This is a genomic window from Tardiphaga sp. 866_E4_N1_4, from assembly GCF_052076075.1.
Classification (GTDB): domain Bacteria; phylum Pseudomonadota; class Alphaproteobacteria; order Rhizobiales; family Xanthobacteraceae; genus Tardiphaga; species Tardiphaga robiniae.
This window is the reverse complement of the sequence record NZ_CP197242.1, coordinates 3,460,001-3,686,055: the sequence shown is the minus strand read 5'-3', so window position 1 is coordinate 3,686,055 and position 226,055 is coordinate 3,460,001. Positions and strand designations below refer to the sequence as shown.

At 61.9% G+C, this 226,055-nt stretch carries 210 protein-coding genes, 4 tRNA genes, 2 rRNA genes, 1 pseudogene and 1 riboswitch (2 of these 218 running past the window's edge); of the genes and pseudogenes, 130 read left to right on the top strand and 87 right to left on the bottom strand.

All coding sequences use genetic code 11. The features are described 5' to 3' along the window. Window positions 1-168 carry the 5' portion of a PepSY domain-containing protein gene (locus AB8B20_RS17990; RefSeq protein WP_068729486.1) on the bottom strand. The gene continues 165 nt to the left of window position 1, outside the view, so only the first 168 of its 333 coding nucleotides appear in the window; it begins with the start codon at window positions 166-168; the stop codon falls past the left edge of the window. Window positions 169-709: 541 nt separating this feature from the next. Here AB8B20_RS17990 and AB8B20_RS17985 point away from each other — a divergent pair. From AB8B20_RS17985 to AB8B20_RS17970, 4 genes are all read left to right on the top strand, one after another. Next, the gene (locus AB8B20_RS17985; protein ID WP_120287396.1) at window positions 710-1,153 is read left to right on the top strand and encodes an SRPBCC family protein; all 444 of its coding nucleotides are present in this window, start codon (window positions 710-712) and stop codon (window positions 1,151-1,153) included. A 60-nt stretch (window positions 1,154-1,213) separates the two neighbouring features. Then, a complete protein-coding gene (locus AB8B20_RS17980) occupies window positions 1,214-1,867 on the top strand; it encodes a dihydrofolate reductase family protein (protein WP_175368095.1) in 654 nt (217 codons plus the stop codon). Window positions 1,868-2,198: 331 nt separating this feature from the next. Then, window positions 2,199-2,471, top strand: a complete 273-nt coding sequence (locus AB8B20_RS17975; protein ID WP_439074442.1) for a hypothetical protein — start codon at window positions 2,199-2,201, stop codon at window positions 2,469-2,471. A 252-nt stretch (window positions 2,472-2,723) separates the two neighbouring features. After that, on the top strand, window positions 2,724-3,035 hold the full coding sequence (locus AB8B20_RS17970; protein WP_439074443.1) for a hypothetical protein: 312 nt from the start codon (window positions 2,724-2,726) through the stop codon (window positions 3,033-3,035). 115 nt (window positions 3,036-3,150) lie between these two features. Here AB8B20_RS17970 and AB8B20_RS17965 read toward each other — a convergent pair whose 3' ends face one another. From AB8B20_RS17965 to rpmB, 3 genes are all read right to left on the bottom strand, one after another. Beyond that, window positions 3,151-3,729: a hypothetical protein gene (locus tag AB8B20_RS17965; protein ID WP_439074444.1), complete on the bottom strand. Its 579-nt coding sequence runs from the start codon at window positions 3,727-3,729 to the stop codon at window positions 3,151-3,153. Continuing rightward, window positions 3,684-4,307 carry an HNH endonuclease gene (locus tag AB8B20_RS17960; protein ID WP_439074445.1) on the bottom strand — a complete coding sequence of 208 codons (624 nt, stop codon included), beginning with the start codon at window positions 4,305-4,307 and terminating at the stop codon, window positions 3,684-3,686. The genes AB8B20_RS17965 and AB8B20_RS17960 overlap by 46 nt, the downstream gene beginning before the upstream one ends. A gap of 177 nt (window positions 4,308-4,484) precedes the next feature. Further along, window positions 4,485-4,790, bottom strand: a complete 306-nt coding sequence (gene rpmB / locus AB8B20_RS17955; RefSeq protein WP_184512212.1) for a 50S ribosomal protein L28 — start codon at window positions 4,788-4,790, stop codon at window positions 4,485-4,487. Window positions 4,791-5,162: 372 nt separating this feature from the next. Here rpmB and AB8B20_RS17950 point away from each other — a divergent pair, with 372 nt between their 5' ends. The 5 genes from AB8B20_RS17950 to AB8B20_RS17930 all read left to right on the top strand — a co-directional run bounded on the left by AB8B20_RS17950 (window position 5,163) and on the right by AB8B20_RS17930 (window position 12,256). Beyond that, the gene (locus AB8B20_RS17950) at window positions 5,163-6,134 is read left to right on the top strand and encodes a DUF3108 domain-containing protein (protein ID WP_439074446.1); all 972 of its coding nucleotides are present in this window, start codon (window positions 5,163-5,165) and stop codon (window positions 6,132-6,134) included. Window positions 6,135-6,650: 516 nt separating this feature from the next. Beyond that, window positions 6,651-10,124: a helicase-related protein gene (locus AB8B20_RS17945; RefSeq protein ID WP_439074447.1), complete on the top strand. Its 3,474-nt coding sequence runs from the start codon at window positions 6,651-6,653 to the stop codon at window positions 10,122-10,124. 48 nt (window positions 10,125-10,172) lie between these two features. Continuing rightward, the gene (locus tag AB8B20_RS17940; protein WP_439074448.1) at window positions 10,173-10,442 is read left to right on the top strand and encodes an RNA-binding S4 domain-containing protein; all 270 of its coding nucleotides are present in this window, start codon (window positions 10,173-10,175) and stop codon (window positions 10,440-10,442) included. A gap of 151 nt (window positions 10,443-10,593) precedes the next feature. Further along, window positions 10,594-10,932, top strand: a complete 339-nt coding sequence (fdxA, locus tag AB8B20_RS17935) for a ferredoxin FdxA (protein WP_068730400.1) — start codon at window positions 10,594-10,596, stop codon at window positions 10,930-10,932. Between the two features lie 259 nt (window positions 10,933-11,191). Further along, entirely contained in the window at window positions 11,192-12,256 is a 1,065-nt protein-coding gene (locus AB8B20_RS17930) for a CarD family transcriptional regulator (RefSeq protein ID WP_439059997.1), read from the top strand. An 84-nt stretch (window positions 12,257-12,340) separates the two neighbouring features. Here AB8B20_RS17930 and AB8B20_RS17925 read toward each other — a convergent pair whose 3' ends face one another. After that, entirely contained in the window at window positions 12,341-13,804 is a 1,464-nt protein-coding gene (locus AB8B20_RS17925; protein WP_414716832.1) for a M48 family metalloprotease, read from the bottom strand. A 101-nt stretch (window positions 13,805-13,905) separates the two neighbouring features. Further along, window positions 13,906-14,691, bottom strand: a complete 786-nt coding sequence (locus tag AB8B20_RS17920) for a thermonuclease family protein (protein ID WP_439074449.1) — start codon at window positions 14,689-14,691, stop codon at window positions 13,906-13,908. 195 nt (window positions 14,692-14,886) lie between these two features. Between AB8B20_RS17920 and AB8B20_RS17915 the strand changes: the two genes are divergently transcribed. From AB8B20_RS17915 to AB8B20_RS17900, 4 genes are all read left to right on the top strand, one after another. Then, window positions 14,887-16,092, top strand: coding sequence for an ABC transporter substrate-binding protein (locus AB8B20_RS17915; protein ID WP_439074450.1), 1,206 nt, complete (start codon window positions 14,887-14,889; stop codon window positions 16,090-16,092). Window positions 16,093-16,147: 55 nt separating this feature from the next. Beyond that, window positions 16,148-16,936, top strand: a complete 789-nt coding sequence (locus AB8B20_RS17910) for an enoyl-CoA hydratase (protein ID WP_199711977.1) — start codon at window positions 16,148-16,150, stop codon at window positions 16,934-16,936. Window positions 16,937-16,938: 2 nt separating this feature from the next. Further along, window positions 16,939-17,700 (top strand): hypothetical protein, encoded by a 762-nt coding sequence (locus AB8B20_RS17905; protein ID WP_439065200.1) that lies wholly within the window; start codon window positions 16,939-16,941, stop codon window positions 17,698-17,700. A 109-nt stretch (window positions 17,701-17,809) separates the two neighbouring features. Then, window positions 17,810-19,936 (top strand): acetate--CoA ligase family protein, encoded by a 2,127-nt coding sequence (locus tag AB8B20_RS17900; protein WP_439074451.1) that lies wholly within the window; start codon window positions 17,810-17,812, stop codon window positions 19,934-19,936. A gap of 99 nt (window positions 19,937-20,035) precedes the next feature. Here the strand turns inward: AB8B20_RS17900 and AB8B20_RS17895 are convergent, their stop codons facing one another. From AB8B20_RS17895 to AB8B20_RS17885, 3 genes are all read right to left on the bottom strand, one after another. Further along, window positions 20,036-20,842 carry an enoyl-CoA hydratase/isomerase family protein gene (locus AB8B20_RS17895; protein ID WP_439074452.1) on the bottom strand — a complete coding sequence of 269 codons (807 nt, stop codon included), beginning with the start codon at window positions 20,840-20,842 and terminating at the stop codon, window positions 20,036-20,038. A 135-nt stretch (window positions 20,843-20,977) separates the two neighbouring features. Then, window positions 20,978-22,138: an acyl-CoA dehydrogenase family protein gene (locus AB8B20_RS17890; protein WP_439074453.1), complete on the bottom strand. Its 1,161-nt coding sequence runs from the start codon at window positions 22,136-22,138 to the stop codon at window positions 20,978-20,980. Window positions 22,139-22,165: 27 nt separating this feature from the next. Beyond that, on the bottom strand, window positions 22,166-23,230 hold the full coding sequence (locus tag AB8B20_RS17885; RefSeq protein WP_439074454.1) for an acyl-CoA dehydrogenase family protein: 1,065 nt from the start codon (window positions 23,228-23,230) through the stop codon (window positions 22,166-22,168). A 256-nt stretch (window positions 23,231-23,486) separates the two neighbouring features. On the opposite strand from AB8B20_RS17885, the gene AB8B20_RS17880 reads away from it, so the two are divergent. Further along, window positions 23,487-24,272: an SDR family NAD(P)-dependent oxidoreductase gene (locus AB8B20_RS17880; RefSeq protein ID WP_089267855.1), complete on the top strand. Its 786-nt coding sequence runs from the start codon at window positions 23,487-23,489 to the stop codon at window positions 24,270-24,272. A gap of 73 nt (window positions 24,273-24,345) precedes the next feature. On the opposite strand, the gene AB8B20_RS17875 is transcribed toward AB8B20_RS17880, so the two are convergent. Continuing rightward, window positions 24,346-24,615: a GlsB/YeaQ/YmgE family stress response membrane protein gene (locus AB8B20_RS17875; RefSeq protein WP_089267746.1), complete on the bottom strand. Its 270-nt coding sequence runs from the start codon at window positions 24,613-24,615 to the stop codon at window positions 24,346-24,348. Between the two features lie 27 nt (window positions 24,616-24,642). After that, complete coding sequence (locus AB8B20_RS17870; protein WP_089267854.1) at window positions 24,643-25,272, bottom strand: YidB family protein; 630 nt, start codon at window positions 25,270-25,272, stop codon at window positions 24,643-24,645. Window positions 25,273-25,405: 133 nt separating this feature from the next. Between AB8B20_RS17870 and AB8B20_RS17865 the strand changes: the two genes are divergently transcribed. From AB8B20_RS17865 to AB8B20_RS17855, 3 genes are all read left to right on the top strand, one after another. Beyond that, the gene (locus AB8B20_RS17865; protein WP_439074455.1) at window positions 25,406-26,407 is read left to right on the top strand and encodes a 2-dehydropantoate 2-reductase; all 1,002 of its coding nucleotides are present in this window, start codon (window positions 25,406-25,408) and stop codon (window positions 26,405-26,407) included. 489 nt (window positions 26,408-26,896) lie between these two features. After that, a complete protein-coding gene (locus AB8B20_RS17860) occupies window positions 26,897-27,154 on the top strand; it encodes a hypothetical protein (protein ID WP_439074456.1) in 258 nt (85 codons plus the stop codon). A 311-nt stretch (window positions 27,155-27,465) separates the two neighbouring features. Next, window positions 27,466-27,930, top strand: coding sequence for a CAP domain-containing protein (locus tag AB8B20_RS17855; protein ID WP_439074457.1), 465 nt, complete (start codon window positions 27,466-27,468; stop codon window positions 27,928-27,930). 21 nt (window positions 27,931-27,951) lie between these two features. Here AB8B20_RS17855 and AB8B20_RS17850 read toward each other — a convergent pair whose 3' ends face one another. After that, the gene (locus AB8B20_RS17850; protein ID WP_246297809.1) at window positions 27,952-28,677 is read right to left on the bottom strand and encodes a hypothetical protein; all 726 of its coding nucleotides are present in this window, start codon (window positions 28,675-28,677) and stop codon (window positions 27,952-27,954) included. A gap of 337 nt (window positions 28,678-29,014) precedes the next feature. Next, window positions 29,015-29,395: a hypothetical protein gene (locus tag AB8B20_RS17845; protein WP_231078924.1), complete on the bottom strand. Its 381-nt coding sequence runs from the start codon at window positions 29,393-29,395 to the stop codon at window positions 29,015-29,017. 195 nt (window positions 29,396-29,590) lie between these two features. Between AB8B20_RS17845 and AB8B20_RS17840 the strand changes: the two genes are divergently transcribed. Further along, window positions 29,591-29,667 (top strand) — tRNA-Arg (locus tag AB8B20_RS17840). Window positions 29,668-29,727: 60 nt separating this feature from the next. Here AB8B20_RS17840 and AB8B20_RS17835 read toward each other — a convergent pair. Further along, on the bottom strand, window positions 29,728-32,457 hold the full coding sequence (locus AB8B20_RS17835) for a bifunctional diguanylate cyclase/phosphodiesterase (RefSeq protein WP_439074458.1): 2,730 nt from the start codon (window positions 32,455-32,457) through the stop codon (window positions 29,728-29,730). A 106-nt stretch (window positions 32,458-32,563) separates the two neighbouring features. Next, the gene (locus AB8B20_RS17830; protein WP_439074459.1) at window positions 32,564-33,313 is read right to left on the bottom strand and encodes a GntR family transcriptional regulator; all 750 of its coding nucleotides are present in this window, start codon (window positions 33,311-33,313) and stop codon (window positions 32,564-32,566) included. A gap of 227 nt (window positions 33,314-33,540) precedes the next feature. Here AB8B20_RS17830 and AB8B20_RS17825 point away from each other — a divergent pair, with 227 nt between their 5' ends. From AB8B20_RS17825 to AB8B20_RS17720, 22 genes are all read left to right on the top strand, one after another. Beyond that, window positions 33,541-34,782: an alpha/beta hydrolase family protein gene (locus tag AB8B20_RS17825; RefSeq protein WP_439074460.1), complete on the top strand. Its 1,242-nt coding sequence runs from the start codon at window positions 33,541-33,543 to the stop codon at window positions 34,780-34,782. A 2-nt stretch (window positions 34,783-34,784) separates the two neighbouring features. After that, window positions 34,785-35,432: a cysteine hydrolase family protein gene (locus AB8B20_RS17820; RefSeq protein WP_439074461.1), complete on the top strand. Its 648-nt coding sequence runs from the start codon at window positions 34,785-34,787 to the stop codon at window positions 35,430-35,432. Between the two features lie 37 nt (window positions 35,433-35,469). After that, the gene (locus tag AB8B20_RS17815; protein ID WP_439074462.1) at window positions 35,470-36,354 is read left to right on the top strand and encodes a polysaccharide deacetylase family protein; all 885 of its coding nucleotides are present in this window, start codon (window positions 35,470-35,472) and stop codon (window positions 36,352-36,354) included. Continuing rightward, complete coding sequence (locus tag AB8B20_RS17810) at window positions 36,351-37,058, top strand: fumarylacetoacetate hydrolase family protein (RefSeq protein WP_309942401.1); 708 nt, start codon at window positions 36,351-36,353, stop codon at window positions 37,056-37,058. The genes AB8B20_RS17815 and AB8B20_RS17810 overlap by 4 nt, the downstream gene beginning before the upstream one ends. Before the next feature lie 2 nt (window positions 37,059-37,060). Continuing rightward, a complete protein-coding gene (locus AB8B20_RS17805) occupies window positions 37,061-37,945 on the top strand; it encodes a polysaccharide deacetylase family protein (protein WP_439074463.1) in 885 nt (294 codons plus the stop codon). Between the two features lie 19 nt (window positions 37,946-37,964). Further along, window positions 37,965-38,816 (top strand): branched-chain amino acid ABC transporter permease, encoded by an 852-nt coding sequence (locus AB8B20_RS17800; protein WP_439074464.1) that lies wholly within the window; start codon window positions 37,965-37,967, stop codon window positions 38,814-38,816. Continuing rightward, window positions 38,813-39,775 carry a branched-chain amino acid ABC transporter permease gene (locus AB8B20_RS17795; RefSeq protein WP_089267738.1) on the top strand — a complete coding sequence of 321 codons (963 nt, stop codon included), beginning with the start codon at window positions 38,813-38,815 and terminating at the stop codon, window positions 39,773-39,775. Before AB8B20_RS17800 ends, AB8B20_RS17795 begins: the two co-directional genes overlap by 4 nt. A 45-nt stretch (window positions 39,776-39,820) precedes the next feature. Then, complete coding sequence (locus AB8B20_RS17790) at window positions 39,821-41,080, top strand: ABC transporter substrate-binding protein (RefSeq protein WP_439074465.1); 1,260 nt, start codon at window positions 39,821-39,823, stop codon at window positions 41,078-41,080. Between the two features lie 62 nt (window positions 41,081-41,142). After that, entirely contained in the window at window positions 41,143-41,898 is a 756-nt protein-coding gene (locus tag AB8B20_RS17785; protein ID WP_170849606.1) for an ABC transporter ATP-binding protein, read from the top strand. Beyond that, a complete protein-coding gene (locus tag AB8B20_RS17780; protein ID WP_439074466.1) occupies window positions 41,891-42,595 on the top strand; it encodes an ABC transporter ATP-binding protein in 705 nt (234 codons plus the stop codon). The genes AB8B20_RS17785 and AB8B20_RS17780 overlap by 8 nt, the downstream gene beginning before the upstream one ends. Before the next feature lie 7 nt (window positions 42,596-42,602). Beyond that, window positions 42,603-42,797: a hypothetical protein gene (locus AB8B20_RS17775; protein ID WP_439074467.1), complete on the top strand. Its 195-nt coding sequence runs from the start codon at window positions 42,603-42,605 to the stop codon at window positions 42,795-42,797. Beyond that, a complete protein-coding gene (locus AB8B20_RS17770; RefSeq protein WP_439074468.1) occupies window positions 42,797-44,182 on the top strand; it encodes an amidase in 1,386 nt (461 codons plus the stop codon). Before AB8B20_RS17775 ends, AB8B20_RS17770 begins: the two co-directional genes overlap by 1 nt. A gap of 16 nt (window positions 44,183-44,198) precedes the next feature. Further along, window positions 44,199-45,188 (top strand): amidohydrolase family protein, encoded by a 990-nt coding sequence (locus tag AB8B20_RS17765; protein WP_093757494.1) that lies wholly within the window; start codon window positions 44,199-44,201, stop codon window positions 45,186-45,188. A 12-nt stretch (window positions 45,189-45,200) separates the two neighbouring features. Continuing rightward, on the top strand, window positions 45,201-45,875 hold the full coding sequence (locus AB8B20_RS17760; protein ID WP_439074469.1) for a flavin reductase family protein: 675 nt from the start codon (window positions 45,201-45,203) through the stop codon (window positions 45,873-45,875). A gap of 116 nt (window positions 45,876-45,991) precedes the next feature. Further along, window positions 45,992-46,342 (top strand): VanZ family protein, encoded by a 351-nt coding sequence (locus AB8B20_RS17755; RefSeq protein ID WP_093758154.1) that lies wholly within the window; start codon window positions 45,992-45,994, stop codon window positions 46,340-46,342. Window positions 46,343-46,691: 349 nt separating this feature from the next. Next, window positions 46,692-47,594 (top strand): LysR family transcriptional regulator, encoded by a 903-nt coding sequence (locus tag AB8B20_RS17750; RefSeq protein WP_139285789.1) that lies wholly within the window; start codon window positions 46,692-46,694, stop codon window positions 47,592-47,594. 154 nt (window positions 47,595-47,748) lie between these two features. Beyond that, window positions 47,749-48,183, top strand: coding sequence for a TadE/TadG family type IV pilus assembly protein (locus tag AB8B20_RS17745; RefSeq protein ID WP_089267729.1), 435 nt, complete (start codon window positions 47,749-47,751; stop codon window positions 48,181-48,183). A gap of 12 nt (window positions 48,184-48,195) precedes the next feature. Continuing rightward, window positions 48,196-49,854 carry a TadG family pilus assembly protein gene (locus AB8B20_RS17740; RefSeq protein WP_175368072.1) on the top strand — a complete coding sequence of 553 codons (1,659 nt, stop codon included), beginning with the start codon at window positions 48,196-48,198 and terminating at the stop codon, window positions 49,852-49,854. Window positions 49,855-49,906: 52 nt separating this feature from the next. Beyond that, complete coding sequence (locus tag AB8B20_RS17735; RefSeq protein ID WP_439074470.1) at window positions 49,907-50,290, top strand: ribbon-helix-helix domain-containing protein; 384 nt, start codon at window positions 49,907-49,909, stop codon at window positions 50,288-50,290. 114 nt (window positions 50,291-50,404) lie between these two features. Beyond that, window positions 50,405-52,072 (top strand): methyl-accepting chemotaxis protein, encoded by a 1,668-nt coding sequence (locus AB8B20_RS17730; protein WP_439074471.1) that lies wholly within the window; start codon window positions 50,405-50,407, stop codon window positions 52,070-52,072. Window positions 52,073-52,127: 55 nt separating this feature from the next. Beyond that, a complete protein-coding gene (locus AB8B20_RS17725) occupies window positions 52,128-52,757 on the top strand; it encodes an NUDIX hydrolase (RefSeq protein WP_439074472.1) in 630 nt (209 codons plus the stop codon). A gap of 242 nt (window positions 52,758-52,999) precedes the next feature. Further along, complete coding sequence (locus AB8B20_RS17720; RefSeq protein ID WP_244558567.1) at window positions 53,000-54,136, top strand: D-(-)-3-hydroxybutyrate oligomer hydrolase; 1,137 nt, start codon at window positions 53,000-53,002, stop codon at window positions 54,134-54,136. 56 nt (window positions 54,137-54,192) lie between these two features. Here AB8B20_RS17720 and AB8B20_RS17715 read toward each other — a convergent pair whose 3' ends face one another. From AB8B20_RS17715 to AB8B20_RS17695, 5 genes are all read right to left on the bottom strand, one after another. Next, the gene (locus AB8B20_RS17715; protein WP_309942441.1) at window positions 54,193-54,981 is read right to left on the bottom strand and encodes a DUF4167 domain-containing protein; all 789 of its coding nucleotides are present in this window, start codon (window positions 54,979-54,981) and stop codon (window positions 54,193-54,195) included. A 478-nt stretch (window positions 54,982-55,459) separates the two neighbouring features. After that, window positions 55,460-56,350, bottom strand: coding sequence for a peptide chain release factor N(5)-glutamine methyltransferase (gene prmC / locus AB8B20_RS17710; RefSeq protein WP_093757485.1), 891 nt, complete (start codon window positions 56,348-56,350; stop codon window positions 55,460-55,462). After that, window positions 56,347-57,432, bottom strand: coding sequence for a peptide chain release factor 1 (gene prfA / locus AB8B20_RS17705; RefSeq protein WP_089267722.1), 1,086 nt, complete (start codon window positions 57,430-57,432; stop codon window positions 56,347-56,349). The genes prmC and prfA overlap by 4 nt, the downstream gene beginning before the upstream one ends. 55 nt (window positions 57,433-57,487) lie before the next feature. Then, window positions 57,488-59,755 (bottom strand): phosphoenolpyruvate--protein phosphotransferase, encoded by a 2,268-nt coding sequence (ptsP, locus tag AB8B20_RS17700; RefSeq protein ID WP_089267721.1) that lies wholly within the window; start codon window positions 59,753-59,755, stop codon window positions 57,488-57,490. Window positions 59,756-60,021: 266 nt separating this feature from the next. Beyond that, window positions 60,022-61,275, bottom strand: coding sequence for an aspartate kinase (locus AB8B20_RS17695; protein WP_089267720.1), 1,254 nt, complete (start codon window positions 61,273-61,275; stop codon window positions 60,022-60,024). Between the two features lie 155 nt (window positions 61,276-61,430). Between AB8B20_RS17695 and AB8B20_RS17690 the strand changes: the two genes are divergently transcribed. After that, on the top strand, window positions 61,431-61,898 hold the full coding sequence (locus AB8B20_RS17690) for a PH domain-containing protein (protein ID WP_089267719.1): 468 nt from the start codon (window positions 61,431-61,433) through the stop codon (window positions 61,896-61,898). A 15-nt stretch (window positions 61,899-61,913) separates the two neighbouring features. After that, window positions 61,914-62,672 (top strand): bifunctional 2-polyprenyl-6-hydroxyphenol methylase/3-demethylubiquinol 3-O-methyltransferase UbiG, encoded by a 759-nt coding sequence (gene ubiG / locus AB8B20_RS17685; protein WP_175368066.1) that lies wholly within the window; start codon window positions 61,914-61,916, stop codon window positions 62,670-62,672. Window positions 62,673-62,708: 36 nt separating this feature from the next. Here ubiG and AB8B20_RS17680 read toward each other — a convergent pair whose 3' ends face one another. Beyond that, window positions 62,709-63,542 carry an MBL fold metallo-hydrolase gene (locus AB8B20_RS17680; RefSeq protein ID WP_089267717.1) on the bottom strand — a complete coding sequence of 278 codons (834 nt, stop codon included), beginning with the start codon at window positions 63,540-63,542 and terminating at the stop codon, window positions 62,709-62,711. 309 nt (window positions 63,543-63,851) lie between these two features. Between AB8B20_RS17680 and AB8B20_RS17675 the strand changes: the two genes are divergently transcribed. The 6 genes from AB8B20_RS17675 to AB8B20_RS17650 all read left to right on the top strand — a co-directional run bounded on the left by AB8B20_RS17675 (window position 63,852) and on the right by AB8B20_RS17650 (window position 75,429). After that, window positions 63,852-64,685, top strand: coding sequence for a LytTR family transcriptional regulator DNA-binding domain-containing protein (locus AB8B20_RS17675; RefSeq protein WP_439074473.1), 834 nt, complete (start codon window positions 63,852-63,854; stop codon window positions 64,683-64,685). Window positions 64,686-64,963: 278 nt separating this feature from the next. After that, the gene (locus AB8B20_RS17670; RefSeq protein WP_439074474.1) at window positions 64,964-71,104 is read left to right on the top strand and encodes an autotransporter-associated beta strand repeat-containing protein; all 6,141 of its coding nucleotides are present in this window, start codon (window positions 64,964-64,966) and stop codon (window positions 71,102-71,104) included. 111 nt (window positions 71,105-71,215) lie between these two features. Next, window positions 71,216-72,115 (top strand): EamA family transporter, encoded by a 900-nt coding sequence (locus tag AB8B20_RS17665; RefSeq protein WP_439074475.1) that lies wholly within the window; start codon window positions 71,216-71,218, stop codon window positions 72,113-72,115. Between the two features lie 92 nt (window positions 72,116-72,207). Beyond that, on the top strand, window positions 72,208-72,969 hold the full coding sequence (locus AB8B20_RS17660; RefSeq protein ID WP_439074476.1) for a thermonuclease family protein: 762 nt from the start codon (window positions 72,208-72,210) through the stop codon (window positions 72,967-72,969). A gap of 133 nt (window positions 72,970-73,102) precedes the next feature. Next, the gene (locus tag AB8B20_RS17655; protein WP_439074477.1) at window positions 73,103-74,053 is read left to right on the top strand and encodes an AAA family ATPase; all 951 of its coding nucleotides are present in this window, start codon (window positions 73,103-73,105) and stop codon (window positions 74,051-74,053) included. A 2-nt stretch (window positions 74,054-74,055) separates the two neighbouring features. After that, window positions 74,056-75,429, top strand: a complete 1,374-nt coding sequence (locus AB8B20_RS17650) for a VWA domain-containing protein (protein ID WP_439074478.1) — start codon at window positions 74,056-74,058, stop codon at window positions 75,427-75,429. Window positions 75,430-75,438: 9 nt separating this feature from the next. On the opposite strand, the gene AB8B20_RS17645 is transcribed toward AB8B20_RS17650, so the two are convergent. Both AB8B20_RS17645 and AB8B20_RS17640 read right to left on the bottom strand, forming a co-directional pair. Beyond that, window positions 75,439-77,181 (bottom strand): cytochrome c biogenesis protein DipZ, encoded by a 1,743-nt coding sequence (locus tag AB8B20_RS17645; RefSeq protein WP_439074479.1) that lies wholly within the window; start codon window positions 77,179-77,181, stop codon window positions 75,439-75,441. Window positions 77,182-77,276: 95 nt separating this feature from the next. Beyond that, entirely contained in the window at window positions 77,277-77,699 is a 423-nt protein-coding gene (locus AB8B20_RS17640; RefSeq protein ID WP_439074480.1) for an organic hydroperoxide resistance protein, read from the bottom strand. Window positions 77,700-77,849: 150 nt separating this feature from the next. Between AB8B20_RS17640 and AB8B20_RS17635 the strand changes: the two genes are divergently transcribed. From AB8B20_RS17635 to AB8B20_RS17625, 3 genes are all read left to right on the top strand, one after another. Further along, window positions 77,850-78,320 carry a MarR family winged helix-turn-helix transcriptional regulator gene (locus AB8B20_RS17635; RefSeq protein WP_439074481.1) on the top strand — a complete coding sequence of 157 codons (471 nt, stop codon included), beginning with the start codon at window positions 77,850-77,852 and terminating at the stop codon, window positions 78,318-78,320. A gap of 93 nt (window positions 78,321-78,413) precedes the next feature. Next, entirely contained in the window at window positions 78,414-79,625 is a 1,212-nt protein-coding gene (locus AB8B20_RS17630; protein WP_439074482.1) for an amidohydrolase family protein, read from the top strand. Window positions 79,626-79,693: 68 nt separating this feature from the next. Then, the gene (locus AB8B20_RS17625) at window positions 79,694-81,283 is read left to right on the top strand and encodes a gamma-glutamyltransferase family protein (RefSeq protein WP_439074483.1); all 1,590 of its coding nucleotides are present in this window, start codon (window positions 79,694-79,696) and stop codon (window positions 81,281-81,283) included. On the opposite strand, the gene AB8B20_RS17620 is transcribed toward AB8B20_RS17625, so the two are convergent. From AB8B20_RS17620 to AB8B20_RS17575, 10 genes are all read right to left on the bottom strand, one after another. Next, window positions 81,284-82,876, bottom strand: a complete 1,593-nt coding sequence (locus AB8B20_RS17620; protein ID WP_439074484.1) for a class I adenylate-forming enzyme family protein — start codon at window positions 82,874-82,876, stop codon at window positions 81,284-81,286. Between the two features lie 145 nt (window positions 82,877-83,021). Beyond that, on the bottom strand, window positions 83,022-83,942 hold the full coding sequence (gene dmeF / locus AB8B20_RS17615; protein WP_439074485.1) for a CDF family Co(II)/Ni(II) efflux transporter DmeF: 921 nt from the start codon (window positions 83,940-83,942) through the stop codon (window positions 83,022-83,024). 11 nt (window positions 83,943-83,953) lie between these two features. Continuing rightward, window positions 83,954-84,229: a metal/formaldehyde-sensitive transcriptional repressor gene (locus AB8B20_RS17610; RefSeq protein ID WP_439074486.1), complete on the bottom strand. Its 276-nt coding sequence runs from the start codon at window positions 84,227-84,229 to the stop codon at window positions 83,954-83,956. Between the two features lie 97 nt (window positions 84,230-84,326). Then, the gene (locus AB8B20_RS17605) at window positions 84,327-85,862 is read right to left on the bottom strand and encodes a SpoVR family protein (RefSeq protein WP_439074487.1); all 1,536 of its coding nucleotides are present in this window, start codon (window positions 85,860-85,862) and stop codon (window positions 84,327-84,329) included. Next, window positions 85,859-87,130, bottom strand: coding sequence for a YeaH/YhbH family protein (locus AB8B20_RS17600; protein ID WP_170849644.1), 1,272 nt, complete (start codon window positions 87,128-87,130; stop codon window positions 85,859-85,861). Before AB8B20_RS17600 ends, AB8B20_RS17605 begins: the two co-directional genes overlap by 4 nt. Window positions 87,131-87,155: 25 nt before the next feature. Continuing rightward, the gene (locus AB8B20_RS17595; protein WP_089267701.1) at window positions 87,156-89,099 is read right to left on the bottom strand and encodes a PrkA family serine protein kinase; all 1,944 of its coding nucleotides are present in this window, start codon (window positions 89,097-89,099) and stop codon (window positions 87,156-87,158) included. A 352-nt stretch (window positions 89,100-89,451) separates the two neighbouring features. Beyond that, window positions 89,452-89,910, bottom strand: coding sequence for a DUF1178 family protein (locus tag AB8B20_RS17590; protein ID WP_439074488.1), 459 nt, complete (start codon window positions 89,908-89,910; stop codon window positions 89,452-89,454). After that, window positions 89,907-90,806, bottom strand: coding sequence for a carbon-nitrogen hydrolase family protein (locus tag AB8B20_RS17585; protein WP_175368049.1), 900 nt, complete (start codon window positions 90,804-90,806; stop codon window positions 89,907-89,909). Before AB8B20_RS17585 ends, AB8B20_RS17590 begins: the two co-directional genes overlap by 4 nt. Then, window positions 90,803-91,078: a glutaredoxin 3 gene (gene grxC, locus AB8B20_RS17580; RefSeq protein ID WP_068729362.1), complete on the bottom strand. Its 276-nt coding sequence runs from the start codon at window positions 91,076-91,078 to the stop codon at window positions 90,803-90,805. Before grxC ends, AB8B20_RS17585 begins: the two co-directional genes overlap by 4 nt. A gap of 30 nt (window positions 91,079-91,108) precedes the next feature. Continuing rightward, on the bottom strand, window positions 91,109-91,918 hold the full coding sequence (locus AB8B20_RS17575; protein WP_439074489.1) for a ComF family protein: 810 nt from the start codon (window positions 91,916-91,918) through the stop codon (window positions 91,109-91,111). Window positions 91,919-91,995: 77 nt separating this feature from the next. Here AB8B20_RS17575 and AB8B20_RS17570 point away from each other — a divergent pair, with 77 nt between their 5' ends. After that, window positions 91,996-92,844: a methyltransferase domain-containing protein gene (locus tag AB8B20_RS17570; protein WP_439074490.1), complete on the top strand. Its 849-nt coding sequence runs from the start codon at window positions 91,996-91,998 to the stop codon at window positions 92,842-92,844. On the opposite strand, the gene AB8B20_RS17565 is transcribed toward AB8B20_RS17570, so the two are convergent. From AB8B20_RS17565 to AB8B20_RS17550, 4 genes are all read right to left on the bottom strand, one after another. Continuing rightward, complete coding sequence (locus AB8B20_RS17565) at window positions 92,841-93,239, bottom strand: (deoxy)nucleoside triphosphate pyrophosphohydrolase (RefSeq protein ID WP_244528033.1); 399 nt, start codon at window positions 93,237-93,239, stop codon at window positions 92,841-92,843. The two genes, AB8B20_RS17570 and AB8B20_RS17565, sit on opposite strands and share 4 nt — an antisense overlap. Before the next feature lie 15 nt (window positions 93,240-93,254). Further along, window positions 93,255-93,749 (bottom strand): hypothetical protein, encoded by a 495-nt coding sequence (locus AB8B20_RS17560; protein ID WP_439074491.1) that lies wholly within the window; start codon window positions 93,747-93,749, stop codon window positions 93,255-93,257. Continuing rightward, the gene (gene argJ / locus AB8B20_RS17555) at window positions 93,746-94,993 is read right to left on the bottom strand and encodes a bifunctional glutamate N-acetyltransferase/amino-acid acetyltransferase ArgJ (RefSeq protein WP_089267694.1); all 1,248 of its coding nucleotides are present in this window, start codon (window positions 94,991-94,993) and stop codon (window positions 93,746-93,748) included. The genes AB8B20_RS17560 and argJ overlap by 4 nt, the downstream gene beginning before the upstream one ends. Before the next feature lie 148 nt (window positions 94,994-95,141). Further along, window positions 95,142-95,444 carry a hypothetical protein gene (locus AB8B20_RS17550; protein ID WP_439074492.1) on the bottom strand — a complete coding sequence of 101 codons (303 nt, stop codon included), beginning with the start codon at window positions 95,442-95,444 and terminating at the stop codon, window positions 95,142-95,144. A 200-nt stretch (window positions 95,445-95,644) separates the two neighbouring features. Between AB8B20_RS17550 and AB8B20_RS17545 the strand changes: the two genes are divergently transcribed. Then, the gene (locus AB8B20_RS17545) at window positions 95,645-96,121 is read left to right on the top strand and encodes a hypothetical protein (protein ID WP_439074493.1); all 477 of its coding nucleotides are present in this window, start codon (window positions 95,645-95,647) and stop codon (window positions 96,119-96,121) included. 1,075 nt (window positions 96,122-97,196) lie between these two features. Here AB8B20_RS17545 and AB8B20_RS17540 read toward each other — a convergent pair. The 5 genes from AB8B20_RS17540 to AB8B20_RS17520 form a co-directional block, all read right to left on the bottom strand. Continuing rightward, window positions 97,197-98,198, bottom strand: coding sequence for a tripartite tricarboxylate transporter substrate binding protein (locus AB8B20_RS17540; protein WP_120287332.1), 1,002 nt, complete (start codon window positions 98,196-98,198; stop codon window positions 97,197-97,199). Between the two features lie 277 nt (window positions 98,199-98,475). Beyond that, entirely contained in the window at window positions 98,476-99,726 is a 1,251-nt protein-coding gene (locus AB8B20_RS17535) for an MFS transporter (protein WP_439074494.1), read from the bottom strand. A gap of 197 nt (window positions 99,727-99,923) precedes the next feature. Beyond that, the gene (locus AB8B20_RS17530; protein ID WP_068729346.1) at window positions 99,924-100,895 is read right to left on the bottom strand and encodes a TAXI family TRAP transporter solute-binding subunit; all 972 of its coding nucleotides are present in this window, start codon (window positions 100,893-100,895) and stop codon (window positions 99,924-99,926) included. 39 nt (window positions 100,896-100,934) lie between these two features. After that, on the bottom strand, window positions 100,935-101,906 hold the full coding sequence (locus tag AB8B20_RS17525) for a TAXI family TRAP transporter solute-binding subunit (RefSeq protein ID WP_309942516.1): 972 nt from the start codon (window positions 101,904-101,906) through the stop codon (window positions 100,935-100,937). A gap of 87 nt (window positions 101,907-101,993) precedes the next feature. Continuing rightward, window positions 101,994-104,009 carry a TRAP transporter permease gene (locus AB8B20_RS17520; RefSeq protein WP_089267687.1) on the bottom strand — a complete coding sequence of 672 codons (2,016 nt, stop codon included), beginning with the start codon at window positions 104,007-104,009 and terminating at the stop codon, window positions 101,994-101,996. Between the two features lie 206 nt (window positions 104,010-104,215). On the opposite strand from AB8B20_RS17520, the gene AB8B20_RS17515 reads away from it, so the two are divergent. The 7 genes from AB8B20_RS17515 (at window position 104,216) to AB8B20_RS17485 (ending at window position 110,578) form a co-directional block, all read left to right on the top strand. Continuing rightward, the gene (locus tag AB8B20_RS17515; protein WP_439074495.1) at window positions 104,216-105,157 is read left to right on the top strand and encodes a TAXI family TRAP transporter solute-binding subunit; all 942 of its coding nucleotides are present in this window, start codon (window positions 104,216-104,218) and stop codon (window positions 105,155-105,157) included. Window positions 105,158-105,186: 29 nt separating this feature from the next. Next, on the top strand, window positions 105,187-106,188 hold the full coding sequence (locus AB8B20_RS17510; protein WP_439074496.1) for a tetratricopeptide repeat protein: 1,002 nt from the start codon (window positions 105,187-105,189) through the stop codon (window positions 106,186-106,188). A 3-nt stretch (window positions 106,189-106,191) separates the two neighbouring features. Continuing rightward, a complete protein-coding gene (locus tag AB8B20_RS17505; RefSeq protein ID WP_439074497.1) occupies window positions 106,192-106,725 on the top strand; it encodes a tetratricopeptide repeat protein in 534 nt (177 codons plus the stop codon). A gap of 66 nt (window positions 106,726-106,791) precedes the next feature. Continuing rightward, window positions 106,792-108,702 (top strand): propionyl-CoA synthetase, encoded by a 1,911-nt coding sequence (locus AB8B20_RS17500; protein WP_439074498.1) that lies wholly within the window; start codon window positions 106,792-106,794, stop codon window positions 108,700-108,702. 272 nt (window positions 108,703-108,974) lie between these two features. After that, a complete protein-coding gene (locus AB8B20_RS17495) occupies window positions 108,975-109,241 on the top strand; it encodes a hypothetical protein (RefSeq protein WP_089267682.1) in 267 nt (88 codons plus the stop codon). A gap of 180 nt (window positions 109,242-109,421) precedes the next feature. Continuing rightward, window positions 109,422-110,114: an OmpW/AlkL family protein gene (locus AB8B20_RS17490; RefSeq protein ID WP_439074499.1), complete on the top strand. Its 693-nt coding sequence runs from the start codon at window positions 109,422-109,424 to the stop codon at window positions 110,112-110,114. A gap of 245 nt (window positions 110,115-110,359) precedes the next feature. Next, on the top strand, window positions 110,360-110,578 hold the full coding sequence (locus AB8B20_RS17485) for an alkylphosphonate utilization protein (RefSeq protein ID WP_011665834.1): 219 nt from the start codon (window positions 110,360-110,362) through the stop codon (window positions 110,576-110,578). An 11-nt stretch (window positions 110,579-110,589) separates the two neighbouring features. Here AB8B20_RS17485 and AB8B20_RS17480 read toward each other — a convergent pair whose 3' ends face one another. Next, the gene (locus AB8B20_RS17480) at window positions 110,590-110,919 is read right to left on the bottom strand and encodes a potassium channel family protein (protein WP_093757451.1); all 330 of its coding nucleotides are present in this window, start codon (window positions 110,917-110,919) and stop codon (window positions 110,590-110,592) included. Between the two features lie 166 nt (window positions 110,920-111,085). Here AB8B20_RS17480 and AB8B20_RS17475 point away from each other — a divergent pair, with 166 nt between their 5' ends. Next, complete coding sequence (locus AB8B20_RS17475) at window positions 111,086-111,676, top strand: SMI1/KNR4 family protein (RefSeq protein WP_439074500.1); 591 nt, start codon at window positions 111,086-111,088, stop codon at window positions 111,674-111,676. A 100-nt stretch (window positions 111,677-111,776) separates the two neighbouring features. On the opposite strand, the gene AB8B20_RS17470 is transcribed toward AB8B20_RS17475, so the two are convergent. Continuing rightward, window positions 111,777-112,472 carry a DUF1013 domain-containing protein gene (locus AB8B20_RS17470; RefSeq protein WP_093757450.1) on the bottom strand — a complete coding sequence of 232 codons (696 nt, stop codon included), beginning with the start codon at window positions 112,470-112,472 and terminating at the stop codon, window positions 111,777-111,779. 245 nt (window positions 112,473-112,717) lie between these two features. On the opposite strand from AB8B20_RS17470, the gene ispH reads away from it, so the two are divergent. From ispH to AB8B20_RS17450, 4 genes are all read left to right on the top strand, one after another. Then, window positions 112,718-113,683, top strand: a complete 966-nt coding sequence (ispH, locus tag AB8B20_RS17465) for a 4-hydroxy-3-methylbut-2-enyl diphosphate reductase (protein ID WP_089267676.1) — start codon at window positions 112,718-112,720, stop codon at window positions 113,681-113,683. A gap of 5 nt (window positions 113,684-113,688) precedes the next feature. After that, entirely contained in the window at window positions 113,689-114,669 is a 981-nt protein-coding gene (locus AB8B20_RS17460) for a homoserine kinase (protein WP_439074501.1), read from the top strand. Next, a complete protein-coding gene (gene rnhA / locus AB8B20_RS17455) occupies window positions 114,666-115,115 on the top strand; it encodes a ribonuclease HI (protein ID WP_089267674.1) in 450 nt (149 codons plus the stop codon). Before AB8B20_RS17460 ends, rnhA begins: the two co-directional genes overlap by 4 nt. 123 nt (window positions 115,116-115,238) lie before the next feature. Beyond that, a complete protein-coding gene (locus AB8B20_RS17450; RefSeq protein WP_439072339.1) occupies window positions 115,239-116,411 on the top strand; it encodes an IS481 family transposase in 1,173 nt (390 codons plus the stop codon). Window positions 116,412-116,576: 165 nt separating this feature from the next. Here AB8B20_RS17450 and AB8B20_RS17445 read toward each other — a convergent pair whose 3' ends face one another. The 6 genes from AB8B20_RS17445 to AB8B20_RS17420 all read right to left on the bottom strand — a co-directional run bounded on the left by AB8B20_RS17445 (window position 116,577) and on the right by AB8B20_RS17420 (window position 124,371). Beyond that, a complete protein-coding gene (locus AB8B20_RS17445) occupies window positions 116,577-117,062 on the bottom strand; it encodes a peroxiredoxin (protein WP_089267673.1) in 486 nt (161 codons plus the stop codon). 205 nt (window positions 117,063-117,267) lie between these two features. Further along, window positions 117,268-117,813, bottom strand: coding sequence for a DUF924 family protein (locus AB8B20_RS17440; RefSeq protein WP_439074502.1), 546 nt, complete (start codon window positions 117,811-117,813; stop codon window positions 117,268-117,270). A gap of 54 nt (window positions 117,814-117,867) precedes the next feature. After that, entirely contained in the window at window positions 117,868-119,556 is a 1,689-nt protein-coding gene (locus AB8B20_RS17435; RefSeq protein ID WP_089267671.1) for a long-chain fatty acid--CoA ligase, read from the bottom strand. A 135-nt stretch (window positions 119,557-119,691) separates the two neighbouring features. Beyond that, complete coding sequence (locus AB8B20_RS17430; protein WP_439074503.1) at window positions 119,692-121,188, bottom strand: D-alanyl-D-alanine carboxypeptidase family protein; 1,497 nt, start codon at window positions 121,186-121,188, stop codon at window positions 119,692-119,694. A 207-nt stretch (window positions 121,189-121,395) separates the two neighbouring features. Continuing rightward, window positions 121,396-123,192 (bottom strand): glucan ABC transporter ATP-binding protein/ permease, encoded by a 1,797-nt coding sequence (locus AB8B20_RS17425; protein ID WP_120287318.1) that lies wholly within the window; start codon window positions 123,190-123,192, stop codon window positions 121,396-121,398. A 105-nt stretch (window positions 123,193-123,297) separates the two neighbouring features. Further along, window positions 123,298-124,371 (bottom strand): ABC transporter substrate-binding protein, encoded by a 1,074-nt coding sequence (locus tag AB8B20_RS17420; RefSeq protein WP_439074504.1) that lies wholly within the window; start codon window positions 124,369-124,371, stop codon window positions 123,298-123,300. A gap of 235 nt (window positions 124,372-124,606) precedes the next feature. Here AB8B20_RS17420 and AB8B20_RS17415 point away from each other — a divergent pair, with 235 nt between their 5' ends. The 4 genes from AB8B20_RS17415 (at window position 124,607) to AB8B20_RS17400 (ending at window position 126,870) form a co-directional block, all read left to right on the top strand. Next, window positions 124,607-125,038 carry a hypothetical protein gene (locus AB8B20_RS17415; protein ID WP_439074505.1) on the top strand — a complete coding sequence of 144 codons (432 nt, stop codon included), beginning with the start codon at window positions 124,607-124,609 and terminating at the stop codon, window positions 125,036-125,038. A 150-nt stretch (window positions 125,039-125,188) separates the two neighbouring features. Beyond that, complete coding sequence (hisE, locus tag AB8B20_RS17410) at window positions 125,189-125,587, top strand: phosphoribosyl-ATP diphosphatase (RefSeq protein ID WP_089267666.1); 399 nt, start codon at window positions 125,189-125,191, stop codon at window positions 125,585-125,587. Between the two features lie 67 nt (window positions 125,588-125,654). After that, window positions 125,655-126,236, top strand: a complete 582-nt coding sequence (locus tag AB8B20_RS17405) for a YqaA family protein (protein ID WP_089267665.1) — start codon at window positions 125,655-125,657, stop codon at window positions 126,234-126,236. Between the two features lie 46 nt (window positions 126,237-126,282). After that, window positions 126,283-126,870, top strand: coding sequence for a hypothetical protein (locus AB8B20_RS17400; protein WP_439074506.1), 588 nt, complete (start codon window positions 126,283-126,285; stop codon window positions 126,868-126,870). A gap of 2 nt (window positions 126,871-126,872) precedes the next feature. Here the strand turns inward: AB8B20_RS17400 and AB8B20_RS17395 are convergent, their stop codons facing one another. Further along, entirely contained in the window at window positions 126,873-127,436 is a 564-nt protein-coding gene (locus AB8B20_RS17395; RefSeq protein ID WP_120287314.1) for a TetR/AcrR family transcriptional regulator, read from the bottom strand. Between the two features lie 155 nt (window positions 127,437-127,591). On the opposite strand from AB8B20_RS17395, the gene AB8B20_RS17390 reads away from it, so the two are divergent. From AB8B20_RS17390 to AB8B20_RS17355, 8 genes are all read left to right on the top strand, one after another. After that, on the top strand, window positions 127,592-128,236 hold the full coding sequence (locus AB8B20_RS17390) for a glutathione S-transferase (RefSeq protein WP_439075027.1): 645 nt from the start codon (window positions 127,592-127,594) through the stop codon (window positions 128,234-128,236). Window positions 128,237-128,471: 235 nt separating this feature from the next. After that, a complete protein-coding gene (locus tag AB8B20_RS17385) occupies window positions 128,472-129,440 on the top strand; it encodes an NAD(P)H-dependent flavin oxidoreductase (protein ID WP_068729293.1) in 969 nt (322 codons plus the stop codon). A 24-nt stretch (window positions 129,441-129,464) separates the two neighbouring features. Continuing rightward, window positions 129,465-130,238: a thioesterase family protein gene (locus AB8B20_RS17380; protein WP_184512144.1), complete on the top strand. Its 774-nt coding sequence runs from the start codon at window positions 129,465-129,467 to the stop codon at window positions 130,236-130,238. 79 nt (window positions 130,239-130,317) lie between these two features. Then, window positions 130,318-131,814, top strand: a complete 1,497-nt coding sequence (locus tag AB8B20_RS17375) for an ATPase domain-containing protein (protein ID WP_439059946.1) — start codon at window positions 130,318-130,320, stop codon at window positions 131,812-131,814. Window positions 131,815-131,873: 59 nt separating this feature from the next. Continuing rightward, window positions 131,874-133,868 carry an ATP-binding protein gene (locus tag AB8B20_RS17370; RefSeq protein ID WP_439074507.1) on the top strand — a complete coding sequence of 665 codons (1,995 nt, stop codon included), beginning with the start codon at window positions 131,874-131,876 and terminating at the stop codon, window positions 133,866-133,868. A gap of 116 nt (window positions 133,869-133,984) precedes the next feature. Next, window positions 133,985-134,233 (top strand): hypothetical protein, encoded by a 249-nt coding sequence (locus AB8B20_RS17365; protein ID WP_068729285.1) that lies wholly within the window; start codon window positions 133,985-133,987, stop codon window positions 134,231-134,233. Between the two features lie 103 nt (window positions 134,234-134,336). Then, window positions 134,337-135,014: a hypothetical protein gene (locus tag AB8B20_RS17360; RefSeq protein ID WP_439074508.1), complete on the top strand. Its 678-nt coding sequence runs from the start codon at window positions 134,337-134,339 to the stop codon at window positions 135,012-135,014. Window positions 135,015-135,149: 135 nt separating this feature from the next. After that, window positions 135,150-136,778, top strand: a complete 1,629-nt coding sequence (locus AB8B20_RS17355) for an inorganic phosphate transporter (protein ID WP_089267659.1) — start codon at window positions 135,150-135,152, stop codon at window positions 136,776-136,778. 238 nt (window positions 136,779-137,016) lie between these two features. On the opposite strand, the gene AB8B20_RS17350 is transcribed toward AB8B20_RS17355, so the two are convergent. After that, window positions 137,017-138,177, bottom strand: a complete 1,161-nt coding sequence (locus AB8B20_RS17350) for a patatin-like phospholipase family protein (RefSeq protein ID WP_184512141.1) — start codon at window positions 138,175-138,177, stop codon at window positions 137,017-137,019. 205 nt (window positions 138,178-138,382) lie between these two features. Here AB8B20_RS17350 and AB8B20_RS17345 point away from each other — a divergent pair, with 205 nt between their 5' ends. The 4 genes from AB8B20_RS17345 (at window position 138,383) to AB8B20_RS17330 (ending at window position 142,613) form a co-directional block, all read left to right on the top strand. After that, on the top strand, window positions 138,383-139,165 hold the full coding sequence (locus tag AB8B20_RS17345; RefSeq protein WP_439074509.1) for a 3-hydroxybutyrate dehydrogenase: 783 nt from the start codon (window positions 138,383-138,385) through the stop codon (window positions 139,163-139,165). A 36-nt stretch (window positions 139,166-139,201) separates the two neighbouring features. Beyond that, entirely contained in the window at window positions 139,202-139,975 is a 774-nt protein-coding gene (locus AB8B20_RS17340) for an acetoacetate decarboxylase (RefSeq protein WP_115032796.1), read from the top strand. 239 nt (window positions 139,976-140,214) lie between these two features. Further along, on the top strand, window positions 140,215-141,246 hold the full coding sequence (locus AB8B20_RS17335; protein ID WP_439074510.1) for a transporter: 1,032 nt from the start codon (window positions 140,215-140,217) through the stop codon (window positions 141,244-141,246). A 5-nt stretch (window positions 141,247-141,251) separates the two neighbouring features. After that, window positions 141,252-142,613, top strand: coding sequence for a carbohydrate porin (locus AB8B20_RS17330; RefSeq protein WP_439074511.1), 1,362 nt, complete (start codon window positions 141,252-141,254; stop codon window positions 142,611-142,613). A 6-nt stretch (window positions 142,614-142,619) separates the two neighbouring features. On the opposite strand, the gene AB8B20_RS17325 is transcribed toward AB8B20_RS17330, so the two are convergent. The 3 genes from AB8B20_RS17325 to AB8B20_RS17315 all read right to left on the bottom strand — a co-directional run bounded on the left by AB8B20_RS17325 (window position 142,620) and on the right by AB8B20_RS17315 (window position 146,096). Continuing rightward, complete coding sequence (locus AB8B20_RS17325) at window positions 142,620-143,633, bottom strand: LLM class flavin-dependent oxidoreductase (RefSeq protein ID WP_439074512.1); 1,014 nt, start codon at window positions 143,631-143,633, stop codon at window positions 142,620-142,622. 98 nt (window positions 143,634-143,731) lie between these two features. After that, window positions 143,732-144,646, bottom strand: a complete 915-nt coding sequence (locus tag AB8B20_RS17320; protein ID WP_439074513.1) for an alpha/beta fold hydrolase — start codon at window positions 144,644-144,646, stop codon at window positions 143,732-143,734. A 175-nt stretch (window positions 144,647-144,821) separates the two neighbouring features. Further along, the gene (locus AB8B20_RS17315; RefSeq protein ID WP_439074514.1) at window positions 144,822-146,096 is read right to left on the bottom strand and encodes a hypothetical protein; all 1,275 of its coding nucleotides are present in this window, start codon (window positions 146,094-146,096) and stop codon (window positions 144,822-144,824) included. A gap of 258 nt (window positions 146,097-146,354) precedes the next feature. Between AB8B20_RS17315 and AB8B20_RS17310 the strand changes: the two genes are divergently transcribed. Further along, entirely contained in the window at window positions 146,355-147,572 is a 1,218-nt protein-coding gene (locus tag AB8B20_RS17310) for an MFS transporter (RefSeq protein ID WP_439074515.1), read from the top strand. 85 nt (window positions 147,573-147,657) lie between these two features. Here the strand turns inward: AB8B20_RS17310 and AB8B20_RS17305 are convergent. Further along, window positions 147,658-147,742, bottom strand: a tRNA-Leu gene (locus AB8B20_RS17305). A 177-nt stretch (window positions 147,743-147,919) separates the two neighbouring features. Here AB8B20_RS17305 and AB8B20_RS17300 point away from each other — a divergent pair. Beyond that, a complete protein-coding gene (locus AB8B20_RS17300) occupies window positions 147,920-148,453 on the top strand; it encodes a disulfide bond formation protein B (RefSeq protein WP_439074516.1) in 534 nt (177 codons plus the stop codon). 31 nt (window positions 148,454-148,484) lie between these two features. On the opposite strand, the gene AB8B20_RS17295 is transcribed toward AB8B20_RS17300, so the two are convergent. The 3 genes from AB8B20_RS17295 to AB8B20_RS17285 all read right to left on the bottom strand — a co-directional run bounded on the left by AB8B20_RS17295 (window position 148,485) and on the right by AB8B20_RS17285 (window position 152,396). Further along, complete coding sequence (locus AB8B20_RS17295) at window positions 148,485-150,752, bottom strand: TonB-dependent siderophore receptor (RefSeq protein ID WP_439074517.1); 2,268 nt, start codon at window positions 150,750-150,752, stop codon at window positions 148,485-148,487. Between the two features lie 188 nt (window positions 150,753-150,940). Next, a complete protein-coding gene (locus AB8B20_RS17290; RefSeq protein WP_439074518.1) occupies window positions 150,941-152,005 on the bottom strand; it encodes an AbrB family transcriptional regulator in 1,065 nt (354 codons plus the stop codon). A 115-nt stretch (window positions 152,006-152,120) separates the two neighbouring features. Then, window positions 152,121-152,396: a PsiF family protein gene (locus AB8B20_RS17285; protein WP_439074519.1), complete on the bottom strand. Its 276-nt coding sequence runs from the start codon at window positions 152,394-152,396 to the stop codon at window positions 152,121-152,123. Between the two features lie 194 nt (window positions 152,397-152,590). Here AB8B20_RS17285 and AB8B20_RS17280 point away from each other — a divergent pair, with 194 nt between their 5' ends. The 5 genes from AB8B20_RS17280 (at window position 152,591) to AB8B20_RS17260 (ending at window position 155,952) form a co-directional block, all read left to right on the top strand. Next, entirely contained in the window at window positions 152,591-153,112 is a 522-nt protein-coding gene (locus AB8B20_RS17280; protein ID WP_439074520.1) for a hypothetical protein, read from the top strand. A 78-nt stretch (window positions 153,113-153,190) separates the two neighbouring features. After that, entirely contained in the window at window positions 153,191-153,574 is a 384-nt protein-coding gene (locus AB8B20_RS17275; protein WP_439074521.1) for a CidA/LrgA family protein, read from the top strand. Then, window positions 153,574-154,296 (top strand): LrgB family protein, encoded by a 723-nt coding sequence (locus tag AB8B20_RS17270; protein WP_439074522.1) that lies wholly within the window; start codon window positions 153,574-153,576, stop codon window positions 154,294-154,296. The genes AB8B20_RS17275 and AB8B20_RS17270 overlap by 1 nt, the downstream gene beginning before the upstream one ends. Before the next feature lie 165 nt (window positions 154,297-154,461). Beyond that, window positions 154,462-155,241 carry a sulfite exporter TauE/SafE family protein gene (locus tag AB8B20_RS17265; RefSeq protein ID WP_439074523.1) on the top strand — a complete coding sequence of 260 codons (780 nt, stop codon included), beginning with the start codon at window positions 154,462-154,464 and terminating at the stop codon, window positions 155,239-155,241. Between the two features lie 33 nt (window positions 155,242-155,274). Next, complete coding sequence (locus tag AB8B20_RS17260) at window positions 155,275-155,952, top strand: DsbA family protein (protein WP_439074524.1); 678 nt, start codon at window positions 155,275-155,277, stop codon at window positions 155,950-155,952. Between the two features lie 89 nt (window positions 155,953-156,041). Here AB8B20_RS17260 and AB8B20_RS17255 read toward each other — a convergent pair whose 3' ends face one another. Continuing rightward, window positions 156,042-156,257 carry a hypothetical protein gene (locus AB8B20_RS17255; RefSeq protein ID WP_068730379.1) on the bottom strand — a complete coding sequence of 72 codons (216 nt, stop codon included), beginning with the start codon at window positions 156,255-156,257 and terminating at the stop codon, window positions 156,042-156,044. A gap of 134 nt (window positions 156,258-156,391) precedes the next feature. Between AB8B20_RS17255 and AB8B20_RS17250 the strand changes: the two genes are divergently transcribed. After that, entirely contained in the window at window positions 156,392-157,048 is a 657-nt protein-coding gene (locus AB8B20_RS17250; protein WP_439074525.1) for a DNA-3-methyladenine glycosylase family protein, read from the top strand. A gap of 38 nt (window positions 157,049-157,086) precedes the next feature. Here AB8B20_RS17250 and AB8B20_RS17245 read toward each other — a convergent pair whose 3' ends face one another. Continuing rightward, window positions 157,087-157,506, bottom strand: a complete 420-nt coding sequence (locus AB8B20_RS17245; RefSeq protein ID WP_439074526.1) for a winged helix-turn-helix transcriptional regulator — start codon at window positions 157,504-157,506, stop codon at window positions 157,087-157,089. 75 nt (window positions 157,507-157,581) lie between these two features. On the opposite strand from AB8B20_RS17245, the pseudogene AB8B20_RS17240 reads away from it, so the two are divergent. After that, window positions 157,582-158,373: pseudogene (locus tag AB8B20_RS17240) on the top strand (SDR family oxidoreductase). Between the two features lie 105 nt (window positions 158,374-158,478). Continuing rightward, entirely contained in the window at window positions 158,479-159,573 is a 1,095-nt protein-coding gene (locus tag AB8B20_RS17235) for a DUF2855 family protein (RefSeq protein WP_439074527.1), read from the top strand. Window positions 159,574-159,583: 10 nt separating this feature from the next. On the opposite strand, the gene AB8B20_RS17230 is transcribed toward AB8B20_RS17235, so the two are convergent. Further along, entirely contained in the window at window positions 159,584-161,338 is a 1,755-nt protein-coding gene (locus tag AB8B20_RS17230) for a chloride channel protein (protein WP_439074528.1), read from the bottom strand. A gap of 221 nt (window positions 161,339-161,559) precedes the next feature. Between AB8B20_RS17230 and AB8B20_RS17225 the strand changes: the two genes are divergently transcribed. Next, complete coding sequence (locus AB8B20_RS17225) at window positions 161,560-162,117, top strand: HNH endonuclease (RefSeq protein ID WP_089267641.1); 558 nt, start codon at window positions 161,560-161,562, stop codon at window positions 162,115-162,117. A 26-nt stretch (window positions 162,118-162,143) separates the two neighbouring features. Here the strand turns inward: AB8B20_RS17225 and AB8B20_RS17220 are convergent, their stop codons facing one another. From AB8B20_RS17220 to AB8B20_RS17205, 4 genes are read right to left on the bottom strand one after another with little or no spacing between them, the layout of a single operon-like run. Next, window positions 162,144-163,121: a Bug family tripartite tricarboxylate transporter substrate binding protein gene (locus tag AB8B20_RS17220; protein ID WP_439074529.1), complete on the bottom strand. Its 978-nt coding sequence runs from the start codon at window positions 163,119-163,121 to the stop codon at window positions 162,144-162,146. A 57-nt stretch (window positions 163,122-163,178) separates the two neighbouring features. After that, the gene (locus tag AB8B20_RS17215; protein ID WP_089267639.1) at window positions 163,179-164,075 is read right to left on the bottom strand and encodes a polysaccharide deacetylase family protein; all 897 of its coding nucleotides are present in this window, start codon (window positions 164,073-164,075) and stop codon (window positions 163,179-163,181) included. 36 nt (window positions 164,076-164,111) lie between these two features. Beyond that, the gene (locus AB8B20_RS17210; protein WP_439074530.1) at window positions 164,112-165,011 is read right to left on the bottom strand and encodes a fumarylacetoacetate hydrolase family protein; all 900 of its coding nucleotides are present in this window, start codon (window positions 165,009-165,011) and stop codon (window positions 164,112-164,114) included. Continuing rightward, window positions 165,008-165,703, bottom strand: a complete 696-nt coding sequence (locus tag AB8B20_RS17205; RefSeq protein ID WP_439074531.1) for a GntR family transcriptional regulator — start codon at window positions 165,701-165,703, stop codon at window positions 165,008-165,010. Before AB8B20_RS17205 ends, AB8B20_RS17210 begins: the two co-directional genes overlap by 4 nt. Before the next feature lie 218 nt (window positions 165,704-165,921). Here AB8B20_RS17205 and AB8B20_RS17200 point away from each other — a divergent pair, with 218 nt between their 5' ends. Next, complete coding sequence (locus AB8B20_RS17200) at window positions 165,922-166,998, top strand: phospholipase (RefSeq protein WP_439074532.1); 1,077 nt, start codon at window positions 165,922-165,924, stop codon at window positions 166,996-166,998. Between the two features lie 101 nt (window positions 166,999-167,099). Beyond that, window positions 167,100-168,071, top strand: a complete 972-nt coding sequence (locus AB8B20_RS17195; protein ID WP_120287257.1) for a S1C family serine protease — start codon at window positions 167,100-167,102, stop codon at window positions 168,069-168,071. Between the two features lie 87 nt (window positions 168,072-168,158). Here the strand turns inward: AB8B20_RS17195 and AB8B20_RS17190 are convergent, their stop codons facing one another. From AB8B20_RS17190 to AB8B20_RS17175, 4 genes are all read right to left on the bottom strand, one after another. After that, the gene (locus AB8B20_RS17190) at window positions 168,159-169,121 is read right to left on the bottom strand and encodes a DUF1775 domain-containing protein (RefSeq protein ID WP_439074533.1); all 963 of its coding nucleotides are present in this window, start codon (window positions 169,119-169,121) and stop codon (window positions 168,159-168,161) included. A 44-nt stretch (window positions 169,122-169,165) separates the two neighbouring features. Further along, on the bottom strand, window positions 169,166-171,364 hold the full coding sequence (locus tag AB8B20_RS17185) for a TonB-dependent receptor family protein (protein WP_439074534.1): 2,199 nt from the start codon (window positions 171,362-171,364) through the stop codon (window positions 169,166-169,168). A gap of 70 nt (window positions 171,365-171,434) precedes the next feature. Beyond that, on the bottom strand, window positions 171,435-171,818 hold the full coding sequence (locus AB8B20_RS17180; RefSeq protein WP_439059920.1) for a DUF2946 family protein: 384 nt from the start codon (window positions 171,816-171,818) through the stop codon (window positions 171,435-171,437). Between the two features lie 77 nt (window positions 171,819-171,895). Next, window positions 171,896-172,783 carry a cation diffusion facilitator family transporter gene (locus tag AB8B20_RS17175; RefSeq protein ID WP_175366000.1) on the bottom strand — a complete coding sequence of 296 codons (888 nt, stop codon included), beginning with the start codon at window positions 172,781-172,783 and terminating at the stop codon, window positions 171,896-171,898. A gap of 660 nt (window positions 172,784-173,443) precedes the next feature. Here AB8B20_RS17175 and AB8B20_RS17170 point away from each other — a divergent pair. Both AB8B20_RS17170 and AB8B20_RS17165 read left to right on the top strand, forming a co-directional pair. Continuing rightward, entirely contained in the window at window positions 173,444-174,028 is a 585-nt protein-coding gene (locus AB8B20_RS17170; protein WP_439074535.1) for a L,D-transpeptidase, read from the top strand. 164 nt (window positions 174,029-174,192) lie between these two features. Further along, a complete protein-coding gene (locus tag AB8B20_RS17165) occupies window positions 174,193-175,254 on the top strand; it encodes a DUF2252 family protein (RefSeq protein ID WP_439074536.1) in 1,062 nt (353 codons plus the stop codon). A 21-nt stretch (window positions 175,255-175,275) separates the two neighbouring features. Here the strand turns inward: AB8B20_RS17165 and AB8B20_RS17160 are convergent, their stop codons facing one another. After that, on the bottom strand, window positions 175,276-176,016 hold the full coding sequence (locus AB8B20_RS17160) for an SDR family oxidoreductase (protein ID WP_439074537.1): 741 nt from the start codon (window positions 176,014-176,016) through the stop codon (window positions 175,276-175,278). A 125-nt stretch (window positions 176,017-176,141) separates the two neighbouring features. Here AB8B20_RS17160 and AB8B20_RS17155 point away from each other — a divergent pair, with 125 nt between their 5' ends. The 3 genes from AB8B20_RS17155 (at window position 176,142) to AB8B20_RS17145 (ending at window position 179,298) form a co-directional block, all read left to right on the top strand. Then, on the top strand, window positions 176,142-177,035 hold the full coding sequence (locus AB8B20_RS17155; RefSeq protein WP_439074538.1) for a LysR family transcriptional regulator: 894 nt from the start codon (window positions 176,142-176,144) through the stop codon (window positions 177,033-177,035). Window positions 177,036-177,046: 11 nt separating this feature from the next. Then, window positions 177,047-177,934 (top strand): tRNA glutamyl-Q(34) synthetase GluQRS, encoded by an 888-nt coding sequence (gene gluQRS / locus AB8B20_RS17150; RefSeq protein ID WP_439074539.1) that lies wholly within the window; start codon window positions 177,047-177,049, stop codon window positions 177,932-177,934. Window positions 177,935-178,035: 101 nt separating this feature from the next. After that, entirely contained in the window at window positions 178,036-179,298 is a 1,263-nt protein-coding gene (locus AB8B20_RS17145) for an ATP-binding protein (protein WP_439074540.1), read from the top strand. Here the strand turns inward: AB8B20_RS17145 and AB8B20_RS17140 are convergent. After that, window positions 179,225-180,085 carry a YihY/virulence factor BrkB family protein gene (locus tag AB8B20_RS17140; RefSeq protein WP_210269064.1) on the bottom strand — a complete coding sequence of 287 codons (861 nt, stop codon included), beginning with the start codon at window positions 180,083-180,085 and terminating at the stop codon, window positions 179,225-179,227. The genes AB8B20_RS17145 and AB8B20_RS17140 overlap by 74 nt on opposite strands. 199 nt (window positions 180,086-180,284) lie before the next feature. On the opposite strand from AB8B20_RS17140, the gene AB8B20_RS17135 reads away from it, so the two are divergent. From AB8B20_RS17135 to AB8B20_RS17115, 5 genes are all read left to right on the top strand, one after another. After that, complete coding sequence (locus AB8B20_RS17135) at window positions 180,285-180,479, top strand: twin transmembrane helix small protein (protein WP_068730376.1); 195 nt, start codon at window positions 180,285-180,287, stop codon at window positions 180,477-180,479. 33 nt (window positions 180,480-180,512) lie between these two features. Continuing rightward, the gene (locus AB8B20_RS17130; protein WP_089267625.1) at window positions 180,513-181,085 is read left to right on the top strand and encodes a cob(I)yrinic acid a,c-diamide adenosyltransferase; all 573 of its coding nucleotides are present in this window, start codon (window positions 180,513-180,515) and stop codon (window positions 181,083-181,085) included. Between the two features lie 138 nt (window positions 181,086-181,223). Then, window positions 181,224-181,973, top strand: a complete 750-nt coding sequence (locus AB8B20_RS17125) for an electron transfer flavoprotein subunit beta/FixA family protein (protein WP_439074541.1) — start codon at window positions 181,224-181,226, stop codon at window positions 181,971-181,973. Further along, window positions 181,973-182,908: an electron transfer flavoprotein subunit alpha/FixB family protein gene (locus AB8B20_RS17120; protein ID WP_439074542.1), complete on the top strand. Its 936-nt coding sequence runs from the start codon at window positions 181,973-181,975 to the stop codon at window positions 182,906-182,908. Before AB8B20_RS17125 ends, AB8B20_RS17120 begins: the two co-directional genes overlap by 1 nt. A 167-nt stretch (window positions 182,909-183,075) precedes the next feature. Then, window positions 183,076-183,957 carry a 3-hydroxybutyryl-CoA dehydrogenase gene (locus tag AB8B20_RS17115; protein ID WP_439074543.1) on the top strand — a complete coding sequence of 294 codons (882 nt, stop codon included), beginning with the start codon at window positions 183,076-183,078 and terminating at the stop codon, window positions 183,955-183,957. A 280-nt stretch (window positions 183,958-184,237) separates the two neighbouring features. On the opposite strand, the gene AB8B20_RS17110 is transcribed toward AB8B20_RS17115, so the two are convergent. Next, complete coding sequence (locus AB8B20_RS17110; protein ID WP_439059914.1) at window positions 184,238-184,621, bottom strand: tautomerase family protein; 384 nt, start codon at window positions 184,619-184,621, stop codon at window positions 184,238-184,240. Window positions 184,622-184,730: 109 nt separating this feature from the next. Here AB8B20_RS17110 and AB8B20_RS17105 point away from each other — a divergent pair, with 109 nt between their 5' ends. Together AB8B20_RS17105 and AB8B20_RS17100 are read left to right on the top strand one after the other, a co-directional pair. Beyond that, a complete protein-coding gene (locus tag AB8B20_RS17105; protein ID WP_439074544.1) occupies window positions 184,731-185,582 on the top strand; it encodes a LysR family transcriptional regulator in 852 nt (283 codons plus the stop codon). 73 nt (window positions 185,583-185,655) lie between these two features. Then, complete coding sequence (locus tag AB8B20_RS17100) at window positions 185,656-185,850, top strand: putative motility protein (RefSeq protein ID WP_439074545.1); 195 nt, start codon at window positions 185,656-185,658, stop codon at window positions 185,848-185,850. Here AB8B20_RS17100 and AB8B20_RS17095 read toward each other — a convergent pair. Continuing rightward, on the bottom strand, window positions 185,847-186,836 hold the full coding sequence (locus tag AB8B20_RS17095; protein ID WP_439074546.1) for an AraC family transcriptional regulator: 990 nt from the start codon (window positions 186,834-186,836) through the stop codon (window positions 185,847-185,849). The two genes, AB8B20_RS17100 and AB8B20_RS17095, sit on opposite strands and share 4 nt — an antisense overlap. Before the next feature lie 68 nt (window positions 186,837-186,904). On the opposite strand from AB8B20_RS17095, the gene AB8B20_RS17090 reads away from it, so the two are divergent. Beyond that, window positions 186,905-188,119: an MFS transporter gene (locus AB8B20_RS17090; RefSeq protein ID WP_089267618.1), complete on the top strand. Its 1,215-nt coding sequence runs from the start codon at window positions 186,905-186,907 to the stop codon at window positions 188,117-188,119. 41 nt (window positions 188,120-188,160) lie between these two features. Here the strand turns inward: AB8B20_RS17090 and AB8B20_RS17085 are convergent, their stop codons facing one another. From AB8B20_RS17085 to tlpA, 3 genes are all read right to left on the bottom strand, one after another. Beyond that, entirely contained in the window at window positions 188,161-188,538 is a 378-nt protein-coding gene (locus AB8B20_RS17085) for a VOC family protein (RefSeq protein WP_439074547.1), read from the bottom strand. A 19-nt stretch (window positions 188,539-188,557) separates the two neighbouring features. Then, window positions 188,558-188,917: a DUF1428 domain-containing protein gene (locus tag AB8B20_RS17080; protein ID WP_089267616.1), complete on the bottom strand. Its 360-nt coding sequence runs from the start codon at window positions 188,915-188,917 to the stop codon at window positions 188,558-188,560. A gap of 153 nt (window positions 188,918-189,070) precedes the next feature. Beyond that, window positions 189,071-189,745, bottom strand: coding sequence for a thiol:disulfide interchange protein TlpA (tlpA, locus tag AB8B20_RS17075; RefSeq protein ID WP_439074548.1), 675 nt, complete (start codon window positions 189,743-189,745; stop codon window positions 189,071-189,073). Between the two features lie 141 nt (window positions 189,746-189,886). On the opposite strand from tlpA, the gene argH reads away from it, so the two are divergent. The 3 genes from argH (at window position 189,887) to lysA (ending at window position 192,933) form a co-directional block, all read left to right on the top strand. Then, window positions 189,887-191,284, top strand: a complete 1,398-nt coding sequence (argH, locus tag AB8B20_RS17070) for an argininosuccinate lyase (protein ID WP_439075029.1) — start codon at window positions 189,887-189,889, stop codon at window positions 191,282-191,284. A 92-nt stretch (window positions 191,285-191,376) separates the two neighbouring features. After that, entirely contained in the window at window positions 191,377-191,661 is a 285-nt protein-coding gene (gene lptM / locus AB8B20_RS17065) for an LPS translocon maturation chaperone LptM (protein ID WP_175365989.1), read from the top strand. 6 nt (window positions 191,662-191,667) lie between these two features. After that, window positions 191,668-192,933 (top strand): diaminopimelate decarboxylase, encoded by a 1,266-nt coding sequence (lysA, locus tag AB8B20_RS17060; RefSeq protein WP_089267614.1) that lies wholly within the window; start codon window positions 191,668-191,670, stop codon window positions 192,931-192,933. Between the two features lie 54 nt (window positions 192,934-192,987). Here the strand turns inward: lysA and AB8B20_RS17055 are convergent, their stop codons facing one another. Beyond that, window positions 192,988-193,926, bottom strand: a complete 939-nt coding sequence (locus AB8B20_RS17055) for an IS110 family transposase (RefSeq protein ID WP_439072572.1) — start codon at window positions 193,924-193,926, stop codon at window positions 192,988-192,990. A gap of 466 nt (window positions 193,927-194,392) precedes the next feature. Between AB8B20_RS17055 and AB8B20_RS17050 the strand changes: the two genes are divergently transcribed. Beyond that, window positions 194,393-197,014, top strand: a complete 2,622-nt coding sequence (locus AB8B20_RS17050; RefSeq protein ID WP_439074549.1) for a TIGR02302 family protein — start codon at window positions 194,393-194,395, stop codon at window positions 197,012-197,014. Between the two features lie 203 nt (window positions 197,015-197,217). Here the strand turns inward: AB8B20_RS17050 and AB8B20_RS17045 are convergent, their stop codons facing one another. Beyond that, complete coding sequence (locus AB8B20_RS17045) at window positions 197,218-197,595, bottom strand: response regulator (RefSeq protein WP_439074550.1); 378 nt, start codon at window positions 197,593-197,595, stop codon at window positions 197,218-197,220. A 15-nt stretch (window positions 197,596-197,610) separates the two neighbouring features. Then, a complete protein-coding gene (locus AB8B20_RS17040; protein WP_439074551.1) occupies window positions 197,611-198,474 on the bottom strand; it encodes an MJ0042-type zinc finger domain-containing protein in 864 nt (287 codons plus the stop codon). 128 nt (window positions 198,475-198,602) lie between these two features. On the opposite strand from AB8B20_RS17040, the gene ftsE reads away from it, so the two are divergent. From ftsE to AB8B20_RS17020, 4 genes are all read left to right on the top strand, one after another. Further along, complete coding sequence (gene ftsE / locus AB8B20_RS17035; RefSeq protein ID WP_068729180.1) at window positions 198,603-199,262, top strand: cell division ATP-binding protein FtsE; 660 nt, start codon at window positions 198,603-198,605, stop codon at window positions 199,260-199,262. After that, window positions 199,255-200,226, top strand: coding sequence for a cell division protein FtsX (locus tag AB8B20_RS17030; RefSeq protein WP_068729178.1), 972 nt, complete (start codon window positions 199,255-199,257; stop codon window positions 200,224-200,226). Before ftsE ends, AB8B20_RS17030 begins: the two co-directional genes overlap by 8 nt. Before the next feature lie 80 nt (window positions 200,227-200,306). Next, window positions 200,307-201,032, top strand: a complete 726-nt coding sequence (locus tag AB8B20_RS17025) for a YdcF family protein (RefSeq protein ID WP_439074552.1) — start codon at window positions 200,307-200,309, stop codon at window positions 201,030-201,032. Window positions 201,033-201,058: 26 nt separating this feature from the next. Further along, entirely contained in the window at window positions 201,059-201,832 is a 774-nt protein-coding gene (locus tag AB8B20_RS17020; RefSeq protein WP_120287238.1) for a lysophospholipid acyltransferase family protein, read from the top strand. A 7-nt stretch (window positions 201,833-201,839) separates the two neighbouring features. Here AB8B20_RS17020 and AB8B20_RS17015 read toward each other — a convergent pair whose 3' ends face one another. Further along, entirely contained in the window at window positions 201,840-202,397 is a 558-nt protein-coding gene (locus AB8B20_RS17015) for a gamma-glutamylcyclotransferase (RefSeq protein WP_120287237.1), read from the bottom strand. A gap of 127 nt (window positions 202,398-202,524) precedes the next feature. Between AB8B20_RS17015 and AB8B20_RS17010 the strand changes: the two genes are divergently transcribed. The 3 genes from AB8B20_RS17010 to AB8B20_RS17000 all read left to right on the top strand — a co-directional run bounded on the left by AB8B20_RS17010 (window position 202,525) and on the right by AB8B20_RS17000 (window position 206,235). Then, on the top strand, window positions 202,525-203,715 hold the full coding sequence (locus tag AB8B20_RS17010; protein WP_439075031.1) for a DUF2125 domain-containing protein: 1,191 nt from the start codon (window positions 202,525-202,527) through the stop codon (window positions 203,713-203,715). Window positions 203,716-203,908: 193 nt separating this feature from the next. Next, window positions 203,909-204,298, top strand: a complete 390-nt coding sequence (locus AB8B20_RS17005; protein ID WP_439074553.1) for a hypothetical protein — start codon at window positions 203,909-203,911, stop codon at window positions 204,296-204,298. Window positions 204,299-204,576: 278 nt separating this feature from the next. Continuing rightward, on the top strand, window positions 204,577-206,235 hold the full coding sequence (locus AB8B20_RS17000) for a hypothetical protein (RefSeq protein WP_439074554.1): 1,659 nt from the start codon (window positions 204,577-204,579) through the stop codon (window positions 206,233-206,235). A 507-nt stretch (window positions 206,236-206,742) separates the two neighbouring features. On the opposite strand, the gene AB8B20_RS16995 is transcribed toward AB8B20_RS17000, so the two are convergent. The 3 genes from AB8B20_RS16995 to AB8B20_RS16985 are packed head-to-tail and all read right to left on the bottom strand — an operon-like array spanning window position 206,743 to window position 209,664. Then, window positions 206,743-207,681, bottom strand: coding sequence for a prephenate/arogenate dehydrogenase family protein (locus AB8B20_RS16995; protein ID WP_120287235.1), 939 nt, complete (start codon window positions 207,679-207,681; stop codon window positions 206,743-206,745). Between the two features lies 1 nt (window position 207,682). Further along, on the bottom strand, window positions 207,683-208,786 hold the full coding sequence (hisC, locus tag AB8B20_RS16990) for a histidinol-phosphate transaminase (protein ID WP_120288021.1): 1,104 nt from the start codon (window positions 208,784-208,786) through the stop codon (window positions 207,683-207,685). 26 nt (window positions 208,787-208,812) lie between these two features. Beyond that, the gene (locus AB8B20_RS16985; protein ID WP_089267606.1) at window positions 208,813-209,664 is read right to left on the bottom strand and encodes a chorismate mutase; all 852 of its coding nucleotides are present in this window, start codon (window positions 209,662-209,664) and stop codon (window positions 208,813-208,815) included. Window positions 209,665-209,867: 203 nt separating this feature from the next. After that, a riboswitch (SAM riboswitch) is annotated at window positions 209,868-209,947 on the top strand. Window positions 209,948-210,034: 87 nt separating this feature from the next. Between AB8B20_RS16985 and metX the strand changes: the two genes are divergently transcribed. From metX to AB8B20_RS16970, 3 genes are all read left to right on the top strand, one after another. Continuing rightward, window positions 210,035-211,237, top strand: a complete 1,203-nt coding sequence (gene metX / locus AB8B20_RS16980; RefSeq protein WP_089267605.1) for a homoserine O-acetyltransferase MetX — start codon at window positions 210,035-210,037, stop codon at window positions 211,235-211,237. Window positions 211,238-211,239: 2 nt separating this feature from the next. Then, window positions 211,240-211,926 (top strand): methionine biosynthesis protein MetW, encoded by a 687-nt coding sequence (metW, locus tag AB8B20_RS16975; protein WP_439074555.1) that lies wholly within the window; start codon window positions 211,240-211,242, stop codon window positions 211,924-211,926. 341 nt (window positions 211,927-212,267) lie between these two features. Beyond that, window positions 212,268-212,912 carry a TIGR02594 family protein gene (locus AB8B20_RS16970; protein WP_068729161.1) on the top strand — a complete coding sequence of 215 codons (645 nt, stop codon included), beginning with the start codon at window positions 212,268-212,270 and terminating at the stop codon, window positions 212,910-212,912. Between the two features lie 6 nt (window positions 212,913-212,918). Here the strand turns inward: AB8B20_RS16970 and AB8B20_RS16965 are convergent, their stop codons facing one another. Further along, a complete protein-coding gene (locus AB8B20_RS16965; protein WP_439074556.1) occupies window positions 212,919-213,692 on the bottom strand; it encodes an MOSC domain-containing protein in 774 nt (257 codons plus the stop codon). 231 nt (window positions 213,693-213,923) lie between these two features. Here AB8B20_RS16965 and clpB point away from each other — a divergent pair, with 231 nt between their 5' ends. Together clpB and AB8B20_RS16955 are read left to right on the top strand one after the other, a co-directional pair. Next, entirely contained in the window at window positions 213,924-216,560 is a 2,637-nt protein-coding gene (clpB, locus tag AB8B20_RS16960; RefSeq protein WP_439074557.1) for an ATP-dependent chaperone ClpB, read from the top strand. A gap of 69 nt (window positions 216,561-216,629) precedes the next feature. Next, window positions 216,630-217,076 (top strand): NAD-dependent epimerase/dehydratase family protein, encoded by a 447-nt coding sequence (locus AB8B20_RS16955; RefSeq protein WP_439074558.1) that lies wholly within the window; start codon window positions 216,630-216,632, stop codon window positions 217,074-217,076. Window positions 217,077-217,107: 31 nt separating this feature from the next. Here AB8B20_RS16955 and AB8B20_RS16950 read toward each other — a convergent pair whose 3' ends face one another. Beyond that, entirely contained in the window at window positions 217,108-219,615 is a 2,508-nt protein-coding gene (locus AB8B20_RS16950) for a hypothetical protein (RefSeq protein WP_439074559.1), read from the bottom strand. A 238-nt stretch (window positions 219,616-219,853) separates the two neighbouring features. Between AB8B20_RS16950 and AB8B20_RS16945 the strand changes: the two genes are divergently transcribed. From AB8B20_RS16945 to AB8B20_RS16935, 3 genes are read left to right on the top strand one after another with little or no spacing between them, the layout of a single operon-like run. After that, a complete protein-coding gene (locus tag AB8B20_RS16945; RefSeq protein ID WP_439074560.1) occupies window positions 219,854-219,988 on the top strand; it encodes a hypothetical protein in 135 nt (44 codons plus the stop codon). A gap of 56 nt (window positions 219,989-220,044) precedes the next feature. Then, on the top strand, window positions 220,045-220,260 hold the full coding sequence (locus AB8B20_RS16940) for an aspartate/glutamate racemase family protein (protein ID WP_439074561.1): 216 nt from the start codon (window positions 220,045-220,047) through the stop codon (window positions 220,258-220,260). Continuing rightward, window positions 220,191-220,547 (top strand): aspartate/glutamate racemase family protein, encoded by a 357-nt coding sequence (locus tag AB8B20_RS16935; protein WP_439074562.1) that lies wholly within the window; start codon window positions 220,191-220,193, stop codon window positions 220,545-220,547. The genes AB8B20_RS16940 and AB8B20_RS16935 overlap by 70 nt, the downstream gene beginning before the upstream one ends. Before the next feature lie 28 nt (window positions 220,548-220,575). Here AB8B20_RS16935 and AB8B20_RS16930 read toward each other — a convergent pair whose 3' ends face one another. Beyond that, complete coding sequence (locus tag AB8B20_RS16930; RefSeq protein ID WP_439074563.1) at window positions 220,576-222,639, bottom strand: peptidoglycan DD-metalloendopeptidase family protein; 2,064 nt, start codon at window positions 222,637-222,639, stop codon at window positions 220,576-220,578. Window positions 222,640-223,475: 836 nt separating this feature from the next. Here AB8B20_RS16930 and AB8B20_RS16925 point away from each other — a divergent pair. The 4 genes from AB8B20_RS16925 to AB8B20_RS16910 form a co-directional block, all read left to right on the top strand. Then, window positions 223,476-224,962 (top strand): 16S ribosomal RNA (locus AB8B20_RS16925). Between the two features lie 236 nt (window positions 224,963-225,198). Next, window positions 225,199-225,275, top strand: a tRNA-Ile gene (locus AB8B20_RS16920). Window positions 225,276-225,382: 107 nt separating this feature from the next. Then, window positions 225,383-225,458, top strand: a tRNA-Ala gene (locus tag AB8B20_RS16915). A gap of 469 nt (window positions 225,459-225,927) precedes the next feature. Next, a 23S ribosomal RNA gene (locus AB8B20_RS16910) occupies window positions 225,928-226,055 on the top strand; it runs 2,692 nt beyond the window's last position. Together the 16S and 23S rRNA genes with 2 tRNA genes alongside form the textbook arrangement of a ribosomal RNA operon.

Genomic DNA, 226,055 nt, shown 5'->3' with positions numbered 1-226,055 from the left:
ATCCTGCAGCGTCAGCGGGCCCGATGGCACCACCACGGCCGCGCGCGGCGCGGGCTGGCGCATATAGACATCGGCGGCGAAGGCCGGCGCCGCGACGCCAATCGCGCCCGCCAGTGCCAGCGGAAGCAAGGCCTTCGAAAATACGGCCTTCTTCAAAATCTGTTGCATCGAAATCTCCTCATCTGTCCCACGCGCCGCATGCGGCGCAACCGGGTTAAGAACGGTGCACGCTGCACTGCGTTCCCGGAGGAAATGAGGCGATTTGGTGCGGGAAAAGCGGTGATGCGCTATACTGGCAGCAGCACATCAGCACTCTCACGAATGAGATTTTTGGTCGAGGTCAGTGATGACAAAGAAAGCTGGCAAAGCGTTGGTGAAAAACCGCAACGTCCGCGGGTGAGGGGCTTTGCGCTTACTCTGCTGCGCTCACCGCTGGCAGCGCGAACGTCTCGATTCGCGTGAGGTCGAGCTTGCCGGATGCCTGATCGATAGCGAAGCCCACCACATCGCCGTTGGCGTCGAGATCGACCACCAGCCCGCGACGATTTCCCGGCGCCGGGCGCATCCTTCAGCGCGATATAGAGACTGTCAGGATTTTTATTCCGCTGAGATGTCGGGGCCTGACGGGCCCGTTCGTCATGGATGTATCGGGCGGCGGAAGCTGCCCGCCCGACGACAACCGAAGTAACCGAGCCACAGGAAGAAGCCCATGCCCAGCACGATCCGTCTGCATCGCGTCATTGCCGCCAGGCCGCAGAAGCTCTATCGCGCGTTCCTCGAGCCTGACGCGATTGCGAGCTGGCTCCCACCCTACGGATTCACCTGCACCGTCCATGAGCTGGATGCGAAGGTCGGTGGCCATCACAGGATGTCATTCCGGAACTTCACCACGGGCGGCAGTCACGCCTTTGGCGGGACCTATCTGGAGCTCGTTCCCGGTGAGCGTCTCGTCTACACCGACCGCTTCGATGATCCCAACCTGCCGGGCGAGATGAAGGTCACGGTGACGTTGAAGGCCGTGTCTGTCGGCACGGAGGTGAACATCGAGCAGCAGGGCGTGCCCGACGTGATCCCGGCCGAGGCCTGCTATCTCGGCTGGCAGGAATCCCTGCGCAAGCTCACGAAACTCGTCGAGCCCGAGATCAACCAGTAGCGCCGTCGCTTCCGGAACGGCTTGGGGAAATTCAATCAACAGCAGGAAGGAGCGCCAGCCATGGCACTCGCCCGTGTCCAACATGTCTCCGTCTCGCTCGACGGTTTCGCCACCGGCGAAGGCCAGAGCCTTGACGCGCCGTTCGGTCACGCCGGCGAGCGGCTGCACCAATGGATGTTCGCGACCCGATGGGGTCGCCAGATGCTCGGCCAGCCCGGCGGCACGGCGGGCATCGACGACGCATTCCTGCGGCTGTTCGCGCCCGGGATCGGCGCCGAGATCATGGGCGCCAGGAAGTTCGGTCCCCCCACATGGCATGAGGATCCGGACTGGAAAGGCTGGTGGGGTCCCAACCCGCCGTTCCATACGCCGGTCTTCGTCCTCACCCATCATCCGCGCGCATCGATTGAAATGGAGGGCGGCACGGTGTTCCACTTCATCGACGCTTCGCCTGCCGAGGCCCTTGAGACGGCCCGCGAGGCTGCGGCCGGCAAGGACGTGCGCATCGGCGGCGGTCCCACCACGATCCGCGACTTCCTTGCCGCCGGGCTCGTCGATCACATGCACATCGTGGTGGTTCCGATCCTGCTCGGCCGAGGCGTGCGCCTATGGGATGGCGTGGAGGGTCTTGAGAAGGACTACGAGATCGAGACGACATCCTCTCCGGGCGGGGTCGCACACATGACATTCGCTCGAAAGCACACACCGCGATGAGAAACTGCGCCAGAAACCGATCCCAAAATGCCATGTCGTCGAACTGCCGAAGGCGTTCGGTAACGGCGCGATCCACGACATGAGGAACCGATGGTTCGTTTGACGTAGGGAAGTGCCGAGACCACCAGATCGATGATGACCGTTTCGTCGCAGTCTGTGATCGGAATATTCGTTATTCGTAAAGCACCTCAGGTCGCGCCGGGGCAGCCTCGGGAGGCCGGGGCTGGCTGGCGCGATGCGCGGAAACTGCAATGTTGCAATGCGGTATTGAACTGTGCAATGCAGCAAAAGAAGTCTAGGCTCCTCATTCAATCCTACGAGGAGATTAACAGTGAAGAAGACTTTATCGATCGCCGTCGCGGCCGTGATCTCGATTGCGGGTGGCTGCGCCGGCTTCGCTGCGGAGTTGCCGACCTATGGATCGGCGGGTTTGCCGATATCGGCGGTGCAGGTTCGCGTGCTGGGAGCTGCGAACGTCCAGGAACAGTCGGCAGCGCCAACCTCCACGGCGTCTCTGCATCAGCTGAGAGTTCTGGCACCGCGGACGGAAATGACGACCGCGACGGCACCAACCCGGACCGAAACCGCTCGCTCACTTCGTTGACCGGCACCTCGTACCGATATCGCCGCGTCTTTCATTTTCGAAAGGGCTTCGCGTGCACATCAGGGCGGTGCCGCACCTCTCCCCGCCGGGGAGAGGTCGCCGCGTCTTCGCGGCGGTGAGGGGGCTCATGGCAGACGGGCGATCCATCTGCTCAATGTTACCAATCACGTGATATCTCGATCAGACGAGAGGTTCGGGATGGACCTCGACAGCTAAAAGACCCGACTAACAAAGGGCGCGAAAAAGCTGGCGATGACGGCCGGCAAAAAGGCCGGGACAACACGCGCGACAAAGCGCAACACCCGCCTGACCCTGGAGCTGCTGGAAACGGCGCGTGACATGCACGCCAGCGGTCTTCTGACGGACGTTGTCCGCGAAGATCACGATGCGTCCAGTGGACTGGTGGCGCTTGTCTGGTTCGATGACGCCAAGGACCCGCCCAAGCTAAGAGAAGTTTTTGTATTTGGAGTGTCTCTCCCGCTTATCGTAAAGCAATTTCTAAAATCTCGACCCGAGAATATTACGCTCGGCGCCAAGTCCGCGAGCTATTTTGACGTTCGTTGAAGTTTGCACAAAGAATTTTCTTTCTTGCGCGCTGCGTTCCCGGGGGAAATGAGGCGACGTTGTGGGAATTGGCGGTAGATTTTCAGGATAGTCTGCGTCGCATCAAGTCTATTTATCAGGATGCGGCGCCCCAGACTGCTCTCATAAATTGTCGGGCATCTTCTAATTCTGGATCGGTCTCGATGTCCCTTTGCGATAATACTTTCATAGCGAAGTCTGGACCATGACGAGCTTCGATAGTTCTGCAAAAACCTTCTAATTCGCCTACAGGGACTATCCACAGCCCAACTGTTCCGCATTTTTCCAACAGCTGATCAAACTGCAGGATTGGTTGTCCTCTCCCGATAGCATTGCGACCAGCAGTCTTTATGTGATCCCATGGCGATAACGATTTGAGTATGCCTCTAATGTTACGCCCTGCACTACTGGAGAATGGCTTAGTAACGTCCAGAGCCTTAAGTTCATCTTCGATACGTTGCTTTACTTGTGATGCGTCAAGTGGTGGTCGAAGTGTCTGGAGATGGTTGCTAAGTGCTGTCCAGTGACTTTCGATTTGCTCCCAAACTCCACCGAGAGTTTCGTAGAGTTCCTTAAATGTCTCTCTTTCATTCAGTATATCGATATCAGCTATTACGGAAACCGGAACATCTAGAGAACCATCTTCGAGTTGTCGGTCATCGCTGCGTTCAGCCATTCCAATGCGTGGTCGGCTGAGACAAGCGTAGCCCGCCTAACATACATGCCACGCTTTAATTGATCCCAGCGGTGAGCAGTTGGGCCAAGCTCTTCTCGCAGAATTTCGAGAGTTAGTTTGTATTCCCAATGTGGCGGCCGATCTAAGATGATTTGCTGCGCCAGGAAGCTGGTGTCCGCGAACTTTTGTAGTTGATCGGATTTGATTTTCTCACGTAGTCGCTCGCCAGGTTTACCAAGCCTTTCGAGTACGGCTGCCTCATGCAGGCGCCTCCATTGAAATAGCAAATCTACTGGAAATCTCAGTTCATCATTGTCGATGGATTTGTGGCAGTTTCGGCATAGCCAGATTGCGTTGGTGATATCGCCAAGTTCACTTGTGGAAAGCGATGCGGTGTATCTTGCTGATCTCGGTGTCAGCCCAAAAATGTGAGCGGCCTCTCCAATATTAACCGAGCCTAATTCGTGAATCGTTGGGCCACTAGTGAGGGCGCCGCAATCTGGATTTGAGCAAGTTAGGGCTGCTCGTTTGCCGAGGACTTCGATGGTGTCCGTTGAAAATCTGCCTAAAAGAGCCATAGCAGAGCCGATACTTACTGTTAGATTGATAGTATTAGGCTATGATAGTGAGACGCAGAAATACAACTAATTCGCGAATGTATGATTCAGTGCGAATTTTGCCGCTGCAAACAAGAACGGCCGGATCTCGCGATCCGGCCGTTCTGTATTCTCAAACTTAAAGTCTGATCGAAGGGATCAGGCGGCCGCGACTTCTGCGGTCTCAGCCTTCTTCTTTTCGATGGCGCGCTTGAGCAGCACGGCCTTCTGGGACAGCTCGCTCTCGCGGGCCTTGATCAGATAGGCATCGAAGCCACCGCGGTGGTCGACCGACTTCACGGCATTCGCCGACACGCGCAGGCGCACGCCGCGGCCGAGCACGTCGGACAGGAAGGTCACATTGACCAGGTTCGGCAGAAACCGGCGCTTGGTCTTGATGTTCGAGTGGCTCACCTTGTGGCCCACCTGGGGGCCCTTCAGTGTCAGTTCACAGCGCCGAGACATGGCGAAAATCCTCTGTCATCCCCGCAGCTAAAAGGCGAAGAGCCCAAAGCCGGGCAGGGGGTCAAAAATCACGTCCATTTCAGGAGTGGCGGACGTATAGGGGGCTTGGCCACGGCCGTCAAGATATCCGGGCCGTGAAAGTCGCGGCAAAACCGGCAAAAACCGCCATTTGCAGGCGCTGTATAGCCCGGCCTACGAGCGGAAACCACATGGAATCTGGCGCGGTTCCCATCATATAAACGACGTATTCGGGCCGGAAACAGGTCGCTCCAGCCGAATTCAGCGATGCGGCCCTGCGCCTTTGGCCGGGGATCGCCGACCAGGTGATATCAGCAAGTGAGCCTTCGCACGCCCCGCTTTGTGACCCGACCGGTGACGACCGCGCGGACCGCCGCGCCCGCAAGAGTACGATTTGCGGGCTTTGGCGCGCGTTTCGCCGTCGCCGCGGGCCTGATGCTGCCGGTTTTGCCGGTGGACGCCTCGGCGCAGGTGCAAGGCCAGATCCAAAGCCAGACGCAAGGCCAAGCTCAAGGCCAGAGCCCGGCCGCCGTGCCGGTTCAGGCCCCCGCCCAGGCGGTGTTGGCCGGCGGCAAGCTGGAGGCCAAATATGAAGCCAGCCTCGCCGGCATCGCGGTGGGCAAGGGCCAGTGGGCCATCGACATCAATGAAGACCAGTATTCCGCGACCGCCAGTGGCGGCACCGCCGGTCTGCTGAAGGCATTTGCCGGCGGCTCGGGCTCCGGCCAGTCCACCGGCCGCGTGGTCGCGGGCGCGCTGGTGCCGTCGAATTATCAGGCCGTCACCACCTCCGCGAAGAAGTCCGAGACGATCAAGATGCTGATCACGCCGGGCTATGTGAAGGAGTTCTCCATCGAGCCGGAGCCGCCGCTCGATCCCGAGAAGATTCCGATCACCGATGCGCATCGCCGCAACGTGATCGATCCGATGACCGGCTCGCTGATGCGCGTCGGCGGCACCGGCGAATTGCTGACGCCGGATTCGTGCCGCACCGGCGCGTCGATCTTCGACGGCCGCATGCGCTACGATCTCAAGCTCGACTACAAGCGCATGGAAAGCGTGAAGGCCGAGAAGGGCTATCGCGGACCTGCCATCGTCTGCGCCGTCTATTTCACGCCGATCGCCGGCTATGTGCCCGACCGCGCCGCCATCAAATATCTTGCCGCCCAGCGCAATATCGAAGTGACCCTGGTGCCGATCGCCGGAACCCGCGTGCTGGTGCCGTATCGCATGGTGGTGCCGACCCCGCTCGGCGTCGCCATGCTGGAAGCCACCGAATTCGTCACCACCCCCGCGCCGGCCAAGGCCGTGGCGAAGACGAACTGAGAGAACGAGGCAAGTTCTAAAGGAGGCGGCTCCACACACCGGCCTCATCCTGAGGAGCCGCGCCCTTGCGCGGCGTCTCGAAGGATGGTGACAGGTCTTGGCCTCGCCAGCTCATGGTTCGAGACGCGCGAAGCCGCGCTCCTCACCATGAGGGACCGAGACGGGACGCTGCCGCAGGATTGCCGCAAGACAAAGTGCGCCATCGCAGCATCGTCGCAAACGCGCCGCAGGATTTGCGCAGGATCCCGGCTTGACTCAAAGCCGGTTCGGAGTCCGTGCGCTGTTCATAACTTCGGGGATTTGTCGGCCCTTGTTGCGCTGTCACAAACTTGATCTAGTCAGTCTCGGAGAATGTCAGCGCGAGATGTTGGGGTGATGCGGCCAGGGAGGTGCCGAGTCACCGATTCGGGCCGCTTTCGTTCCGGACTCGTTCCAAACCATCAAAAAGCGCGGCTCTGAAGCGTCGTAACCTGTCTCCGTCCTTGACAGTCGGCGACGCGGAAATATCTGAAAAACATGGCCTTTTTGTCTTCTCCGCCCACGCTGTCCAACGGCAGGGCCCCCGGCGCCGGCGTCACCGCGGTGCTCGGCCCCACCAATACCGGCAAGACCCATCTCGCCATCGAGCGCATGCTCGCGCATTCGTCGGGCATCATCGGCCTGCCGCTGCGCCTGCTGGCGCGCGAGGTCTATAATAAAATTTTGGACCGCGTCGGCCCCGAAGCCGTGGCGCTGATCACCGGCGAAGAGAAGATCAAGCCCGCCAAGCCGCGCTACTGGGTGTCCACCGTCGAGGCGATGCCGCGGGATCTCGACGTGTCGTTTCTGGCCGTCGACGAGATCCAGATCGCGGCAGATCTCGAGCGCGGCCACGTCTTCACCGACCGCATCCTGCATCGCCGCGGCCGCGACGAGACGCTGCTTTTGGGCGCCGCCACCATGCGCCCGATCATCGAGCGTTTGCTCCCCGGCGCCAGCATCGTGACGCGGCCGCGCTTGTCGCATCTGGAATTCGCCGGCGATCGCAAGATCACGCGGCAGCCGCGCAGGACAGCGATTGTCGCGTTTTCGGCCGACGAAGTTTATGCCATCGCCGAACTCATCAAGCGCCAGCACGGCGGCGCTGCGGTGGTGCTGGGCTCGCTGTCGCCGCGCACCCGCAACGCGCAGGTGGCGATGTTCCAGAACGGTGACGTCGACTACCTAGTGGCAACCGACGCGGTCGGAATGGGCCTCAATCTCGACGTCGACCACGTCGCCTTCGCCAGTGACCGCAAATATGACGGCTACCAATTCCGCCGCCTTACGCCGTCGGAATTCGCGCAGATCGCCGGCCGCGCCGGCCGCGCGACACGCAACGGTACCTTCGGCACCACAGGCCGCTGCGAGCCGTTCGAGCCCGAACTCGTCAATCAACTGCAGAACCACATCTTCGAGCCGGTGAAGGTGCTGCAATGGCGCAATTCGAAGCTGGATTTCTCCTCCATCGCCTCGCTGCAGGTGTCATTGGCGGAGGTGCCGCGCCACGAGGCGCTGACCCGTGCGCCGATCGCCGAAGACCTGCGTGTGCTCGATCATGCCGTCCGTGACGTCGACGTGCGCGAAATGGCCCAGGGCAAGGCCGCCGTCGAGAAACTGTGGGATGCGTGCCAGATTCCAGATTACCGCCGCATCGCGCCCGCTGCACACGCAGAGCTGGTAGTCACTATCTTCAACTTCCTGATGCAGCGTGGGCGCATCCCCGATGCCTGGTTTGGCGCTCAAATCGCGCAAGCTGACCGAACCGATGGCGATATCGACACATTATCGGGCCGAATCGCGCAAATCCGGACCTGGACATTCGTGGCAAATCGTCCCGATTGGCTCTCAGATCCTGATCATTGGCAGGGAATTTCGCGCGAATTGGAAAATAAACTGTCAGATGCCCTTCATGAGAGGCTCACTGAGCGTTTCGTTGATCGTCGTACCAGTGTATTGATGCGCCGCTTGCGGGAAAACACGATGCTGAATACTGAAATTGGTAAGACGGGCGAAGTGATCGTAGAGGGCCATGTAATTGGCCGTCTCGACGGATTTACATTTTTGCCCGATGCGGCCGAGGCTGGCTCGGATGCGAAGGCCTTGCAGGCCACGGCGCTGAAGGCGCTGGCCGGCGAGATCGACGCGCGCGCCGAGAAACTCGGCAATGCGCCGGACGATCAGTTCGTGCTCGCCTCCGACGGCACCATGCGCTGGACTGGCGATGCGGTGGCCCGTCTGGTTGCAGCCGACGACGTGCTGCATCCCCGTCTCCGTATCATCGCCGACGAGCGCCTCTCCGGCGCGCCGCGCGATGCGGTGCAGGCCCGCCTCGATCTCTGGCTGAAGACGCATATCGAGAAGCTGCTCGGGCCGCTGTTCGATCTGACCAAGGCCGAAGACATCACCGGTATCGCACGCGGCATCGCGTTCCAGCTCACTGAAGCGCTGGGCGTGCTCGAGCGGCAGAAGATCGCGACCGAGATGAAGGATCTCGATCAGCCATCGCGCGCGACCTTGCGCAAATACGGCGTCAGGTTCGGCGCCTATCACATCTATATTCCCGGCCTGCTGAAGCCAGCGGGGCGTTCGCTCGCGGCGCTGCTCTGGGCGTTGAAACAGGACAATGTCGACATGTCGGCACTGTCGAGCGCACAGCATCTCGCAGGCTCGGGCCGTACATCCTTCCCGGTCGACAAGCTGCTCGATCGCGATGCCTATCGTGTGCTGGGCTATCGCCAGTGCGGCGAGCGCGCCGTGCGCGTCGATATTCTGGAACGTCTGGCCGATCTGATCCGTCCTGCATTGGCGTGGCGCGAAGCGTCACCGGGCGAGAAGCCCGCCGGTGCCTTTGATGGCCGCCACTTCGTGGTGACGCAGGCGATGACCTCGCTCACCGGCTCGGCCGGCGAAGATTTCGCCTCGATCCTGCGTGCCCTGGGCTATCGCATGGAGAAGAAGGCGCCGCTGCCGCCGGCACCGCCGAAGCCGGTCGCTGCGACGACGCCGATTGAGGCCCAGGCAGACGACAACACGGGCGATCAGCCCGACGCATTGGTGGGACTTGCCGAGTCCGACAAGCCCGGTGAGGACAATGTCATTGCGGTCGAGGCTGCCGCTGAAGCGGCCGAGACGGCTGAGATCGCGGCTGCGGATGTCGCACCTGCCGAGATTGCGACCGAAGCGGCCCCGGCCGAGGAAGCTGCAGCCGTGCCGTCGGCATCGCTGTTGCCTGAAGTCGCACTGGTGCCCAGTGCCGCGGCTGAAGCGGCGCCTGTTGAAGAGACGGCTTCCGTCGAAGCGCAGCCAGAGCCCGCTGCGGCCGTTGCCGAAACCGGGACTGCTGCCGAGACCGCACCTGCTGCAGTGGCCGATGCTGCTGCGCCTGCCGAGGGCGACGCTGCTGCGGTTCCTGCCGTCGCTGCCGAGCCCGAACTGGTCGAAGTCTGGCGCCCGGGTGGCCGTTCGGAAGAACGCCGTCCGCCGCGCCACGACCGCAACCGCCACCATCGCAATACCAACGCCCCGCAGGGCGCTGCGCAGTCGGCTCCCGCCGAAGGCGCCGTGGCCGATGGCGCGCAGCGCGAGCGGCACGACCGCGGCGGCCAGGGCCGCCGCGATCGCAACAATAACAACGAGTTCCGCCGTCCGCGCAGCGATGCGCCGGCCGCCGCGGTCTCCGCTGAAGGTGCGCCGAACCGCGACAACCGTGGCAATCGCGGTAACCGCGACAGCAAGCCGGGCGAGGGTGGCCGTCCGCCGCGTGAGCGCGAACGCTTCCAGGGCAAGGGCAAAGGCCCCTTCAAGGGCGGCGACAAGGGCCGTGAGGGCCGTGGCAACGATCGCGGCGGGGCGACCCGTCCATTCGCCACATCGGCCGCACCGCGCGAACGGGACCGTCCGATCGATCCGAACTCCCCCTTCGCGAAACTCGCCGCGCTCAAGGAACAGCTCAGCGGCCGCAAGGATTGATGCAGGTCATGTAAGGCGGCACCGAGCCGCCATTTGGTGGTGTGCTGATTGGAGCGCCAGCGTCTTGATAAATGGCTGTGGCACGCGCGGGTCGTCAAAGCCCGCACCAGTGCCGTTGCGTTGGTGGAAGGCGGCAAGGTCCGCATCAATGGCGAGCGCGAGAAATCGCCAGGCCATGGTGTGAAGATCGGCGACGTCCTCACGGTGGCGCTGGATCGCACCGTGCGGGTGATGAAGGTCGAGGGCTTCTCGGAACGGCGTGGCGATGCCACTGCGGCGCGCGCGCTCTATACCGATTTGCAACACCTTCCGGAGTAACTATCTAGGCTAGATGCCGCGTCCAACGATGGTTTCGTGGCAGGCTTTTTCCTTGGTCGAAATGCCCTGACCCATGCCGGCCGCGTCCCTTGCGGCAGCGGGGTTGGTGCGCTACGCAAACACTGAATATCGATCGTTTCCGGAGTTCTGGATGACTTACGTCGTCACCGACAATTGCATCAAATGTAAATACACCGACTGCGTCGAAGTGTGTCCCGTGGACTGCTTCTACGAGGGTGAAAACATGCTGGTCATCCATCCGGACGAATGCATTGATTGCGGTGTCTGCGAGCCCGAATGCCCGGCGGACGCGATCAAGCCTGATACCGAAGGCAATATCGAGAAGTGGCTGCAGATCAATCTGGAACACGCCAAGACGTGGCCGAACATCACCCAGAAGATCGACGAACTGCCCGAAGCCAAGGAATTCGATGGTCAGGAAGGCAAGTACGAGAAGTATTTCTCGGCGGCGCCTGGCAAGGGCGACTGAGTTCCCCGGTTACAGTGATCAAGCAATTGATTAGGTGACCCCTATACCCCCAGCCACACGAAATTTACCCTAGCCCCGATTATGCCCCGGAAGCGGCCGCCGAGCGGCTGCGACAGGGCATAAATCATTGATTTTTGCGGGAAATGTGCTATAATAGGCACAATTCAAGAAGCTGGACCATGTGGTGCCGCTCGATTTGGCCCTGCCGGGTTCCCGTTTAAACATCAAACAGGGGCGTGGCGGTTTCCACGCGCAGGCTGTGTCACAGAAAACGCGTAAAAAGAGTGTTTCCAAGGCTGCTGTTTCGAAGAAGGCTACTGCTTCGAAGGTTTTGGATCCGAAGGCTTCCAAGAAAACAACTGCGGCGAGCCGCGTTGTGAAGGGTCCTGCTGCGAAGAATTCTGTCACCAAAGGCCGTGCCCGGGCTCCTGTCAAGGACACCCGGACCGCCGCGAAGGCTGCGGCTGAAAAGTCCTCCAAAAATAAAAGAAGTGCAATGCCCAACAAGACTGCCAAACCTGCCCCGAAGGCTGCTGCTTCGAAGACCACTGCCGCCAAGCCTGCTGCGCCGAAACCGGCCGCGAAGGCTCCCGCCGCCGCTCCTGCTGTGAAGGCTGCTGCGCCGAAGGAAGTTGCCAAGGTTGCTGCGAAGCCGGTCGTTGCCAAACCGGTTGCCGCCAAGCCGGCGCCCGCTGCGGCTCCGCGCGTCGAAGAGCCGAAGAAGCCACTGACCCAGCGTCAGGGCTTCAAGACCAACGAATTCGTTGTCTATCCGGCGCATGGTGTTGGCCAGATCCTCGCCATCGAAGAGCAGGAAATTGCAGGCGCCAGGCTTGAACTCTTCGTGATCAATTTCATGAAGGACAAGATGACCCTGCGCGTTCCGACCGCGAAGGTCGCGAATGTCGGCATGCGCAAGCTGTCCGAGCCGGCGCTGGTCAAGCGCGCGCTGGAGACACTGAAGGGCCGTGCCCGCATCAAGCGCACCATGTGGTCGCGCCGCGCACAGGAATACGAAGCGAAGATCAACTCGGGCGATATCGTTGCCATCGCCGAAGTGGTCCGCGATCTGTTCCGCTCCGACTCGCAGCCCGAGCAGTCCTACAGCGAACGTCAGCTGTATGAAGCAGCTCTCGATCGTCTGTCGCGCGAAATCGCTGTGGTTCAGCACGTCACCGAGACCGAAGCGGTCAAGGAGATCGAGGGCCAGCTCGCCAAGAGCCCGCGCCGTGGCGCCAAGGCTGAGGCAGGCGCCGAAGCCGGTGCTGACGAGGCCGACAGCGATGGTGACGATGATGTCGCCGCCGCGGACGAGGCTGCATAAGCAGCGTCTCGCAAGTTGAATACGAAAAGCCCGGCCGAGAGGCCGGGCTTTTTTGTTGTCGATGAGCAAGTACTTGGGTGGATCTCAATCCACCACGACCTTGACGCGGTCGCGGGCTTTCACGCTGGCATTGTTCTCGAGCCCGTTCAATACGCGGAAGCGCTCCAGTGGACGATCGACGCCGCTCATGCGATGCGACAGTGACTCCACGGTGTCTCCGGGCTGCACGGTGATCACCTTGATGCGCAGCGGACGGGCGGCCTGAATCTCGGCCAGGGTCAGGCGGCGGAACGAGTTGACGGTGTCGCGGGCGTTGCGTTCGCTCTCGGTGCTCTTCTGCTTGGCAGCGAAGATGAAGCGGTAGACATCGCTGCCGAAGCGCAACGCGTAAACGCGGAATTGCCACTGGTCGCCGCGCGCGATGGCGGACGCTGCCGGGAAGCCGTTGATGGTCAGCTCTTCCGTGGTGGCTTTGTCGACATTCTCCATCCATCCGGAATTGAGGTAGTCGCTCAGCGTCTGTTCAGATGGTACGCGGACCACGTCGAAGCGCATGGCCTGATTGCCGCCTTCGCGCACGCCGATCACCGCCTGCGCCGTATTGTCGAGGGTGAACGCCTCTGGCGCCTGGAAGGTGAAGCCGAGCTTGGGATGCAGGAAGCGGCGGCCGCGCACGAAACCCTCGCTCGGGTCCTCGCCATAGACGATGCCGTCGATGGCCGAGAGATAGGTCTCGCGATCGCGCTCGCCGCCGTCGGGCGAGGAATATTGCCGCGCATTGGCTTGCGCATTCTGCACGCGCTCTGGCGTCGCCGGATGGGACGACAGGAAGTCCTGCGCGCGGGGATCGAGCGGCGTGCGGCTGGCCTTCAGCGCCGCGTTACGCTCCATCGCCGCGAGAAAGCGCGACGCCCCATAGGGATCGAACTTTGCACGGGCCGAGATGCCTACGCCGATGCCGTCGGCTTCGAACTCCTGCGCGCGCGAGAAGCTCGCCATCGTCAGTTTGGATTTGGCGAGCGCGAGTGCGGTGAGATCGGGATCGCTGCCCATATCCGTCACGACACGCGTGACGATCGATGCCTGCCGTGCCTGCTCCTCGCGGATGGACGCGTGTTTGGCGAGCACATGCGCCATCTCATGCGACAGCACCGATGAAATCTCGGATGTATCGCTGGCCAGCGCGATCAGGCCGCGCGTGACATAGAGTTGTCCGGTCGGCAGGGCGAAGGCGTTGACGGCGCCCGAATTGAGGATCGTGACCTTGTAGGCGAGGTCCGGTCGCTCAGAGGCTGCGACCAGCCGATCGACGGTCTTGGTGATCAGTGATTCCAGCCGCGGGTCGTCATAGGCGCCGCCATAGGATGCGAGGATGCGCTCGTGTTCCTTCTCGGCGGCCGGGGTCTGCACCACGGCAGGCTTCGGCGGCTTGGCTGGCACCGTCGGCTTGACCGATGAGGCGGCCTCGAACCGGCTGGCATCGCCGCAGGCCGATAGAGCGAGCGCGGCGCACAGCAGGGCAGGCGCAGCCCAAAGGCGGCGGCTCAAGCTGGTTTGCCGTCCCACACCCGTCACGTCGTCCACTCTCTGCCCAAACAGCCCATTCGCCCAAATCATCTTCGCTCAAGCGATCTTGCTACCCAAGTGGCCTACTTGTCCCCGACCACTTCGATCTGCCACACCCCGAGCGCCTCGATCCGCGGCCCGCCGCGCCTCTCGATCCATCCCCGAACGCGAATATGTCGTCTTTCCAGGGACTTAAGCATAATTCCTGCCGTCTCGAAGGCGGCTATCATGCGCCTTGAAACGGTCACCGCAAAGTCCTCAGTCCAGCGACGCCCGAAATTGACGTAGGTCACCGTCCCGGCCTGGCGAACCGACAGAACCCGCCCCTCGACCACCCCGAAACGCCCCACATCGGCCAAGATATCGCCGGGACTTTCCGCGTTTTTTATGACGTTGGTTTGAGCCCAGATTCCGCGCTTCAGCCGGCGGGCCAAGCCTTCTGCAGCGGCGAGTTCCGCCGCACAGGCCTTGTCGGAAATCGTGCCGGAGGCGAGGGCGGCGCCCTGTGCCAGAAGCTGCGCCTGGAGCGACGGCGCAGCGGGATCGACGAAGACAAAAGCCGGTTGCCGGCCGTAGCGATCCGGCATGTCGCTTTCGCCGTACAAGGTGACATCACGGCCGGAGACCAATGCGAAAAGTTCGTTCGTCGACTTCGATGAGCCAGCGATCGGCTCGATCCCCGCCAGACGGATCACGTTGCCGTCGCTCAAACGCAATGTTCTGACATCGATCACGTCGGCGACACGACCTTCGCCCTGCGCGGCGAACATGCAGGCCGCCGACGCAGATTGCGCGGACGTTGAAATGCCGATTGCCAGCCACAGCGCTGCGGCATGCGACAAGTCACACTTTGCAGATGCGGCACGCATCACGCCACCTTGCGAGCTCCGGTCAACCTCTCGTCTATCATAGCCAGCAATCCATTCCGCTTTGCGGAAAACCTTGATGTCTTTGCAGCTATTCTTGGCAGCGCCGCCGCTTGCCGCTGTTGTTCCATTGCGGCATGATCGCGATAACAACAACACCGCGCACGAACAACAACGGCGCGTCTGAGGGAGGGACTTTTGAAGAAGATCATTTCAGGTCTGCTGGCGTCAGCAATGGCATTCGCGGCCACAAGTGCCATGGCGCAGACCAAGCCGCTGAAGCTCGGTGCAATTCTCGATATGTCGGGCCTGTACGCCGATATCACCGGTGTTGGCAGCGAGACCGCTGCGAAGATGGCTGCGGAAGATTTCGGCGGTGAAGTGCTGGGCCGTAAGATCGAGATCATTGCTGCGGACCATCTCAACAAGGCCGATCTGTCCGCCAACATTGCGCGCGACATGCTCGACAATCAGGGTGTCGAGGCGATCATCGACGTTGCAGCATCGGCGACCGCACTGGCTGCGAGTGAAATCGCACGCGCGCGCAACAAGATCATCATCTTCAACGGCCCGGGTTCAATCCGCCTCAGCAACGAGGCCTGTGGCCCCTATACCGTGCATTATGTGTTCGACACTTACGCGCAGGCCAATGTGACCGGTCTCGCCACCGTGAAAAATGGTCTCGACACCTGGTTCTTTCTGTCGGCCGACTATGCATTCGGCGCGGATCTCGAGAAAGACACCACGGCCGTCGTCACCAAGGCTGGCGGCAAGGTGCTGGGCTCGGTCAAGCATCCGCTGAATACGTCCGACTTCTCGTCCTTCCTGCTGCAGGCGCAGAGCTCGAAAGCCAAGGTCGTCGGCCTCGCCAATGCCGGCGGTGATACGATCACCGCGATCAAGCAGGCGGCCGAATTCGGCCTGACGCGGAGCGGCGGACAGAAACTGTCGCCGCTGCTGGCCTTCATCTCCGATATCGACAGCGTCGGTCTCGACACTGCGCAGGGCTTGATCCTCGCGGAAGCGTTCTACTGGGATCTCAATGACGAGACGCGCGCGTTCACCAAGCGCTTCCAGGAGCGTACCAAGCGCGTGCCGACATCGGCCCAGGCCGGCGTCTATTCATCGGTGATGCATTATCTCAAGGCCGTGAAGGCCGCCGGTACCACGGACTCGGCTCCGGTCATGAAGCTCATGAAGGAGACGCCGATCAACGACATGTTCGCCAAGAATGGCCGGATTCGCGAGGATGGCCGCATGGTGCATGACATGTACCTGTTCGAGGTGAAGAAGCCGTCGGAATCCAAGGGCCGCTGGGACGACTACAAGCTGCTCGCGACCGTTCCCGCAGAGCAGGCATTCCAGCCGCTGGAAGCCTCGCGCTGCCCGCTGGTGAAGAAGTAATCGTCAGGGTCTGAAGCTTGCCGGACGATCAAGAACAACAACAAGGAGCGCAATCATGAGCGACATCGTCCTGCAGGACCTCGACAACGGTCTTCTGACCATCACCATGAATCGTCCGGATCGGCGCAATGCGCTCAATCCGGAGATGACACAGGGCCTGGTCGCGGCAGCACGCCGCGCGCAGGAAGATCACGACGTCCGCGCCGTCCTCATCAAGGGCGCGGGTGGCACCTTCTGCGTCGGCGGTGACGTCAAGTCGATGGCGGCTGGCCGCGCGCCGCTGCCGTTCGAGGCCAAGCGCGCCAACCTGCGCCGCGGCATGGAAGTGTCGCGGATCCTTCACCAGATGGCGAAGCCGGTGGTGGCGCAGCTTGACGGCGCTGCCGCGGGCGCCGGTCTTTCGATCGCGCTGTCCTGCGATCTCCGTGTCGCTAGCAAATCGGTGAAGATCACCACGGCTTTCGCCAAGGTCGGCTTCTCCGGTGATTATGGCGGCACCTATTTCCTGACCAAGATGCTTGGCAGCGCCAAGGCACGTGAGCTTTATCTAATGTCGCCGGTGCTCTCCGCACAGGAAGCGCTGGCGCTCGGCATGGTGACCAAGGTCGTCGATGACGCCGAGGTGGAGACAGCGGCGCGTGACCTGGCAATGTCACTCGCCCAAGGCCCGAGCATCACCTACGGCTATATCAAGACCAACATCAACAATGCCGAGACGATGACGCTCGAAGCCTGTTTCGACGGCGAGGCGATCCATCACACCCGCTGCAGCGATACCGACGATCACAAGGAGGCCGCCAAGGCCTTCGTCGAGAAGCGCAAGCCGGTCTTCAAGGGGCAATGACCATGAGCCAGATGCGGTTGCGGCAAGTTTGTCTGGTCGCTCCGCATCTGGAGCCAGTGGTGAGCGATATCGCGGCCATTCTTGGCCTCAATGTCTGCTACCGCGATCCTCATGTCGGCAAATACGGGCTTGAAAATGCACTGATGCCCGTTGAGGCGACGTTGCTCGAAGTGGTCGCGCCGACGCAGCCGGGCACGGCGGCCGGGCGGTTCATGGAGAAATCCGGCGGGCGCGGCGGCTATATGGTGATCCTGTCCTGCGAGGATCCCGACGAGCGTGGGCGCTTCGCCGCCAACATCGGCGTGCGCACCGCCAATGTGATCGATCATCCGCCCTATCACGGCGTGCAATTGCATCCACGCGATTGCCGGGCCGCCTTCATCGAGTTCAATCACACCAAAGACAGCGACGACGATTTCGGGCCGTATCCGCCGGCCGGTCCGGACTGGCAGGAGGCGATCCGCCACGACATCACGCGCGCGCTGACCGAGGTCGAGCTGCAGAGTCCGGACCATTACGATCTGGCGCAGCACTGGAGCAATATCATCGGCGTGCCGCTGACCTCGGCCCGCAACGACGATCCGCAGATCGCGTTCACGAACGGCTGTTTGCGCTTCGCCAAGGGTAAGAGCGAAGCGATGACCGGGATCACTTTTCGCGTCAATGACGTCGCACAGGTGCTCGGCAGCGCACGGGCACGCGGATGTCCCTGCGCCGGGGATGCATTTCTGCTGGCCGGGGTCACGTTTCGCGTCGTTGCGTGATCGCGGCAATCGCCGCACGATCCCTTCTTTTCTGACGCGTTTCCTTCATGCGAACCGGTATCCACTTCGCTCGGAAACGCTACGGCAACAACAATAAACCGGAAACGCCATGACAGTGACACGTCCGCATCCGCTGGACTCGTTCTTCAATCCATCCAGCATCGCCATCATTGGCGCTTCCCGCGATGTCACGAAGATCCCGGGCCTGCTTCTTTCCTTTTTGCGCAAGAATCAGTTCTCCGGCGCGATTTATCCGGTCAATCCGAACTATCCGGATATCGATGGGCTGACGTGCCATCCGAGCATCGCAGCCATCGGGCAGCCGATAGATCTCGCCATCGTGATCATTCCTGCGCGTGTCGTGCTCGGCGCGCTTGAGGAGTGCGCGAAACTCGGCGTCAAACACGCGATCATCATCTCCTCCGGCTTTGCCGAGGAAGGCGGTGATTCCATCGCCATGCAGGATGCTATTGCGACGCTGGCGAAGCGCACGGGGATGCGGATCTCCGGACCGAACGCCGAGGGGTACTACAACCAGATCGCCGGCATTGCCGCGACCTTCAGCCCAACCGTTGATGTAAGGCCGGATCAGCTGCGGCTGGCCGCTACCACGAAGCGGATCGGCATCGTCGCACAATCCGGCGGCATCGGCTTTGCGATCTATAACCGCGCCAAGTCGCTCGGCATTGCTCTGAGCACCGTGATCTCGACCGGCAACGAGTCCGATCTCGGCGCCGGCGAATTCTTCGACTACATGGTGCAGGATACGGCAACCGACGTGATCCTGCTGTTCATCGAGGGCATTCGCGACGTCGACAAATTTCTCGCCGCGGCTCGCAAGGCAGCGGAGCTCGGCAAGCCGGTCATCGTCGTAAAGGTGGGCCGCTCCGGTGCTGGCGGGCGCGCAGCAGCCTCGCATACCGCCAGCATGGCGGGCTGGACGGCCGCCTATGATGCGGTGTTCGCGCGTTATGGCTTCATCGTCTCCAACGATCTCGACGAAGCGGTGACCATCGCCGCCGTGCTGACCACGTCGCCGCTGCCGAAGGGCGACCGCGTCGCTGTCGTCACCGTCTCGGGCGGCGCAGGTATCTGGGGCGCTGATGCAATCTCGGCGCAGGGGCTGCAGGTGCCCGAATTGTCGGACGGCGTTCAGGCGACGATTCGCGGGCTGATCCCGTCCTATGGGTCGCCGTGCAATCCGATCGATATCACGGCCCAGGCAGTGCACAGCGGCGGGCTGCAAAAGACCATTGAATTGCTCGACAGGTCTGACGAGGTCGATGCAATCCTGGTGGTCATCTCGCTGTCGAGCGAGACGCGGATGCCGTTCAAGACGCCGGAGCTGAAGCCCGTCATTGCCGCGCAGAACAAACCGATTGTGTTCTGGTCTTATACGCTGCCGTCGAACTTTGCGCGCATGGGTCTCGCCGAGTCCGGCGTCGTCGTTTTGTCCGGCCTCACCCATGTCAGTGTAGCGTTGCGGCGACTCGTTGATCACGCAAGATTCAAGCTTGTAGAGCCGGTTGCTACAGCGGCACCTGCGCAGAATGATCTGGCTGAGCATCTGACCGCGCCGACGCTCTCCGAGTATGACAGCAAGACGCTGTTGCAGATTGCCGGTGTCGCGCTGCCAGGCGAGGTTCTGGTCACCGACAGATCGGCGCTCGATGCGGCGATTGCCAAGATCGGCTTCCCGCTGGTGATGAAAATCCAGTCGCGCGACATTCCGCACAAGAGCGAGGTTGGCGGCGTCAGGGTCAACATCACCACGAAGCATGAAGCCGTAGCTGCCTATGACGCGCTGACTGCCAGCGCCCGGCAGCACCGGCCGCGGGCTGCGCTGCAGGGCGTGCTCGTTTCGCCGATGGCTAGCAAGGGTGTCGAAATCATCGTCGGCACGCTGCTGGACGAGACCTTCGGGCCGATGGTGATGGTCGGCCTTGGTGGAGTGACGGCGGAATTGTTCAAGGACGTGGTCTATCGTCCGGCGCCCGTGAGTGCCGCTGAGGCTGCTTCCATGCTAGGCGCACTCAAGGCTGCGCCGTTGCTGAATGGCTTTCGCGGCACGCTGAAGGCCGACGTGTCGGCGGCGGCGGAGCTGATTGCGCAGATCTCGCAGCTCGCAGCTCAGTTCAAGGGCGAGATTGCCGAGATCGAACTCAATCCGGTACTGGTGCATCCCACGGGTGAGGGAGTCACCATCGTCGATGCGTTGGTGGTGCGGAAGGGGTAGGCGGCCGTCAAATAAAAATGGCCGGGGCGTCTAGCGAAGCTCGCTTCGCGCTGCCCGGCCATTTCACAGTGAGGTTTGAAAAACAAACCCGACGGGGACTTAGCGCCCCTTGAAGTTCGGCACCCGGCGTTCGGCAGTCGCCGCAACGCCTTCCTTGAAATCTTCTGTCTTACGCAGGCGCGTCTGCTCGGCCAGTTCGTGCTCGGTCGCCTTGGCCACGCGATCGGCGAGGCCGTTGCGCATGGTGGCGCGGGTCGAAAGCAGGCCGAGCGGCGAGCATTCGGCGATCTCCTCGGCGAGCTTGATGGCGGCGTCGCGGACCTCGGCCTGCGGCACCAGCACATTGGCGAGGCCCATCTTCAGGGCTTCCTCTCCGCCGACACGGCGGCTGGTGTAGAACATCAACTCCGCATTGTTCTTGCCGACCACTTCGGTGAGCGCGACCGTCAGGCCGAAGCCGGGATGGAAGCCGAGCTTGGTGAAGTTGGCGGCGAAGCGGGTTTCCGGGCAAGCTACGCGGAAATCGGCCGACACCGCGAGGCCGAGGCCACCGCCGATGGCTGCGCCCTGGACGGCCGCAACGATTGGCTTCTTGGCGCGGAAGATACGCACGGCTTCCATATAGAGATGGCCGATGGAGCCGAGATTGTCAGCGGGGTCGCCGCTTTTGGCGGCCGCTTCGGTTTCCTTGCGGTTGGGATCGCTGAAATCGGCGCCGGCGCAGAACGCCTTGCCTTGCGCGCACAGAACCGTCGCCCGGATTTCGGGATTGGCATCGATCTCGTCCAGCGCGTTGGCGATCTGCTGGATCAGCAGGATGTCGAAGAAGTTCAGAGGCGGCTTGCGAATCTCGATAATCGCAATGTGGCCGCGGGTCTCGACGCCGATGTCTTTGTAGGTGGTCATTTGTTTCCTCGTCATTCCGGGGCACGCCCGGCGCTTGCCGGGTGTGAACCCGGAATCTGGATGTGTTCAAATCACTTCTAGGTTCCGGGTTCGCGCGCGCAAAGATGCGCGTGCGCCCCGGAACGACGAGTTATTTCAGCGCAGACCAAGTCCGCGCGCGATGATGCCGCGCAGGACTTCGGTGGTGCCGCCCTGAATGGTCAGTTTTGGCGCCGTCTTGATGGCGAAGCCCAGCATCTCGTCCAGCGTGGCGTGATTGGAGGCACTGTCGTCGACGAAGGCTGCGAGTTCGCGCACGCGATGCGGCAGCTGCTGCTCCCAGATCGTACCGATATCCTTGACGATGGACGCTTCCACCACCGGCTCCTTGCCGGCTTGCAGCATGCCGGCCACCGACACCGACATGCGCCGCATCGTGTGCAGCTGCGCGACAAGGCGGCCGATGCCTTCGGCGCTGCGGGTGTCCGGCTCCGGGCCGACAGCGCGGACCAGTTCGGTCAGCACGTAATAGGTCTCAAGGAAACGTTCGGGGCCGGATCGCTCATAAGCGAGCTCGCTGGTGGCCTGTTTCCAGGCGCTGTCGATCTCGCCCAGCATGTGGTCGTCCGGCACGAAGTGATCGGTGAACACGACTTCGTTGAATTCGTACTGGCCGGTGATCTGCGCGATCGGGTTCACCGTAATGCCCGGTTTCTTCATATTGACCAGAAACTGCGTCAATCCGTGGCGGCGATTTTCCTTGGTCGGGGCCGATGTGCGGAAGATCGCGATCATGTAGTCGGCCATATGGGCCGAGGTCGTCCAGATCTTGCTGCCGTTGATGAGCCAGCCGCCGTCGGTCTTGGTGGCCTTGGTCTTGGCGGCGAACAGGTCGGAGCCGGAATTCGGTTCGCTCATGCCGATGGAGAAACAGACCTCGCCGCGGCAGATGCGCGGCAGGATGTCCATCTTGATATGCTCGGGCGCGTATTTCAGCAGCACCGGGCCGCTCTGGCGGTCGGCGACGAAAAAGCGGCGCACCGGCGCGTTGGCCACGCGCATCTCTTCGGTAACAACGTAGCGTTCAAGGAACGAGCGCTCGTGGCCGCCATACTTCTTGGGCCAGGTCATGCCGAGCCAGCCGCGCTCGCCGACGCGCTTGCTGAATTCAGGATTGTCCGAGTCCTCGCGCTGGGGCTTGTGTGGATCGAAAGTGCCGGCGGCGATTTCCTCGGCGAGGAAAGCGCGCACTTCCTTGCGCAACTGCTCGCATTCGGGCGGCAGGCGGATCGGATCGAAACGAAGGACAGCAGTCATGTGAAAGATCTCGTTTCTTGTGTTCGATCAGCGCGACGCGACCAGAGGCCACAGCTCGTCGGCACCGCGCGCGGCGACCAGTTTGCCGAGTTCGACTGCCCAGTAGCTTTCGCTGCCGAAATCATCGCGCCATGCCAATGCGCGCAGCGTGTAGCGATGCAGGATGTGCTCCTGCGTGAAGCCGATGGCCCCAAGAACCTGATGCGCGATGGCGGCGCCCTTTTCGGCGGCCTCGGAGCAACGGATCTTTGCGGCGGCGGCTTCGAGGAAGAGCGCGTCGTCAAGCGGTGCCCCACTGGAGAAGGCGTCAGCCGCGGAACTGGCAGCGGCGAGGGCTGCCGAGGTCTCGCCTGCGAGCTTCGCCAGATTGTGCTGCACCGCCTGGAATTTCGAGATCTTCTTCTCGAACGCCACGCGCTCGCCGGAATAGTTCACGCCGATGCCGAGCATGGTTTCCAGTGCACCGGCAATCTGCTGGCTGCGCACGAGTGCGCCCATCAGCAACAGCGCGTTCTGATCGAAGCCCGATGGTGCAGATTGAAGGGTCACCGGCTTCACAGCGTCGAAATGCACCGTGTCGGACGGGTCATCGGCCAGACCGAGCCCAGCCTCAATCCGGCAGGCGCTGGCGTCCACCAGCGCAATAGAGGCGCCGCCGGTGCCGGAGGCGACGACGGCGATGTGTTTCGCATCCGTCGCGAACGGCACGCCGCGCGCGCGGCCGGTGATTGTACCATCCGCGTTGAGCGTGAGGCGATCGCGCGGGCTTGCCGGCGCGACGGTCATCATGCCTTCGGGCGATTTGATCTGGGCCTGCGCGAGCAGCCAGCCTGCCAGCATGGTCTCGGCGAGCGGCACCGCAACGCCGGCGCGGCCGGCGACGCTGAGAACACTGAAACCTTCGGCCATGCTGGTGCCGGAGCCGTCGCACTCTTCAGGCACCCATGAGAGCGGCAGTCCGGCATCGGTCAGTGCCTGCCAGAGCGGCGCTTTCCAGCTGCCGTTCTTGTCGTGATTGATGGTCTGTGCGTCAGCGAGATCGGCGAAAATACGTTCCGCGGTTTCCGCAACGATATTGTCTGCGTCCGTCAAGGCGTTCCCCGTGTGCTAGCGCATCTCATTCGGCAGGGAATGCCGGGCATGGACGCTGCCACTTTTCTTGCATTCATGATGCGGAAAAGGCGGAAGGAAGACAAGCGGGCTGGCCGCAGAGGGGCCTGCGGTGGCGGCATGATGTGTTGGTGCAGCGCAATTTAATTCCGCAAAGCGAACTTGTGCCGCGTTGTATACCAGTGCGACCGCATTATGGTAGATCGCATCAGCGTCAGAACAAGCAGAGGAAATGCAGATGGCAAGTGACGGTTTGTGCGTCGTGATTACAGGGTCGGCATCGGGGCTTGGTGCTGCGACCGCCGCCATTCTCGCCAAGGACGGCGCCCGTATTGTCATCAACTATTCGTCGAGTCAGAAGGAAGCCGAAGCCACTGCCGAGCTGTGCCGCGATGCTGGTGCAACCGAAGTCATCGTGGTTCAAGGCGATGTATCGAAGGACGACGATTGCAAGAACATCGTCGCGGCTGCCCAGCACTGGGGGCGGATCGATGCGCTGATCAACAATGCCGGCATGACCAAGCATGTGCCGCATCACGATCTCGATGGCCTGTCCGCGGAAGATTTCCAGCGCATCTATGCGGTCAACACGATCGGGCCCTATCAGATGGTGCGTGCGGCGCGTGCCTTGCTCGAAGCCGGCGCCAAGGCGTCGGGTCGTGCTTCGGCCGTCGTCAATGTCTCGTCGATGGCCGGTATCACAGGCGGCGGTTCGTCAGTCGCCTATGCCGCCAGCAAGGGCGCGCTGAATTCGATGACGCTGTCGCTCGGCCGAGCACTAGCTCCGCTGATCCGCGTCAATACGGTCTGCCCTGGCTATATTGATACGCCATGGTTCACCAAGGGACGCGGTGCGGACGGCGCTGCCAAAGTTCGCGATGCCGTAATCGCGCGAGTTCCGCTGAAGGTGGCCTCGACCGCGGAGGACGTCGCCGCCCTGATCTGCTTCCTCGCCACGTCGCCATCGAGCAATATGACGGGCGAATTGGTGCGGATGGATGCCGGCATGCATCTGCTGGCCTGATCGGAAACCTGCGTCAAACAGCAAAAAGCCTCGGGTGATGCCCGAGGCTTTTTCATTCTCGATTGCTGGCAGATCAGCGATTGCCCGGATCGGAAATCATCCGGCGGGCGACCAGTCTGTTCCAGATGAACAGCACCACCAGCGCGCCGATCGTGGCGGTGATGAAGCCGGCACCCTGGTTCGGGCCGTAATGGCCGATCTGCTGGCCGATGAATGTCGCCAGGAATGCGCCGGCAATACCCAGGATCGTGGTCAGAATGAAGCCGCTGGGATTGTTTGGCCCCGGTGACAGAAGGCGGGCGATAATGCCTGCGACAAAGCCCACAACGAGAATCCAGATCATAGCAATATCCCCTCTTCTAAGTGCGCGTTAAACCCAGCTGGACTTAACTTCGTCTTCCGTAGGTAGCCGGCCATGCGGTGTGAACTGATTAACGGCATCGGGCAGTTCGTTGCTCAGCTCCGCGAGAAGCTGCTCGCGGGACATGCCGGTGCGCGATGTCAGTTGCGCGATCTGATCCGCGCCAAGTGCTGCGCCGAGATCGTTAGGCGAAATCTGCTTGTTCGGGCCGGAACTGACCCAGGAATCCGCGGCGTCGCCATGGCCGTTCTGCTGGAACTGCTTGAGCAGGTCGCCGAGGCCACCGCTGAGCACGCTGCCTGCGGCACCGCCCGCCAACAGACCGCCGAGCGGGCCCTTCAGAAGGTCGCCGAGGCCGCCACCGCCTGCTGCAGTGCCAGAATTTCCGCCGAGGAGGCCGCCAAGCATACCACCAAGGCCGCTATCTTGCGCGCTGGCCTGCGTCGTATTTGGCGGCGGGATTTCTTGCGAGTGCCCCTGTGCCGCCGGTTGGCTACCAGTGAAGTGCTTGTAGCCTTTGTAGGCGAGCAGCGCGAGAATCGCCATCGTCATCGGCGACATGCCGCCGCTCTTGTCGTCGGGATCGCTGGGGCCACGCGGCCCGTTGGCCATGCCATTCAGAATGTCGAGCAAACCCATGATCATCTCCTGTCCTGCCAGCCCGGCGAAAGCATAGCTGCGCGGTATGACGCCTACAAGGCGCGTCGGTTCCGCCGATAGGCAGCGCTGCGGCATTTTGCTAGTAACGGATGCTGGATGAACGGGAGATGACGTGATCGAAACGCGGCCCATTTGTATCGCCGGTGCCGGCAGTATCGGCTGTTTCGTGGGTGGCATCCTGGCGGCAGCCGGCCGCGACGTCGCCATACTGGCGCGGCGGCGCATCGTGGACAGCATCGAGGGGCACGGTCTGAGGCTGACGAGCTTCGAGGGACTTGATCAACGTCTCGCCCCCAGCCAGCTGCGGCTGTCGGATGACCCCACCATCATGAGCGAGGCGAAGATTATTCTGGTCGCGGTCAAGAGCGGCGATACGGCGGAGATGGCGAGGCTGATCGCAGATTATGCTGCGAAAGACGCGATCGTCGTCAGCCTGCAGAACGGCGTCGGCAATGTTGGGGTCCTCCGCGCAGCTCTGCCCGGGCGCCGTATCCTCGGCGGAATGGTGCCATTTAATGTCATCGCAAAGGACGATGGTCATGTTCACCGCGCAACGTCCGGAAACATCGTCGTCGAACGCGATGGGGCCGATACCGCTTCGGAGCTATCCGTGCCGCATCTTGCCGTCCTTGCGAGCGACGATATCGTCGGTGTCCAGTGGGGTAAGCTGCTGGTCAATTTGAACAACGCGCTCAATGCGCTGTCGGATATACCGCTGCGGTCGCAGCTTGCACAGCGCGCGTGGCGCTCGTTATTCGCCGATCAAATGGCGGAAGGCCTGGCCGTTCTGAAAGTCGCCGGTATCAAGCCCATCTCGGCGACGCCGATCCCTGCGCGACTAACGCCGCATTTGCTGCGGCTACCTGACGGCCTGTTCAATATGCTGCTCGGGCGGACGATGAAGATCGACGCAACTGCGCGCTCGTCCATGTGGGAGGATCTGCAGCGCGATCGACGCACCGAGATTGACTATTTGCAGGGTGTCGTCGTTGAGCTGGCGGCGAAATATCAGATTACGGCTCCGCTATCGCTGCGCGTGATGACACTGATCAAGCACGCAGAGACGTCAGGCAGGGGATCGCCCGCACTCACGCCAGATCAGATTCGCAGTTAGCGTGAAATTGATTGAGCTGAAGGGAGTGTTGGACCGGCTTCGGCGCTATCATTACGAGAATGTTACTAATCATTTCGGCTACTATCGGCGGACTCAACTATCCGAATGCTCCAATTGCGTCTGCCGGTCAATGCGATGGTACCATTATCCGTTGCATTCGCATCAAGCCGATGATTATCCGTTAAATATCAATTGCGGATACGCGTCGGTGAATTCTCAGTAAATGAGATGTAAAGCGTCTTTTAGCCCGTTATTCGCAGACGAGTAGCAGTTCGCGTCGTGAAGAAGGCTCGCAGGAGTACGGCTGGTTCAATACTAGACATCATGATGTGACATCAGGGGCTATGTCATTCGCGACATCTTTAGTATAGAAGGCCGCGTGATTTGACGGTGGTTCGCGCTTCGCGCGCCGGGCTGGGCGTTTGATCCTTTCATATCATCGGCAAAGCGTGTGCCGGTCGAATTATTCAACTAACAATCGGAGCTACAATGGCCAAGAAAGCGAAAAAGAAACTCGTCCGTCGCGAGTACACCAAGGAAGACGTGAAGATCCTGAAGGCGCATTCGAAGGCCCAGACCCCGCTCGAGAAGATTTCCAAGGAGATGAAGCGCACCGGTGGTTCGCTGCGTCAGAAAGCCATCAAGCTTGGCATTCCGCTCGGTCATCGTCGCCGCAAGGCGAAGAAGGTTGCCACGAGGGCTACCAAGGTGACTAAGACTGCAAAGGCCAAGAAGGCCAAGAAGTAAGCTTTCGTACTGAACGAAGCCGGCCTGAAGTTCGTTAGCGCTTCAGGCCGTTTTCTTGGGTGGAGCGATCGATGCGAACCCTGTTTTTGAAGGTCTTGAAGCGGAAATCCTGCGCCGCTATCGCTGTGGTTGCGGCGATACTAAGCATTGGTGCCATCGCACCTGCATTTGTGGTTCCTCCGACGGTCACCCCGTCGCCGGGTTATGATGCCCGGCTTGCCGAGCAACGACGCGCGACTGAAGTGCAGGCGCCTGCGCATACTCGCAAGCCCGCTGCCGCGATCGTCTGCGCAACGTCGTCGGTATAGTCATTGAATCTGATCCGTGAAGCGATTGTCATGACCTACCGCCCCCTGAGGTTGTTTGTGCTCTGTGGTGCGTTGATCGTGGCAACCATTGTCGAAAGCAGAGCGGCGGATTATGCGAGCCAGATCAGTGCCTTTCGCCGAGCGCACAAGCTCTCCTCTGTCACGCTGGACAGTAAATTGAACGCGGTCGCGCTTGCTCAAGCGCAGGCGATGTCATCCAGTGGCAAGGTCAGCCACGAGGTCGGCGGTGTTTTCTCCGCGCGTGTGGGGAAGCTCCGCAAATCCAAAGCAGCAGAGAATATCGCGGCGGGCTTCCTGACATTTCCCGAAACGTTGAGGCAATGGGAAGAGAGCCCAGGTCATCGCGAGAACCTGCTCATGTCCGGCGCACGCAAGGTCGGCGTCGCTTACGTCGCCAATCCCAAGTCGCCCTACCGGATGTTCTGGGCGATGGTCATCACGGATTGATACCTGACAGGTTGCTATGGCTCAAGTGCGCTTGGTCTTGGCCGGCGCGGGCGTGCCGAACAGCGCGTCCTTGATGTCTTTCAGCCCCGATGACAATTTGGACCACCCACAGGTAAGCGGCTCGATCGCGCAATCCGGCTCCTTGGCGCGCACTTTGGGCCGAGGCCTGGGTAGCACGACAGGCTTCGCATCGCTTGGGGTTTCCGCGGTCTGCCGAAAGTCCGTTTCGAGCGCAGCCTGGGTTTGCGCTTCGCGCTGCTTTTCAGCGAAGGCCGCGACGATGACGCTGCGACGCTGATTGTCCAGATAGATCTTGTACTGCTCGTCGATCGCCTTCTGTTCAGCCGTGGTTGGGTTCGGGCCAGCGATATCAAAGCTGCGGTTCTGCATGAAGTCGTGATACGTATAGCCGCCACCGCGCTTGCGCCGTCCCGCGAATTTGCTTTCGCAATCCGACAGCGCCACAGCCTTGGCGTCTTTCGAAGCCGTCGATTTTTCGATGCGCTCGGCGCAATCTTCATAATCCGCAGGCGCGGCAGTCCACCATTGCGCACGAGCAGGCGAAGACATCAACGCGAGACCGGAGAGTGATGCGGTCGTCAGTAGCGCAAATATGAGTGACTTGTATGCGGACAAATGAGCCACGTGGGTTCCGATGTAGATAACAAACCCAATTCTCGCCATTTGTGGGCCATTTTTCAACCTCGGATGTGTTACTTCTCCCCGCTTTTGGAGCAAGTGCAGCATGACTGCATCAGTGCGGTCATGTGGTACGCAGACCGGCGTTATTTCGCGATATAACGCTGATGTGGAAGTGTTTTCAGGCAGAGATCTGTGGCTGCTCTCATATCACTGAAATTGATGACTTCAGAGTTTTGAGTCATTCTTGACAGTAGTTTTCGGATCGCGCTGCTACTCGACGCGCAATCACCTACACGGGACCACACGTAGTTTGCGAAGCGACGGGCTCACGTCCGATGGAGCGGTGTTGTCGTTTCGTTTCGTGCGCCTGGGACTCTATCCGATGACAGACACGAAAAAGGGCGGTCCTTTGGGCCGCCCTTTTTCTCAGATGTCAGTTGTCTTACTGGCAGATGTGTCGTCGGCCGTCCTCGCCGCGGAACCAAGTTCCCGGCTGACACACGAAGCCCATGCGCTGTGCGTAGGAATCGCGCGGGACGCCATTGTAGCCATCATAGGAATTGTAGCTGTTCCGGAACGGCGCAGTTGCGATGGCCCCGGCGGTGCCCACAGCCGCACCCGCTACACCGACCGCGCCGCCAACGACGCCTGCTGCAACGTCACCCGGCCAGAAGCCCGAATCACGATAGCCGCTATCGACCGTACTGGCGCGATATTCCTGCGTGGCCTGCGCCCGGCGATTCATCGGGTCCTTTGCCATCACTGGCGTAGCGATCAAGCCAGAGACCACGGCAGCAGCAGCAAGAAGTTTCATCTTTGTCATGCGGGATTCTCCATCGTTATTATGACAACCAGCCAACGATGGGCGGTCCGAGACGTTCCGCGATAGATGTCCCGATCTTTTAAGGGCATGTGACGCCGGTTCCGGCCCCGTCCTATTTGAACTGCCAACGGGTAGCGATGATCGAACGGCTCTGGTATGGAACTGTCCATGCCCGGTGTTCCTGACCGGGATCGCGGTCCCGTAGCTCAGCCGGATAGAGCGACGGTTTCCTAAACCGTAGGTCGCATGTTCGAGTCATGCCGGGATCGCCAGCTTTCCTTCTGTTTAATCCAAAACAGGCCATTTTCGCGACGATTTCGGGCCTGCTAATGTCAGGCGACGGCGATCTCGCGCTTCTGGAGCATGGCGCGAATCTCTCGTGACGGCTTGGCGGCACTGAAAAGAAAACCCTGCATCTGGGTACAGCCGAGCATACGCAGTGCGTCGAGTTGATCGGCTGTCTCAACGCCCTCCGCCGTGGTGATCATGTTGCGGGCGGCCGCGATGGTTACAACCGCCTGTACGATCGATGACGATCCGCCGGGCGCCACGATGTCCCGGATGAAACTGCGGTCGATCTTGACCTTGTCGAACGGGAATCGCTGCAGATAGCTGAGCGACGAATAGCCGGTCCCGAAATCGTCCAGCGCAATCCCGACACCAATGCCGCGGAGCTGATGGAGGATCGCGAGCGCCATCTCATCATCGCGGATCAGCACTGTTTCGGTGACCTCAAGCTCGAGTCGGTGAGCTGGCAAGTTGGCTGCCACGAGGGCTCGAGTGACATTCAAGGCCAGGGTCTGCGTCGTGAATTGAATCGGCGATACATTGACAGCGAGCTTGATCGGCGCCGGCCAGGAGGCCGCCTCAGCCCATGCCGTTCGCAATACCCAATTGCCGAGTTCGGTAATCAGGCCGGTTTCTTCGGCGATCGGAATGAACTCTGCCGGTGAAACCATGCCGCGAACCGGATGCCGCCAGCGGAGCAACGCTTCGCAACCAGTAATCTCGTTGCTGGCGATATCGACGACGGGTTGATAGTGAACCTCAAGTCCGTCTTCCGCGAGCGCCTTCCGCAGATCCTGCTCCAGCGCGCGCCGCGCCCTTGCGCCTTCATCCATGGCAGGCTCGAAGAAGCGAAAGGTGCGCCGTCCGGCGGCCTTGGCGCTATACATTGCAAGGTCGGCATGTCTCAGCAATTCGTCGAGATCGGAGCCGTCATCGGGGGCTACAGCGATTCCGATGCTGGCATCGGTCGTGATCTGGTGACCAAGGCATTCATAGGGCTGCCGGATGGCGTCATAGAGCGGCACCACCAGATGGGTGACATCGCTGCGGCGAGCAATTCCCGTATGCACGATGGCGAATTCGTCGCCGCCAAGTCGTGCGACAAAGCCCGCATTACCGACACAGCTGCGCAGCCGCGTGGCCACGATTTTCAGCAGCTCGTCGCCGATCGCATGACCGAGCGTGTCATTGACGCTCTTGAACTCATCGATATCGATATAGAGAATCGCAAATCGCGCGCCGTCATGCAGCGTTGCGATTTCCGCTTCGAGGCGCTCACGGAACATCACCCGATTGGGGAGATCTGTCAGAGCATCGTAATGCGCAAGATGGGCGATGCGCTCTTCCGAACGTTTGCGATCGGTGATGTCCTCGAGCGTAGAGGCCCAGCCGCCGTCCCCCGATCTCTGAACGAGGATCTGGATCGAACGACCATCCGGCGTGGTCAGTAGCGTATCGTGGACAGGGCCTTCAGCAACGCTTCGCAAGAACGACGTGCAGTATTCGTCGACATCGCCGATGAAGGTTCCGTTGTCCTTGCGATGCTGGATGAGGTCGCGGAAATAGCAGCCTGGCTTCACGATCTTGTCGGATAGTCCGAACATGTCGATGAAGCGCTGATTGCAGACGACCAGCCGGCCATAGGCATCGAACAACAGCAGTCCCTGCGTCATATTGTTGATTGCAGTATCGAGATGTGTCGATTTTTGCGCCAGCATCCGTTCGGCCGAGCGGTGCTGGCGGTTCAGCTGCCGGACGATCAGGAACAGCGTCGCCAGGATCACCAATGCGGCAAGTGTCGCGCCGATGATTTGATATTTGGTCTGCTCGCGCCAGTCATGCAGGGCCGCGGGCATGCTGGTGGTCGCGACGATCATCACGGGAGCCGCCGCGAGGCGCCTTGCGGAGCCCAATTCGTCTTCCCCGTCGATGGGGCTGATATAGTGCCCCGTCGAGGTTCCGCCCGTCGACCAGAGGTCCTTGAAGACTGAGCTGTTGCTGAGGTTCTGGCCGATAACGGTCTCGTTCTGCGGATAGCGAGCAAGCACGGTGCCGTTGCGGTGGATCATCAAGATCTTGGCGTCTTTTTCGAGCGCGAGGGATGCGAAGAAGCTCTCGAAGTGAACCGGCTCGACGCCGCGGCTGATGATGCCCATGAATTCGCCATGGCGTCCGATCAGCTTGCGCGAAAACACGGCGGTCCATGCACCAGTCACCCTGCTGATGACGGGTTCGGCCAATACGACCGCGGGCCCGTTGTCGGCCTGCAGCGTCTGGAAATGCTGACGGTCGGCAATGTCGATGGCAGGCACCGGCCAGGTTTCCGACGAGTTGAGCAGCTTGCCTTCGGAATCGAACAGGTTGATGCCGCCGACATAGGGCAGGCTGCTGAGCTTGGTGCGTAGCATGCGGTGGACGTCGATCCCCGACATCAGATGCTGATAGGCGGCGCTGTTCTGGATGTTGGCCGACTTCATATAGGTGATGACGTCGTTCTGAATGCCCTGCAGGTCTCCGAACTGCTGGTCGAAGTGTCGTGCGACCAGCAGAACCGTGTTGTCCAGTTCGCGCTTCTTGCTCTCGATGGCGCGGTCTCTAAAATGGACGGTGATGTAGACCGTGCCGATGGCGATGGCGGTAATCAGCAGGCAGCCGCACAGGATGAGGCCTTGGATCGGCCCGCCCTGAAATCGGAAACGGCGCAGCGCGGCGAAGCCAGCAAGGCCGCCAGCGCCATCAGACCGTTCCCCCGACTTTGCGTCGTTTTGCCCCATGCGTAGTTTTGTACCGGGGGGACCGCCAACGCGCCGTTACGAACTTCGGTGAATGATAGGTTAAGACGCTGCGCCATCGCGACGATGTCGATACGCCGCCGGTGGCCTATCCCGCCGCCGAACCATGGACGATATCGGCCTGCTCGCCGCGCTCGATCAGCGATTTGACCAGCGAGGATTTCACGCCGGAGACGTGTTCGCGCATCAGTACCTCCGCGCGCCAGGGCTCGCGGGCCATAATGGCGTCGTAGATCCGGTGGTGATCATCATGACGCCGGCGCACGTCGCGATGCTCGAAGGCGACAATGTTGCGGCTCGATGACATCGGCACGTGGTGGCAGATCCGGATCATCTCCGCCAGCATGCGGTTACGGGCGGCGCCCAGCAGGGTGTCGTGGAAGTCGCCATTGATGCCGCGATAGATGGTGAGATCGCCTTCCGCGAACTCACCGCGCGCCAGCAGTTTGTCGCCGGCGACAAGGCTTTCCTCGATAATGGCGCGCTCCTCGGCGCTCAGTCCACGTTCGGCGGCGAAGCGTGCGGCCACGCCTTCCAGCGATGCGCGAATTTCATAAGCATCGACGATGGCCGAGAGCGGGAATTCACGGACGGTGAAGCCGCGATTGGGGGCGTAGTCGAGCAGCCCTTCGCCGGCCAGTGCCTGCAAGGCGGCCCGGACGGGGGTCCGCGAGACCTCCAGCGTCTTGCTGAAACGAACTTCGTTGATCCGTTCGCCTGCGCTGACCGTGCCATCCAGAATGGCGTCGCGGATCTGATCCGTCACCGATAGCGACCGGTTAGCGGCGCGGCCGGGGCCGCCAGCTTCAGGCGGCGGCAAGGGGGATGAGTCGGGCATCGGTGGTGCTCCGCAGCAAAGTGAATACAATTCAATCCGAGTGTGATCCGTCTTTGCTACTCAGCATACAGGAAAGCGCAATTTTACTGCATAAATATCGCGCATAAAGGGGAGGCAATTCGCGGAAATGATGAGCATCTGAAAAAGTGTATGTAATTCCGATTGACTCGTGACCCGAACCCGCAATGATGCGGTCACGTTCACAAGAAGCAGGCGGTACGCGTCTCATGGCGGCAGGGAAGTCGATCGGCGAAAACGCCATCGAGGAGATCACGGCGGATCGCACCCCGCACTATGAGCCGTTTGGCTGGCATCACTGGCCGGAGCATCCCTGGCTTGCCTATCAATTCCGCCGCGGTCTCGGTGAGACCCAGGAGGGCGGCGGCAGCGTGTCCGAGGTGATGCTGGCCGGTTCGCGGATGATCCCGGGCGACCTCGAAAGCTGGCATAAAGAGTGGATGGTGATCGCGGATGCCAACTGGCAGCGCGGCCTTTCCGAAGAAAAGCTCGGCCACATCCGCACGGCGATGAACTGTTTCCTGCGGGCTGCCGATTATTACCGCCAAGCCGAATTTCATCTCGAGCCGACCGATCCGCGACGGCTGCCGACCTTCGAGAAGATGGAAGCCTGTTCGCATAAGTTCATTTCCTATCTCAATCCGCCCGGCGAAGTGGTCGAAATCCCTTATGAGCCGGGCAAGCCGATCTGCGGCTACTTCATCCGTGCGCCATTTCCGGGCGACAAGCTGCCGGTGCTGATCTGCATGGGCGGTCTCGACTCCATCAAGGACGAGATGTGGTTCATGCAGGCCCATGGTTGCCTGCAGCGCGGCATCTCGGTGCTGATGGTCGATCTGCCCGGGCAGGGCGGTACCTTGCGCCGCCACGGACTTGCAACCCGCGCCGATACGGAAGTGCCGGTCGGCAAATGTGTCGACTGGCTCGAAAAGCGCGCCGATGTCGATAGCTCGCGCATCGCGGTCTGCGGCTCCAGCATGGGCGGTTACTACGCCGCGCGCGCCGGCTGTTACGAGCATCGCCTCGCGGCGGTGATCTCGCACGGGGCTGTCTGGTCGGTGCATGACATGTGGGGCCAGAAGGGCGACGACTTCGGTCTGGCGATGCATATCCGCTGGGTATTTGGCACCAAGACCATGAAGGAAGCTCATGAGCTGATGAAGCCCTTTACGCTGAAGGGCCATCTCGAACACATGAAGTGTCCGTATCTCGTGCTGCATGGCGGCCACGACGTGCTCACGGTGACCGCGGCGCGCTCGACCTATGACCATGCGATTGCCAATGGTGTTGATGCGACATTGCGCGTGCTTGAGCCGGACGAGACCGGCGCCGAACATTGCCAGCACGACAATCCCACCATTGGACAGGAAGTGCTGGCCGACTGGCTCGCCGACAAATTCAAGATCGATCAGCGCACTCTGCTGAAAACTTCGTTCAACCCGCTGGTGTGATCATGAATTTTGGTGTCGATCAGATCAAGGCTGCCGTTGTCGCGATCGACCTGCATCGCGGTCATCTGGACATGTCGGTGGCGACCATGCCGACCACGCCGGATGTCGCGAAGACGGTGATCGCTGCCAATAAGCGGCTATTCGACTGGTGCCGTAGTGTCGGCATTCCCGTGATCCACCAGGTCACGTCCTATCGCGACGAGGCCGAGATCCGCGCCAATCCGTTCTGGCGGACCCGCGCCGAGGATCCAAAAGCAACGCGCAAGAATGTGATGCGGCACAATATCATGGGCGGCCCCGGCTGCACCGTGATGCCGGAGCTGCTGGACCCCAGCGACTTCATCGTCAACACCAAGAAGCGCTACGATTGCTTCTTGGGCACCGATCTCGATTTCGTGTTGCGTTCGCACGGCGTCAATACGCTGCTGATCACCGGCGTGAATACCAACTCCTGCGTGCTGGCGACGACGACGGCTGCCAATGTGCGGGACTATTCGGTGATCGTCGTCGAGGACTGCGTCGACAGCATGGACGGGCCGGAGTTGCATGCCGCCGGCCTCGCCTGCATCCGCACCGCTTTCGGTTTCGTGATGGATACCGATGCCGTGATGCAGCTCGATGGCCTCAAGGGTGCAGGACGCGCCGCATGATCCCCTACAATCTCTCATTTTCGAAGGGCATCCAGCCATGACCGGTCCCATGCAGCCGCGCGAGCGCTGCGACTACTCCGCCATCGTCGATCGTCCCAAGCTGAAGCTGCCGGGCAACGCCCGCATGATCGTCTGGACCATCGTCAATCTCGAGGTCTGGGATATTGCCAAGCCGATGGCGCGTCAGGTGCTGCCGGCGCCGACCGGCGTTCCGCTGCTGCCCGATGTCGCCAATTGGGGCTGGCACGAATACGGCATGCGTGTCGGTGTCTGGCGTTTCTTCGATCTCTACAAGAAGCTCGGCATCAAGCCCACGCTGTCGATCAATGCGCGTGTCTGCGAGGACTATCCACGCGTCGCCCAGGAGGCGAAGGACGCCGGCTGGGAGTTCATGGGCCATGCCTATGAACAGGGGCCCATCCACAAGGAGGCCGACCAGAAAGCGATGATCAACCGCTCGATGGATGTGATCGAGAACTTCACCGGCAAGCGCCCGGTGGGCTGGCTCGGGCCGGGTCTTACGCAGACGCTGGAGACCCCGGAATTCCTCGCCGAAGCCGGCGTGAAATATATCGGTGACTGGGTCTATGACGACGAACCGACCGTGATCCGTACCGAGAAGGGGCCGCTCACAACGCTGCCTTACACGGTGGAGATGAACGACATCCCGATGATGATGGTGCAACATCATGAGAGCACGCAGCTCCTGAACCGTGCCAAGGATCAGTTTGATCGCCTCTATGCTGAAAGCGCCGAGCGGCCGAAGATCATGTCGATCGCGATCCATCCGTATATTTCGGGTCAGCCGTTCCGCATCAAATATCTCGAAGCGATCTATGACTACGTGAACCAGTTCGAAGGCGTGGTGCATTGGAATGGCGCCCAGATCCTCGATTGGCACAATACCCAGGTGGCGAAGTGAGTGTGACGTCCCAGCAGATGCTGCCAGCAATTCCCGTCACCGGCGTGCCGGTCGTGGGGGGCGGTTTTTTCCCTGTACGCCGCGTCTATTGCGTGGGGCGCAACTATCTCGACCACATCCGCGAGATGAAGGAAGCCGACGAGCGCGATCCGCCGTTCTTCTTCCAGAAGCCGCGCGACAGCGTGGTGCCGGACGGCGCGCGCGTGCCTTATCCGGCTTTCACCGAGGACTTCCAGTTCGAGGTTGAGCTGGTGCTGGCGATCGGACGCGGCGGCCGCGATATCGCGGTGGAGGATGCGCTCGATCACATCTGGGGTTATGCCGTCGGCATCGATCTCACCCGTCGCGACCGCCAGCGCGATGCCCGCGATATGCGACTGCCTTGGGAAATGGGCAAAAGCTTCGACGCGTCCGCGCCTTGTGGCGAAATTGCGCCGGCACGCGATGCCCGGCATTTCAACAATTGCGCGATCACGCTGTCGGTGAACGGCGTCGAGAAGCAGCGCGGCGATATCGGCCAGATGATCTGGAGCGTGCCGGAGATCGTGGCGCAGCTCTCGAAGCAGATGAAGCTCGAGCCGGGCGATCTCATCTATACGGGCACGCCTGCCGGCGTGGGTCCCGTCGTTCCGGGCGACGTTATCGACGCGCGGATCGAAGGCCTGCCGTCGCTCGGCATTACCATCGTTGAGCCGGAGACCTGATCATGTTGCCGACCGAACGCATTTCCTACTCGCCGATTGACGCTCGTCCACCGCTGAAGCTGCCGAATGGCAAGCGCATGGCAGTGTGGATCATCGTCAATGTCGAGGAATGGGACGCCAAGCAGCCGATGCCGCGTACGGTGCTGACACCGCCGGCCGGCGGCTCGCCGTCGCCAGACGTTCCGAATTGGGCCTGGCACGAATACGGCAATCGCGTCGGCTTCTGGCGCATGCTGAAAGTGTTCGACGACTACAAGCTCCCCGCCGCGCTGGCGATCAATGGCTCGGCAATCGCCGCCTACCAGCCCATCGTCGAGGCAGCCAAAGCGCGCAACTGGGAATTCATGGGTCACGGTTTCACCCAGCGCAATATGCAGAAGGTTGAGAACGAACGCGAGGATATCCGCAAGACTGCCGACGTGATCGAGAAGGCCACTGGCAAGCGGCCGCGCGGTTGGCTCGGGCCGGGTCTGACCGAGACCTGGGAAACGCCGGACCTGCTGAAACAGGAAGGCTATGACTACGTCGCCGACTGGGTACTCGACGATCAGCCGGTGTGGCTCAAGACGACGACTACGCCCATCGTGAATGTGCCCTATACGCAGGAATGCAATGACGTGGCGATGATGCTGATCCAGCATCACAAAGCGTCGGAATATTACGACCGGGCCATCGACCAGTTCGAGCAGATTTACGAGGATTCCGAGAATTCGGCCCGGGTCATGGCATTGGTTGTGCATCCCTACATCATGGGCGCGCCGCATCGCCTGAAGCACTTCCGCCGGATCTTCGAGACCATCCAGAAGAAATCCGACGTGGCTTTCATGACCGGCGAACAGATTCTCGATTGGTATCTTTCGGTCGGACCGAAAGCGCCAGAAGCATAGATCAGGCAAGCAGCAGGGCATGAGTCTCTTTCAACTCCTCAACGGCCTGACTTTCGCCGCGCTGCTGTTCGTGGTGGCAAGCGGCTTCACGCTGATCTTCGGCCTGCTGCGCATCGTCAATCTCGCGCATGGCGCGCTGTATCTCTTCGGCGGCTATATCGGCTATAGCGTTGCGGTGAAGACCGGCAGCTTTGTGCTCGGCGGTATCGGCGCCATGGCGGCGATTGCGGCCATCGGCTTCGTGCTCGATCAGGGATTGCTGCGCTTCGTACGTGGCAATGAGCTGCGGCAGGTGCTGCTGACGCTCGGCGTCGCCTTTTTCCTCAACGATCTCGCGCTGGTGATCTGGGGCGGCGACAGCTTCACGGTGCCGATCCCGGAGATGTTGCGCGGCGGCACGCGGGTGTTCGGCACCTTCTATCCGATCTACCGGTTGTTTGTGCTGGGGATGGGCATCTTCGTCTTCGTCGGCCTGTGGGTGCTGCTCAATCATACAAAGCTCGGCGCGCTGATCCGTGCCGGCGTCGACGATGCCGAGATGGTCGAAGCCTCCGGCGTCAATATTCGCCGCGTCTTCCTCTTCACCTTCCTGTTCGGTTCGGCGCTCGCCGGCCTTGGCGGCCTGATGGGAGGCGCGTTCCTGTCGCTCTATCCCTCGGCGGACGCGGAAATCCTCACCTTCAGTCTCGCCGTCGTCATCATCGGTGGGCGTGGCAGCCTCGTCGGCGTCGGTGTCGGTAGCCTGCTGGTCGGGCTTCTGAATACGCTCGGTCAGGTGATGTTCCCCGAACTCGCTTATTTCGTGATCTTCGGCCCGATGGCGGTGTTGCTCGCATTCCGTCCGCTCGGCCTGTTCGGACGTGCCACATGACGCAGCCCGTATCCAAAACGTCAGTTCTCGCCGGCATGACTAGCCGTGCGCTCGTCATCGCCGCGCTGGTGGTGATCGTCGCGGCCTGCCTGCCGATGGTGCTGTCGAGCTATCAGGTCGGCCTCGCCACCGAAGTGTTGATCTTCGGAGTCCTCGCCATGTCGATCGATATTCTCGCCGGCTTTGCTGGTCGGACTTCCCTCGGGCATGGTGCCATCTTCGGTGTCTCGACCTATGTCGTCGTTTATGCGACTGGCCAGGCCGGCCTGTCGCCCTGGGCGGGCTTCGCGCTTGGTGTGCTGGCGGCCACCGCGGTGGCCTCGGTATTTGCGCTGCTCGCCGTGCGCACCTCCGGCGTCTATTTCCTGCTGCTGACGCTTGCGCTCGGCATGATCGTGTGGGGCGTCTGCCTGCGCTGGACGCAGGTCACCGGCGGCGAGAATGGCATGCGCGCCGATGTGCGGCCGGCGGCCCTGATGAGCCACAGCGCGTTCTATTGGGCGGTGCTCGCTGGCGCCGTCATTGTATCTTTTGCCATGTGGCGGTTCGTGCGATCGCCGTTCGGCCTGACGCTGCGCGGTATCCGCGATAGCGAAAGTCGCATGCGCAGCCTCGGTTACAATGTGCCGCTGCATCTGTTCATCGGCTTTACGGTGTCCGGCATCTTCGCCGGTATCGCCGGGGGCCTCTACGCGATGTTCAACAATTTCGTCAGCCCTTCGACCGTCGCGCTCGCGCAATCGGTGGAGGGCGTGTTGATGATGATCGCGGGCGGTGTCGGCACGCTGTTCGGCGCCTTTGTCGGCGCAGCTGCGATCATCGTGCTGGAGAACATCGTCAGCTCCTATACCGAGCGTTGGCTGATGGTGCTTGGCATTACCTTCGTTCTCATCATGATCTTTGCCCCCGAGGGCATCATAGGCAAGCTGCGCGCGATCACCTCGCGCAAGGTGCGATAAGTCGGTTTCACGTTTCAATCGGGTTGCTCACGAAAGGACTTCGAGATGGATCGCAGGCAATTTCTCAAGAACACGACGGCGGCTGTGGCTGCCGCGGGCGTCGGCGTCGCTCCGTGCCGCTCCGCACAGGCCCAGGCTGGCCCGATCAAGATCGGTCTCCTGGCGCCGCTGACCGGCGTTGTCGCTTCGGGCGGCAAGGAAATGGTCGAGGGTGTGCAGTTCTATCTCGATCAGGTGAAGAGCGAGATGAGCGGCCGCAAGATCGAGCTGGTGATCGAGGACGATGCGTCGAATCCCGACACCGCTCTGCAGAAAGCGCGCCGTTTGGTCGAGCAGGGCAATTGCCATATGCTGATCGGCAATCTGCTCGCCAATACCGGCCTTGCTGTCGCCAACTACGTTAAGGGCACCGGCACGCCCTACTTCATTCCGATTATCGCGGCTGACGATCTCACCCAGCGCGGCCGCATCAAGAACGTAATCCGCGTCGCCGGCTACTCAGCGAGCGCCTTTACCCATCCGTTCGGTGATTGGGCCCTGAAGCAGGGCTACAAGAAGATCGCCACCATCAGCCAGGATTACACCTTCGGCCATGAACAGTGCGGCGGTCTCGCCCAGGTATTCACCGAAGGCGGCGGGCAGATTGTGCAGCAGTTCTGGCATCCGCTGAACACTGCCGACTTCAGCCCCTATCTCGGCCAGCTTGCCGATCTCAAGGTCGACGCGATCTTCGCGATGGAGACCGGCGCGGACTCGACTCGTCTGATCCAGCAATATGCGTCATTCGGCCTGAAGGAAAAGACGCCGCTGTTGATGGCGATGAACGGCACCGACCAGTCGGTGATCCGCACCATGGGCCCCGAATGCGAAGGCATCATCGCAGCCGCGCATTTCGCCGAAGGTTCGGACGTCCCGACCACGGCGAAGTTCGAGAAGGATTATGAGGCGAAGTACGGCAAGATCCCGTCGCTCTACGGTTTCTCGATGTATTCCGGCATGATGTGGATCGATGCCGCGCTGAAGAAGATGGGCGGCAAGGTCGAGGATCGTGAAACCTTTATCGATACGGTACTGAAGACCGAGCTCGACAATTCGCCGCTCGGCAAGACCGTGAAGTTCGACGACTACGGCAACCCGATCTACGACGTCTACATTCGCAAGGTCGTCAAGCGCGCCGATGGCAAATACTGGAACGTGCCGATCGAGACCTATCCGAATGTCTCGCAATTCTGGAAGTACGATCCGGCGACCTACCTGAAGCAGCCACCCTATTCGCGGACCTTCCAGGGCATCAAGAAGACCTGATTCAATATTGCTGACATCGAGGCGCGGCCGTGTCGCCGCGTCTCGTTCACTGGGAATTATTCGTGTCCGAACCGATCCTGACGCTGACAGATGTGGTGGTGGCCTTCGATGCCTTGCGGGCGGTCGATGGCGTCAGCCTGATTGTGCCGCGAGGCCAGCGCCGCGCCATCATCGGCCCCAATGGCGCCGGCAAGACCACATTGTTCAATGCCATCGCCGGCGCGCATCCGCCGACATCCGGCAAGATCACATTCAATGGACATGACGTGTCCAGGCTGCCGCCGCACCGGCGTGCCCAACTCGGCATCTCGCGCACCTTCCAGATCACCAATCTGTTCCCCACGCTGAGCGTGCAAGACAACATGATGCTGGCGCTGCGCGGATTGAAGCCGAAGAAGTTTTCGCTGTTCGGTTCGCCCGATCCGGACGATAGCGAGGCTACACGTATCGCGGCCGCGCTGAATGCCGCACGGATCGCCGAACGCGCCGACATCATCGTCAAGGAAATGTCCTATGGCGAGCAGCGTCAGCTCGAAATCGCGATTGCGCTGGTGACGACGCCGACCATGTTGCTACTGGATGAGCCCGCGGCCGGCCTGTCGCCGTCGGAGCGCTCGATGATTGCCGAGGTGATCCGCTCGCTCGACCCGGCAATCACCGTGATCCTGATCGAACATGACATGGATCTGGCGCTCGGTCTGGTCGACTACGTCACCTGCATGTTCGAAGGCCGCGTGCTGGTGGAGGAGCCGCCGGAAGGCATCCGCCGCAACAAGCAGGTTCAGGAAGTCTATCTCGGGAAGCCGCGTCATGCTTGAGGTCAAGAATCTGCACAGCGGTTACGGCGACGCCGTCGTGGTGCGCGGCGCCTCGCTCGAGGTGCGTCCCGGTGAGATCGTCGCGCTGCTCGGCCGCAATGGTATGGGCAAGACCACTTTCATTCGTTCCATAATGGGTCTGACGCCGCCACAGGTGCGCTCGGGCACGATCACCTGGCGCGACGAGAGCCTTGTTGGTCTGCGTCCTCATGATATCGCCAATCGCAAGATCGCCATTGTGCCGCAGGGTCGCCGGCTGTTTCCGTCGCTGACGGTCACCGAACATCTGACCATGCTGAAGAGCGCCCGCGCCAAGGACGGCTGGACGCTCGATCGCGTATTCGGCATTTTTCCGCGGCTTGCTGAGCGCCGCTATCACCGCGGCGGCCAGTTGTCTGGTGGTGAGCGCGGCATGCTGGCTGTGGGCCGTGCGCTAATGATCGATCCCGAATTGATCCTGATGGACGAGCCGTCCGAAGGCCTCGCGCCGGTGATGGTGCAGCACCTCGAGAGCATCATTCTCGATCTTAAAAAGGAAGGGTTGTCGATCTTGCTGGTCGAGCAGAATCTCTATAGCGCGCTGGCCGTCGCCGATCGAGTCTACATCATGGAGACCGGGCAGATCGTGCATCACGGCACGTCGCAGGAAATGAATGAGCAGACTGACGTGCTGTTCCAGCGCCTCGGCGTGCATTGAGGTGATCATGAGCGAAAATTTGCTGCGCCAAATTGCTACGGAGTTGAACAATACGCCTGGGGCCGCCGAGCGCACGCCGCGGATGGTGGGAATGGTTGCGGATATCAATGCCCGCATCGCTGCGGAAGCCATCCGCGTGATGCCGTTCGATTCCTCGCCTTACGCCTATCGGGCCTGGCTTGCTGCCGTGGACAAGCGCTGATGCAAAACGCCATCGCTGCCCTCGATCTCTGCGAACTCTCGGACGCCATCGCCAACGGGGAGATCTCGTCGGTGAAAGCGACGGCGGTCGCGCTGGAGCGTCTCGATCTCATTGGCCGCAAGCTTAATGCCGTGGTGCGGCTCGATGACGAACGCGTGCTGGATGCAGCAGAAGCCGCCGACAAGTCACGCGCTGCGGGTGCGGCTCTCCCAGTTCTGCATGGCGTGCCGCTGGCGCACAAGGATCTGTTCTATCGCGCCGGCGATCTCTCCAGCGGTGGATCGAAAATTCGCGCCGACTTTCGTCCCGATGTCACTGCGACGGTCATCAATCGGCTCGACGCTGCCGGTGCGCTCGATCTCGGCCGGCTGCAACTTGCTGAATTCGCCTTGAGCCCGACCGGCTACAACGAACATTACGGCCATGCGCTCAATCCGTGGAACCCAGCCTATGTGCCCGGCGGGTCCTCGTCGGGCTCCGGTGTCGCCGTTGCCGCGCGCCTCGTGACCGGCTCTCTCGGTACCGATACAGGCGGCTCGCTGCGCAATCCCGGTGCGATGTGCGGGCTGGTTGGTTTGAAACCAACCTGGGGTCTGGTGCCGACCGATGGCGTGATGCCGTTGGCAGTGTCGCTGGATTGCGCCGGCCCGCTGACGCGCACCGCGCGCGACGCGGCGCGGTTGCTGTCGGTGATTGCCGACCGCGATTACGAGGCAGCAATCGGTGCCAGTATCGGCGGCATGACCATCGCCGTTCCCGGCGGCTACTATCGCGATTTGCTGGATCCCGTCATCGTCGTGCGGCTGGAACAGGCGGTGGCGGAGTTGCGCGGTCTCGGCGCCCGCATCATCGAGACCACACCGCCGGATATGGCCGTTGTCAACGCATTGATGCTCCTCGTCATGACCGTCGAGGCGGCGACGATTCACCGCCGTTGGCTGATCGAACGGCCGCAGGATTATGCCGACCAGATCCGCGCTCGGATTGAGCCCGGCCTGTTCTTTCCCGCGACACGTTACGTCGAGGCGCTCTCGCTGCGCACGCAGATCACGCAGCAATGGATTGCCTGCTGCATGGGAGCGGCCGACCTGGCATTGCTGCCGGCGATCGCAATTCCGGTGCCGACGATCGAGGCGACAACCGAAGGCGGCCCCGAGGCGGTCGCCCGTATCATAGGTCAACTTGCCCACTGCAGTCGCGGCATCAACTATCTCGGTCTCCCCGGGGCCTCGGTTCCCTGCGGCTTCGACAATGCTGGCCTGCCGGTCGCCTTCCAGCTGATCGGCCGTCCCTATGCCGAAGCCGATATCCTGCGCGCGGCTCATGCTTATCAAGGTGTGACCGACTGGCATCATTGCGTCCCCGCCAGTGCCGAACTGAACTAGGAAAAAGAGATTCCGAATGCCCATCATCGATATGCACACCCATGCCCTCAGCAAGCGCGTCGAGCCGCTGGTGGCCGGGCACTACGATCCGATGGACAATCCCTATCGCCGCGACATGTCGCCGGCGAGTCGCGAGACCGATGCGGAGCAGGGCCGGCTGCTGCCGGGCCTGATGCTCGACATCGCCAAGCGCCGCGAGATGATGGCGAAGATGGGCGTCGACTTTCAGGTGATCGCGCCGGCACCGGCGCAACAGAACTACTGGGCCGACGAAGATTTACAATGTGCGCTGTCGCGCGTGCAGAACGAAGACATTGCCGCGCTCGTGGCGCAGGATCCTGCACATTTCGCCGGGATGGGTACGCTGCCGATGCGGTTTCCCGGGCGTGCGGTGGAGGAGGCGGTTCATGCAGTCGAGCAACTCGGCCTGCGTGGCTTCCAGATCGATACCCGCGTCGAAAACTTCGAATTGTCCCATGCCGCCTTCGATCCACTCTATGCGCGGCTTGCCAATCTGCGCATACCGCTGTTCGTGCATCCCCTGGGTTTCTCCCACGGCCAGCGGCTCGGCGATTTCTTCATGGTCAACAGCGTCGGCCAGCCCATCGAGGAGACCATTGCGATCGCCCACTTCATCATGGGCGGCATTTTAGACCGGCATCCGGATCTCGACGTGGTTATCGCTCATGGCGGTGGTTTCTACCCATTCTACGCAGCCCGACTGGATCACGCCTGGAAGGTGCGTCCGGAAGTACGCCGGCTCACGGCAGATGCGCCGTCGACCTATCTTAAGCGGCTCTGGTTTGACACCTGCGTGTTCTCTGCGGAGCTGATCGACAACCTGATCAAGACGGTGGGCCTCGATCGCGTCATGATGGGCTCGGACTACCCGTTCGACATGGGGGACCCCGATCCGGTAGGGCTGGTCAACAAGGCCAAGCTATCGGACACTGATCGTCAGAAAGTCCTGTTCGGTAATGCGAGCCGGCTGTTCAAGATCGGATAAGCTCCTGCCTCGTTGCGGCAAGGTGCGGCACAAGAGGCAAAACCTGCGATGACGATCCACTTTGATTTCGCCAAGCTTAGCGCGCCGGAGCGCTACAAGTTGCTTTGTGGTCTCGTTGTCCCGCGACCGATTGCGTTGATTACCACCATCTCAGATGCCGGCGTGGTCAATGCCGCGCCGTTTTCGTTCTTCAATGTGTTCTCCGAAAAGCCGCCGCTGGTGGTGGTCGGCCTGCAGGCCAGGCCCGATCTGTCGGTCAAGGACACGACCCGCAATGTGCGCGCCAATGGGTTGTTTGTTATCAATATGGTGGATGAGGCCCTCGCCAACGATATGGTCGATTGTTCGATCAGCTTTCCATCGGACATCGGCGAACTGGACGCTTTGAAGCTTCCAATGACGGCTGGCATCAATGTGCCGGTGCCGCATTTGGCGAAGGCGCCTGCGGCACTGGAATGCCGAAAAGTGACAATGATGAACTTTGGCGCAGAGCGCGACCTACTGGTCGGAGAGGTCCTGGGCATTCAGGTTCGCGATGGTGTTGTCGACCCCGTCACCTTGCGTACGGACTACGATCACTATCTTCCGGTCGCACGCATCGCGGGAACCATGTATGCGCGGATGCAAGATCGGTTCGAGATCAAACCCGACAGTTTAGACACCTGGCAACTCCGCAACCCCCGCTGAGGGAGGTTTTATCCGCGGAGTGCGTCGGAATGCCGGTGGTAGTTCTCTGCGCGTTCGATTAACCGTCAGAGGTGAGAAATTGCCGCTCCTGCGGTTGCATGGGATATGACTGCTGGATGTATCGGAAAACCGTCATTGTTGTCGCGTGGACTACACTTGCATTGATTGCTTTTGCGACTCTGTCACCGATCGGGCTGCGGCCGCATTTTGGCGGCGTCAGCCTTGAGCGCTTCGGCGCATTCGCACTCGTGGGCCTTTTGTTCGGTCTCGCCTATCCCCGCCATCTCTGGCTTGTTCTGACGCTCGTTGGGGGGGCGGCAGTCGGGCTGGAGGTGCTGCAACATCTGACGCCGGACCGGCACGGCGAGGTGCGGGATGCGCTGGTCAAACTTGCAGGTGGCGTCACCGGCATCGGGATATCGCTCGCGCTCCATCAGACCTTAAAGCGATTTATCACCTTAGGTTGAGAATGAGCTGAACTACCTCACTGAGGTACGTCAGCTTTTTCTGCGAATCGCGGTTGCTGAGTTCCAGCCTGTGAAGTGCTATCCCGATGCTTTACATCTCGCGGCTTTAAAAAAATACGTGTAATCACGGTAGCCTTCTACCCGCGCCCCCTCTTTGAGATTGCTAATGGCAGAAATCACACATGCCTCCTCGTGAAAGTACTTGGCATGTGTAAAAAGACACCGATACAACTTGAAGGAAGGTGTATGCCGTGGCGTCTACAATTTGGACGAGCCTAAGAAACGTTTCGGCCAGATTGATGTAGATGGCCGATGACTTTGGTGTGACGTCTCGAAGCGGACAATTCCGTTGCGTGGAGAAGACGTCGATCTCAAAGGACAACGTATTATGCATCGGCGGTACCAGCATTCGAGCATCCCGACCGAAATCATGCGATCGGTTGTCGGTATTTCCGAAGCCGGCAGCATCACCAAGGCCGCGAAGCTGCTCGGCTTGAGCCAGCCGGCCATCAGCTCGCAGATCAAGCGCATTGAGCACGCGGTCGGCGGCAGTATCTTCCAGAAGTCTGCCAACGGCTCATCGACGACAGAACTCGGAAAGCTCGTTCTGATCCAGGCCAGGAAGATTTTGGAGGCGAACGACCAGTTGCTCTTGCTGCGTGGCGCTTCGCCCGAAGATCAGACCATCCGGCTTGGTCTGACCAATTTCTATTCGCAACGCGCAATGGAAGGGATGAGCAAGGCGGCGATGAGCAATGTCTGCATCTATTCAGATAATTCGGCCGAGATCGCGAAAAGCATGCTCGACGGCTACGTCGATGTCGGCGTGTTCCTCAGTATCTCCGATATGCCCGGGGATGCGGCCATCGATGTCATCGCGCAACGCGACGATGAATTGACTTGGGTTCGATCCAGGGATTTTACGTTAAGTCCTGGCGCGCCCATTCCGTTGCTGACCTGGCCGGGGCAGATCGTGCATAACGTCATGATTCAGGCGCTTGAGCGCAAGGGAATGATCTATCGTATCGCATTTTCCAGCCCGGACTATCATGCACGGATCGAGGCTGCGAAGGCGGGCATCGGTTTGACCCTGCTGCCAACGGCTCTGATCCCGGCGTCGCTCTTGGCGGCCAATGAGTATTATCTTCCAAAGCTGGCGATACCCAAACTCGTGCTATGCGCGCGCGAGGGTATTCGCAAGAAACACAGCATTCTAATAGAGGAACTACACGTTAAATTCTTCGGTATATAGTTCTCTCATCAGCGCGCGTATCAGAAAACATGATCACCTCATCAAATCCAATGCCATCATCCAACACAATGCAGGCATTGGAGATGATCGATCCCACCAAGTGGTAGCAGAAGTTGTATAGGTAGTTTTCACGCGGTCTTGCGAAGCTCAGCGCATGTTGAGATTCGATGCCAGCATGAAAAAACTCCTATCGTGTCGACGCGGTTCTTCCGCAGTCGAATTCGCGATGCTGCTTCCCGTCTTTCTGTCGATCGTTTTCGGCATCGTCGTCTTTGGGTCATATTTTGCAGTCGTTCACGGTGTTCAGCAGCTTGCTGCCGAGGCAGCACGTTCCTCTGTCGCCGGGCTGACCGAGACCGAACGTGGCTCGATTGCATCGACCTATGTCACGTCGAATGCCGCGACTTATCCGCTGATCAATGCGTCAAAGCTGAGCGTCAATGCGGCGACATCGTCGTCGAACGCAAACGTCTTCGTGGTCACGGTCAACTACGACGCGTCGACCATGTTCATCTATTCACTTCCTTTCGTGCCGATGCCTCCATCGCAAGTCTCGCGATCTGCCGCCATTCCCTACGGAGGGTTTTGAGCGATGGAACCGATGCGCGCACTTCTCAAGAGGTTTCGCACCGACCAGCGCGGAAATATTGCCATCATGTCTGCGGGCGGCATGATCCTGGCCGTTTGTTGTGCTGCACTGGGTGTCGATATCGGGACCATTGCCGCCGATCGTCGCAAGACGCAGGCTGCCACGGATCTCGCTGCGATCGTTGCGGCCAGCAACTTAAGCAATGCGACAAACGCAGCAAAGGCGGCGGTCACCAGCAATAACTATCCAGCAAGCGCTCTGGTCGGTGTAGAACTCGGAACTTACACAACCAATTCCGCCGTCGCTGCGCAAAGCCGCTTTGTCACGCCAGCGACTGGAACAGCCAATGCGGCGCGGGTCAGTCTTCAGACGGCGACACCGCTCTACTTCAGCCATTTCTTTACCGGCAGCAACAATTTCACCATCAAGACAACGGCGACCGCAACAACGACGGCCATCGCGTCGTTCTCGATCGGTTCGCGATTGGCATCGTTAAATGGCGGCTTGTTGAATAGTGTTCTCGGATCAATGCTGGGCACGACCCTGTCGCTGTCAGTCATGGACTACAATGCGCTTCTTGGCGCGCGCATTGATGCTTTCACCTTCCTCTCAGCGCTGGCGACGCGCGTCGGTCTGACCGGTGTGACTTATGACACGCTGCTGAATTCGAACATCAAGATCGGGGACGTTCTTGCCGCAGCGCTGAGCGCGCAGCAGGCTACCAATGGCAGCGGCACCGCGACCACCGCACTCTCGACGATATCGCAGGCTTCGGCATCCGTGACGACCAAGATTGCGCCTGGCAAGCTGATCGATGCGGGCCCCTACGCGAACCTGATTGTGGGCGTCAAGCCGAAAGACGGTGTGAGCATCTCGCTTTACGATTTGCTACAGGCAACGGCTGGAATCGCTAACGGCACCAACCAGATCGCCACATCCGTCAATTTAGGTCTGCCGGGCATTGCCAGCGCGTCACTAACGGCGACTATTGGCGCACGGCCACAGGGATCCGGCTGGATTGCCGTGGGCACGCAGGGCGTCAGTGTTCATACAGCTCAGACACGTGTGCTGCTATCCATCCAGTTGATCGGAAGTGGTTCGGCGTCGTTGGTCAATCTACCGGTTTATGTAGAGGTCGCGTCGGGCACAGCGACGCTGAACAAGGTCAGTTGCGGCTATCCCAACGTCAATACATCGAGCGTCACGCTTGGCGTTACGCCGGGCATTGTCGATGCATGGATAGGTAACGTCACTGTAGCCGACCTCAACAATGTTGCGACCAAGCCGAATCCAGGGCCGGCACCGCTTGTGAATCTCCTGGGTATTCCAATTGTGACGGCAAAGGCCCATGCGGGCATGGGCAACACCACGCCGGTCAGCGTCAATTTCAGCTATTCGGATATCACGTCGCAGACGAAGAAGACCGTAAACACGACAAACTTCACGTCGTCCCTGACGGGCAGTCTGCTTGGCGACCTCAACATCAGTGTTCTTGGACTGGGTTTGGCGATCCCGGGTCTTGGTGGACTCGTCACCAGCATCATCAGCGGGGCAACCAGTTCAATCGATCAATTGCTGGCGGCAACGTTGGCAAGTCTCGGCGTCGGAATTGGACAGGCCGATGTGTGGGTATCCGGCATTCGCTGTGACGGTGCAGTGTTGGTGAACTGAATCAGTAACGCGTGAACTTCAATGCCAGCTTTAACAGAAGAGGACTGATAAAATGGGATACGAAGCCGCAATGAACCGCCCCAACGTTAACCGCAAGCGCTCGGTTGTCGTCTCGAAAAAACGCACTAGCGTCAGCCTGGAAGACAGCTTCTGGGCCAGCCTGCAAGCGATCGTTCGCATGGAGAATACCACTATCGAGCACTATATCGAGAAGATTGAGCGCAAGCGCGAAACACCAAATCTATCATCCAACCTGCGTATCGCTGTGCTCGAGTATTTTCAGCAGATTGCTGCACGCAGCTTGACAGCCGGTACGGCCGATCAACCGGCGGCGAGCAGCAATGCCAAGCTCCATGACAACCACAACCAGCTGGCTGAAAAGGTAGCGGCCTATTGGGGGCGTGAGGGAACACAGAATCAGCAGCTGGTCGACTAGGTCAGCTGCTCGAACCTTCCAGTTTATTTGATTTGAGAAAACGACGCGCAGTGCCGCGCGACGTCGTTCGTCGACTATTTTACGACAACGGCCGTTTTGGCCACGGAGCGACAGATGTTTAACCGACAGAGCAAGACCGATTTGCAGAATGCGTTGGCGCAAGCGACCGCCATCAGTCGCTCCCAGGCCATCATAGAATTCAATCTCGATGGCACGATCATCAAAGCGAATGAGAATTTTCTCAAGGCGCTCGGCTACACGCTCGATGAGATCAAGGGTAAGCACCACAGTATATTTGTGGAGCCTGCCGTACACGAGAGTGTCGCCTATCGGGAGTTCTGGGGTAACCTTAACAGGGGTGAATTTCAGGCAGGGCAGTTCAAGCGGGTCGCCAAAGGCGGCAGGGAGATCTGGATCGAGGCCTCCTATAACCCGATCATGGACAAGAGTGGTAAGCCGTTCAAAGTCATCAAATTCGCTACAGATATCACGGCGCAGAAACTCGAAAGCCTCGAAGCCTCCGGAAAAGTGATCGCTATCAGCCGTGCGCAGGCGGTCATCGAATTCAATCTTGACGGAACTATCATTACCGCAAACGAGAATTTCCTGAACACGCTTGGTTACGCGCTGTCCGAAATACAGGGGCGGCATCACAGCATGTTCGTGGAAGCCGGTGAACGCGATCGCGCAGCCTACCGGGACTTCTGGGCGCGGCTCGGCCGGGGTGAGTATCAGGCGGCCGAATACAAGCGCGTCGGCAAGGGTGGCAAGGAAATCTGGATTCTCGCGACCTATAATCCGATTCTCAATGATGCCGGCAAGCCGTTCAAGGTTGTGAAATTCGCGACCGACGTGACCCAACAAAAGTTGCTGGCCGCTGATAGCAACGGCCAGATGGCGGCTATTCGCAAGTCGCAGGCGGTCATCGAGTTTCGCATGGATGGCACCATCCTGACGGCAAACCAGAATTTCCTTGATACGGTCGGTTACACGATCGACGAAATCCGGGACCGGCATCACAGCATGTTTGTCGATCCGATAGAGCGATCTGGCGCGGCCTATGTGGAATTCTGGGCGAGCCTCAATCGCGGGACCTATCAGGCCGCAGAATACAGGCGCATCGGAAAGGGGGGGCGGGAGATCTGGATCCAGGCATCCTACAATCCGATTTTCGATCTGAATGGTAAGCCGTTTAAGGTGGTCAAATACGCTGCCGATATTACGGCGCAGGCCATGGCACGCTTGAAAGCGGAGCGCGCTCGTTCCTTGATCGAGTCGGTCGCTGCTGGCAGCGAAGAGATGAATGCATCGATCCGCGAAATCTCCGAGACGATGGTGAAGTCCCGGCAGACGGCAGAATCCGCGGTGCAACAGGTGGAGACGGCGGACATCCAGGCGCAGCGGCTTACCTCGGCTGCACATGCCATGGGAGGCATCGTTGGGCTCATCGGCGACATCACCGGCCAGATCAATCTGCTCGCCCTCAATGCGACCATCGAATCGGCTCGCGCCGGTGAGGCGGGGCGGGGCTTTGCGGTGGTGGCCGCGGAGGTCAAGAATTTGGCCAACCAGGCCAAGCAGGCGACCGACAAGATAAGCAGCGAAATCGAGGCCCTGAACGGTATCTCGGGTGACGTGGTTGGCGCGCTGGTCTCGATCAAGCAGGCGATCGAACATGTTAACGAGTTCGTGACCTCGACGGCAGCGGCCGTCGAAGAGCAGAGCACTGTGACCAGTGATATGTCGGACAACATGCAGCGCGCGGCATCTGAACTGGCCTGATGCGCTGAATTTATCGGCTTTGTTGGATCATCCGTGACTGTGCTATCAATCGCGGATGATCCTGCCGTTCAATGCCGCCACCCGAACAATGATCGAGACTCGCCTGGCCGCATTCACGCGGATCGTCGAGGGCCAGTACGCTTCGGGGCTGAAGCGTGCGGCGGTGGCCCTCGTGATGGTTGAAGCCGCACCCGAATTGGAGACCTCACTGTTGCTGACGTTACGCGCGTCCGGTCTACGTGCTCACAGTAATCAATGGGCACCTCCTGGCGGTCGCTGCGATCCCGGCGAGACACCCGTGCAGGCGGCAATCCGCGAGTTGCATGAAGAGCTCGGTCTGCAGCTCACGCGGGACGATGTCATCGGTGTCCTCGACGATTACCCGACCCGCTCCGGCTATCTGATCACGCCCGTCGTCATGTGGGCGCACGACAGCGTTCAATTGATGCCGAACCCCGATGAGGTCGCCTCGGTTCATCGCATTGCGCTGTCGCAGATCGCGCGGCCGCAGGCGTTCGATTTCGTTGCCATTCCCGAGAGCGACCGGCGTCTGATCCGCTACAGCCATTTCGGCCACTTTATTCACGCGCCGACCGCCGCGCTGATCTATCAGTTCAGCGAAGTTCTTGCGGGGCGCACCACCCGTGTGGCCGAGCTGGAGCAGCCGGTCTTCGCGTGGAAGTGATTCTGCTCCCCGGCGCGACGTGTCAGCGCAGGCAGCGTCCGGCCTTGGAAAGACATTGTTCACCAAACTCATCCAACGTCATTTTAAGCGGGGTATGTTTGACCCGCCTGGGACGGGCGCGGGGCGGCGTCCCGCCTCATTCCTCTGCATGGCCGGCTATGCCGGCTGACATCTCGACAGGTCCCATGTCTCATTTGATTCGCACCTTTACTGCCACTGTCCCGCTCGCGGTATTTTTGTTCATGCCGGTCGGTTATGCGCTGGATTCCGCCCAATTACCGGCAGGCGTTGCCAATGCGATGGCGCAGGGCGCCTCGCCGCAGGCCGTCGCAGAATACCGACGCAAGCTTGCGGAATATCAGGAAGCGCGCGCGGCCTTCGATCAGGAGGCCGGTGCCTATTGGGATGCAATCTCTGAGAAGCGAAAAATCCGCAATGCCAAGCGCCGCGACCGCCAGCAGATCACGCTGAATGACTACGTGCTGGAACAGGCGCCGCTTTATGAAGGACCAAAACGTCCGGTGAATCCGGAGCCCGAGGATAGCGATCCGCGCGTCCGCAAGGATCTTCCGGTGGTGGCGGATTTCCTCGCGGCGGCGAGGGAGCAATTTCAGTTCGTGCCGCAGCGGCCTGCCAATGAGATGGAGTTCAAGCGCGCTTATGCTCGTGCCGCCCTGCAGGCCGGGCTGACACGCGACATTGCGGTACGCGTCTATTCCTTCGAGACCGGTGGCAATGGCGGCCATGACATGCAGTCGGGCCTGAACCCGTCACGTCCGGGGTCTCGCGCGATCTCCACCGCTATCGGCTACAATCAGCTGCTCACAGCCAATACGACGACGCTCGTTGCCGAACAGGGGCCTCAGATTTTGAAAGTTCTGACCGAGAAGGCATCGGCGCTCTCGGGCCCGCAGCGTAAGGCGATGGATCACAAGATTGCGGTCTTCAAGCGCATGCAGGCGACTGTGCGCACTGTTCCGCAAAACTGGAGCGCGCTTGAGAAGCTTGGCACGACCCCGCAGGGCTGGGCCATGCACGCGCTGGTGCTGGACATGGATATCGGCCCGCAATTGCAGGTCCACAAACTACTGACGTCAGTGAATTTTGCCCGCGCCCGCGGGTTTGATCGCCCGCTCAGCGCAGCCGAGCTTGAGATGATGAATCTCACTGGCGATGGCAACGGCTTCGATATGGTGACCATGCCGCTGGCGATGCGTGAACAGGTGCCGACGGCGAACTTCTTCCAGCGTGGCGGGTATGAGCGCAATCCGGTGGCGATCCGCCACAATACCGTGGCCAAGCTACTCGCAGTTACCAATGCGCGGATGGACAGCAACAGCAATTTGCCAGGCGCAAAAGAATTGGCCGCGGCTTTTTGAGCCACGGCCAATCTAAGCCTTGTGATGTGCGCTCTCTCGCCGGAGAGCGGCTGGGCTTATGAGTTGCCCGGATTGAAATCGTCGCTTGGTGCTTCTGCCGGCGCGCCAGCTGCAGCAACGTCGGGGCGAGGACCGTGCGGACGGCGGCGACGACGCGGCGGGAAGCGCTCTCCCCCAGCATTCTGTTCGAAGCCGCCTGGAGCAGCACCCGGCTGAGGCTGCGCACCACCCGTGATGAAAGAAGGCAGACGATCGACACCATCGCCGACCGGCATCATCGGCTGCGGTTGGGGCTGATATTGCGGCTGGCCCTGCGGCTGATTCTGCTGACGGTGTTCGCGATTATTGTTCTCGCGGGGCTGATAGGGCTGTTCGCCGCGCTGCTGATAGGGCTGACCACCCTCACGCTGCGGAGGCTGCTCGCGCTGCGCAAAGGGCTGCTGTTGTACCGGCACGAAACCGGGCTCGGCACCGAAGTTCGAGTAGCTCTCGCTCTCGTCATCGTTGTCCTCAGGCGGCATCTCGTTTTCGGTGCGCGGTTGCGGCTGATTCTGCCGGAACTGCTCCTGCGCGGCGGCGATCAGGCGGAAATAGTGCTCGGCGTGCTGATAGTAGTTCTCGGCAGCAACGGGATCGCCGGAGCTGCGTGCATCGCGGGCGAGCTGGACGTACTTCTCTGCGACGTGGGAGGCGGTACCGCGGATCTTGATGTCGGGGCCATTCGATTCGAAGACCCGGGTCATCGGGTTCTGGCCGCGCCGATTGTTATTGTTGTTATTATTATTGTTGTTGCGGTTGTTGTTGTTCCGCATCCGCTTGTTGTTGTTGTTCTGACCGTTTCGCATGTGTCGCCTTCAGTTATCGATCCAGAGTGTCACAGAGCTATGTTTCAAAGAGATGATTGCCGCAGCACATTGCGGGATGCGGACGCGCGAAGCACCCGAATCGTCGTGCAGACCTTTGCTGCATCGATCTTGCCGTCATTCGCGTTCAACAAAGACGCGTTCCCCAACCGCCCGCTGACCGTGCCAGCCGGACCAAATCACCCACCTGCCGAAACAAGGTCAGGCTTCTGTGCGTGAAGTTTAAAGCGCAATATCAGGCTTTCGTTCGCTTTGCGGTCGCGAGCAGCGCAGCTCTCTCAGCCATCGCGCTCAACCAAACCTGCCTGTTGGAACCTTTCACCCGGACGGGCTCTCTAGCGAGAATTCTGGCTTCCTGCCGTAAATCTACGGGGCGAGCCAACCCTGAACCGATGTTGTGACAGGAAGGTAGTCGCTCCCCGGGGATATTCCAAGTGGTTTTTTCTGTCGCAAGAAGGCTTTATCGGGGCTTTTTTTGTCCCGATACCGCCCTGCGAATGCCGCCCAGATCGGCTTTGGCCGGCCCCGGCAGGGTTAACCCGGACACCGTCATCAGACCGGCGACATCGTCGCTTTGGTCGTGGCCCACCTCGACCACCAGGAGGCCGCCGGGCACCAGCAACCGGGCGGCTTCGGGGGCGATGGTTCGATAGGCATTTAGTCCGTCTTTTCCACCATCCAAGGCGCGGAGCGGGTCGTGGTCGCGCACCTCGATGTCGAGGCCGGCAATGTCGGCCGAGGGAATATAGGGCGGATTGGAGACGATCAGGTCGAAGCCGCCGGCCAGGGCTGAGGCATAGTCGCAGACAGCGAAATGGGCGCGCTCGATCAAGCCGAGTTGCGCAGCGTTGGAGCGAGCCGTTCGCAGGGCGTCGAGATTGATATCGGTCGCAATGCCGGTGGCGTTGGTTAACTCCGAAAGCAGCGCCAGCAGGATTGCGCCGGAGCCTGTGCCGAGATCGGCGATCACAAGCGGACGGTCACGCGGACCTGTCGCATCGAGAAGTTCGAGCGCCGCCTCGACGAGGGTTTCGGTATCGGGACGGGGCACCAGCGTGTCGGGCGATAGCTGCAGCGGCAGACCCCAGAATTCTTTCATGCCTAGGACACGGGCCACGGGTTCGCCATCGATGCGGCGCTGTGCGAAGCGGGCAAGTTGGGCCGCTTCATTGGACGTCAAGATGCGATTCGCAGCCGAGATCAACCCGGTCAGATCGAGTCCGAGCGCGTCGCCTGTCAGCAAGCGCGCGTCGAGTTCAGCGGAATCGATGCTGTGGGTGCGGAGCAGATTGGTCAATGAGCGTCGTGCGTTCTCGACGCTCTGTCCGGCGAACATGTCGCCGGCGCTCACGCCGCGTCGCCCTGGGCAGCGAGTTGTGCAGCCTGATGCTCTGTCGTCAGCGCATCGACCAGTTCGCCCAACGCTTCGCCGGCAATCACCTGCGGCAGCTTGTAGAGCGTGAGATTGATGCGGTGGTCGGTGACGCGGCCCTGCGGGAAATTATAGGTGCGGATGCGCTCCGAGCGGTCACCGGAGCCGACCTTCTCCTTGCGCTCGGCCGAGCGGGCGGAATCGATACGCTGCTGCTCGGCGTCATAGATGCGCGAGCGCAGGATGTTCATCGCCGAAGCGCGGTTCTTATGTTGCGAGCGGCTGTCCTGCATCATCACCACGATGCCGGTCGGGATATGCGTGATGCGGATCGCTGATTCGGTCTTGTTGACGTGCTGGCCGCCGGCGCCCTGGGCGCGCATCGTGTCGATGCGCAGGTCGTCCTGCTTGATGTCGATATCCACTTCTTCGACTTCGGGCATGACAGCGACCGTTGCCGCCGACGTGTGAATGCGCCCTTGAGTCTCCGTATCGGGCACGCGCTGCACGCGGTGTACACCGGATTCGAATTTCAACTTGGCGAAAGCACCGCGGCCCTTCACCTCGGCGATGATTTCCTTGTAGCCACCCATGGTGCCTTCGGACGCCGATATCACCTCGACCTTCCAGCCGGCCAGCGCCGCGAAGCGCTCATACATCCGGTACAGGTCGCCGGCGAACAGTGAAGCCTCGTCGCCGCCGGTGCCGGCACGGATTTCCAGCACCACGTTGCGCTCGTCCATCGCATCCTTCGGCAACAGCGCCACGCGGATTTCCTGCGCCAGCGCCTCGATGCGTTCTTCCAGCGCCGGGCGCTCGGCCTGCGCCATCTCGCGCATCTCCGCATCGGTCGAAGTATCGGCGATCATCGCATCGATATCTTTGAGCTCTGCAAGCGCACCGCGATAGGTCTTCACCGCGTCGATCAGCGGATTGAGCTCGGACAGCTCGCGCGTCATCTTCACATAATTCTCGGCGCTGACCTGACCCATCAGTTGTGCCTCGAGCGAGGCGTGATGTGCGAGGAGTACGTCGAGTTTGGTTTCGGGCAGCAGGGACATCGTGGAATCTCGGAGATCGCGGAAAGGGGAAGCGCGTCGTACGGGCAGAGCCCCGCTACAACGACAGTCCCTCGGCCTCAGCGAATTCGGTGAGCTTCTGCCGAATCGAGACGCTGCCCGAGGGGGCGTCGAGCAGTTGTGTCATCAGCGCCTCGGCCTTTTTGGCATCGAGGTCGAGAATCATTGCCTTCACGGGACCGTGTGCGGTGGCCGACAGCGACAGCGAGCGATAGCCCATGCCAATCAGCGCCAGCGCGCCGATCGGTTGCGAGGCCATCTCGCCGCACAGCGAGACGTGACGTTTGGCGGCGTCGCCCTTTTGCACGATCTCGCGCAGTACGCGCAGGATCGGCGCCGACAGCGTATCGAAGCGTTCCGACACCTTGGCATTGCCGCGGTCGACAGCGAACAAGAACTGGAACAGGTCGTTGGAGCCGACCGAGACGAAGTCGACCTTCTTCAGGAGTTCGTCGAGCTGATAGACCAGCGCAGGCACCTCGATCATGGTGCCGACATCGATTCGCTCGGGTAGGGCATGACCGTGCTGGCGCAAATAAGTCAGCTCGCGTTCGATGATCGCCTTGGCCTGATCGAATTCGGCCACTTCCGAAATCATCGGGAACATGATGCGCAGCGCGCGGCCGCCGCCGGCGCGCAGCAATGCGCGGATCTGGCCGCGCAGCAAGCCGGGTCGATCGAGGCCAAGACGGATCGCGCGCCAGCCTAGCGCCGGGTTCTCCTCGACGATGGTCTCCATGTAAGGGAGCGCCTTGTCGCCGCCGATATCGAGGGTGCGGAACGTCACCGGCTTGGGGCCGGCAGCATCGAGCACCGCACGATACAGCGCCAGCTGATCGCTGGAGCGGGGCAGGCTTTCCCCGACCATGAATTGCAGTTCGGTGCGGAACAGGCCGATGCCCGCCGAGCCGGTATCGTCGATATGCGGCAGGTCGATGATCAGACCGGCATTGATCAGCAGGTCGACCTTCTGGCCGTCCTTGGTTACGCAGGGAAGGTCGCGCAGCGCTGAATACTGCGCCTGTCGCCGTGCGCGGAACCGCACGCGTTCGGCATAAGCGGATTCGATCTCGGCGGAGGGCCGAATATAGATCGAGCCCGAGGTGCCATCGACGATGACGGCGTCGCCTGGATCAGCAATGCCCGGCGCATTTGCGACTTCGCCGATCGCGGGAATGCCGAGCGCGCGCGCCACGATCGAGACATGCGAATTAGCCGTACCTTCCTCCAGCACCAGGCCACGCAGCTTCTTGCGATCGTAGTCGAGGAGGGCGGCTGGGCCCATCGCACGTGCGATCAGGATCGCATTGTCCGGCATCTGCTCGCGCGACGGCGCGTGATCCTGGCCGACCAGCTGCCGCATCAGGCGGTGGCCGAGATCTTCAAGATCGTGCAGGCGGTCGCGCAGATAGGGATCGGTGGAACGCAGCATGCGCGCACGGGTATCCGACTGCACGCGTTCGACGGCGGCTTCGGCGGTGAGGCCGGTGGCGACGGCTTCGTGCAGCTTGTGCGACCAGCCGTGGTCATTGGCGAACATGCGATAGGCTTCGAGGACATCGCGATGCTCGCCGCCGTCGGCGACGTCGCCGCGTTCCAGCATGCGGTCGAGGTCCGAGCGCAGCTTGGTCAGCGCGGTGTCCAGCCGTTTGATTTCCTTCGGCAGGTCTTCGGCGATGTAATTGGTGATGACGACGCGCGGCTCGTGCAGCACTACATGTCCGAGCGCGATACCATCGGAAAGGATAGCGCCGGTCTTGTGCAGGGAATGCCGCGCAGCGGGCTCGGCGCCCGGCTGCGCCAGCGCCGATAGCTCGCCGGAGGCGATCATCTCGGCCAGCACCATGGCGGTGGTTTGCAGTGCCTCGACTTCTTCCTCGACATAAGTGCGCTTGGCGCGATTCTGCACTACCAGCACGCCGAGCGTATTGCCGGCGCGCAGGATCGGCACGCCTAGGAACGAGTGATAGATCTCTTCGCCGGTCTCCGGGCGGAACGAGAACGCCGGGTGGCTCTGGGCGTCGTTGAGATTCAGCGGTGTGGCTTCGGAGGCGACCAGGCCGACTAGGCCCTCATGGGAGCTCAGCACGGTCTGGTGGACGGCGTCGCGGTTGAGGCCTTCGGTGGCGTAGAGCTCGAGTGTATTGTCGACGCGCAGCACGTATGTCGAGCAGACTTCCGCCACCATATTGGCGGCGATCAGCACCACGATCTTGTCGAGGCGTTCCTGAGCGCTGACTTGCTCCGCCATCACTTCGCGGAGCCGTCTCAGCAAGACTCGGGGGCCACCCGACGCGCTCCGCATGTGCCGACACCCTCCCCACGAGGCCGACACCTGACAAAAGCCGTGCGCCGACGCTAAGCCTCAGAAAACAATAGAATTTGCACCGCCGCGCAACAAGAGGCGCAGCGACAGAACCGTATCAGATTGTCCGAAACGGCGCCCTCAGCCGCAACGGCTGCCCATGCAGGCCGTATAGCGAATTGAGGCTTGTTTTGCCAAGCAAAACACCTGCCAGACAAGAAACACACCGTTCACATCAAAATAACGGATGTTTCAGGAAAAATTTTCTACGCTTTGTCGAGACCATACAGCGTGTGCAGGGTGCGAACCGCCAGTTCCGTATAGGCTGTATCGATCAGGACCGAGAACTTGATCTCGGACGTGGTGATTGCCCGGATATTGATCTGGCGCTCGGAAAGGGCGGCGAATGCTTGCGCGGCGACGCCGGCATGGCTGCGCATGCCAGATCCAATCACCGAGACCTTGGCGACATCGGTTGCGCTATCGATGCGGGCATAGCCGATTTTGGCCTTGGCCGCCGTGATGGTCTCTTTGGCACGGGCATAGTCGGTGGCCGGGACGGTGAAGGTCAGGTCCGTGGTCTTGCCGTCTTCGGAGACGTTCTGGACGATCATGTCCACATTGATGTTGGCTTCGGCCAATGGCACGAAGATCGAGGCGGCGACGCCCGGCTTGTCCTCGATCTGGCGGACGGAAATCTGGGCCTCGTCCTTGGAAAAGGCGATTCCGGTAACGACGTGGCTTTCCATGATTTCCTCCTCGCTGCAGATCAGCGTGCCCGGCGGGGTGCCGTGCGGGTCGATGTCTTCGGGTTTGTCGAAACTTGAGCGCACGAAAATCGGCATATTGTGGGTCATGCCGAGTTCCACGGAGCGGACCTGCAGGACCTTGGCGCCCTGCGACGCCAGTTCCAGCATTTCCTCAAACGCCACCTTGTTCATGCGTTGTGCCTTTGGCACGACGCGCGGATCGGTGGTGTAGACGCCGTCCACGTCGGTATAGATGTCGCAGCGGTCAGCCTTGACGGCGGCGGCAATTGCCACTGCCGAGGTATCGGACCCGCCGCGGCCGAGTGTGGTGACGCGGCCGGTTTCGGCATGGATGCCCTGGAATCCGGCGATGACGGCCACTTCCTTGCGCTCCTTGAAGCGCTTGATGAGCTTGTCGCCGTCGATCTCGTCGATTCTGGCCGAGGCATGGGCGTCCGACGTCTTGATCGGGATCTGCCAGCCCTGCCAGGAGCGCGCCTGGATGCCGATGGTCTGCAGCGCGATCGCCAGCAGGCCGGCGGTCACGAGCTCACCGGACGCGACTATAGCGTCGTATTCACGGGCGTCATGCATCGGCGACACTTCGGTGCACCAGGCCACCAGTTCATTGGTTTTGCCCGACATCGCCGATACCACGACCGCGACCTCATGACCGGCATCGACCTCGCGTTTGACGTGCTGCGCGACGTTGCGGATGCGGTCGATGTTGGCGACGGACGTACCGCCGAATTTCATTACGAGCCGGCCCATGACGAGTGGTGCATTCCCTGACGACAGTGGGTAAAGATACCGCGCACTACGCACGCGGGCGAAAACGCGCGTATACATAGCGGCGAGGGTGGGGGCAAGCAACCCGGGCTCCTGGTCCCTTAGAACGCACCGAGACAGGGCATTTTGGACGGTTTATGGGGCGCTATATCGACGATATCCTGCAGCCGGGCGAGAAGGTGCTGTATTCCAGCAACTTGCACTGGGTGGTCTATGTCCCAGCCATCGCGGCCTGGATTGTCTCCGCGGCTTTGCTGGTCCTGACGCGTTACGCGATCAACGAAACCCTTGTTCTGCTCTGCCTGGCATCTTCGGCGGTAGTGGCCTTCGCGGCGCTGTACTGGTCGATGAAGGGCTGGTTCCAGCGCTGGACGACCGAGACGGATGTCACCACGCTGCGGGTCGTGCACAAGGAAGGCTTCATCACGCGCAAGACTTTCGAGATCAGTATCGACAAGGTCGCGAGCGTCAGCGTCAATCAGAGCATTCTGGGACGTATCTTGAATTATGGTGACATCGCCATCGAGAACATGGGTGACGACGAAGAGATCATCAAGATGATCGCGTCACCACTCGCATTTCGCAGCCACATCACAGCGCGATAGGACAACGGCTCCACAATGGCCATGCAATCCAGCTATTCCGATGCTTCCGCATCCTCCGTCGATGCCAGCGAAGTCGCGAAATTCTCGAAGCTGTCGGAGGAATGGTGGGATCCGCGCGGCAAGATGGCGCCGCTGCACAAGATCAACCCGCTGCGCCTGACCTATATTCGCGACGCCGCCTGCCGCAAGTTCGATCGCAATGTTCGCAGTCTCAATTGCCTGAGTGGCTTGCGCATGCTCGATATCGGTTGCGGGGCTGGTCTGCTGTGTGAGCCGTTCACGCGGCTCGGCGCACAGGTGATCGGTATCGATCCCTCCGCCACCAATATCGCCGCCGCCAAGTTGCACGCCGACAAAGGGCATCTGTCGATCGATTATCGTTGCACCACCGTCGAGGAGATGGACGTGCGTGAGCGTTTCGACATCGTGCTGGCGATGGAAGTGATCGAACATGTGGTCGATGTTGGTGCTTTCCTCGATCGCTGCGCGTCGATGCTGAAGCCCGGTGGCCTGATGGTGGTGTCGACGCTGAATCGAAACTGGAAGAGCTTTGCGCTCGGCATCGTCGCCGCCGAATACGTGCTGCGCTGGCTGCCCCGTGGCACCCATCAGTGGGACAAGTTCGTCACCCCGGACGAACTCGCGCATCACCTGTCGCGCAACAAGCTGGAAATCACCGAACAATCAGGCGTGGTCTACAATCCGCTCGGTGACCGCTGGACGCTGTCGTCCGATATGGACGTGAACTATATGGTGGTCGCGGAAGAGGTGTAGCGTTTCTGTTCTGCCTGTCCCCGTCTCGACAGGTCGTCAAACCCCGTTGAGAATAATCACCGTCGGTGCCTTGGGCAGCGCATTGAGTGATATCGTCAGCGTTTGGGCGCTGCGCTGGTCGATTTCGAAATCTTTTCCGATCTTTGTCATGAAGTCGCTGAGCGGTGTCATGAAGCGATGCATGGGCAGCACCACCGAGGCGCGCAGCCGCTTGGTGATCTCGGATACGCCGTCGAGGGACATTGTGTAGCTGCCATCGATCGGCACCATCACGATGTCGAGCCGGCCGATCGCGGCGAAGTGGCTCTCGTCGAGCTTGTGATGCAGATGACCGAGATGGCCGATGCACAGGCCGGCAACCTCGAAGATGAAGATCGAATTGCCGTCCTTCACCATCTCGCCGCCGGCGTCATCGCCATAGTAGCGGCGGATGTCCGTCGTGACGTTGCGGATCAGCACATCGCCGATGCGCTCATGGATCTGCGCCGGCTGTCCACTCTCGCCCCACCCATGCAATACCGTCTTGATGCGCGGGTCGGGATACAGCGTGTAATGGGTGCTGTGGGCCCGGTTCATCGTCACCACATCCGGGATGCGATCGAGCTTGTAGATGCCGTTATAGTCGGTGGCGATAGTCACGCCGCCGGGTGTGTCGATGTAATAGGTGGAGTGCCCGGCATAGGTGATGGAGACTTCATCGGCCTTCGCAGCAGTCCGACGCAAACTGACTGGAATTGCGAGTGGTGGCCGTGTGGCCATTGCCAGACACTCACTGCCGCGCGGGGCATTTTGCGCGAGTGCTGGGGTAACAACCCAACTCATTGCCCAACAAGTCAGGGTGCCGAGGACAACAGGCAGAAATCGCAGCATGATCCGGCAGTCTCCGAATGCGCTTTGCTTCAATGTATCGCCAAAAGCGGACGCTGCAATGCTGGTTGTGGCGCCGGAGACTGCCCAAGATCGCGGCGCATCGCACGAGGCGGATGCTCGGGTGCCGCCATGGAACAGTCGCTATGCTGCGGGGATTGACACGTTGCCGCAGGTAAGATGGTTGGGTAGGTCTTGTGATCACTACCGCGAGCATTGCAGTTGTCATCCGCTTCAGTCCAGCCCTGGGAATTCGTCAGCCGCGATGATCGTCTCGCAGCGTCGCAATCGGGCTGGGTATTTGGCGCGGCGATGCTGCTGCTGACGCGGCCGCTCGATGCGGCGATTGCCGAGATCCTTCAAGCCATAGGTGCGGACGCCGAAGCAGATCGCGCATGGATGTTCGAATACGATGCCGACCATCTGCGCTTTCGCAACACCCATGAGTGGAGTCGCGGCGGGGTCGGATCATTTGTGCAGGATTTGCAGCATGTGCCGGTCACTATGATCGGCTGGCTGCATCAACGGCTGGTCCTGGGGCAGGCTGTGATGGTCAATGACATCGAGGCACTGCCACGCAGTGCCGGTGCGTTGCGCGCTGAGTTTATCCGGCAGAACAACAAAAGCGTGCTCAGTGTGCCGGTGTTTCATGACGGCAGGCTTGTCGCCTGCATCGGTTTCGATGCGGTCGCAGCATCGCGGCGGTGGTCGCATGAAATCGGTGATCTGTTTCGTTGTGCAGATCTCATCGCGGCGGCGCGTTATGGCCGGTCGCCGATCGCCTCTGCTGGGGGAGATTCGCAGGCTGCATATCCTGCGCTGATCTATCTACGCCGCCCGCATGGCATTCTTGGCACGCCATTGACCGAAATCGTCGGCCTGCGCTCGTCGAAAGACTATACCGAGGTGTGGTTGATGGATGGCGCGATGGTGCTCGATCCAAGGCCGCTGACCCAGTGGCTGGGCCTGATTCCGCCGGGCTGGTTCGTGCGCATTCATCGCACGGCCGTCGTCAATCATCAGTTTGTGCGCGAGGTCGTGCGCCGGTCGAGCGGGGCTTGGCAATTGCGCGTTCATGATTATGAAGATCATTGGCCGGTGTCTCGCGCCGGCCGAGCTGAGTTGCGTGCGCGCCTTGGTGTTTGAACTACACGATGTGAGACGAATGTGAGCGCGTTGACGACTCACGTTTTCGCGCTCGGACTTCCATCAATTCCCTGCTGATCATGACTTAATAAATAGTTATCGGCGCCAGCGCGTTGAGTGTTTTGCGCCTCGTATGTTGCTGCGTTTCAACACGCGAAAATCCTGCAGGGCATTCGTCGAACCTGTAAGTCGGTTCGTCGATCTTTGATTGCGACTCATCATGCGATCGCGTGTCTCATGGAGCTCACTCGCGTCGATCTGCGAGCTGGAGTTGGATAGTGAAGCTCCCAGTATTTTTAGTCGTCGGCGCAGCGCGCCGTAGTGGCTCGGGCAAGAGCAGTGGCACCGGCGTGCGCCCCGCTAATACGTTGATGTCGTCGACGGCTATGACGCTTTCGTTTGCTGGCCTGTTGCTGGTTGTTGCGGCTATTGCCTCGTCGCAAGCGGTTCACGCTCAGTCCTCTGGACTTGGCGGCACCGGCGGCGCTCACTCCACCAGCGATCCGAAGGCTGGCGGGGCAGGCGGTGTGATCGACCCGGCCAATGGCGGTGGCGGCGGTGGCGGCGGCGGCAGGGATGCCGACAACACGCATCCGAAAGACGCCAACCTCGGCAACGGCGGCAAGGGTGGCAGCGGTGCGCATGCCAAAGGCGGGGGACTGGGTGGCCTGGGAGGGGCTCCGGGGTTCATTGGCTCGCAACTCGTGGGCGGCGAAATCCAGGGCCAGGCCGGACAATACGGATGGTTTCCCGAGAAGGGCAAAGGCGCGGATGGAACCAACTGGTTTCACGGAATGGGTCATGACGGTGGCAGTGGCGGCGGTGGAGGTGGCGGCGGCACCGGCGCGATCTTCAGCGGGTCATTCGTTCCTGGCAATCAGTTCATTGCAGGCGGCAGAGGCGGATACGGCAGCGTCGGTGCCAATGGTGGCGATGGCGTGTTGGCCTTTTATGGCACCTTCATGGAGCCCGGTTACGGCGGCGGGGGAGGCGGAGGGGGAGGCGGAGGGGGAGGCGGCATAGGTCTCTTCTCCAGCGGAGACGCTTTAGAAACGCTTGCACCGATGATCAGAGGTGGTCTCGGCGGTTGGGGCGGCGCCGGCGGCGGTGGAGGCACTGGCGCCCCCGATGCTATCGGCAATTACTGTCCCGGCGGACAGCCACCCTGCATCACCACTGCGACCGACGGCGGCATCGGAGGTGATGGCGGAAGTGGTGGCAATGGTGGCAACGGCGGCGCCGGCATCGTCGTCTCAAGAGCGCGCATGACGGTCGTTGAAGGCGGTGCATCGGTGCTTGGTGGAGCCGGCGGCGGCGGCGGGGCCGGTGGATCTGGCGGCCAGGGCGTTTCCGGCGGCAATGGTGGCAATGGCGGTGCTGGCGGTAGCGGCGGAGATGGCGTCGTGTTGACGAGCCCCGGCACCATACGCGTCGAGCGTGGCGGACTGGTGCAGGGCGGCGACGCGGGGGGCGGCGGCGCTGCTGGCCCGGGCGGCGGCGGCTGGGAACTCGGCAATGGAAGCAGCGGTCACGCCGGCGCGAATGGAGCGGCGGGAGCCGGCATCTTCGGGCAGAGCGCCGGCATAACGGTTGTTGCAGGCGGGACGATCGAAGGCGGGCGGAATATCGATGGATCGCGTGCCGCGGCGATTTTGTTCACCGGCGGCGGCAACAGGCTCGAACTATGGTCCGGCGCGAACATTACCGGCGATGTCGTCGTCGGTCTGAATGCAAGCAATCCCAATATTTTTGCGTTGGGTGGCTCACAGAATGCGACTTTCGATCTCTCTGCACTCGGCACGAAGTATCGGGGTTTCTCAGCGCTGGAAAAAAATGGCGACGCCGTCTGGACGCTTTCGGGGATATCGGCATCCTTCGCCGGCGATTTGCGCGCCAATGCCGGCAGCCTGGCCTTTGCTGGTGGCGCCAGACTGACGACGGCCAATGGCTATGTCGGCTATGACAGCGGCGCCGATGCCAATGTCACCGTCTCTGGCCCAGGCGCATCGTGGCTCAATACCAATCTGTTCGTCGGATATCGCGGCAACGGCTCGCTCCTGATTGCCGATGGCATGCATGTGACTGCAGCGACCGCTTCAATTGGCAACGATGCGTCTTATGTCACGCATGGCACGGTGAAGGTCGATGGCATCGGGTCGGCGCTCGATGCCCAGACCCTGAAGATCGGCGCAGCGTCCGTCGGCGCGCTGACGGTGAGTAATGGGGGCGTTGCGAAAGCGCGTACGATTCAAGTAGGCGCCTCTGGTGTCAGCGGTGCGTTGAGTATCGGATCCGAGCCCGGGGCAGCGGCTCTGGCGCCTGGTGTTGTGACAGGCCCGATTGAACTCGCACAAAGCGGCACGCTCAATTTCAACCATACGAGCGGCGACTATCTCTTCAATAATCTCATCACCGGCAATGGCGCGATCAATGTGCTGTCAGGCACCACGATCCTGTCCGGCCGCAGTGTGGCTTTCACGGGCACCACAGAAATCTTAAGCGCAACGCTTGGCGTGACCGGACAACTGGGTGGCACGGTCAATGTCGATGCGGGCGGACGTCTCACCGGCAACGGCATCGTCGGTGCCACCACGGTGCTCAATGGCGGCACGCTGGCGCCGGGTGGGACGGGTCGTCTGACGGTGAACGGCAACCTGTCCATGCTCACCGGCAGCGCCTTTGATTTCAATCTCGGCCATTTTTCGAACGGCGCAGCCTCGACGACGTCAGCGAGCGTCTTTGCAAATGGCGATGTTTCGCTCCACGACGTGACGTTCAATATCAGTGGTACGGGCGAGCCTGCGGTCGGTTACTATCGTATGATCAACTACACCGGCGGTTCGTCGATCTCCGGATTGACCATCGGCACGATGCCCCCGATCTCGGGGCTGTTCCCCGTCACCTATTCGATCGACAGCTCGCGGCTCCATGTGGTCGATCTCATTGCTTCGCCCAACGGCACCGACATCCTTCAACGTTGGGATGATGCGTCGAGCGGTACCGCGGGTGGCAGCGGAACCTGGAATGCGCTTAATAACAACTGGTTTGATTTGGGCGGTGTTGCCAATACCCAGTGGGGATCCATTTATGGCGTCTTCAACGGCCCGGGCGGCACGGTCACGATAGATGGATCGCAGAAATTCTATGGACTGCAATTCGTCGGCGGTCTCTACAACCTTGTTCAAGGCACTGGCGAACTGCGGCCAACCGCGCTGGGCGGTTCGGACGGTATTGGTGAGCTGCGTGTTCTGTCCAGCGAGACGGCGACGATTTCGGCTCCGATTGTAGGCGCCGGTGGTGTGAACAAGACGGGTGGCGGCACGCTCGTACTCGCTGGCGCCAGCACCTATGCTGGCGGCACGACCATCAGCGGCGGCACGCTGCAGATTTCGTCGAATGCGAATCTCGGCGCTGCAACCGGCGGTCTCACCTTCGACAACGGCATCTTGCATACGACTGCAAACATTGCCTCAGCGCGGAACGTCTCGCTGCTCGGGATCGGCGAGATCGATGCCGACGCCGCAACGGCGCTGGTGCTCACCGGTACGGTGTCCGGCACCGGCAGCTTGATCAAGGCCGGCGACGGCACTCTGTTGTTGGCCAATACCAACAGCTGGACTGGCGGCATACTACTCGAAGCTGGCACGCTGCAGCTTGGCGCTTCCGGTGCACTGCCCAACGGCAGTGACGTGACCGTCTATAGCGGCAAGCTCGATCTCAACGGTTACAACACCACGACGCATTCGCTGATCGGCTTCGGTGGCGAGATTGCGCTCGCCAGTGCGCAACTGACGCTCGATCAGGCGAGCGATACGGTCATCGCAAGTACAATCACGGGCGTGGGCGGCAGCCTCGTGAAATCCGGCAGCGGCACGCTGCTGTTGTCTGGAGCGAATACTTACACGGGCGGCACGACAGTTTCCGGCGGCGCTGTTGCAGTTATCGCGGACGCCAATCTCGGCACGGGCACGCTGACGCTCTCGGGTGGCACGCTGCTGACGCTGGCCGATGTCACGTCCGTGCGAAGTATTGTGCTTTCCGGCAGCGGCACGATCGAGACGCTGGTCGGAACGACATTCACGACCACAGGAAGTGTCTCGGGCGCCGGCGCATTGACCAAGGATGGCTGGGGCACGCTCGTTCTGGGAGGCACCAACTCTTTTAACGGCGGCACGACGATCAATGCCGGCACGCTGCAGATCGGCAATGGCGGGATCACCGGCACACTGTCCGGCAACGTAACGAACAATGGTATTCTGGCATTCAACCGATCCGATAATTTCTCCTATAATGACGTCATCTCCGGTCCCGGCGCTTTCGTCCAGGTCGGGGCGGGCCTTACGGCGTTTGGCAATGACAACACTTATAGCGGCGGCACGTTGATCTCTGCCGGTACGCTGCAGCTCGGCACTGGCAGCACGGCGGGCTCTATCATTGGCGATGTCATCAACAACGGCACGTTCCAGATTTTCCGTTCCGATGTCTACACATTCGGTGGCACGATCACGGGAATCGGCATGTTCCGGCATGTCGGCACCGGCACGACGGTCCTGACGGCAGACAATACTTACAGCGGTGGCACGGAGATCACGCAGGGCATTCTGCAGATCGGTGATGGTGGTTTCACAGGATCGATCATCGGCAATGTCATCAACAATGGCGAACTTGTCGCGAAGCGCGACGGGCTGCTGACATTGGCGGGTGCCATCTCGGGCAGTGGTTCATTCACGCAGAGCGGTTTGGGTATCACGCGCCTCGACGGACTCAATAGCTATACGGGCGCCACCGACGTCAAGGCCGGAACGCTCAGCGTCAACGGCTCGATCGCCGCGTCGTCGCTGGTGAGCGTCGAACGCGGCGCGACGCTCGGCGGCAACGGCATCGTCAGCACCACACAGATCCACGATGGCGGCATGCTGTCGCCCGGAAATTCGGTCGGGCTGCTGTCCGTACAAGGCAATCTGACGTTTGCCGCTGCTTCGAGCTACATGGTTGAGGTATCTGGCTCGGCGGCGGACCAGACCAATGTCACAGGCACCGCGTCGCTCAACAATGCAGGCGTTCGCGTCAGCTTCGATCCCGCGGCCTATGTGCGTGAACGCTATACCATTTTGAACGCCGCAGGCGGCATGACGGGCACGTTCAGCCCGAATATCGTCAGCGACGAACCACCCTCGTTCATCACGACGCTCAGCTACGATGCTCAAAACGTCTATCTCAATGTCGATCTGAAGCTGACCGGTCTCAACATCAATCAGAACAACATCGCCTCGTCGCTGAATGCCTATTTCGGCAGCCATGGCGGCATCCCCTATGCGCTCGGCGCGATGGCGCCGGAAGATCTGACGCAATCGTCGGGCGAACTCTCGACCGGCGTGCAACAGAGCACCGTGCAGGCCATGACGCAGTTCATGGGCGTGCTGACCGATCCCTTCGCTGCCAATCGCGGTCTCGCAACCGTGAACACAGCTTCGAATGCCTTCGCGGCGGCCGATCGTTCACCGACGCCCTGGCGCGACGCCTACGGTGCGATCACCAAGGCGCCACTTGCGACGGCGAGTTTCGAGGCGCGATGGAATGTCTGGGCCGCGGGCTTCGGTGGTGGTCAGGCGACCGACGGCAATACGGTCGTCGGTTCGCATAATAGCAGCAGCCGGATCGGGGGCATTGCCGTCGGTGCCGATACCTGGCTGTCGCCGCAGATGCTTGCCGGCTTCGCCGTGGCTGGCGGCGGCACCAGCTTCGGCTTGTCGGATAATCTCGGTTCAGGACATTCGGACCTGTTCCAGATAGGTGGTTTCATCCGCCATCACCAAGGCCCCGCTTATATCACAACTGCGCTCGCTTACGGATGGCAGAACGTCACCACCGAGCGGCTGGTGACCATCGTCGATGCCGACCGGCTGCGCGCGAACTTCACCGCGCACGCTTTCTCGGCGCGCGCCGAAGCCGGTCATCGGAGCGTGCTGCCGTGGCTTGGCGGCGTGGGTTTGACGCCCTATGCCGCGGGCCAGGTCACGAATATCGACCTGCCAGCCTATGCTGAGACGCTTGTCTCCGGCGGCAATGATTTCGCGCTTAGTTACACCGGACGCAACGTCACTGCCACGCGTAGCGAGCTCGGCTTGCGCACCGACAAATCCTTCGCTCTCGACACCGCGTTGCTCACGTTGCGCGGGCGCGCCGCATGGGCGCATGACTTCAATCGCGATCGCGTCGCGCAGGCCTCGTTCCAGTTGCTGCCTGGCGCGAGCTTCGTCGTCAACGGCGCGGCGATGGCGCCCGATGCGGCACTGACCAGCGCGAGTGCGGAGGTCATGCTCGGCAGCGGGCTGTCGGTCGCAGCGACCTATGAGGGCGAGTTCTCCAACCTCACCCGCAGCCATGCTGGCAAGGGCGTCGTGCGCTTCGTCTGGTAAGCCACGTCCGAGGCGGTCGCGATCGCATCGCAGGCATGGGCGCAGGCCGCTTGACCCTGCGGCGTGACGCAGTCAGGTTCCGCGCCATCGCTTGCGGACCCGTCCTGCCTCATGTTCACCATCGCCTCGCTCTGGATCTCCTTCACTATCATCGCCTCGCTGGGGCAGGTGACGCGCAATGCCATGCAGCGTTCGCTCACCGAGCCGCTCGGGACCTGGGGCGCGACCAACATCCGTTTCCTGTTCGGCTTCCCGTTTTCAATCGTCTTTTTCGTGGTGATCATCCTGGCGACGGGCGACAAGGTGCCGTGGCCATCAGCCGAATTCTGGCCGTGGCTGCTACTCGGCGCGCTGAGCCAGATATTTGCTACGGGGCTCATGCTGGCAGCGATGAATGATCGCTCCTTTGTGGTGACTACGGCCTATCTCAAGACCGAGGCGATCCAGACTGCGATTTTCGGTTTTGTCATTCTCGGCGATCGTTTGACGGTGCTGAAGGTCGCGGCGATCCTGATTGCCACTATCGGAGTCGTCGTGACGGCACTACGGCCCGGTACCACGCGCAACATCGCCAGCATCCGGCCGACCGTCCTCGGGCTGGTTGCGGCGGCGGCTTTCGCACTGTCGGCCGTTGGTTTTCGCGGCGCCATCATCGCTGTGCCCGACGTTAGCTTCGTCACAGCGGCATCCTATGCGCTGGTCTGGGCACTGTTCGTGCAGACCTTGATCCTGACCATCTATCTGCTGGCCCGGGCACCCAAGGTTCTGAGCGACATCCTCGGCTTGTGGAAGCCATCGATGCTGGCCGGCTTCATGGGTGCGGTAGCCTCGCAATTCTGGTTCCTGGCCTTTGCACTTACAGCTGCCGCCAACGTGCGGACGCTGGCGCTGGTCGAGGTGCTGTTCGCGCAGGCTGTCGCCTATTATTCGTTCAAGCAGCCCCTTTCGGCACGCGAATTGTCGGGGATCGCGCTGATTGTCGTCGGCGTGGCGATGCTGGTTGCGGTGTGACGGCGCATTGCGCGTGATGTCTCTTTCGTGGGCGCGTCTGCTGCGATAGGACTGATCGCAGCCCTCCCCGTGCCGATCCCGAGACCAGATTGATGCGCATCCTGTCCCTGTTCTTCCTGCTGCTTGTCGCCAACCCGGCCTCGGCGGTCGAAGCCATCGTCAAGGACGGCGACACCATCCAGATCGGCAATGTCGCCTACAAGCTTGCCGGCCTGGACGCGCCGGAGGTGGATCAGCCCTGTGTCGACGAACATGCCGACAACTGGGGCTGCGGCGTCGAAGCAAGGGACCAACTGGTGAAGCTGATCGGCAAGCGCGAGGTTCGCTGTGAGGACCTTGGCGAGGACAAGATCTACAAGAACCGTCGCGCCGGTCTCTGCAGTGTCGTTGGCGAGACGGGTAGCCTCAATCAGGCGGTGATCCAATCGGGCTATGCGGTGAGCATCGAACCGTCGGACAAGGCAAGCGCCAAGACCAGCTTCAAGCCCGATGAGACGGCGGCCAAGGACAAGCGCCAAGGGCTGTGGCGCGGGTGCTTCGTGACGCCCGCGGAGTTCCGCCGCAAGGCGAGTGACAGCCCATTGCTCGGCTCGGCCTGTCGGAGCGACAAGGACAAGGAGCTGCGCGCGGCGCTGTTTCCCACCGATCTCGCGATGCCGGCGGGCTGCAATATCCGGGCGAAACAGGTCCGCCGCGCCAAGTTTACCGGACATGTCGGTGTCTATCTCATCCCCCAGTGCCAGAATTATGCGACCCAGCCGAAGCCGGATCGCTGGTTCTGCAGCGAGGACGACGCCCGCGCCGCGGGTTACCGCAAGGCGCTCAACTGTCAGGCCCCCAGTCGCCGCAACTGAGCGATGAGCCGGTGGCGCTGGACGCCGCCGGCTGAACCACGTAGCAAATCAGGACGCCGAAATGAGCCGGGCGCGTGCGCCCAAAACCTGTTTAGGGGGCTTATTCCAGTATGCGAAATCCGGAGTAAAGCGCGTGGCCGAGAACACCAGTTCGTCAGCATCGATCGAAGCCGTTGAGCGCAGCCTGGCTTCTGCCGGCTATATCGCCAGCCGGCAGATCGCCACCGCTGTCTATCTCGCTGAGAAGATCGAGAAACCGATCCTGGTTGAAGGCCCGGCCGGCGTCGGCAAGACCGAACTCGCCAAGGCGATCGCCGCGTCGCGCGGCCTCGAGATGATCCGCATGCAGTGCTATGAGGGTCTCGACGAGGCCAAAGCGCTGTATGAGTGGAAATACGCCAAGCAGCTGCTCTACACCCAGATATTGAAGGATAAGCTCGGCGAAGTGCTGGGCGGCGCCGATACGCTCGCCAAGGCGCTGGAGCAGCTGCACGATTTCGGCGACGTGTTCTTCTCCAAGGAGTTCGTCGAGCCGCGTCCGTTGCTGCGCGCTCTGGAACAGCCGATGGGCTGCGTGCTCCTGATCGACGAGATCGACAAGTCCGACGCCGAATTCGAATCACTGCTGCTCGAAATCCTGTCCGACTTCCAGGTCACGATCCCCGAGCTCGGCACCGTCGTAGCCATCGTACCACCGACCGTGATCCTGACCTCGAACGGCGAACGTGATCTTGGCGATGCGTTGAAGCGCCGCTGCCTGCATCTGCATATCGGCTTTCCCGAGCCCAAGCTCGAAGAGCGCATCGTCGAGACTCGCGTGCCTGGCGTGTCCACCACCTTGCGCAAGCAGCTTGTTGGTTTCGTCAATCAGGTCCGCACGCTGGACCTGAAGAAACTACCGTCGGTCAGCGAGACTATCGACTGGGCCAAGGTGCTGGTGCTGCTCGGCGCATCCGAACTCGGCCACGAGATGGTCAAGGATACGCTCAACGTGCTGCTGAAATACGAAGGCGATATTGAAGCGACACTGCCGCAGGTCTCGGGCTTCGTTGCCAAGGCCGACCGGCAGGGCGTGTTCGGTTAGCCATGCGCGACACGCTGCATCGCTTCTTTCGGGCGGCGCGCGGCGCCGGAGTCAGGATTTCGCCTGCCGAAAGTATCGATGCGATGCGTGCCGTCGCCGAAGTGGGCCCCGCCGATCGCGCGATCCTGCGCGATGCGCTGCTGCTGACCATGGCGAAGTCCAGCGAGGAGAAGGCGGCGCTCGCTGCCTGTTTCGATACGTTCTTCACCCATCCTGATTTCGACGCGCCGTCCGCGGCAAATGCCGACGACGAGACTGGCGAGGGGGCAAGCGAGAGCGGGACCGACGCCGCGGCAGGCACCGCGTCGGTACAGGCTTCGACCGAACTCGGTTCGCTGGCGCAGATGCTGCTGGCGCAGGACCGCGCCGCCATTGCCGCGGCGCTTTCAAACGCATCGAATGCCGCCGGCCTGACCGACATCCGTGTCTTCACCCAGCGGGGGCTGTTTGCCAGCCGGGTGCTCGAGCAGCTCGGGATCGCGCAACTGCGCGACGACATCGACGCGCTCACGACCCGCAATCCAGCAGATGCAGAACGGCTTGCAACGGCGCTCGCCAGCCTGCGCGAGACCGTCAGCGAAATGGTCGCGCAGGCGCTTTTGCTCTATGGCCGCGAGGAGAAAGAGGCGCTGCGCAATGAGATCCTGCGCAATGCGCCGATGGCGCGGCTGGAACAGCGCCAGATCGCGCAGATGCGCGTTCTGATCCGGCAGATCGCGCGGCGGCTGCGCGAGCGCTTCAGCAAGCCGCGCAAACGGCAGCGCCGTGGCCATCTCGATGTCCGCCGCACCATCCGCCGCAATGCCGCCTGGGGCGGCGTGCCGTTCATGACGGCATGGAAGCGCCGTCATCGTGACAAACCGAAGATCGTCGCGATCTGCGACGTCTCGGGCTCGGTCGCGCAGGTCTCCGACTTCTTCCTGCTGCTGATCCACAGCCTGCATGAAGTTGTATCCGATGTGCGCTCCTTCGCTTTTTCCGGCAACCTGATCGAAGTCAGTGAAGTCCTGGAGAAGAACAAACCTGAAGAGGCGATGAAGCAGATCATGTCTTCTGTGGGCTATGGATCGTCCGACTATGGTCGCTCCTTCGTCGATTTCGAGAAGGGGTTCATGAGCGCGATCACGGCCCAAACCACGGTCATTGTGCTCGGCGATGCTCGCAGCAACAATCTCGATCCGCGCGCCGACATCCTGCGCCGCATCGGCGAGCGCTCGAAGCGGTTGGTCTGGCTCAATCCCGAGGGCCGCATGGGCTGGGGCTTCGGCGATTCCGAAATGCCGCGCTATGCGACCTTCTGCAATGTCGTGCGCCAGTGCGCGACGGCGCAGCAACTCGAACGCGCCGTCGCCGATATCGTGGCGACCTATCAATAGCCGTCGCGATCAGCCGAAGGTGAAGGCATAGGCCCGCACGCCCGGATCGAGGAATTCGATTCCGAATGTACGGTCGGTGACGTCGCCAGCCTGTCGCACCAATTGATACAGCTTCGCATCCGTCACGGTGCCATATCCCTCGGCATCGGTATCGGTGCCATGGCTGGCGCCGGGTGCTGCGCCATTGATGGTGACGCGGAAGCGCACCGGCTTGCCGTCCGGCGATGGCCCAAGAACCAGATGCAGGTCGCGGGCGTGGAAACGATAGGCGATACGGCCGGACGCCTCATCGAGCTGCGCATATTCGCGGCCGATGGTCCATGTGCCGTCCAGCGCCCAACGGTTTAGCGGCAGCATGTCGATGCCGCGATAGAGGTTCGGCACGTCTTCGCGTGCGCCGCCGGGCGAGGTGAAGCCGGTGGCCTGTTCATAGCCGAGATAGGTTTCCGACGACCGGAGTTGGACTTCGTCCGCCGCAACCTGCGTGCCTTCGGCTGTCACGGTTGCAGCGTTGTCGGTTGGCTTGTGGCCGGCATCGGCGAGCAATTGCTGGATCACCTTTTCCGACGTCGCATAGTTGCCCTCGCCGATTGCCTGATGACGAATGCGACCATCGGCACCGACGAAGTAGAGGGCAGGCCATGCATTATTGCTAAAGGCGCGCCAGATCCGGAAGTCGTTGTCGATCGCGACGGGATAGCCGACGCCAAGCTTCGTCGTTGCGGTGCTGACATTGCCGACGTTCTTCTCGAAGGCGAATTCCGGCGTGTGCACGCTGATCACGACGAGGCCCTGATCGCGATACTTCTCGGCCCAGGCACGCACATGCGGCAGCACGCGCAGGCAGTTGATGCAGGAATAGGTCCAGAAATTCACCAGCACGATCTTGCCCTGCAGGTCTTCAGCCTTCAGCGGCGACGTGTTGAGCCATTGCCTGCTGCCCACGATCGATGCGAGCGGACCAGACAGTGATGCATGGGGTGTGGCATTGCCGATGGACGTTCCGGCCTGCGCGGATGGTGCGGGCTGGAGCGTGTCGATCAGCTTGCTTTCAAACGCCGTCGTTGACGGCAGTGATAGTTGCGTCAGCAGGCGCGTATCCAGCCCGGCCCAGATCGCGATGGCGCCGAGCAGTACCGCGCCACCCAGCGCGCGACGCACGCCATCGCTCCATGGCATCAGCTCGCGCGCCTTGACGAGCAAGCGTCCGCCCAGCAGCATGCCGGCGGCAAGTGATGTGGCCGCACCAAGACCATAGGCAAGCAACAGCAGCACGGTGTCGATTCCCGGCCCGTGCAGTGCCGCGCCGGTGAGGATCAGGCCCAGCACCGGTCCGGCACAGGGTGCCCAGACCAGGCCCGTCGCGATGCCGAGCAGCAGCGAACCGACCGGTGTGCGGTTGGCGTTTGCATCATTCTGGCCGGCCCAGCCGGACAGCTTCACGCCGAGTAGCACCAGCGGCGCCATCAGTCGCGTGGCGAGAGTCGGCAACAGCAGTGCCAGGCCGAACAGCGTCATTGCGATGAGGGCGATGGTTCTGCCATAGCGATTTGCCTCGATCGCCCAGTTGCCGGCGACAGAGGCGAGACTGGCGGCCACCGCGAAAGTCAGTGTGAGGCCGATCAGCAAGGGCAATCCGCTGCGGCGAAACGGCTGGTCCGCGCGGGCGAGAATGATCGGCAGGATCGGGAAGATGCAGGGCGATGCGATGGTGAGCAGGCCGGCTGCATAAGCGAGGATGAAGAGCGTCACGGTGATCTCCAAAAATACACGGGTGAAGCCGGCGACCATTCGGGGGAGCGCCGCGATCCGCGGACCGGTTGACGGTCCGCGGAAGAAGGTGAGGGCTAAATCAGGTTGATCGCGACATTGATGTTGCCGCGCGTTGCCTTCGAGTAAGGGCAGATCTGATGCGCGGCATCGACCACCTGGCGCGCGATGTCCGGCGCGAGGCCGGGCAGGCTGACATTGAGGCGAGCCTGCAGGAAGAAGTCGCCGCCGGTGGTGCCAAGGTCGACTTCGGTGTCGACGGCGACGTCGGCCGGCAGCGTTACCTTCAGATTGCTGGCGGCGCGCCCCATGGCGCCGATGAAACAGGCGGACCAGCCGGCCGCGAACATTTGCTCGGGATTGGTGCCGGCGCCGGCCGAGCCGGGAGGCGACAGTTTGACCTCGAGCCGGCCGTCAGAGCTGCGCGAGGCGCCATCGCGGCCACCGGTGGTGTGGGTCTGGGCGGTATAGAGAACCTTTTCGATGGTGGTCGAGGTCATGGTCGTAGCTCCTACTTGTATCGTACGCGATGTAATCGAGTGCGATACAAATAACGGCTCCGATCCATCTGTCAACTCTTCCGATTTAATCGCATCCGATATATATGGATGCGATAGGTCACGTTCTCGTGTCCTGACGGGAGTGCGGACATGTCATCAAGCAAGCTAAAATCGGTCAAATCCGAGCAGGCCGGGCCGAAACTGTCGGATTTCCTTTGCTTTTCGATCTATTCAGCCAATCTGGCCTATGGCCGGGCCTACAAGCCGATCCTCGAAAAGCTCGGTCTGACTTACACCCAGTACATCGCCATCGTCGCGTTGTGGGAGCAGGACCGGCAAACCGTCAGTGGCCTCGGCGAGAAGCTGTTTCTGGAGTCCAACACGCTGACGCCGATCCTGAAGAAGCTCGAAGCGATGGGCTATCTGCGCCGGCAGCGCGATCCCGGGGATGAGCGGCAGGTGGTGATCAGCCTGACCGACGAAGGCCGGCGGCTGCGCGAGAAGGGGCTGACCATGAATCTCGTGAAGGCATCCGGTCTTGAGCCCGACGAATTCAAGAAAATGCAGCAGGGCGTTGCCACGCTGCGCGATAACCTGATCAAGGCTGCGTGCGAGAGCTGACCCGCGTATCGGCCATGCAGTGGCCGGCATGCGGGTGCATGCTGTGTCGTCCTCCTGTAACCTCGCGGCAGCAGATCAGTCCGAGAGGTTGGCGTGAGCGACATCGACAAAATTTTTACGCGGGCGAAATTCGCCGACGGCAGCCTCAACACGATTGCCGTCAGTGGCGGTCTGATCACGGAGATCATATCCGGCAGCGATCCAGCACCGACAACCGCAGAGACCGTCGATCTCGGCGGCACGCTCGTCATCCCGTCCTTCGTCGAAGGTCACATCCATCTCGACACCAGTTTCTACGGCGACGTCTGGCGGCCGCATGTGCCCTATTCGAACGGCTTCAACGTGCAGGAGCGCGTCGCCATCCAGGCCGACAACATGGCCAAGGCCGCGCCGATGGCCGAGCGCGCGCGGAGCCAGCTTGAGCTTTGCCTCGGTCACGGCAGCACGCGCATGCGCAGCCATGTGATGGTCGATGGCTCGGTCGGCCTGACATCGCTGGAGACCATCCTCGCCGTGCGCGAGGCGCATCGCGACCTCATCGATATCCAGCTTGTCGCGTTCCCGCAAAGCGGCATCCTGCGCAGCCCGGGCACGCCGGATCTGCTCGATGCTGCTTTCGATCTCGGCGCGAATGTGATCGGTGGCCTCGATCCCGGTGGCTTCGACCGCGATGTCGAGAAGCATCTCGACGTGGTGTTCGGCATCGCCGAGCGACGTGGTGTTGATGTCGATATTCATCTACACGATCCCTCGATGCTCGGCATTTTCGAGATCGAGCAGATCTGCGCGCGCACGCAGGCGCTGGGCATGCAGGGCCATGTCGCCATCAGTCATGCGTATTCGCTCGGCGATGTCGCTCCTGATGTTGTGCAGCGAACAGCCGAGTTGCTGGCAGCGAGCGGCGTCGCCATCATGACCAATGCGCCGGGTGCGCGGCCGTTTCCACCGGTGAAGCTGTTGCGCGCTGCCGGCGTCACGGTGTTCGGCGGCTGCGACAACATCCGCGACTCGTGGTGGCCCTATGGCGACGGCGACATGCTCGGCCGGGCCATGATGATCGGCTATCGCTCTGGCTTCAACACCGACGAAGATCTGATGCTGGCCTTCGACATCGTCACGGCCGGTGGTGCGAAAGCGCTGCGGCTGGAAGATCACGGCCTCCGCGTCGGCGCCAAGGCCGACTTTGTCGCCATCGATGCACCGCACGTGCCGCAGGCCGTGGTCGATCTGCCAAGGCGCCGCGCGGTCTACAAGAACGGCCGGCTGGTTGCCCGGGACGGCGAGATTGTCGCCCGAAAAGCTTGAATCATCGGCTGGACGCGTTACGACTGCGCCAAACAAAGCTGGCATGCCACGAGTTCTGGAGACGACGAATGCTTGAAACACCGCGCGCGCGACGGGGCATGGTGACCTCGCCGCATCACTTGGCGTCGCAGGCCGGTCTCGATGTGCTCAAGGACGGCGGGACCGCTGTGGAAGCGGCGATCGCCGTAGCGGCGGCGCTCGCAGTGGTCTATCCGCACATGACCGGCATCGGGGGCGACGGCTTCTGGCTGATCGCCGAGCCCGGTAAGGCGCCGATCACGTTGGATGCCTGCGGTCGCGCCGGCGCAGCGGTGGACCTTGCTTACTATGCGTCGAAGGGCGCTTCGGCGATTCCGTTCCGCGGACCGCTCGCTGCCAATACCGTCGCCGGGACCGTGTCCGGCTGGCAGAAGGCGCTGGATGTTTCGAAGCATTGGCAGAAGCCGCTGTCGCGCGAACGCCTGCTCGACAGCGCAATCTATTATGCCGAGAACGGCATCGTCGTCACGCGCAGCCAATCCGAACTGACGTCTGAGAAATTCGCGGAGCTGAAGGACCAGCCGAATTTCGCCGGGACTTTCATGCCGAACGGTCAGGCGCCGGCCGAAGGCGATGTGATGAAGCTCCCCGCGCTCGGCGCGACGCTGAAGCGTTTGGCCGCCGAGGGCTTCGAGAGTTTCTACAACGGCAAGCTTGCCGACACGATCGCCGCCGATCTCGCCAGGGTGGAGTCGCCAGTCACCGCTGTCGATCTGCAAAGCCATCAAGCCACCGAGCGCCCGCCGCTATCGACCACCGTGCGCGGCGCGCAGCTGTTCAACATGGCGCCGCCGACGCAGGGTCTGTCGTCGCTGATGATCCTCGCGATGTTCGATCGCCTTGGTGTCACCCAGGCCGAAGGTTTCGATCACATCCACGGTCTGATCGAGGCCACCAAGCAGGCCTTCATCGTCCGCGACGAGCATGTCGGCGATCCCGATCACATGACGGTGGATCCTGCGGCTTTCCTCGACGACGCCAAGCTGGACGAGTTGGCGCGCCATATCGATCGCAAGATTGCGCTGCCGTGGCCGCATGTGCGCAAGCCCGGCGATACCATCTGGCTCGGCGTCATCGACGAACAGGGCCGTTCGGTGTCGTTCATCCAGTCGGTCTATTTCGAGTTCGGCTCCGGCGTCGTGCTGCCGGAAACCGGCATCTGCTGGCAAAATCGCGGCGCCTCGTTCCGTCTGCAGGAGAGCGGCTGGAATGCGCTGAAGCCGGGCCGCAAGCCATTCCACACGCTCAATCCGGCGATGGCGATCTTCGATGACGGCCGTCGTATGGTCTATGGCAATATGGGCGGTGAGGGGCAGCCGCAGACGCAGTCAGCGGTGTTCTCGCGCTACGGCATGTTCAACATGCCGCTGCAGCAGGCCGTGACCGCGCCGCGCTGGCTGCTCGGCAAGACCTGGGGCGACGAGAGCGTCACGCTGAAGGTGGAGGATCGCTTCGATCCCGCGTTGATCGAGCAGCTTCGGGCTGCCGGTCACGTGGTCGAGGTGCTCGGTAGCTATACCGGCACCATGGGCCATGCCGGCGCCATCGTGCTGCACGCCAATGGCGTGCTAGAAGGCGCGACGGACCCGCGCTCGGATGGTGCTGTCGCCGCCTGGTGATCAGCTCGCCATCATCTTGCGTAGCTCGGTCTTGAGGATCTTGCCATTAGCGTTGCGCGGCAGCGGCTCCTTCAGGAAGGTGATGCTGTCCGGCACCTTGTAATCGGACAGCCGCTCCGCACAGTATTTGCGGATGTCGGCCTCGTTGCCGCCATCGGGGCTATAGACGAAGGCGTGTACGCGTTCGCCCAGCACTGGATCCGGCTTGCCCACCACTGCGCTTTCGACGATGGCGGGATGATGTGACATCACGTTTTCGACCTCGGTACAGTAGATCTTGAAGCCGGCGCGATTGATCATGTCCTTCTTGCGATCGACCACATAGACATAGCCGTCCGCGTCCATGCGGCCGATATCGCCGGAGCGCCAATAGCCACCGACGAAGCCGGTGCGAGTCGCATCCGGATTGTCCCAATAGCCCGGTACGACCATTGCGCCGGCAATCAGCAATTCGCCGTCCTGGTCGGCCGGCACCTCGTGGCCATCGTCATCAGCGATGATGATATGTGCGCCGGTTACCGGGCGTCCGACCGAATTGATCTTGCTGACGGGCGAGCCGGGCGGAAACATCGTCGCGGGTGAGGTGGTTTCGGTCGAGCCATAGGCATTGCAGAGATTAAGCTTAGGCAGCACCTGCGCGAGGCGCGTGATGGTCGCTTCCGGCATCGGCGCCCCGCCGAAGCCGGCGATGCGCCAGGCCGTGAGGTCGTGGGTCTCGAAGTCCGGCTGCAGCAGGCAGAGATTGTACATCGCGGGCACCATTAGTGTGTAGGTCATGCGCTCGCGTGCCGCGACAGCGAGAAACTCCGGTGCCTTGAAGGTCGGCAGGATGACCGTCGTTCCGGCGACATTGATGGTCGCAAGGATCAATGCCACAAGGCCGGTGACATGCGATGCTGGCACCGCCAGCATGGTGACGTCACCGTCGTGCAGGCCATAGCCGTGCTGGAAGTTGAGCAGCGAATGGATGATGCTCGCGTGGGTGAGCATCGCGCCTTTCGGGTTGCCAGTGGTGCCTGACGTATAGAGCAGAAAAGCGGTGTCTTCCTGATGGAGTTCGGGAAGCGCAGCGGCAGGCGCATCTTTCGTCAGCTCCGTAAACGACGGCGCACGGCCGCTGCCGACCACCCACTGATTGCGCAAGCCCGCATGTGGTGCGGGCAGGTTGGCCTCGCAGTCGGCGTCATAGACGAGCGCTGAAGCCCCACACTGCTGCAACACATAGTCGATCTCGGGTGCGCGTTGCCGCGTATTGAGCGGCACGACGATCATGCCGGCGCGGACGGCGCCGAGCGCGCAGAAGATGAATTCCAGGCAGTTGCCGAGCAGCATCGCGATGCGCTCGCCTTTCCGGAAACCGGAGGCGATCAGATTGCGGGCGACATTCTCCACGACGCGGTCGAGATCCGCATAGGCGACGCGTTTTTCGCCGAGCACCAACGCAACGCCATCAGGCTTCCGCGCGACTGCAGCGTGCAGCATGGCGTCGAGGGTCGGCGGGCGATCGGAGAAACAGGCGACGACGCGTTCGCTGTAGAGAACTTCATGGCGGGTGGCCGGCGTTGAGGTGTCCGGCGCGATCTGTCCTTGCATGTCCGTCCCAGACGTTTTTTTGCGCGCCGCAATCGGCACGTCCCGCCATTTGGCTGGCGATGATGACGTCAGGTTAATCAGCCATGCGGAGAATGCCAACCCGCTTCGTCGCATGGCTCGTAACGTGGGAGATGCGCGTCCGGGGCTAGCGCGCTTCCACAGTCACGTGCTGCAATTCATGCACGGCCGTGAGGCGCTGCCGCACCGTCTCTGTGCTGGCTCCGCCGGCAAAACCGACGATCGCGGCATGCGCACCGGGGCCGACGCGCCAGACGTGGAGGTCGAAGATGCGGGCGTCGCCAGGGCGCTCGACTTCTTCGCGGATTTCCTCTTCGAGATGCGGATCTGACGTGTCGAGCAACACGGCCGCCGTGTCGCGCAACAGATTCCACGCCCAGGCGGCAATGAGAATGCCGCCGACGATGCCCATCACAGGATCTAGCCACACCCAGCCAAGATAGCGGCCGGCTATCAGCGCGACGATGGCGAGCACCGAGGTCAGCGCATCGGCCAGCACATGCATGAAGGCGGAGCGCATGTTGTTGTCGCGATGATGTGCGCCGTGGTGATGGTCGTGGTCGTGATGATCGTGGCCGTGGTGATGATGCCCACCGCTCAGCAGAAACGCGCTGGCGATATTCACGATTAAACCGATGACGGCGATCACCGTGGCTTCGCCGAAAGCGACTGCGGACGGATTGAATAGCCGCTGCACGGATTCGACGGCGATGCCGAGGGCGATGATCGCCAGCACCAACGCGGAGGCAAAGCCGGCGAGATCGCCGACCTTACCTGTGCCGAAAGTAAAGCGGCGGTTATGTGCGTTGCGGCGTGCATAAGCATAGGCGCCCGCAGCAATGGCGAGCGCCACGGCATGGGTCGCCATGTGGAAGCCGTCAGCCAGCAGCGCCATCGAGTTGAAGACTGTGCCGGCAATGATCTCGCCGACCATCATCAGCGCCGTAAGGACGACCACCCACAGTGTGCGGCGGGTGTTCTCGTCATGATTGTCGCCCAGAAACATGTGCTCATGGGACAGGTGGTCGATGTCGGAGTGGGTGCGCATGCTGCCCGTCCTTATTTCGCGTAGCGCCGGATGGCGGCGATGAGTTCTTCGGCGCCCGCCGCACGGTCGTCGGTGCTGAGACCGGGATGGGCGACATGCTCGCGGACATGGTCCTCGATCAGTTCATCCATCAGCCCGCTCACGGCGCCGCGCACGCCTGCGACCTGATGCAGAATCGTGGCGCAGCCGGCGTCTTCGGTGATGGCCTTCTCGATGGCGGCCATTTGGCCGGCGAGCCGACGGACCCGGGCGAGCAGCTTGGTCTTGTTAGCGGTGAGATGCGACATAGGATAGTCCCCTACCCTATATTTCGTCCGAGCGAAAGTCCCCGCCCGGCGACAAGCCGGGCAGGGGAGTTTGCGGGAGGAAACGGAGAGGGATCGATCAGGCGGCCGCAGCCATCACGCGAGGATGGGCGACATGTTCCTTGAGCACCAGGCCGGAAGCATCGACCTCGGCAAGCGAGACGTCGTAGCTCCAGAGATCGGCGAGATGCTGCAGCACCCGCTTCGCATCGGGCTCATTAAGCAGGGCGCCATTGAGCACCGAATGCTTCAGCATCAACCGGCGATCGCCGGCGAGGTCGACGTCCACCACTTCGATATTCGCATCGATCAGGCCGACGTCGTACTGACGCGCCAACACACGTCGGACGCGGCGATAGCCACGCTCGTCATGGATGGCGTCGACGCGAATGCCTTCCGACACCGCGGGATCGTCATGCAGGTGGAACATCCGCATGTGGCGCATCAGTCGTGGGCTCAGGAACTGGCTGACGAAGCTCTCGTCGCGGTAGTTCGCCCAGATATCGCGCAGGACCGCCATGGCATCGCCTTTGCCGGCGATATCGGGAAACCACGCGCGGTCTTCGTCGGTCGGATCGGTAACGATTTTTTCGATGTCCTGCATCATTGCGAAGCCGAGCGCATAGGGATTGAAGCCCGAGAAGCGCCGGTCATCGTAATTCGGCTGGAACACGACATTGGTGTGCGACTGCAGGAATTCCAGGAAGTTGCCGTCCGAGATCTGTCCGGTCTGATGCAGCCGGCTCATGATGCGATAGTGCACGTAAGTGGCCGTGCCTTCGTTCATCACCTTGGTCTGACCTTGCGGGTAGAAGTATTGCGAGATGTGCCGAACGATGCGGATGAGTTCGCGCTGCCAGATCTTCAGGCGCGGTGCGGATTTCTCCAGAAAGTACAGCAGGTTTTCCTGCGGCAGGCCGAGCAGAGCGCGTCGTCGCTCCGCGCTGAGCAGTGAGGCACTCTTTGTACGCCCCGTCGGCACCGTGCGCCATAGATCGTTGAACGAGGTTTCTTCGTGATTGCGGCGTTCTTTGGCGCGCTTTTCCTCGGCTCGCAAATCGAGTGATTTCTTACCGGGATAGCGATCGACGCCGTGCGACATCAACGCATGAGCGGCGTCGAGCGTCTGCTCCACCGCTGCGCGGCCATGCTTTTCCTCGCACTGCGCCACGTAGCCCTTGGCAAAATCGAGATAGTCGAGAATGCCGTCGGCGTCGGTCCACTGCTTGAACAAATAATTGTTCTTGAAGAAGTGATTATGGCCGAAAGCGGCGTGGGCAATTACCAGCGTCTGCATCGTCGCCGTGTTTTCCTCCATCAGGTAGGAAATGCATGGCGACGAGTTAATAACGATCTCATAGGCCAAGCCCATCAGGCCCTTGCGATAGGACGCTTCCTGATGGGCGAATTGTTTGCCGAACGACCAGTGCTTGTAATACAGCGGCATGCCTACGGACGAGTAAGCGTCCAGCATCTGTTCGGCGGTGATGACCTCGATCTGGTTCGGGTAGACGTTGAGGCCGAGCTCCTTTTCGGCAATCTCCTCGCAGGCATCGTGGATGCGCTGCAATGTGGTGAAGTCCCAGTCCGCGCCTTCGTAGAGACGGTCTGTCATGGAGCCACCCTCTCCTTGGCCTGGCGACGTTGAAACAGGTCGTGGAACACCGGAAAGATCTCACTGCGGTCGTTGACCTTGCGCATCGACAGCGGTGCACCTTCCGCGCGCAGCCGCTGATACAGCGTCCACAGTGAGGATTCCGACATTTCGAACGGATGGCTGCCGGATTCGCCCACTTCCAGATAGGCGAAGAATTGCGTCACCGGCAGGATCATGTCCTTGAGCAGGCGGCCGGAGAGATCGCCGTCGGCATAAGAGTTGTCGCCGTCCGAGGCCTGTGCGGCATAGATATTCCAGTCGGCGGGGCGATAGCGTGACTGCACGATCTCATGCATGGCCTGCAGTGCGCTGGAAACCAGCGTGCCGCCCGACGCGGGGCCGTGGAAGAACGTTTGCTCGTCGACTTCCTCGGCACGATCGGTGTGACGGATGAAGACGATCTCGACCTTGCGATAGCGACGCGTCAGGAAGACGTAGAGCAGCATGTAGAACCGCTTGGCGAGATCCTTCATGTGCTCGGACATCGAGCCGGAGACGTCCATCAGGCAGAACATCACCGCCTGCGCCACCGGCTTCGGCACGTTCTCGAAGCGGCGATAGCGGATGTCGATGGGATCGATGAACGGAATCCGCCGCATCTTGGATTTCAGCCGCGTGATCTCTGCCAGCAATTCGGGGCGGCGCTCGTCACTGCAATGCTCCAGTTCAGCTTCCAACTGTGCAATGGCCTCGGGTCGCGGTCGCTGCAGTGCAACCCGTCGTGCCATGGCCAAGCGTACGGTGCGGCTGACCGAGATATTGGCAGGCGAACCGGACGTCGTATATCCGGCGCGGCGCAGGCCTTCGTTTTCGACTTCGGCCAGCTTGCGCTTGGAAAGATCCGGCAGTTCCAGGTCGTCGAGGAAAATGTCGACGAACTCCTCCCGGCTGAGCACAAACCGGAATGCATCCTCGCCGTCGCCTTCACCGGCATCGTTCGATCTGCCGCTCTTCGATTGCGGCCGCTGAAGGTAATCACCTTCCACGAATTTCACGTTGCCGGGCAACACCCGGTCGCGAATGCCGCCTTCGCGATAGAACCGGGGCTCGTTCATCCCGTCGAGCGGGATGGACACTTCGCCGCCTTCCAGGACGTCTTTGATGTCGCGGTCCTGGGAGGCTTTCTTGACGGCTCCCTGAACCAGAGCTTTCGCGCGTCGCAAGAACCGCTGGCGGTTCTCAAGACTCTTGCTGCTCGGGTTCAGGCGTCTATCGACGATATGCATGGCCACGTTATGTTGGCTCCTTGCGTCAGCCGGCCTGTTTCACGCGCATGTACCATTCGACGAGACGGCGAACCTGGCGCTCGGTGTAGCCGCGAACGATCATCCGCGCGACGAAGTCGTCATGCTTTTTCTCGGTCTCGCCGTCCTTCTTCGATCCGAAGGAGATCACCGGAAGCAGATCTTCAACTTGAGAGAAGATGCGCTTTTCGATGACTTCCCTGATCTTCTCATAACTCGTCCAGGTCGGATTCTTTCCACCGTTCTGTGCTCGCGAGCGAAGCGAGAACTTCACGACTTCGTTGCGGAAGTCCTTGGGGTTGGCGATTCCGGCCGGTTTTTCGATCTTGCTCAGTTCCTGATTGAGCAATTCGCGATCGAGCAATTGTCCGGTGTCAGGATCCTTGAAGTCCTGATCCTCGATCCAGGCATCGGCATAGTCGACGTAGCGATCGAACAGGTTCTGGCCGTAGTCCGAATAGGATTCCAGATAGGCTTTCTGGATTTCGTGACCGATGAACTCCGCATAACGCGGTACTAGCTCGGCCTTGATGAATTCGAGATAACGTTTTTCGACTTCATCAGGCATCTGCTCCCTGCGGATCGCTTGCTCCAGCGTATACATCAGGTGTACGGGATCCGCCCCAATCTCCGACGTGTCGTGATTGTAGGTTGCGGCCAGAACTTTGAACGCGAAGCGCGTCGAGGCACCGTCCATGCCTTCATCAACACCGGCGGCGTCCTTGTATTCCTGAACGCTGCGGGCCTTTGGATCCGACTCTTTCAGGCTTTCGCCGTCATAGACCCGCATCTTGGCGAAGGTGGTCGAGTTTTCGTGCTTGCGCAGCCGCGACATCACGGAGAAGCGTGCCAGGGTTTCCAACGTCGCCGGTGCGCAAGGTGCGGTGGCGAGTTCGGAGCCCTGAATGAGCTTCTCGTAGATCTTCTGTTCTTCGGTGACGCGCAGGCAGTACGGCACCTTGATGACGCAGATGCGATCGATGAAGGCTTCGTTGTTCTTGTTGGCCTTGAAGCTCTGCCACTCGGACTCGTTGGAGTGAGCGAGAATCACGCCGGTGAACGGAATTGCGCCGATGTTTTCGGTGCCGATATAGTTGCCTTCCTGCGTCGCCGTCAGCAGCGGATGCAGCATCTTGATTGGCGCCTTGAACATTTCGACGAATTCAAGCACGCCCTGATTGGCGCGGTTGAGGCCACCAGAATAGCTGTAGGCGTCGGGATCGTTTTGGGCGAAGATTTCGAGTTTGCGGATATCCACCTTGCCGACCAGCGAGGAGATGTCCTGGTTGTTCTCGTCACCGGGTTCGGTCTTGGCGATGGCGATCTGGCGCAATCGCGACGGCTGGATGCGGGCGACACGGAATTGCGAGATGTCGCCGCCGAAAGCTTCGAGCCGCTTGTAGCACCACGGACTCATGAGGCCCGTAAGCCGCCGGCGCGGAATGCCGTATTTCTCTTCGATCATCGGGCCGAGCGTGTCGGGATCAAACAGGCTGAGCGGGCTTTCATAAACCGGAGAGAGTTCGTCGCCAGCTTTCAGCACATAGATGGGATGGACTTCCATCAAGGCCTTGAGGCGCTCGGCAAGCGATGATTTGCCGCCGCCGACCGGGCCGAGCAGATAGAGAATCTGCTTGCGCTCTTCGAGACCCTGCGCCGCATGGCGGAAGAAGGCGACGATGCGTTCGATCGTATCTTCCATGCCGTGAAAGCCGGCAAAGGCTGGATAGCTACGGATGGTACGATTCAAAAAAATACGGCCAAGGCGTGGATCCTTGGCCGTGTCTATCATTTGAGGCTCGCCGATCGCCGCCAGTAGGCGTTCCGCCGCGTTCGCATATCGCATCGGGTCCCCTCTGCAGGATTCCAGATACTCGGACATCGACATGTCCGTCTCACTTCGGGCTTCGTAACTTCTAGCGAACGCATTGAACAGAGAATCGTTGTACATGATCCCTCTCTCCTTGCTGGTCGGCCGTCCTGTTGGTCGCGATGCTCCTAAGGTGGTAACGGAACGCGTCTTTCCGATCGCGACTCAACATCAGCACTATAGCCTTCAGGACACATCCAGGTCCGAAATCGCGCAATGCGATCTGAGTGCAGCGCGCGACTCATATTCAGGCACTTGCTTATAAGTTAGGCGAGTTTTGCCATGTCTCAAGGGCTAACAAAGCGATTGTGCACGCCTGTGACTCGAACGCCACAAAGTTGCCGTATGTGGGAAGCTTTCGGAATCATGTACCGACGGCGCAGTTTGGATGAGTCGAAACGCGCACAAGAATGCTGGTGAGCGGAGGTTGCGCTCAGTTCCGATCGCCGGGAAGGACGGGCAGCGGAGTCACCTCGATACCTTCATCGATCAGCGACCGTGCTTCATCCGGCGTCGCTTCGCCGTAGATTGGACGATGTTCGATGTCGCCATAATGCATCTTGCGAGCTTCGGTCGGGAAGCTTTCACCGACATTGTCCGCGTTTTTGGTAACGTGATCGCGCAGTTCTTTCAGCTTGGCGCGCAGTTCGGCTTCCTGCGGCGCCATCATCAGCGGGGCTGTGGTTTCGGAACCGGCGTCAGGGGCGGGTGCCGGGCGATTCTTGCTCTTGCCTACGATACGCGGGGCCATAATGGCCTTTTCGACCTTCACCGATCCGCAATTCGGGCAATTCACCAGCTTGCGCTTCACTTGGGACTCATAGGCGCCGGAACTCTGGAACCAGCTTTCGAAAGCATGGCCCTTCTCGCAGCGTAGGTCGTAACGGATCATGTCGCTTGCCGGACAAGGTGCAGATAGTCTGGGCCCGATTTGGGATCGCTGACGCTGAAACGGCGGCCGTGCTGCAGGGACGGTACGGTCTTGCGCGCTTCCGTCACCTTCGCAGGATCGATTTTGGCCAGAATGAAGCCCGGCTCGACGCCCGTCGCTTCGGCCAGAACCACGCCCCATGGGTCGATAATCAGCGAGTGTCCATATGTCGCACGCTTGTTCTCATGCACGCCGCCCTGGGCTGCCGCAAAGACGAAGCAGCCAGTCTCGATGGCGCGGGCGCGCAGCAGCGTGTGCCAATGAGCTTCGCCAGTCTTCTGGGTGAACGCCGAGGGCACGGTGAGGAAAGACGCGCCGCTTTCGGCCAATGCGCGATAAAGCGCCGGGAAGCGGACGTCGTAGCAGATGGTCAGACCGATGCGGCCCCAGGGGAGATCCGAGATGACGGCGGTCTCGCCCGGCTGATAATTCGCGGATTCGCGATAGCTCTCGCCGTTCGGCAGATCGATGTCGAACATATGGATCTTGTCATAGCTCGCCAGGACATTGCCGTCCGGTCCGATCAGGAACGAGCGATTGGCGGCGCGTTCCGGGTTGGCCAGCACGGCCAGCGACCCGATATGCAGGTAGATCTTCAGCTCCGCGGCGAGCGCGCGATAGGCCTTCAGCGAGAGGTCGTCTTCTTCCGGGCGCAGATGTTCGAACAGCGCTGTGCGGTTGAGCTGCATCATGTTGCTCACTTCCGGCGTGAGCACATAGTCAGCGCCGGCGAGTACGGCTTCGCGGATCAGATGGCGGCCCTGTTCGAGGCTCGGCTCCGGCAGCAGGCCGGTGCGCATCTGCACCATTGCGGCGGTGAAGGTCTGGGGCTCGGACGTCGGAGATGTCTGGCTCATGAGGTGGCCTTCTCGCCTGCGATCATGGCGTCAAATTTGCCTTCGCGGTCCAATGCATAGAGATCGTCACAGCCGCCGATCAGGGTGCCATCGATGAAGATCTGCGGGAAGGTGGCGCCGGGATAGGTACGGTCGAACATTTCCTGGCGCAGCTTCGGATCGGTCGCGGTGTCGAAATGGGTGAATGCAGCTTTCTTGCGCTGGAGCAGCGAGATCGCGGCGCTGCAATAGCCGCAGCCCGGGCGGGTGTAGATTTCAATAGCGGCGGCCATCGGGTGCTCCAGTTGCAGGGAAGTGCCTGATTATATGGGGACCTTGTGGGCCTCCACAACCCGCGCAAAGACCAGCACATCGACCTGGGCCGCCTTGGCGCGCAGCAGCGCCCGTGCGCAGGCGTCCGTCGTGGCACCCGAGGTCAGCACGTCGTCGACCAAAATGACGCGGCGGCCCTGGATTTCAGCCCGGCGTTCAGGCGGGACCTTGAAGGCGCCCTGGACATTGCTGGCGCGCTCGCTGCGCGACAGGCCGATCTGGTGTTCGGTCGGACGTATTCGCCGCAAGGCGTCGCGGGATATCGCAACGCCGCTCTGCCGGCCAATGGCCCGCGCCAGCGCGCCGGACTGGTTGAAGCGCCGACTGAAGCCGCGGCGCCAATGCAGCGGCACCGGCACCAGAAGATCGGCGTCCGCGAGCAATTCCTTCCCCGCCCGCGCCATCCAGCGACCCATGATTGGCGCGAGGTCTGTCCGGTCATGATATTTCAACTGATGCACCAGCGTGCGGGCGACATCGTCATAGCGCACGGCTGCGCGGGCCCGCTGATAGGCCGGCGGATCGGCAATCGCCTGCATCGACAGGATGCCCGGGCCGGGATCGTAGACGAAGGGGATGCCGAGCCGGCTGCAGAATGGCGGCGCGATGAAGGAGAGCTGGCCCCAGCAGGCCGCGCAGACGCCTTCGCCGGCGACTGGTTCCTGGCAGGCGACGCAGAGCGTCGGCAGCCCGATGTCGAGCGCAAGACGGGCAGTTTGCGTCCATGCAGACCGGCAAAGCTTCAGCGCGCCGCGCAATTGCGCGGGGAGAGACCATGACACTGTCGCCTCGGCGTCCATAGGTTGAAGGCTAGAGCCCTCCTGCGCCGATCTCAAGCGCGATTGCCAGATCCCTGGTCTTCGGCGTACCAAGCCGCATGGCTCAGACCCCGAATGCCGCACCTATCTTGTTCGATCGCGCTCTGCTGCGGGCGCGGCAGGCGCGCGCATCGCGGCTGGGCGCCGAGAATTTCCTGCTGGATCGTGTCATCGCCGACATGGATGAGCGATTGCAGGCGGTGTTGCGCCAGTTCGACAATGCCGCTGACGTCGCGACGCCGGGCAACCGTCTGCGCGATGGTGCGGCCGGGCGTGTCGGCCATCTCACACATGCCGACGTGCCCGATGTCGAAAGCGATGGTCTCAATCTCGCACCGGCGTCGCTGGATCTCGTTATCTCCGGGCTCGGGCTGCACTTCGTTAACGATCTGCCCGGCGTGATGGCGCAGATCCGCCGCGCGCTGAAGCCTGACGGCTTGCTGCTGGCCGCAATGCTTGGCGGCGACACGCTGACCGAGCTGCGGCAGAGCTTCGCTGCGGCGGAAGCCGAACGCGACGGCGGCATCTCGCCGCGCGTCGCACCAATGGCCGATCTGCGCGATGTCGGCGCGCTTCTGCAGCGGGCGGGATTTGCGCTGCCGGTGACCGATGTGGATCGCGTCGTGGTGCGCTACGACAGTGCCTTCGGTCTGATGCAGGATCTGCGCAGGATGGGCGCCACCAATGTGCTGGTCGAGCGCCGCCGGGCGCCGCTCCGCCGCGCGACGCTGCTGCGCATGGCGCAGATCTATAGCGAGCGTTTCTCCGACCCCGACGGCCGCATCCGCGCGACCTTCGACATTATCTGGCTCTCCGGCTGGGCGCCGCATGAGAGCCAGCAGAAGCCGCTGAAGCCGGGCTCGGCGAAAGCAAGTCTCGCGGATGCTGTGAGGGGGCTGAAGCCCTAGAGCAGATCGATCAGATGCGGGATCAGCGGGATATCCGCAGCCGGCATCGGATAGTCGCGCAGCTTGTTCGGCCGCACCCAGGCGAGGTTCTGGCCTTCCTTCGAGATCGCGAGGCCTTCCCAGCGCCGGCAGATATAGAGCGGCATCAACAGGTGGAAGTCCTCATAGGCATGGCTGGCGAAGGTCAGTGGCGCGAGGCAGGCTTCCTTCACCGTGATCCCGAGCTCCTCGTCGAGCTCGCGGATCAGCGCCGCTTCCGGCCGTTCGCCGGGCTCCAGCTTGCCGCCGGGAAATTCCCACAGGCCGGCCAGCGCCTTGCCTTCCGGCCGCTGTGCAATCAGCACGCGGCCGTCAGGATCAATCAAAGCGCAGGCGACGACGAGAACCATTTTCATCGGATATATCTCACTTCAAGAGACTAGCGCTGCGCAGCTTGGAATCTCGCCCGGAGGCTGGCGCGTGAACGTCGGGTCATTGTCCTTGCGCGCAGTGCCTGCAGCGGGCTTGATGCGGATATCGACAATCAACGGCTTCGTACCGCGCGGAAATCTCAGCGTATAGCCGAGCGTGTCCGTGCCGTCGAACCCCGGGCGGGATCGATAGACGACCTCCACGCCTTCGATTTCCAACGGCATGCAGTGCTTGGCGCCACCGAACAACACATTGCTCGGTTTGACCAGGCCGCTGCGCAGGCAGACGAAACCATGAGCGGGTGCGGTGTCGAGCTGAACCTGCGGAATGCCGACGCTCTTGCAGGCATTGTTCCAGCGTGCGCCAATGCCGATGCCGACTTCCTTGTTGCTCTCGGTCGCGCGCCGCATGCGCCCGACCGGCAGGTCCTTGGCCAAGGCCTCCGTCGAAAAGACGATCGCCGCCAGACCGATGCCCGCGGCGATCCTCTTCACGACCGATAATCGCCGTTGATCGCGATATATTCCTTGGTGAGGTCGCAGGTCAGCACGCGGTCGCGCGCTTTGCCGAGGCCGAGCGCCACCTTGATCTGGATTTTCTGCTCTTTCATCGTCTTCGAGACCTCGGCCTCGTTATAGGACGGGTCGCGCGCGCCGGACTTGGCGACGCGGATGCCGTTGAACGAGATCGACAGCTTGTCGCGATTGGCCGGCTGGCCGGCCTTGCCGACGGCCATCACCACGCGTCCCCAATTGGCGTCTTCACCGGCAACGGCAGTCTTCACCAGCGGCGAATTGGCGATCGACATGGCGATCTTGCGGGCCGAGGCCTTGGTGGTTGCGCCTTCAACGATGATCTCGATCAGCTTGCGGGCGCCTTCGCCGTCACGGGCGACCTGTTCGGCGAGGTCGGCGAGCAGCGTCTGCAGCGCCTTCACGAATGGCTTTAGCCTGACGTCGCTGGCCTTGGTGATCTTCGGTGCGCCCTGGGCCGCCGCGGCACCGGTGGCGAACATCATAAGGGTGTCGGAGGTCGAAGTGTCGCCATCGACCGTCACGGCATTGAACGTGTCATCGACGCCCGCCTTGAGCAGCGCCTGCAAGGCCGGCGCGCTGATCGGCGCGTCGGTGAAGACGAAGGACAGCATGGTCGCCATGTCTGGTGCGATCATGCCCGAGCCCTTGGCGATGCCGTTGATGGTGACCTTGGCCTTGCCGAGTTTCACGGTGGCCGTCGCGACCTTCGGGAAGGTGTCGGTGGTCATGATCGCCTTGGCGGCGTCCATCCAGCCCTCGGGCGTCGCGCTATCGGCCAGCGTGGCGAGAACACCGTCGAACTTGGTGGCGTCGAGCGGCTCGCCGATCACGCCGGTCGAGGCGAGGAAGATCTCGTTCGGCTTGCAGCCGACGGCCTTGGACGCGATGTCGCCGGTGAGTTTGGTCGAGGCCTTGCCGGTCTTGCCGGTGAAGGCATTGGCATTGCCGGAGTTGACCACCAGCGCCTGGGCTTTGCCGCCCTTCAGCACGGCGCGGCACCATTCCACCGGAGCGGACGGACACTTCGACGTGGTGAAGACGCCGGCGGCCGTCGTGCCCTTGTCCATCACCGCGAGCAGCACATCGGTGCGGCCGGTATAGCGGATGCCGGCAGCGGCCGTGGCGAGGCGCACGCCTGCAATCGCGGGCAGTTCGGGAACAGCGGTCGGGGCGAGGGGGGAGACGGGCAGCGACTTGGCCATGAGTGCTTTCAGCTTTCGTAAAAAGATGAAGCGCTCTGTATCACCTCTGCCACCGTGGTGGGAGAGGGCTTCATGGCGAAGGGAGCAATGTCATGTCTCCGTCATGCGGCACCCGTCCGGTTGCGCATGATCCTGTCCGAAACCGGGACTAGCCCGGGCCGAACTTGAACTTCCCATCATCTTCGAGGAACGGACCGCTGCGCATATAGAGCTGGCCGTTCTCGCCGATAAAGAAGAGTGTGTTCTTCGGCACTTTCTTGGCGCCCTTCAGCAGGAATTTGGCATTGTTGGTGCCCATCTTGTACGCGAAGGTCTTGCCTGACGCGTCGTAGCCATAGCCCATGTCGGGCGAGAGCACCCAGGGCGTCGGTGCCTGAGCCAGAGCAGGGCCGGCAAGGGCCGATGTCATCAGTGCGGTGGCGCACAGCATCGTAAAGGCTCGAGCGGTCATCCCAAATTCTCCGAAAAGTGTTTTTGAAAGTACATCGCGGCTGCGCGGTGGTCTTGAACAAATCACGAACGGTGACAGCCCGTCAATACGACATGCGGTCGCGACAGAGTTTGTTATTTCGCAAGCGCGGTCTGGCGACTATCTTTCGCTTTCGGGCTAAGCCGGTCCACGACGAATGCGGCGATGGGGATGATTCGACAATGCGAGTGATCGTGAAAAGTCTTTTGGTTGTTGGCGCGGTGGTATTGGTGCCCGGTCTTGCTGCGGCGGATGATTTCAAGCTCAGCAACAACCAGCGTATCTCCTGCGGGCGTGGGCTTGCCGCAGGCAAGCTGAGTACGGCGACCTGCCGCTCTTATGCCTATCTGTTCAATGCGAAGACCTCGGAATATTTCCGTTGCTCGGTGTCGCTATCGATGACGCGTGATGCCAAGGAAGTCATCAACGTCCAGAGCGACGGCGCCTGCGTGAAGAAGCCGCGCGTGTTCGACACCGACTCCAGCTATTCCTTCGATGCCACGGAAACCGAGCCGCCGAACACCAATTCGTTCTTCGGCAATGGTGGTTTTGCCATGTGGGTCAGCGACAACACCCAGCAGAAAATTCGTGGCTGTGTCACGATTCCATCGGGCCTCGGCTCGGACGTGTCGCGCTGCATCGATATGAAGTTCGAGTAGACGGTCTTCCTTTTCCCTCCCCCTTGCGGGGAGGGTGGCCGGCCGCTTGGCCGGTCGGGCGGGGGTGCCACAAGCGGCGCTCTCACGTGGGGCACCCCCCACCCCGGCCTCCACTTCGTCGATGCTACGCATCGCCTCGTTCGGCCGACCCTCCCCGCAAGGGGGAGGGGTCCTACAAACGCCTATGCGCTATCGCTGATTCAACTGTCAAACAGCTACTGCTCTGCAGACATGCGTCATCGCCCCCATTGTTTGCGGCGCGGGGGCGCCGTCGTGGTTTGCATTCCCACCCTCTTGTGAGAGGGCGTGCGGAACGCCGGGTGCCCGTTGCACCCTTGGGCCTGATGCGATGCGGTCTTCCGCAATTGAGAGTGCATCAGGACTTTCGGAGGCGCCGAGCGATTGCCCGACGTTCCGCCTGCGGTGTTTTTTCGGTTGCTTGCACTTTGCCTCGACGAACGCTCCGATCGCGAATTAAAGTCCCAAGGCGATGGGAAGGGAGCCTCAAGCGACTAGGCCGAACGCGTTTCGAGTTGGTCGTCCGTCACACTGTCCAGGGCTCTTTCCATCTCAAGGTCGGCCGTCTCCTTGCCAGTGGCAGTGCTGGCGCAGATCCGTCCTGCCCGAAGACAGACGTCACCCCCAAACCGCGTGACGCCGCATCTCCGGCGTCCACCGCATCCCACCCCGCGAACGTGACGATCGCGATCGCCCCTCTCGGTGGGGTAGGACGGAGGGGAATATAAACCTGATGGAGATATTGTCAACGGGAGATAGGAAAAAATGTTTAGTTCGGCCCCAGCCACACTCGTCATTCCGGGGCGCGAGGAGACGCCGAAGGCGGCGTATCGCGAACCCGGAATCTCGACATGGCTGAACATTTCGGGATTCCGGGTTCGCACTTCAGCGGCTTCGCCGCCTTCGTGCGCCCCGGAATGACGAATGCGTAAAGCAGGCGTCCACCGCTTCCAAAAACAAAAGGGCACGCGCGGATGCGCATGCCCTTCGATCTATTCACGCTTAACGAAGCGAGACCGGCAGGCGCGTCTAACGCCCTGCCAACCCCGCGCTGCCCTTACTCCGGCTTGATGCCGGCGAACTGGGCGACCTTGCCCCACTTCTCGATTTCGGACTGCACATAGGCATCCATGTCGGCCGGCGAACCGCCGGTCGGATCGGCGCCGAGCTTGATCAGGCGGGCAGTGCCGTCGGCCGACTTGATGAACTTGTCGGTCGAGGCGTTGAGCTTGGCGATGATCTCCTTCGGCGTCTTGGCCGGAGCCGCGATGGTGAACCAGGAGGCGGCGTCGTAGCCGGGAACGCCGGCTTCCGCGATGGTCGGAATGTCCTTCATCGGCTCCCAGCGCTTGCTGGTGGAGACGGCGAGTGCGCGGATCTGGTTGCTCTCCGCGAAAGGCTGCGCCGCCGGCAGGTTGTCGATCATCACATGGACGCGGCCGCCGATCAGGTCGGTGAGCGCGGGGGCGCTACCCTTGTAGGGCACGTGGGTCAGCTTCACGCCGGTCATCGACTTGAACAGTTCGGTCGACAGATGCGCGGTCGAACCGAGACCCGGCGTGCCGTAGAAATATTCATCCGGCTTGGCCTTGGCGAGTTCGATGAATTCCTTGACGCTCTTGGCCGGCAGCGCGTTGGTGACCGAGAACAGGTTCGGCACCTTGGCGATCACGATCACCGATGCCAGATCCTTGACCGGATCATAGGTCATGTTCTTGAACACGAACTTGTTGATGGCGTGGGTGCCGGGCGTGCCGACCAGGAAGGTGTAGCCGTCGCCTTCGGCCTTGGCGACGAAGTCAGCGGCGATGTTGCCGCCGGCGCCGGCCTTGTTCTCGACGATGAACTGCTGGCCCATCTCTTCAGACATCTTCTGCGCGACGACGCGCGCCAGAATGTCGGTGGTGCCGCCGGCCGCGAACGGAACGATGAACTTCACCGGCTTGGTGGGCCACTCTGCGGCGCTGGCGCGGCGCGACAGGATCGGCAGGGTGCCGAGGGCAGCCGCGCCGCCGAGGATCACGGAGCGGCGGGACGGGAAGCGGATCGATGATGACATCTCGAAGAGTCCTTTTGCATGTCGGACAGGCCGCGCGGCTGCGACGCGCGATCTGATTGAGGGTGTTTAAGACATTGACGGGAGGCCGGGATCAAGTGGGAACCGGCACGGCTGGGGCAACGAACCCGACGGTCCGCTCCTGCGACTCATCTGCGCAACCGGCAGGTCTTCTCAGCTTCTCCCGATCAGGCGTTTCCATGGACAACATGCATGGGAACGTACTGGGTGGATGGTACTATGTTGCACTGCGAGTTGCTACCGCAATGCAATACCATCCTTAAGCATTTGGTACTAACGGCTGATGACGTGCGTCGGATGGTCGCGTCTCCGGCATGGCGACAATGAACAGGATGAGGCCGATCCCCGCCAAAGCGGCCAGCGTCAGAAATGCCGCGCTGTAGCCGGCCTTAACGACGATTACGCCGGCAATGGCCGTGCTGAGCGCGCCGCCCAATCCCGCGGCGGTGGCGATTGCGCCCTGGCTGATATTGAAGTGGCCGGTGCCATAAGTGAGGTCTGCGACCACCAGCGGAAAGATCGCGCCGAAGATTCCGGCGCCGATGCCGTCGAGGGTCTGCACGCCGACCAGCCAATAGGGATTATCAGAGAGCGGATACAGCGCGCCGCGCAGCGCCAGCACAGCGAGCGCGCAGGCGAAGATCGGTTTGCGGCCCCAGACATCGGCCTTGCGGCCGACCAGCATGGCGACCGGCACCATCACCAATTGGGCCGCGACGATGCAGACCGACATCAGCGTGGTGCCGAGCTCGCTGTTCACCAGTGCGAGTTTCTGGCCGACCAGCGGCAGCATCGCCGCATTGGAGAAATGAAACAGCACGGTGGCGGCGGCAAATATCAGGAGCGGCTTGCAGGTCAGCAGCACCTGAAAGCCGGATGGCCGGTCGGCGGCATCGTGATCGTGCGTGTCGTCGAGATCGCCGAGGCCGCGGGCCATCTGATGATCGATGGCATTAGCGGGGATCGCCAGCGTCGCGAGGATGCTCGCCACAGCCATCGCGGCCATCAGCCAGAACACGACGATCGGTCCGAAGGCATAGGCGAAGATGCCGGCCAGCGTCGCCGCCGTCGCATTGCCGGCATGGTTGAACGCCTCGTTGCGGCCGATCCGGCGGGCAAAGGCTTTGGGGCCGACAATGCCGAGTGTGATCGCCGCCAGTGCCGGTGCGAAGACAGCCGCGGCGACACCGGTCAGTGCCTGTGTCGTCGCGACAAACAGGAAGCCGGGGTAGAGTGGCAGCACGATCGAGCCGAGTGTGACGATGACGGCGGCAAGAATGACGATGGCGCGCTTGGCCGTGGTCTTGTCGATCAGGGCGCCGGCAGGGGTCTGCGCGACGATACCAGCGAGGGCGGCGACCGACATCACGATGCCGATGGAGGCCTCGTCCCATTTCTGGACCGTGAGGAGATAGATCGCGAGATAGGGCCCGAGCCCGTCGCGGACATCGGCAAGAAAGAAGTTCAGCGCGTCGAGCGGATGTTTGATCCTGTTGGCGTCGTCGTGCACGCGCGGCCCTCACGGCACGGCAGTGCCCGGCAGGCAACGGCGCGAAGGCACGCCGGTTCCGCGGTATTCGACGTGGCCGCTGTCGTCTCCGCCTAGGCGGGGATGACAAAGGGGAGGTCCGCGATCAACCACTTAAAAACAAAGGCCGCGAGGCTTTCGCATCGCGGCCTTAAGTCTGGTCTTGTGGCGGGCCGGCCTTACTTCCCGATGCCCTTTTCCTTGAAGTATTTCAGCGCGCCGGGATGGAACGGCACCGGGGAGCGCTCCTGCACCTGGTTGTCGAGCGAGAAGCTCTCGGCCTCCTTGTGCACGGCGACGATGTCAGCCTTCTTCTCCACCAGCGTCTTGACGATGTTGTAGGCGTCGTCGTCGCTCATCTTGTTGCCGGTGACGATGATGTTCCAGACTTCGGTATTGGCGTTGTCCTTGTCCATGCCGGGATAGATGCTCTTGCTGATAGTCGAGGGCGAATACAGCTTGCCGTATTTCTCGTTCATCTTGGCGGCGAGGTCGGCGTGGTCGACGAACTTGATCTTCATGCCGGGTGTGGCGGCGAGATCGGTGACGGCGGCGGTGGGAACGCCGCCGACCCAGAAGAACGCATCGATCTTGCGGTCCTTGATGGCGTTAACGCTTTCGGCGACGCCGAGACGCTCGCGCTTCATGTCCTTGTCCTTGTCGAGACCGGCGGCCTCGATGACGCGGAACGCCATCACTTCGGTGGCGCCGCCCGGCGAGCCCGTGGAGACGCGCTTGCCCTTGAGATCCGACATCTTCTCGATACCGGCGCCTTCGATGGTCACGATATGCATGCGGTTCGGATAGACCACGAGCAAGGTCTGCAGCGGGACCTTGCCGCTCTTGAACTTGTCCTGGCCATTCAGCGCGTCGAGCGCGGCGTCGGCCATGCTGAAGCCGAGCTCGCTCTGGCCCGAGGCGATCAGCTTGAGATTATCGACCGAGCCGCCGGTGACTTCCGCGGTGGCCTGGGTGTTCGGCAGCGCCTTCGACAGCACATTGGCGATGGCGCCGCCGAGCGGATAATACACGCCGCCGGTGCCGCCAGTGCCGATCGCCATGGTCTTCTGCTGCGCGATGGCCGCGCCTGCAAGGCCGGCCGTGGCGACCAGCGCCACGGCAATCGATGTCTTTCTGAAACGCTTGAACATGGTTGTCCTCTCCTCCAGTTTTGATTGATGTCGCGGTGACTATTTCACCGCGCCGACTTCCTTGAGATATTTCAGCGTGCCGGGGTGATAGGGCGCCGGCGACTGCGCTGGTGTCTGCGTGGCGAGATTGATGTTCTCGGCCTCCTTATGGACGGCGACGAGATCGGCCTTGTTCTCGAAGATCGTCTTCGTGATCGCATAGGCCGTCTCATCCGACATCTTGTCGGTGGCCATGATCTGGTTCCAGGCGGCGAAGCCGCGGCTGTCGGTGGTCTGGCCCGGATAACTGCCGGCCTTGATCACGCTGGGTGCGAAGATCTGGCCGTATTTCTTCACGATCGGCTCTAACAGGTAGTCGATATCGATCAGCTTGATGGTGACGCCCGGCGTCGCCGCGAGATCGACCACCGCGGCCGTCGGCACGCCGCCGCCCCAGAAGAAGGCATCGATCTTGCGATCCTTGAGCGCGGACGCGGATTCCGCGACCGACAGACGTTCGCGCTTGACGTCCTTGTCCTTGTCGAGGCCCGCGGCTTCGAGCAGGCGGAAGGTCTGCGCCTCGGTGGCGCTGCCCGGCGCACCGCCGGAAATGCGCTTGCCTTTAAGATCGGCGAATTTCTCGATGCCGGTGCCGGCGATGGTCACCACATGCACCGGGCTGGAATAGACGGCGACGATGGTGCGCAGCGGAACGGGCTTCTTGAACTTGTTCTCGCCCTTCACGGCATCGGACGCGACGTCGCCGGTCATGAAACCGAGATCGGCCTGACCAGTCTCCAGGAGCTTGATATTGTCGACGCTGCCGCCGGTGACTTCGCCGGTGGCCTGGGTATGCGGCAGTTTCTTCGACAGCAGGTTCGCGAGACCGCCGCCGAGCGGATAGAAGATGCCGCCGGTCCCACCGGTCGCAATGGCGATGGTCTTGTCTTCCGCAGAAGCGCCGGTCGCCGCGCAGGCGATGCCGAGCAGTGCAAGGCTGAACGCCCTGTGTCTGAAAGCTGTCCATCTCATCGCGTCACTCCCTGAAGTCGGCGGCGCCGCTTATCTGCGGCGTCCGCTGTCATGCGATAACTTGACGTTATTCGTTTCTGTCGTTGGTCATGCCGGCGCCGGTTGCGTCCTCGTCCTTGCCTGCCAGAGCAGCACGCCGAGGCCGATGATGAGGCCGGGCACGAATGTGTAGCTGATGTCGCGACCGATGATCGATTCGATGATCGCCTCGATCAGACTCGGGAACACCAGCAGTAATCCCGATAGCAGAAGCAGGCCGCGCTCGATCGGTGTATTTTGTCGCAGTGCCCAGTTCTGCGCGACGGCGGCGAGTGCCAGCAGTCCCAGCGTGGTCTTGAAGGTGATCTCGACGATGTCCACCCACGAGCCGCCCTTCGGAATGTTCAGCAGCAGGCCGACGCCTTGCGGATCGCAGACGAAGACGAATGGCACCAGGAAGGCCGGCAGCGTGTATTTCCACGACTGCAGCGTGGTCTTGTAGGGATCGCCGCCGGTGATCGCCGCCGCCGCGAAGGGCGACAGCGCGGTGGGCGGCGAGACTTCCGACAGCACCGCGTAATAGAAGATGAACATGTGTGCAGCGTAGTCAGGCACGCCGAGCTTGATCAGTGCGGGCGCGGCGATCACCGCGCAGATGATGTAGGACGCGGTCACCGGCACGGCGAGGCCGATGATCCAGACGATCAGCGCCGTATAGATCGCCGTCAGCAACAGGCTGCCGCCCGCATAGGAAATCACAATCGACGAGAATTTCAGGCCGAGGCCGGTGAGCGTGACGACGCCGACCACGATGCCGGCGCAGGCGCAGGTGGTGGCGGCATTGAGCGCGCCGATCGAGCCATCGGCCAGCGCCTTCACCAGCTTCTTCGGCACCAGCGCAGTGTCCTTGCGGAGGAAACTGAGCACGAAGGTGACGAGGGTGGCGTAGAACACCGACAGTGACGGCGAGTAGCCGATGATCATGAAGACGACGACGGCGAGCAGAGAAATGAAGTGGAACCCGTAACGCTTCATCATCACGCCGAGGCTGAGCTCGGGCCTGACATTGACATTGTGGGCGCCGAACCGCTTGGCATCGATCTCGACCATGATCAGCAGCGACAGGTAGTAGAGACAGGTCGGGATGGTCGCCATCCAGATCACGTCGAGATAGCTGATCTTGAGGAATTCGGCGATCAGGAACGCGGCGGCGCCGAGCACCGGCGGCGACAGGATCGCACCGAGACCACCCGCGGCCAGCAAGCCGCCGGCAGCGTTCTTCTCGAAACCGGCCTTGGCCAGCATCGGGGCGGCAACGGTGCCGATCATCACCGTGGTGGCGACGCCGGAGCCTGAAGGCCCGCCGAGCAGGAACGAGGACAGCACCACGGTGCGGCCCGCGGCGTTCGACTTGTTCCCCATCAAGGATAGCGAGAAATCGATGAAGAACTTTCCGGCGCCGGACATCGACAGGAACGCGCCATAGATCGTGAACAGGATGATCAGCGTGGCCGACACGTCGACCGCGACGCCGAAGATGCCCTCCAGCGTGATGAAGAGATGGCCGACGAGGCGCGGCAGGTCATAGCCGCGATGGGTCCATGGCGCCGGCAGATGCGGGCCGAGCATCGCATAGGCGATGAAGAAAACGGACACGACGGGCATGATCAGGCCCGTGGTACGGCGCGTCGCTTCCAGCAGCAGCACGATGAAGACGATGCCGACGATGACATCCATATGATCCGGCAGTGTGGCGCGGTCGGTGAAATCGTCGCCGCCCCACAGCGCATAGGCAATGGTGCCGATGGCGACGATGCCCGGCACGATATCCCACCAGCGCACGCGATTGCGGAAGCGCGCAGCGACGGGGAATAGCAGGAAGCTCAGGATCAGCGTGAAGGCGACGTGGACGTAACGCAGCTCCTGCGTCGGCACGATCGCGTAGGCGGCATAGAGATGAAACAGGCTCATGACGACGGCGATGCCGGTGGAGATCGTTCCGGCCCAGCCCAGCAGGCGATTTGTTGCGCCTTCATCGGCTTCGATGAAGGCTTCAGCCTTCGCCAATGCCTCGTCGGAGACGGCAACGGTGTCATCGCTCGCGTTTGATTTCTGGTCAGCCATGTTTCATCCCCCGGGATATTTCCCGCAGCCGGCTTTGCCGGCCTTATTATTCTGAGTGCGGCGCATTCATGCCGTTTTACCCGGCTGGCGCAAGGGCTTACGGGTGAAACTTTCGTCGCGGCAACGGCGTTCGCTATTGCGACGCCGTTGACCGCATGAGGGCTGCGGTTCACTTTCGCGGCCTGAATGACAGGAATAAAATGAGTATGAGGAAGCGTCTGATAGCCGCCATGACGGGTGTGGTCGTCATGTGCAGCGCAGCGGCACGCGCCGAGCCGTCGATCACGCTGCTGACCGGCAATACATCCGGGATCTATTTTCCGCTCGGCGTCTCGATCGCGATGATCTATGCGGATATTCCCGGCGCGAAAGTTCAGGTGCAGACAACCGATGGTTCGGTTGAGAACCTCTCGCGGCTACAGCAAGGCACTGGGCAGGTCGCCTTTGCGCTTGGCGATGCGCTGAAGGACGCCTGGGCCGGCAACGCCACGGCGGGCTTCGACGGCAAGCAGGACCGATTGCGGGTGATCGGCGCGCTCTATCCGAATTACATCCAGATCGTTGCCACCAAGGAGAGCGGCATCAGGACGCTGAGCGATCTCAAGGGTAGAAGCCTCTCGGTCGGCGAGCGGAGATCGGGCACCGAGTTGAACGCCCGCGCCATTCTGGGCGCTGCGGGGCTGCGCTACGAGAATCTTGGCGAGATCAGGTATGTCTCCTTTGCCGAATCCACCCAGCTGATGATCGAGAAGAAGCTCGATGCCACGCTGCAGTCTGCGGGTCTCGGTGTCACGTCGATCAAGGAACTCAGCGAAGCCACGGATATCGTCGTCGTGCCGGTGCCGCCCGCGTTGGTCAGAAAGATCGGCGTGCCGTTCAAGCCGGACCGGATTCCAGCCCGGACCTATGTCAGTCAGGACAAATCCGTGCCGACGGCATCGGTGATGAATTATCTGGTGACGAGCAATGCCGTGCCGGATGAACTCGTCTATCAGATGACGAAGCGCCTGTTCGGCGGCCTCGACGAACTCGCCATCGCGCACCGCGCTGGCCACGAGATCCGGCTGGTGAGCGCCGTGAGCAAAAGCCCGGTGCCGCTGCATCCCGGCGCGTTGCGCTACTATCGGGAGCGGGGCCTGATCAGGTAGAGTGGTCCCGCTGGCTTGCTGGGGCTTTCATGAGTCATTCGTTTCGGACGTTGGTTCTGTGCGCCGCTCTTGCGGCAGCATCGCTGCCCCATGCGGCCGTCCGGGCGCAGGGGGCGGCTGAGGCCGCTGCCACCTGCGCGAATGATGACACCTTGCCGCCCGAGCAGATGCTCGGCATCTGCGGCCTGGTGATCGGCTCGACGGCGGCACCGCCGGACCGCGTTCATGCCCTGATCGTGCGCGCCGGGCTGCAACTCAGGCTGGAACAGGTTGACCTCGCCGTTGCGGATGGTGATCTGGCAGTTCAGCTCGATCCCCTCTCGGCCGCAGCGCTCGAAGCCCGCGGCAAGGCGCTTGCGGCCGGCAAGAAATTCGATCGTGCGCTCGACGATTTCGACCGCGCGATCAGGCTGCGGCCGAACGAGGCCCAATTATTTGCGAGCCGCGCCGCGACCTTCGCATCGATGCACGAAAATCGATTGGCCGTTCGCGATTACACCGAGGCAGTCCGCCTCGATCCCAATCGGGTGCAAAGCCTCGTTGAGCGGGCCGCCGCCTATGCCAAGGTCAAACGCTTCGATCTGGTGATCGACGACCAGAGCGACATCATTCGCCTGGAACCGACCGCCGAACATTACGATGCGCGCGGTCAGTCCTATGCGCGCAACAATGCCTATGGCCGCGCGATCGCGGATTTCGACGCGGCGATCAGGCTGGAGCCGAAGGCGAGCTACTTCGTGAATCGCGGAAACTCCTTCAGTCTCAGCGGCGCGTATGACCGTGCTATCACCGACTACACGACGGCGCTGCAGCTTCAGCCGGAGCTGGCGATGGCCTACAACAATCGCGGCGTCGCCTGGCGCGACAAGGGCGACCCTGCGCGGGCGCTGGCCGATTTCGACGCAGCCGTTCAGATCGATTCAACGCTGGATATCGCTTTGCGACATCGCAAGCAGCTTGAGAAATATCGGGTGGCGGCGCGCAAGCCGGCGATCGGATTGCATCCATCCGCCGATGCGAGCACGCGATAGACAATGACTTTTCGCAATTCATATATGGGCAGCGTGCCGCGCGTTATCGGCGTCCTGCTCGTATTAAGTTGCGTGGCTCCCGACAGGGCATGGCCGGCGGTCAACGAGCCCGCAGCCACTGCGCCCGTCGATTCCGCGTTGTGCGTGGCGGCTGTTGCGTCAGGTGATGACGAGAAGATTCTCGCGGTTTGTAGCACGCTGATCGACAACGAAAAGACCGAGCGGGCCGACCGGCTGAAAGCGTTGATTGCGCGCGCCGGCGTCTACATGCGCAAGGAGGAGACCGACCGTGCCATCGCCGATTACGATGCGGCGCTGCGACTCGATCCGACGCAGGCCGTTCTGTTCAATGCGCGCGGCGAACTCTGGCGCAAGAAAGGCGATCGGCCGCGCGCAGTCCGCGATTTTGGCGCCGCGATCAAGCTCGATCCGCAACTCGACGTGGCGCGTGCCAATTACAAGGCGCTGGCGCAGGAGATCGAGCGGATTGGCGTCGAGATGTCGGTCAAGCCACAACCAAAGGCACCCTTGAAATAGCCTGTCATCCCGTGACAATGACGAGATAATGAACCCCGGCGGTAAAGCCGGGGCGGGAGAGACGCCATGACGACCAACGCATCCAGCCGCTATCACGACGTCCACGCGCAGTCGCTATCCGATCCGGAAGGCTTCTGGGGCGAGGCGGCGAAGGCGATCGACTGGATTGCACCAGCGAAGAAGGTGTTCGATCCGTCCGTGGGTCTCTACGGCCGCTGGTTTGTCGGCGGCGTGCTGAACACCTGCTACAACGCGCTGGATCGCCATGTCGCCGGTGGCCGCGCCGATCAGGTTGCGCTGATCCACGACTCGCCGCTGACGGGTGAGGTCCGGAAATTCACCTATGCAGAGATGCTGCATGAGGTGCAGGTGCTCGGCGCAATCCTGCAGGACCTTGGCGTCGGCAAGGGCGATCGCGTCATCCTCTATATGCCGATGGTACCTGAGGCTGTGGTCGCCATGCTCGCCTGCGCGCGCATCGGCGCGGTGCATTCGGTGGTGTTTGGTGGCTTCGCGGCGAAGGAACTCGCGACACGCATCGACGATGCGAGGCCGAGGCTGATCCTGTCCGCGAGCTGCGGCATCGAGCCCGGCCGCATCGTGCAATACAAGCCGCTGCTGGATGAAGCGATCACGCTCGCCAGTGCGAAGCCGGATGCCTGCATCATCCTGCAGCGGCCGCAGCATGGCTGCGACCTGGTGGCCGGCCGCGATCACGACTGGGCCGAATTGCGCAGCAAGGCGATGGCGGCGAAGAAGTCCGCGGATTGCGTGCCGGTGCTGGCGACGGATCCGCTCTATATCCTCTATACGTCCGGCACGACCGGAAAACCGAAGGGCGTGGTGCGCGACAATGGCGGTCATGCCGTCGCGCTCGCATGGTCGATGTGGAATCTCTACGGCGTGAAGCCGGGCGAAGTCTGGTGGTGCGGCTCCGACATCGGCTGGGTGGTCGGCCATAGCTACATCGTTTATGCGCCGCTGTTCCATGGTGCGACCTCAATCATGTATGAGGGCAAGCCGGTCGGCACGCCCGATGCCGGCGCGTTCTGGCGTGTCATCTCCGAACACAAGGCCGTTGCTTTCTTCACGGCGCCGACCGCCTTCCGCGCCATCCGCAAGGACGATCCGGACGGCAGTTTCATTCGCAAATATGATCTCTCGCATTTCCGCACGCTGTTCCTGGCCGGCGAGCGCGCCGATCCACCGACGGTAGACTGGGCCGAGAAGCAGCTGAAGGTGCCGGTGATCGATCACTGGTGGCAGACCGAGACCGGCTGGTGCATCGCCGGCAATCCGGTGGGCCTTGGCCAGTTGCCGGTGAAGCACGGCTCGCCGACGGTGCCGATGCCCGGCTACAAGATCGAAGTGGTCGACGAAGCCGCGAGGCCGCTGCCTGCGGGGACCATGGGTTCCATCGTGATCAAGTTGCCGATGCCGCCGGCCTGTCTGCCGACATTGTGGGAGCAGGACGAGCGCTGCAAGGAAGCCTATTTCAACGAATTTCCCGGCTACTACAAAACTTCCGATGCCGGTTATCTCGATGATGACGGCTACGTCTATGTGATGGGCCGCACCGACGACATCATCAATGTCGCCGGCCATCGCCTCTCCACCGGCGGCATGGAAGAGATTCTGGCCTCGCATCCCGACGTGGCCGAATGCGCGGTGCTGGGGATCAAGGATAATATCAAGGGCGAAGTGCCCTGCGGCTTCCTGGTGCTGAAGGCCGGCGTCGCGCGCTCCACGGCGGAGATCGAGAAGGAAGTCGTGGCTTTGGTGCGCGAGAAACTCGGGCCGGTCGCCGCCTTCAAGCTCGCCATCGCCGTGTCGCGCCTGCCGAAGACGCGTTCGGGCAAAATCCTGCGCGGTACCATCAAGAAGATCGCGGACGGTGACAGCTGGACTATGCCCGCGACCATTGAGGATCCGAAGTCACTGGACGAAATCGGCGCGGCGCTGAAGGGCAGGGTGTAGCATCGCTCCATGCGTAGGATGGGTAGAGCGGAGGCGCGTCGCGCCGCAGCGAAACCCATCGATGGGTGTGGACGGCCGATGGGTTTCGCGAAGACGCTCTACCCATCCTACGGCTTCCCCAACATCTACCTTACAAATCCCGCATTTGGCGTTAAACACTCTCACGTCATGCCCGGGCTTGACCCGGGCATCCATCTTCCTTTCAAACGGCAAAGCTGGATTGCCGGGTCAAGCCCGGCAATGACAGAGAAGATCAAGTAACGGAACCATGCATGCGACTGACCTCGACCTCTCTCATCGCGCTGACGCTGGCCGCGACGCTGCTCAGCGCCTGCGCGCGCCGCACCGACATTCCGATGTCGAGCCTCGGCGATGACGATGACGCGATCTGCCGCGCCAATGGGGTCGCTGTCGGTTCGCCGGAATATGCGGCCTGCCGCAAGGACCGCGACGTTCAGCGCAGCAATGCGATCAATCGTGCCGACCGCGCACAGCGCAATCTCGGCGAGTACATGCTGAACAATCCAAGCCGGCCGTAACACCGGCGATTGATATTCCGCAAAACTGTGTCTCCCAAAGGCAACGACCGCGCAGCGAGACGCTGTGCGGTCGTTTGCTTTTGATTGAGATCAACGTGTCAGCGCCGCCGTGAGCGTCTTTCGGATTTGATCGGGTGAGATCGTTCACCCCGAACGAATCGAAAGACAGGGCGCTTCGCGATGAAGAGAATTCTGACGACCGTGTCGTTGCTGATGGCGGCAACGGCGATGACCAGCATGGCGACAACGGCAGGGGCCGCCGATCTTCCGGCCGCGACGCCGTACACCAAGGCGCCGTTGGTCGAGGCGTGGAATCCCTGGATGATCCGCCTGCGCGTGCTTGGCGTCATTCCGGAGAATGGTGGTATGGTTCACCAAGTGCCGGGCTCCAGCCTGAAGACCTCCGATCAGGTCGTTCCCGAACTCGACATCTCGTATTTCTTCACGCCGAACCTCGCAGCCGAACTGATCCTTGGCGTCACCAAGCACCACGTCACCGGCGACGGCGCCATCGCCGGCCTCGACGTCGGCAAGGCGTGGCTGCTGCCGCCGACGCTGACCTTACAGTATCACTTCACGCAGTTCGGCGCCTTCAAGCCCTATATCGGCGCTGGCGTGAACTACACCTGGTTCTTCAGCCAGAGTGCCAGCGGCGTGGGCGTGATCAACAGCCGTCTGAAAGACACCGCGGCGCCGGTGCTGCAGTTTGGCTTCGATTACATGATCGACAAGCATTGGGGCTGGAATGTCGATGTGAAGAAGATGTGGATGCGCCCCGATTGGGAAGGCACGCTGGCCAGCGGCGCGGCGATCACCGGTCAGGTCAAGCTCGATCCGTGGCTGGTCGGCACCGGCATCACCTACAAGTTCTGATCCGGCTGAAAGAAATGCGCAGCATCGGTGCAAACCCGTGCCGCGCATTGTCGTGTTGCCGCATTGCGTAGTGACGCCGCCTTGCTTCCCCTCTCCCCTTGTGAGAGAGGGTGGATCGAATCCCGCGTATCGGGTTCGAGACGGGTGAGGGGGCTGCAGAGCTCCGTCTCACCCCTCATCCGGCACGGACTTCGTCCGCGCCACCTTCTCCCACAAGGGGAGAAGGGAAGAAAAAGGACAACATCATGGATATCAAGGTCAGGGATTCGAACGGCGCACTGCTAGCTGAAGGCGATACCGTCACGCTGATCAAGGACCTCAAGCTGAAAGGCTCGTCCACCGTGCTCAAGCGCGGCACCGTGATCAAGAACATCCATCTCACCGATAATGAAGACGAGATCGAAGGCCGCACCGACAAGGTGAAGGGTCTGGTGCTGCGCACGGAATTTCTGAAGAAGGCGTGACGGCTACGATATCACTCCCGCCCTTCCTCATGCTCTCGGAACGTCGATAGCCGCGACAGGAATGCCAGCATCAGTCCGATGCCGCAGATCGAGAACAGCATCGTGAAGATCTTGGCAATGGCCGTGGTCGGCGACAGCGTGGCGTCGCCAACGGTGGTGAGCGCCATCGCGCTGAAATAGGCGGCGTCGATCCACGGCCAGCCTTCCACGGCGTGAAAGAACACGGCGCCGCCGGTCATGGCGATGGCCAGCAGAAACAGGATCGCGCGAAATTCCGGATCGCGCAGGCCGCGGCGGAAGCCCGCCAGCAATCGCATCAGACCAAGCCAGAGAGATGCCATCGTCGCTACTCCATGCGTTGCCGTCCATGCGCGATGTCGCAGGATTCGATGGCGTTTGGAAAGTGAAGATTATGCGTCGGGCGCGGCCATGAACCTTGCCTTACCTCTGCAGCACCAAGGAAGGCACCGCTCAGGCGGGATCCCTTACGCATAAGCGGAGTACATGATGGCGAACGAGTTCAGGTTCGAAGACTATCCCGATGCGATGACATTCAAGCCGGTGATGGACAAAACCATAGCGGCTTTTGCCGCGGAGCAGGGCATCGAATTCTCGTCCGATTATACGGCGTTTCTGAAAGCGCATAACGGCTTCTATTTCGATCCCGACACAGCCAGCCCGCTGGCCGATGGCGTCGAGACATTCGATTCGGTGCGCTACCTGCGCGGTCTCGACACCGGCTTCGAATACAACGACCTGCGCGTGTTCCTCGCCGACGCCGATCTCTGGGACAAGGCCTTCCGTGCCTTCTGCTATCCGGTGGCGGAAAGTCACGGCGGCGATCCGATCGTCGAAATCTACAAGGGTAAGGCGAAGGGCAAGATCTACTTCGTCGATCACGAGGTCATCCCGGACATCAGCGAACTGGCTGATGCAGGCGTGAACCTGGAGAATGCCGACGACGTCCTCGCTTACATGATCGACAGACAGGGCTGCTTCATCGAAGTCGCCACGTCGTTCTCGAATTTCATCGGCAAGCTGGTGGCATATGACGATGACGGCAGCATCAATGTCAGCATCCGTCGCCCGCTGGCGTAAGCGGGCGGCGCATCACCTGAAACAAAAAAACGCGGCGGGATGAACCGCCGCGTTTTCAATTCTGTTATTACCGCCGCGCATCTGTGCGAAGCGCAGCCGCTTATTCGTCGTCGTCCTGCTTCTTGCCGCCGCCGATGCCCTTCAGCTTGGCGAACACGGCATCGACATTGAGGTCGCCGCTGCCGCTCTCGGCGGTCTCCAACTCGTCCTTGCGGGTGGTCTCCGACGCGGGCAGCAGGGTCGCGCCGCCGTAGGCCTGGTCGGTCGGCTTTTCCTTGGCTGCGCGCTGCACTTCGAAATCGAGTTCGATCTGCGAGCACAGGCCGAGGGTCACCGGATCCATCGGGGTCAGGGTCGAGGCATTCCAGTGGGTGCGGTCGCGGATCGAGGCGATGGTGGTCTTGGTGGTGCCGACCAGCCGCATGATCTGGCTGTCTTTCAGCTCGGCATGGTTACGCACCAGCCACAGGATCGCGCTCGGGCGCTCATGACGGCGCGACACCGGGGTGTAGCGCGGGCCCTTCTTCTTGGCGGCTGGCGGCAGGATCACCTTGCTCTCTTCGAGCTTGAGCCGATAATTCTTGTCCTTCTCGCCCTTTTCGATCTCATCGCGGGTCAGCTGCCCGTTGGAAATCGGGTCCATGCCCTTGATGCCCTGGGCGGCGTCGCCGTCGGCAATGGCGCGGATCTCGAGCGGGTGCATCTTGGTGAAATCGGCGACCTGATCGAAGGTCAGCGCCGTATTGTCGACCAGCCACACGGCCGTCGCCTTTGGCATCAGCGGGGCATTGCTCATGGCACATCTCCTTTGCGCTTCGCCCACCTCTTTCGGAGGCGAAGCCGTCTGGTCATCGGTGATGACGGGAATTAAGGCTCTATATAATCTGTCAGAGGGCAACCGCGCAATGCCCGGCAGTTCGGCCTTGACAGCGCCGCAAACCGGCCCCAAGTCCTTATTCAGACAAGCTCTTTGGCTGAATTTTGCCAATCTGACCCATCGCACCTGCCATTTTGGTGCCCAGGCCCCTGGATCGCCCCGATATGACGACCAAACCGTCCCTGAAAATCGTTCTTTGTTCGCCGCGCGGCTTCTGCGCAGGCGTGGTCCGGGCGATCGATACGGTCGAACGCGCACTCGCGATCCATGGCGCGCCGGTCTATGTCCGCCACGAGATCGTCCATAACAAGTATGTGGTGGACAGCCTCAAGACCAAGGGCGCGATCTTCGTCGAGGAACTCGCCGAAATCCCGGACAATACCTCCGCGCCGGTAGTATTTTCCGCCCACGGCGTGCCGAAATCGGTTCCCGAGGATGCCCGTCAGCGCAATTTCTTCTCGCTGGACGCAACGTGCCCGCTGGTCACCAAGGTGCACCGCGAGGCGGCGATCCACTTCAAGCGCGGCCGTGAGATCCTGCTGATCGGGCATTCGCATCACCCGGAAGTTGTCGGCACCGTCGGCCAGCTGCCGCCAGGCGCCGTCCAGCTCATCGAGACCGCTGGAGACGCCCAGACCTTCCAGCCGAAGGATCCGAACAATCTCGCTTTCGTGACCCAGACGACGTTGTCGATCGACGACACCGCCGAGATCGTCGAAGTGCTGAAGAGCCGCTTCCCCACGATCAATGGGCCGCACAAGGAAGACATCTGCTACGCCACCACCAATCGCCAGCTTGCCGTGAAGAAGGTGGCGCCGGTGGTCGATGCGCTGATCGTGGTTGGCGCGCCGAACTCGTCGAACTCGCAGCGTCTGCGCGAAGTGGCCGAGCGCGAGGGATGTCGCGTCTCGGTGTTGGCGCAGCGTGCCAGCGATCTCGACTGGAGCATGTTCGAGGGCATCACCAGCCTCGGCATCACCGCGGGCGCCTCGGCGCCGGAAGTGATCGTCGAAGAGATCATGGATGCCTTCGCGCAGCGTTATGAGCTGCATGTGGAGACGGTGTCGGCTGCTGAAGAAAATGAATTCTTCCCGCTGCCGCGTTCGCTGCGTCCCGAGGCCGCGGCGTAACCGCGATGGCGGTCTATACCGATGTTGCCGCCGATGATCTCGCGGACTTCCTGAAAAGCTACGATGTCGGCGAATTGCTCTCCTACAAGGGCATCGCCGAAGGCGTCGAGAATTCCAACTTCCTGATGCACACCTCCAAGGGCGCGTATATCCTCACGCTCTATGAGAAGCGCGTCGAAGCGGATGACCTGCCATATTTTCTGGGCCTGATGGCGCATCTCTGCGCGCGCGGCGTGAATTGCCCGCAGCCGCAGAAGAATCGTGACGGTGCGGTCTACGCGTCGCTCGCCGGCCGTCCCGCCGCGATCATCAACTTCCTCGAAGGCATGTGGCCGCGCCGTCCCAACGCGATGCATTGCGCCGGTGTCGGCGAAGCGCTGGCGAGGATGCATGTCGCCGGGCGCGATTTCCCGCTGGTGCGCAAGAACAACCTGTCGGTCGATGGCTGGCGTGGTTTGCTCGCACTCGCGGCACCGCGCGCCGATACGGTTCAGCCCGGGCTGCGCGCTTTCCTGCAGACCGAACTCGACTATCTTGCCGCGCATTGGCCAACCGATCTGCCGGAAGGCGTGATCCATGCGGATCTGTTTCCGGACAATGTGTTCTTTCTTGGCGACAAGCTCTCCGGCCTGATCGACTTCCCGTTCGCCTGCAATGACATGCTGGCCTACGACGTGGCGATCTGTCTGAACGCCTGGTGCTTCGAGCCGGACCTGTCGTTCAATGCCACCAAGGCGCGCGCTTTCCTCAATGCCTATGAGGCGGTGCGTCCGTTGACCGGTGCCGAGCGCGCGGCGTTTCCGCTGCTGGCGCGCGGCGCGTCGATCCGCTTCCTGCTGACGCGGCTGGTGGATTTCCTCAATGTGCCGGAAGGCGCCTTCGTGAAGCCGAAGGATCCGGTTGAGTATGTCCGCAAGCTGCGCTTCCACCAGTCGGTGAGGTCGATGGCCGACTACGGCGTCGAAGCGGCGAGGCAGCCCGCGTGACCACTGCGACGCCTGTGACGATCTATACGGACGGTGCCTGCTCGGGAAATCCCGGCCCCGGCGGCTGGGGCGCGATCCTTCGTTTCGGCGATGCCGAGAAGGAATTGAAGGGCGGCGAGGCCCACACCACCAATAATCGCATGGAGCTGATGGCGGCGATTTCCGCGCTGGAAGCGTTGAAAAAGCCGTGCTCCGTCGATCTGCACACCGACAGCCAGTATCTGCGCAACGGCATCATGAGCTGGATTCACGGCTGGAAGAAAAACGGCTGGAAGACGTCGGACAAGAAGCCGGTGAAGAATGTCGACCTGTGGCAGCGGCTCGATGCTGCGCTGAAGACCCATGACGTGCGCTGGCACTGGGTCAAGGGCCATGCCGGCCATGCCGAGAACGAACGCGCCGATCAGCTGTCGCGCGACGGGCTGGCGGAGAACCGGGGCAGGTAGAAGCGGGCTCTCTTTTCCCCTCCCCCCTCGTGGGTGTTCAGTCCGGACAGATCGCTGACAGGTGTTCGGAGACATAGTTGACACATTCAGATTGGCTGGAGTCCTCCTTTTCAGGAGGTTTCCATGCCATGGCGCGAGGTGTCGGCAATGGATCAACGGCGGGAGTTTGCCCTTTTGGCAATGCAGGAGGGCGTCAATCGGCGAGAACTGTGTCGGCGGTTCGGGATCAGCCCGCAGACCGGCTACAAATGGCTGGCGCGGGTCGAGGCCGGCGATGCGGAACTGGCCGATCGGTCGCGGCGACCGCTTGTCAGCCCACGACGCAGCAATATGGCAATCGAGACGCTGGTGCTTGCGGTGCGCGATGCCCATCCGGCCTGGGGCGCGCGCAAGATTGCGTACTGCCTGCAGCGTGACGGGATGACACCGCCGGCGATCTCCACCGTGCATGAGATCCTGCACCGCAACGGCCGCATTATCCTGCCGCCGGGCGGCGCAACACAGCCGCTGCAGCGCTTCGAGAAGGAGGCGCCCAACCAGCTATGGCAGATGGATTTCAAAGGGCGCATGCCGCTGGCCAACAACGCAGCATGCCATCCGCTCACCGTAATCGACGACCACTCGCGCTATGCACTTTGCATCCAGGCCTGCGCAAACGAACAGAGTGCAACCGTGCAGCAGCGGCTGATACAGACTTTCCGGCGCTATGGTCTGCCGGACGCGTTCTTCGTCGACAACGGCTCGCCTTGGGGCGACAGCGGCGGCTCGCGCTGGACTGCCCTGCGGGTCTGGTTGCTCAAGCTTGGCGTCGACACGATCTATGCAAGGCCGTTCCACCCGCAAAGCCGCGGCAAGAACGAACGCTTCCACCGTTCCCTCAAGGCCGAAGTATTCGCGGCACGCCGGTTCCGCGACTTTGCCGAACTACAGCGCGCTTTCGATACATGGCGCACCGTCTACAATCTGCAACGCCCCCACGAAGCACTCGGCATGGACGTTCCCGCTACCCGTTACAAACCCAGCACGCGGCCGATGCCCGACAAAATCGTCGAGGTCGAATATGCCAGCAATGACATCGTGCGCCGCGTCTCAGTCAATCCGCGCATCGACTTCAAGGGCCGGCGATGGCGCGTACCAAAAGCCTTTCGCGGCGAACGGCTGGCAATCCGCCCCTTGGACAGCGACGGCCACTACGGGATTTTCTTCGGCAGCCGGAAAGTCGCAGAAATCGACTTGACTGGCACAAAAAGTGTCAGTGATGTCTCCGAACAGGTGTCAACCATGTCTCCCGACTGAACAGTGGGGGAGGGTGCCTTCGCGAAGCGAAGGCGGGAGAGGGGGCTGCATCCCCGCGCTCAAACCCTCTCCCGTCTCGAACCCGCTTCGCGTGTTCGATCCACCCTCTCCCGCGGCGCGCAGCTTCGCTGCGCTGGGGGAGAGGGGAAGTAAGAGGGCTTTAGCTCACAGCTGGCCGAGCAGGGTGTCGCCGCCGGAGACTTCGACCTTGCCCGGTGCCGGCTCGAGGTTGAGCTTGGTCACCTTGCCGTCTTCCACCAGCATCGAATAGCGATGCGAGCGGATGCCGAGGCCGTTGCCGGATGCGTCGAGCTCCATACCGATCGCCTTGGTGAAGTCGGCATTGCCGTCGGCGAGGAACACAGCTTCGTCGCGCAGATCGGTGTCTTTCTTCCAGGCGTTCATCACGAACACATCGTTGACGGAGATGATCGCGATGGTGTCGACGCCCTTGTCCTTGATGGCATAGGCGTTGAGGAAGATGCTCGGCAGATGCATCTTGTGGCAGGTGCCGGTATAGGCGCCGGGGACGGCGAACAGCGCCACTTTCTTGCCCTTGAAGATGTCGTCGGTGGTCTTCACGGCCGGACCTTCGGAGGTCATGACACGGAGCTTGGACTCGGGCAGCTTGTCGCCAACTTGAATGGTCATCGTCGATCTCTCCTGAAAGTAAGGGTGAGTGTGTTTAGACCGGCTGCATGACGCGGGCAATATTGAGGGGCGCTCAAAGGCAAGGCAGGGGCTTCTCATCTTCGTCATTGCGAGCGTAGCGAAGCAATCCAGAAAGCAACAAGGGAAGACTGGATTGCCGCGTCGCTTCGCTCCTCGCAATGACGAAGAGGGTCGGAGGCCAATTCTACCCGCCGAAGCCGCCGGCATCCAGAAACGCCTGTTCCTCCGCAGTGGAGTTGCGCCCCAGCACCCGGTTACGGTGGGGGAAACGGCCGAAGCGCCGGATGATGTCGGCGTGCTCGTCGGCGAATTTCAGATTGTCGGTCTCGCCGGTGGCGCGAAACAGTGCGCAGCAACGCTCCTGATCGACGAGGTCTTCCGAATGCATCAGCGGCATATAGACGAACTGCTGCATCTGCTGGTCGACGCGCTGATCGACGCCGCGCGCGACGGCCCTGACTGTGAGGTCGCAAGCGAGGCGATCGCTGGAAAAAGCACGCGGGTCGTTGCGGAACATGTTGCGGGGAAACTGGTCGAGCACGAGGATCAAAGCGAGCGTGCCCTCGTCACTGGCCTCCCATGACGCAAGGTTGCCTGCGACGGCCTCATCCCACAGCGCGCGAAAGCGGCGGGTGATCTCGGCATCGAAATCGTCGTTCTTGGCGTACCAGCGGTCCCAGCCGGCGTCTGTCCAGAAGGCGATGATGTCGGCGGGAGTCGTGGCAGTCATGCTGAGATCCATAGGGTGGGCCATGCGAAAGCGGGCCCACCCTATAGCAGTGTGTCAGGCCGCTGAGGCCTGCTTCTTCTCGTCGCGGAGTTCGCGGCGCAGGATCTTGCCGACATTGGTCTTCGGCAAAGCGGTGCGGAATTCGATCTGTTTCGGCACCTTGTAGTTGGTGAGCTGGGTGCCGCAGAACTTGATGATGTCCTCGGCGGTGACGTTCGGGTCTTTCTTGACGACGAAGGCCTTCACCGCCTCGGTGGTCTTCGGATCTGGCACGCCGATCACGGCGCATTCCAGCACGCCGGGATGGCTGGCGATGACGTCCTCGACCTCGTTCGGATAGACGTTGAAGCCCGAGACCAGCACCATGTCCTTCTTGCGATCCACGATCTTGGTGAAGCCGTCGGGGCTCATGATGCCGATATCGCCGGTGCGGAAGAAACCGTCCGCGGTCATCACCTTGGCGGTCTCGTCCGGCCGGTTCCAGTAGCCCGACATGATCTGCGGACCCTTGGCGCAAATCTCGCCGGGCTCGCCGAGCGGCACTTCGTTGCCGTCGTCGTCGCGGATCGAGATCCAGGTCGACGGCACCGGCACGCCGATCGAGCCGTTGAACTGATCGACATCGGCCGGGTTGCAGGTCAGCGTCGGCGAGGTTTCCGACAGTCCGTAGCCTTCGGCGACGAAGCAGCCGGTCGTCTTCAGCCAGCGCTCGGCCACCGCCTTCTGCACCGCCATGCCGCCGCCGTTGGAAATCTTCAGCTTGGAGAAATCGACCTGGTCAAAACCGGGCGTATTCAGCAGGCCGTTATAGAGCGTGTTGACGGCCGGGAAGCTGTTGACCTGATACTTCATCAGTTCCTTCACGAAGCCCGGCATGTCGCGCGGGTTCGGGATCAGGAGGTTGACGCCGCCGGCGCGCACGGCCAGCAGGAAGCAGGCCGTCAGTGCGAAGATATGATAGAGCGGCAGCGCACAGACGATGAAAAGCTGGTCCACATGCGGCGGCTTGCGCAGCGCCGGCTGCAGCCAGGCATCGTTCTGCAGCACATTGGCCAGGATGTTGCGATGGCGCAGCGTCGCGCCCTTGGAAACACCGGTGGTGCCGCCGGTATATTGCAGGAAGGCGACGTCGTCGGGCCCGAGCACCGGCTTCTTCATCTTCATGCTGCGGCCGGCAGAGACTGCATCGTTGAACCAGACAGCGCCCGGCAATTCGTAAGCCGGCACCATCTTCTTTACCCGGCGGACCACGAGATTGACGATCACGCCCTTGAAGCCGAGCATGTCGCCCATGCTGCCAAGGATGACGTGTTTCACATTGGTTTTGGCAATCACCTGCTGCACCGTGGAGGCGAAGTTCTCCAGCACGATGATGGCTTCGGCACCGGAATCCTTGAGCTGATGTTCGAGCTCGCGCGGCGTGTAGAGCGGGTTGACGTTGACCACGGCATAGCCGGCGCGCAGCACCGCGGAGGTGGCGATCGGATATTGCAGCACGTTCGGCATCATCAGCGCGACACGGGCGCCCTTGGCGAGGCCCTTGCTCTGCAGATAGGCGCCGAGCGCCAGGGACATTTCGTCGAGCTCACGATAGGTGATCGACTTGTCCATGCAGATGAAGGCTTTGCGATCGCGGAATTTGGCAAAGCTCTCTTCGAGCAGATCAACCAGCGACGGATACAGGCTGACGTCGATGTCGGCTGGCACGCCTGCCGGATATTGTTTGAGCCAGATACGCTCCATGACACTTCCCCCTCGATTTGATTATTTCGTCGAAGTATTGAGCAAAGCTGCCCTTGATAGCAAGGCGCGGCGCAACATGACGCAGCCGGAAACCGGCCGCGTTAACGATGATAGTTGAGCCTTGTCGACGAAGGTCTAAGTGCGCGGAGCTGCCGCAGCCGGCTTGGCTTCGCCGGTGGTAGCTTTCGGTGCGGGTTTGGCCGCTGCCTTCGGCTTGGCCGGCGTTGTGGCCGGAGCGGCGGTGGCCGCCGTGGCAGGCTTGGCAGCCGCGGGCTTGGCGGCGGCTGGCTTAGCTGCAGCGGCCGGTTTCGGCGCGGCTGCATCCGGTTTCACCGCTGCCTGTTTTGCAGCCGGTTTGGCCGCAGGTTTGGCGGCTGGTTTCGCCTCGGCCGATGCTGCGGGTTTGGCGTCCTTGCTGTCGGCTGCCGCGTCCGGCTTCTTGGCGGCGGTCTTGGTGCCCTTCTTGCCCTTGGGCTTCGGCGTCTGCCGGGCTTCTTCCACCGCATTGGCGGCGATCAGGTCGGCACCGGTCTTCTTCGGCCCAATATAAACGATCACCGGCTCGACCGGTGCGGCGGCCGCGGCGATCATGTCGACCGGGCGCAGCGTTGGCGGCTGCAGGCCGGCGGTGAAGAACGACATGGCCTGGCTGCTGGCTTCGTTGCTGGCGACGACTTCATCATCGGCGTCGCTGGCCGGGCGCTTGCGTTTCGGTCCGCACATCTCGTCGCGCAGGTTGGGCGGCGCGGCGTCGATCGGTGCAAGGGCATCCACGGTACCGAGCGCCGGCTGCAGCCAGGTCAGGCCGCCAGTGCCGGTGTTGAAGCCGCGTTCCAGCAGCTGCGCGGCCTTGACGGCGCGCGCCTGGCCGGACGAGGCGCCGAGCACCACCGCGATCAGCCGCTTGTTGCCACGGGTGGCGGTGGCGACGAGATTGTAGCCGGAGGCGCAGATGAAACCGGTCTTCATGCCGTCGGCGCCGGGATAGCGGCCGATCAGCTTGTTGAAGTTCGGCGTGATGCGGCGGCCGAATTTGATCGCGGGAATATGGACGAAATATTCGTATTCCGGCAGGTCGCGAATGATCGCACGCGCAAGGATCGCGAGGTCGCGCGCCGAGGTCACCTGTTCGTCGGCAGGCAGGCCGTTCGGATTGACATAGTGGGTTTGCGTCATGCCGAGCTTCTGCGCCGTGGCATTCATCATCGCGGAAAATCCGTCGACGGAGCCGCCGACGCCTTCGGCGAGCACGACGGCCATGTCGTTGGCCGACTTCACCATCATCATCTTCAACGCGTTATCGATGGTGACCTGTGTGCCGGCCTTGAAGCCCATCTTCGACGGCGACTGTGCGGAGGCGATCGGCGACACGGTCACCACCGTGTCGAGGTTGATACGTCCCTGCTTCACCGCCTGCAACGTGACATAGGTCGTCATCAGCTTGGTGACGGAGGCGGGATGCCACGGATAGGTCGCGTTCTCGGCCTGCAGGACCTTGCCGGTATCGGCTTCGACGAGCAGAAGCGCTTCAGCACTGGCCGTGCGCGGCGCAGTAACGCCGAGCGCAAGTGCCGCGGCGAGAATGAACCAGTTGAGTGATAGCAGGCGGCGCGATGCGAAGTGAAACTGCACTATCCGATTCCGGTCCTTTGCGGCCCGCCTGCAGTGCTCCAGCACCGCGCGCAGCAATTCTTGGATTTGAGGTTCGGGGCTCTCATGTCGGTCTGCCGTCACGCGGTGACGGCTGCAAACCTATACCGGCCGAGAGCATCAGAACAGTGGCGAGCCGGTTAAATCGGTGATGAAAGGGGCCAAATTTCGACCGGTTGTCCAAAGACATCAAAGGGGTTCGGCGACATCGGGCAGGGCCATGCTGGCGCGTGCGTCCTCCTGAACCATGAACTGGGCGGCGGCCAGACTGGCGAAATAGCCGCCCTGCATCACGAGTTCATCGAAAGTTCCCGCTTCGATCACGCGGCCGTTCTCAAATACGAGGATGCGCGTGGCGTTGCGGATGGTGGACAGCCTGTGCGCGATCACGAAGGTGGTGCGGCCCTTCATCACTTCATCGAGAGCGACGTTGAGCTTGGCCTCGGTCACGGCATCGAGCGCGCTGGTGGCCTCGTCGAGGATCAGGATCGGCGGATCCTTCAGCAGCGCACGGGCGATCGACAGCCGTTGCCGCTCGCCGCCGGACAGCATGCGGCCACGCTCGCCGGCATTGGTGTTGAAACCGTTATCGCTGCGTTCGATGAAATCGAGCGCCTGGGCGCGGGCAGCGGCAATGCGCAACTCTTCGTCCGTCGCATCCGGCTTGCCGACGCGCAGGTTGTCGGCGATGGAGCGATTGAACAGCAGCGCCTCCTGGAACACGACGCCGATGTTCCGGCGCAGGCCCGACAGGGTGAGTGCACGGACATCCATACCGTCGATCGAGATGATGCCGGATTGCGGGTCGAAGGCCCGGTGCAGCAGTGCGATAGCGGTGGATTTGCCGGCGCCGGTGGCGCCGACCAGCGCGATGGTCTCGCCGGGCAGCGCCGTGAAGGACAGATCCGCGATGGCCGGCCGCTTGCCGTCATAGGAGAACGACACGTCGTTGAATTCGACCATGCCTTGCAGCCGGCCGGGATCCATGGCGTCGATACGGTCGCGCACCGCGGGCACGGCATCGAGGACGTTCATGAAATCGCGCAGCCGCGGCGCTTCCATGAAGATGGTGTTGATGAAGGAGACCACCTGTTCGAGCTTCTGGATCAGCATCGTCGCAAAGGAGACGAACATCACGATCTCGCCCACGGTGGTGAGACCCTGCTGATGCAGCGCGATGCCGACGGTGAAGATCGCGAGCACCGTGATGGTGGTGGAGGCGCGCGTCATCACCGAGACCAGTGCCCACCACGACAGCACCGGCATCTGCTTTTCAAGCAACTGGCTGGAGACGCCGCGCAGGCCCTGCACCTCGGCATCGATGCGCGTGAAGCTCTGCACCAGTGCGACGTTACCCAGGGCATCGGAAGCACGCGCGGAAAGGTCGCCGTAATGCTCCTCGACGTCGCTCTGCATGCCCGACGTCTTGCGTACGACCATTGTGGTCAGCACCGTGAACACGACGCACAGGATCACGAGCAGGATCGCCAGCCGCCAGTTGAGATAGATCGACAGGGGCAGCAGCACGAACAACGAGACGATGGAGGCGAAATGTTCGCGGAAGAAGCCGAGCCAGACGCGCCACAGGGCATCGGTGCCGGCCAGCATCACTTTCATCAGGCGGCCTGAATGCGTGCCGGTGTGGAAGGTCAGCGGCAATTGCATGATGTGTTCGAAGTAATCGGTTAGCACCGCCTGGCGCTGGCGATGCGCGAGGCGATCCGCATGAAGCGCCACCACCGCGCCGCAGACGATGGTGAACAGGCCGAACGCAACCCAGGCCGCCAATAGCGGCCAGGGCGATGCGCTGTCCGTCTGCATTGCGGCCGTCGAGAGATTGCCGGATAGCACGTCGATGATCCGGCCGAACAGCACCGGTTCGGCGAATTGCGCGCCGGCGAGCAGCAGGTTGGCGCCCGCAAGGATCCAGCCAAGGCGCCTTTCCTTGCCGAGCAGCTCCAGCACACGGGTGTAAAGACGGATCATGGGAGGTCACTCAGCGCAGCGCGAACGGGATAACCGATTGCGCATAGTCTAGGCGGGGATGGCAGCCGAATACAGCTTCGGGAAAAGTTGTTCAGTTGAACTTCTTCAGTTCATCTTGCGGCCGACCGAGCCCGGCAGGAAGCTGTCATCGAAAATGTCCGCGGCTGAGGGGCGCCTCTTGAAGGTAAAATCTTCGGCGATCTCGTTCAGTGACGCCTCAAAGCGCGCGGCGTCGATGCCACCCAGCCCGTCGCGGCGGACGTCGTCAGTCAGGATATTGTCGGTAATGGCAATGTGGAGCCGCGTCAGTTCGAGCTCGCGCGAACCATTCTCCATCTGGGTCACGACGTCGGTGATCGCCTTGGCCGGGTCCTGGATCGCCAACTGCGTCCCGGCGGTGACGGCGCGAATGAATGCTTTCACGGCCTCGGGTCTGGCGGCAGCGAATTTCGGATTAACGATCAGCGCGAGGCCATAGGCGGCAGACCCGAACTCGGCGAAACGAAACACCGCCAAGTCATCCGCGGGGACGCCGCGGTCGCGCAGGTTGACCGCCGAGAGATAGGAGAAGCCGGTGACCGCATCGACCTGACCGGCCGAGAGCATCGGTTCGCGCACCGCGGCGCTGATCCTCTCCAGCTTCACGGTTGCAAGCTTGATGTTGTTTCGCTTGGCCAGTGCCGGCCATAGCCGGATCGCGAGATCGCGATCAGCGACCCCAAGCACTTTTCCTTCAAGGCTACCGAGCGAGATCACGCCGCGGCTCTTGCGGGCGACGATGGCGTAGGGGGCTACATTGAGCAGCACGAAGACGGCTTTCACTGTCGCGGCATCGGAATCGCCGCGATAGCGGATCAACGCATTGAGATCGGCCAGCGCCATGTCGCAGGCGCCGGAAGCGATCCGCGCGATGGCCTCCTTCGATCCTGCGGCGACGGTGGTGGTTACATTCAAGTTCTCGGCCCGGTACAGGCCGCGGGCATCGGCCAGCACGAAAGGTGCGGCAATCGCATCGACTGCGCGATCGAGCGCAAACTGGATATTGGTTGGTGTTTTGTCGTCAGCTGCCTTGTTGTCGTCGGCGGCCTGTCCCGATGACGCGCAAAAAGCGACGGAGCCCAGCGCACTCAGCGAGAGGAGGACATGCCGCCGGGAAATGTTGGTCGCGTTTCTGGGCATCAAGATACTTAACGACTGACGGACCGGCAGTTACCCCGCCGGGCATGTCTGATTGATGGCGCCATGGTGCGACATCTTGCGCGTCGTTTCTAACCGTAAAAGGCTGAACGGGAGATGACTGCCCCGATTTGGACACCGATCGTTCAGCTGCCGTTGGGGTTGGGGAACTCATAGTGGCCGAAGTGGTTGGCTATACAGAGGCCCACAGGGCCAGACGACCACGGAGGACATTGAGATGTTCGTACGAAATGGATTGTTTAATAAGACTGGTCGCGCCGCCATCGTGGCGAGTGTTGCGGCCATGACCATCTCGGCAATTGCGCCGACCGGAGCAATCGCGGCGCCTGTCGCCAAGAGCACGGGCCAGGCTGTTGCAACTCACGGCACGAGCGATGCGACCGATTTCAGCAGCGCCCGTCGTCGCCATTATCGCGGTGGCGGCAATGCTGCCGGCCTTGCGGCCTTTGGCGCCATCGTCGGTACCATTGGCGCGATCGCTGCAACGCAGAGCCGTCGTGACTATTACTACGATAATGGCCCGGGCTACGGCTACTACGGCGGTGGCCCAGCCTATTATGACGGCGGTCCTGCCTATTACGGTGGCGTACCGTATCGCGGCTACGGCGGTGGTCATGGTTACGATAATTCGCGTCGTATGACCTGGTAGTTCGCGATCGGTCACAACTTATTCCGTCATGCAACTGTCACTTAACTATCAAACGCCGGTCGCGCTTGCGGCCGGCGTTTTGACGTCGTTGCAGACACTTGAATGCCAGCCGTTAACGCGCTGGCCACGGCTTTGGGATAGTGTAGTTGCATGAGTGATTCGCTCGACCGGCTTTATCAGGCGGTGATCGCGGCCAAGGATCTCGATCCCTCGGTCTCGCGAACGGCCCGGCTTTATCAGCAGGGGCCGGAAAAGATGGCGAAGAAGCTCGCCGAAGAAGCCATCGAGGTCGTCATCGATGCGATCAACCGCAAACCTGACGCCGTGATCCGCGAAAGCGCCGATCTTCTCTACAATTTGACTGTGTTGTGGGCGGCCGCGGGCGTGCGTCCTGAGCAGGTCTGGGCCGAGATGAGCCGGCGTGAAGACATGCTCGGTATCGCCGAAAAGCTCCCGAAACCGCCGAAACGGCCCAAATCCATCGAGCAAAGCGCCGCGCGGCGGCCAATTGTCGCGCTCGAAGGTCGTCGCCTTCGCAAGTTGAGTTAAGCTTTTCGTCTCGCGCGTGTCAGCCCAGCCATAGACAAATCGGCGTCAGGATGGTTCATCGCGAACCATGCTCAGACGAATGTATGACTGGTGTATCGACGCCGCCCACAAGCCCTATGCCCTCTGGATTTTGGGCATCGTGTCCTTCGCGGAAAGTTCGTTCTTTCCGGTGCCGCCGGATGTGATGCTGATTCCGATGGCGCTGGCCCGGCCACAGAAGGCCTGGCTCTATGCGGGCATTTGCACCATTACCTCAGTGCTTGGCGGTGTGGTGGGATATCTCATCGGCGCGGTGCTGTATGACTCCGTCGGCCAATGGGTCATTCATTTCTATGGCTATGGCGACAAGGTCGAGGCATTCCGCGCCGGCTATGCCGAATATGGCGCATGGATCATCCTGCTGAAGGGGCTGACGCCGATCCCCTACAAGCTTGTCACCATCACGTCAGGTTTCGCGAACTATAATATCTGGATGTTCATCGCGCTGTCGGTGGTTGCCCGTGGCGTGCGCTTCTATGTCGTCGCCATCCTGCTCAACCGGTACGGCGTGTGGATTCGCGAGACCATCGAGAAGCGTCTGGGTCTGTGGGTTGCGCTGGGCGTCGGCGTTCTGGTGCTCGGCTTCATCATCGCATTCCGGCTGTTCTAGATCAGGATGCTTCCCCCGGCGCAGGTGCCGGGATACATTTCGCATCATGTTCGATTTGACCCGTCTGTTGGCTCCGGTAACCCGCAACTGCGTCGTCGCTGTGATCGCGGTGCTGACCGTGGGCGCAGCTACGATGTGCGCCTGGTCGCAGGCCATGCAGCAGCAGCCGGCGCCGCAGAAGTCGATCACGATCCAGGTTGTCCCGGCTCCCTCGGCGGCACCCCCGCCTGCCGCGGCTTTCGCGCCGGCTCCGATGGCTGAACAGGCGCCGCCCCCGTCACCACCGCCGGCGCCCGAGAATCCCGGCCTGTTCAACGAGATCGGCAAGCTGTTCAAGAATTCCACCTCGCTGCTGCCGTCGCTGCCCACTATGCCGTCGCTCGGCACCGACAGCCTGACCAAGCTCAACACGGTGGTGAAGGGGCGGGTGGCTTGTCCGGTCGCTGCCAATGGCGCGCCCGACTGCAAGGCGGCCTCAGACAAACTGTGTCAGAGCAAGGGCTTCAAGGACGGCAAGAGCCTCGACACCGACGCAGCGCAAAGCTGCTCGCCCAGGGCCATGATCCCCGGCCGCGCGCCGGAGCCGGGTGACTGCAAGACGGAAAATTACGTCACCCAGGCGCTCTGCCAGTAGATCTATGCCGGCAACAGACCCGCTGCGCGATAGCTCTCGATGAGGGCGTCATAGAGCGAGACATCAGCGCGGCTTCTTGCCATCAGCTGGGCGCCGGTGATGGCGGCGAAGATGGCGCGCGCGCGCGGTTCGCTCTTCTCAGGGCTCAGCGCGGTTACAGCGACGAGAACCTTGCTCAGCCATGCCACATTGATATCGGTGAAGGTCCGGATCTCTTTCTTCACCGGCTCCGGCAGGTCGTCATATTCGGCGGCCATGAAGCTGCACAGGCACATGCGGTTGCCGCTCTCCAGCGCCTTGCGGAACGTGCCGGGATATTGGCGGAGGCAGGCGGCCGGATCCTTGGACTCGGCCAGCAGTGCCTCCAGATAGGCGGCCGAGTCCTCCCAATAGCGCCTGGCAACCGCGGCGCCGAGATCGGCCTTGCTCGGGAAGTGGTGGTAGATGCTCGCGGCCTTGATGCCCACCTCTGCCGCAAGATCACGGAAATTCAGGCCGCTATAGCCATGGGCCTGCGCGGTCAGTTTCGCTGCCGCCAGGATGGCTTCTCTGGAATTCGAACTCATATCCCGGTCTCACAACCCCGTGTTTGTGGCCTACCAAGTGATAGATAGGCGTTGACGTCTGTAAATCAAAGCCGTAAATCACCCTACCAACTGATAGGTAGGATAAACTAATGAATACTCAGATCTCCAATGGCGACGCGACAAAGCTCCCGATGATGACGATTCACGATTGGAGCACAGGGCCTTACCCGGCGCGCGTTCGGATCGCGGTGGCCGAGAAGAACCTCCGATCGCGCATCAATTTCGTGTCGGTCGATCTCACCAAAGGCGAGCACAAGAAGCCGGCGTTTCTCGCCAAGAACTACTCAGGCACGCTGCCGGTGCTCGAACTCGACGACGGCACTTTCATTGCCGAGTGCACCGCCATTACCGAATATCTCGACGGACTTGACGGCTCCCCCACGCTCACCGGCGGCACGCCGCGCGACACGGGCTTGATCCACATGATGAGCAAGCGTGCCGAGCTGGAGCTGCTCGACGCCATCAGTGTCTATTTCCATCACGCAACACCGGGGCTCGGACCCCACGTCGAGATCTATCAAAATGCCGAGTGGGGTTTCCGCCAGCGCGACAAGGCGCTCAGGGGAATGGCGTACTTTGACGGGGTGTTGAAAAAGCAGCCATTCATCGCCGGCAATTTTTTCTCGATGGCCGATATCACGGTAATTGGCGGTTTGATCTTCGCCGGTCTCGTGAAACTCGAGGTGCCTGCGGAGTACGAGGCTCTCCACGCCTGGTACGCAAGGATGAACGAGCGTCCCAGCGTCAAGCACCGTGTGACGATGTCAGAACCCGCTTGATCGGGCGCTTGCCGACAATCGATCAGTCATCCCGATAATGGGGCGCCACCTCGATAATGTGGTGCCCCATTATTCCGCGTACCGGACGAACGCCGCTCGGGGTCCGGCTTTTTTCTCCCGCAGCGCAATTGCCATCCGCCCCACGCTTCTGGCATCGTCCGCCCGCACCCGGATCGACCGGGGGCAGGCGCGCAGGATCGCGCACAAATCAAGAAAAGAAGTCGAGGAATTTCCCATGTCGATGCCGGCTTTGTTCAAGAACCGCCTGTCGCTGCCCGTGATCGGTTCGCCGCTGTTCATCATTTCGGTGCCGGATCTCGTCATCGCGCAGTGCAAAGCGGGTATCGTCGGCGCGTTTCCCGCGCTGAATGCACGTCCGGCGGCGCTGCTCGACGAATGGCTGCACCGGATCAAGGAAGAACTCGCCGCGCATGACAAGGCGCATCCGGATCGGCTCTCCGCACCCTTCGCGGTCAACCAGATCGTGCACAAGTCCAACAACCGGCTCGAGCAGGACATGGCGCTTTGCGAAAAGCATAAAGTGCCGATGATGATCACCTCGCTTGGCGCGCGTGAAGAACTCAATCAGGCGGCCCATGCCTGGGGCGGCATCGTGTTTCATGACGTCATCAATCAGCGTTTCGCGCACAAGGCGATCGAGAAGGGTGCTGACGGCCTGATCCTCGTTGCGGCAGGCGCCGGCGGTCACGCCGGCGAGATCTCGCCGCTCGCGTTCGTCGCCGAGACCCGGCAGTGGTTCGATGGTCCGATCGCATTGTCGGGCGCCATCGCCAATGGTCGCGCCATTCGCGCCGCGCGTATCCTCGGTGCCGACTTCGCCTATATCGGTTCGGCCTTCATCGCCACCACCGAAGCCAATGCGGTGCCGGGCTACAAGGACATGATCGCGGCTTCCGGCTCGGAAGACATCGTCTATTCGAATCTCTTCACCGGCGTTCATGGCAACTATCTGAAGCCGTCCATCGTCGCCGCCGGCATGGATCCGGACAATCTGCCGGAGTCCGATCCGACCAAGATGAATTTTGGCACCGACGCCAGTGGCGAGCGTGCCAAGCCAAAGGCCTGGAAGGAAATCTGGGGCAGCGGCCAGGGCATCGGCAGCGTGTCGAAGGTCGTGCCGGTGGCCGAGCTCGTTGCGCGCTTCAAGAAGGAATATGACGAAGCGATCGATCCGCCGCTCTGATGCTGCATTGAGAAGGCCGATCTGATGGACGCCATCTATCGCGTGGACGGCAACCATGTCGTCACCAGCCCGCATGCTGCGGGTCCGTGGAACGAGACCATGCAGCACGGCTCGGCGCCATCGGCGCTGGTGACGTGGTTGGCCGAACAGATGCCGACCGCAAGTCCGATGCATGTGACGCGTGTCACCATCGACTTGTTGCGGCCGGTGCCGGTAGCGCCGCTCACTTTCGAGACGGAAGTGCTGCGCGAGGGTCGCAAGATTCAGCTCGTTGGCGTCAGACTGATGGCGAACGGCACAGTTGTGGTGCGTGCGACGGTGCTGAAGATCAGGGCGGAGGCGCAGGCGCTTCCGTCGGAGATCGCCGATCCGCCGGTCACGGTGCCGCCGCCGGATCAGGGTGGATTGCTGGAGCCACGTTACGCCAGCAGTCCCTTCGTCACCGGCATGACCATTCGCGCGGTGCGCGGCGGCTTCCTGTCGCTGGGGCCGGGCGCGATCTGGTACCGGGCCAACCGGCCGATCGTCGAAGGCGCCGGCCTCTCGCAGGTGATGCGTGCGGTGATCGCGGCCGACTTCAGCAACGGTTCGTCACCGGTGCTGAGTTTCGACGACTGGACCTTCCTGAATGCCGACCTCACCGTGAGCCTGTCACGTCCGCCGGTGGGCGACTGGATCCTGCTGGACGGGGAGAGCTGGATCGGGCCGGATGGCGCCGGTCTTGCTGCGTCGAAGCTCGCCGATATCAATGGTTATTTCGGCCGGGCAGTGCAGAGCCTGGTCATTGAGAAACGTTGACGACCGCGCTTTTTAGAATTTTTGTCCTGGACAGGGAACCGATTGATATTGCCCCGGTTATCGCGCGTCAGGGGGCAGTATGAGTTCGACGCACGTGCAGGACGACAAAGCCAGGACCGGCATCTGGGGATTGGATAATATCCTCTCCGGCGGATTCTCCCGAGGTCACATTTTTCTTGTCGAAGGCGCGCCGGGGACAGGCAAGACCACGGTCGCGTTGCAGTTCTTGCTGGAGGGCGCGCGGATCGGAGAGAAGGGTCTCTACATCACGCTATCGGAAACGGATAGTGAGTTGCGCGATGGCGCAGCGTCCCATGGTTGGACCCTCGACAAGAGCATTGAAGTTTTCGAGCTCCTGCCGCCGGAAAGCCTGCTTGACGAGGATCAGCAACAGAGCCTGCTTTATTCGTCCGACCTCGAACTCGGCGAAACCACCAAGCAAATATTCGAGGCGGTGGAACGCACCCAGCCGAGCAGGGTCGTCTTGGACAGCCTGTCGGAAATCCGGCTGCTGGCGCAGAGCTCGTTGCGTTATCGCCGCCAGATACTGGCCATCAAGCATTACTTCGCAAAATTCGGCACGACAGTGATGTTGCTCGACGACCTCACGGCGGAAGTGGCCGACAAGACGGTGCACAGCGTCGCGCATGGCGTGCTGCGGCTCGAAGAACTGGCGCCGTCCTATGGCGCGGAGCGTCGGCGTGCGCGGGTGATCAAGTATCGCGGCGTCAAGTTTCGCGGCGGCTACCACGATGCCACCATCACCACGGGCGGCCTTAACGTTTTTCCTCGGCTGGTCGCATCCGAATTCCGCAACAGCATGGATCGCAAGACCAAGTCGAGCGGCATTGCGCAACTCGACCAATTGCTGGGCGGCGGCATCGAAACCGGCTCGAGCACATTGATCCTGGGGCCGGCGGGCACTGGCAAATCGCTGACCGCGATCGTCAACGTGGTCGCAGCGGTGAAGCGGGGCGAGAAGGCCGCAATGTTTATCTTCGACGAGGAGCTCGGACTGCTGTTCGATCGCATGAAGGGGATCGGAATCGATCTGCCTGCCATGCAGGAAAGTGGGCATCTGTTTGTCGAACAGGTCGATGCCGCCGAATTGTCGCCGGGTGAATTTGCGCATCGCGTCCGTCGTCAGATCGACGAGCACAACATCAAGACCGTCGTGATCGACAGTCTCAACGGCTATCAGGCCTCGATGCCGGAAGAGAACTCGCTGATCCTGCACATGCATGAGCTGCTGCAATATCTCAACCGCAGGGGCGCAGCGACCTTCATGACGGTGGCGCAGCACGGCCTCGTCGGCGATATGAAGGCGCCGGTGGACGTCACCTATCTCGCCGATACCGTGATCCTGCTCCGTTACTTCGAAGCAAGCGGCAGCGTTCGCCGTGCGATGTCCGTGATCAAGAAGCGAACCGGAGCGCATGAATCGACCATTCGCGAGTACCGGATCGACGGGCGAGGCCTCACGATCGGCGCGCCGCTGAGCGAATTCCAGGGCGTGTTGCGCGGCGTGCCCATCTATAGTGGTCAAAGCTCTCTGCTTGAGGGATCCTCGGCGTGAAACCGGGGCGTTCCTCCGAGCGCGCTGTCATCCTTGCTCCCACAGGGCGCGATTCTGCAGTGGCTGCGGCATTGATCCGCGAGGCCGGTTTTTACGCGCAACCCTGCGCGGATTTTCCGGCGCTGCTCGACGAGATCAAGGGCGGCGCCGGCGTGGCTGTCATTGCTGACGAGGCGATCAAGACCGTCGATCTGCGCGGTCTCGGCAACTGGCTCCACGATCAACCGTCGTGGTCCGATTTCCCGATCATCCTCCTGACGCGGCAGGGTGGGGGTCCCGAGCGCAATCCGGATGCCGCGCGGCTCGGACAGTTACTCGGCAATGTGACGTTCATCGAGCGCCCGTTTCACCCTACCACATTGATTTCGATCGTCGGTTCGGCCGTCCGCGCGCGCCGGCGTCAATATCAGACGCGTGCCATTCTCGAAGATCTCGGCGACAGTCAGGGGCTGCTGCAGACGGCGCTCGATGCGGGACGGCTCGGCACGCTCGAACTGCATCTGCCCGAGCTTCGGCTTGAGGTCTCGGACACGACCAAGGCATGCTTCGGCCGCCGGCCGGATCAATCATTCACGTTTAGCGAGTTGCAGGCCGCGGTTCATCCCGATGATCGCGAGCAACGCCAGCAGGCGCTCGATGCGACGCTGATGGCCGGCGCGGATTACAATGTCGAATACCGCAATATCTGGCCGGACGGCTCGGTGCATTGGGTCGAGACGCGTGCGCGCATGGTTCGTGGGTCTGACGGCAAGCCGAAAACGCTGGTCGGCGTCTCCGTCGATATCACGGCGCGAAAGTCTGCCGATATCGATCGCGACAACTTGCTGGAGCAGTTGACGGCGGAGCGGTCTGCGCTTGCCGAGCTTACGGCGACGCTCGAACAGCGCGTCGAGGAACGCAGCAACGACCTGATGAAGGAAGTTGCGGCGCGCGAGAAGGCGCAGGACCAACTGCGCCAGGCGCAGAAGATGGAGACCATCGGCCAGCTCACCGGCGGCGTCGCGCATGACTTCAACAATCTGCTGATGGCGGTGATGGGCAATCTCGATCTGCTGCGCAAGCGGATGCCGGATGATCCGCGCCTGAAACGACTGGTCGATGGCGCCATGCAGGGCGCCGAGCGCGGCGCCTCGCTGACGCAGCGGCTGCTGGCCTTCGCGCGGCAGCAGGATCTGAAAGCGGTGGCCGTCGATCTCGGTGCGTTGGTCCGCGGCATGAGTGATCTGCTTGAGCGCTCGCTCGGGCCGCGCGTGGCGCTGCGTCTCGATATTCCCGACGATCTGCCGCGGGCGCAGATCGATCCCAATCAGCTCGAACTCGCCATCCTTAATCTCGCGATCAATGCGCGCGACGCCATGCAGGACGGCGGCTCCATCGATATCAAGGTGAAGAAGCATAGGGTCGGCAAGGGCGACCCGATTCTGAAGCCCGGCGACTATCTCAAGGTATCGATTATCGACAATGGCGCCGGCATGTCGCCGGAGACGCTGAAGAAGGCGATCGAGCCGTTCTTCTCGACCAAGCCGGTTGGCAAGGGGACTGGTCTCGGTCTGTCCATGGTGCACGGTCTGGCCGTACAGCTCGGCGGCACGCTCGATCTCTCGAGCGTCGTCGGCAAGGGAACGACGGCGACCCTCGTGCTGCCGGTCACCGACAGGAAGCCGGAGGCCGCCGATACGGCCCATGTCATGCGCCACGCCGCGCGCTCTGCCGTGATCCTGTTTGTCGATGACGATCCCCTCATCGCGATGTCGACGACGGAGATGCTGGAGGATCTCGGCCATCGCGTGATCCCCGCGACTTCGGGGCGGCATGCGCTGGAGATTCTGAAAAGCGACGAGCCGCTCGATCTGATGATGACCGATCACATGATGCCCGGCATGACGGGCATCGAGCTTGCGGCTTATTCCCGCGAAATGCGGCCGTCGCTGCCGGTCCTGCTCGCTACCGGCTATGCGGATTTGCCCGAAGGCGCTCAGCTCGATCTGCCGCGGCTTGCCAAGCCGTACCATCAGGATCAGCTCCGGGACCGGCTAGATCAGCTGCTGGGCTGAGCCCACTCCGGCCGGGGTGGTATCAATCTGCCAGCGGCGCAGCAAAATTAACCATTCATTAAATCCTGTGGAACCAACAATGCCCCGATCGGGAATCAACCGATTCAGGGGCCATCATGGATATCGAAGCCTATTTCGCGAAGACGCCGGCTACGATCGAGGAGATCAAGGCACGCGTGGCCGCAGCTTTCGGCCGTCATCCGCTGTGCCGCGAGGTGCAGTTCGACATCGTCAGTACGCCCCGCGCCGGAAAGGGCGCGAACTGGACTATCAGCATGCAATCGGTCGCCCCGGATGCGCTGTGGGAAGCCTCCGATATCGTGAGCGATATCCAGGAAGCCTATGTTCTCGCCAACGCCGCCTGAACGTCTCTGAGTATTATCGCACCGTTCTGGTATGGTTAGGCCATAATTAATCTCCATTTGTGAGGACAGGTACCTCTGGTGGTCCTGAATTTCGGAGACTGGCTTGACGCGTGCGCTGACCCTTCTTGTGCTGGGCTGCCTGTTGCTGACCGGCGTGGCTGTTGCGAGCATCCTCGGTCGCGATAGCATCCCATCGCTGTCGCTGTCATATGACGACAGTGCCGCGCAAAATTCGGTCGCGGTGTCGCGCGGACCGGTTTCCAATACGCAAGGCAAGAAAGACAAGTTGCCATTGGCCGGCGCCATGATGGCGTCGCTCGATCCGCAGCAGGTCCCGAGCGTCGACGGCAGTCCGTTGCGCCAGGCCTTTGCATCCGACAGTCCGATCGAAGTGCCCGGTTCGACGGTGCTTGCCCCGATCGTGGTGCCGCAGCCGACCGCCAAGCCCAAGGCCGCTGCCAAGCCGGTGCAGAAGACCTATACGCTGCTTAGCGATGCGCAGATTTCGGCGATCAAGAGCCGGCTCAATCTGACCGCGTCGCAGGAATCCTACTGGCCCGGCGTCGAGGCGGCGCTGCGCAACGTGGCGCGCAGGATCCACGAGACCAAGCAGGCCAGTTCGTCGGCAGGCGCTCCGCCGATCGATCCCGACAGCGACGAGGTGCAGCAGCTCAAGTCTGCTGCGATGCCGTTGTTGTTCCAGTTGCGTGAGGATCAGAAGCGCGAAGTCCGTGCACTGGCGCGCATGATCGGACTTGAAAAGGTCGCCTCAGCGATCTGAGCCCTGTCACATGCCGGCCTGTCGGCGACGCATGACTGTCACAACCCGTAACAGACAAATTGTCGCGCCTGTCATCCGGGCTTCGCATCTGTGGTGCAGAGATTAACGCCTCTTAACCTGTAACGGGGGCGTTTCATGACCGATTTCACTGCCAATCAATCCATTTCCGGAGGCGCGGCTGTTGAGCCGGCGTCGCGGCCCAATCTCGACAAGGGTTTTAACCCGCTGACGATGATCCTGTTTTTCGGGATCCTGGCCGCCGGCCTCCTGTTCGTCGCCTACAGCATCTATGTGGACGTCAATGCCACCGGCACCCGCGTTACCAGCTACCTGCCTTACCTCTTGCTGTTCGTGGCGCTGCTGATCGCGCTCGGCTTCGAATTCGTCAACGGCTTCCATGACACCGCCAATGCGGTGGCCACGGTGATCTACACCCACTCGTTGCCGGCGGAATTCGCCGTGATGTGGTCGGGCTTCTTCAACTTCCTCGGCGTGCTGTTCTCCACGGGCGCGGTGGCTTTCGGCATCGTTTCGCTGCTGCCGGTGGAATTGATCCTGCAGGTCTCCAGCGGCGCCGGCTTTGCCATGGTGTTCGCGCTGCTGATCGCAGCGATCATCTGGAATCTCGGCACCTGGTATCTCGGCCTGCCGGCGTCCTCGTCGCATACGCTGATCGGTTCGATCATCGGCGTCGGTATCGCCAATGCGCTGATGCGCGGCCGTGACGGTACCTCGGGCGTGGATTGGGGCAAGGCCACCGAAATCGGCTATGCGCTGCTGCTGTCGCCGCTGTTCGGCTTTGCCTGCGCCGCCATCCTGCTGCTGGTGCTGAAATTCCTCGTGCGTAACCCGGCTTTGTACGCAGCACCGGACGGCAACAAGGCGCCGCCGTTGTGGATCCGCGGCATCCTGATCGCGACCTGCACCGGCGTGTCCTTCGCACATGGTTCGAATGACGGTCAGAAGGGCATGGGCCTGATCATGCTGGTGCTGATCGGCACCGTACCGACCGCCTATGCGCTCAACCGCGCATTGCCGGAATCCCGTGTCGCCCAGTTCCAGGTCAACTCCATCGCGGCCGCCAAGGTGATCGCAGCCAAGGGCGCCGGCCACAGCATCATCGGTGATCCCCGTCCGGCGGTGACCACCTATGTCTCGCAGCGCAAGATCAGCGAAGGCACCTATCCGTCGCTCGCCGTTCTCGTGCAGCAGGTCGGCGATCAGGTTCGCAGCTACGGCACGCTCGACAAGGTGCCCGCGGAATCTGTCGGCAACACCCGTAACGACATGTATCTCGCATCGGAAGCCATCCGCTTCCTGATGAAGGACAAGGAAAACGACCTCAACAAGGAAGATGTGGCGACGCTCAATGCCTATAAAGGCTCGCTCGATGCCGCGACCAAGTTCATCCCGGATTGGGTGAAGATCGCCGTGGCGATCGCGCTCGGTTTGGGCACCATGGTGGGCTGGAAGCGCATCGTCGTCACCGTCGGTGAGAAGATCGGCAAGACGCATCTGACCTATGCACAGGGCGCTTCGGCCGAACTCGTGGCTGCGGCCACCATCGGCGCGGCCGACGTGTTCGGTCTGCCGGTCTCGACCACCCACGTGCTGTCGTCCGGCGTCGCCGGCACCATGGCGGCGAACGGTTCGGGCCTGCAGATGGCCACCATCCGCAACCTGCTGATGGCCTGGGTGCTGACGCTGCCCTGCGCCATCATGCTCTCGGCCTCGCTCTACGTGCTGTTCAGCCAGTTGTTCTGAGAACGGACGAGGCCGCTGCGGAAACGTAGCGGCATCGCTTTTTTGCACGGTCGAAAGAGAGGCCCGCGCCGTTAATGCGCGGGCTTTTTCTTGTGGGGTAAGTACCCTTCGCCGTCATTGCGAGCGCAGCGAAGCAATCCAGAAGCAAAAAGCGAGGATTGGATTGCTTCGTCGCAAGAGCTCCTCGCAATGACGGGGAGGGGCCGGCGCTGAGCTTTTGTGAGAAGCGCTGCTGCCTCTACGAACTGCTCTCGCGATGCACGTCGTGGACCACGATGCCCTTGCCTTGCTCCGGCAGCGCCAGCCAGTCGCGGCGCTTCAATGTGCGGCGGGTATCGTCGAGGCCGCTCTGCCAGTGTTCGCGCATCGAGGTGGCCGAGAATTCGTGGTCCTTGGAATCGCCCTCATAGGCCTTCTGCTGATAGATCATCTGCAGGATGGTGATCTCCGGCAGATCCGACAGGCTGTCGCGCCGCGCGCGCTCCTCGTCGCTGAGCTGGTCGTCGGGAATGCGCTGCAAGACCTTGTAGAGCTCCGACTTCAGATTGTTCATGCGCCGGTAGATGTCAGTGTTGTGGCGGGTGCGGGACGAATAGACGATGTCCTTGTGCCGGGCCAGAACTTCCTGGATATCGCGCGGCAGCACGCCGCGGGCACTGAACAGATCAACCTGGAAGACGAGCGAGTTCATCCTGTCTTCCTGGTCGAGCAGGTGCTGCAGCGGCGTGTTGGAGACGATGCCGCCGTCCCAGAAATGATCGGTGCCGATCTTCACCATCGGCAAAGCTGGCGGCAGTGCGCCTGATGCCATCACGTGTTCGGGAGCAATCACTTCCTTCTTGTTGTCGAAATACAGGAAGTTGCCGGTGATGACATTGACCGCGCCGACGGCGAAATGCGTCTTGCGGGAGTTGATGAGATCGAAGTCGACCAGTTCGAGCAGCGTGTCGCGCAGCGGCGAGGTGTCGTAATAGCTTGTCGCCGTCTTCGCACCGGCCGGGCTGAACCACGGATTGACCTCGTGCGGCTTGAAGAAGCCCGGCTGGCCGAGGGTCGTGGTCATGAAGGAGCTCGCGAGATTGCGGGCCTTGCGATAGACGTCGCCGTCCGGTGTGTAGTGCCAGACCTTGCGGGCGGTGATGCGGTCCCAGAAGATCTGCAGCTTCTCCAGCCGGTCTTCCGGCGGATTGCCGGCGATGATCGCCGAATTGATAGCGCCGATCGATACACCGCACACCCAGTCCGGCTCCATGCCTTGCTCATGTAGCGCCTGATACACGCCGGCTTGATAGGCGCCGAGGGCGCCGCCGCCCTGCAGCACCAGTGCTACACGATCGCAGCGGTCGGGGCGCCAGCCGGTCTCGGCCGTCATGTCTGAATCGGGTGTCCGCGCATCCATCTGGGTGTTCTCCTCAACGATCACATGAAGTTGGCGGCAGAATTTAGATGAGCAGTGACGGCGTTGTGACAAATAGCAAATTCGATGAATGCGCGTCAGTCCATGAAGCGCGTCACGCGGCTGAAGGAAATTCCTCATACCGCCGTCAAACAGGATCGCTAGCAAAGAAGCAGATATTAACGTTTGCTTACGAAGGGTTGCGCGCATGCTGTCTGGAAAGTCCGCCATCATCACCGGCTCCACCAGCGGCATCGGCCTTGGCATCGCGCGCGGCCTTGCGGCCAGCGGCGTCAATATCGTGCTCAACGGCTTCGGCGACGCCAATGAGATCGAGGCCGTCCGCAGCGAGCTTGCCGACAGCCATCAGGTCCGGGTGCTCTATAGCGGCGCCAACATGGCCCACGGCAATGACATCGCGGCGATGATGGCACAGGCCGAGCAGGAATTCGGTGGCGTCGATATCCTGGTCAATAATGCCGGCATTCAATATGTCGCGCCGCTCGAGGAATTCCCGATCGAGAAATGGGATGCGATCGTGGCGATCAACCTGTCGAGTGCGTTTCACACCACGCGTCTCGCTATTCCCCACATGAAGGCGAAGTCCTGGGGCCGCATTGTCAACATTGCCTCGGCCCATGCGCTGGTCGCCTCGCCGTTCAAGTCGGCCTATGTCGCGGCCAAGCACGGCATCGCCGGCCTGACCAAGACGGCGGCGCTGGAAGTCGCCGAACACGGCATCACCGTGAATGCAGTATGCCCGGGCTATGTGATGACACCGCTGGTGGAGAAGCAGATCCCGGAGCAGGCCAAGGCGCGCGGCATCACCGAGCAGCAGGTGATCTCGGACGTGCTGCTCGCCGCCCAGCCGACCAAACGTTTCGTGACCGTTGAAGAATTGTCCTCGGTCGTCAATTTCCTCTGCACCGACCACGCCCGTTCGATCACCGGCATCACGCTGCCGGTCGATGGCGGGTGGACCGCGCACTGAGTTTAAACCAGCGATTTCACACCCAAGGAGTTTCCGATGCGCCAGGAAGACATCCTCCGTTTGCCGTCGATGCCGATGGCCGGCCCAAGCTATCCCGCCGGTCCCTATCGCTTCATCAATCGCGAATTCCTCGTCATCACTTATGAGACCGATCCGGACCTGATCAGGATGGGTCTGCCCGAGCCGCTCGAGCCGATCGAGCAGCCGATCGTGCATTATGAGTGGATCAAGATGCCGGATAGTTCAGGCTTCGGCAGTTACACCGAGACCGGCCTCGTGATCCCCGCACGCTTCAAAGGCGAGGACGTCAACTTCGTCTCGCAGATGTATCTGGACGATGATCCGCCGATCGCTGCCGGGCGCGAGATCTGGGGCTTCCCGAAGAAATACGCCCATCCGAAACTTGAAGTGGTCAAGGACACGCTGACCGGCACGCTGGAATATGCCGGGCAGCAGGTGGCCATGGGCACGATGGCCTACAAGCACGGCGCCATGGCGGGCAATGGCGAAGCGACGCTCGCCACGCTGTCCAAGACCCAGATCAATCTCAAGCTGATCCCCGGCGTCGATGGCAGCGCGGAAGTCTGTCAGCTGGTGGCGATCAACCTGACTGATATCACCGTGAAGGGCTCATGGTTCGGCCCCGGCCGTCTGCATCTGATCCCGCATGTCAACGCGCCGGTCGCCGACTTTCCGGTGCGTCGCGTGATCGGTGCGCATCATTTCCTGGCCGACCTGACTTTGCCTTATGGCCGTGTCGTCCATGACTACAACAAGCAGAGCGATACACTCGCAGAAGCCGCCGAATAGAGCATGATCCGGAAAAGTGGAAACCGGTTTTCCGAAAGATCATGCTCAAAACAAAGAGATGAGATGATGGTCCGATTTTTCTAATCGGATCATCATCTCATCTCGGCTGACATATCCCTGTAACAAGGGTGTCATTAAGTGCCTGCGGCGGACTAACACAGTCGGAGAGCCGCAGGCAGATATTTTATCTTTTTGGTGGCGCATGCGTATTGCGTGGCGTGAAAAACGGTGGGTGTCCGATGCAGCTTGAAGTGCCGGTCACATCTGCAGAGGTGACGTCCATACCAGGCGTGTCCGATCCGATTCCGGGTCTGGTCTGGGCCTTCCGCATCCATTCCGACGGCAAGCCGGAGCCATTGCCGGTCGATGCCGGCATCGATCTCGTCCACGGCGGGCTGCTCTGGCTGCATTTCAACCTGACTGACGCGCGCGCGCTGCAATGGCTGGCGCAGATCTCATTGCATGCGCCGGAGCAGGCCCGTGCCTTGTTGCTGTCCAAGGACACCTATCAGCAGCTCCATGCCACCGATGACAGTATCTATGGCGTGATCTCGGACCTGTTGCGCGATATCGACGAGGCGACCGAAGACACTGGTTATCTGCGCTTCGTGATGACCGAGCGCTTGCTGATCAGCGGCCGGCATCACGCGCTGTGTGCCGTTGATGCCACGCGCCGTTCGCTTGAGCAGGGCCAGCGGGTCGACAGCATGGCCGTGCTGCTTGAGACGATCGTGGAGAATGTTGCCGACACCATGGACGGCGTCGCCGACAGTTTGGCGATATCGCTCGACGAGATCGAGGAGCAGGTGGTCTCCGGCGACTCCCGTGACATGTTGCAGAAGCTCGGCCGTCTGCGCCGGACCTGCGTGCGGCTGCATCGGCAGCTCTCCGGGCTGCGGATCGTGTTTCAGCGGCTTGAGGCCAAAGGTCAGCGTGAGTTGAAACCGTCTCTGCAACTGCGTGCCGGCAAGCTGGCGCAGCGCCTCGACGGGCTGGATCACAACGTCGTCGAGATGCGCGAGCGCAGCCGGCTGTTGCAGGAAGAGCTGCATCTGCAGATCGAGGAACGCGGCAATGAAAGCCTTCGCGTTCTTTCAGTGCTTACCGCGCTTCTGCTGCCGCCGACGCTCGTCACCGGCATCTTCGGTATGAACACCAAGGGACTGCCGCTGACCGATGTCGAAACCGGATTTCTCTGGGCGGGCGCACTGATATTGATTTCGTCAGCATCGGCCTATGCCGTGATGAAGCGCCTCAAGATCATCAGGTAGCTATCATGGTTGGTGTGTTTCCGTGCTGGATGGCCCGTGCGATGATGGCGCTCGCCGGCCTTGTCGCCTGTGGCACGGTCTCGCTGTCATCGGCTCATGCCGGCGATTGGCGCGATAGCGGCCTGAAGCCGATCAATGACCGGCTCGCCGAATGGGGTGTTGCACTGTCAGCCACCTATATCGGCGAGGCGCTCGGCAATGCCTCCGGCGGCATCCGGCGCGGCGCCATCTATGAAGGGCGTTTCGATTTTGGCGTCGATGTCGATCTCGACAAGGCGGTTGGCTGGAGCGGCGCGACCTTTCACGCCAATGTCTATCAGATCCACGGACCTGGCCTGTCGCGCGACTATATCGGCAATCTGATGCTGGTGAGCGGCATAGAAGCGCTGCCGGCGACGCGGCTCTATGAATTCTGGATCGAACAGGCGCTGTTCGGCGGCAGACTGCTGGTGAAGGTCGGTCAGCAGCCATCCGATATCGAGTTCATCGACAGCAAGTATGACGATATCTTCGTCAATTCGGCGCTGGGCTGGCCCGGCATTACCGGCGTGATCCTGCCGGCGGGCGGACCCTCGCCGCCACTCGCCGTGCCGGGCGTTCGTTTCAAGGCCAGTCTGTCGGATGCGTTCACGGCCTATCTGGCGGTGTTCAATGGCAGTGCGGCAGCGCCCGGTCCGAATGATCCGCAGATCGCCAACGCGCATGGTCTTGCATTTCGCGTCAACGATCCGCCGTGGATCATCGGGCAACTGAAATATGCCTACAAGCTCGGCCCGTCGGAGTTGCCGGGGTCAATCACCGGCGGCGGCTGGGTGCATCTGGCCGAATTCGATGACGAGCGCTGGACCGCACAGGGCCTGTCGCAGGCCGATCCGGCCGGCACCGGCGAGCCGCTGATGCGGCGCGGCAATCGCGGCGTTTTCGCCGTTTACGAACAGCGGCTCGCTTTCAGTGCACTCGGCCCGGACAAGGGCATCGGCTTCTTTGCACGCACGTCGATCAGCCCGTCCGATCGTAATTTGATCAGCTTCTATCTCGATGGCGGCATTCAGGTGTCGGGTTTCTCGGCAGAGCGGCCGGATGACAGGTTCGGAATCGCGATGACTTATGCGCGCATTTCGGATGGCGCGCGCGGGCTCGATCGTGACGTGCAGCTTTTCACCGGCATCGCGACGCCCATTCGCGATTTCGAAGCCGTACTGGAAGTGACCTATCTCGCTGCGGTCGCGCCGGGTGTCGCGGTGCAGCCGGTGTTTCAATATGTGATGCATCCCGCCGGCGGCGCCGTCGATCCCAACGATGCCACGCAGACAAAGCGCATCAAGGACGCCGCGGTATTCGGCGTCCGCACCACCATCAATTTCTGAAGCGTCTCAGCAGGCCGCTTCAGCGGGTGTCTTGTTGAGACCCGCAGCGGCGTCGGCAATCATCTCATAGGACTTGAGCCGCGTGGCGTGGTCGTAGACGTCCGAGACGATCATCAACTCATCCGCGCCGGTCTCCTCGACCAGCGCGGCGATGCCGGCGCGCACCGTCTCCATCGAGCCGATGATCGAACGCCGCAGCATGCCCATGGCCTGCATCTTCTCGGCCGGCGCCCAGTAGGTCTCGATATCGTCGATCGGCGGCGCGCTCAGCCCGCGGGTGCCGCGGAACATGTTGGTGAACGACATCTGCTGCGTGGTCCACAACCGCTTGGCTTCGGCATCGGTGTCGGCGGCGATAATGTTGACGCCGACCATCGCATGCGGCTTCGCCGACTGTTCGGAGGCTTCGAAGTGCTGGTGATAGATCTGCAGGGCCTGCAGCAACTGGTCGGGCGCGAAATGCGAGGCGAAAGCGTAGGGCAGGCCGAGCGCCGCGGCGAGCTGCGCGCCATAGGTCGAGGAGCCGAGGATCCATAGCGGCACGTCGGTGCCCGCGGCAGGCACCGCCTGCAGGCGCTGGTTCGGGCCGGCCGGAGCGAAATAGGCCTGCAGCTCCTGGATGTCCTGCGGGAAATTGTCTGAATTCTGCAGCGAGCGGCGCAGCGCCCGCATGGTCATCTGGTCGGTGCCGGGTGCGCGGCCGAGGCCGAGATCGATACGGCCGGGAAACAGCCGCGCCAGTGTGCCGAACTGTTCGGCGATGACGATGGGGGCATGGTTCGGCAGCATGATGCCGCCGGCACCGACGCGAATGGTCTTGGTCCCCGCCGCGATATGGCCGATCACCACCGAGGTTGCGGCGCTGGCGATGCCGATCATGTTGTGATGTTCGGCAACCCAGAAGCGCTGATAGCCCCAGCGCTCTGCATGACCGGCGAGATCGCGGGAATTGTCCAGCGCGCCGCGCGCATCGGTGTCTTGGGTAACGCGGACGAGGTCGAGGATCGAAAGTGCGGTCATGAAACGGCTCCCATCGCCCTTGCCATGTGGGCATGGCTGGGGCGGATTGCCAGCCGGTTGCGTGGCCGGCATGGCAGCCCGGCGTTACTCCCGAGCGGTCAGGTCAGGCCCGCGTGGAAGGCACGGACGATCGCGGCGCATTCGGCCGGCTTTTCCATCTGCATGAAATGCGAGGCGTCGGGCACGGTGGTGAAGGCGAAGCCGCCATCGCGCGCGAAGGCACGTTCCATGTCGACGAACGGGCTGGTTCTTGTCTTCGGTTCGCCGGCGACGAGCAGCACCGGCAGCCTGACGCTGCACATCCGCTCCCAGGCGCCCGGGAGATCCTGCATGGTGAAGATGCTGGCCTCGAATTCCCTGGCGCAGGCGAGTTCATAGAGCTGCCTGTCGTCGTTCCAGCGCAGCGTGGATGCGGCGAGTGCTTGCAGTCCGGCATCGTCGACGCCGGCAAATGCCGAGCTGCGGCGATAGGAATCGAATAGCTCCTCCACTTTCGGAAAGGTGGTGCGACGCTGCGCGGCGCGTCCGGCGAGCCTGTCATTTTCCGTGCGGAAACTCTGGAACTCCGGATAGCTCGCTGGCGGCGTTGCCGGCGGCTCGAAGCCGACGATGCCGATCCATGGCGTCTGATATTCGGCGGCATGCAGCAGGGTCGTCAGTGCGCTCATCGAATGAAATGCACCGAGGCTCGGCGCCGCACCGAGTTCGCGCGTGATCCCTTGCATGATCGCCTCATAGTCGCGGATAAGCTGCGGCCAGACATGCGGGATGGGCTGGCGATACGGACTGCTGCGGCCGTGATGACGAAAGTCGAACACCACGGTCTCGTAGTCATCCGTGAAGAGACGCCAGAAGCTTTGAAAAGCATCGATGGCGAGGCCATTGCCATGGCTGCAGATGATCCGTGGACCCGTTCCATAAACGCGTATGCTGGCTGTGGCGCCGTCTTCGAGCAGAACCTGAAAAGCGTGCGTCTCGGCCGCAGGGGCCAGAGCGGAAGGCGCATAGTCCATATGGGGGAGAATCCGTTATATTTTGGAGCAGAAGGCGAAGCTGTCGCATGCTTGGCCGGACCGCAGAGTCTAAAAGACCTTGTCTGAAAGACTTTGCTGCTCACCGTCAGTTCGTACGCAGTTTCAGGATACAAAGCGCGGCGGGGTGGTTCAAGCCACAGCAGGTCATACCAGCTCAGCTGGAACGCCGGATGATCGCCACGCGCCCGTCCAGCGGGATCGTCGCATGCCCGTCGGTCACCGGCACGCGGCGCCACTCGGCATCGTCATTCGGACGGTTGAAGGAGAGCGAAGCGGCAGGGCCATCGACGGCGACGTCGATCGGCTCCGTGGGCACCGGGATGTCTTCAGCCTTCTCCACATTCCAGCAGCGCACCGCGCGCCATACCGCAAGCAGCGGTTGTCCCTGCGCATCCTGAAACGCGATGTGCCGCAGGTCCGGTGCCGTGGATGCCACGCGTAGCGCCGGATCGTTGTTGGCGCGGCGTGCGCCTTGCAGTGCTGACAGGAGATTCCGGATCGCATGGTAGCCGGGCTTCGGCGAGCCGTCATTGCGGACGAGACCCCAATGATGCTCTCCGTCGTTGGGATCGGTACCGCCATCGAAGAATTCGTAGAGGAATGTCCGGAGAATGCCGAGGCGGAAGTTGTTGAGCAGCAGCCGCGGCAGATAGAGCGCCGCCGCCGTCTCCGACACGCCGGAGGTGCCGGGCTTCACGACATTGCAATAGCCGCATTCGGTTGCTAGCGCGGGTGCGCCGGGTTTGAATGCGTCGCGCATATTGTGCAGATACCAGGACACGGCGGCGTAGTCGTCGGATGTCTCCGGCTCCTGAGCACGCTGCACATAGGAATGGATGGCAACGGCATCGCTGAACTGCGCGGCCGGGCGCAGCAGCGCGACGTCGGCGGGCTTCCAGTTGATGACACTGGGCGACAGCAGCGGCAATTCCGCCGCCGCATATCGCGCGCGCAGCGCATGGTGCACCTCGCGCTGATAGTTCACGACGACATTGCTCCAGCCCGGCTTCGCCAGCGGCAGCGACAGAAACCAGTCGCTGTTGCCCTCGTTCTGGCCCTCCATCGCCGAGACGCGCTCGATGCCCAGTGCGGCGAGATAGCTCATCATCTCCGGCACGGTGTTGGTCGCCGGCGACACCACAACATTGAACAGGATGTTCGCGCGTTTGTTCAGCGCGCGCCAGCGATCGAGATCGTTGCTAGGTCGCAACTCGTCGCGCAGATGGCGAATGCCTGATGCCGCAAGCAGATCGTGAAAGCGGTCGAAATGACTCGCATATGGCTCGCTGCTGATATGCACGTTGATGCCGACACTGTCCGTGAAGGTGTCCGACGGGCCGGGAAGCGGCAGGGCAGCCAATGGATCGGAGCGCAGCATCATCGATGCCGCGCCTCCCATCAGGATGGCTCGTCTGCTCAGGCCGGGCATTTCGATCTCGCACGCTTGAAGCCCCAGTGACGCCTCGGGGCAGTCTGAGCCTGTTAGACTTAATAAACCGCCGATCGACAAGAGATGTCTCGTCAGCGATCAACCGAAGGGGTCCGCTGGCCCGCAAGATCACTGTCATCGCGGCAACGAACCACTGTACGCGCTCGCAAAAACGTGAGCTGCGACGGCCCCCGGCCTGTCGGCTCCGGCCCGTCCCGTGCGTCTTCCACTCAGAGAGCGCTAACGTGGAGACCAGGAATGACCAATTCTCACTATCGCTGGGTAATCGTCGCCGCGGGCGGCCTTCTGGGCTGCGTCGCGATCGGCGGCATGTTTTCGTTGCCGGTTTTCCTGCAGCCGATCGCGCGGGATACCGGCTGGTCGGTTACCGGTATATCCAGCGCCATGACAATTGGCTTCCTCGCGATGGCTGTCACCAGCATGATCTGGGGCACCTTGTCCGACCGATTGGGGCCACTCCCAGTGGTGTTGACCGGGTCGGTCGTGCTCGCGTCAAGCCTGGTGCTGGCGAGCCTCGCGACATCTCTGGTCGCATTTCAATTTGTCTTCGGGCTGATGGTCGGCGGCGCCACCGCTGCGATCTTTGCGCCGATGATGGCGACGGTCACCGGCTGGTTCGATACGCATCGCAGCCTGGCCGTGTCGCTGGTTTCGGCGGGGATGGGCATGGCGCCCATGACCATGTCGCCGCTGGCGGCCTGGCTCGTTTCGAACCACGATTGGCGCACCTCGATGCAGATCGTGGCCCTCGTCGTGGCCGCGATCATGATTCCAGTCTCGCTGCTGGTGCGCCGCGCGCCGGCGCTGGAGGGCGCGCCTTCCGCTCCATCCGCCGAGCCGGTGCAAGCAGAGATGTCGCGCGCGCAGGCGCTACGCTCGCCACAGTTCATCATCCTGCTGCTGACGAATTTCTTCTGCTGCGCCACGCATTCTGGGCCGATCATCCATACTGTGAGCTACGCGATCAGCTGCGGCATACCGCTTGTCGCTGCGGTCACGATTTATAGCGTCGAAGGTCTGGCAGGGATGGGCGGCCGTATCGCCTTCGGCCTGTTCGGCGACCGTTTTGGCGCCAAGCGTGTGCTGGTCCTTGGCTTGCTCGTCCAGGCGTTCGGGGCGCTCGGCTTTGTCTTCGTGCGTGAGCTCGGCGGGTTCTACACCGTGGCGGCGGTCTTTGGCTTCATCTATGCCGGCACCATGCCGCTCTACGCTGTTCTCGCACGTGAAAACTTTCCGCTGCGGATGATGGGCACAGTGATCGGCGGAACGGCCATGGCCGGCAGCCTTGGCATGGCGACGGGACCTCTCGCCGGAGGTTTGATCTACGACGCGTTCGCCAGCTACGCTTGGCTCTATATCGGCTCCTGGATCATGGGGCTCGGCGCTTTCCTGATCGCAATGACATTCAGGCCGATGCCGGTCGTGAAAGCCGAGCCCGTCCCTCAGCCGGCGTGAGGACAAATCTTCCAGCCGTCATTTGCGGGTAACGCGCTTCTCGGAAATATAGCCCGTCGTCAACGGATCATCGCCGATGAACTGTTGGTGCCCCTGGCCGGAATCGAACCAGCACTCCTTGCGGAACTCGATTTTGAGTCGAGCGCGTCTACCAATTCCGCCACAGGGGCCTTCGGACGCCGGCCGGAGACCGGGGGCGCGAAGCGGGCGGAATATAGCGGGCGCGGGCGGCGGGTCAACCTGCGGTTTGGCCTGATTGGCCGCCGCGCACACTCCAGTGTGATCGGGGCCGCCTCGACAGGGTGTGTGCCCCGGGATAGGACGCAACAGCCACTCCGGAGAGCGCCGTGACTGCCCAGACCGCACACACCTCCACGCTTGCGTCGTCGAACCCGGCGCTGGTCGCCGCGCTGGCGGTGGGCCTGATCGCCTTGGCGACGCTGGCGGGGGCCTGGTTCTTCCAGCTGGTACTGGATATCCGGCCGTGCCCGCTCTGCCTCGAACAGCGCTATGCCTATTATCTCGCGATTCCGCTGGCGGTGCTGGTGGCGATTGCGGCCGCCAGGGACGTGCCGCGCGGCCTGGTTGTGACCGGACTCGTTGTACTGGCGTTGGCGGCGCTCGCCAATGCGGTGCTCGGCGGTTATCACGCCGGCGTCGAATGGACATTCTGGCAGGGTCCAACGGACTGTTCGGGTCCGGTGGTCGATCTCGGCAAGGCCGGCAGCCTGCTGGAGCGCCTCGACACCGTGAAGGTGATCCGCTGCGATGAGGTGCAGTGGCGCTTTCTGGGCCTGTCGCTGGCCGGCTACAATGTGCTGATCTCGCTGCTGATGGCGGCGATCGCACTGTGGGGCGCCGGCAAGACCGCACGGCGCTGATTCGCCGCCGGTCCTGCCCGCTGAGGCACCGCTACCAGCGATAGCGCAGCGTGCCGATCACCGTGCGTCCCTGGCTCAAATAGCAGTAGCCGGAATTGCAGACCGCGACCTGCTCGTCGGCGACGTTGTTGGCGTTGATCGAGGCCTGATAGCCCGCAAACTTCGGTCCAAGCTTGGCGAAATCGTAACGCGCGGCCAGATCGAACAGCGTATAGCCGTTGTTGCGTGAGGTGTTGTCGTTCGACGTCCAGGTCGCGTCGATATAGCGGACACCGGCACCGAGACCGAAGCCCTGGAGTGGACCGTTCAGGAAGGTGTAGTTCATCCAGCTCGATGCGGTGTGCTTCGGCGTCACTGCAGGGGTCTTGCCGAGCTCGGTCGCGATCGAGCTCCTGGTGATCTCCGCGTCGGAATAGGTGTAGGCCGTCACCGTTTCGAGTTCAGGCGTGAGTCGCGCGCGTGCCTCGAATTCGAAGCCCTGCACGCGGATCTCGCCGACCGAGGCGTAATAGGCGATGCCGTTGACATAGCCGGCGAGCTTGGCGGCGTTCTTCTCCTTGAGGTCGTAGATCGACGCCGTGAGCAGCACGTCGGGCCGTGGCTGATACTTCACGCCGCCTTCGATTTGTTCGCCTTCGGATGGCGCCAGCACGATGCCGTCGAGGCCGAGTGAGGTCTCCGGCTGGAATGAGGTCGCATAGCTCACATAGGGCGCGATGCCGTTCTCGAAGTGATAGAGCAGGCCGGCGCTGTAGGAGAACGCGTTGTCGTTGCGCGCGCCTGTGACGGCGCCCGTATAGGAATTGATTTGCGTGCGATCGGTCCAGTCCTGACGGCCGCTGACCGACAGGTGCCAGTTGCCGAGTCGCATCTGGTCCTGCAGATAGACGCCGACCTGTTCCTGCGTCGAACGCGAACCGGACGTATAACCCGGGGTTGGCCCGGCAATGCCGTAGACGGGATTCAGGATGTTGAGCGCATAGCCGGGATTCACCGCGCCCAGGCCGAGCTTGAAGTCCCAGGTGTTGTGATCGTAATTCACGCCGAACAGTGTGCGGTGGACGACCGGGCCGGTGGCGAATTCGGCCTGCAGCGCATTGTCGGTTTGCCAGCTCGTCTGGTCGTCGCCGACGGCTACGGCACCGCGGTCATAGACGGTCGATGTTGGCGTCGCGAAGCTGCCGCTGACATAGCGCGATTCCGCATGCAGCACGCCGAACCGCGTGTGCTGGCGGAACGTGAAGACGTCGTCGAAGCGGTGCTCGAGCTTGTAGCCAACCTGCGCCTGCTGCTGCCGCAGATAGTCGTATTTCGGATCGCTCGATCGCAGCTTGATGGTCGCGCCGTTGACGTTCACCAGCTGGCCGTCGCGATTGAGCATGGCGACGCTGGCGTCGGTTTCGTCCTTCTGCAGGATGGCATAGGCGGTCAGCGTGGTGTCGATGGTCGGTCGCCAGGTGATTGATGGCGCCAGCATCAGCCGCTCGTCGGCGATATCGTAATTGGTCTCGCCGGCGCGGCCGAGGCCCACCAGGCGGTACAGCAGCGACTTGTCGGAACTGGCACCGCCGATGTCGAACGCCGTTTGCATGCGGCCATAGGTGCCGCCTTCCAGTGAAATCTCGTTGACCTGATTCTCGACCGGGAATTTCGATCGGCGATCGACGAGGCCGCCGGGGACGGACTGTCCATAGAGCACGGCAGCCGGGCCCTTGATCACCTCGACGCTGTTAAGCTGATAGGGTTCGGTCCGGAATGTGGTGAAGCCGGAGGGGAACTGCTTCAGCCCGTCGCGGAAGTCGCCGAGCGTCGTCGTCGAGAAGCCGCGGACATAGATCTGATCGAAACGCGGATCGTAGCCGAAGCCGCCGGTGGTGACGCCGGCTGTGTAACGAACCGCCTCCGGAATGCTGGTGACGCCGCGATCATCGAGTTCCTTGCGGTCGATGACGCTCACCGAACGCGGCGTGTCGATCAGCGGTGTATTCGTCTTCGATGCCGAGCTGGCCTGACCTGCGACATAGCTGTTGTTGTCGGCCGCATAGATGCGTTGATTGGCCGATGGCGCGGGTGCAATCTGCGGCGTCGTCGCGCGTGTGCGTCGCGTTGCGCGCGCCGATGTCTGCGATCTCGTTGCTGTCGTGCTGCGCGCGCGTTGCGGCTGCGGAGCATCCACGGTGACTGGCGGCAGGCTGGCCTGCGCGAATGCGTCGCGCGGAAGATCCGTCGCCAATGCCATCACACTGACGGTGCAAAGCAGTGCAGTCTGCTTCGTCGATTTTCTTGTTCTCAATTTCATTTCAACGCCTCGATGATACTGGTCACGCCAGCTTGATCGAGCGTCTAACTTGATTGGTTCTGTGACGCACTACGGTGCGCGGTAGAATATATCTAGACCTTGCGACGCAGGCATCTGCGTCGCTGCAAGGCGCTCATACTTGTTAGATCAATTCCATTGTTTCGATCGATGTCTGCGACGACTGAAGATCAATCGTCGATATCGTCCTGCGCCTTGCCGAACAGATGCACGATTCCGGGCGTGACGATCGAGACATAGATGAAGCGCGACAGATGATGCGCGCCGACGAACACCGGATCGATATGCAGCGTCAGTGCCAGTGCGAGCATGGCGTCCATGGCGCCGGGCGCGAAAGCGACGACGACATCGCTCAGTTTCACAGTCGTGGTCAGCGCGATGATCGTCACGAACACGGCCGAGATGGCGATGGCCACCGTGAATGAGCCGAGCGCCGCCCAGACGTGGCTGAGAATAGTGCGCGGCGAGATCTTGCCGAAACGTGAGCCGATCAGGCTGCCGATGCCGACGAGAGCCGTGATATAGGCCCATTGCGGCAGCGTGCCGTGGACCCAGCCGGTGCCGTGCAGGACCGACGAGGCCATCATCGCGCCGAACATCCAGCTCGCCGGAAATTTGATCCAGCGCATAAACAGCGCGACGGCAACGGCCGCGGCAGCGAGTTCGGCGAGTGCGAGCGGCGAGGCTTCCGGTCCGCGCGATGGCAGCGGGCCGTGGCCCATCAGGCCGGTGGCGGCGAGCAGCAAGGGGACCATGGCGGTGAGGATGATGACGCGAAAGATCTGCACCACCGCGATGCCCGGCACGTCGGCATTGCGCTCGGTGGCCAGCATGATGATCTGCGACAGCGCGCCGGGGCTGCCGGCCAGCAGCGCGGAGGTGCGGTCCCAGCCATGGACGCGCTGCAGATAGATACTGCTGCCGAAGGTGGCGCAGAACGTGGCCAGCGCCAACAGCGCGATGGTCACCGGATAGGCGCTGAGATTGTGCACCATCTCCGGCGACACCATCGAGCCGAGCGACAGGCCCAGTGTCATCAGGATGACATGGGCCATCGGCTGCGGCAGGCCGACCGGGCGGCCGAAGATGCCGTAAGCCGCGACCGCGATCATCGCGCCGGAGATCAGCCCGCCCGGCAATTCCGCCCAATAGAATAGCGCGCCGCCGGTCGTGCCGATGACGAGGGTCTCAAGGGTGGTGTGGATCTGAAGGGAGCTGGGAAGAGCGATGGCCATTTGCACGGAAAGCTGAAGGAGCCCGCTTTATGGCAAAGTCCGCACCTGTCGACAAATGCAGTGTGGTCTACCTGTCCCTCGCTTTCCGGGCGAGGGACAGGCGGATGACGAGGGTTTAGTTCGGTTTAGCGGTCTTCTTGCAGTCCGAGCGGAATTTGCGGCGCTCGGTGCCATGCAGACCCTTGGCGTCGGCCTGTTTCGAACATTCGAGCGACGCCGCGGTGCGGGGTTTCTCGGCTGTCTTGTCCGCAGGCGCCGTCTTCTCGGCGGGGGCCGCCTTGGCGGGCGCAGTCTTGGTGGCCGCCGGCGCGGGTGTCTGAGCGGTGGCCGCGCCGACCAGGAGGAAGGAGGCGACGGCAGCGGTAGCTAGGCTGGAAGCGAATCGGATCATGGCAGCACCTCGAATTGAACGGGAAATCAGCGTGGGCGCGCCGGGCTGAACGGCAGGTGAATGAGTTGAAATATATCTGATGGTGCGATCACAATAATTTTTCGCGGGGAGCTGCGATGTCGTTGCCACATGCAGCGGTAGCGATAGGATGCCGTCGTCTACTTTTACTTTGTGTAGCAAAGGGAGAGAATGCCATGACAATGCCTGTCAAATTCGCCTGCGCAATTGCAGTGTCCAGTTTTGCTTTGCTTGCCTTCAGTCCGGCCCATGCACTCACCGCGACTGAATGCAGTGCAAAATATCAGGCGGCCAAGACCGCCGGCACGCTGAACGGCCAGAAATGGAATGACTTCCGCAAGGCCGAATGCGGGACCGATGCCGCTGCGACGACGCCCGCCGCTACGCCTGCTGCAACCGCGGCGCCGAAGGCTGCCGAAGCCAAACCTGCTGAAGCCAAGCCCGCAGCGGCTCCCAAAGCTGCTGCAGCCCCCAAGCCGGCAGCGACGACAGCTGCGGCTCCGGCAGGCCCTGCCACCTTCCCGTCGGCGGTCGATCCGAAATACGCCAAGGAGACGGCAGGCAAGGCGCGGATGCACACCTGCGTGGATCAGTACAATGCCAACAAGGCCGCCAATGCCAATGGCGGCATGAAGTGGATCGAAAAAGGCGGCGGCTACTACAGCGAATGCACCAAGAAGCTGAAGGGTGCCGCCTGATCGGATCAGCCGCGCGCTGGGGTTGATCGACATCAGTTGCTTCGCGGGCGATAACGATCCGTCACCCGCGGAGTCCCCATGATTGCCAGTCTGTCCCTGATCCTGCTGTGCCAACTCGCTGGCGAGATCGCCGTGCGCGCTTTTGCATGGCCGGTGCCCGGCCCGGTGCTCGGCATGCTGTTGCTGCTCGTCCTACTGTTGCTGCGTGACCGTGCCGTGCTGTTCGCGCAGGGGCCGCTGCAAGGCGGCGGCGTGGAGAATGCCGCGAAGGGCCTGCTCGCGCATCTGTCGCTGATGTTCATTCCCGCCGGTGTCGGCGTGGTGCAGAAGCTCGATCTGCTGGCCGAGCATGGCACCGCCATCGTCGGCGTTCTGGCGATCTCGGTGGTGATCACGCTGCTGGTGACGGTGGCGACATTTCTTGTCATCAGCCGGGTCATGACCCGCGGGCGAAGCGCGTGATGACCGCCAATCCGTTCTCGCTCTGGGTTTATCTCTCGCAGCAGCCGCTGCTCTGGCTGACCGTGACCCTGCTGGTCTATGCGACGGCCGATGCGCTGTCGCTGGCGACCGGCCGGCATCCATTCGCCAATCCGGTATTCCACTCGATGTGGATCATCGCCGTGTTCCTGCTGCTGACCGGGACGTCCTACACGACCTATTTCAGCGGTGCGCAATTCGTGCACTTCCTGCTCGGTCCGGCGACCGTGGCGCTCGCGGTGCCACTCTATGAGAATCGCAAGGTCGTGGCGGCGGCGATCGTGCCGATGCTCGCCGCGCTGGTGGTCGGCTGTGCCACGGCGATCGTCTCGGTTGTGTTGCTCGCAAAGGCCTTCGGCCTGCCGAACAACGTGGTGCTGTCGCTGGCGCCGAAGTCGGTCACCGCCGGCGTCGCCATGGGCATCAGCGAGTCGCTCGGCGCCGATGCGTCGCTGACCGCCGTGGCCGTGGTGCTCACAGGCATCATGGGGGCGATCATCGTCACGCCGATGATGAACCGCATGGGCATCACCGATTATCGCGCCCGCGGCTTTGCCGTCGGCCTTGCCTCGCACGGCATCGGCACCGCACGGGCTTTTCAGGTGGATGCCGTGGCCGGCGTCTTTGCGGGCATTGCCATGAGCCTGAATGCGCTGGTGACCTCTCTACTGGTTCCGCTTGCCGTCACCCTGCTGGTGAGCTGATGGTCACGACAGCGTTTTCCCGGCAGGCGGATTTGTGATGCCGGCTGCATGGAGCCGGGCCGGAAAGGTCATTATGGTCACGCCGTTGCGTGCATGATCCGAACAAGTGGACACTGATTTTTTCGAAAGATCATGCTCAGATGAGAAGATGAGAATCAGCCGTTCATGATGACTGTGATGCAGGGGGCGCTCGGCCTGGCTTCGGGCGCACTGGTCGGCTTCTCGCTCGGCCTGGTCGGTGGCGGCGGCTCGATCCTTGCTGTGCCGCTGATGGTCTATGTCGTCGGCGTGCCTGAGCCGCATGTCGCGATCGGCACCAGCGCCATTGCGGTCGCGGCCAATGCGGCGGTCAATCTCGGCAATCATGCGCGTGGCGGCAATGTGCACTGGTCATGTGCGCTGGTGTTTGCTGCTGCAGGAATCGCCGGTGCGCTCGGAGGCTCGATTCTCGGCAAGCAGGTGGATGGGCAGAATCTGCTGGCGCTGTTCGCGATCCTGATGCTGGTGATCGCCGTGCTGATGCTGAAGACGCGCGCCCAAGTCGGCGAGCACCGCGTCGAGATCAGCATGTCGAACACGCCTTCGCTGCTTGCGCTGGGTCTTGTCACCGGCGCGCTGTCCGGCTTCTTCGGAATCGGTGGCGGCTTTCTGATCGTGCCGGCGCTGATGGCGGCCACGGGCATGTCGATCATGAGTGCGATCTCGTCATCGCTGGTGGCGGTCACCGCATTCGGTCTCACCACGGCATCGAGCTATGCCTGGTCCGGGCTGATCTCCTGGAAACTTGCGCTGGTGTTCATTCTGGGTGGTCTGCTCGGCGGACTGTTGGGAACCAGCCTGGCGCGGCATCTGTCGCTGCGGCGGGGCGCGTTGAATACCGTTTTTGCGTCTATCATTATCGTCGTGGCGCTCTATATGTTGGCCCGCAACATCTACATCACCTGAGCGCTGGCGCATGATGCGTCTTCGGAGAACATCATGACCGCCGCAATCCGCGAGACCTCGAAGACCGCCACGACACGGCGCGCTGCGCTCGGGCTTTTCGGTGGCGCCATGCTCCTCGGCGCGTCCGGCAAGGTCCTTGCGGCATCTGGTGCCGCCAAGGACGAAGACGTCCTTAACGAAGCCGCGGTACTCCGCGATCCGGACATCCCGGCTGCCGGCAACCCAAAGGGCGACATCACCATCGTCGAATTTTTCGACTATCAGTGTCCCTATTGCCGCAAGATCGCGCCCGATCTGCGCGCCCTGGTGAAGGAAGACGGCAAGGTTCGCCTGGTGTCGAAGGATTGGCCGATCCTCGGGCCGGTGTCCGTCTATGCGGCCCGTCTCGTGCTCGCTGCCAGATACCAGAACAAGTTCATCGAGGCGCAAGACGCCCTGATCAGCCTCGATACCAAACTGACCGAGGCGATCGCGCGTGATCGGCTCGCCAAGGCCGGTATCGATGTCGATCGCGCCGTCGCCGATCTGCAGAAAAATCAGGATGCGATCGTTGCCAAGCTGAAGCAGATCGATGAGCAGGCGACGGCTTTCGGCTTTAACGGCACGCCGTCCTTCATCGTCGGCAAGTTCCGGATTCCCGGCCCGATCACCAAAGAACAGTTCGTTCTTGCGATCGCGGATGCGCGTAAAGCCGCGGCTGCGAAGAAGTAAGCTTCAGCGGGTTCAGGCAGAAAAATGCCCCCGCTCATCGGCGAGGGCATCTTTGATCGGCTGAACCAGTCTTCTCGTTGCTGATGTGCTTACGACTTCACTTGCGAGGTCAGCTTGGCCCAATCCTGCTTGGTGCGCGTCTTCAGTGCTTCCCACTCATTGGCAGCAACATCCCAGTTGACGATCGTCCGGCGCTCCTGCGCCGTCTGGCCGTTCGCCACTGACGAGGTCGACATCGAATCGTAGATGTAGACGCCGATGCCCAGGATCAGCGCACCCAGGATCATTCCAAAAAACGTCCGCATGGCGGTAGCCTCCATTGAACGCAAACAACGCGACGTCCGGGGCTTTGGTTCCCGGTTGCATGGTGCGCTATTGCCGCAGCGCATTCATTGGCAGGATTGATCTTGCGGTCACGCCGTGGTGATCCTTGGGGATCATGACCGTTCATCTTACCGATCAATCCGTGCTCGACGACGCCGTTATGGAGCTGGTGAAGCTCGACCCGCGTCTGAAACCGATCCTGGCCATGGCCGGGATGCCGGCGCTGCGGCAACGCGCGCCGGGCTTCGAAGGGCTTGCGCAGATCGTCTGTGGGCAGCAGGTCTCGGTGGCGTCGGCTTCGGCGATCTGGGGCCGCGTCTCCAGCGCCTTCTCGCCATTCGATCATCATGCCATCCGCAAGGCACGCACCGATCGCCTGGGCCGGCTGGGCCTGTCGGCGGCAAAAATCAGGACGTTGAAGGCGCTGGCGCGTGAACTCGTCGAGGAGCGGTTGAATCTCGATGTGCTTGCCGAAGAAGACGCTGACGCCGCGCATAACACGCTGGTCGCATTGCACGGCATCGGACCATGGACGGCCGACGTCTATCTGCTGTTCTGTCTCGGCCATGGTGACGCCTGGCCCGCCGGCGATGTCGCCATTCAGGAATCCATCAAGGTCGGGCTCGGTCTCAAGGAGCGCCCGACCGTGAAGCAGATGGCGCCGCTGGCAGAACCATGGCGTCCGCTGCGCGGTGCGGCGGCGCATCTGTGGTGGGCTTACTATCACGCCATCAAGAAGCGCGAAGGCGTGATCGGCAAACCGGCGAAGTGAACACGTCGCGGGCCGCAGCATCGACTGCGCGGGCCAGGCTATTCCTCGGCAGGAGGCGAGGTGGATGTCCCTATGGCAGATACTGCGGCGTCGGACGCTGGCTTCCATACGAACCATGTGAGCAGTGCGTCGAGCGAAGGGCAAAGAGACTCGCCCCAATCCGTTAGCGCATATTCAACCTTCGGCGGCACCTGTGCATGCACGACGCGTCGAACGATGCCGTCGGCCTCGAGCTGCCGCAATTGCTGCGCGAGCATCTTCTGCGAGGCCGCAGGGATTGCGCGTTCGAGTTCAGAGAAGCGCAAAATTCGGCCGCCGAACAGACGAAACAGGATTTCCAGCTTCCAGCGTCCGCCGATCATCTTCAGCGACTGCTCGATCCCGTCCGATGCGGTCGTCGCAGTCCACGGTTCCCTACCTGGAGGTAAGCTCCCCACTTTCTCGTGCGTTCTTGTCATTCGGCAAACATATCCGCATTTCCCTCGCAGACAATGCGCCGCGCTGTGCGGATGTGAAAAATGAGGAACTGGACGATGACAAATCATCAGGCGGGCGGCGAACTCGCTGGCAAGCGGGCGCTCGTGACCGGTGGGACCAAAGGTATTGGTGCAGCCGTCGTCGCGTGCCTGCTGGCACAGGGTGCAGTGGTGCTCACGACAGCGCGCAACAGGCCGGCCGGCATGCCGGACCATGCCGGCTTCGTCGTTGCTGACGTTGCCACCGCCGACGGGTGCACGGCGCTCGCCGACGCGGTCCTGAAGCGCCTCGGCGGCATCGATATCATTGTCCACGTCGTCGGCGGGTCGTCCGCGTCTGCGGGCGGTTTCGCAAAGCTCGATGACGCTGCTTGGCAGCGCGCAATGGACCTGAATCTCTATGCTGCCGTCCGATTGGATCGCGCTCTGTTGCCGTCGATGCTGGAGCAGAAATCCGGCGTGATCATTCATGTCACTTCGATCCAGCGTGTGTTGCCGCTGCACGATGCCACGATGGCCTACGCGGCAGCGAAAGCGGCACTTGGAAACTACAGCAAAGCGCTATCAAAGGAAGTTAGCCCGAAAGGCATCCGCGTGGTGCGCGTCTCGCCGGGCTGGGTGGAAACCGAGGCCGCCGTCGGGCTGGTGCAGACGATCGCCGACGAGAACAGCACCGATTATGAGGGCGCGCTTTGAATGCTGATGGATTCGCTCGGCGGTGTTCCGCTCGGACGCCCGGCCAGGCCGCACGAAGTCGGGGACCTCGTGGCATTTCTGGCATCGCCGCGCGCTGCATCAATCACTGGTGCAGAATTCGTGATCGACGGCGGCACGGTTCCCACGGTGTAGTCGAACAGTGTTTGAAACGGACGTTGTTTTAAACACCCGCGCTGTCGCAAAACAGACATCGCGCGCAGGAATGATCGCAGCAGCAAAACGCTGCGGAGTTCGATCATGAACGCGTATACGCAATTCAACATAGCCAAGAATAATTTTCAGAACACCGTGCTGGTGCAGATGTCGCTGCCGCGACTGGACGAGCTGTCCGATGATTGCCTTCTGGTCGAGGTCGAACGCTTCGCTTTCACCGCGAACAACGTCACTTATGCGATGCTGGGTGACCGGATGAAATACTGGCAGTTATTCAAGGCGCCTGATGGCTTCGGCAATATTCCGGTCTGGGGTTTTGGCAGGGTGATCGCCTCGATGCACCCGCAGATCGCGGAAGGCGAACGGCTGTTCGGCTATTTCCCGATGGCCTCGCATCTGGTGATCGAGGCCGCGGATGTCAGCAAGCGCGGCCTGCGCGACGGCGCGGCGCATCGGCAGGGCGTGGCGCCGGTCTACAATGCCTATGCGCGGGTGACGGACGATCCGGCCTTTGCCGGGCGCAATGGCGACTATCAGGCGTTGCTGCGGCCGCTCTTCATGCTCTCGTTCCTGGTCGATGATTTTCTCGCCGAGCAAGAATTCTTCGGTGCACGCTCTGTCGTTCTCTCCAGCGCCTCCAGCAAGACAGCCTTCGGTCTCGCGCATCTGCTGCACAGCAAGCGCAAGCCGGTTCGTGTGATCGGACTCACATCAACGGGCAACGCCGATTTCGTGCGGTCGCTCGGCTGCTACGACGATGTCGTGCTCTACGATCATATCGATCCGCTGCCCGCGGATCAGCCGGTGGCCTTCGTCGATATGGCCGGGAATGCCGACCTGCGCGGCCGGCTGCATCGGCACCTCAAGCACAAACTCGTTTATAGCGGGCGCGTCGGGCTCACCCATCAGGATGCAGCGGTGGATGAAGAGCTTCCCGGCGCCAAGCCCGCATGGTTCTTCGCGCCGGACCAGATCCGCAAGCGTGCCAGAGAATGGGGACCGGGCGGCATCGATACCCGGTTCACCGCGGCGTGGTCAGGATTCCTGCCGCTGCTGGAACAGTCGCTGACGGTTGCCGAGAGCCGTGGCCCCGTCGCCGTCGAGAATATCTATCGCGCTACACTGGCCGGCCGGGTGCCGCCCGATCTGGGGCATATGCTGTCGCTCGCGGACGGCTAACGGCGGACCATCACATCTCGCCGAGGGCTTCGCGGCGGCGCTGCTCGGACTCTTCGGCATAGCGCCGTGTCGCGTGGGCTTCCGAGAGCGTGCCGAGCACGCGGTGGCTTTCGGCCTCGACCACCGCCAGCGATTCCGCTTCGGCGCCCTCGAATACCACCATGGCGTCACGGATATTCATGTCCGGATGTAGGACGACGTCGCGACAATGCAGCAGGCTGTCGAGGCGGAACGCCGTCACGTCAGGCGAATGCGCTTCAGCGACGATGGCGAGGCCGACATAGCGGCCTTCGGGATCGACGGCGACGACTTGGGTCTTCGAGCCGAGCGGGAACTTCTCGCGGAATTCGTCGAGCGGCATGGTGGAGTCGACGGTCGGGACGTCCGGGCGCAGTAGACGCTTGACGGTGAGATCGCGGATCCAGCCCACGTCGGCGGCGCTGCGGATGGTCTCGCCGCGCAGATGCAGACGCCATGTGGCGAAGGAGTAGCCGAACAGTTCGCGGGTCATTTGGGTGGAGATGATGACGGCGACCAGCACCGCGGTGGTGAGCCAGAGATTGCCGGTGGATTCGAGCGCGATGAAGGACATGGTGAGCGGGCCGCCGATCACCGAGGCGGACAGCGCGCTCATGCCGATGATGGTGTAGACGGCGGGATCGATGGTGAAGCCGATGCCGGTCGCATTGAAGCCGACCGCGAACAGATGGCCGCCGAGCGCGCCGAGAAACAGTGTGGCAAAAAACAGACCGCCACGAAAACCGGTGCCGAGCGAAACAATCGAGGCGAGCGTTTTCAGCGCCATCACGAAGGCCACCAATGCGACCGGATAGGCCGTCATGCCGCCGAAATGCAGCGCGCCGTGTCCGGATGCCATGACTTGCGGCGTCAGCAGCGCCATCAATCCGACCAGCAGCCCGCCCAGCGCCGGACGCAGCGGCGGCCACAATTTGATTTTGGTGAGCAGCGCTTCGGTCCATGCGACGACGCGCATGATGCCGATGCCGAAGGTCGCGGCGAACACGCCGAGCAGCGCCGCCACTGCGAGATCGTGACCGAGCACGTCGCCGAACCGGCCGGCGACGACCCCAAGCGACAGCGGATCGAAGGCATGGGCGACGAAGTAGCCGGTCACTGCGGCAACGCCGACCGGCATCAGACTCGCCGATGTGTAGCCGCCGATCACCAGTTCGAAGGCATAGAACGCGCCGGCCAGCGGCGCACCGAATGCGCCGGCGATTGCGGCGGCCGCACCGCAGCCGACCATCACGCGCTGGTCGCCGCGGCGCAGGTGGAAGGCGCGCCCGATGGAGGCACCGAGCCCGCTGGCGAGCTGGGTGTAGCCGGCCTCGAGGCCGACCGAGGCTCCGACGCCGCTGGACCACACGGTTTGCAGCGCGACGATGACGCTGCCGCGGAACGACATCCGCCCCCCATGGAGCGCGTTGGCCTCGATAAGGTCGACCTCGCGGGCCGGTCGCCAGCGCAAAAGCCACAGGAAGGCGACGCCCAGCAGCAGCCCGCCAAAGGTGGGAACCAGAATCGCGCGCACCGGATCAATCCAGAACTGGCTGGAGAGCCGCTGGCCCCATTCCAGATTGAACAACACCGCGTGAAGGACACTGACCGCAGCGCTCATGGCGGCCACCACGAGACCGCCGATCACGCCGATCAGCGCTGCCAGAATCGCAAGGCTGGTTTCATGCGCACGGACGAAGGCGCGCAGCCGTTGCGGGGCCTCGAGATAGTGGGAGGAAGGGACCATCGGGCAGCGTCCGGTATTTGCGGCCGCGAACCGGGCGCGCGCCACGGGGTTTAGCGGCAGGCGCTGCGACAGACCACCCGCAGTTCCCAGAAAAGCGACCCAACGCGGCGCTTTTGTGAGGGGATAAGGTCTGCCCTATGCCCTTCACAACCCTGTCACGCTGCCTGTAGTATGTGGAGACAGGTTGCTTCGCAGCCATATGTGGGGGTCAGGAGCGTTACTTGAACGCACATGTCTCGCAAGGCGGTTGGCCGGTTCTGGTCCTCAATGCGGACTTCCGGCCGCTGAGTTACTACCCACTGTCGCTGTGGTCGTGGCAAGACGCGATCAAGGCAGTGTTTCTCGACCGTGTGAATATCGTAGAGCACTACGATCACGCGGTGCGGAGTCCTTCGTTCGAATTTCAGCTGCCCAGCGTGGTGTCGCTGAAGTCGTTCGTGAAGCCGACCACGCATCCCGCCTTCACCCGGTTCAACGTTTTCCTGCGCGATCGCTTCTCCTGCCAGTATTGCGGCTCGCATGACGATCTGACCTTCGATCATATCATCCCACGCTCCAAGGGTGGCCAGACCACTTGGGAGAACGTTGTTGCGGCCTGTTCGCCTTGCAATTTGCGCAAGGGCAACATGACCACGCAGCAGGCGCGCATGTTCCCGCGCCAGACGGCGTTCGCACCGACGGTGCACCAGCTGCATCGCAACGGCCGGCTGTTCCCGCCGAATTATCTGCACGGCAGCTGGCTGGACTATCTCTACTGGGATACAGAACTGGATCCGTAGGGGCGTCGGGCGCTACGCCTAGGTCGCTATTCCTGCTTCAGCTCGAGCTTGCGGATGATATCGCCCCATTTGGCGATCTCTCCGCGCACATAGGTCTGAGAGTCGGTCACCGAGCCGCCAACGGCCGCGAAGCCGATGCGGTCGAATTGTTCGCGAACACTTGCATCTGCAAGGGTCTTGTTCACGTCGGCATTGAGCTTGTCGATGACTGCCTGCGGCGTCTTGGCCGGCACCAGGAATGCCACCCAGGTAGCATCCTCGTCGTCACTCAGTCCGAGCTCGCGCGCGGTCGGGACATCCGGAAGCGATGGCATGCGCTCGCGGCTTGTCACGGCCAGCGCCTTGACCTGTTTGCCCTTCACCAGCTCCATCGCTGCGGGCAAGGCGACACTGGCCAGAGGCGTGTGACCGCCCATCACCGCATTTAGCGCGGGACCTGCACCCGTAAACGGCGCATGCACGATGTTGGCCTTGGCGTTGAGCTTGAATATTTTTTCGGCCGACAAATGCGGCGTGGTGCCGACACCGGCAGTGCCATAGGTGAAGTTTTCCTTGGCGGCAGAGGCGATCACCTCGCGCAGGGTCGATGCTGTGAGACTAGGCGCGCCGACGATCAGATTGGGCGTGGTCGCCGCGACCACCACGGTCTTGAATTCGTCCGGCGAATAACCGGCCTTTGCCGACAGGCTCGGATTGACGGCGAATGCGCTTGTAGTCACCAGCACGGTATAGCCATTGGGTTCGGCCCTTGCAGCCGCGGCAGCCGCGATATTGCCACCGGCGCCACCGCGATTCTCGATTACGACGGGTTCGCGCCACAGGTCGTTCAGTTTCTGTCCGACAATGCGCGCGATGATATCGGCGGGGCCGCCCGGCGCGAAAGCGACGAGCAGGCGCACCGGCTGCGCCGGGTAGGGCTGCTGGGCGACGGCGGGACCGATCGCCATCAACAGCGCTGCGGTGATGACGACCGCACTGGATGCGCGCTTGAAGAAGTGCGTCATGATATTCCTCCTCGATGTTTTTTCGGGAGGCTTTTGCGCCTCCTCAACGGGCGTGGTTCAGAACACCTCGTCCTTGAACCACCGGCCCTGCGCCAGCGCGTATTCGGCAATCTCCATACGCGTGCCGATCCAGACATCGTCGCGCTTGCGCGCCAGCTTGATCATGGCGTCGTAAACCCACGCGCCTGCCGGCCGACCGAACACATGGGTATGCGCGGTGACGTCGAGCATGAACGGAGCCGCGTCGGCTTGGCTTGCATTGTCGAGGATGGCGCGGAACTGGTCGATCAGCGTCGCCGGCGCATTGCCGTAGCGGATGCTGTGGGGCAGATCGTTCACGTCCATCGTCAGCGGAATGCCGACGATGCGTTGCTCCGGCGCATCTTTCTGCGTGATGATCGAGGGCAGGTCGTCGTCATTGCAGTCGCCGAACCAGACATAGCCTTCCTCAGCGAGCAGCTTTGGCGAAATCAGGCTTCCGGTGCCACGTGGGCTGATCCATCCTTTCGGACGTTCGCCGGTGACGGCGGCGATGAGGTCACCGGTGCGGCGGATATTGGCGCGCTCACCGGCCTCGTCGAAATAGACCGGGATGACATCCATGCCATAGGAATGCGCCACGATCTCGTGACCGGCGGCATGAAGCTCCTTCAGCACGGTCGGGTGGGTTTCGGCCAGCACGCCGTTGACCATGATGCTGGTCTTCACATCGTTTGCGGCAGCGATGCGCGTGAGGCGCTGGATGCCGCGCACGGCGCCGTAGCTTGCCCAGGAATGTGCGTTGGTATCGAAAAAGCCGGGCTGCAGCACGTTGCCCATCGGCCCGATGCCCGGCGCCTTGCCGGGCGACCAGGCCTCATAGGCCAGGTTGAAGACGATGCCGATGCGCGCGCCATTCGGCCAGCGAAAGTCCGATGTTGCACGCTGCACACGGAATGTCCGGGAGTCACTCATGTTGTTTTCCTTGTTATTGGCGAGTGCGTTGCCGTGTCAGGCCACGATGCTGTTGGACAGGATGCCGATGCCTTCGATCTCGGCCGTGACGCGATCCCCCTTGAGCAGGAAGCGCGGCGGCGTCATCGCATAGCCGACCCCGGACGGAGTTCCGGTGGCGATCACGTCTCCAGCCTCCAGCGTGAGACCGCGCGTCAGATGTTCGATGATGGCTGGAATATCGAAGATCATGCGGCTGGTGCGGCTGTCCTGACGTACCTCGCCATTGACCGTGCTGAAGATCCTGATGTCGGCAACATTCGGCAGCGCGGACGCATGGACCACAACCGGCCCGAACGGGCAGGAGCGATCGAGGCCCTTGCCTTTGAACCACTGGCCGTAACGGCGTTGCATGTCGCGGCCGGTGATGTCGTTGATGATCGAATAGCCGAACACATGATCGAAGGCGTTCTGTGCGGAAATGTTGCTGCCCGGCTTGCCGATGATGACGGCGAGCTCGACTTCGTAATCGAGCTGTTCGGTGACATTGGCATGCTGCGGAATCGTCTCACCTGAAGCGATCACGGCGGTCGGCGGTTTGGTGAAGAATTCCGGCACGCTCGGCAGCGGGGCGGGCGCTTTGCCCTGCGCGCGCATGCCTTCGTCGATATGATCCTTGTAATTGCGGCCAACACAGAAAACGTTCTTCTTCGGCCGCGGGATCGGTGCCATCAGCGTCAGAGATGCGAGCGCAACAAGGTTCGCGGCGTTCGCGGTGGATGCGAGACCACGCACGATGGCGAGCCCCGCTTCGCCGGCTTCGGCGAGATCACCGACATGGCGCGGCGCGGAGGCGTGGCCGGCTGCCGGCCAGGCCTTTGTCAGATCGAGAACATTGTCATCGATCAAGAGGCCCAGATGCGATCCGTCTGCGGCTGCAAAAGTCAGGAAGATCATGGTGTGGTCTCATTCTGTTCGTGGAGGTCGAATTCTTTCAATGACGCCGCTGCCTGGTCGCGCAGCAAACGGACATGCCGTCGCGCGAGTGCTTCCGCGCGGTCGGGATCGCGCTGCGCGATCGCGTCGATGATGTCGTGGTGCTCATGAAACGATTGCGAGCCGCGATTGAGACGCTCGATAAAGCGCAGTCCCGCCATTTTCAGATGGCCGAATGAGTCCCATGTTTTGCCGAGCAGGGCGTTGCCGCTCTCTTTGATCATCAGCGCATGAAAGGCGGTGTTGGCAGCGGCATATTCGGCGGGGCGTGCCAGCGCTCCGGCTTCATCGAAATCGGCGAACACGGCCCGCAGGCGCGGCGCGACATCATTCGCACCGTTGAGGGCGACTTCGCGCGCTGCCAGACCTTCCAGCATTTCCCGGATCGACAGCCATTCGAGATATTCCGGCAGCGATGTCGGCATCAGCCGTGCGCCGCGGCGCGGGCGAAACGTGATCAGCCCTTCCTGCTCGAGCCTGCGCATGGCCTCACGTACGGGCGTCCGGCTGACCCCGAGCTCTGCCGCAAGCTCCTCTTCTCGAAGCCGCAAGGGAGCCGTGAGGCCGGCCGCGCGCACCCCCAGCCGAACTTTCAAGGCCGTATAGACTTCGTCTCTCAGATAGGGCCTGGCGGCGATCGGGCTGATGCTCATGAATTTTGTATATGTATACAAAATGGAGAAGTCTATGGTATTTCAATGTTGCGTCGCAGCGATCTTGCCGAATGTGAGTGACTTGGATGATCTGTAACTGGGCTGACAGGTCTTTCGCCGGCCGCGGAGATGGCCGCTTTGCCGTCGTATCAGTATGGTCTCTGGCTTCTCGCTCGGTCCTGGGTTGATGGGGCCAAACGATTTGCCCGGAGCTTCCGATGAGCGACATAGTCGTCGACGATATCGTTGTTCTGCTGCCGCCCCTGCTGCAGTCGCTCGAGGCGCTGCAATTCGTTGCGCGCAATCTGCATCCGCCGACTTTCGGCGCCGTTATGGAAGCGGTGGGCGAGCCCGATCAGGCGCTCAAGGCGGTGCGCGCAGAGCTCAACGCATGGCCGGATGATTTTAGCGATCTGCGGGCTCATCTCGATGCGGCGAGTGACGCGGCGCTGACAGCCTTTACCGGCTTGCGCGCGGCCCAGCAGCCCAGTGGCGATCTGCCGATGGTGTTTCGTGCGCTACGTCACGCCACGCGCGCACAGGAATCGCTTTATGCCACGGTGGCGCGGCTGCCGCCGGTGAGTACGTTCTTTCTTCCGCCTGACATGCGCGAGAACACGGCACTGCTTGAACGACTGGCATTGCCTTCGGCAGAGAGCACCGGCGTCATTCATGATGGTGAGCCCGGACGTCGCGGCGGTTTCTCGATGTATGTGCCGGAGACCTACACGCCGGATCGTGCCTGGCCGCTGGTGATGGCGCTGCATGGCGGCAGCGGCAACGGCCGGGCTTTCTTGTGGAGCTGGCTCGCCGATGCGCGCAGCTCTGGCACGATCCTCATCGCGCCGACGGCGATCGGCAGCACCTGGGCGCTGATGGGCGACGATGCCGATACGCCGAATCTTTCGCGCATTCTCGATCTGGTGCAGTCGCGCTGGCATATCGATCCCGCGCAATTGCTGCTGACCGGCATGAGCGATGGCGGCACCTTCTGCTATGTCAGCGGCCTGCGCGCCGAGTCGCCCTTCACCCATCTGGCGCCGGTGGCCTCCACCTTCCATCCGCTGATGGCGCAGTTTGCCGATGCAGATCGCCTGCGCGGCCTGCCGATCCATCTCGTCCATGGCCGTCTCGACTGGATGTTTCCGGTGCAGACCGCGCGCGAGGCACAGCAGGCGCTCACGATCGCCGGCGCCGACGTCACCTATCGCGAGATCGACGATCTCAGCCACTGCTATCCACGCGAGGTCAATGCGGTGCTGCTGGCGTGGCTCGCACAACGTCCCGCTGCGTAACCAAACGCCGCAGGGTCGCTAAGTTCACAGGCTGGACTTCCACGTCCGCGATCGGTTCTTATATGGCGGGGGCTACCCATCCCGGACAAAGGAGATTTTGCATGCCTTCACTGACCGAGTGGAAAGTGCCCCCGGGCGTGCAGCCGCGTGCTGAGGATTACGGATTCGACCTCGAACAGGCGCTGGAGGCGGTGGTTGGGCTGCATTGCATCATCCCGGAAGATGCTTTCACGGCGGATACGCTCGGCACCGAGCGCGCCGGCAATGGCGTGCTGATCGGTGACGGTCTCATTCTCACCATCGGCTATCTCATCACCGAGGCCGAAACGATCTGGGTGCATCTCGGCGACGGCCGCGTGGTGCAGGGCACGGCGCTGGGCGTCGATCAGGAAAGCGGTTTCGGACTCGTGCAGGCGCTCGGCGAGATCGACATCGCGCCGCTGCCGCTCGGTGAGTCGGCGAGCGCGAAGATCGGCGATCGCGTGGTGGTCGGCGGCGTCGGCGGACGCACGCGGTCCGTGGCCGGCAAGATCGCCGCGACACAGGAATTCGCCGGCTATTGGGAATACCTGCTCGACGACGCGATTTTCACGCATCCGGCGCATCCGAACTGGGGCGGTGCCGCCCTGATCAACGCCAAGGGCGAGTTGATCGGCATCGGCTCGCTGCAGATCGAGCGCGAGCACGGCGGCAAGAACGAGCATCTCAACATGGTCGTGCCGATCGACCTGCTGAAGCCGGTCCTCGACGATCTCAAGACCTATGGTCGTGCCAACAAGCCGCCGCGGCCGTGGCTCGGGCTGTATGCCGCCGAGGTCGAGGACAAGGTCGTCGTGGTCGGGATCGCCAGGAAGGGCCCCGCGGCCCGGGCCGAGCTCAAGACCGGCGACGTGATTCTTGCCGTCAACGGTGAGGAGGTATCCGATTCCGTCGAATTCTATCGCGCACTCTGGGCGCTGGGTCCGGCCGGTGTCGACGTGCCGCTGACGCTCTATCGCGGTGGCGATACATTCGATGTCGAGTTGGTATCCACGGACCGCTCCAAGATGCTGAAAGCTCCCCGGCTGCACTAACGACACGATACACCCGACACAATCGCGGCCTTGTCCGTAGACATCAGGCGCACCGCAACATGTGCGGTGCGCAGCATCTTGACGTGATCAGTGCGCGTGTCCGCCGCCGGCCGGTGCCGACGCGCCGACGGCGTTGACGTCGAGTTCGATGTCCACCTTGCCGGCCTTCTCGAACTGCAACTGCGCCTTCACCTTGTCGCCCTTGGCGAACGGCTTGGCGAGATCCATCAGCATCAGATGATAGCCGCCGGGCTCGAGCTTCACAGTGGCGCCGGGCTTGATCTCGAGTCCGTCATTGAGTGGGCGCATCTTCATCACGCCATCGGTCACGCTCATCTCATGCACTTCGATGCGGCTGCCGCCGGTGAATGTGCCCCCCAGGAGTTTGTCGCTGGTCTTGCCGTTGTTGGTGATGGTGAGATAGCCGCCGGCCACCTTGGCCGCGGGCGGTGTGGCGCGCGTCCAGGGCGTCATGATCATCAGGTCGCCCGCATGGACCATGCCGGCCATCTGCGCCATTGCATCATGTGGTGATGCCGCGGCAAGGCGTACGATCGGCGCCGGCGATTTCAGGCTGTGCGGATCCTGCCCCGCAGCCGGGATTTGCGCCCAGTCTTCCGAACCCTGCTCGCAGCTCTGCAATGTCGGCAGATACAACGGTGCATCGGCCTTCAATGCGGCAGGCAGATAGGCCGAGAATACGAACTCGTCATAGAAGTCGTTGTCGAGCTTCCCGGTCCAGGTGATTTCCTTGACGCCCTCCGACGCCTTCATGCCGTGCATGAAATCGTAGGACTGCGCATAGGCGCCTTTCTTCACGGCGATGGTCCAGCCGGGCTTCGGCATCGGCTTGACCGCGATCATGCCTTCCGGAATCTGCACGGTGATCTTCGTCGTTGGCGAGGCACCGCAGCCATGCGGTACGGCGAGCACTGCGCGATAGGAGCCGCCGATCGTGGCCGGACCGCTCTGCACGAAGACATGGGCATAAGCAGGCGATGCCACTGCGCCCAGCGCAGTGAGAAGCAACAGCATGGAGCGGTTGGTCATGGAACGTCCTTTCGTGGATTGAAGCATAGCGGAATTCGTCATCTTCACCACCTCGCCTTGACGCCGGCATAGATGGCGCGGCCGGTGCCGGGTTCGAACAGCGGCGATGTCGCCGTGGCCTGATTGAGAATGCTGGCGGAGGCGATGTAGCGGGTGTCGAGTACGTTGCGTGCTTCGATATAGCCCGAATATGTGCCGCCATTGTCGACGCCGGCTTTCAGGCCGAGCAGCGCATAGGGTTCGGTCTTCAGCGTGTTGGCGCTGTCGACATAGTAGGCTTCCGGCACCCATTCGACATTGGGGCCGAGATAGAAGCCGTTGGCGTGCTTGTAGAGCAATTCCGCGCGCAGATAGTGCCGCGGCGCGCCCGGTAGCAGGTTGTTGCCGAAAGTCGCGTCATTGTCGAAGCGGAAGTCGTTGAACGTATAGGCCATGTTGAGCCAGAGCTTGTCCGGCTGCGGACCCGCGTCGAACATGCCCTTGAACACAGCGATACCGAGGCCGGCCTCGATGCCCTGATGGATGGTGCGATCCGCATTGGTGACGTTGCAATTGCCGAAGGCGCTGTAAATGCATTGCAATTCGTCGGTGATGTTGGCGCGGTAACCCGTCAGTTCCCAGGTCAGGTCGGGACGTCGTCCGCGGGTGCCGATTTCATAGGTCGTCGCACGCTGTGGCCGGATGCTGGTGAAGGGAATCGTCGGGATGCCTGGGCCGTTCGAACTCTCGCCGAAGCTCGGGACTTCGGCACTGCGCGAGATATTCGCGTAAGCCTGCCAGGTCGGATCGATATTCCAGAGCAATCCGCCTTTCGGACTCCACAGGTTGAATTCGGTGGCGCCCGATTGGTCGCCATCGCCCAGGAAACGATCCTGACGGTTGCGCGTGGCATAGAGGAATTGCGTGCCGCCAATCAGTGCGATGGTGGGCAGCACATAGAACGAATTCTCGACATAGACCGACGTGTTCTTCGAGCGGTCGATCGAGGACGACGCCAGCGCGCCCTTCTGGCCCGCGACATTGACATACTGGTTATTGTCGATCCTGCCGTTGATGACATTCACGCCGGCGACGAACACGTTCCGATAGCCGCCGATATTGCGGTCGTCGGTCACTTTCGCGAAGCCGCCATAGTCCTGATAGCTGTAATCCAGATACTGGAAGATCGGGTGCATCAGGTGCCGATCGACGCCGAACACGCCAAAGTCGATCGTGGTGTTGTCGAGCCGGATGGTGGTCTTGTTGGCGAGGCGCACCGTGTCGATGTTGCGCTGCTGGTCGCCGGTGAGATTGCCTGCTGCTGCGGTCGTCGGTGAGTTCAGCGCGCTGTCTTTGCTGACGGAGCCGGGAATGCGCTGCCGCACGCTGTTGGCATTAAGATAGAAGCGGGTCTCGAAGTCCGGCGAGAACTGGTAGCCGACATTGCCGCTGACGCGTGTTGCCTCGCCGTAGCTGTGATCGCGGAAGCCATCGGCGGACTGCGTCGAGGCCGTGATGAAACCGTCCCACGGACCATTGGCGCCGCCGGTGTTGGCCTGCAGGCGACGGAAGCCGAAGGCGCCCATGTCGACCGACGCGCCGTTCGGAAAAGGATCGCGGCCGGTGGGCGTCACGAAATTGATCGCGCCGCCGAGCGAATTGGCGCCGAAGCGCAATGCGTTGCCGCCCTTGAACACCTCCACATATTTATAGGCGGTCGGGTCGATCTCCTGGAAATCGCCATAGCCGTCGGCGGTGTTGATCGGGATGCCGTCCATATAGAGCTGCACGCCGCGCAGATGGAAATTGCGCGACAGGCTTGATCCGCGGATCGACAGGCGGGTGTCGTCGCCCCATTTCGGCTGCGCGAACACGCCCGGTACGTAGTCGAGGATGTCCTTGATGGTGTTCGACGGCGTCGACGTTCGCCACGCATCCGCCGTCACCAGCGCGACGCCGCCGGGCGTCTGCTGGATCTCGCGGAGTGCCTGCTGCGCGGTGAGCACCGTAAGGGTCCCTGGGACGGTCGGGGCCTGCGCGCCGACAGATGCTGGCGTTGCCGCAGGGGTGCTGCGGGCCGTACGGGCGTTTGGCGCCGCGGTGCGTGGCTTGCGCGCGGCTGCAGCGCGCTGCTGCGCGGGTGCATCGACGGTAACCGCCGGAAGCGATGTTGAAAGGGCCGATTGGGCCGACACCGCGCCTGGAATGAGCGCGGCCGCGGATGCGAGCAGGACGCTGCGCAGCCGCATGGAAACGGATAGCATGGGGAAAACTCCACCGGGATTGAACTGAGCAACGCGCGCGCTGATGCGCGGCGTCTGACGGCGTGGAACGTCAGCTCAGGCGCGGCGGCGCGCGGGCCCGGTGGTCGGAGGTTGCTGCTTCCGCAACGATGCGATCGTCGAGGGCGGCAACGGGAGCGATCGCGATGGCGATACGCGAGACGAGGAAAGTCGCGGAGGCCGGCGGGGCACCCGGCGCATGGGTGCCGACGCAGATCGGGCAATGCACCGCAGGTGCGCCTGATGTCTTGCCGGTGTCATCAGGGGATGCGGCAAGGTCAGGATGGGTGAGGCAGAGCTCGAAGCCTGCGGCCTGCGCGGTCGGCGAGATCGCCGCCAGCAACAGGCTGGACAACACCACATTGAGCACAAGCGCATAGGCAGCGGCCAAAGATGCCACGGCCCCAAACCAGCGTTTGCGCGAAACATGTGTCACGGGAACGATCCTCGCCTCCCGATTAACACGGGGGCGGAACCTGTCAAAGCCGTTCGTGGAGCGAAGTGACCCGAAATCTAGAGAACGACGATGCCGGAATGCTTGGCCTTGTCGTCGGGTTCGACATGGATGGTGATCAGAGCCTCGCCGATCTCCTGGCGGATCGCGGTCTCGAGCTTGTCGCAAATGTCGTGCGCGGCGCTCACAGTGGTCGATCCTGCCACCACCAGATGGAAATCGATAAAGGTCATGCTGCCGGCGCGGCGGGTGCGCAGGTCGTGAGCCTCGATGGCGCCGTCGGCATGGGCCGATATGGTCTGCTTGATGCTCGCGAGCATGGCTGGCGGGATGGCCTCATCCATCAATCCGCTGAGCGACTCCTTCATCAGGCCCCAACCGGCCCACAGGATGTTGAGCGCGACGAGCGCCGCAAGGATCGGATCGAGAATGGCGATGCCCGACAGTGCCGCTACTCCGACGCCGCCGAGAACGCCGATTGAAGAATACACGTCGGACAATAAATGGCGGCCGTCCGCTGCGAGAGCCGGCGAGCGGTGAATGCGACCTTGCCGGATTAGTACCCATGCCCAACCTGCATTGATGACACTCGCCGCTGCGTTGAGCAGAAGCCCGACCCAGGGTGCTTCGACAAGGCGCGGTACAAGATAGCTTTGATAGGCTTCGCGCAGGATCAGGATCGCGGCGAGCACGATCAGTACGCCTTCGAGCACGGCCGAGAAATATTCAGCCTTATGATGCCCGTAGGGATGATCGTCGTCTGCCGGTTTCGCGCTCAGCGTGGTTGCGAGCAAGACGACGATCGCCGTCACGACATTGACGATGCTTTCAATCGCATCGGACAGCAGTGCGACGCTGCCGGTCAGATGATAGGCAGCGTATTTCATACCGAGGACCAGCAGGCCAACGGCAATGCTGCCTTGCGCAAGACTGCGAACGCTTGTCATCTGAAAATCTCGTTGGGGTAACGCGAAGTCTCACGCGGCTGTGTGCTCTAATATGCCGATCACAACGATGCAAGCCGTGAAATCCAGCTGCAAGTGCTTCGCATTATAAGGCGCGTGGACTTCATCGAACACGTCGTCCTGCCAATGGACATGATATCGATCCCGTCATGCGCGTGGCATTTGTAGCGGTCGTCCGCGCATTGATAGTTGCGGGACGACATCGTGTTGAATCGCGTTGTCCTGGCGCGGTCCACAATGCTGTCGGCCTCAGGCCTCAACAGGGCCGGTGAGACCCATGGTGGAGCGCTTCGGCCCGCATGGCCGGCCATCGCTGCTGCGGTTCCGTGGGAAAGCCCGTGCTGCGCGCTCGCCGACCCTCAAAGGCGATTGATCAACCTGAGGTTATTCGTGAGCCTGCGCGGCTGTGGCGCGATCACCACAGCGACGCGCAAAGTGCAGTCCAGAGCTGTTCCATGAGCCAAATGACACGCTGTTGAGCCTGATTTGATCGCTCAGCCCTGTATGAGGTGCGGGTCGTCCGGGTTGGACGCGTTGCAGCAAGGGTTGGGAATGACAGGTTTTGGTGGATCACGCGGGCTGCGCCTTCTGGCGCTTTTGATGTTGCCCGCTGTGTTGGCAGGATGTGCAAGCAGCGGGGGGATGATGTCGTCCACCGGCTTTGGCGGTCCGTCCGCCAGCTATGCCGAGTTGAATGACGGCGGGCACACGCTGCCGGCCATCGACGTCTCCGGAATCGATTCGGCGATGCTGCGTCAGCGCGTCGCTTACCGCACCAAGGAGCCCGCAGGCACCATCGTGGTCGATACGGCCGCACGGCATCTCTATCTCGTGGAAGGCGACGGCAAGGCGATGCGCTATGGCATCGGCGTCGGCAAGGCCGGCCTCGCTTTCGCCGGCGCTGCGGTGATCAAGCGCAAGGCCGAGTGGCCGCACTGGAGCCCGACGGAAAACATGATGAACCGCGAACCGGCGCGCTACCGCAAGATGGCGGGCGGCATGGAGGGCGGCATCGATAATCCGCTCGGGCCGCGTGCGATGTATCTCTATCAGGGCGACCGCGACACCATGTTCCGCATTCACGGCACCACCGAGCCCGAGACCATCGGCCACGCCGTTTCCAGCGGCTGCATCCGGCTGATGAACCAGGATGTGGTCGATCTCTACAGCCGCGTGAAGATCGGTAGCCGCGTCGTCGTGATCCAGGGCGGCCGCGCCGAGTCCTGAGACGCGCCTTTGACCGAGAATTCAAAACGCCGGGTGTCTCTGATACCCGGCGTTTTGCGTTCGACGCCGCGAATTTTGCCATAGCCGGTTTCGTTGCACCGTTTTATGGTGCATCCTGAATTCAATACATCTTTTGATTGTTTTTGAGCGACCGCGAGGCCCAGATGTCTTTTCGCGAAGATAACAGCGCGTATGAGGATTGGCTGCGTGGCCAGTGCGACGTCGTGGAAAAGGACCTCAGGCTCAAGCACCGACTGATGCGCGAGGACCCCTTCGTCTTTTTGCGTGGCACGTATTTTCGGTGGGCAAGGAAGATCGAAGACCTCTGCCCGACATTATGCGATGCGCCGCATGTCCTGTGCGTCGGCGACGTCCATCTCGAAAACTACGGCACTTGGCGGGACGCCGAAGGGCGGCTGGTCTGGGGCATCAACGATTTCGATGAGGCGGCGAAGATGCCGTATCTGTTCGATCTCGTTCGTCTTACGACCAGCGCGCTGCTTGCGCCGGGCATGAGGCTTGGGAGAGCGGCAATCTCGCGTGCCATTCTCGCCGGCTACCGCAAGGGTCTGGCCGATCCCCATCCGGCTTTATTGGATCAACGCGAATTCTGGATGCGGCCCTATGCCGTTCGCGCACGCAAGAAGCCGGCGAAGTTTTGGAACGAGGTGAAGAAGTATCCGACCGCCAAGCCGCCCGCAAAGGTCGTCCAGGCACTGAAAAAGTCGCTGAAGGGCGCAACGATCGAGAGATTTGGCAGCCGTGTCGCGGGCACCGGCGGCCTCGGACGGCCACGATACGTGGCCGTCGCCACTGCGGAAGGGGGGGGCTGCCTGAGGGAGGCAAAGGCGCTCGTCCCTTCGGCATGGCTGTGGGCACATGGTAGCAAGTCGAGCATTTCGCATCTTCACGCCCTGGCGTTTGGACGCTATCGCGCGCCGGATCCGTTTCTGGCCATTGACGGCAAGTTCGTGATCCGCCGGCTGGCGCCGGATTCTCGCAAGATTGAACTCGGCAAGAGTCCGGGCGCCGAGCTGGCCAAACTGACCACGCAGCTATTGAACGCGATGGGGCAGGATCTCGCTGCCATTCACGTCGCGAGCAAGATCGGCGCTAAGGCTTTGCGCGCCGATCTCAGGAAGCGCCCTCCGGGATGGCTCGGAAAAGCCGCCAAGACCATGTCGGAACTGGTGGAGAGCGACTACCGCGCCTGGAAGAAGAAATGACGCGCGGCAGTCGCTCCGATCTCACACAAGCCCGCCATTGGCGCGCAGCACCTGGGCGTTGATCCAGCCGCCTTCAGGGCCGACCAGGAAAGCAACGGCATTGGCGATGTCCTCGGGTGTGCCGAGACGCTCCATTGGCGTCGCCTTGGCGAAACGCTCGATCAGTTCGGGCGACTTGCCATTGAGGAACAGGTCGGTTGCGGTCGGGCCGGGCGCGATGGCGTTCACGGTAATCGAGCGGCCCCGCATCTCCTTGGCCATGATACCCGTCATGGTTTCGACCGCAGCCTTGGTGGCGGCATAGATGCCGTAGCTCTCGAGCTTGGTGCCTACGACACCAGTGGAGAAGTTCACGACCCGGCCGCCATCGCGCAGCCGCTTGGCGGCTTCGCGCATGGTGTTGAAGGTGCCCTTCAGATTGACCGCGATCTGCTGGTCGAACGATGCGTCGTCGGCGTCGGCGAATTTCGCGAGCTTCATGATGCCGGCATTGTTGATCAGCACGTCGATGCCGCCAAAGGCGGTCTCCGCTGCATCGAACATCCCGCGCACAGCGGCAGGATCGCTGACATCGGCCTTGGCGGTCAGCGCGCGGCCACCCGCGGCTTCGATCTTTTGTGCGACGGCCTCGGCCAGCGCGGCATCGCCGGAGTAATTGACGATGACCGTGAAGCCATCACGGCCCAGTCGCTCGGCGATGGCTGCGCCGATGCCGCGGGATGCGCCCGTCACGATGGCTACCTTGCTGGATTGGTGGGTCATTTCGCTTCTCCTCGATAAAACGGCCGACTGGCAGCGCCGTTCTGATGGGAGAAACTTAGGCGATTCCATTTTCCGGATAATGATGCATTATCTGGCATCACAATCCGGATTTAGCGAACAAAGAGATGGACCGTTTCGAGACAATGCGGGTGTTCACCCGGGTGGTGGAGCGGCGCAGTTTTACGGCTGCTGCGGCGGATCTCGGCCTGCCGCGGTCGACCGTGACCGATGCCGTCAAGCAGATCGAGGCGCGGCTCGGCGTGCGGCTGCTCGAGCGCACCACGCGGCTGGTGCGACCGACGCTGGACGGCGAGGCCTATCACCAGCGCTGCCTGACGCTGATTGCCGATCTTGAAGACGCCGAAAGCGCGTTCTGCGGGGCCAAGCCCAAGGGGCCGCTGCGGGTGGATATGAATGGCACGCTGGCGCGCAATTTCGTGCTGCCGCATCTGCCGGACTTTCTTGCCGAATATCCGGATATCCAGCTCTATCTCAGCGAGGGCGACCGGCTCGTCGATCTGATCCGTGAGGGCATCGACTGCGTGGTGCGTGTCGGCGAGCTCCGCGACAGCGATATGGTGGCGCGCCGGCTGACCATGATGGACGAAGTCACCTGCGCCGCGCCGTCCTATCTCGCGCGCATGGGCATGCCGATGTCGATCGATGCACTCGAAGGCCATCGGATGGTCGGCTATCACTCCTCGGCGACGGGCGCGGTGCTGCCGCTGGAATTTCAGGACAGCGGCGCGCTGCGTCTTGTCTCCTTGCGGGTGGCGATCACGGTGAACAGCGCGGAAAATTACGTGGCCATGGCGAAACTCGGCTTCGGCCTGGTGCAGGTGCCGCACTATCGGATCAAGGGCGAACTCGCCGATGGCACGCTGGTCGAGGTGGTGCCGCAACATCCGCCGACGCCGTCGCCCGTGTCGCTGCTCTATCCGCGCAATCGCCAGCTCTCGCCGCGGGTGCGTGTGTTCATGGACTGGCTGACGCGTGCTTTCGCGCGCGACCTGATCTAGGCAAACCTGTGATGGCCCCTGTTTTTCGCTTCGCGCCCAGCCCCAACGGCTATCTGCATCTCGGCCATGCCTATTCGGCGCTGCTGAATTTCGATCTGGCGCGTGAGGTCGGTGGCCGGTTGTTGCTGCGGATCGAGGATATCGATGCCACGCGCTGCCGGCCCGAATTCGAGGCGGCGATCTACGAGGATCTTGCCTGGCTCGGCATCGCCTGGGAGATGCCGGTACGGCGACAGTCGCAGCATTTCACCGACTACCGCGCAGCGACCGAACGGCTTGCAGCCTTGGGACTGCTCTATCCGAGCTTCGAGAGCCGCGCCGAGATCGCGCGCATGATCGCGGCCGAAGAAGCGAAAGGCTCATGGCCGCGCGATCCCGATGGTGCGCCTCTCTATCCAGGCATTGCCAGATCGTTGTCGCCACAGGCCATCGCCGAACTCAGACAGGCGGATGCGCCCATGGCGCTGCGGCTGGATATGGCCAAAGCCATTGTGGCCAGCGGTCCGCTCACATGGACCGAGCAGGGCAGGGGTCCGGGCGGCGAGACGGGTACCGTCACCGCGCAGCCAGATGCGTGGGGCGATGTGATCCTGGCCCGCAAGGAGACGCCGACCAGCTATCATCTCTCGGTTGTCCTCGATGATGCGCTGCAGGGCGTGACCCATGTGGTGCGCGGCCAGGATCTGTTCTGGTCGACCAGCGTGCACCGGCTATTGCAGCAACTGCTCGGCCTGCCGCAACCGGTCTATCGGCATCATTTGCTCGTGCGCGATGGCACCGGTGCCAAACTGTCGAAGTCGACCGGCTCCACCAGCCTGCGTGAGTTGCGAGCCGGGGGCACTACACCAGCGGATATCCGCCGCATGGTCGGGCTGCCTGACCCGTCTGCCGCAAGTTAGCCGCAAGCGCGCCGCAAGAAATTCGCAAGCTGGACCGGGCCCGCGGCGTGACTCCGCGCGCCCCGCCGTGGCATGGTGCCGCCGGGACGGGTGGGCAACATATGGCGCTGACATCGCGCTCTCCGCGCAAGATGCGGACGCGCACCAAGCAAACGCTGAAAAAGCGCGTGGCAAAGAAGCGTGCGGCGAAGAAGCCTGCATCGAAGCCGCGCGCCAAGCGCAGGTCCCCGCGTGCCGATACGATGGTGGAAACCGCGCTGGCGGTGTTTGCCCATGAGGTGCGCACGCCGCTGACCGGCATTCTTGCGGTCAGCGATCTGCTGGCCACCTCCGATCTCGACGAGCGTGAGCGGCGCTGGGTCGAGACGATCAAGGCTGGCGCCGAACATCTGGCGGGTCTCGCGACATTGTTCGTCGATGCGGCGCGCAGCAGCAAATCCAGATTCGAACTACGGCAGGACTTCTTCGATCTGCGCGCGCTTGCCCGCAACATTGGCGACTCGCTCGCAGGCCGCGCGGCTGCCAAGGGACTGCTGTCGCGGGTCGTGATCTCCGACAGACTGCCGGTGTTCGTGATCGGCGATCCCGTGCGGCTGCGCGCGGCGCTGGAAAATCTCATCGACAATGCGGTGAAATTTACCGAGCAGGGCAATGTGGCGCTGAAGGTCTCGCCTGTGCGCATGGCGGGCAAGGTCGGCGTATCCTTCACCGTCTCCGATAGTGGCATCGGCCTCACGCTGGCCGAGATCAAGCGGCTGTTCAAACCGTTCTCGCAGGCCAATGTCTCGATCGCGTCGCGTTTTGGCGGTGCGGGCCTTGGCCTGTCGTCAGTCAAACAACTCGCTCGCGCCATGGGTGGCGACATCACTGTGGCGCAGAGCCGCGGTGGTGGGACAGTGTTCACGCTGACGGTCGGCCTCGACAAGACGAATGGTCCGATCGCCATCATGTCGAGCGCCGATGATGCTTCTTTTGCTCCGGGAGAAGCGCTGCGGGTCTTGAGCGTCGAGGACAATCCGTTCGGTCGTGTCGTGCTCAATGCCATTCTCACCGAACTCGGCCATCAGGCCGAGTTCATCGGTCGTGGCGAAGCAGCGGCGGAGCGCGTTGCGCAGGGCACGTTCGATGCGGTGCTCATGGACATGGTGCTGCCGGGGATCGATGGCGTCGAGGCGATCCGGCAGATCCGTGCGCTGAAGACGCCGCCTGGCCGCGTCGCGATCATTGGCGTGTCCGGTCGCAGTGAAGACGAAGCCGCATCGCGTCAGGCGGGCGCCGACGCGTTCCTGATCAAACCGGTGTCTCCGCGGGCGCTAGCGACTGCGCTGCTTGAAGCGAGACGCCGTGGGGCAGCCGCGACTTGATGATGGCGGCATTCAGTTCGCCGCCAAACACGAAGATCGCCGCAATGAAGTACAGAAACACCAGCGCGATGATCACCGATGCCAGGCCGGCATACATGGTGACATAGTTGTTGGCGAAGCGCGCGAGATAGAGGCCGAAGCCGATGCCCGACGCCAGCGACGCCAGCATCGTGAAGATGATGCCCGGCAGGATCTGACTGAAGGTGCGGCGGCCTGCCGGCAGCCACACATGCAGGATGAACAATGCGATCACCATGGCGACGATGGTGATGCCGTAACGCGCCACCGTCAGCAGCCGCTCGTTGTTCTCCACCATCAGCGGCACATAGCGCCGTACGATTTCCAGCATCAGCGGGCCGAGCACGATCAGGAACGCCATGGCGAGCGCGGTGACGGCAGCGACCAGCGTGTAGCCGATCGACTCCAGCCGCAGCCAGTACCAGCGCCGCAGCTCGATCACCGAATATGCGCGGTTCAGGGCAACGCGCAGGCTCTCGACGCCGTTGGAGGCGAAATACACTGCGAGCACGAGACCGATGGTCAGCGCATCGCCGCGGGTGGTGGTCAGCACGTCGTGGATCTGCGAGGACAGGGCGCCGGCCACCTGATCGGGCCAGACCTCTAGCAGCAGGCCGACGGCCTGATCGGCGAGATTCTTGGAGCCGAAAAAGCCGGCCAGCGAGGCCAGCACGATCAGGAACGGAAACAGCGCCATCAGGGTGGAGAGGGCGATATGGCTGGCGATCGCCCAGCCGTCATCGGCAAGAAACGTATAGAAGGCGTCCATCACGACATCGTAGACGGTGCGTATCTGCCCCACGTGCCACCTGGTTCGGGATCGGCCCGGCAAATCACCGGCTCTCATGTTAGCTTCTGATATCTAACGCGAAAAAGCCAGATCGTTGCATTGCGGCGCGCGCGTAACCGCTGTGTCATTTTGACGGTCGGCGATAGCGCAGCCTGTGACGCAGTGTTATGTAGCCGATATGACATCAACGCTCAGCAACATTATCCTCCCCATCGCGGTCGGCGCCGTTGCGCTGGTCCTGCTGCTTGGCCTGTTCAACATGATGCGCGGCGGCTCGCCTGATCGCTCGCAGAAGCTGATGCGGTGGCGCGTGGTGCTGCAATTCGTCGCCATTATCCTCACCATGGCCACCGTCTGGGCGATGGGCCGCTGACGCAAATTCCTTAACTCGCGCTGGATCAATTCGATGGTCGTTCTCAACCGCATCTACACCCGCACTGGCGATGACGGCACGACAGCTCTCGGCACCGGCGAGCGTCGGCCGAAATATGATCTCCGCGTCAGCGCCTATGGAACCGTGGATGAGACCAATGCGGCGATCGGCGTGGTGCGGCTGCATCTCGCCCATGCGCGGTCCTTGGATGCGATGCTCGGGCTGATCCAGAACGATCTGTTCGATCTCGGGGCTGATCTCGCGGTTCCGCAGCGCGAGGGCAAGGCCGAGCGGCTGCGCCTGCTGGCGAGTCAGGTCGAGCGGTTGGAGAACGATATTGACATGCTCAACGCGCCGCTGGCCGATCTGACCTCGTTTGTTTTGCCTGGCGGAACTCCAGCCGCCGCTCACCTTCATGTCGCCCGGACAATCTGCCGTCGTGCGGAACGGATCATAGTGGAACTCGCCGCCCAGCCCGATGAGCCGGTCTCGGACGCTGGTATCCAATATATGAACCGGCTGTCGGACTTCCTCTTCGTCGCCAGCCGCTCGCAGAACGACAATGGCGCCGGCGACGTGCTCTGGGTGCCCGGCCAGAACCGGTAATTTCGGCTAAATCGGCTGGCCTAGAGACATTCGATTTTAGGGTCTGGCGCGTTGACCCCGTGTGGCAGGGGCTTTAGGTTCCGCGCCCAAGCTTCCGAGCAAGCTCTGAAACAATAAAACTCACACGAAAGAGGATCGATGAAGGTTCTGGTCGCGGTCAAACGGGTGGTCGATTACAACGTCAAGGTTCGCGTCAAGAGCGACGGATCGGGCGTCGAACTGTCCAACGTCAAGATGTCGATGAATCCGTTCGACGAAATCGCTGTCGAGGAAGCCCTGCGCCTGAAAGAGGCCGGCAACGCAACCGAGGTGGTCGTGGTCTCGATCGGTCCCGCACAGGCGTCCGAAACCCTCCGCACCGGCCTCGCGATGGGCGCCGACCGTGGCATCCTCGTCAAGGTTGACGGCACCGTCGAGCCGCTCGCCGTGGCGAAGATCCTCAAGGCCGTCGCCGATGAGGAAAAGCCCGGCCTGGTGATCCTCGGCAAGCAGGCGATCGACGACGACGCCAACCAGACCGGCCAGATGCTGGCCGCGCTGCTCGGCTGGCCGCAGGCGACTTTCGCCAACAAGCTGGTTGTCGAAGGCGACGACGTCACCGTGACCCGTGAAGTCGACGGCGGTCTGCAAACCGTCAAGCTCAAGGGACCGGCAATTGTCACCACCGATCTTCGTCTGAACGAGCCGCGCTACGCGTCGCTGCCGAACATCATGAAGGCAAAGAAGAAGCCGATCGACGAGAAGACCGCCGATGGTTACGGCGTCGATATTTCTCCGCGTCTCGAGATCATCAAGACCAGCGAACCGGGCGGCCGCAAGGCCGGCGTCAAGGTCAAGGACGTCGCCGAACTGGTATCGAAACTCAAGACTGAAGCCGGGGTGCTCTAATGCCGACATTGCTGCTTGCCGATCACGACAACGCCACTCTGAAGGATTCCACCAACAAGGCGCTCACCGCTGCCACCCAGATCGGCGGCGAGGTGCACATCCTCGTTGCCGGCCAGAATGCGAAGCCGGCCGCGGAAGCTGCCGCCAAGCTGCAGGGCGTCACCAAGGTACTGCTCGCCGACGACGCCTCTTATGCCCACGATCTTGCCGAGCCGCTGGCCGCGCTGATCGTGTCGCTGGCGGCCGCCTATGACGTGCTGATCGCCGCTGCGACCACGCGCTCGAAGAATGTGATGCCGCGCGTCGCCGCCCTGCTCGACGTGATGCAGGTGTCGGAAATCACCAAGGTGATCGCGCCCGACACCTATGAGCGTCCGATCTACGCCGGTAACGCGATCCAGACCGTGAAGTCCAAGGATGCCAAGAAGGTCATTACGGTGCGTACCTCGACCTTCGGTGCAGCCGGTGAAGGCGGCAGCGCGGCGGTGGAAGACGCCAAGACGGCCGAGAATCCGGGTTTGTCGACCTTCGTCGGCGAGGACATGGCCAAGAGCGATCGTCCGGAACTGACCTCGGCGAAGATCATCGTGTCCGGCGGCCGTGCCATGCAGAGCCGCGAGAACTTTGCCAAATACATCGAGCCGCTCGCCGACAAGCTCGGCGCCGGCGTCGGCGCCTCGCGCGCCGCGGTGGATGCCGGTTATGCCCCGAACGACTGGCAGGTCGGCCAGACTGGCAAGGTCGTGGCTCCGGAGCTGTATATCGCCATCGGCATTTCCGGCGCGATCCAGCATCTCGCCGGCATGAAGGACTCCAAGGTGATCGTCGCGATCAACAAGGACGAAGACGCGCCGATCTTCCAGGTCGCCGATTACGGCCTGGTCGCCGACCTCTACCAGGCCGTGCCGGAGCTGACCGAAGCACTCGGCAAGTAGAGGCCCAGCGGGCAAGGATTTGGCAAATAAGGCCTTGCTGAATTAGGGCTTTGCGCCTCAATTAACGACATCGGCCGGAGTGACTGACTCCGGCCGATATTTTATGTAAAGATAGCTTTCCGAACGCGGCATGCGCGGGCGGCGTGTTCCCAGAGATGACAAGCAAGATGGCGGTTATGATCAAGAAAGTCGGCGTGATCGGCTCGGGCCAGATGGGCAATGGCATTGCGCATGTGGCTGCATTGGGCGGCCTCGAAGTTGTGCTGAACGATGTCTCTGCCGACCGCCTGAAGTCCGCCATGGCGACGATCAACGGCAACCTGTCGCGTCAGGTGTCGAAGAAGGTCATCACCGAGGATGCACGCAAGGCCGCGCTGGATCGCATCACCTCGTCGGACACGATGGACGGCCTTGCCGATTGCGATCTCGTGATCGAATCCGCTGTCGAGAAGGAAGAGATCAAGCGCAAGATCTTCCACGATCTCTGCGCTGTGCTGAAGCCGGAGGCAATCATCGCTTCCAACACATCGTCAATCTCGATCACGCGCCTCGCCGCGTCGACCGACCGTCCCGAAAAGTTCATCGGCATTCACTTCATGAATCCGGTGCCGTTGATGGAACTGGTCGAACTGATCCGCGGCATTGCCACCGATGACGCGACCTTCGACGCGTCCAAGGAATTCGTCACGAGGCTCGGCAAGCAGATCGCCGTCTCGGAAGATTTCCCGGCCTTCATCGTCAATCGTATTCTTTTGCCGATGATCAACGAGGCGATCTACACGCTGTATGAAGGCGTCGGCAATGTCGAAGCCATCGATGCCGCGATGAAGCTCGGTGCGCATCACCCGATGGGCCCGCTCGAACTCGCCGATTTCATCGGCCTCGATACGTGTCTGTCGATCATGCAAGTGCTGCATGAAGGCCTTGCCGACTCCAAGTATCGGCCGTGCCCGCTGCTGGTGAAATATGTCGAAGCCGGCTGGCTCGGTCGCAAGACCCAGCGCGGTTTCTACGACTATCGCGGCGAGAAGCCGATCCCGACGCGCTAAGGCGAAGCGCTCGTCTTTTTTAAGATAGAACGCTGTCATTGCCGGGCTTGACCCGGCAATCCACCTTTACGCATGCAAGGAAGAAGGATGGATCCGCGGGTCATCCAGCGAAGCTTGCTTCGCGCTGCCCGCGGATGACGACGGTGTGTGTGGTTGGCCTCGCGGCCAAGTTAAATCAACATCCGCATCAGCTTCGTCACCGCTGGCAGCATCCCGACGATCATCGCCATGCCCATGCCGACTCCGCACAGATGCGCCATCAATGTCTCGCGCTGCGTAATCATGTCACGTACTGCGCCACGCCATGGCCAAACGACCAGTTCTCCGGCAGCACCTCGACGAGGTTGATGAAGACGTCTTCGGGCCGCAGGCCCGGCCTGTCAGTCAGCTTCTCGACGATCCGTTTGTAGAGCGCCTGCTTCTGCTCACGCGGGCGGGTGTTACTCACCGTCAACTGGATGATGACCAGATCATCGGTCCGGCGAATGCCGAGATAATTCGGATCATAGATGAAAGTGCCATCCTCATGCTCCGAGATGGTGACGAAACGGTCACCCTCCGGGACGTTGAAGGTCTCGCGCAGCGCTTGATAGACGCCTTCGGCGATCGCCTCCCGATAGGCGGCGGGCTTGCCCTTCTTCAGTGAAATGCGAACCAGCGGCATGGTGGTCTCCTGTCGTTCAAATCCGATGCAGCAAACCTAATCCCATATTGATCATTGGAAAATCGTATGAAATAATATTTCAATGATGTCATATTGAAATGATTGGCCGATGAAAGCGCTCGATATCGAGGCCGTGCAGGCCTTCGTGCTGGTGGCCGATCTCACCAGCTTCACCCGCGCCGCCGAGGCGATGGGAAGCACGCAGTCGGCGATCAGCCTTAAGATCAAGCGGCTGGAAGGCGGGCTGGGTAAGCGCCTGCTGGAGCGAACGCCGCGGCTGGTGCGCCTGTCGGCGGAGGGGGTGGCTTTTCTGGCCTCCGCCCGAAATCTCGTCGCGGCGCATCAGTCGGCCATTGGCTCATTCGCTGCGGAGCGGCGGCGTCTGGTGGTGGGGATCAGCCATCATCTCGTCGGCGCCGATCTTGCCGACGTATTGAAACGCATGAGCGCGACCGATCCGTCCCTGGTGATCGAATTGCGGATCGAGTCATCGCGGGTCCTGCTGTCAGCCTATGACGCTGGCGATCTCGACGCGGCGATCGTGTTGCGGATCGACAGGCGACGTGGTGACGGCGAGGTCTTGATGGAAGAACCATTTGGCTGGATGGGCACGCTGGATTTTCGGCACGCGCCCGGTGAGCCGCTGCGACTCGCGGCGCAGTCCGCGCCATGTACGGTCCGTTCGGCGGCGATTGCGGCACTCGATGGGGCTGGCATTCCGTGGACCGAAGCCTTCGTTGGCGGCGGCGTTGCGACCATCGGCGCGGCGATCTCCGCCGGCCTCGCCGTTGGTGCGCTGGTCCGCCGTGTTGCTCCCGCCGGCAGCATCGATCTTGGCCCACGCCTCGGTCTGCCGAAATTGCAGGATGCCGAGACGATGCTGCATTCCAGCCTCACCGATGCGCGGGCGCGCGGCGCGCTGCGCACGCTGGGCGCAGCATTTCGGGCGAATGCTGGCTGATTGTTGCACCAGGTCAACATTCGTTTAACCCCGCATCGCTATACCGGCGGTACGACGTTACGGAGTGTTTCTGATGGATATGGCTTTGGTTGCCAGCGCGCTTGCCATGAAGGCGGCGGGAACGCAGCAGCAGATTTCAACCTCGATCATGAAGTCGAATGCCGACATGGAAAAGAACACTGTGCTCACGCTGCTCGGTGGCGCGCAGCAGGCCTCGCAGGCCAATCTCAGTGCGGGCGTCGGCGGCAATCTCGATATCGCCGCCTAAGGCGCTGTGGAGCCTGGCCGTTCGCCGTTAGAGGCTACAGTCAGTGTCGCGCGAAAATGGCTCGGCGGCGCGCCGATGATGCGCTTGAAGGCGCGGCTGAACGCGGCTTCCGATTCATAGCCAAGCCGACGTGCGACGACCGCGATCTTCAGGCGGTCGCGAACGAGCCACTGCTTTGCTTCCCGCATCCGCAATTGCGCGACGTAACGGGCCGGTGTCTGGCCGACGACATTGGCGAAGCGCAATGCGAACGCCGAGCGTGACGCATGCATGACGTTCGCCAGCGCCTCGACGGTCCAGTCCCTGGTCGGATCGCGGTGGATCGCGGCGAGAACTCGCCCGATACCGGGGTCGCGCGCGGCTGCGACCCAACCGTCAGAGCCGCAGCCTTTCTCCACCCAGTTGCGGATCAGTGCAGCGGCGACAACATCGGCCAGCCGCGTCAGCATGCCGCCGGCACCGACGCGATCCAGCGCCAGTTCGGACGTCATGGCCTCAAGCAGATGCGGGATGGCGGGCTCGTCGGTGGCAAGTTCGTGCATCTGCATCAGCTCAGGCATCATCAGAAGTAACGGATGCTGGCTGTCGAGGTTGAAGGTCATGCCGGCGCCGAACAGCACGGTTTCTTCGCCATTTCTGTTGCCGCCGCTGCAGGTGTCGAGGATGCCGCAGCACACCGGTTCGAACTGGCAATTCTCGACCGGTGCCGGGAAGGCATCGGGCGAGCTCGCCAACGCATGTTCCGCGCCGCGCGGCAGCAAGACGGCATCGCCTGGTTCAAGGCGGACCCACGCGTTATCCAGAGTTCGCAGCCAGCAGCCGCGTTCGGCGACGAAGTGGAATTGCGCCTTCGGCCGTGCCGGGAATACCAGCCCCCATGGCTCGGTCATGCGGCAGCGGACGTAATCGACGCCCTCAATCTTCAAGCCCCGGAGCATTTCGGTCAGGGGGTGAGTGGCGACAGTTGTGGACGAATGATCAAGCATTGCGGGTTTTCTAGCATGGAAACTCCAAGAGGTCACCTCCATCTCCGGGGTCCCTGCTGGAGACTGCCATGACTGATTCCGCCACTGCTGCACTTGATGCCGATGTTTCTCCAATAACCAATGAGCGGACGAACGCGGCCTGGGCGGCTGTTGTCTCCTTGATGCTTGGCGCGTTCAGCCAGGTCACGGCTGAATTCCTGCCCGCCAGCCTGCTCACGCCGATCGCCACGGATCTCGGGGTCTCGGTTGGCGCTGCCGGGCAGGTGGTGACGGCGACCTCCCTTGTCGGGATCATCGCCGGACTTGCGACGGCCATTGTGACACGCGCCATGGATCGCCGCGTCGTCCTGTGGTCGCTCACGGTGCTGCTGATCGTGTCCAATCTGCTGTCGGCTACCGCGAGCAATCTTCCAATCCTGTTGCTTGCCCGCGTGCTGCTCGGCATCAGCCTCAGCGGTTTTTGGGCAATGGCAACGGCCACCGCGATGCGGCTTGTTCCGGCGGAGGCGCTGCCGCGCGCGATCTCGCTGATTTTCAGTGGCGTTTCGATCGCCACCGTCAGCGCTGCGCCCATCGGTGCATATCTTGGAGATCTGTGGGGTTGGCGGAACGTGTTCTTGCTGGCGGCCGCTGTCGGCGCCGTCGTGCTCGTCTTTCAGGTGCTGACGCTGCCGCGCTTGCCGCCGCTCACATCACCGGATGTGCGCACGCTGTTCGTGCTGATGCGTCGGCCCAGTGTCCGGCTTGTGATGATCGCAATCGCCGTCAGTATCTCGGGCCACTTCGCCGGATTCACTTACGTCCGGCATTTCCTTGAACAAGTGCCGCAGCTTCCGGTCACTGCGATCTCGCTCGTCCTGCTGGCTTATGGCGTTGGCGGTTTCTTCGGCAATTTCGCGGGCGGGGTGCTTGTCGCCCGTAGTGCGAAACTTGCGATCGTCACGGGATCTGCGGCGATCGCCGTGCTCGCGCTGGTGCTGTTTGTCTTTGGCGCTTCGGGCCTTGTCGCGGGCATCGCGGTTGGTCTCTGGGGTTTTGCCTTCGGCGTGCTGCCGGTTGGCTTCCAGACATGGATGGTGCGGGTCGCATCGGACGAAGCTGAATCTGCGGGCGGCCTGCTCGTGTCGGCTTTCCAGGTCGCGATCACGGTTGGCGCAGTCGTTGGCGGCATTCTGGTCGACGGTTTCGGCCCGTTCGGTGCCGTTGGTTATCTCGCAGCGGCGACACTGGCGGGCGCGCTGCTCGTGTTGCTGTCGCGCAGCGGCGGCGAAGTGCCGGCCTGAAGCGCGAAGGGAGGCAGCAGCCTGCTGCCTCCCGGATTCTCTTACGCGACCGGTGTGATCCAGCCGATCCCGGCACCGCCGGGCTGCAGCAGGATTGCGAGCCGGCCGACATCGGGAATGTCGAATACCGGCCGCATCAGCGTCGCGCCGGCCGCGACGGCTTTCGTCACACGCGCATCGACATCGTCGACCGCAAGATACGGCATCCAGCCATCGGGGACATTCTCGTAGCCCGGGCCTTCCGCGTGGAAGATGCCGCCGACCGGCACATTGTCCATCATTGCGATCCAGTAGATGCCGCCGCCCGCCAGCTTCTTGGCCTGATAGGTCCAGCCGATGGTCTCCTGATAGAAGGCTTTCGCGCGCTCGGGATCGCGCGTCACGAATTCATTCCAGTTGAAATGACCGTGCGGCGTCATGGCGTCCTCCGTTGTTGCGTCAGACTGAAACCAGCGTCTTGAAGCCACCATAGATCATGCGCTTGGCATCGAACGGCATCGCCTTCGGATCCATCATCTTGGCGAGGCGCGGATCCTTCATCACTTTGGCGTTGATGCGGTCGCGATCTTTGCGCGTCTTGTAGATGATATAGGAAAACACAACGGTCTCGTCGGGTTTCAGTTTCACGCTGCGCGGGAACGATGTCCATTTGCCGACGCTGACGTCATCGGCGACACATTCCTGATAGTCGAGTGCGCCGTATTCGCGCCAGATTTTGCCGGCCTTGCGCGCGATGGCGGCATAGGCTTTCAGCTTCTTCTTCGGCACCGGAACGAGGAATCCGTCGATATAGGCCATTGGTCGTTTCTCCCTGCTGTCATGCGTCGGCGCCGGGCGCGCGTGGCCCGGTTGTTTTCAAGACGAACGCAATTGCGTTCATCCGACAGCATTCTGGAGAATTTTGCGATCCGCGCAGGCGGCCGTATGTCGCAGTTGTCTGTGCCGTGGTCTTCAGAAACTGGCCGCGGCGGGCTTCACCGCCGCTTTCAGCAGCTTGATGGCATCTTCGCTGTCCCATTCGGCGGGGCCGGCGATCGTCGCGATCTCGCAGCCCTTGCCGTCGATCAGCACCGAGGTCGGCATACCCAGTGCACGGCCGATGCCCTTGAGGTCCTGGAACACCTTGGCTGACGTGTCGGTGAAATAATCCAGCCGGTTGAGGCCGCCGTCTTTCAGGAAAGCCTTCGGCTTCTCGGCGTCGCGGGTGTCGATATTGATCGCAACGACCTGGAAATCCGGGCCACCGAGCTTGGTCTCAAGGTTGTTCAGCGCCGGCATTTCCTTGCGGCAGGGCACGCACCAAGTGGCCCACAGGTTCACCAGCACCGTCCGGCCGCGCCAGTCTGACAATCTCTTCTCCTGGCCGTCGGCATCCCTGAAAGCGAGGTCCGGCAGTTTCAGCGGCGTCCTGGCCATGGTCAGGCCGGCGACTTCGCCGCGTGCCAGCGGCTCGATCTTCTTCGACAGTGCGATGGCCGGCGCGCAGGTCGGATCGCCTGGCGCAGCCTGCTGCCGCAGCCGATCCATATTGGATACCGCGGCAAAGCCGATCACGGCGCCCACGAGCACCGCGCCAAGCACGATCAGGCGGCGTTTGGCCGGACGGGGGGCAGGCTGGTCGGGCATAGGGTTTGTCATTCGGTCTCAGTTAGGGCTATGCAACGGTTGGCGACGGACGATCCGTCGGCTGCGGTTAAAGATGAGTGACAATTCATGGCTTCGCGCAAGGGCAACGGCAAGTCCAGCAATGACGGTAAGGGCTCCAATGTGAGCAACAAGATGTGGGGCGGGCTGTTCGATGAAAGCCCCGACGCCATCATGGAGGAAATCAATGTCTCCATCGACGTCGATCGCCACCTCTATGCCCAGGACATTACCGCGTCCAAGGCCCATGCTGCGATGCTTGCCAGGCAAGGGATTATCACCGCGAAAGATGCGAAAAATATCGCAGGCGGTCTAGACACGATCCTGTCAGAGATCACCAAGGGGGCGTTCACATTCAAGCGTGCGCTCGAAGACATTCACATGAATGTGGAGAGCCGGCTCGGCGAGCTGATCGGTCCGGCCTCCGGCCGCCTGCATACCGCGCGTTCGCGCAATGATCAGGTGGCGACCGATTTCCGCTTGTTCGTGCGCGATACGATCGACGAGATCGACGCGGCCTTCGCGTCACTGCAAGGGGCACTGGTCGATCGCGCGCTGGAACATGCCGGCACGGTCATGCCTGGCTTCACCCATCTGCAGACCGCGCAGCCGGTGACCTTCGGTCATCATCTGCTGGCCTATGTGGAAATGGTGTCGCGCGATCGCGGCCGCTTCGCCGATGCGCGCAAGCGCCTCAATGAAAGCCCGCTCGGCGCCGCGGCGCTGGCCGGTACCTCATTCCCGATCGACCGCCATGCCACCGCCAAGGCGTTGGGCTTCGATCGGCCGATGGCCAATTCGCTCGATGCGGTTTCGGACCGCGATTTCGTACTTGAGACGTTGTCGGCGGCTTCCATCGCCGCCGTGCATCTGTCGCGCTTCGCCGAGGAGATCGTGATCTGGACCTCGCCGCTGGTCGGTCTCGTCAGACTCTCCGACAAGTTCACCACCGGCTCCTCGATCATGCCGCAGAAGCGCAATCCGGATGCCGCCGAACTGGTCCGCGCAAAGACCGGCCGCGTGATTGGCTCGCTCACCGGATTATTGATTGTCATGAAGGGCCTGCCGCTGGCCTATCAGAAGGACATGCAGGAGGACAAAGCGGGCGCGATGGAGGCCTATTCGGCGCTATCGCTGGCGATCCGCGCGATTGCCGGCATGGTCCGCGATCTCGTGCCCAACGAGGAGCGCATGAAGCTTGCTGCCGGCGAGGGCTATGCCACCGCCACCGATCTGGCGGACTGGCTGGTGCGGACGCTGAAAATGCCGTTCCGCGAGGCGCACCATGTCACCGGCCGCATCGTCGGCATCGCCACCAAGAAGGGCGTGGCGTTGCACGAGCTCGACCTGAAGGAGATGCAGGCGGTGGAACCGAAGATCACGGCAGAAGTGATGAAGGTGCTGTCGGTGGAATCGTCGGTGAAGAGCCGGGTCAGCTATGGCGGCACGGCGCCGAAGAATGTGACGTCGCAGGCGAAGGCCTGGCTCAAGCGACTGGAAAAAGAGCGGAAATTGGGCTGATCGGGCTTGGCGTGCGAAAATTCAATGGATTTCGGGGTCTCGCCAGAGCGCGGCAATCTTTGTATGGTGCGCCCGCATTTGGGGATTTAGCTGTGACTCGTCCGACCCGCCCTGCGTCCGCGCGATGGGCCATTCTCGTTCTGACCGTTTCTGCTTTGGCGCTGGCTGGCTGCGGCCGTAAAGGCGGCCTCGATCTGCCGCCACAGGCGTCCGCGCAGCCGATGGGCACCGGCGCTCCGGCGGCCGATCCCGATGCACAGTCGGCTGCCAATAAGGGCAGGGACGTGTTCGCGCCCTCGAACGGTGTCGATGAGGGCCCGCCGGCGGCGACCCGTGGTCGCAAGAAACCGTTCCTGCTCGATCCGATCCTGGACTAACTCGCCATGCGCCATTTCGACTATCGCAACGGCGTGCTGCACGCCGAAGGCGTTGATATTGCCGAAATGGCGGACGCCGTCGGCACGCCGTTCTATTGCTATTCGACCGCAACGCTGGAGCGGCACTACCGCGTCTTTACCGAGGCCTTTGCCGATACCAAGGCGCTGGTCTGCTACGCCATGAAGGCGAATTCCAACCAATCGGTACTGCGTACGCTGGCGAAGCTCGGCGCGGGCGCCGACGTGGTCTCCGGTGGTGAGTTGAAGCGCGCGCTGGCCGCTGGCATCCCGCCGAAGAAGATCGTGTTTTCCGGCGTCGGCAAGACTGCGGATGAACTGCGGTTGGCGCTCGATGAGGACATTCTCTGCCTCAATATCGAGTCGGAGCCTGAACTCGCATTGCTGTCGGAGATCGCCAGCGAGACCGGCCGTACGGCACGGATTTCGATCCGCGTGAATCCGGACGTGGATTCCGGCACGCATGCCAAGATCTCCACCGGCAAGTCCGAAAACAAGTTCGGCATCCCCATCAGCAAGGCACGCGAGGTCTATGCCCGCGCTGCGAAGCTGCCGGGGATTGAGGTCACCGGCGTCGACATGCATATCGGCAGCCAGATCACCGATCTCGCGCCGATGGAGCAGGCATTTCGCATCCTGGCCGATTTCGTCACCGTGCTGCGCAACGACGGCCACACGATTTCGCATGTCGATTTCGGCGGCGGTCTCGGCATTCCCTATTACGAGGACCGCGCCGCACCGCCGGAGCCGATGGCCTATGCGGCCATGGTCAAGCGCGTGACGCACAATCTCGGCTGCACGCTGATGTTCGAGCCCGGCCGCATGATCGTTGGCAATGCCGGCATTCTCGTCGCGCGCGTCATCCATGTGAAGCATGGCGACGGCAAAACCTTCGTCATCATCGACGCTGCCATGAACGATCTGATCCGGCCGACTCTGTATGAGGCCTATCACGAGATCCTTCCGGTGGCGGCGCCAGCGCCCGGTGCGAAGCTCGCGGCCGTCGATGTGGTCGGTCCGGTCTGTGAGACCGGCGATTACCTTGCCCTCGACCGCAAGCTGCCCGAACTGAAGTCTGGCGATCTGCTTGCGATCATGACCGCCGGCGCCTATGGCGCGGTGCAGGCGGGAACCTACAACACCCGCGCGCTGGTCCCGGAAGTGCTGGTGAAGGACGATCAGTATGCGGTGGTTCGCCCGCGGATCGAGGTCGAGCAACTGATCGCCATGGACAAGGCTGCGCCCTGGCTGTGAGGCGGTGATTTTACCTCTCCCCGCTCTGCGCGGGGAGAGCGACTGTCTTGTTGGTCAAGCGTTTTGATGCTGCCATGGGGTCTTGTCTCGCAGGATGGCGTTGAGGATGGTGAGCAGCTTGCGGGCGAGGGCGATGATAGCGACGAGCTTGGGCTTGCCGGCGGCGACAAGCTTGTCGCGGAACAGTTTGAGCTGCGGATTGAAGCGGGCGGCCACCATCGCTCCCATGAACAACACGCGGCGTACATTGGCCCGGCCGCCGCCGATGAAGCTCTTGCCGCGCCACTGGCCGGATTGCCGAGTCCATGGCGCCAAACCGGCGAGCGCCGCAATCTGACGACGATCTAGTGTGCCGAGCTCCGGCAGTTCGGCAATCAGGCTGCGCGCGATGGTCGGACCGATGCCGGGCACCGACACCAGCAAGTCTTCTTTCTCGGCCCAGGCCGGCGATCCCCGCACGTGATCGCCGATGTCGTCGTCCAGTTCGGACAACTCCTTCTCCAGTGCCTTGTGGAGCCGGGCGATGCTCTTCTTCAGCCGCAGATTGCTGACGCGCCGTGCACGCTGGCTTTCCGCGGCAATCATCTCGACGATCTGGCGCCGACGTGCCACCAGATCGGCTAGCAGCCGCGTCGTCGCATCGGGAAGCGGCCGCAGTTGCGGTTTGGTCGCCTCGGCAAAATGCGCGATCACCATGGCATCGATCGGATCGGTCTTGGCGCGCTTGCCGAGGGCATTGGCAAAGGCGCGCACCTGCGCCGGATTGACCACCACCACAGGCAGATCGGCGCCGGCCAATCCTGCGGCGACGACCGTCTCAAAGCCGCCCGTCGCCTCGATCGCCACCATCCGTGGCGGCCGCGCTTTCAGCCGCGCGATCAGATCATCGATCCCCGCACCATTGCGGGCAACCGCAAAACTCTCACCGCCCGGACGCAACGCCACATCCAGCCGATCCTTCGACACATCGATGCCAACATAAATCGCGTCCATCTGATCCCATCCTTGCGCAACCGGGCTTGCTGAGCGGCCCAAGCGACTGTTCGGGTTCGATGGAACGGCAAGCAAGGACCCGCGCTCTCCCACGGGCTTGGTGTCCCTCAGGTCACTCGGTCTCCCGCCTGCCACCGCTCCGCACAACTTAGCAGATCCGGCGGCTGGCAAGTTACAAGGTCGCCGCGCCTTCGCGGCGGGTGAGGGGCGGGGCACGGGGCTCTCTTCAAGCTCAAGCGCAGGTAGGCGGATCTCGAAGAGCCCCACACCCCACCCTCTCCCCGCAAGAGCGGGGCGAGGGAGCGCACGGCCGGCGTTCCCTTACAAAGACCCCTCACGGCTTCGTGACCCCAATCGCTCCGAATCGACTTAGGCTCAGGCTTTGCATGTGCACGGATGGCCCCCGTGCCATGCCTCATTGCCGCCGCCGTGCTAGTGTGTCGTGCGGTAACATCGGAGATCGTCGTTGAGCGCTGCGCCCCCCGACCGACCAGACCCCCAACGCGACGTACATGCCGATCGTCAGGCGGCGGCACAGCTTCAGCTCGCGCAGGCGCTGCAGCGCGCCCGGGTGGCGATTGCCTGGGAGCGGGGATGGCCACATCTGGCCCGGCTGCTCAGCGTCGTCGGTTTGTTTCTGGTGGCGTCCTGGGCTGGTCTGTGGCTGACGCTTCCCTTCACGGCGCGCGCCATCGGTCTTGCGTTGTTCGTCATTGCCGCGCTGGCGACGCTCGTTCCTCTCCTGAAGTTTCGCTGGCCATCGCGTGAAGAGGGCTTGTCGCGCCTCGATCGCGGTACCGGCATTGCGCATCGTCCCGCAACGGCGCTGACCGACACGCTGTCGTCGCAGGACCCGATGGCCCGGGCGCTGTGGCTGGTTCAGCGCGAGCGTACGCTGGCCTCGCTCAAGAAAATCCGCGCTGGCCTGCCGTCGCCGCGTCTCGCGATCCATGACCCCTGGGCGCTGCGCGCCATCGTGGTCGTGCTGCTGTTCGCCACCTGGTTTGCCGCCAGTGGTGAGCGCGGTGCGCGGATCATGGCAGCGTTCGACTGGAACGGCGTGCTGGCGCCGGCGAATGTACGCGTCGACGCATGGATCACGCCGCCGCCTTATACCGGCAAGCCGCCGATCATCCTGTCGGCCGCCAACAAGGACGCGTCCACAGCCGATGCCGCTGCATTGCCGGTGCCGTCGGGCTCGACGCTAATCGTGCGCTCCAGCGGTGGCGCGCTTGATGTCGTTCTCACCGGCGGTGTCGCTGATGTGGCGCCGACGGCGGAAGCCCCGAAGGGCACCAACGAAAAGCATTTCATCATCACGTCTGACGGGACGGCACATGTCCGTGCGCCGTCCGGCCAGCCGCAGTGGAAGTTCACGGCAACGGGCGATCGTCCGCCGACTATTGCGCTCGCCAAGGACCCGGAGCGTCAGGCGCGCGGTTCGCTGCAGATGTCCTACAAGCTCGAGGACGACTACGGCGTTACCGAAGCCCATGCGCAATTCGCGGCGCGTCCCGCTGAGACCAAGGATGGCATCAAGGAAGCCGCCAAGCCGCGGCCGCTGTTCGATGCGCCGTCATTTGCGCTGGTGCTGCCAAATGCGCGCACGCGCAACGGTGTGGGCCAGACCGTCAAGGATCTCAGCGAGGATCCCTATGCCGGCGCCGATGTGACGCTGACGCTGACCGCGAAGGATGAGTCGGGCAACGAGGGCAAGAGCGAGCCGTTCAGCATGCGACTGCCGGAACGGCTGTTCACCAAGCCGCTGCCACGCGCGCTGATCGAACAGCGCCGTATCCTGGCACTCGACGCCAATCAGCGCGGCCAAGTCTCCTTCGCGCTGCAGGCCCTGATGATCGCGCCGGAAGCTTTCACGCCGGAAGCCGGTCAGTATCTCGGGCTGCGCAGTGTTGCCACCCAGATCGAACGCGCCCGCACCGACGCGGCCCTGAAAGAAGTCGTCGCCAGCCTGTGGGCGCTCGCCGTCACCATCGAGGACGGCGACATCACCGATGTCGACAAGGCGCTGAAGGCGGCGCAGGACGCGCTGAAGCAGGCGCTGGAGCGCGGCGCCAGCGACGAAGAGATCAAGAAGCTCACCGAGAACCTGCGTGCGGCGCTGGACAATTTCCTGAAGCAGCTCGCCGAGCAAATGAAGCAGAATCCGCAGCAGCTGGCGCGTCCGCTCGACAAGAACACCAAGGTGATGCGGCAGCAGGACCTCAACAACATGATCGAGCGCATGGAGCGGCTGTCGCGCTCCGGCGACAAGGACGCCGCCAAGCAACTGCTCGAACAGATGCAGCAGATGCTGGAAAACCTGCAGATGGCGCAGCCCGGCCAGTCCGGTGACAGCGAGATGGATCAGGCGATGAACGAGCTTGGGGACATGATCCGCAAGCAGCAGCAGTTGCGCGACAAGACCTTCAAGCAGGGCCAGGACCAGCGCAACGAGCGCCGCCGCGGCAAGCAGGGCGAGCAGGGTATGGGCGATCTGCAGCAGGATCAGCAGAATCTGCGCGACCGCCTCAAGCAGCTGCAGGATCAACTCGCCAAGCAGGGCATGGGTCAGGGTCAGAAGGGCCAAAAAGGACAGCAGGGGCAAAAAGGCCAGCAGGGTCAGCAAGGGCAGGGCCAAGGTCAAGGCGGCGACGACCAGGCGGACGCTGATGGCGACGGCGACGGTGATGGTCTCGGCGATGCCGACAGCGCCATGGGCGATGCCGGCGGCCAACTCGGTGAGGGCAATGCCGATGGCGCTGTGGGTTCGCAGGGCAAGGCGCTCGATGCGCTCCGCAAGGGCGCACAGAAGCTCGCGCAGGCCATGCAGCAGGGCGAGGGTGAAGGCCAGAACGACGGCCCCGGCAACAATCCTGGCCGCCAGCAGAGCGGTGGCCGGCAAAGCGATCCGCTCGGGCGTCCGCTGCGTGGCCGCGAACTTGGCGACGATCTCACGGTGAAGATTCCCGGCGAGATCGACGTGCAGCGTGTGCGGAGGATCCTGGAAGAGTTGCGTCGTCGTCTCGGCGACACGACGCGGCCGCAGCTCGAACTCGATTACATCGAGCGGTTGCTGAAGGATTATTAAGGGCGGAGTTAGGAAGCGCCGGTGCCAGCGGTTTCCCTCCCCCAAGCGAAGCGCAGCGGGGAGGGTCGGCCGATAGGCCGGGGTGGGGTGCTTCGGCAAGTGAGAGCGGCGTTTGTGGCACGACCCCACCCGTCTGGCCTTCGGCCAGCCACCCTCCCCGCTGCGCGGCTTCGCCGCTTGGGGGAGGGATAAGAAAGAGCCCTCTATGCCTTGTTCTTCACCGCCAGTGCGTCCGCCACCGCCGTGCGGATATCCGCCACCGAAAACGGCTTCGTCACCACATCGTGCACGATCGCATTCAGGCCCGTCGCGCGTTCGCGCTGGTCGGCGTAACCGGTCATCAGCAGGATTGTCAGTTCGGGGAAATCGCGCGCCGTGGCCAGCGCCAGCGCAATGCCGTCCATCACAGGCATCTTGATGTCGGTCAGCAGCAGGTCGAAAGCGCCGCTTTGCTCGGTGAGAATCTCCAGCGCCTCGGCGCCGTCTTCGGCCGTGACGATCTCATGGCCATCCATGGCGATGGCGCGGCCGACCAGCAGCCGCATCGATTCTTCGTCATCTGCAATCAGGATACGCGCCACGACAACTCCTCAGACTTACGCGCCGGCGACGTCGCGCTTGGTGAAGAAGCGCACATCGATACTGCGGCCCTCGGCGGGCGGCGAGGCCAGCCGCGATCGAAACCATGTCTTGTCGCCGGGATTGAGGCCGGGCTGTTCGAGCACGGCGTTCCAGCCATATATTTCAGTCCCCTTCTCGTCGCGGACCACGAAACGCAGGCGCGGCAATGCTGTGGGCGTGCGGGTTTCGGACACGATCAGGCCTTCGATGAGCAAGACCGACTTGCCATCGACGGTCTCGGTGGTGACCTTGACGTCCTTGAAGGCAAGCCCCCGTATATTCACGTCGAGGCCGACCGCCTGATAGAAAGTCGCGGTCTGCGGCATCAGCTTGACCAGGTCGATGCGCCAGATCACCAGTGCGAGCAACAGCGACGCCATGGCAGCGGTGGCGATCGGCAGACTGTGCCTCGGCATGACGAACAGGCGCGGCAGCGACGGCACGAAACGGCCCAGCACGGCAAGGCGCGACGGCGGGGTGGCGCGCATCGCGGCCACCGCGTCGTGCTGCGCCAGCGTGGCCCAGTCGGCCTCCTCGGTACGATTATTGGCATCGACCGGCCAGTCGGCTGAAATCGAGGGGCTTTCTACCACCGGAACGTTCGGCGCCGAGGCGTCGTCGTCCTCGGTCACGCCCCAGGCGCTCATATCCTCGTTCGGATCGGGCTCGCTGGCCTTCGCCGCCATGGCGGGAACACGGGCTTCGGCGCGGGAGAGGTCCTCCGGCCGCGCCAGCCAGACTTCCTTGCAGCGGGCGCAGCGCACGGTCCGTCCGGCATCGCCGAACGTAGCCGGGTTCACGGCGTAGGACGTCGTGCAATTGGGGCAAACGATATGCATGGAGCCGATAGCCGATGACATGGCCGGCAGGCTACAAGACGACCGTTAACGAATCGGAAACCATAACGGCCGCACAAGCAATTGACCGTCTTTTTGAGGCTTTTTGAACCCATCGAACGGAGCTGAATGTGGTCCGGTTCGAAAATGTTGGTTTGCGCTACGGGCTTGGCCCGGAGATTCTGCGCGACCTCAATTTCCAGATCCCTGCGCATTCGTTCCAGTTCCTGACCGGTCCCTCCGGCGCCGGCAAGACCTCGCTGTTGCGCCTGCTGTTCCTGTCGCTGCGGCCGACCCGCGGGCTGGTCAATCTGTTCGGCCAGGATATCTCGCTGCTCGGCAAGGACGAGATAGCCGACTTGCGCAAACGCATCGGTATCGTGCTGCAGGATTTCCGTCTGCTCGACCACATGACGACCTATGAGAATGTCGCGCTGCCGTTCCGGGTGATGGGGCGTGAGGAGTCCAGCTACCGGCGCGAGGTCATCGATCTCCTGAAATGGGTGGGTCTGGGCGATCGCATGGATGCGCTGCCGCCGATCCTGTCGGGTGGCGAGAAGCAGCGCGCTGCGATTGCGCGCGCGGTGATCGCACGGCCCATGCTTCTGCTGGCGGATGAGCCGACGGGTAACGTCGATCCGACGCTGGGCCGGCGTCTGCTGCGGCTGTTCATCGAACTCAACAAGTCGGGCACCGCGGTGATTATCGCGACCCACGATATTACATTGATGGATCAATACGACGCGCGGCGCATGGTGCTGCATCAAGGCCGGCTGCATATCTATGAGTAGAATCGGCGAAGAACACGGCCCGCTGATGGACCTCGGCACCGATCGCCCGCAGGTCCCGGCAAAGGCGCGCAATGCATCCCCGATCGTGCCGCGCGGCTCGATCGCCGGCCGCGCGCTGGTCGCCGTCGTCGCTATCATGACGTTCCTCGCCTCCATCACGACGGGCGCGGTGCTGCTGATCAGCGCCTCGGCGTCGGAGTGGCAATCGGAAGTCGCCAGCGAAATCACCATCCAGGTGAAGCCGCAGGGCGGCCGCGATCTCGACCGCGATACGCAGGCGGTGACCGACGCCATTCGCGGGCAGCCGGGGATTGTCGAGGTGCAGCCCTATAGCAGGGAGCAATCGGCGCAGTTGCTGGAGCCGTGGCTCGGCACGGGACTGTCGCTCGACGAGCTGCCGGTACCGCGCGTCATCATTGCACGTGTCGCGCCGGGGACGGCGCTCGATATCATTGGCTTGCGCAAGCGGGTGACGCAGGCCGTGCCCTCGGCCAGCGTTGACGATCATCGCGCCTGGGTCGAGCGGATGCGGTCGATGACATCGGCAACGGTGCTGGCCGGGCTCGGCATCCTTGCGCTCGTTATTATCGCCACCATTATCTCTGTATCCTTTGCGACGCGCGGCGCGATGGCGGCGAACCGGCCGATCGTCGAGGTGCTGCATTTCGTCGGCGCGGGCGACCGCTACATCGCCAATCGCTTCTTCCGCCACTTTCTGCGGCTTGGCCTGCAGGGCGGTATCATTGGCGGCGGTGCCGCGATGCTGATGTTCGGGTTTTCGGAGTCGATCGCGAGCTGGTTTTCCGGCACGCCGGTGGGCGACCAGTTCGCCGCATTGCTGGGGACGTTCTCGCTGCGGTCGTCAGGCTATCTCGCGGTGGCAGGGCAGGCGCTGTTGATAGCAGGAATTACCGCCTGGGCATCGCGCCGCACTTTGTTCTCGACGCTGAACGACATCGAGTAACGCGCCAGGCACAGGCGATGGCATCGCCAAGGCGCCGAAAAATACCTAAGATTGCTGCCAAAGGACCAAACGCCAGACCGATGACCTTGCTCGACGACCAGAACACCACGGAGATGCCCGTTGCCGCGCCACCGCGGCGGCGCGTCATCCGTGCGGCACTCGTGGTCGCATTTGCACTGTCCTTCATGGTCGGCGCCATCGGTTTCGTTGCGTTTCTTGCGCAACTGCGCAGCGGCGAGCTGAAGCCGTCGGCGAATGCCGACGGCATCGTGGTCCTGACCGGCGGATCGTCGCGCGTCGCGGATGCGCTCGAACTGCTCGCCAACGGTTTCGGCAAACGGTTGCTGATCTCCGGCGTGCATCCGACCAATGGCGCCGCCAATATCTCGCGCACGCTGCCGGACAGCCAGCGGCTGCTGGATTGCTGCGTCGATCTCGATCGCTCCGCCGTCAACACCCGCAGCAACGCGGTGGAGACCAAACGCTGGGTCCATGAGCGCGGCTTCAAGTCGCTGATCGTGGTGACCTCGAATTATCACATGCCGCGCGCGATCGTCGAAATGTCACATGAGATGCCGGATATCGAGCTGATCCCGTTCTCGGTGATTGGCGACAAATGGCGTGACGAGCCGTGGTGGACCAGTGGCCCGACGCTGCGGTTGCTGCTATCGGAATATGTCAAATATCTCGCGGCCGAAGCGCGGGTGCGGCTGGCGAATATCGGTATTGATCTGATGCCGGATTCCGGCAGCGACCAGCAGAGCGACGCGCCGCAGCGCCAGCCGGCCACGGCGTCTGCGAATTGAACTGCAATTGAGCTGATCGGAACACCATGACTTCGATATTCGTGCGTTCGTTGATCTACAACGTGCTGTTCTATGTGCTGCTGGTGTTCTGGATACTGGTGGCGATTCCAACCTTCGTGATGCCGCCTCGCGCCTTCATGGCGATCGCGAAGGCGTGGGCGACCAGCAGCATCTGGCTGATGCGTATCGTCTGCAACACCAGGGTCGATTATCGCGGACTCGAGAAAATTCCGGCGGGGCCGCTGGTGGTGGCCTCGAAACATCAATCGATGTGGGAGACCTTCGCGCTGATGCCGTTCTTCGACCGGCCGCTGTTCATCTACAAGCGCGAGCTCGGGCAGATTCCGTTCTTTGGCTGGTATCTGAAGAAGTCGAAAATGATCGGCGTCGATCGCGATGGCGGTGCGCGTTCGCTCATCGATATGGCCAAGCGCGCCACCGAGGAAATCCAGCTCGGCCGTCAGCTCATTATCTTTCCCGAAGGCACGCGTCGGCCTGTCGAGGCACCACCGGATTACAAACCCGGTGTCGCGCAGATCTACGCCAAATCCGGCGCGCCGTGTCTGCCGGTGGCGCTGAATTCCGGCCTCTTCTGGCCGCGCCGCACCTTCCTGCGCTATCCCGGCACGCTGGTGGTGGAGTTTCTCGATCCGTTGCCGGCCGGCCTGCCACGCAAGGAATTCATCGCGGCGATCAGCACGTCGATCGAGGCCGCCACCGATCGTATCGTTGCGGAGGCGCGCGCGGAGCAGGCGACGATCTTCGGGCGCGTGCCGAATGTGGCGGTGAAAGAGAGCTAGCGCTTATTCACTCGTGCAGCATGGCTGCGAGCTGATGGAGCTGTGCGTCGCGAAAACCTTCGGCCTCGATGGCCTTCACGGTCGACAGCACGTAATCGCGGTTCAGCCCGGAACGACCGTGGCCCTGCCGCACGAAGTGCAATTGCTCGCTGAGGCTCAGGCGCCCTGCATATTGCACATGGCCGCGGTCGACCACATAGGCCAGCGCGCTGACGCGGGTACGCTCCACGTCATCGAGCCAGACGGAGCGCATGACCTCGCGATAGACATGGGTGGTCTGCTCGCGCTCCCTGAGATAGGCGATGGTGTCATGGCGCAGCTTGGCTGCCACGCGAAAGGCAATGCCGCGGCAGGCGCCGCCGCGGTCCAGGCCGAGCACGAGGCCGGGCTTTTCCGGCGTGCCGCGGTGGTCGAAGGAATAGACGCAGAGCGCCCGATGTTCGCCGATCAGCCGGGCCGGCACCTGTTCGATGAACTCGAAGCCCGGCCGCCACATCAGCGAGCCATAGCCGAACACCCAGAGATCGCTGTCGGAATCGGGCTGGGCGGTGATTTTCGCGGTCATGATGCCGACCTAGCAGAAACCTTGGGCCCGGGCGATCTTGATTTCCTGCAATGTGGCCCTGCGACCGCAGGATAACCCCATGAAAGGGATCGCCGATTTGACAAAATCATGCGATCTACGTCCCGCCATGTCCGAATATGCACAGCCCACCCAGCGCCGCCTCTGGCCGATTTTCATCCTGCCCGTCATCATCGTCGTCCTTGCGGCGGCGTGGAGCGGCTTCTGGTTCTATGCCGCGTCCAAGGTCGACGAAAACGTCGATATCTGGCGCTCCCGAGAGGCCGCGGCTGGCCGCGTCTATGATTGCGCCAACCGTTCGGTCTCCGGCTTCCCGTTCCGGCTCGAAGTCCGCTGTAGCGGTGTCAGCGTTTCGCTGACCTCGCAAACGGCCACCCAGAATGCGAAGCAGGTGCCGATCACCGCGAAGCTCGGTGAGATCGTTGTGGTTGCGCAGATTTACACGCCGCGGCTCCTGGTCGCCGAATTCACCGCGCCGGCAGTCCTGTCCGAGCGCGGTCAGCCGGCGATGGTAATGAATTGGGGCTCGGCGCGCAGCAGCATCACCGGTCTCCCGGGTACGCCTGACAGCGCCGACATTGTGTTCGACGACGTGTCGCTCGACCGTTTCGCCGGCTCGGTGCAGGCGCCGACCGCACGTGCCAAACAGGTCGAATTGCATGGCCGCACGGCAGCGAATTCGACGCCGGACAAGCCGGTGATCGAGACGGCCCTGCAGATCAGGAGCGGCAGCATTGCCGATGTTCATCCGATCCTCGCCGCACCCTTCGACGCCGATATCCGCGCATTGCTAAGCGGCCTCAAGGATGTCTCGCCCAAGCCCTGGCCGCAACGTTTCCGCGAGCTTCAGGCTGCAGGTGGACGCGTCGAGATCGTGCAGTCGCGCGTCCAGCAGGGGGAGATCATCTCGCTGGCGACGGGCTCGCTCGGTCTGACCGCCGCGGGCAATCTCGACGGCGAATTGCAGATGACCGTGGCGGGACTGGACAAGGCTATCGCCGCCCTCGGGATCGACAAGTTGCTCGAGATGGGCGTGCCTCAGGAGGCGCTGGATCGCATTGCGCCCGGCGTGAAGTCGCAAGACGTCAACAACATTCTCGGTGCGCTGGATCGCGCGATCCCCGGTCTCGGCAATGTCGTGCGCAAGAATGCCGGCAGCGGCCTTGCCGCCGGCGTCAATTCGATCGGGACTGCGGCTGTCTTGGAAGGCAAAGCGGCGCGGTCGTTCCCGCTGAAATTTGTCGATGGCGCGGTGTTCCTCGGGCCGCTGCGCGTGGCGCAGATCCCGCCGTTGTTTTAAGGGGCCAGTTTCTCGCTTCCCCTCTCCCCCAGCGCAGCGTAGCTGCGCGCCGCGGGAGAGGGTGGATCGAACCGCAAAGCGGTTCGAGACGGGAGCGACTCAGATTGAATCCGGCAGGCAGTCAGCCATCGAAGTCGGTCGAAGGCAGGCAGGAGCCCGCGTTACTACGAGCGGATGAGTTTGGAGCGACGCGATGAGTCTGAACCCCATTGATCTCGCCGCGCTCTCTCACGCTCTCGACATCGCGCGCAAACACCCGAAGGAGGCCGAGCGGATCGACGGCAAGCTCGCCAAGGAGGGCGGCGACTGGCTCGCTCTCGCCACGTCAGCCGCGTTTCATTGCCAGATGAGCGCGCTGAATTTGCTGCCATGGCAGTCGCCGCCGATGTTCGCCCATATCGAACGGCCGAGCCGCGACGAGCATGCCGCCGAGTTGTTGCAACGGATGCTCGATGCCGGTTTGAGCCGATACGAGTCCGACCCGGTTGCTGCGCTTGAGCGATCCGAAGCGGGAAAGGCGCGAGAGAAGACTCGGGGAGCGCGAAAGAAGCCGCCGAATGCTGACCCAGACTTTTGGCTCTGACCTGTGATTGTCAGCGTCTCGTATTCGTCGTTGAGCTTCATAGCTTTTCCGTTTTGATGACGGTGAATTGCGAATTGGAAACCAGAGACACACGGGGGCTTGTGACGTTGCTAGAATCCTGTCCCCGGTCGATTTCGACGATGTAGTGTAGACTTGGACGAATCCCAAGTTCGCAAGTACGAGTGCACTTTCCTGAGCGCGCCTGACACGCTAAGATGATCCCAACAAAGGTTTGGGAGCACTTGGTGGGATCTTCACGAGTCGCCTGGGCGGCGACCATGGTAATCGTCGTGGTCGTCGTTTTCATTGCTTTTAATCTCAATCACGGCATTGGATATGCAAACGGTCCGGCGTGCGACGATTGGTACTATTTTGGGATCTTCGAGGACTATTGGAATTCAGTGTCCGTTGCTCCCGGAATGTACCAAATTATCCGGTACTCCGCTGTCCTCCCATGGTCATATGTCGCGCCCCATTTATCGACAGTCGCCTTCCATGACCTGAAGTTCTGGGCGCACATTCTCCTAACGTCTGGCTTATTCACTTACGCAGCGATCAAACTTTACGGATCGCGAGTAGGCGCGATCACAGCGATACTATTCTCCTGCTCGACCCTCGTTCTCGGCTCTATGTCCCATGACTACGTGACGGGTGCAGGCGTGCTATGGGCCAGTGCTGCGATTGCTGCAACACTCTATGGTGCATCGCGTGACAACCAACTGCCCGGCGCCTTCGCTGTCGGCGCATTCTATGCTCTTTGCGTCTATACTCACATTCCGATCATCTTGTTCATATTCGCAGTACCGCTTCTATTCTTCGCAGTATCCAAGCGATCAAATCCGATCCTCTCATTTGTTCGTTTCAACATCGTGGGACTGGTCGGCTTCGCGGTTGCGTCTCTTGGTCTCGCCGCGTTCAGTTGGGTTATAGGAAACAACTTCTATTTTTACAGCCCGGAAATTTACGCCGTCTTCATCGCCGTTAAGCCAGGGTTTTATGCTCGGCCAACACCGAATAATTTCGAGTGGTTCAAGACTGACACCAACATCGCGTTTTTCGTCGCGGCCTTCGGTGTATCGCTAGTTGCTCTGGCTAGAGCAATCATCTTCCGCGACGTTGACCGCCGGAATCTTATCCCGACTCTCGTGTACATCCCCGCGGCCGTCATGTGCTTCGCTTGGGAGTTTTCTGGTCAAGTCGTCCTGCAACAGAACGTCTATGCACCATGGATGTATCCCGTTGCTTTCCTCGCCTGCGGAGCAGGCCTCTCGCAGGCCCCTCGCTTGAACATCCCGACGACCGTAATCATCACCTGTCTCATTGCCATCGCGCTGTGCGTGGCCGCTACGACGATCGGGGTCAATATCGGCGCCAAAGTCAGATACCCAGTTGCGCTAGCCTTCATCATGTTCGCCGCGCTGGCAATCTGGCGCTATAGTGCTGTGCCCTTATACGCAAGCTTGGCTGCGCTAGTTTGCTTGACTTTCCCCACAGGATACGGGGCACTCCCATGGTTTATAGATGGATCTAATGAGCGAAGACTGTACGAGATCGTAAGTCAGGCACGCCGGTTCATTGTTCCGAATTACAAGGCCGGAGCCGCGTTCTGGATCTCCGGTCGCGTTAGAGATGAATTCCCGAGTTTACCACCAGTCACGATCCCTCGCACATTCTTGGAATGTAGCGCCTACCCCGGCGCCTTCCCATCGGTTGTCAGACCCACCGAGGCTTGGGATTCATCTTCTACGGACCTGAAAACTCTTTCCAATTCCGGGAAACTTACGAAAGGACGAAGATTATTCATAATCGCTCCGGGTGATGACATAGCGGCGCAAGCAAGCGAAGCCCTAAAGGACATTGGCCGGACTGTTCGCCAAATTGGCGAGGTCAAAATATCCGACGGCTTTTCGGTGGCGGCAGTTGATGTGGCCGATTGAACGAGAATGCACTTCAGTTCTACAGACCATCTGTTTGCGCAGGATTGCCGGATTCCTGAGCCTACTGCATCGTCACCGCTCGCGCCTCGACCGTGATCATCACCGACCGCTGCAGACCCGTTCGACGCCGTGGTGACCCTAGCGCGTGACGACCGTGCCTCTCGCATTGTCATTGGGTTCATCCAGTGGTGTCAGCGCTGACCGTGACATAGGCCCTTATAGACTTCACGGGTGTCCAGAAAGATGAACGATTTATTTGGTTCGCTTCCTGCGGAGACTTGGAGATAGGCAACGTTGATGAACTCGGCTCACTGTGCGCTGCGTGGGTGTCTGGCATTGAGCTGTCACGCGATAACGAACGGTCAGCGGAATCGGCGACGACGTTCGCGGCGCCAAGGGAACCGCGTACAAGGGACATTATACGGACACCGATTTCCGTTTCCCCTGCCATCTCAGTTGGTTACATAGAGGCTCATACTCCCGCAAGGGGAGAAGGGAAGAAGAGCCTCAATCCTTCTTCGTCAGCGCCTGATGCTTGCGCCCGAAGTCCGGTGCCGCTTCATCCTGACCGATGCTCACGATGCCGCGGCGGATCGCGCGGGTGCGGGTGAAGTGCTCGAACAGCGCATCGCCATCGTCGCGGCGGATGGCACGGGTCAGTTTCGACAGGTCTTCCTGGAAGGTGCCGAGCATTTCCAGCACCGCGTCCTTGTTGGCGAGAAACACGTCGCGCCACATGGTCGGGTCTGATGCCGCGATACGGGTGAAATCGCGGAAACCGCCCGCGGAGAACTTCAGCACTTCCGAACGAGTCACGTCTTCGAGCTCGTCGGCCGTGCCTACGATTGTATAAGCGATCAGATGCGGCAGATGGCTGGTGACCGCGAGCACCAGATCGTGATGCGCGGCCTGCATGATCTCGACATTGGCGCCGAGCGCAGCCCAGAAGCCGGTGAGCTTCTCGACGGCCGCGGGATCCGCGCCCTCGGGCGGCGTCAGAATGCACCAGCGATTGCTGAACAGTTCGGCGAAGCCGGAATCCGGGCCGGAGTTTTCCGTGCCGGCGACCGGATGCGCGGGAATGAAGTGGATGTTGTCCGGCAGATATTCGGACATCGCGTGCAGCACGGAGGCTTTCACCGAACCGACGTCGGAGACGATTGCGCCGGGCGCGAGATGTGCTGCGATGCTTTTCGCCACGTCACCCGCCACGCCGACGGGGACGCAGGCGATGACCAGATCGGCATCCTTGACGGCGCTGGCATTGTCGTCGGCGATGCGGTCGGCGAGCTTGATTTCCACGGCGCGTGCGCGCACGGCCGCCGAATTGTCGGTGGCAACCAATTCACCGGCAAGGCCGAGCTGCTGGATGCCGCGCGCCAGCGACGAGCCGATCAGGCCAAGCCCGATCAGCGCGATACGTTTGAAGGGCGGCGTGGCGCTCACGTCATTGCCCCGAATTCGATGCCATGAATTCACGCAGCGTCTCGATCACCAGCCTGTTGGCTTCCTCGGTGCCGATGGTCATGCGCAGCGAGTTCGGCAGGCCGTAATTGGTCACGGCGCGGAGCACCAGCCCGCGCCTGGTCAGGAACGCATCGGCATCCGCTGCCGTCTTGCCGGTCGCCGGAAAATGCATCAGCAGGAAATTGGCCACGCTCGGCGTCACCTCGATGCCGAGCTTGGTGATTTCCTCGGTCAGGATGCCGATCCACTTGGCGGTGTATGTGCGCGACATCTCGACATGGCCGGTGTCCTCGATCGCCCCCACTGCGGCCATCATCGCCGGCGCCGAGACGTTGAACGGCCCACGAATCCGGTTCATCGCATCGACGATGTGCGCAGGGCCGAACATCCAGCCGATCCGCAAGGCGGCCAGGCCGTGCACCTTCGAGAAGGTGTAGGTGGCGACGGTATTCTCGGTGGTCTTCGCCAGCTCCAGGCCGTTGTCGTAGTCGCCCTTGGTCACGTAGTCCCAGTATGCGGCGTCGAGCACCAGCAGCACGTGCTCCGGCAGGCCGGCGCGCAGGCGCTTGATCTCGGAGGACGGCAGATAGGTGCCAGTCGGGTTGTTCGGGTTCGCCAGCCACACCAGCTTGGTGCGCGGCGTGACGCAGTTCAGGATCGCATCGACATTGCAGGTGAAGTTGGTTTCCGGAGCGACCACATTGGTGGCGCCGTTCGCCTGGGTAGCGATCGGGTAGACCAGAAAGCCGTGCGTCGTCGAAATCGCCTCGTCGCCGGGGCCGAGATAGACATGCGCAATCAGGTTGAGAATTTCGTCGGAACCGGCACCGCAGATGATCTGCGCGGGATCGAGGCCGAAGCGGTGGCCTAGCGCCTCGCGCAGCACCTTCGACGTGCCTTCCGGATAATCCTCGAGATGCGCGACAGCAGTGGCGAAGGCGTCCTTGGCGCGCGCCGACGGACCGAACGGGGTCTCGTTGGCCGACAGCTTGTAGGTCTTGCGGCCGGGCTCCACCACCGGGCTCTTGCCAGGGGTGTAGGGCGCAATATCGAGAATGCCGGGCTTCGGCACGGGACGAGACATCTTCAACTCCAGAACGTCAAATTGGCTTACGAACGCGGTGCGTCGCTGGCGGCCACGGTATAGCGGGTTGCGTGGCTGCCGACGAGAGCCGTGGAGCGTACCGAGGCGCCGGCTTCGATCAGCGCCGACTTGATCTTGTCGAGGCTGGAGGCTCTCGTGATCGAGATCAGCAGCGCCGCGCCGTCAAAGGCGGTATCCGGCACGGCGACGATTTCGGCCAGCGGCGATAGCGCGCGCGCGGTCTCGGCATTCCAGCCGGACACCCGCACGCTCCACATCTCGACCTCGGTCACCATGGCGCTGTCGGCAACGCGTGACACCACGAACACCGGCAATGCGGCCGGATGGTCGGCGCGTTCAATGAACGGCAGGCGTGCGATGATCTTCGGCGCGCCCAGGGCTTCCAGCGGGATCCACCACGGCGTGCGGCTGGACGTCGCCGAGACCAGCGCGAGATCACCCTTGGACTTGGCCACGGCCTCGACCGCTGCGGCGGCGCTGAAATGCGCGACGTAAGGCACCGTGAAGCCGAAATGAAAGCGTGCGGAATCCCGCATCGCACTCTCGCCGAGCGACAGATCCGCATGCACCGAGAACGGCGCCTGAACGTAAGTGAAAGTCGAGATGATCACCCGCCAGATGCTCTCGACGGTGTCGATCGGCAGGATGCCGCGATGGCGCTGCACCAGACGGCGCATCATGTCGGCCTCGCGCGCCGGCCGGAAGGCGGAGCCGACCTCCTGGGTCTGCTTCACCGAAATCAGCCGGTCGATGATGTCGCCGCGCTGCATCAACAGGGCGTGAACCTGCGCGTCGATGCTGTCGATCTCTTTGCGCAGTTCATCCAGCGAGGGCGGGGCGGGTGGTAATTTCGACATGTTCAAAACCTTCGGGACGGGAGGCGTGATAGGTCCCGTCGAGCTTGCCGGGCCGGCTCCGGGGAGCCGGCGGGCACGGCCATTGATTAGGTAAGACGGTGCCGGAAAGCAAAGAAAACATGGAAGATTTGGCCGCAGGGCAGTTGGGCAATTTGACCGGGGTATGCCCATATTGACGGCAGGCGGGTGTGGGACTAGTTTCTGGTCTCTTCCGTGGTCATTTGAGCCGGCCGGCTTGCAGCCACGTTAAACAACTCGCTAAACAGGCCGGGGACAGTTTGATCCCGGCCGAGCTATTTGTTCAGGCCGGGTTTTTTATGGCCTGATTCCGGTTTTGGTTTGAGAACCTCCTGAGGAGGCCGGTATCAAGATGGTAAATGTCGAACTGGTGAAGAGTCCGGTTGTCCGCCCCGATGAGCGTGGACATGAAGCCGATCACCCGACCTCGCTGGTCGCGGGTTTTGGCATGGATCAGCCGCTGCGGCTTGATTGCGGCGTCGACCTCGCGCCGTTCCAGATCGCCTATCAGACCTACGGAACGCTCAACGCTGACAAATCCAATGCGATCCTGGTCTGCCACGCTTTGACCGGCGACCAGCACGTCGCCAATATCAATCCGATCACCGGCAAGCCCGGCTGGTGGCAGACACTGGTCGGCCCCGGCAAGGCACTCGATACCGAACGCTACTTCATCATCTGTTCGAATGTGCTCGGCGGCTGCATGGGCTCGACCGGTCCGGCCTCGACCAATCCCGCCACCGGCAAGATCTGGGGACTGGATTTTCCGGTGATCACCATTCCCGACATGGTGCGTGCGCAGGCGATGCTGATCGACAGTCTCGGTATCGGTCAGTTGTTCTGCGTCGTCGGCGGTTCCATGGGCGGCATGCAGACGCTGCAATGGACCGCGGCCTATCCGGAGCGCGTGTTCTCCGCGCTGGCGGTCGCCTGCAGCACGCGGCACTCGGCGCAGAATATCGCCTTCCACGAATTGGGGCGTCAGGCCGTGATGGCCGATCCCGATTGGCGCGGCGGGCGCTACTTCGAGGAAGGCACGCATCCGCATCGCGGCCTCGGCGTCGCGCGGATGGCCGCGCATATCACCTATCTGTCGGATGCCGCCTTGCACCGCAAGTTCGGCCGCCGCATGCAGGACAGGGAGTTGCCGACATTCTCCTTCGATGCGGATTTTCAGGTCGAGAGCTATCTGCGCTATCAGGGCTCGTCCTTCGTCGAGCGCTTCGATGCCAACTCCTATCTCTATCTGACGCGTGCGATGGACTATTTCGATATCGCAGCCGACCACAACGGCAAGCTTGCGGAAGCGTTTCGCGATACGCAGACGCGCTTTTGTCTGATGTCGTTCACATCAGACTGGCTGTTTCCGACGGCGGAATCGCGCGACGTCGTGCACGCGCTGAATGCCGGCGGCGTCCGCGTGTCCTTTGCGGAGATCGAAACCGACAAGGGTCATGATGCCTTCCTGCTCGATGTGCCCGAGTTCCTCGATATCGCCGGTGCATTTCTGAACTCCGCAGCCTCCGTGCGCGGCCTGCCTGTTACGGGGACATAGAGATGGCGTTTCCACAACAGACCTTGCCGCTGAATGCTGCGGTGGCGACGCCGGCGCCGCGCGGCACGCAGGATTATCGAGGCGATCACCTCCTGGTTGCGGAGATGATCAAGCCGGGCTCGAAGGTGCTCGACGTGGGATGCGGCGACGGCGATCTGCTGCAACTGCTGGAGAGCCGCGGCATCGACGGCCGCGGAATCGAATTGTCGCGCGAAGGCGTCAACCGCTGTGTCGGTAAAGGCCTCGCCGTGGTGCAGGGCGACGCCGATACGGACTTGATCAACTATCCCGACGATGCGTTCGACTACGTGATCCTGTCGCAGACGCTGCAGGCGACGCGACAGCCGCGCGTCGTGCTGGAAAATCTGCTGCGCATCGGCCGCAGCGCGATCGTGTCGTTTCCGAATTTCGGCTTCTGGAAAATGCGCGTGCAGTTGCTTGTCGGCGGCCGCATGCCACGTACGGAGAATCTGCCGGCGACGTGGTACGACACGCCGAACATTCACTTCTGCACCATCAAGGACTTCGTGCAGCTGTGCGACGAGATCAACGTGAAGATGGAGCGCGCCGTTGCGCTCGATCTCTATGGCCGTCCGCTGCGCCTCAATGCGCCGTGGTGGTTCTGGAACATGTTCGGGGAGCAGGGCGTTTTCCTGCTGAGCCGCGCGAGTAAATCGGCGCAACCCTGATCGCGTATAGATTTCTGCCTGATGGAAACAGAAATCCCGCATTCCATGCGGCTTTTCACGCCGTGTGTCGGCCTGTGATGCACGCCAAAGATGTGCGTAAAAGCTAATTCGAATAGGTAATATAAGCGCGCATTCTGTCGAATGGGTGGCTGCTATGTCTATACGTATGGCGTCCGTTGAAGTTGAAGCGATTCACTCCGATGTCGCCGTTAAAAAATCGTCACTTGAACCGTTCTAGGTCTTGTTATCGCCATACCAACTTCGTTACCACGCCCGTCCCGATTGTTGGCCCGCGTATTTGGGCCGATGGGGTCCGGGGGTGTTAAGAGGAAAAATTCGGTATGGTTCAGTTCTTTGCGTATCGCCGTGCACTTCGCATCTCGGCTCTTGCGGTGTGTTCGGCGGCAGTTCTCGCGTCAGTCTCTCCCGCGTCGGCACGTCCTCATCACGGCGCTTCGCGTCATTCGCACCACGTCGGCAAGTACACACACAGCACGCGTCATCACGTCCGGCATCGCGCGCGGTATGCACGGCGCAGTGCCCGAGTCGAACAGCAGGCGCCTTCGTTCGGCGACTCCACAAATTTCAATAACGCCAATGCAAGCATGAACCAGCCTTCCGGCGGCTTCGGCGGTTCAGGCATCGTCGATGCAGCGCGCAGCTTCATCGGCCGCGGCAATCCGACGGCCCGCGGCCGTTTGTGGTGCGCAGCGTTTATGAACCTCGTATTGAAGCGCACCGGCCATCAAGGCACCGGGTCTGATATGGCGCGCTCGTTCTCGAGCTATGGCCAGCGCATCTCCGGTCCGCAGGTCGGCGCCATCGCCGTGATGTCGCGCGGTCGTCGCGGCGGTCATGTCGGTGTCGTCTCGGGCGTCGATGCCAAGGGCAACCCGATCATCGTCTCCGGCAATCACGGCAACCGCGTCGCCGAGTCGGTGTATTCGCGTGGTCGCGTTTACGCCTACGTGATGCCGACGAGCTGAGTTCGTCTATTCTGCGACGACGATCTTGTCGCCGGCGGTGATCATGCCGCCGGTGATGACCTCTGCGTAAATTCCGCAATCGGCGTGACCGTAGGTCTGCAGCAGCGTTTTCGGAATCGTCAGATCCCGCGCGGCCGTATCCGGATCGACATTGGTCGCTGCACATCGGACGATGCGCTTCACCACCTTGAGCCGGGTGCTGCCGATGGCGAGCGTCCGGTCGATCAGGTCGAATTCATGCCAGGCCGGCCAGCCCGCTACATGCAGGTTGCCGCGAAAGCGCAGCGGATGCACCGGCTGGCCGACGGCCTTTTCGAGATCTTTGACGCTGGCGAGGTTGATGATCGACACCACCTTGCGCGGCACGTCCGAAAAGCTATGGCCGTCCGCGAACAGCACCCTGGGTGGTCCGCGCAGTTCATCGGCAAAATTTGCAGCAAAGAACGCTTCGATTTCCGCACGTCCTTCGGCCGTCTGCAGATCGGCTCGCGCTGCCTCCACATTATCCTGCCGGATCGTCAGTGTATGGCTGGCGTCGTCGTAGTGGCTGCGGAGCGCGGCCAGGCGCTCGTTGCGCATCAGCATCAGAAACTGGGTCTTGGGAAAATATTGCGGTGCTGCCGGGTCGAACCCGATCGGGCCGTTCTCGATGGCATAGCGCCGGTCGGCCGGCAGGGTCTGGCCGGGCTTCAGCGTGACTTCTTCCAGAGGCTCGGGCGTCAGGCCCTTCACGGGATAGCGGTAGATGCTGGCAACGCTGGCGTAAGACTGTTCTGGCATGGTTCCGGTCTTAAGAGATTTGGGCCCGCGGCGCTATCGCCTGGCCGATTGGAATTTTATGCGGACCCCTTCCGTTTCGGGAACTGGCTGCCCACATTTGCATCAAGCTGGTTTTGACGCCAGCGACGACCGCAGCCGGTTGACCACCATCAATGCGGCCTGCGGATACCCAATGAAGATGCCCCATCCGTGCTTTCGAGGCGGACAGGGCAGGCCGAGGGACAACACACAATGAATATTGAGAAATACACCGAACGGGTGCGCGGCTTCATCCAGTCGGCGCAGTCGCTGGCCGTGCGCGAGGGCCACCAGCAATTCTCGCCGCTGCACATTCTGAAAGTTCTGCTGGACGACAGCGAAGGGCTGGCCGGCGGCCTGATCGATCGTGCCGGCGGCAACTCCCGCGCCATCCTGAAGGCGACGGAAACCGAGCTGGGCAAGATGCCCAAGGTCTCGGGCGCAAGGGCCGGACAGGTCTATCTGGCGCCGGCGACTGCGCGCGCCTTCGATGCCGCCGAAAAGGCCGCCGAAAAGGCTGGCGACAGTTTCGTCACCGTGGAGCGGCTGCTGCTTGCGCTGGCGGTCGACAAGGACTCCGAAGCCGGCAGCCTGCTGAACAAGGGCGGCGTCACGCCGCAAAATCTCAACGCGGCGATCAATGCGCTGCGCAAGGGCCGCACGGCGGATTCCGCCACGGCCGAAAACGCCTATGACGCGTTGAAGAAATATGCCCGTGACCTGACCCAGGCCGCGCGCGATGGCAAACTCGACCCGGTGATCGGCCGCGACGAGGAAATCCGCCGCACGATTCAGGTATTGTCGCGGCGAACCAAGAACAATCCCGTGCTGATCGGCGAACCCGGCGTCGGCAAGACCGCCATCGTCGAAGGTCTCGCGCTGCGCATTCTCAATGGCGACGTGCCGGAGAGCCTGAAGGACAAGAGCCTGCTGTCGCTCGATCTGGGGGCGCTGATCGCCGGCGCGAAATATCGCGGCGAGTTCGAGGAGCGGCTGAAGGCCGTGCTGGGCGAGGTCACCTCGGCAGAAGGCGGCATCATCCTGTTCATCGACGAAATGCATCAGCTGATCGGCGCCGGCAAGGGCGATGGCGCGATGGACGCGTCGAACCTGTTGAAGCCTGCGCTCGCCCGCGGCGAATTGCATTGCATCGGCGCCACCACGCTCGACGAATATCGCAAGCATGTGGAGAAGGACGCGGCGCTGGCGCGGCGTTTCCAGCCGATCTTCGTGGCTGAGCCGACTGTGGAAGACACCGTCTCGATCCTGCGCGGCCTCAAGGACAAATACGAACAGCATCACGGCGTCCGCATCACGGACTCGGCGCTGGTCGCTGCCGTGACGCTGTCGAACCGCTACATCACTGATCGCTTTTTGCCGGATAAAGCCATCGACCTGATGGACGAGGCTTCGGCACGGTTGAAGATGCAGGTCGACTCCAAGCCCGAAGAACTCGATTCGATGGACCGCGAGATCATCCGGCTCAAGATCGAGCAGGAGGCGCTTGGCAAGGAAACTGATGCCGGCTCGAAGAGCAGGCTCGAAACGCTCAAGAAGGAACTCGCCGAGCTAGAAGAGAAATCGGCCGCGCTCACCCAGCGCTGGTCGGCCGAGAAGAACAAGCTGTCGAATGCGCAGAAGCTCAAGAGCGAGCTCGATGGCTTGCGCCTCGAATTGGCCGATGCGCAGCGCCGCGGCGAGTATCAACGCGCCGGTGAGCTGGCCTATGGCCGGATTCCCGACCTTGAAAAGCGTCTGGCCGATATCGAAGCCAACGAGAATTCCGAGATGATGGAAGAGGCGGTCACCGCCAATCACATCGCGCAGGTGGTCTCGCGCTGGACCGGCGTGCCGGTCGACAAGATGCTCGAAGGCGAGAAGGACAAGCTGTTGCGGATGGAGCTCAGCCTCGGCGAGCGCGTCGTCGGCCAGGCCGAAGCCGTGCGTGCGGTGGCAACTGCCGTCCGTCGTTCACGCGCGGGCTTGCAGGATCCGAACCGGCCGATCGGCTCGTTCATGTTCCTCGGCCCCACCGGCGTCGGCAAGACCGAGCTGACCAAGGCGTTGGCGTCCTATCTGTTTGACGATGACACCGCGATGGTTCGTCTCGACATGTCCGAATACATGGAGAAGCACTCGGTCTCACGCCTGATCGGCGCGCCTCCGGGCTATGTCGGCTATGACGAGGGCGGCGCGCTCACCGAAGCTGTGCGGCGGCGGCCCTATCAGGTCGTGCTGTTCGACGAGGTCGAGAAGGCGCATCCGGATGTGTTCAACGTGCTGCTGCAGGTGCTCGACGACGGCCGCCTGACCGATGGCCAGGGCCGCACCGTCGATTTCCGCAACACGCTGATCATCATGACGTCGAATCTCGGTTCGGAATTCCTGGTCAACCAGCCCGAGGGGGAGGATACGTCAGCGGTGCGCGACCTGGTGATGGGCAACGTCCGCGCCCATTTCCGGCCGGAATTCCTGAATCGTGTCGACGAGATCATCCTGTTCCACCGCTTGCAGAAGAGCGAAATGGGCCGGATCGTCGAGATCCAGTTCGCGCGGCTCACAAAGCTGCTGGAAGATCGCAAGATCACGCTGGTGCTGCACGACGAAGCCCGCGACTGGCTCGCCGACAAGGGCTGGGATCCCGCTTACGGCGCCCGTCCCCTGAAACGCGTGATCCAGCGCAACGTGCAGGATCCGCTGGCCGAGATGATCCTCGCTGGCTACGTCAAGGACGGTGACCATGTCGACATAAGCGCCGCCGGCAACGTCCTGACCTTCAACGGCAAGCCGGCCCGGACCGCGGAGATCGCCGAGTTCGAGGCGCCGGTGCCGAAGCGGCAGCTGAACTGACGGCACGGGTTTAAACGCAACGAAACGGCCTGAATCTCGCGGTTCAGGCCGTTTCCACGTCGGAAGATCATGACCCGCATCCTCGTGGTCGGCGCCACCGGCCTTGTCGGCCACCATGTCATCGCCAAAGCGCTCGCCGACAGTCGGATCGCGCGCATCGTTGCGCCGACGCGGCGGCCGCTCGAGGCGCATGCGAAGCTCGACAACCCGTTGGTTGATTTCGACCGGTTACCAGCCGAGGCCGACTGGTGGGACGTCGATGGTGTGATCTGTGCACTCGGCACGACGCGAGCCAAGGCCGGCTCGGATCAGGCGTTTCGTGTCGTGGACCATGACTATCCGCTCCCAGTCGCGCGACTGGCGCGGAAGCATGGTGCAGGCTGTTTCGCGCTCAATTCATCGGTGGGTGCCAATGCGCATTCAAAGCTGCTTTATCCGCGGACCAAGGGAGAAGTCGAGGAAGCGCTGAAGGCGATGGGCTTTCCGTCTTTGCCGACAAGATCGCCGATGCATTGATCGAGGTGGCCGTGACCGGCCAACCTGGTGTTCACCTCATCGAATCGGCTGCACTCGCCGCGGATTGATGTTGCCTTGACGGGCGTGCATCGGCGCCGGCGATGGCTGCTGCAAGCCCATCCTGCGGCACGAGTCCTGGCGCATCCGTCGCCTCCACGATCGGCTGATCCGCGCGGCTCGCGCGCCACTCGACCAGCATCATCACCGTACAGATCGCGTAGAAGCCGACACCGATCGTGTAGGTTGCAGCGATGCCGAGTTCGATGGACAGCGCCATGCCGAGCGCGGAAGCCAGCATGGAAGTGATGCCGTTGGCGCTCCAGAAGAACGGCAACAGGTTTTCATGGCGGCGCCAGAGACCGAGGCCGAGCGGGAACATCATGCCCATGCAGAAGGCAGGCGGCGCCAGCAGCAGAATGGAGATGCCGATCCGCATCTCGGTGGTAGCTGACCGCGTCCAGGTGGTGACGAGCGGCGTCAGCCAGCCAGCGACGGCGAGCGTGATGAGCAATGCGGCGCCCCTGAACGCAGCGGTAGCTGCACGTGGCGTCTTGGCGCTGACTGTGGCGCTGCCGATGCCGCCGAACAGCAGGATCGCAAACAGCACGACGCCGAGGCCATAGACGGGATGTCCGAGAAACACCATCAGCCGCTGCATCTGCGAGATTTCGATCAGCATGAAGCCCATGCCGATCGCGCTAAAATAGGCAACAGGCGGTGTCAGGATCGATAGCGGCATCTGCCGTGCGAGCGCTACGAACGGCACGGCGATGTAATAGACGCAGGCGGCGAGCGCGGTCAGAACGAGGATCAGCGTAATGGAGATCGCTGTATTATTGTTGGTGACGCCCACCGACGGATTGGTAATCAGCTCGCCCAGGCGCGACGTATAGAAGAAGAACGGCTTGTCGTCGGTGGAGGGCGTGATGTTCTCCGGCAGAGATGTGAAATAGGCGTGGTCAGCCTTACCGGACATCAGCGTCGAGGTCACGCTGTCGAAGCCAATGCCTGGTCCGAGCAGGACCTTGAAGCCTTGCGCATGTATTCTTTCGCGTGCGGCGTTCCATTCGGCCGTGCTGAACGCGTCGGGCCGTGTGATGACCGTGACGATCTCACCGACGTTCAGAGTGATCACGTGCTGCGTAAGCTCTGCCGCGGGCACGCCGCGTTGTTGCAGTGCTTTGGTTGCGATGGCAATCAGGCGATAGAACTCGCCGCGATGGCTATCCGGGTTGTACCAGCGCGACACCGACAGCAAGCCGCCAGGGTTCAGTGCGCGATAGAAGTCGTCCCATGCCTCCACGGTGTAAAGACGATTCTCGGTCAGCGTCAGACCGCCGGCTGCCGTCGCGGCCCATGTGTCGATCAGCGATATCTGCACGAGGTCGTATTTGTCGGGCGAGTGATTGATGTAGCTGCGGGCTTCCGCATTCACCAGCGTGACGTCCGGCCGCCTATGCAGATTGCCGGCGAAATCGGCGAACTTGTCGGTGAGGACTTCGAAGATCGCAGGATTGATCTCGATGCCGCTGATTTTTCTGGCGCCGAAATACAGGCCCGAGAGAATATCGCGTCCGCCGCCGACTCCGACAACCGCAACATGTCCGGGCGGCTGAACGAGATAGGCGGCATTGATGACGTCGTCCTTCAAATAGGACAGCTTGCTGAGATCACCGTCGAATTTGGTAATAACCGTGGCGGCATCGGCGTCGATATCGAGACGCTTCTGGTCGATCTTGGTTTGCGGCTGGCGTACGAAGCCCCAGCCGATCGGCGGTGTCTCATCCATCCCCGTGACGCGCACGCGCGAATAGGTATTCCAGCGTTCGAACAGCGTATCGGTCTGTTCCATGCCCTTGGCCCAGAACACGCCGAGATGGCTCTTGCCGGAGGCGGCGAGTCCGGTATGGACCGCGGCAGCTGCGACCAGCGCGAGGGCGACCGCGCGGCTCAGGCGCAGATTGCTTGAGCCCTGTTCGTTGCGCGACACCATCCAGCCGGCGCCTGCGGCGCAGGCTCCGATCCACAGTGTTGCGCTGACAGGATCGACGACGAGCAGCAGGAAGATGACGCCGAGGCAGCCAAAGGCTGCGCCGGACAAATCCGAGGCGTAGAGCCAGCCGCCGCCATAGGGCAGGCGCGTGAGTAATAGCGTGATGCAGATGCCGCTTTCGGTGAACGGCAGCACGAAAGCCAGCGTTGAAGCGGCCAATGCCATTTGAACATAGGGTGCGGGGACAAACAGCGGCGCGCAGAGCAGGAGCGCCATGGCGCCGACGCCCGACAGCGCAAACCACGAAGCATGGCGGGCGAATTCGTTCGCTACGTGCTCTGGTGCGTATCGTGCAGGCTGGCCGTACACTTCCATCGCGCCACGCGTGAGGCCGAGCATGGCCAGCGAGATCGCTGCGAAGGCGAAATGATAGTAGAGCATCACGCTAAAAAAGCGTGTGATCAGAATTTGGTAGGACAATGTCGCGGCGGCCAGCACGAAAATGGCGAGGCAATAACGGCCTTGAATCCGGGGGAGTGTCTGCAAGACTCTGTCCTTAGATTGAAATGTGCCATGATTGGAAATTGGCGGACGCGTGATTTAATTTACGCGTGCAAGTTGAAGCAAATTTCCTAATTTGGTCTTGCCGGAATGCGCGAAAGGGCCTGGAACGCCTCGAAGTTGCAAGGAATGCGCGTTTTTGCATGCGCATAGGCCTTCCCCTAGGCTGCCTTGGTCGCAGTCCGTGAGCGCTCCGTGTGATCGACAATCGTTTTGCTTTGGTGTGGTCGGCGGTCTCGGCGCGCTGGCCGGGGCCGACCTCCTGCAACAACTGATCCGGGCCACGGCCGCCGACCGCAAGCGCTATGCCATTGTGTTCGAGCAGCAGAGTTTTCCGGACGATGAGTCTGCGGACTGACATTGCCTACGATCCGATGGGACGGAGACTGTATGTTTTTAGCCTGATCCGGCGGCTTGGAAGCCGATCTGATCGCGATTCCCTGTAATACGGCGCATGCCTTCGTGGATCGCATGCAGATGCATTTGCGGGTGCCGGTTCTCAACATGCTGGATGAGGCGATGGCTCAGATCGCCGACCGCTATGCTGGGCGGTCGGCCTGTTGGCCACGTCGGGTACGGTCGAAAGCGGCGTCTACGCGGCTGCGGCGGCGCGTGCCGGCGTTCGACTGATGGTGCCCGATGACGAACATCAGGCGCTGGTTATGGAGGCGATCTACGGTGTCGAGGGCGTCAAAGCTGGCTTTACGGAAGGAAAAGGCCAGGCTGATCTGCGCCTGGCGACCGATCATCTCGCGCAACGAGGGGCAGGAGTGATCGTGCTTGGCTGTACCGAACTGCCCCTACTGTTTCCGCAAACGGAGACGTTCGACGCGGCCGGCCATATCGTGGCGCTCCTCGATCCGACCCTGCAGTTGGCCTCGGCCTGCATCAGGCATGCCCGCGCGGCGTCGGTCTGACGCATGGTATCAGGCGAAAAATAAGAATTTAGCGGCTGGTCGTCGGCCGTGCTGGTGACACCGCGCCGGTCACGCCTGCGTCGGACACGCGGGCGCCGGGGCCACGCATGGTCATCTGGGCGTCGATCCGGTCACGTTCCTTCTCGAAGCCGGCCATGATCGGCCCTTCGAGCGAGCGGCCGCGCGGCAGTTTCACGCGCATCGGATCGACGAAGCGGCCGTTGACCAGAATTTCGTAGTGAACGTGGGCGCCTGTGGACATGCCGGTGGAGCCGACGAAACCGATGACCTGACCCTGCCGCACGCGCTTGCCGGGCTCCATGCCCTTGGCGAAGGCCGACATATGGCCGTAGGCGGTCTCGTAGCCGTTATTGTGCTTGATGCGGATATATTTGCCGTAGCCGCCTTCCCAGGCTGCTTTTTCGATCACGCCGTTGCCGGATGCGAAAATCGGGGTGCCGTAGGGCGTCGACCAGTCCACGCCGGTATGCATCTTGGTGTAGCCGAGGATCGGGTGGCGGCGTCCGCCGAAGCCCGAACGCATGATGGCGTTATTGACGGGTTTGCGGACCAGAAACTTCTTCGCGCTCTTGCCGGTCTCGTCATAGTAGTCGACGACCGAGTCGTCGGTGGTCAGGAAGCGATAGTATTTCTTGGTTTCGCCGCCCACCGTAAGCGAAGCAAACAACACTTCGGTCTTTTCGGTGATGGTGGCGCCTTCGTCTTCGCCGGCAAAGAACACGTCGAACGAGTCGCCGGGCTGTACTTTGCGCTGGAAATCCACGTCGTAGGAGTAGATCCGGATCATATCCTCGATGACGGTAGCCGGGACCTTGTTGCGCAGCGCCGTCTCGTAAATGCTCTGATAGAGCCGCACGCCGGTGCCGTCATCCTCCTCGTCATCATCCGATGCGCTTGGCGCTTCGGCGACGGTGTTCATGCTGGAGACGTCGACGGCGACGTATTTGCCGAGATCGGAGAGGGCGGCGACAGCTTCGATGGTGGAGTCGTTGGCGACGATCACGCGATACGGCTGCAAGCGCTGGCCAGGTCCGGCCGGCGACATCAGGATTCGAACTTTCTGGCCTTCCTTCAGTCCGCCGTCGCGGCCGCGGGCACCCAGCGTAGTGGCAATGGCCTTGGCTTCCTCGGGCATCGCGCCCTGGTCGCGCAGGATCGTCAGGATGGTGTCGCCCTTCTTGACGATATGGATACGCTCGCCATTGGGGTTGCCGCCGGTCGCCTGATCCTTGGTCTTGGCCAGCAGCGTGACGTTTTCCGGCACGATACGGGTTTCGAAGCCCGCATAAGGATCGGCTGTGGTGCCTTCGGCGGCATAGGCCATCTTCATGTCGGGCTGTCCGCCGATATCGCCGGTGGCGCTGGCGACCGTCGTGTAGCGAACGCCAGTATTGCCGCGCCAGTTGGAGGCGTCGCGCACGCGCATCAGCACTTCATCGATGGCAACGCTCGCGCCGATTTTGGCTTTCGGCAACACCTGACCAAGATCGCGGGTGACGAAGGAGACTTCGGCATCCGGCTCGACGGCATTCGGATTGACCGCGGCGTCGTCGCTGTTCGGGGCGGGGCTGCCGACATCGGTCAGCAGGCGCTGTGCATTGAAGGGCGGGATCTTGGCGCTAAGATCGCTGGTCGCCATCGCCAGATTGCCGGAAATCCGGATGAAGGGCCGCACGCGCATGACGTCGCGATTGCCGACGCGGGTGACGGTGGAGACTTTGAGTACCTGGCGCGCGGCGGAAGAGTCGCTCGGCGGCGGCAGGCGGTCAGACTTATGCAGGCTGGCTTGTTTGTCGGTGGCACTGAAGGCGCCGCGTAGCGCGCCTTCGACACGCTCCGGTACCTTGGCAAAGGTCATCTCGCCGTCAAGCGACGCAAAAACGGCGCCGCCGATCAGAGCCGCGCCGCAGAGACCTGTGAGGATAGTACCACTGAACCATTGTACCGAGACGCGGCGACGATCGATGACTGCGGCTTCGGAGCCATCAACGGATAGCGGCGGCTCGTGGCCGAGATCAATCATCCCGGTCTCACGATTATAGGCGCCACCGCGTGACAGTCCGTGATTCAAGCCGACATCCCCCGAATTCCCAGCATCATGCGAAGAGTCTTCCCCAAGCACATCGCATCGACGGTCGAACAGTGCGCGCCAAAATGCTGGCCGAATGGACGAACGTCAATGCTGCAAACTCTTTCGCTGTGTTCTCTTTGGCCCAAAAGCGCACTGCGATGACGCAGCTCGTTCTTTCGAGAGACCGTTGGGCCCAGATCCGGTTCGACCACCCCTAAAAAGTTTCAGGGGCGACGCAGAATCTTTGCACAAGGCATGCTCAGAACGTCGGAGGAATGTGGCTCTTGTACGGCGTCACCCCTGTAAAACCTACGCTTTTTGGGCCCTGAGGCCTCCTCCACAGCACGTGACGATTTTCTGACGAATGGCGTTGACAGTTTCGGGTGAGGGGGCCTATAACCCGGCCACTGAGCGCAGCGGCGCCGGGGCCTACCAGCCCGGGCGGTTGTTCGTGTCTCGGAAGCTCATCACCGCGAAGAGTGTTTCAGTAGCCGATAGGTGTCGGCTGCTGATCTGTTGTCGGGTGATTGAGTGACAAGATTTTCTCCCTCCTGGGGAGATTGACGCATCTGCGTCGGGCTGTTTGACAAGTTAAATTGAAGAAAGAGAAACGTGGACGGCGGAGTCCTTGCGGGTCTCGTTCGATGGAAGCTTCGGCTTCTTGAGACGGGGCCGGACGAAAGACTTCGGCGGTACACGTTTTGAACAAAGGTTAACACCATCGTTGTTAGCGCTGTGAAGCGCGGACAGCAGATTGGCTGAACTTCGGTTTGGTCGATTTAGTATGGTGGGACCTCGTCAATACGTTGTGATCAGCCGGTTTAAAGTTTCAAGTCCAACTTGAGAGTTTGATCCTGGCTCAGAGCGAACGCTGGCGGCAGGCTTAACACATGCAAGTCGAACGGGCGTAGCAATACGTCAGTGGCAGACGGGTGAGTAACGCGTGGGAACATACCTCTTGGTTCGGAACAACACAGGGAAACTTGTGCTAATACCGGATAAGCCCTTACGGGGAAAGATTTATCGCCGAGAGATTGGCCCGCGTCTGATTAGCTAGTTGGTGGGGTAAAGGCCTACCAAGGCGACGATCAGTAGCTGGTCTGAGAGGATGATCAGCCACATTGGGACTGAGACACGGCCCAAACTCCTACGGGAGGCAGCAGTGGGGAATATTGGACAATGGGCGCAAGCCTGATCCAGCCATGCCGCGTGAGTGATGAAGGCCCTAGGGTTGTAAAGCTCTTTTGTACGGGAAGATAATGACGGTACCGTAAGAATAAGCCCCGGCTAACTTCGTGCCAGCAGCCGCGGTAATACGAAGGGGGCTAGCGTTGCTCGGAATCACTGGGCGTAAAGGGTGCGTAGGCGGGTTTTTAAGTCAGAGGTGAAATCCTGGAGCTCAACTCCAGAACTGCCTTTGATACTGAAAGTCTTGAGTATGGGAGAGGTGAGTGGAACTGCGAGTGTAGAGGTGAAATTCGTAGATATTCGCAAGAACACCAGTGGCGAAGGCGGCTCACTGGCCCATAACTGACGCTGAGGCACGAAAGCGTGGGGAGCAAACAGGATTAGATACCCTGGTAGTCCACGCCGTAAACGATGAATGCCAGCCGTTAGTGGGTTTACTCACTAGTGGCGCAGCTAACGCTTTAAGCATTCCGCCTGGGGAGTACGGTCGCAAGATTAAAACTCAAAGGAATTGACGGGGGCCCGCACAAGCGGTGGAGCATGTGGTTTAATTCGACGCAACGCGCAGAACCTTACCAGCCCTTGACATGTCTATGACCGGTACCAGAGATGGAACCTTCCCTTCGGGGCATAGAGCACAGGTGCTGCATGGCTGTCGTCAGCTCGTGTCGTGAGATGTTGGGTTAAGTCCCGCAACGAGCGCAACCCCCGTCCTTAGTTGCTACCATTTAGTTGAGCACTCTAAGGAGACTGCCGGTGATAAGCCGCGAGGAAGGTGGGGATGACGTCAAGTCCTCATGGCCCTTACGGGCTGGGCTACACACGTGCTACAATGGCGGTGACAATGGGATGCAAAAGGGCGACCTCTCGCAAATCTCAAAAAGCCGTCTCAGTTCGGATTGGGCTCTGCAACTCGAGCCCATGAAGTTGGAATCGCTAGTAATCGTGGATCAGCATGCCACGGTGAATACGTTCCCGGGCCTTGTACACACCGCCCGTCACACCATGGGAGTTGGTTCTACCTGAAGGCAGTGCGCTAACCGCAAGGGGGCAGCTGACCACGGTAGGGTCAGCGACTGGGGTGAAGTCGTAACAAGGTAGCCGTAGGGGAACCTGCGGCTGGATCACCTCCTTTCTAAGGATGGATCTTCAGAAGTCTGGGTTTGCTTGCAAACCTGAAGCTTCTATCGATCCTCTTTTGAAACATCAGTGGCCAGACATTGGATCAATGTCTGAGCTGCATAGGCGGGACACCGCCGTCTTCGTTTCTCTTTCTTCGCGGACGAACACACGCTGGGGCGTGCTCGTGCTGCTTGTTGGCGTTTGATCGCAAGGTCATGTCGATGAGCCGAGCGCAGTCCTTTGTTGTTAGGGCTTGTAGCTCAGTTGGTTAGAGCGCGCGCTTGATAAGCGTGAGGTCGGAAGTTCAAGTCTTCCCAGGCCCACCATATTTGCGCGCTTTGCTTTCAAGGCTGCTGCTGACGTCGACATCACATGCGCAAGCATCGCATCTGCAAAACGTGTTCTTTAGCGTTGAGCATTCGTCTTCTGGAACGGGGGCATAGCTCAGCTGGGAGAGCGCGTGCTTTGCAAGCATGAGGTCGTCGGTTCGATCCCGTCTGCCTCCACCAGAAACTTTGGTTGGGTGCTGATGAGCGATCGAGACGAAAACAACTTCAAGACATTCAGTGTGTTCAGACAGTGCGCGCCATATGGGCGGCGCCTGATTTAGTCCGCGGTATAACTTCGCTTGTCGGTCTTACGAGATCGACTGCGGGATTTATGACATCGTAAAGAGGAGATCGTTCCGAGGTTCGGATCTGCAAGCAATTGCGGGTGCCGCAATCATAATCTCCAGGAATTGAGTGCGAACGCTTTGCTTGCAAAGCTTCCGCATCTTTATTCCTTTTCAACGAAGCTTGACCGCCTCGTTGTCGGTTCGATCTTACGAAGCAAACTGGTCTTTCTAAATCATATCCAGCTGCATGAAGTGCGCACGGCTTGACCGCCGGCGTGCGGATTTTGCGTTTCCAATTCGTTGGTTGCGCAAAGCAGCGTGCAGCAAACTCTGCCGAGTGTGTGGATATTGATAATGAGAGCAATCAAGTGTCTTAAGGGTATTCGGTGGATGCCTTGGCAATGAGAGGCGATGAAGGACGTGCTACGCTGCGATAAGCTATGGGGAGCCGCGAAGAGGCTTTGATCCATAGATTTCCGAATGGGGAAAC

What these genes read in the sequence shown, in the direction of transcription:
- AB8B20_RS17985 (WP_120287396.1), top strand. Translation starts at nt 710, where the DNA reads ATGCCCAGCACGATCCGTCTGCATCGCGTCATTGCCGCCAGGCCGCAG.
- AB8B20_RS17980 (WP_175368095.1), top strand. Translation starts at nt 1,214, where the DNA reads ATGGCACTCGCCCGTGTCCAACATGTCTCCGTCTCGCTCGACGGTTTC.
- AB8B20_RS17970 (WP_439074443.1), top strand. Translation starts at nt 2,724, where the DNA reads ATGACGGCCGGCAAAAAGGCCGGGACAACACGCGCGACAAAGCGCAAC.
- AB8B20_RS17965 (WP_439074444.1), bottom strand. Translation starts at nt 3,729, where the DNA reads ATGGCTGAACGCAGCGATGACCGACAACTCGAAGATGGTTCTCTAGAT.
- AB8B20_RS17960 (WP_439074445.1), bottom strand. Translation starts at nt 4,307, where the DNA reads ATGGCTCTTTTAGGCAGATTTTCAACGGACACCATCGAAGTCCTCGGC.
- rpmB (WP_184512212.1), bottom strand. Translation starts at nt 4,790, where the DNA reads ATGTCTCGGCGCTGTGAACTGACACTGAAGGGCCCCCAGGTGGGCCAC.
- AB8B20_RS17945 (WP_439074447.1), top strand. Translation starts at nt 6,651, where the DNA reads ATGGCCTTTTTGTCTTCTCCGCCCACGCTGTCCAACGGCAGGGCCCCC.
- fdxA (WP_068730400.1), top strand. Translation starts at nt 10,594, where the DNA reads ATGACTTACGTCGTCACCGACAATTGCATCAAATGTAAATACACCGAC.
- AB8B20_RS17920 (WP_439074449.1), bottom strand. Translation starts at nt 14,691, where the DNA reads ATGCGTGCCGCATCTGCAAAGTGTGACTTGTCGCATGCCGCAGCGCTG.
- AB8B20_RS17910 (WP_199711977.1), top strand. Translation starts at nt 16,148, where the DNA reads ATGAGCGACATCGTCCTGCAGGACCTCGACAACGGTCTTCTGACCATC.
- AB8B20_RS17905 (WP_439065200.1), top strand. Translation starts at nt 16,939, where the DNA reads ATGAGCCAGATGCGGTTGCGGCAAGTTTGTCTGGTCGCTCCGCATCTG.
- AB8B20_RS17900 (WP_439074451.1), top strand. Translation starts at nt 17,810, where the DNA reads ATGACAGTGACACGTCCGCATCCGCTGGACTCGTTCTTCAATCCATCC.
- AB8B20_RS17895 (WP_439074452.1), bottom strand. Translation starts at nt 20,842, where the DNA reads ATGACCACCTACAAAGACATCGGCGTCGAGACCCGCGGCCACATTGCG.
- AB8B20_RS17890 (WP_439074453.1), bottom strand. Translation starts at nt 22,138, where the DNA reads ATGACTGCTGTCCTTCGTTTCGATCCGATCCGCCTGCCGCCCGAATGC.
- AB8B20_RS17880 (WP_089267855.1), top strand. Translation starts at nt 23,487, where the DNA reads ATGGCAAGTGACGGTTTGTGCGTCGTGATTACAGGGTCGGCATCGGGG.
- AB8B20_RS17875 (WP_089267746.1), bottom strand. Translation starts at nt 24,615, where the DNA reads ATGATCTGGATTCTCGTTGTGGGCTTTGTCGCAGGCATTATCGCCCGC.
- AB8B20_RS17870 (WP_089267854.1), bottom strand. Translation starts at nt 25,272, where the DNA reads ATGGGTTTGCTCGACATTCTGAATGGCATGGCCAACGGGCCGCGTGGC.
- AB8B20_RS17860 (WP_439074456.1), top strand. Translation starts at nt 26,897, where the DNA reads ATGGCCAAGAAAGCGAAAAAGAAACTCGTCCGTCGCGAGTACACCAAG.
- AB8B20_RS17850 (WP_246297809.1), bottom strand. Translation starts at nt 28,677, where the DNA reads ATGCTGCACTTGCTCCAAAAGCGGGGAGAAGTAACACATCCGAGGTTG.
- AB8B20_RS17845 (WP_231078924.1), bottom strand. Translation starts at nt 29,395, where the DNA reads ATGACAAAGATGAAACTTCTTGCTGCTGCTGCCGTGGTCTCTGGCTTG.
- AB8B20_RS17835 (WP_439074458.1), bottom strand. Translation starts at nt 32,457, where the DNA reads ATGGGGCAAAACGACGCAAAGTCGGGGGAACGGTCTGATGGCGCTGGC.
- AB8B20_RS17830 (WP_439074459.1), bottom strand. Translation starts at nt 33,313, where the DNA reads ATGCCCGACTCATCCCCCTTGCCGCCGCCTGAAGCTGGCGGCCCCGGC.
- AB8B20_RS17825 (WP_439074460.1), top strand. Translation starts at nt 33,541, where the DNA reads ATGGCGGCAGGGAAGTCGATCGGCGAAAACGCCATCGAGGAGATCACG.
- AB8B20_RS17820 (WP_439074461.1), top strand. Translation starts at nt 34,785, where the DNA reads ATGAATTTTGGTGTCGATCAGATCAAGGCTGCCGTTGTCGCGATCGAC.
- AB8B20_RS17815 (WP_439074462.1), top strand. Translation starts at nt 35,470, where the DNA reads ATGACCGGTCCCATGCAGCCGCGCGAGCGCTGCGACTACTCCGCCATC.
- AB8B20_RS17805 (WP_439074463.1), top strand. Translation starts at nt 37,061, where the DNA reads ATGTTGCCGACCGAACGCATTTCCTACTCGCCGATTGACGCTCGTCCA.
- AB8B20_RS17800 (WP_439074464.1), top strand. Translation starts at nt 37,965, where the DNA reads ATGAGTCTCTTTCAACTCCTCAACGGCCTGACTTTCGCCGCGCTGCTG.
- AB8B20_RS17795 (WP_089267738.1), top strand. Translation starts at nt 38,813, where the DNA reads ATGACGCAGCCCGTATCCAAAACGTCAGTTCTCGCCGGCATGACTAGC.
- AB8B20_RS17790 (WP_439074465.1), top strand. Translation starts at nt 39,821, where the DNA reads ATGGATCGCAGGCAATTTCTCAAGAACACGACGGCGGCTGTGGCTGCC.
- AB8B20_RS17780 (WP_439074466.1), top strand. Translation starts at nt 41,891, where the DNA reads ATGCTTGAGGTCAAGAATCTGCACAGCGGTTACGGCGACGCCGTCGTG.
- AB8B20_RS17775 (WP_439074467.1), top strand. Translation starts at nt 42,603, where the DNA reads ATGAGCGAAAATTTGCTGCGCCAAATTGCTACGGAGTTGAACAATACG.
- AB8B20_RS17770 (WP_439074468.1), top strand. Translation starts at nt 42,797, where the DNA reads ATGCAAAACGCCATCGCTGCCCTCGATCTCTGCGAACTCTCGGACGCC.
- AB8B20_RS17765 (WP_093757494.1), top strand. Translation starts at nt 44,199, where the DNA reads ATGCCCATCATCGATATGCACACCCATGCCCTCAGCAAGCGCGTCGAG.
- AB8B20_RS17755 (WP_093758154.1), top strand. Translation starts at nt 45,992, where the DNA reads ATGTATCGGAAAACCGTCATTGTTGTCGCGTGGACTACACTTGCATTG.
- AB8B20_RS17745 (WP_089267729.1), top strand. Translation starts at nt 47,749, where the DNA reads ATGTTGAGATTCGATGCCAGCATGAAAAAACTCCTATCGTGTCGACGC.
- AB8B20_RS17740 (WP_175368072.1), top strand. Translation starts at nt 48,196, where the DNA reads ATGCGCGCACTTCTCAAGAGGTTTCGCACCGACCAGCGCGGAAATATT.
- AB8B20_RS17735 (WP_439074470.1), top strand. Translation starts at nt 49,907, where the DNA reads ATGGGATACGAAGCCGCAATGAACCGCCCCAACGTTAACCGCAAGCGC.
- AB8B20_RS17730 (WP_439074471.1), top strand. Translation starts at nt 50,405, where the DNA reads ATGTTTAACCGACAGAGCAAGACCGATTTGCAGAATGCGTTGGCGCAA.
- AB8B20_RS17725 (WP_439074472.1), top strand. Translation starts at nt 52,128, where the DNA reads ATGATCCTGCCGTTCAATGCCGCCACCCGAACAATGATCGAGACTCGC.
- AB8B20_RS17720 (WP_244558567.1), top strand. Translation starts at nt 53,000, where the DNA reads ATGCCGGTCGGTTATGCGCTGGATTCCGCCCAATTACCGGCAGGCGTT.
- AB8B20_RS17715 (WP_309942441.1), bottom strand. Translation starts at nt 54,981, where the DNA reads ATGCGAAACGGTCAGAACAACAACAACAAGCGGATGCGGAACAACAAC.
- prfA (WP_089267722.1), bottom strand. Translation starts at nt 57,432, where the DNA reads ATGTCCCTGCTGCCCGAAACCAAACTCGACGTACTCCTCGCACATCAC.
- ptsP (WP_089267721.1), bottom strand. Translation starts at nt 59,755, where the DNA reads ATGCGGAGCGCGTCGGGTGGCCCCCGAGTCTTGCTGAGACGGCTCCGC.
- AB8B20_RS17695 (WP_089267720.1), bottom strand. Translation starts at nt 61,275, where the DNA reads ATGGGCCGGCTCGTAATGAAATTCGGCGGTACGTCCGTCGCCAACATC.
- AB8B20_RS17690 (WP_089267719.1), top strand. Translation starts at nt 61,431, where the DNA reads ATGGGGCGCTATATCGACGATATCCTGCAGCCGGGCGAGAAGGTGCTG.
- ubiG (WP_175368066.1), top strand. Translation starts at nt 61,914, where the DNA reads ATGGCCATGCAATCCAGCTATTCCGATGCTTCCGCATCCTCCGTCGAT.
- AB8B20_RS17680 (WP_089267717.1), bottom strand. Translation starts at nt 63,542, where the DNA reads ATGCTGCGATTTCTGCCTGTTGTCCTCGGCACCCTGACTTGTTGGGCA.
- AB8B20_RS17675 (WP_439074473.1), top strand. Translation starts at nt 63,852, where the DNA reads ATGCTGCTGCTGACGCGGCCGCTCGATGCGGCGATTGCCGAGATCCTT.
- AB8B20_RS17665 (WP_439074475.1), top strand. Translation starts at nt 71,216, where the DNA reads ATGTTCACCATCGCCTCGCTCTGGATCTCCTTCACTATCATCGCCTCG.
- AB8B20_RS17660 (WP_439074476.1), top strand. Translation starts at nt 72,208, where the DNA reads ATGCGCATCCTGTCCCTGTTCTTCCTGCTGCTTGTCGCCAACCCGGCC.
- AB8B20_RS17650 (WP_439074478.1), top strand. Translation starts at nt 74,056, where the DNA reads ATGCGCGACACGCTGCATCGCTTCTTTCGGGCGGCGCGCGGCGCCGGA.
- AB8B20_RS17640 (WP_439074480.1), bottom strand. Translation starts at nt 77,699, where the DNA reads ATGACCTCGACCACCATCGAAAAGGTTCTCTATACCGCCCAGACCCAC.
- AB8B20_RS17635 (WP_439074481.1), top strand. Translation starts at nt 77,850, where the DNA reads ATGTCATCAAGCAAGCTAAAATCGGTCAAATCCGAGCAGGCCGGGCCG.
- AB8B20_RS17625 (WP_439074483.1), top strand. Translation starts at nt 79,694, where the DNA reads ATGCTTGAAACACCGCGCGCGCGACGGGGCATGGTGACCTCGCCGCAT.
- AB8B20_RS17620 (WP_439074484.1), bottom strand. Translation starts at nt 82,876, where the DNA reads ATGCAAGGACAGATCGCGCCGGACACCTCAACGCCGGCCACCCGCCAT.
- dmeF (WP_439074485.1), bottom strand. Translation starts at nt 83,942, where the DNA reads ATGCGCACCCACTCCGACATCGACCACCTGTCCCATGAGCACATGTTT.
- AB8B20_RS17610 (WP_439074486.1), bottom strand. Translation starts at nt 84,229, where the DNA reads ATGTCGCATCTCACCGCTAACAAGACCAAGCTGCTCGCCCGGGTCCGT.
- AB8B20_RS17605 (WP_439074487.1), bottom strand. Translation starts at nt 85,862, where the DNA reads ATGACAGACCGTCTCTACGAAGGCGCGGACTGGGACTTCACCACATTG.
- AB8B20_RS17600 (WP_170849644.1), bottom strand. Translation starts at nt 87,130, where the DNA reads ATGCATATCGTCGATAGACGCCTGAACCCGAGCAGCAAGAGTCTTGAG.
- AB8B20_RS17595 (WP_089267701.1), bottom strand. Translation starts at nt 89,099, where the DNA reads ATGTACAACGATTCTCTGTTCAATGCGTTCGCTAGAAGTTACGAAGCC.
- AB8B20_RS17590 (WP_439074488.1), bottom strand. Translation starts at nt 89,910, where the DNA reads ATGATCCGTTACGACCTACGCTGCGAGAAGGGCCATGCTTTCGAAAGC.
- AB8B20_RS17585 (WP_175368049.1), bottom strand. Translation starts at nt 90,806, where the DNA reads ATGAGCCAGACATCTCCGACGTCCGAGCCCCAGACCTTCACCGCCGCA.
- grxC (WP_068729362.1), bottom strand. Translation starts at nt 91,078, where the DNA reads ATGGCCGCCGCTATTGAAATCTACACCCGCCCGGGCTGCGGCTATTGC.
- AB8B20_RS17575 (WP_439074489.1), bottom strand. Translation starts at nt 91,918, where the DNA reads ATGGACGCCGAGGCGACAGTGTCATGGTCTCTCCCCGCGCAATTGCGC.
- AB8B20_RS17570 (WP_439074490.1), top strand. Translation starts at nt 91,996, where the DNA reads ATGGCTCAGACCCCGAATGCCGCACCTATCTTGTTCGATCGCGCTCTG.
- AB8B20_RS17565 (WP_244528033.1), bottom strand. Translation starts at nt 93,239, where the DNA reads ATGAAAATGGTTCTCGTCGTCGCCTGCGCTTTGATTGATCCTGACGGC.
- argJ (WP_089267694.1), bottom strand. Translation starts at nt 94,993, where the DNA reads ATGGCCAAGTCGCTGCCCGTCTCCCCCCTCGCCCCGACCGCTGTTCCC.
- AB8B20_RS17550 (WP_439074492.1), bottom strand. Translation starts at nt 95,444, where the DNA reads ATGACCGCTCGAGCCTTTACGATGCTGTGCGCCACCGCACTGATGACA.
- AB8B20_RS17545 (WP_439074493.1), top strand. Translation starts at nt 95,645, where the DNA reads ATGCGAGTGATCGTGAAAAGTCTTTTGGTTGTTGGCGCGGTGGTATTG.
- AB8B20_RS17540 (WP_120287332.1), bottom strand. Translation starts at nt 98,198, where the DNA reads ATGTCATCATCGATCCGCTTCCCGTCCCGCCGCTCCGTGATCCTCGGC.
- AB8B20_RS17530 (WP_068729346.1), bottom strand. Translation starts at nt 100,895, where the DNA reads ATGTTCAAGCGTTTCAGAAAGACATCGATTGCCGTGGCGCTGGTCGCC.
- AB8B20_RS17525 (WP_309942516.1), bottom strand. Translation starts at nt 101,906, where the DNA reads ATGAGATGGACAGCTTTCAGACACAGGGCGTTCAGCCTTGCACTGCTC.
- AB8B20_RS17520 (WP_089267687.1), bottom strand. Translation starts at nt 104,009, where the DNA reads ATGGCTGACCAGAAATCAAACGCGAGCGATGACACCGTTGCCGTCTCC.
- AB8B20_RS17515 (WP_439074495.1), top strand. Translation starts at nt 104,216, where the DNA reads ATGAGGAAGCGTCTGATAGCCGCCATGACGGGTGTGGTCGTCATGTGC.
- AB8B20_RS17510 (WP_439074496.1), top strand. Translation starts at nt 105,187, where the DNA reads ATGAGTCATTCGTTTCGGACGTTGGTTCTGTGCGCCGCTCTTGCGGCA.
- AB8B20_RS17505 (WP_439074497.1), top strand. Translation starts at nt 106,192, where the DNA reads ATGACTTTTCGCAATTCATATATGGGCAGCGTGCCGCGCGTTATCGGC.
- AB8B20_RS17500 (WP_439074498.1), top strand. Translation starts at nt 106,792, where the DNA reads ATGACGACCAACGCATCCAGCCGCTATCACGACGTCCACGCGCAGTCG.
- AB8B20_RS17495 (WP_089267682.1), top strand. Translation starts at nt 108,975, where the DNA reads ATGCGACTGACCTCGACCTCTCTCATCGCGCTGACGCTGGCCGCGACG.
- AB8B20_RS17490 (WP_439074499.1), top strand. Translation starts at nt 109,422, where the DNA reads ATGAAGAGAATTCTGACGACCGTGTCGTTGCTGATGGCGGCAACGGCG.
- AB8B20_RS17485 (WP_011665834.1), top strand. Translation starts at nt 110,360, where the DNA reads ATGGATATCAAGGTCAGGGATTCGAACGGCGCACTGCTAGCTGAAGGC.
- AB8B20_RS17480 (WP_093757451.1), bottom strand. Translation starts at nt 110,919, where the DNA reads ATGGCATCTCTCTGGCTTGGTCTGATGCGATTGCTGGCGGGCTTCCGC.
- AB8B20_RS17475 (WP_439074500.1), top strand. Translation starts at nt 111,086, where the DNA reads ATGGCGAACGAGTTCAGGTTCGAAGACTATCCCGATGCGATGACATTC.
- AB8B20_RS17470 (WP_093757450.1), bottom strand. Translation starts at nt 112,472, where the DNA reads ATGAGCAATGCCCCGCTGATGCCAAAGGCGACGGCCGTGTGGCTGGTC.
- ispH (WP_089267676.1), top strand. Translation starts at nt 112,718, where the DNA reads ATGACGACCAAACCGTCCCTGAAAATCGTTCTTTGTTCGCCGCGCGGC.
- AB8B20_RS17460 (WP_439074501.1), top strand. Translation starts at nt 113,689, where the DNA reads ATGGCGGTCTATACCGATGTTGCCGCCGATGATCTCGCGGACTTCCTG.
- AB8B20_RS17450 (WP_439072339.1), top strand. Translation starts at nt 115,239, where the DNA reads ATGCCATGGCGCGAGGTGTCGGCAATGGATCAACGGCGGGAGTTTGCC.
- AB8B20_RS17445 (WP_089267673.1), bottom strand. Translation starts at nt 117,062, where the DNA reads ATGACCATTCAAGTTGGCGACAAGCTGCCCGAGTCCAAGCTCCGTGTC.
- AB8B20_RS17440 (WP_439074502.1), bottom strand. Translation starts at nt 117,813, where the DNA reads ATGACTGCCACGACTCCCGCCGACATCATCGCCTTCTGGACAGACGCC.
- AB8B20_RS17435 (WP_089267671.1), bottom strand. Translation starts at nt 119,556, where the DNA reads ATGGAGCGTATCTGGCTCAAACAATATCCGGCAGGCGTGCCAGCCGAC.
- AB8B20_RS17425 (WP_120287318.1), bottom strand. Translation starts at nt 123,192, where the DNA reads ATGATCCGTCTTTACACCCGTGTGCTGGAGCTGCTCGGCAAGGAAAGG.
- AB8B20_RS17420 (WP_439074504.1), bottom strand. Translation starts at nt 124,371, where the DNA reads ATGCCCAGAAACGCGACCAACATTTCCCGGCGGCATGTCCTCCTCTCG.
- AB8B20_RS17415 (WP_439074505.1), top strand. Translation starts at nt 124,607, where the DNA reads ATGTTCGTACGAAATGGATTGTTTAATAAGACTGGTCGCGCCGCCATC.
- hisE (WP_089267666.1), top strand. Translation starts at nt 125,189, where the DNA reads ATGAGTGATTCGCTCGACCGGCTTTATCAGGCGGTGATCGCGGCCAAG.
- AB8B20_RS17405 (WP_089267665.1), top strand. Translation starts at nt 125,655, where the DNA reads ATGCTCAGACGAATGTATGACTGGTGTATCGACGCCGCCCACAAGCCC.
- AB8B20_RS17400 (WP_439074506.1), top strand. Translation starts at nt 126,283, where the DNA reads ATGTTCGATTTGACCCGTCTGTTGGCTCCGGTAACCCGCAACTGCGTC.
- AB8B20_RS17395 (WP_120287314.1), bottom strand. Translation starts at nt 127,436, where the DNA reads ATGAGTTCGAATTCCAGAGAAGCCATCCTGGCGGCAGCGAAACTGACC.
- AB8B20_RS17390 (WP_439075027.1), top strand. Translation starts at nt 127,592, where the DNA reads ATGACGATTCACGATTGGAGCACAGGGCCTTACCCGGCGCGCGTTCGG.
- AB8B20_RS17385 (WP_068729293.1), top strand. Translation starts at nt 128,472, where the DNA reads ATGTCGATGCCGGCTTTGTTCAAGAACCGCCTGTCGCTGCCCGTGATC.
- AB8B20_RS17380 (WP_184512144.1), top strand. Translation starts at nt 129,465, where the DNA reads ATGGACGCCATCTATCGCGTGGACGGCAACCATGTCGTCACCAGCCCG.
- AB8B20_RS17375 (WP_439059946.1), top strand. Translation starts at nt 130,318, where the DNA reads ATGAGTTCGACGCACGTGCAGGACGACAAAGCCAGGACCGGCATCTGG.
- AB8B20_RS17365 (WP_068729285.1), top strand. Translation starts at nt 133,985, where the DNA reads ATGGATATCGAAGCCTATTTCGCGAAGACGCCGGCTACGATCGAGGAG.
- AB8B20_RS17355 (WP_089267659.1), top strand. Translation starts at nt 135,150, where the DNA reads ATGACCGATTTCACTGCCAATCAATCCATTTCCGGAGGCGCGGCTGTT.
- AB8B20_RS17350 (WP_184512141.1), bottom strand. Translation starts at nt 138,177, where the DNA reads ATGGATGCGCGGACACCCGATTCAGACATGACGGCCGAGACCGGCTGG.
- AB8B20_RS17345 (WP_439074509.1), top strand. Translation starts at nt 138,383, where the DNA reads ATGCTGTCTGGAAAGTCCGCCATCATCACCGGCTCCACCAGCGGCATC.
- AB8B20_RS17340 (WP_115032796.1), top strand. Translation starts at nt 139,202, where the DNA reads ATGCGCCAGGAAGACATCCTCCGTTTGCCGTCGATGCCGATGGCCGGC.
- AB8B20_RS17335 (WP_439074510.1), top strand. Translation starts at nt 140,215, where the DNA reads ATGCAGCTTGAAGTGCCGGTCACATCTGCAGAGGTGACGTCCATACCA.
- AB8B20_RS17330 (WP_439074511.1), top strand. Translation starts at nt 141,252, where the DNA reads ATGGTTGGTGTGTTTCCGTGCTGGATGGCCCGTGCGATGATGGCGCTC.
- AB8B20_RS17325 (WP_439074512.1), bottom strand. Translation starts at nt 143,633, where the DNA reads ATGACCGCACTTTCGATCCTCGACCTCGTCCGCGTTACCCAAGACACC.
- AB8B20_RS17320 (WP_439074513.1), bottom strand. Translation starts at nt 144,646, where the DNA reads ATGGACTATGCGCCTTCCGCTCTGGCCCCTGCGGCCGAGACGCACGCT.
- AB8B20_RS17315 (WP_439074514.1), bottom strand. Translation starts at nt 146,096, where the DNA reads ATGCCCGGCCTGAGCAGACGAGCCATCCTGATGGGAGGCGCGGCATCG.
- AB8B20_RS17310 (WP_439074515.1), top strand. Translation starts at nt 146,355, where the DNA reads ATGACCAATTCTCACTATCGCTGGGTAATCGTCGCCGCGGGCGGCCTT.
- AB8B20_RS17295 (WP_439074517.1), bottom strand. Translation starts at nt 150,752, where the DNA reads ATGAAATTGAGAACAAGAAAATCGACGAAGCAGACTGCACTGCTTTGC.
- AB8B20_RS17290 (WP_439074518.1), bottom strand. Translation starts at nt 152,005, where the DNA reads ATGGCCATCGCTCTTCCCAGCTCCCTTCAGATCCACACCACCCTTGAG.
- AB8B20_RS17285 (WP_439074519.1), bottom strand. Translation starts at nt 152,396, where the DNA reads ATGATCCGATTCGCTTCCAGCCTAGCTACCGCTGCCGTCGCCTCCTTC.
- AB8B20_RS17280 (WP_439074520.1), top strand. Translation starts at nt 152,591, where the DNA reads ATGACAATGCCTGTCAAATTCGCCTGCGCAATTGCAGTGTCCAGTTTT.
- AB8B20_RS17275 (WP_439074521.1), top strand. Translation starts at nt 153,191, where the DNA reads ATGATTGCCAGTCTGTCCCTGATCCTGCTGTGCCAACTCGCTGGCGAG.
- AB8B20_RS17270 (WP_439074522.1), top strand. Translation starts at nt 153,574, where the DNA reads ATGACCGCCAATCCGTTCTCGCTCTGGGTTTATCTCTCGCAGCAGCCG.
- AB8B20_RS17265 (WP_439074523.1), top strand. Translation starts at nt 154,462, where the DNA reads ATGATGACTGTGATGCAGGGGGCGCTCGGCCTGGCTTCGGGCGCACTG.
- AB8B20_RS17260 (WP_439074524.1), top strand. Translation starts at nt 155,275, where the DNA reads ATGACCGCCGCAATCCGCGAGACCTCGAAGACCGCCACGACACGGCGC.
- AB8B20_RS17255 (WP_068730379.1), bottom strand. Translation starts at nt 156,257, where the DNA reads ATGCGGACGTTTTTTGGAATGATCCTGGGTGCGCTGATCCTGGGCATC.
- AB8B20_RS17250 (WP_439074525.1), top strand. Translation starts at nt 156,392, where the DNA reads ATGACCGTTCATCTTACCGATCAATCCGTGCTCGACGACGCCGTTATG.
- AB8B20_RS17245 (WP_439074526.1), bottom strand. Translation starts at nt 157,506, where the DNA reads ATGACAAGAACGCACGAGAAAGTGGGGAGCTTACCTCCAGGTAGGGAA.
- AB8B20_RS17235 (WP_439074527.1), top strand. Translation starts at nt 158,479, where the DNA reads ATGAACGCGTATACGCAATTCAACATAGCCAAGAATAATTTTCAGAAC.
- AB8B20_RS17230 (WP_439074528.1), bottom strand. Translation starts at nt 161,338, where the DNA reads ATGGTCCCTTCCTCCCACTATCTCGAGGCCCCGCAACGGCTGCGCGCC.
- AB8B20_RS17220 (WP_439074529.1), bottom strand. Translation starts at nt 163,121, where the DNA reads ATGACGCACTTCTTCAAGCGCGCATCCAGTGCGGTCGTCATCACCGCA.
- AB8B20_RS17215 (WP_089267639.1), bottom strand. Translation starts at nt 164,075, where the DNA reads ATGAGTGACTCCCGGACATTCCGTGTGCAGCGTGCAACATCGGACTTT.
- AB8B20_RS17210 (WP_439074530.1), bottom strand. Translation starts at nt 165,011, where the DNA reads ATGATCTTCCTGACTTTTGCAGCCGCAGACGGATCGCATCTGGGCCTC.
- AB8B20_RS17205 (WP_439074531.1), bottom strand. Translation starts at nt 165,703, where the DNA reads ATGAGCATCAGCCCGATCGCCGCCAGGCCCTATCTGAGAGACGAAGTC.
- AB8B20_RS17200 (WP_439074532.1), top strand. Translation starts at nt 165,922, where the DNA reads ATGAGCGACATAGTCGTCGACGATATCGTTGTTCTGCTGCCGCCCCTG.
- AB8B20_RS17195 (WP_120287257.1), top strand. Translation starts at nt 167,100, where the DNA reads ATGCCTTCACTGACCGAGTGGAAAGTGCCCCCGGGCGTGCAGCCGCGT.
- AB8B20_RS17190 (WP_439074533.1), bottom strand. Translation starts at nt 169,121, where the DNA reads ATGACCAACCGCTCCATGCTGTTGCTTCTCACTGCGCTGGGCGCAGTG.
- AB8B20_RS17185 (WP_439074534.1), bottom strand. Translation starts at nt 171,364, where the DNA reads ATGCTATCCGTTTCCATGCGGCTGCGCAGCGTCCTGCTCGCATCCGCG.
- AB8B20_RS17175 (WP_175366000.1), bottom strand. Translation starts at nt 172,783, where the DNA reads ATGACAAGCGTTCGCAGTCTTGCGCAAGGCAGCATTGCCGTTGGCCTG.
- AB8B20_RS17170 (WP_439074535.1), top strand. Translation starts at nt 173,444, where the DNA reads ATGATGTCGTCCACCGGCTTTGGCGGTCCGTCCGCCAGCTATGCCGAG.
- AB8B20_RS17165 (WP_439074536.1), top strand. Translation starts at nt 174,193, where the DNA reads ATGTCTTTTCGCGAAGATAACAGCGCGTATGAGGATTGGCTGCGTGGC.
- AB8B20_RS17160 (WP_439074537.1), bottom strand. Translation starts at nt 176,016, where the DNA reads ATGACCCACCAATCCAGCAAGGTAGCCATCGTGACGGGCGCATCCCGC.
- AB8B20_RS17155 (WP_439074538.1), top strand. Translation starts at nt 176,142, where the DNA reads ATGGACCGTTTCGAGACAATGCGGGTGTTCACCCGGGTGGTGGAGCGG.
- gluQRS (WP_439074539.1), top strand. Translation starts at nt 177,047, where the DNA reads ATGGCCCCTGTTTTTCGCTTCGCGCCCAGCCCCAACGGCTATCTGCAT.
- AB8B20_RS17145 (WP_439074540.1), top strand. Translation starts at nt 178,036, where the DNA reads ATGGCGCTGACATCGCGCTCTCCGCGCAAGATGCGGACGCGCACCAAG.
- AB8B20_RS17140 (WP_210269064.1), bottom strand. Translation starts at nt 180,085, where the DNA reads ATGGACGCCTTCTATACGTTTCTTGCCGATGACGGCTGGGCGATCGCC.
- AB8B20_RS17135 (WP_068730376.1), top strand. Translation starts at nt 180,285, where the DNA reads ATGACATCAACGCTCAGCAACATTATCCTCCCCATCGCGGTCGGCGCC.
- AB8B20_RS17130 (WP_089267625.1), top strand. Translation starts at nt 180,513, where the DNA reads ATGGTCGTTCTCAACCGCATCTACACCCGCACTGGCGATGACGGCACG.
- AB8B20_RS17125 (WP_439074541.1), top strand. Translation starts at nt 181,224, where the DNA reads ATGAAGGTTCTGGTCGCGGTCAAACGGGTGGTCGATTACAACGTCAAG.
- AB8B20_RS17120 (WP_439074542.1), top strand. Translation starts at nt 181,973, where the DNA reads ATGCCGACATTGCTGCTTGCCGATCACGACAACGCCACTCTGAAGGAT.
- AB8B20_RS17115 (WP_439074543.1), top strand. Translation starts at nt 183,076, where the DNA reads ATGGCGGTTATGATCAAGAAAGTCGGCGTGATCGGCTCGGGCCAGATG.
- AB8B20_RS17110 (WP_439059914.1), bottom strand. Translation starts at nt 184,621, where the DNA reads ATGCCGCTGGTTCGCATTTCACTGAAGAAGGGCAAGCCCGCCGCCTAT.
- AB8B20_RS17105 (WP_439074544.1), top strand. Translation starts at nt 184,731, where the DNA reads ATGAAAGCGCTCGATATCGAGGCCGTGCAGGCCTTCGTGCTGGTGGCC.
- AB8B20_RS17100 (WP_439074545.1), top strand. Translation starts at nt 185,656, where the DNA reads ATGGATATGGCTTTGGTTGCCAGCGCGCTTGCCATGAAGGCGGCGGGA.
- AB8B20_RS17095 (WP_439074546.1), bottom strand. Translation starts at nt 186,836, where the DNA reads ATGCTTGATCATTCGTCCACAACTGTCGCCACTCACCCCCTGACCGAA.
- AB8B20_RS17090 (WP_089267618.1), top strand. Translation starts at nt 186,905, where the DNA reads ATGACTGATTCCGCCACTGCTGCACTTGATGCCGATGTTTCTCCAATA.
- AB8B20_RS17085 (WP_439074547.1), bottom strand. Translation starts at nt 188,538, where the DNA reads ATGACGCCGCACGGTCATTTCAACTGGAATGAATTCGTGACGCGCGAT.
- AB8B20_RS17080 (WP_089267616.1), bottom strand. Translation starts at nt 188,917, where the DNA reads ATGGCCTATATCGACGGATTCCTCGTTCCGGTGCCGAAGAAGAAGCTG.
- tlpA (WP_439074548.1), bottom strand. Translation starts at nt 189,745, where the DNA reads ATGCCCGACCAGCCTGCCCCCCGTCCGGCCAAACGCCGCCTGATCGTG.
- lysA (WP_089267614.1), top strand. Translation starts at nt 191,668, where the DNA reads ATGCGCCATTTCGACTATCGCAACGGCGTGCTGCACGCCGAAGGCGTT.
- AB8B20_RS17055 (WP_439072572.1), bottom strand. Translation starts at nt 193,926, where the DNA reads ATGGACGCGATTTATGTTGGCATCGATGTGTCGAAGGATCGGCTGGAT.
- AB8B20_RS17040 (WP_439074551.1), bottom strand. Translation starts at nt 198,474, where the DNA reads ATGCATATCGTTTGCCCCAATTGCACGACGTCCTACGCCGTGAACCCG.
- AB8B20_RS17030 (WP_068729178.1), top strand. Translation starts at nt 199,255, where the DNA reads ATGAGTAGAATCGGCGAAGAACACGGCCCGCTGATGGACCTCGGCACC.
- AB8B20_RS17025 (WP_439074552.1), top strand. Translation starts at nt 200,307, where the DNA reads ATGACCTTGCTCGACGACCAGAACACCACGGAGATGCCCGTTGCCGCG.
- AB8B20_RS17020 (WP_120287238.1), top strand. Translation starts at nt 201,059, where the DNA reads ATGACTTCGATATTCGTGCGTTCGTTGATCTACAACGTGCTGTTCTAT.
- AB8B20_RS17015 (WP_120287237.1), bottom strand. Translation starts at nt 202,397, where the DNA reads ATGACCGCGAAAATCACCGCCCAGCCCGATTCCGACAGCGATCTCTGG.
- AB8B20_RS17010 (WP_439075031.1), top strand. Translation starts at nt 202,525, where the DNA reads ATGTCCGAATATGCACAGCCCACCCAGCGCCGCCTCTGGCCGATTTTC.
- AB8B20_RS17005 (WP_439074553.1), top strand. Translation starts at nt 203,909, where the DNA reads ATGAGTCTGAACCCCATTGATCTCGCCGCGCTCTCTCACGCTCTCGAC.
- AB8B20_RS17000 (WP_439074554.1), top strand. Translation starts at nt 204,577, where the DNA reads ATGGTAATCGTCGTGGTCGTCGTTTTCATTGCTTTTAATCTCAATCAC.
- hisC (WP_120288021.1), bottom strand. Translation starts at nt 208,786, where the DNA reads ATGTCTCGTCCCGTGCCGAAGCCCGGCATTCTCGATATTGCGCCCTAC.
- AB8B20_RS16985 (WP_089267606.1), bottom strand. Translation starts at nt 209,664, where the DNA reads ATGTCGAAATTACCACCCGCCCCGCCCTCGCTGGATGAACTGCGCAAA.
- metX (WP_089267605.1), top strand. Translation starts at nt 210,035, where the DNA reads ATGGTAAATGTCGAACTGGTGAAGAGTCCGGTTGTCCGCCCCGATGAG.
- metW (WP_439074555.1), top strand. Translation starts at nt 211,240, where the DNA reads ATGGCGTTTCCACAACAGACCTTGCCGCTGAATGCTGCGGTGGCGACG.
- AB8B20_RS16970 (WP_068729161.1), top strand. Translation starts at nt 212,268, where the DNA reads ATGGTTCAGTTCTTTGCGTATCGCCGTGCACTTCGCATCTCGGCTCTT.
- AB8B20_RS16965 (WP_439074556.1), bottom strand. Translation starts at nt 213,692, where the DNA reads ATGCCAGAACAGTCTTACGCCAGCGTTGCCAGCATCTACCGCTATCCC.
- clpB (WP_439074557.1), top strand. Translation starts at nt 213,924, where the DNA reads ATGAATATTGAGAAATACACCGAACGGGTGCGCGGCTTCATCCAGTCG.
- AB8B20_RS16955 (WP_439074558.1), top strand. Translation starts at nt 216,630, where the DNA reads ATGACCCGCATCCTCGTGGTCGGCGCCACCGGCCTTGTCGGCCACCAT.